Source organism: Undibacterium sp. JH2W, assembly GCF_049340425.1.
Classification (GTDB): domain Bacteria; phylum Pseudomonadota; class Gammaproteobacteria; order Burkholderiales; family Burkholderiaceae_D; genus Undibacterium.
Genome location: NZ_JBMPOT010000008.1, coordinates 112,451 through 330,910, shown reverse-complemented (window position 1 = coordinate 330,910; position 218,460 = coordinate 112,451). Strand labels below are relative to the sequence as shown.

The 218,460-nt window shown below is 49.8% G+C and carries 198 protein-coding genes, 4 tRNA genes and 3 pseudogenes (1 of these 205 running past the window's edge); 131 read left to right on the top strand and 74 right to left on the bottom strand.

Features of this window, described 5'->3' with window-relative positions; all coding sequences use genetic code 11:
* A partial coding sequence (locus tag ACO0LC_RS14485) for a hypothetical protein (protein ID WP_423004214.1) occupies positions 1-221 on the top strand: 221 nt, incomplete at its 5' end.
* A 70-nt stretch (positions 222-291) separates the two neighbouring features.
* Here ACO0LC_RS14485 and ACO0LC_RS14480 read toward each other — a convergent pair.
* From ACO0LC_RS14480 to ACO0LC_RS14460, 5 genes and pseudogenes are all read right to left on the bottom strand, one after another.
* Positions 292-666, bottom strand: a complete 375-nt coding sequence (locus ACO0LC_RS14480; RefSeq protein WP_423004212.1) for a zinc-finger-containing protein — start codon at positions 664-666, stop codon at positions 292-294.
* A 74-nt stretch (positions 667-740) separates the two neighbouring features.
* Positions 741-2,661, bottom strand: a pseudogene (locus ACO0LC_RS14475) (DNA cytosine methyltransferase).
* A complete protein-coding gene (locus tag ACO0LC_RS14470; protein WP_423004210.1) occupies positions 2,658-2,966 on the bottom strand; it encodes a hypothetical protein in 309 nt (102 codons plus the stop codon). The pseudogene ACO0LC_RS14475 and the gene ACO0LC_RS14470 overlap by 4 nt, the downstream one beginning before the upstream one ends.
* A complete protein-coding gene (locus tag ACO0LC_RS14465; protein WP_423004208.1) occupies positions 2,963-3,118 on the bottom strand; it encodes a hypothetical protein in 156 nt (51 codons plus the stop codon). The genes ACO0LC_RS14470 and ACO0LC_RS14465 overlap by 4 nt, the downstream gene beginning before the upstream one ends.
* Complete coding sequence (locus tag ACO0LC_RS14460) at positions 3,115-3,696, bottom strand: hypothetical protein (RefSeq protein ID WP_423004206.1); 582 nt, start codon at positions 3,694-3,696, stop codon at positions 3,115-3,117. Before ACO0LC_RS14460 ends, ACO0LC_RS14465 begins: the two co-directional genes overlap by 4 nt.
* Before the next feature lie 90 nt (positions 3,697-3,786).
* Here ACO0LC_RS14460 and ACO0LC_RS14455 point away from each other — a divergent pair, with 90 nt between their 5' ends.
* The gene (locus ACO0LC_RS14455; RefSeq protein WP_423004204.1) at positions 3,787-4,992 is read left to right on the top strand and encodes an IS256 family transposase; all 1,206 of its coding nucleotides are present in this window, start codon (positions 3,787-3,789) and stop codon (positions 4,990-4,992) included.
* Between the two features lie 218 nt (positions 4,993-5,210).
* Here the strand turns inward: ACO0LC_RS14455 and ACO0LC_RS14450 are convergent, their stop codons facing one another.
* The 3 genes and pseudogenes from ACO0LC_RS14450 to ACO0LC_RS14440 all read right to left on the bottom strand — a co-directional run bounded on the left by ACO0LC_RS14450 (position 5,211) and on the right by ACO0LC_RS14440 (position 10,426).
* Positions 5,211-8,219 (bottom strand): tetratricopeptide repeat protein, encoded by a 3,009-nt coding sequence (locus tag ACO0LC_RS14450; protein WP_423004202.1) that lies wholly within the window; start codon positions 8,217-8,219, stop codon positions 5,211-5,213.
* Positions 8,220-8,434: 215 nt separating this feature from the next.
* Positions 8,435-9,385: pseudogene (locus tag ACO0LC_RS14445) on the bottom strand (IS3 family transposase).
* 111 nt (positions 9,386-9,496) lie between these two features.
* Positions 9,497-10,426, bottom strand: a pseudogene (locus tag ACO0LC_RS14440) (IS5 family transposase).
* Between the two features lie 296 nt (positions 10,427-10,722).
* Here ACO0LC_RS14440 and ACO0LC_RS14435 point away from each other — a divergent pair.
* The 3 genes from ACO0LC_RS14435 (at position 10,723) to ACO0LC_RS14425 (ending at position 12,444) form a co-directional block, all read left to right on the top strand.
* Positions 10,723-11,190 carry a hypothetical protein gene (locus ACO0LC_RS14435; protein WP_423004200.1) on the top strand — a complete coding sequence of 156 codons (468 nt, stop codon included), beginning with the start codon at positions 10,723-10,725 and terminating at the stop codon, positions 11,188-11,190.
* Positions 11,191-11,636: 446 nt separating this feature from the next.
* Positions 11,637-11,870: a hypothetical protein gene (locus ACO0LC_RS14430; protein WP_423004198.1), complete on the top strand. Its 234-nt coding sequence runs from the start codon at positions 11,637-11,639 to the stop codon at positions 11,868-11,870.
* A gap of 208 nt (positions 11,871-12,078) precedes the next feature.
* The gene (locus ACO0LC_RS14425) at positions 12,079-12,444 is read left to right on the top strand and encodes an agenet domain-containing protein (protein ID WP_423004196.1); all 366 of its coding nucleotides are present in this window, start codon (positions 12,079-12,081) and stop codon (positions 12,442-12,444) included.
* A 25-nt stretch (positions 12,445-12,469) separates the two neighbouring features.
* On the opposite strand, the gene ACO0LC_RS14420 is transcribed toward ACO0LC_RS14425, so the two are convergent.
* Entirely contained in the window at positions 12,470-13,567 is a 1,098-nt protein-coding gene (locus tag ACO0LC_RS14420; RefSeq protein ID WP_423004194.1) for an acyltransferase family protein, read from the bottom strand.
* A 17-nt stretch (positions 13,568-13,584) separates the two neighbouring features.
* Here ACO0LC_RS14420 and ACO0LC_RS14415 point away from each other — a divergent pair, with 17 nt between their 5' ends.
* A complete protein-coding gene (locus ACO0LC_RS14415) occupies positions 13,585-13,824 on the top strand; it encodes a hypothetical protein (RefSeq protein WP_423004192.1) in 240 nt (79 codons plus the stop codon).
* A 98-nt stretch (positions 13,825-13,922) separates the two neighbouring features.
* Here ACO0LC_RS14415 and ACO0LC_RS14410 read toward each other — a convergent pair whose 3' ends face one another.
* The gene (locus tag ACO0LC_RS14410) at positions 13,923-14,453 is read right to left on the bottom strand and encodes a hypothetical protein (protein ID WP_423004190.1); all 531 of its coding nucleotides are present in this window, start codon (positions 14,451-14,453) and stop codon (positions 13,923-13,925) included.
* A 485-nt stretch (positions 14,454-14,938) separates the two neighbouring features.
* Here ACO0LC_RS14410 and ACO0LC_RS14405 point away from each other — a divergent pair, with 485 nt between their 5' ends.
* Genes ACO0LC_RS14405 through ACO0LC_RS14395 form a run of 3 tightly spaced genes read left to right on the top strand, consistent with a single transcriptional unit; the run spans position 14,939 to position 18,181 of the window.
* Positions 14,939-16,822, top strand: coding sequence for a CHASE2 domain-containing protein (locus ACO0LC_RS14405; protein ID WP_423004188.1), 1,884 nt, complete (start codon positions 14,939-14,941; stop codon positions 16,820-16,822).
* On the top strand, positions 16,819-17,319 hold the full coding sequence (locus ACO0LC_RS14400) for an SH3 domain-containing protein (protein ID WP_423004186.1): 501 nt from the start codon (positions 16,819-16,821) through the stop codon (positions 17,317-17,319). The genes ACO0LC_RS14405 and ACO0LC_RS14400 overlap by 4 nt, the downstream gene beginning before the upstream one ends.
* A 1-nt stretch (position 17,320) precedes the next feature.
* Complete coding sequence (locus ACO0LC_RS14395) at positions 17,321-18,181, top strand: M48 family metallopeptidase (RefSeq protein WP_423004184.1); 861 nt, start codon at positions 17,321-17,323, stop codon at positions 18,179-18,181.
* Positions 18,182-18,308: 127 nt separating this feature from the next.
* Here ACO0LC_RS14395 and ACO0LC_RS14390 read toward each other — a convergent pair whose 3' ends face one another.
* Positions 18,309-19,118: a substrate-binding periplasmic protein gene (locus tag ACO0LC_RS14390; protein WP_423004182.1), complete on the bottom strand. Its 810-nt coding sequence runs from the start codon at positions 19,116-19,118 to the stop codon at positions 18,309-18,311.
* A 19-nt stretch (positions 19,119-19,137) separates the two neighbouring features.
* Positions 19,138-19,356, bottom strand: a complete 219-nt coding sequence (locus ACO0LC_RS14385; RefSeq protein ID WP_423004180.1) for a hypothetical protein — start codon at positions 19,354-19,356, stop codon at positions 19,138-19,140.
* Positions 19,357-19,439: 83 nt separating this feature from the next.
* Here ACO0LC_RS14385 and ACO0LC_RS14380 point away from each other — a divergent pair, with 83 nt between their 5' ends.
* Positions 19,440-20,048, top strand: coding sequence for a TetR/AcrR family transcriptional regulator (locus ACO0LC_RS14380; protein WP_423004178.1), 609 nt, complete (start codon positions 19,440-19,442; stop codon positions 20,046-20,048).
* Between the two features lie 18 nt (positions 20,049-20,066).
* Here the strand turns inward: ACO0LC_RS14380 and ACO0LC_RS14375 are convergent, their stop codons facing one another.
* Positions 20,067-20,627, bottom strand: coding sequence for a TetR/AcrR family transcriptional regulator (locus ACO0LC_RS14375; RefSeq protein WP_423004176.1), 561 nt, complete (start codon positions 20,625-20,627; stop codon positions 20,067-20,069).
* A 298-nt stretch (positions 20,628-20,925) separates the two neighbouring features.
* Here ACO0LC_RS14375 and ACO0LC_RS14370 point away from each other — a divergent pair, with 298 nt between their 5' ends.
* The 11 genes from ACO0LC_RS14370 to motD all read left to right on the top strand — a co-directional run bounded on the left by ACO0LC_RS14370 (position 20,926) and on the right by motD (position 34,628).
* Positions 20,926-22,125: an FAD-dependent oxidoreductase gene (locus ACO0LC_RS14370; RefSeq protein WP_423004174.1), complete on the top strand. Its 1,200-nt coding sequence runs from the start codon at positions 20,926-20,928 to the stop codon at positions 22,123-22,125.
* A gap of 75 nt (positions 22,126-22,200) precedes the next feature.
* Positions 22,201-23,451: an MFS transporter gene (locus tag ACO0LC_RS14365; RefSeq protein WP_423004172.1), complete on the top strand. Its 1,251-nt coding sequence runs from the start codon at positions 22,201-22,203 to the stop codon at positions 23,449-23,451.
* A 90-nt stretch (positions 23,452-23,541) separates the two neighbouring features.
* Positions 23,542-24,765: a double zinc ribbon domain-containing protein gene (locus ACO0LC_RS14360; RefSeq protein ID WP_423004170.1), complete on the top strand. Its 1,224-nt coding sequence runs from the start codon at positions 23,542-23,544 to the stop codon at positions 24,763-24,765.
* A 75-nt stretch (positions 24,766-24,840) separates the two neighbouring features.
* Positions 24,841-26,652 carry a hypothetical protein gene (locus ACO0LC_RS14355; RefSeq protein ID WP_423004168.1) on the top strand — a complete coding sequence of 604 codons (1,812 nt, stop codon included), beginning with the start codon at positions 24,841-24,843 and terminating at the stop codon, positions 26,650-26,652.
* 272 nt (positions 26,653-26,924) lie between these two features.
* Positions 26,925-28,076, top strand: a complete 1,152-nt coding sequence (gene flhB, locus ACO0LC_RS14350) for a flagellar biosynthesis protein FlhB (RefSeq protein ID WP_423004166.1) — start codon at positions 26,925-26,927, stop codon at positions 28,074-28,076.
* Entirely contained in the window at positions 28,073-30,163 is a 2,091-nt protein-coding gene (flhA, locus tag ACO0LC_RS14345; RefSeq protein ID WP_423004164.1) for a flagellar biosynthesis protein FlhA, read from the top strand. Before flhB ends, flhA begins: the two co-directional genes overlap by 4 nt.
* On the top strand, positions 30,160-31,482 hold the full coding sequence (gene flhF, locus ACO0LC_RS14340) for a flagellar biosynthesis protein FlhF (protein ID WP_423004162.1): 1,323 nt from the start codon (positions 30,160-30,162) through the stop codon (positions 31,480-31,482). Before flhA ends, flhF begins: the two co-directional genes overlap by 4 nt.
* Positions 31,475-32,305 (top strand): MinD/ParA family ATP-binding protein, encoded by an 831-nt coding sequence (locus ACO0LC_RS14335; protein ID WP_423004160.1) that lies wholly within the window; start codon positions 31,475-31,477, stop codon positions 32,303-32,305. Before flhF ends, ACO0LC_RS14335 begins: the two co-directional genes overlap by 8 nt.
* A 6-nt stretch (positions 32,306-32,311) precedes the next feature.
* The gene (locus tag ACO0LC_RS14330; protein WP_423004158.1) at positions 32,312-33,043 is read left to right on the top strand and encodes an RNA polymerase sigma factor FliA; all 732 of its coding nucleotides are present in this window, start codon (positions 32,312-32,314) and stop codon (positions 33,041-33,043) included.
* Complete coding sequence (locus ACO0LC_RS14325) at positions 33,025-33,765, top strand: flagellar motor protein (RefSeq protein WP_423004156.1); 741 nt, start codon at positions 33,025-33,027, stop codon at positions 33,763-33,765. Before ACO0LC_RS14330 ends, ACO0LC_RS14325 begins: the two co-directional genes overlap by 19 nt.
* 17 nt (positions 33,766-33,782) lie before the next feature.
* Positions 33,783-34,628 (top strand): flagellar motor protein MotD, encoded by an 846-nt coding sequence (motD, locus tag ACO0LC_RS14320; protein WP_423004154.1) that lies wholly within the window; start codon positions 33,783-33,785, stop codon positions 34,626-34,628.
* A 60-nt stretch (positions 34,629-34,688) separates the two neighbouring features.
* On the opposite strand, the gene ACO0LC_RS14315 is transcribed toward motD, so the two are convergent.
* The 3 genes from ACO0LC_RS14315 to flgA form a co-directional block, all read right to left on the bottom strand.
* On the bottom strand, positions 34,689-35,177 hold the full coding sequence (locus tag ACO0LC_RS14315) for a flagella synthesis protein FlgN (RefSeq protein WP_423004152.1): 489 nt from the start codon (positions 35,175-35,177) through the stop codon (positions 34,689-34,691).
* A gap of 1 nt (position 35,178) precedes the next feature.
* Positions 35,179-35,484, bottom strand: coding sequence for a flagellar biosynthesis anti-sigma factor FlgM (flgM, locus tag ACO0LC_RS14310; RefSeq protein WP_423004150.1), 306 nt, complete (start codon positions 35,482-35,484; stop codon positions 35,179-35,181).
* Positions 35,485-35,612: 128 nt separating this feature from the next.
* Positions 35,613-36,326, bottom strand: a complete 714-nt coding sequence (flgA, locus tag ACO0LC_RS14305) for a flagellar basal body P-ring formation chaperone FlgA (RefSeq protein WP_423004148.1) — start codon at positions 36,324-36,326, stop codon at positions 35,613-35,615.
* A 186-nt stretch (positions 36,327-36,512) separates the two neighbouring features.
* Between flgA and flgB the strand changes: the two genes are divergently transcribed.
* From flgB to flgL, 11 genes are all read left to right on the top strand, one after another.
* A complete protein-coding gene (gene flgB, locus ACO0LC_RS14300) occupies positions 36,513-36,917 on the top strand; it encodes a flagellar basal body rod protein FlgB (protein WP_423004146.1) in 405 nt (134 codons plus the stop codon).
* Positions 36,918-36,934: 17 nt separating this feature from the next.
* The gene (gene flgC, locus ACO0LC_RS14295; protein ID WP_423004144.1) at positions 36,935-37,339 is read left to right on the top strand and encodes a flagellar basal body rod protein FlgC; all 405 of its coding nucleotides are present in this window, start codon (positions 36,935-36,937) and stop codon (positions 37,337-37,339) included.
* A 22-nt stretch (positions 37,340-37,361) separates the two neighbouring features.
* Positions 37,362-38,036 carry a flagellar hook assembly protein FlgD gene (locus tag ACO0LC_RS14290; RefSeq protein WP_423004142.1) on the top strand — a complete coding sequence of 225 codons (675 nt, stop codon included), beginning with the start codon at positions 37,362-37,364 and terminating at the stop codon, positions 38,034-38,036.
* Positions 38,037-38,110: 74 nt separating this feature from the next.
* Positions 38,111-39,451, top strand: coding sequence for a flagellar hook protein FlgE (flgE, locus tag ACO0LC_RS14285; RefSeq protein WP_423004140.1), 1,341 nt, complete (start codon positions 38,111-38,113; stop codon positions 39,449-39,451).
* Positions 39,452-39,509: 58 nt separating this feature from the next.
* Positions 39,510-40,250: a flagellar basal-body rod protein FlgF gene (gene flgF / locus ACO0LC_RS14280; RefSeq protein WP_423004138.1), complete on the top strand. Its 741-nt coding sequence runs from the start codon at positions 39,510-39,512 to the stop codon at positions 40,248-40,250.
* An 88-nt stretch (positions 40,251-40,338) separates the two neighbouring features.
* The gene (flgG, locus tag ACO0LC_RS14275) at positions 40,339-41,121 is read left to right on the top strand and encodes a flagellar basal-body rod protein FlgG (RefSeq protein WP_423004136.1); all 783 of its coding nucleotides are present in this window, start codon (positions 40,339-40,341) and stop codon (positions 41,119-41,121) included.
* Positions 41,122-41,158: 37 nt separating this feature from the next.
* On the top strand, positions 41,159-41,824 hold the full coding sequence (locus ACO0LC_RS14270; protein ID WP_423004134.1) for a flagellar basal body L-ring protein FlgH: 666 nt from the start codon (positions 41,159-41,161) through the stop codon (positions 41,822-41,824).
* A 77-nt stretch (positions 41,825-41,901) separates the two neighbouring features.
* Positions 41,902-42,972, top strand: a complete 1,071-nt coding sequence (locus ACO0LC_RS14265) for a flagellar basal body P-ring protein FlgI (protein ID WP_423004228.1) — start codon at positions 41,902-41,904, stop codon at positions 42,970-42,972.
* 9 nt (positions 42,973-42,981) lie between these two features.
* Positions 42,982-43,887 carry a flagellar assembly peptidoglycan hydrolase FlgJ gene (gene flgJ / locus ACO0LC_RS14260; RefSeq protein ID WP_423004132.1) on the top strand — a complete coding sequence of 302 codons (906 nt, stop codon included), beginning with the start codon at positions 42,982-42,984 and terminating at the stop codon, positions 43,885-43,887.
* Between the two features lie 115 nt (positions 43,888-44,002).
* The gene (gene flgK / locus ACO0LC_RS14255) at positions 44,003-46,255 is read left to right on the top strand and encodes a flagellar hook-associated protein FlgK (RefSeq protein WP_423004130.1); all 2,253 of its coding nucleotides are present in this window, start codon (positions 44,003-44,005) and stop codon (positions 46,253-46,255) included.
* Between the two features lie 8 nt (positions 46,256-46,263).
* Positions 46,264-47,490 carry a flagellar hook-associated protein FlgL gene (flgL, locus tag ACO0LC_RS14250; protein WP_423004128.1) on the top strand — a complete coding sequence of 409 codons (1,227 nt, stop codon included), beginning with the start codon at positions 46,264-46,266 and terminating at the stop codon, positions 47,488-47,490.
* An 86-nt stretch (positions 47,491-47,576) separates the two neighbouring features.
* Here the strand turns inward: flgL and ACO0LC_RS14245 are convergent, their stop codons facing one another.
* The 6 genes from ACO0LC_RS14245 to ACO0LC_RS14220 all read right to left on the bottom strand — a co-directional run bounded on the left by ACO0LC_RS14245 (position 47,577) and on the right by ACO0LC_RS14220 (position 55,054).
* Positions 47,577-47,846, bottom strand: a complete 270-nt coding sequence (locus ACO0LC_RS14245) for a hypothetical protein (RefSeq protein WP_423004126.1) — start codon at positions 47,844-47,846, stop codon at positions 47,577-47,579.
* A gap of 118 nt (positions 47,847-47,964) precedes the next feature.
* Entirely contained in the window at positions 47,965-48,504 is a 540-nt protein-coding gene (locus tag ACO0LC_RS14240; protein WP_423004124.1) for a hypothetical protein, read from the bottom strand.
* Positions 48,505-48,516: 12 nt separating this feature from the next.
* Positions 48,517-49,407 carry a DUF2182 domain-containing protein gene (locus tag ACO0LC_RS14235; protein WP_423004122.1) on the bottom strand — a complete coding sequence of 297 codons (891 nt, stop codon included), beginning with the start codon at positions 49,405-49,407 and terminating at the stop codon, positions 48,517-48,519.
* A 32-nt stretch (positions 49,408-49,439) separates the two neighbouring features.
* A complete protein-coding gene (locus ACO0LC_RS14230) occupies positions 49,440-50,906 on the bottom strand; it encodes a tyrosinase family protein (protein ID WP_423004120.1) in 1,467 nt (488 codons plus the stop codon).
* 434 nt (positions 50,907-51,340) lie between these two features.
* Entirely contained in the window at positions 51,341-53,593 is a 2,253-nt protein-coding gene (locus ACO0LC_RS14225; RefSeq protein ID WP_423004118.1) for an OPT family oligopeptide transporter, read from the bottom strand.
* Between the two features lie 171 nt (positions 53,594-53,764).
* Entirely contained in the window at positions 53,765-55,054 is a 1,290-nt protein-coding gene (locus ACO0LC_RS14220) for an MFS transporter (protein WP_423004116.1), read from the bottom strand.
* A gap of 433 nt (positions 55,055-55,487) precedes the next feature.
* Between ACO0LC_RS14220 and ACO0LC_RS14215 the strand changes: the two genes are divergently transcribed.
* Positions 55,488-56,345 (top strand): DUF1653 domain-containing protein, encoded by an 858-nt coding sequence (locus ACO0LC_RS14215; protein ID WP_423004114.1) that lies wholly within the window; start codon positions 55,488-55,490, stop codon positions 56,343-56,345.
* Between the two features lie 47 nt (positions 56,346-56,392).
* Here the strand turns inward: ACO0LC_RS14215 and ACO0LC_RS14210 are convergent, their stop codons facing one another.
* Positions 56,393-58,009 (bottom strand): peptide MFS transporter, encoded by a 1,617-nt coding sequence (locus ACO0LC_RS14210; RefSeq protein ID WP_423004112.1) that lies wholly within the window; start codon positions 58,007-58,009, stop codon positions 56,393-56,395.
* A gap of 118 nt (positions 58,010-58,127) precedes the next feature.
* On the opposite strand from ACO0LC_RS14210, the gene ACO0LC_RS14205 reads away from it, so the two are divergent.
* The 6 genes from ACO0LC_RS14205 to ACO0LC_RS14180 all read left to right on the top strand — a co-directional run bounded on the left by ACO0LC_RS14205 (position 58,128) and on the right by ACO0LC_RS14180 (position 63,733).
* Positions 58,128-59,117: an XdhC family protein gene (locus tag ACO0LC_RS14205; protein ID WP_423004110.1), complete on the top strand. Its 990-nt coding sequence runs from the start codon at positions 58,128-58,130 to the stop codon at positions 59,115-59,117.
* A gap of 18 nt (positions 59,118-59,135) precedes the next feature.
* Entirely contained in the window at positions 59,136-60,008 is an 873-nt protein-coding gene (locus tag ACO0LC_RS14200; RefSeq protein WP_423004108.1) for a PhzF family phenazine biosynthesis protein, read from the top strand.
* Positions 60,009-60,183: 175 nt separating this feature from the next.
* Positions 60,184-61,302 carry a bifunctional 3,4-dihydroxy-2-butanone-4-phosphate synthase/GTP cyclohydrolase II gene (gene ribBA, locus ACO0LC_RS14195; protein ID WP_423004106.1) on the top strand — a complete coding sequence of 373 codons (1,119 nt, stop codon included), beginning with the start codon at positions 60,184-60,186 and terminating at the stop codon, positions 61,300-61,302.
* A gap of 86 nt (positions 61,303-61,388) precedes the next feature.
* Positions 61,389-61,886 (top strand): 6,7-dimethyl-8-ribityllumazine synthase, encoded by a 498-nt coding sequence (ribH, locus tag ACO0LC_RS14190; RefSeq protein WP_423004104.1) that lies wholly within the window; start codon positions 61,389-61,391, stop codon positions 61,884-61,886.
* 124 nt (positions 61,887-62,010) lie between these two features.
* Entirely contained in the window at positions 62,011-62,475 is a 465-nt protein-coding gene (nusB, locus tag ACO0LC_RS14185; RefSeq protein WP_423004102.1) for a transcription antitermination factor NusB, read from the top strand.
* A 91-nt stretch (positions 62,476-62,566) separates the two neighbouring features.
* Positions 62,567-63,733 carry a pyridoxal phosphate-dependent aminotransferase gene (locus ACO0LC_RS14180; protein WP_423004100.1) on the top strand — a complete coding sequence of 389 codons (1,167 nt, stop codon included), beginning with the start codon at positions 62,567-62,569 and terminating at the stop codon, positions 63,731-63,733.
* Between the two features lie 67 nt (positions 63,734-63,800).
* On the opposite strand, the gene ACO0LC_RS14175 is transcribed toward ACO0LC_RS14180, so the two are convergent.
* A complete protein-coding gene (locus ACO0LC_RS14175) occupies positions 63,801-64,757 on the bottom strand; it encodes a transglycosylase SLT domain-containing protein (protein ID WP_423004098.1) in 957 nt (318 codons plus the stop codon).
* 486 nt (positions 64,758-65,243) lie between these two features.
* Between ACO0LC_RS14175 and ubiD the strand changes: the two genes are divergently transcribed.
* From ubiD to ACO0LC_RS14135, 8 genes are all read left to right on the top strand, one after another.
* The gene (gene ubiD / locus ACO0LC_RS14170) at positions 65,244-66,728 is read left to right on the top strand and encodes a 4-hydroxy-3-polyprenylbenzoate decarboxylase (protein ID WP_423004226.1); all 1,485 of its coding nucleotides are present in this window, start codon (positions 65,244-65,246) and stop codon (positions 66,726-66,728) included.
* A gap of 45 nt (positions 66,729-66,773) precedes the next feature.
* The gene (locus ACO0LC_RS14165; protein ID WP_423004096.1) at positions 66,774-67,235 is read left to right on the top strand and encodes an acyl-CoA thioesterase; all 462 of its coding nucleotides are present in this window, start codon (positions 66,774-66,776) and stop codon (positions 67,233-67,235) included.
* A 171-nt stretch (positions 67,236-67,406) separates the two neighbouring features.
* Positions 67,407-68,366: a bile acid:sodium symporter family protein gene (locus ACO0LC_RS14160; protein ID WP_423004094.1), complete on the top strand. Its 960-nt coding sequence runs from the start codon at positions 67,407-67,409 to the stop codon at positions 68,364-68,366.
* A 10-nt stretch (positions 68,367-68,376) separates the two neighbouring features.
* A complete protein-coding gene (gene otnI / locus ACO0LC_RS14155; RefSeq protein ID WP_423004092.1) occupies positions 68,377-69,168 on the top strand; it encodes a 2-oxo-tetronate isomerase in 792 nt (263 codons plus the stop codon).
* Between the two features lie 138 nt (positions 69,169-69,306).
* A complete protein-coding gene (locus ACO0LC_RS14150; protein WP_423004091.1) occupies positions 69,307-70,044 on the top strand; it encodes a substrate-binding periplasmic protein in 738 nt (245 codons plus the stop codon).
* The gene (locus tag ACO0LC_RS14145; RefSeq protein WP_423004090.1) at positions 70,045-71,958 is read left to right on the top strand and encodes a PAS domain-containing protein; all 1,914 of its coding nucleotides are present in this window, start codon (positions 70,045-70,047) and stop codon (positions 71,956-71,958) included.
* Positions 71,955-72,395: a response regulator gene (locus ACO0LC_RS14140; RefSeq protein WP_423004089.1), complete on the top strand. Its 441-nt coding sequence runs from the start codon at positions 71,955-71,957 to the stop codon at positions 72,393-72,395. Before ACO0LC_RS14145 ends, ACO0LC_RS14140 begins: the two co-directional genes overlap by 4 nt.
* A gap of 30 nt (positions 72,396-72,425) precedes the next feature.
* Positions 72,426-74,054, top strand: coding sequence for an ATP-binding protein (locus tag ACO0LC_RS14135; protein WP_423004088.1), 1,629 nt, complete (start codon positions 72,426-72,428; stop codon positions 74,052-74,054).
* A gap of 56 nt (positions 74,055-74,110) precedes the next feature.
* Here the strand turns inward: ACO0LC_RS14135 and ACO0LC_RS14130 are convergent, their stop codons facing one another.
* A complete protein-coding gene (locus ACO0LC_RS14130; RefSeq protein ID WP_423004086.1) occupies positions 74,111-75,136 on the bottom strand; it encodes an NADP-dependent oxidoreductase in 1,026 nt (341 codons plus the stop codon).
* A gap of 266 nt (positions 75,137-75,402) precedes the next feature.
* On the opposite strand from ACO0LC_RS14130, the gene purU reads away from it, so the two are divergent.
* From purU to ACO0LC_RS14115, 3 genes are read left to right on the top strand one after another with little or no spacing between them, the layout of a single operon-like run.
* A complete protein-coding gene (gene purU / locus ACO0LC_RS14125) occupies positions 75,403-76,275 on the top strand; it encodes a formyltetrahydrofolate deformylase (RefSeq protein ID WP_423004084.1) in 873 nt (290 codons plus the stop codon).
* Positions 76,275-76,817, top strand: a complete 543-nt coding sequence (locus ACO0LC_RS14120) for a YaeQ family protein (RefSeq protein WP_162040944.1) — start codon at positions 76,275-76,277, stop codon at positions 76,815-76,817. Before purU ends, ACO0LC_RS14120 begins: the two co-directional genes overlap by 1 nt.
* Positions 76,818-77,972, top strand: a complete 1,155-nt coding sequence (locus ACO0LC_RS14115; RefSeq protein WP_423004081.1) for an acyltransferase family protein — start codon at positions 76,818-76,820, stop codon at positions 77,970-77,972.
* Between the two features lie 7 nt (positions 77,973-77,979).
* Here the strand turns inward: ACO0LC_RS14115 and ACO0LC_RS14110 are convergent, their stop codons facing one another.
* Genes ACO0LC_RS14110 through yjgA form a run of 5 tightly spaced genes read right to left on the bottom strand, consistent with a single transcriptional unit; the run spans position 77,980 to position 81,159 of the window.
* Positions 77,980-78,681: a phytanoyl-CoA dioxygenase family protein gene (locus ACO0LC_RS14110; protein ID WP_423004079.1), complete on the bottom strand. Its 702-nt coding sequence runs from the start codon at positions 78,679-78,681 to the stop codon at positions 77,980-77,982.
* Entirely contained in the window at positions 78,681-79,355 is a 675-nt protein-coding gene (locus tag ACO0LC_RS14105; protein ID WP_423004077.1) for an alpha/beta hydrolase, read from the bottom strand. The genes ACO0LC_RS14110 and ACO0LC_RS14105 overlap by 1 nt, the downstream gene beginning before the upstream one ends.
* Positions 79,352-79,894, bottom strand: a complete 543-nt coding sequence (locus tag ACO0LC_RS14100) for a metal-dependent hydrolase (RefSeq protein WP_423004075.1) — start codon at positions 79,892-79,894, stop codon at positions 79,352-79,354. Before ACO0LC_RS14100 ends, ACO0LC_RS14105 begins: the two co-directional genes overlap by 4 nt.
* Positions 79,895-79,913: 19 nt before the next feature.
* Positions 79,914-80,564, bottom strand: coding sequence for a molybdopterin adenylyltransferase (mog, locus tag ACO0LC_RS14095; RefSeq protein WP_423004073.1), 651 nt, complete (start codon positions 80,562-80,564; stop codon positions 79,914-79,916).
* A complete protein-coding gene (gene yjgA, locus ACO0LC_RS14090) occupies positions 80,545-81,159 on the bottom strand; it encodes a ribosome biogenesis factor YjgA (protein ID WP_423004071.1) in 615 nt (204 codons plus the stop codon). Before yjgA ends, mog begins: the two co-directional genes overlap by 20 nt.
* Positions 81,160-81,336: 177 nt before the next feature.
* On the opposite strand from yjgA, the gene pmbA reads away from it, so the two are divergent.
* Positions 81,337-82,689, top strand: a complete 1,353-nt coding sequence (gene pmbA / locus ACO0LC_RS14085; protein ID WP_423004069.1) for a metalloprotease PmbA — start codon at positions 81,337-81,339, stop codon at positions 82,687-82,689.
* An 81-nt stretch (positions 82,690-82,770) separates the two neighbouring features.
* On the opposite strand, the gene ACO0LC_RS14080 is transcribed toward pmbA, so the two are convergent.
* The 6 genes from ACO0LC_RS14080 to argH all read right to left on the bottom strand — a co-directional run bounded on the left by ACO0LC_RS14080 (position 82,771) and on the right by argH (position 89,028).
* Complete coding sequence (locus ACO0LC_RS14080; RefSeq protein ID WP_423004067.1) at positions 82,771-83,484, bottom strand: ABC transporter ATP-binding protein; 714 nt, start codon at positions 83,482-83,484, stop codon at positions 82,771-82,773.
* Positions 83,481-84,242 (bottom strand): ABC transporter ATP-binding protein, encoded by a 762-nt coding sequence (locus ACO0LC_RS14075; RefSeq protein ID WP_423004065.1) that lies wholly within the window; start codon positions 84,240-84,242, stop codon positions 83,481-83,483. The genes ACO0LC_RS14080 and ACO0LC_RS14075 overlap by 4 nt, the downstream gene beginning before the upstream one ends.
* On the bottom strand, positions 84,243-85,121 hold the full coding sequence (locus tag ACO0LC_RS14070; protein ID WP_162058603.1) for a branched-chain amino acid ABC transporter permease: 879 nt from the start codon (positions 85,119-85,121) through the stop codon (positions 84,243-84,245).
* A 4-nt stretch (positions 85,122-85,125) separates the two neighbouring features.
* Positions 85,126-86,007, bottom strand: coding sequence for a branched-chain amino acid ABC transporter permease (locus ACO0LC_RS14065; protein WP_423004063.1), 882 nt, complete (start codon positions 86,005-86,007; stop codon positions 85,126-85,128).
* Between the two features lie 153 nt (positions 86,008-86,160).
* Positions 86,161-87,309 carry an ABC transporter substrate-binding protein gene (locus ACO0LC_RS14060; protein WP_423004061.1) on the bottom strand — a complete coding sequence of 383 codons (1,149 nt, stop codon included), beginning with the start codon at positions 87,307-87,309 and terminating at the stop codon, positions 86,161-86,163.
* 324 nt (positions 87,310-87,633) lie between these two features.
* Positions 87,634-89,028, bottom strand: a complete 1,395-nt coding sequence (argH, locus tag ACO0LC_RS14055) for an argininosuccinate lyase (RefSeq protein WP_423004059.1) — start codon at positions 89,026-89,028, stop codon at positions 87,634-87,636.
* 118 nt (positions 89,029-89,146) lie between these two features.
* On the opposite strand from argH, the gene ACO0LC_RS14050 reads away from it, so the two are divergent.
* A complete protein-coding gene (locus tag ACO0LC_RS14050) occupies positions 89,147-90,184 on the top strand; it encodes a sensor histidine kinase (RefSeq protein ID WP_423004057.1) in 1,038 nt (345 codons plus the stop codon).
* The gene (locus ACO0LC_RS14045; protein WP_423004055.1) at positions 90,181-90,981 is read left to right on the top strand and encodes a LytR/AlgR family response regulator transcription factor; all 801 of its coding nucleotides are present in this window, start codon (positions 90,181-90,183) and stop codon (positions 90,979-90,981) included. Before ACO0LC_RS14050 ends, ACO0LC_RS14045 begins: the two co-directional genes overlap by 4 nt.
* A gap of 15 nt (positions 90,982-90,996) precedes the next feature.
* On the opposite strand, the gene ACO0LC_RS14040 is transcribed toward ACO0LC_RS14045, so the two are convergent.
* The gene (locus tag ACO0LC_RS14040; protein ID WP_423004053.1) at positions 90,997-91,224 is read right to left on the bottom strand and encodes a hypothetical protein; all 228 of its coding nucleotides are present in this window, start codon (positions 91,222-91,224) and stop codon (positions 90,997-90,999) included.
* 127 nt (positions 91,225-91,351) lie between these two features.
* Positions 91,352-91,428 (bottom strand) — tRNA-Met (locus ACO0LC_RS14035).
* 243 nt (positions 91,429-91,671) lie between these two features.
* On the opposite strand from ACO0LC_RS14035, the gene ppnN reads away from it, so the two are divergent.
* Together ppnN and ACO0LC_RS14025 are read left to right on the top strand one after the other, a co-directional pair.
* Positions 91,672-93,042: a nucleotide 5'-monophosphate nucleosidase PpnN gene (gene ppnN / locus ACO0LC_RS14030; protein ID WP_423004051.1), complete on the top strand. Its 1,371-nt coding sequence runs from the start codon at positions 91,672-91,674 to the stop codon at positions 93,040-93,042.
* Positions 93,043-93,107: 65 nt separating this feature from the next.
* Positions 93,108-94,064 (top strand): chemotaxis protein, encoded by a 957-nt coding sequence (locus ACO0LC_RS14025; RefSeq protein WP_423004049.1) that lies wholly within the window; start codon positions 93,108-93,110, stop codon positions 94,062-94,064.
* A gap of 109 nt (positions 94,065-94,173) precedes the next feature.
* Here the strand turns inward: ACO0LC_RS14025 and ACO0LC_RS14020 are convergent, their stop codons facing one another.
* Entirely contained in the window at positions 94,174-94,626 is a 453-nt protein-coding gene (locus ACO0LC_RS14020) for a hypothetical protein (protein WP_423004047.1), read from the bottom strand.
* A 172-nt stretch (positions 94,627-94,798) separates the two neighbouring features.
* Here ACO0LC_RS14020 and ACO0LC_RS14015 point away from each other — a divergent pair, with 172 nt between their 5' ends.
* From ACO0LC_RS14015 to ACO0LC_RS13995, 5 genes are all read left to right on the top strand, one after another.
* Positions 94,799-96,751 carry a CocE/NonD family hydrolase gene (locus ACO0LC_RS14015; RefSeq protein WP_423004045.1) on the top strand — a complete coding sequence of 651 codons (1,953 nt, stop codon included), beginning with the start codon at positions 94,799-94,801 and terminating at the stop codon, positions 96,749-96,751.
* A 23-nt stretch (positions 96,752-96,774) separates the two neighbouring features.
* Entirely contained in the window at positions 96,775-98,826 is a 2,052-nt protein-coding gene (locus tag ACO0LC_RS14010; RefSeq protein ID WP_423004043.1) for a M13 family metallopeptidase, read from the top strand.
* A gap of 148 nt (positions 98,827-98,974) precedes the next feature.
* Positions 98,975-100,105 (top strand): quinolinate synthase NadA, encoded by a 1,131-nt coding sequence (gene nadA, locus ACO0LC_RS14005; RefSeq protein ID WP_423004041.1) that lies wholly within the window; start codon positions 98,975-98,977, stop codon positions 100,103-100,105.
* A 187-nt stretch (positions 100,106-100,292) separates the two neighbouring features.
* On the top strand, positions 100,293-101,159 hold the full coding sequence (gene nadC, locus ACO0LC_RS14000; protein WP_423004039.1) for a carboxylating nicotinate-nucleotide diphosphorylase: 867 nt from the start codon (positions 100,293-100,295) through the stop codon (positions 101,157-101,159).
* Between the two features lie 46 nt (positions 101,160-101,205).
* Positions 101,206-101,448 (top strand): hypothetical protein, encoded by a 243-nt coding sequence (locus ACO0LC_RS13995; RefSeq protein WP_423004037.1) that lies wholly within the window; start codon positions 101,206-101,208, stop codon positions 101,446-101,448.
* A 317-nt stretch (positions 101,449-101,765) separates the two neighbouring features.
* Here the strand turns inward: ACO0LC_RS13995 and ACO0LC_RS13990 are convergent, their stop codons facing one another.
* The 5 genes from ACO0LC_RS13990 to nadB all read right to left on the bottom strand — a co-directional run bounded on the left by ACO0LC_RS13990 (position 101,766) and on the right by nadB (position 108,749).
* Positions 101,766-103,001 carry an ABC transporter permease gene (locus ACO0LC_RS13990; RefSeq protein ID WP_423004035.1) on the bottom strand — a complete coding sequence of 412 codons (1,236 nt, stop codon included), beginning with the start codon at positions 102,999-103,001 and terminating at the stop codon, positions 101,766-101,768.
* The gene (locus ACO0LC_RS13985; protein ID WP_423004033.1) at positions 102,998-104,227 is read right to left on the bottom strand and encodes an efflux RND transporter periplasmic adaptor subunit; all 1,230 of its coding nucleotides are present in this window, start codon (positions 104,225-104,227) and stop codon (positions 102,998-103,000) included. Before ACO0LC_RS13985 ends, ACO0LC_RS13990 begins: the two co-directional genes overlap by 4 nt.
* A 2-nt stretch (positions 104,228-104,229) precedes the next feature.
* Positions 104,230-106,149, bottom strand: coding sequence for an HlyD family secretion protein (locus ACO0LC_RS13980; protein ID WP_423004031.1), 1,920 nt, complete (start codon positions 106,147-106,149; stop codon positions 104,230-104,232).
* 62 nt (positions 106,150-106,211) lie between these two features.
* The gene (locus tag ACO0LC_RS13975) at positions 106,212-106,892 is read right to left on the bottom strand and encodes an ABC transporter ATP-binding protein (RefSeq protein WP_423004029.1); all 681 of its coding nucleotides are present in this window, start codon (positions 106,890-106,892) and stop codon (positions 106,212-106,214) included.
* A 246-nt stretch (positions 106,893-107,138) separates the two neighbouring features.
* Entirely contained in the window at positions 107,139-108,749 is a 1,611-nt protein-coding gene (gene nadB, locus ACO0LC_RS13970) for an L-aspartate oxidase (protein ID WP_423004027.1), read from the bottom strand.
* Between the two features lie 513 nt (positions 108,750-109,262).
* Here nadB and ACO0LC_RS13965 point away from each other — a divergent pair.
* From ACO0LC_RS13965 to ACO0LC_RS13905, 13 genes are all read left to right on the top strand, one after another.
* Positions 109,263-109,535 (top strand): HU family DNA-binding protein, encoded by a 273-nt coding sequence (locus ACO0LC_RS13965; RefSeq protein ID WP_423004025.1) that lies wholly within the window; start codon positions 109,263-109,265, stop codon positions 109,533-109,535.
* Positions 109,536-109,585: 50 nt separating this feature from the next.
* Positions 109,586-109,661: transfer RNA gene (locus ACO0LC_RS13960), tRNA-Val, on the top strand.
* Between the two features lie 35 nt (positions 109,662-109,696).
* Positions 109,697-109,773, top strand: a tRNA-Asp gene (locus ACO0LC_RS13955).
* 86 nt (positions 109,774-109,859) lie between these two features.
* Complete coding sequence (locus ACO0LC_RS13950; protein ID WP_423004023.1) at positions 109,860-111,779, top strand: SurA N-terminal domain-containing protein; 1,920 nt, start codon at positions 109,860-109,862, stop codon at positions 111,777-111,779.
* 200 nt (positions 111,780-111,979) lie between these two features.
* Positions 111,980-113,419 carry a cytochrome-c oxidase, cbb3-type subunit I gene (gene ccoN / locus ACO0LC_RS13945; protein WP_423004021.1) on the top strand — a complete coding sequence of 480 codons (1,440 nt, stop codon included), beginning with the start codon at positions 111,980-111,982 and terminating at the stop codon, positions 113,417-113,419.
* Positions 113,420-113,445: 26 nt separating this feature from the next.
* Positions 113,446-114,063, top strand: a complete 618-nt coding sequence (gene ccoO, locus ACO0LC_RS13940) for a cytochrome-c oxidase, cbb3-type subunit II (RefSeq protein WP_423004019.1) — start codon at positions 113,446-113,448, stop codon at positions 114,061-114,063.
* Between the two features lie 50 nt (positions 114,064-114,113).
* A complete protein-coding gene (locus ACO0LC_RS13935; RefSeq protein WP_423004017.1) occupies positions 114,114-114,260 on the top strand; it encodes a cbb3-type cytochrome oxidase subunit 3 in 147 nt (48 codons plus the stop codon).
* 2 nt (positions 114,261-114,262) lie between these two features.
* Positions 114,263-115,258 (top strand): cytochrome-c oxidase, cbb3-type subunit III, encoded by a 996-nt coding sequence (gene ccoP / locus ACO0LC_RS13930; protein ID WP_423004015.1) that lies wholly within the window; start codon positions 114,263-114,265, stop codon positions 115,256-115,258.
* Between the two features lie 118 nt (positions 115,259-115,376).
* The gene (ccoG, locus tag ACO0LC_RS13925) at positions 115,377-116,789 is read left to right on the top strand and encodes a cytochrome c oxidase accessory protein CcoG (protein WP_423004013.1); all 1,413 of its coding nucleotides are present in this window, start codon (positions 115,377-115,379) and stop codon (positions 116,787-116,789) included.
* Positions 116,790-116,798: 9 nt separating this feature from the next.
* The gene (locus ACO0LC_RS13920) at positions 116,799-117,344 is read left to right on the top strand and encodes a FixH family protein (protein ID WP_423004011.1); all 546 of its coding nucleotides are present in this window, start codon (positions 116,799-116,801) and stop codon (positions 117,342-117,344) included.
* A gap of 58 nt (positions 117,345-117,402) precedes the next feature.
* Positions 117,403-117,660, top strand: coding sequence for a hypothetical protein (locus ACO0LC_RS13915; RefSeq protein ID WP_423004009.1), 258 nt, complete (start codon positions 117,403-117,405; stop codon positions 117,658-117,660).
* A 9-nt stretch (positions 117,661-117,669) separates the two neighbouring features.
* Positions 117,670-119,073 carry an oxygen-independent coproporphyrinogen III oxidase gene (hemN, locus tag ACO0LC_RS13910; protein ID WP_423004007.1) on the top strand — a complete coding sequence of 468 codons (1,404 nt, stop codon included), beginning with the start codon at positions 117,670-117,672 and terminating at the stop codon, positions 119,071-119,073.
* Between the two features lies 1 nt (position 119,074).
* Positions 119,075-119,860, top strand: a complete 786-nt coding sequence (locus tag ACO0LC_RS13905) for a sulfite exporter TauE/SafE family protein (protein ID WP_423004005.1) — start codon at positions 119,075-119,077, stop codon at positions 119,858-119,860.
* A gap of 14 nt (positions 119,861-119,874) precedes the next feature.
* Here the strand turns inward: ACO0LC_RS13905 and ACO0LC_RS13900 are convergent, their stop codons facing one another.
* The 9 genes from ACO0LC_RS13900 to trpS form a co-directional block, all read right to left on the bottom strand.
* Complete coding sequence (locus tag ACO0LC_RS13900) at positions 119,875-120,198, bottom strand: flagellar basal body rod C-terminal domain-containing protein (protein WP_423004003.1); 324 nt, start codon at positions 120,196-120,198, stop codon at positions 119,875-119,877.
* A 102-nt stretch (positions 120,199-120,300) separates the two neighbouring features.
* Positions 120,301-122,121 carry an MASE3 domain-containing protein gene (locus tag ACO0LC_RS13895; protein WP_423004001.1) on the bottom strand — a complete coding sequence of 607 codons (1,821 nt, stop codon included), beginning with the start codon at positions 122,119-122,121 and terminating at the stop codon, positions 120,301-120,303.
* Positions 122,122-122,364: 243 nt separating this feature from the next.
* Positions 122,365-123,204 (bottom strand): universal stress protein, encoded by an 840-nt coding sequence (locus tag ACO0LC_RS13890; protein WP_423003999.1) that lies wholly within the window; start codon positions 123,202-123,204, stop codon positions 122,365-122,367.
* Positions 123,205-123,305: 101 nt separating this feature from the next.
* Positions 123,306-124,184, bottom strand: a complete 879-nt coding sequence (locus ACO0LC_RS13885) for a helix-turn-helix domain-containing protein (RefSeq protein ID WP_423003997.1) — start codon at positions 124,182-124,184, stop codon at positions 123,306-123,308.
* 28 nt (positions 124,185-124,212) lie between these two features.
* Positions 124,213-124,596 (bottom strand): response regulator, encoded by a 384-nt coding sequence (locus ACO0LC_RS13880; protein WP_423003995.1) that lies wholly within the window; start codon positions 124,594-124,596, stop codon positions 124,213-124,215.
* A gap of 197 nt (positions 124,597-124,793) precedes the next feature.
* Positions 124,794-125,435, bottom strand: a complete 642-nt coding sequence (locus ACO0LC_RS13875; protein WP_423003993.1) for a response regulator — start codon at positions 125,433-125,435, stop codon at positions 124,794-124,796.
* 115 nt (positions 125,436-125,550) lie between these two features.
* Positions 125,551-126,006 carry a universal stress protein gene (locus ACO0LC_RS13870; RefSeq protein WP_423003991.1) on the bottom strand — a complete coding sequence of 152 codons (456 nt, stop codon included), beginning with the start codon at positions 126,004-126,006 and terminating at the stop codon, positions 125,551-125,553.
* Between the two features lie 155 nt (positions 126,007-126,161).
* Positions 126,162-127,388 carry a winged helix-turn-helix domain-containing protein gene (locus ACO0LC_RS13865; protein ID WP_423003989.1) on the bottom strand — a complete coding sequence of 409 codons (1,227 nt, stop codon included), beginning with the start codon at positions 127,386-127,388 and terminating at the stop codon, positions 126,162-126,164.
* A gap of 70 nt (positions 127,389-127,458) precedes the next feature.
* The gene (gene trpS, locus ACO0LC_RS13860; protein WP_423003987.1) at positions 127,459-128,478 is read right to left on the bottom strand and encodes a tryptophan--tRNA ligase; all 1,020 of its coding nucleotides are present in this window, start codon (positions 128,476-128,478) and stop codon (positions 127,459-127,461) included.
* A gap of 308 nt (positions 128,479-128,786) precedes the next feature.
* On the opposite strand from trpS, the gene hemC reads away from it, so the two are divergent.
* The 5 genes from hemC (at position 128,787) to ppa (ending at position 133,595) form a co-directional block, all read left to right on the top strand.
* Positions 128,787-129,734 carry a hydroxymethylbilane synthase gene (gene hemC / locus ACO0LC_RS13855; RefSeq protein WP_423003985.1) on the top strand — a complete coding sequence of 316 codons (948 nt, stop codon included), beginning with the start codon at positions 128,787-128,789 and terminating at the stop codon, positions 129,732-129,734.
* A 25-nt stretch (positions 129,735-129,759) separates the two neighbouring features.
* Positions 129,760-130,542 (top strand): uroporphyrinogen-III synthase, encoded by a 783-nt coding sequence (locus tag ACO0LC_RS13850; protein WP_423003983.1) that lies wholly within the window; start codon positions 129,760-129,762, stop codon positions 130,540-130,542.
* Complete coding sequence (locus ACO0LC_RS13845) at positions 130,539-131,699, top strand: uroporphyrinogen-III C-methyltransferase (RefSeq protein ID WP_423003981.1); 1,161 nt, start codon at positions 130,539-130,541, stop codon at positions 131,697-131,699. The genes ACO0LC_RS13850 and ACO0LC_RS13845 overlap by 4 nt, the downstream gene beginning before the upstream one ends.
* 4 nt (positions 131,700-131,703) lie before the next feature.
* Positions 131,704-132,900, top strand: coding sequence for a heme biosynthesis HemY N-terminal domain-containing protein (locus ACO0LC_RS13840; RefSeq protein ID WP_423003979.1), 1,197 nt, complete (start codon positions 131,704-131,706; stop codon positions 132,898-132,900).
* A 158-nt stretch (positions 132,901-133,058) separates the two neighbouring features.
* Positions 133,059-133,595, top strand: coding sequence for an inorganic diphosphatase (gene ppa, locus ACO0LC_RS13835; protein ID WP_423003977.1), 537 nt, complete (start codon positions 133,059-133,061; stop codon positions 133,593-133,595).
* A 112-nt stretch (positions 133,596-133,707) separates the two neighbouring features.
* Here the strand turns inward: ppa and ACO0LC_RS13830 are convergent, their stop codons facing one another.
* Both ACO0LC_RS13830 and ACO0LC_RS13825 read right to left on the bottom strand, forming a co-directional pair.
* The gene (locus ACO0LC_RS13830; RefSeq protein WP_423003975.1) at positions 133,708-134,748 is read right to left on the bottom strand and encodes a serine/threonine protein kinase; all 1,041 of its coding nucleotides are present in this window, start codon (positions 134,746-134,748) and stop codon (positions 133,708-133,710) included.
* 31 nt (positions 134,749-134,779) lie between these two features.
* Positions 134,780-135,961: a GNAT family N-acetyltransferase gene (locus ACO0LC_RS13825; protein WP_423003973.1), complete on the bottom strand. Its 1,182-nt coding sequence runs from the start codon at positions 135,959-135,961 to the stop codon at positions 134,780-134,782.
* Between the two features lie 26 nt (positions 135,962-135,987).
* Between ACO0LC_RS13825 and ACO0LC_RS13820 the strand changes: the two genes are divergently transcribed.
* From ACO0LC_RS13820 to ACO0LC_RS13810, 3 genes are all read left to right on the top strand, one after another.
* Positions 135,988-137,601, top strand: a complete 1,614-nt coding sequence (locus ACO0LC_RS13820) for an NAD+ synthase (RefSeq protein WP_423003971.1) — start codon at positions 135,988-135,990, stop codon at positions 137,599-137,601.
* A 121-nt stretch (positions 137,602-137,722) separates the two neighbouring features.
* Positions 137,723-138,061, top strand: a complete 339-nt coding sequence (locus ACO0LC_RS13815; protein ID WP_110253085.1) for a P-II family nitrogen regulator — start codon at positions 137,723-137,725, stop codon at positions 138,059-138,061.
* Between the two features lie 2 nt (positions 138,062-138,063).
* Complete coding sequence (locus ACO0LC_RS13810; protein WP_423003969.1) at positions 138,064-139,251, top strand: ABC transporter substrate-binding protein; 1,188 nt, start codon at positions 138,064-138,066, stop codon at positions 139,249-139,251.
* Positions 139,252-139,298: 47 nt separating this feature from the next.
* Here ACO0LC_RS13810 and ACO0LC_RS13805 read toward each other — a convergent pair whose 3' ends face one another.
* Positions 139,299-139,934 (bottom strand): Smr/MutS family protein, encoded by a 636-nt coding sequence (locus ACO0LC_RS13805; protein ID WP_423003967.1) that lies wholly within the window; start codon positions 139,932-139,934, stop codon positions 139,299-139,301.
* A 22-nt stretch (positions 139,935-139,956) separates the two neighbouring features.
* Positions 139,957-140,901 carry a thioredoxin-disulfide reductase gene (gene trxB, locus ACO0LC_RS13800; protein ID WP_423003965.1) on the bottom strand — a complete coding sequence of 315 codons (945 nt, stop codon included), beginning with the start codon at positions 140,899-140,901 and terminating at the stop codon, positions 139,957-139,959.
* 271 nt (positions 140,902-141,172) lie between these two features.
* On the opposite strand from trxB, the gene ACO0LC_RS13795 reads away from it, so the two are divergent.
* From ACO0LC_RS13795 to serS, 5 genes are all read left to right on the top strand, one after another.
* Entirely contained in the window at positions 141,173-143,509 is a 2,337-nt protein-coding gene (locus ACO0LC_RS13795) for a DNA translocase FtsK (RefSeq protein WP_423003963.1), read from the top strand.
* Positions 143,510-143,562: 53 nt separating this feature from the next.
* Positions 143,563-144,210 (top strand): outer membrane lipoprotein chaperone LolA, encoded by a 648-nt coding sequence (gene lolA, locus ACO0LC_RS13790; protein ID WP_423003961.1) that lies wholly within the window; start codon positions 143,563-143,565, stop codon positions 144,208-144,210.
* Positions 144,211-144,225: 15 nt separating this feature from the next.
* Positions 144,226-145,527, top strand: coding sequence for a replication-associated recombination protein A (locus ACO0LC_RS13785; protein ID WP_423003959.1), 1,302 nt, complete (start codon positions 144,226-144,228; stop codon positions 145,525-145,527).
* 94 nt (positions 145,528-145,621) lie between these two features.
* Positions 145,622-147,070: a DUF4139 domain-containing protein gene (locus tag ACO0LC_RS13780; protein ID WP_423003957.1), complete on the top strand. Its 1,449-nt coding sequence runs from the start codon at positions 145,622-145,624 to the stop codon at positions 147,068-147,070.
* Between the two features lie 107 nt (positions 147,071-147,177).
* A complete protein-coding gene (gene serS / locus ACO0LC_RS13775) occupies positions 147,178-148,473 on the top strand; it encodes a serine--tRNA ligase (RefSeq protein WP_423003955.1) in 1,296 nt (431 codons plus the stop codon).
* Positions 148,474-148,546: 73 nt separating this feature from the next.
* On the opposite strand, the gene ACO0LC_RS13770 is transcribed toward serS, so the two are convergent.
* Positions 148,547-150,316: a GGDEF domain-containing protein gene (locus ACO0LC_RS13770; protein ID WP_423004224.1), complete on the bottom strand. Its 1,770-nt coding sequence runs from the start codon at positions 150,314-150,316 to the stop codon at positions 148,547-148,549.
* Positions 150,317-150,638: 322 nt separating this feature from the next.
* Between ACO0LC_RS13770 and ACO0LC_RS13765 the strand changes: the two genes are divergently transcribed.
* Positions 150,639-150,728: transfer RNA gene (locus ACO0LC_RS13765), tRNA-Ser, on the top strand.
* Between the two features lie 6 nt (positions 150,729-150,734).
* On the opposite strand, the gene ACO0LC_RS13760 is transcribed toward ACO0LC_RS13765, so the two are convergent.
* Both ACO0LC_RS13760 and ACO0LC_RS13755 read right to left on the bottom strand, forming a co-directional pair.
* Complete coding sequence (locus ACO0LC_RS13760) at positions 150,735-150,968, bottom strand: tyrosine-type recombinase/integrase (RefSeq protein ID WP_423003953.1); 234 nt, start codon at positions 150,966-150,968, stop codon at positions 150,735-150,737.
* A gap of 131 nt (positions 150,969-151,099) precedes the next feature.
* Positions 151,100-152,023, bottom strand: a complete 924-nt coding sequence (locus ACO0LC_RS13755) for a LysR family transcriptional regulator (RefSeq protein ID WP_423003951.1) — start codon at positions 152,021-152,023, stop codon at positions 151,100-151,102.
* 102 nt (positions 152,024-152,125) lie between these two features.
* Between ACO0LC_RS13755 and ACO0LC_RS13750 the strand changes: the two genes are divergently transcribed.
* From ACO0LC_RS13750 to ACO0LC_RS13740, 3 genes are read left to right on the top strand one after another with little or no spacing between them, the layout of a single operon-like run.
* The gene (locus tag ACO0LC_RS13750) at positions 152,126-152,767 is read left to right on the top strand and encodes a chromate transporter (protein ID WP_423003949.1); all 642 of its coding nucleotides are present in this window, start codon (positions 152,126-152,128) and stop codon (positions 152,765-152,767) included.
* A complete protein-coding gene (locus ACO0LC_RS13745) occupies positions 152,760-153,293 on the top strand; it encodes a chromate transporter (RefSeq protein WP_423003947.1) in 534 nt (177 codons plus the stop codon). Before ACO0LC_RS13750 ends, ACO0LC_RS13745 begins: the two co-directional genes overlap by 8 nt.
* Positions 153,294-153,346: 53 nt before the next feature.
* Positions 153,347-153,613 (top strand): hypothetical protein, encoded by a 267-nt coding sequence (locus ACO0LC_RS13740; protein WP_423003945.1) that lies wholly within the window; start codon positions 153,347-153,349, stop codon positions 153,611-153,613.
* Between the two features lie 272 nt (positions 153,614-153,885).
* Here ACO0LC_RS13740 and ACO0LC_RS13735 read toward each other — a convergent pair whose 3' ends face one another.
* Entirely contained in the window at positions 153,886-155,358 is a 1,473-nt protein-coding gene (locus tag ACO0LC_RS13735; RefSeq protein WP_423003943.1) for an amidase, read from the bottom strand.
* 729 nt (positions 155,359-156,087) lie between these two features.
* Between ACO0LC_RS13735 and ACO0LC_RS13730 the strand changes: the two genes are divergently transcribed.
* The 5 genes from ACO0LC_RS13730 to ACO0LC_RS13710 all read left to right on the top strand — a co-directional run bounded on the left by ACO0LC_RS13730 (position 156,088) and on the right by ACO0LC_RS13710 (position 163,371).
* Positions 156,088-156,915 carry an ABC transporter permease gene (locus tag ACO0LC_RS13730; protein ID WP_423003941.1) on the top strand — a complete coding sequence of 276 codons (828 nt, stop codon included), beginning with the start codon at positions 156,088-156,090 and terminating at the stop codon, positions 156,913-156,915.
* Entirely contained in the window at positions 156,905-158,245 is a 1,341-nt protein-coding gene (locus ACO0LC_RS13725) for an ABC transporter ATP-binding protein (RefSeq protein WP_423003939.1), read from the top strand. The genes ACO0LC_RS13730 and ACO0LC_RS13725 overlap by 11 nt, the downstream gene beginning before the upstream one ends.
* Before the next feature lie 63 nt (positions 158,246-158,308).
* On the top strand, positions 158,309-160,951 hold the full coding sequence (locus ACO0LC_RS13720; protein ID WP_423003937.1) for a methyltransferase: 2,643 nt from the start codon (positions 158,309-158,311) through the stop codon (positions 160,949-160,951).
* 54 nt (positions 160,952-161,005) lie between these two features.
* Complete coding sequence (gene wecB / locus ACO0LC_RS13715) at positions 161,006-162,160, top strand: non-hydrolyzing UDP-N-acetylglucosamine 2-epimerase (protein ID WP_423003935.1); 1,155 nt, start codon at positions 161,006-161,008, stop codon at positions 162,158-162,160.
* Entirely contained in the window at positions 162,160-163,371 is a 1,212-nt protein-coding gene (locus ACO0LC_RS13710) for a glycosyl transferase (RefSeq protein ID WP_423003933.1), read from the top strand. Before wecB ends, ACO0LC_RS13710 begins: the two co-directional genes overlap by 1 nt.
* A gap of 2 nt (positions 163,372-163,373) precedes the next feature.
* On the opposite strand, the gene ACO0LC_RS13705 is transcribed toward ACO0LC_RS13710, so the two are convergent.
* The 3 genes from ACO0LC_RS13705 to ACO0LC_RS13695 form a co-directional block, all read right to left on the bottom strand.
* Positions 163,374-164,447, bottom strand: coding sequence for an acyltransferase family protein (locus tag ACO0LC_RS13705; protein WP_423003931.1), 1,074 nt, complete (start codon positions 164,445-164,447; stop codon positions 163,374-163,376).
* 144 nt (positions 164,448-164,591) lie between these two features.
* Positions 164,592-165,272, bottom strand: coding sequence for a Fe2+-dependent dioxygenase (locus ACO0LC_RS13700; protein ID WP_423003929.1), 681 nt, complete (start codon positions 165,270-165,272; stop codon positions 164,592-164,594).
* Positions 165,273-165,331: 59 nt separating this feature from the next.
* A complete protein-coding gene (locus ACO0LC_RS13695) occupies positions 165,332-167,626 on the bottom strand; it encodes a catecholate siderophore receptor Fiu (RefSeq protein ID WP_423003921.1) in 2,295 nt (764 codons plus the stop codon).
* Positions 167,627-167,986: 360 nt separating this feature from the next.
* Here ACO0LC_RS13695 and ACO0LC_RS13690 point away from each other — a divergent pair, with 360 nt between their 5' ends.
* The 5 genes from ACO0LC_RS13690 (at position 167,987) to crcB (ending at position 171,080) form a co-directional block, all read left to right on the top strand.
* Entirely contained in the window at positions 167,987-168,508 is a 522-nt protein-coding gene (locus ACO0LC_RS13690; protein ID WP_423003919.1) for a glycine zipper 2TM domain-containing protein, read from the top strand.
* A 218-nt stretch (positions 168,509-168,726) separates the two neighbouring features.
* The gene (gene glp, locus ACO0LC_RS13685; RefSeq protein ID WP_423003917.1) at positions 168,727-169,929 is read left to right on the top strand and encodes a gephyrin-like molybdotransferase Glp; all 1,203 of its coding nucleotides are present in this window, start codon (positions 168,727-168,729) and stop codon (positions 169,927-169,929) included.
* 42 nt (positions 169,930-169,971) lie between these two features.
* A complete protein-coding gene (moaD, locus tag ACO0LC_RS13680; RefSeq protein ID WP_423003915.1) occupies positions 169,972-170,229 on the top strand; it encodes a molybdopterin converting factor subunit 1 in 258 nt (85 codons plus the stop codon).
* Positions 170,230-170,232: 3 nt separating this feature from the next.
* Positions 170,233-170,703 carry a molybdopterin synthase catalytic subunit MoaE gene (moaE, locus tag ACO0LC_RS13675; RefSeq protein ID WP_423003913.1) on the top strand — a complete coding sequence of 157 codons (471 nt, stop codon included), beginning with the start codon at positions 170,233-170,235 and terminating at the stop codon, positions 170,701-170,703.
* Entirely contained in the window at positions 170,700-171,080 is a 381-nt protein-coding gene (gene crcB / locus ACO0LC_RS13670; RefSeq protein WP_423003911.1) for a fluoride efflux transporter CrcB, read from the top strand. Before moaE ends, crcB begins: the two co-directional genes overlap by 4 nt.
* 19 nt (positions 171,081-171,099) lie before the next feature.
* On the opposite strand, the gene ACO0LC_RS13665 is transcribed toward crcB, so the two are convergent.
* Complete coding sequence (locus tag ACO0LC_RS13665) at positions 171,100-172,122, bottom strand: phytanoyl-CoA dioxygenase family protein (protein WP_423003909.1); 1,023 nt, start codon at positions 172,120-172,122, stop codon at positions 171,100-171,102.
* Positions 172,123-172,280: 158 nt separating this feature from the next.
* Between ACO0LC_RS13665 and pip the strand changes: the two genes are divergently transcribed.
* Positions 172,281-173,246, top strand: coding sequence for a prolyl aminopeptidase (gene pip / locus ACO0LC_RS13660; protein WP_423003907.1), 966 nt, complete (start codon positions 172,281-172,283; stop codon positions 173,244-173,246).
* A 303-nt stretch (positions 173,247-173,549) separates the two neighbouring features.
* Here the strand turns inward: pip and ACO0LC_RS13655 are convergent, their stop codons facing one another.
* Together ACO0LC_RS13655 and ACO0LC_RS13650 are read right to left on the bottom strand one after the other, a co-directional pair.
* Positions 173,550-176,672: a HEAT repeat domain-containing protein gene (locus tag ACO0LC_RS13655; RefSeq protein WP_423003905.1), complete on the bottom strand. Its 3,123-nt coding sequence runs from the start codon at positions 176,670-176,672 to the stop codon at positions 173,550-173,552.
* A 270-nt stretch (positions 176,673-176,942) separates the two neighbouring features.
* Positions 176,943-177,485, bottom strand: coding sequence for a hypothetical protein (locus tag ACO0LC_RS13650; protein ID WP_423003903.1), 543 nt, complete (start codon positions 177,483-177,485; stop codon positions 176,943-176,945).
* 117 nt (positions 177,486-177,602) lie between these two features.
* On the opposite strand from ACO0LC_RS13650, the gene clpB reads away from it, so the two are divergent.
* Positions 177,603-180,206, top strand: a complete 2,604-nt coding sequence (clpB, locus tag ACO0LC_RS13645) for an ATP-dependent chaperone ClpB (protein ID WP_423003901.1) — start codon at positions 177,603-177,605, stop codon at positions 180,204-180,206.
* 133 nt (positions 180,207-180,339) lie between these two features.
* Here the strand turns inward: clpB and ACO0LC_RS13640 are convergent, their stop codons facing one another.
* Positions 180,340-181,125, bottom strand: a complete 786-nt coding sequence (locus ACO0LC_RS13640) for an AraC family transcriptional regulator (RefSeq protein ID WP_423003899.1) — start codon at positions 181,123-181,125, stop codon at positions 180,340-180,342.
* Between the two features lie 136 nt (positions 181,126-181,261).
* Between ACO0LC_RS13640 and ACO0LC_RS13635 the strand changes: the two genes are divergently transcribed.
* The 3 genes from ACO0LC_RS13635 (at position 181,262) to ACO0LC_RS13625 (ending at position 184,094) form a co-directional block, all read left to right on the top strand.
* Entirely contained in the window at positions 181,262-182,494 is a 1,233-nt protein-coding gene (locus ACO0LC_RS13635) for an MFS transporter (RefSeq protein WP_423003897.1), read from the top strand.
* A 44-nt stretch (positions 182,495-182,538) separates the two neighbouring features.
* Positions 182,539-183,033: a ribonuclease E activity regulator RraA gene (gene rraA, locus ACO0LC_RS13630; protein ID WP_423003895.1), complete on the top strand. Its 495-nt coding sequence runs from the start codon at positions 182,539-182,541 to the stop codon at positions 183,031-183,033.
* 122 nt (positions 183,034-183,155) lie between these two features.
* On the top strand, positions 183,156-184,094 hold the full coding sequence (locus ACO0LC_RS13625; RefSeq protein ID WP_423003893.1) for an N-acetylmuramoyl-L-alanine amidase-like domain-containing protein: 939 nt from the start codon (positions 183,156-183,158) through the stop codon (positions 184,092-184,094).
* Position 184,095: 1 nt separating this feature from the next.
* Here ACO0LC_RS13625 and ACO0LC_RS13620 read toward each other — a convergent pair whose 3' ends face one another.
* On the bottom strand, positions 184,096-184,839 hold the full coding sequence (locus ACO0LC_RS13620) for a helix-turn-helix domain-containing protein (RefSeq protein WP_423003891.1): 744 nt from the start codon (positions 184,837-184,839) through the stop codon (positions 184,096-184,098).
* A 128-nt stretch (positions 184,840-184,967) separates the two neighbouring features.
* On the opposite strand from ACO0LC_RS13620, the gene ACO0LC_RS13615 reads away from it, so the two are divergent.
* From ACO0LC_RS13615 to ACO0LC_RS13575, 9 genes are all read left to right on the top strand, one after another.
* A complete protein-coding gene (locus ACO0LC_RS13615) occupies positions 184,968-185,768 on the top strand; it encodes a hypothetical protein (protein ID WP_423003889.1) in 801 nt (266 codons plus the stop codon).
* 48 nt (positions 185,769-185,816) lie between these two features.
* Positions 185,817-186,623: a TatD family hydrolase gene (locus ACO0LC_RS13610; RefSeq protein ID WP_423003887.1), complete on the top strand. Its 807-nt coding sequence runs from the start codon at positions 185,817-185,819 to the stop codon at positions 186,621-186,623.
* 15 nt (positions 186,624-186,638) lie between these two features.
* Positions 186,639-189,068 carry a DNA internalization-related competence protein ComEC/Rec2 gene (locus tag ACO0LC_RS13605; protein WP_423003885.1) on the top strand — a complete coding sequence of 810 codons (2,430 nt, stop codon included), beginning with the start codon at positions 186,639-186,641 and terminating at the stop codon, positions 189,066-189,068.
* Positions 189,069-189,084: 16 nt separating this feature from the next.
* Positions 189,085-189,900 (top strand): alpha/beta fold hydrolase, encoded by an 816-nt coding sequence (locus ACO0LC_RS13600; protein ID WP_423003883.1) that lies wholly within the window; start codon positions 189,085-189,087, stop codon positions 189,898-189,900.
* A gap of 30 nt (positions 189,901-189,930) precedes the next feature.
* Positions 189,931-190,875: a lipid A deacylase LpxR family protein gene (locus ACO0LC_RS13595; protein WP_423003881.1), complete on the top strand. Its 945-nt coding sequence runs from the start codon at positions 189,931-189,933 to the stop codon at positions 190,873-190,875.
* Between the two features lie 111 nt (positions 190,876-190,986).
* Positions 190,987-192,630: a CTP synthase gene (locus tag ACO0LC_RS13590; protein ID WP_423003879.1), complete on the top strand. Its 1,644-nt coding sequence runs from the start codon at positions 190,987-190,989 to the stop codon at positions 192,628-192,630.
* A gap of 454 nt (positions 192,631-193,084) precedes the next feature.
* Positions 193,085-194,368, top strand: a complete 1,284-nt coding sequence (gene eno / locus ACO0LC_RS13585) for a phosphopyruvate hydratase (protein ID WP_186954594.1) — start codon at positions 193,085-193,087, stop codon at positions 194,366-194,368.
* A gap of 86 nt (positions 194,369-194,454) precedes the next feature.
* Positions 194,455-194,781, top strand: coding sequence for a cell division protein FtsB (ftsB, locus tag ACO0LC_RS13580; protein WP_423003876.1), 327 nt, complete (start codon positions 194,455-194,457; stop codon positions 194,779-194,781).
* A gap of 191 nt (positions 194,782-194,972) precedes the next feature.
* Positions 194,973-195,149, top strand: a complete 177-nt coding sequence (locus ACO0LC_RS13575) for a hypothetical protein (protein WP_423003874.1) — start codon at positions 194,973-194,975, stop codon at positions 195,147-195,149.
* A gap of 239 nt (positions 195,150-195,388) precedes the next feature.
* Here ACO0LC_RS13575 and ACO0LC_RS13570 read toward each other — a convergent pair whose 3' ends face one another.
* The 4 genes from ACO0LC_RS13570 to ACO0LC_RS13555 are packed head-to-tail and all read right to left on the bottom strand — an operon-like array spanning position 195,389 to position 198,762.
* On the bottom strand, positions 195,389-196,099 hold the full coding sequence (locus ACO0LC_RS13570) for an ABC transporter ATP-binding protein (protein WP_423003872.1): 711 nt from the start codon (positions 196,097-196,099) through the stop codon (positions 195,389-195,391).
* The gene (locus ACO0LC_RS13565; RefSeq protein WP_423003870.1) at positions 196,096-196,863 is read right to left on the bottom strand and encodes an ABC transporter ATP-binding protein; all 768 of its coding nucleotides are present in this window, start codon (positions 196,861-196,863) and stop codon (positions 196,096-196,098) included. Before ACO0LC_RS13565 ends, ACO0LC_RS13570 begins: the two co-directional genes overlap by 4 nt.
* Positions 196,860-197,831 carry a branched-chain amino acid ABC transporter permease gene (locus ACO0LC_RS13560; RefSeq protein ID WP_423003868.1) on the bottom strand — a complete coding sequence of 324 codons (972 nt, stop codon included), beginning with the start codon at positions 197,829-197,831 and terminating at the stop codon, positions 196,860-196,862. The genes ACO0LC_RS13565 and ACO0LC_RS13560 overlap by 4 nt, the downstream gene beginning before the upstream one ends.
* Before the next feature lie 10 nt (positions 197,832-197,841).
* The gene (locus tag ACO0LC_RS13555) at positions 197,842-198,762 is read right to left on the bottom strand and encodes a branched-chain amino acid ABC transporter permease (protein WP_423003866.1); all 921 of its coding nucleotides are present in this window, start codon (positions 198,760-198,762) and stop codon (positions 197,842-197,844) included.
* 210 nt (positions 198,763-198,972) lie between these two features.
* Between ACO0LC_RS13555 and ACO0LC_RS13550 the strand changes: the two genes are divergently transcribed.
* From ACO0LC_RS13550 to ACO0LC_RS13495, 12 genes are all read left to right on the top strand, one after another.
* Positions 198,973-200,607: an AMP-binding protein gene (locus ACO0LC_RS13550; RefSeq protein ID WP_423003864.1), complete on the top strand. Its 1,635-nt coding sequence runs from the start codon at positions 198,973-198,975 to the stop codon at positions 200,605-200,607.
* Between the two features lie 5 nt (positions 200,608-200,612).
* Positions 200,613-201,815, top strand: coding sequence for an ABC transporter substrate-binding protein (locus tag ACO0LC_RS13545; protein WP_423003862.1), 1,203 nt, complete (start codon positions 200,613-200,615; stop codon positions 201,813-201,815).
* 53 nt (positions 201,816-201,868) lie between these two features.
* Positions 201,869-204,262, top strand: a complete 2,394-nt coding sequence (locus ACO0LC_RS13540) for a bifunctional salicylyl-CoA 5-hydroxylase/oxidoreductase (protein WP_423003860.1) — start codon at positions 201,869-201,871, stop codon at positions 204,260-204,262.
* Positions 204,263-204,264: 2 nt separating this feature from the next.
* A complete protein-coding gene (locus tag ACO0LC_RS13535; protein ID WP_423003858.1) occupies positions 204,265-205,047 on the top strand; it encodes an SDR family NAD(P)-dependent oxidoreductase in 783 nt (260 codons plus the stop codon).
* A 29-nt stretch (positions 205,048-205,076) separates the two neighbouring features.
* Positions 205,077-205,610: a MarR family winged helix-turn-helix transcriptional regulator gene (locus ACO0LC_RS13530; RefSeq protein ID WP_423003856.1), complete on the top strand. Its 534-nt coding sequence runs from the start codon at positions 205,077-205,079 to the stop codon at positions 205,608-205,610.
* A 5-nt stretch (positions 205,611-205,615) separates the two neighbouring features.
* Positions 205,616-206,470, top strand: a complete 855-nt coding sequence (locus ACO0LC_RS13525) for an enoyl-CoA hydratase family protein (RefSeq protein ID WP_423003854.1) — start codon at positions 205,616-205,618, stop codon at positions 206,468-206,470.
* A gap of 14 nt (positions 206,471-206,484) precedes the next feature.
* Entirely contained in the window at positions 206,485-207,666 is a 1,182-nt protein-coding gene (locus ACO0LC_RS13520) for an acyl-CoA dehydrogenase family protein (RefSeq protein ID WP_423004222.1), read from the top strand.
* Positions 207,663-208,076, top strand: coding sequence for an acyl-CoA thioesterase (locus tag ACO0LC_RS13515; protein ID WP_423003852.1), 414 nt, complete (start codon positions 207,663-207,665; stop codon positions 208,074-208,076). The genes ACO0LC_RS13520 and ACO0LC_RS13515 overlap by 4 nt, the downstream gene beginning before the upstream one ends.
* 62 nt (positions 208,077-208,138) lie before the next feature.
* A complete protein-coding gene (locus ACO0LC_RS13510; protein WP_162041041.1) occupies positions 208,139-208,531 on the top strand; it encodes a RidA family protein in 393 nt (130 codons plus the stop codon).
* Positions 208,532-208,533: 2 nt separating this feature from the next.
* Positions 208,534-210,066, top strand: a complete 1,533-nt coding sequence (locus tag ACO0LC_RS13505) for a 3-hydroxyacyl-CoA dehydrogenase (RefSeq protein WP_423003850.1) — start codon at positions 208,534-208,536, stop codon at positions 210,064-210,066.
* Positions 210,067-210,158: 92 nt separating this feature from the next.
* Positions 210,159-211,334 (top strand): acyl-CoA dehydrogenase, encoded by a 1,176-nt coding sequence (locus ACO0LC_RS13500; protein WP_423003848.1) that lies wholly within the window; start codon positions 210,159-210,161, stop codon positions 211,332-211,334.
* Between the two features lie 271 nt (positions 211,335-211,605).
* Entirely contained in the window at positions 211,606-212,394 is a 789-nt protein-coding gene (locus ACO0LC_RS13495) for a potassium channel family protein (protein ID WP_423003846.1), read from the top strand.
* Between the two features lie 31 nt (positions 212,395-212,425).
* Here the strand turns inward: ACO0LC_RS13495 and ACO0LC_RS13490 are convergent, their stop codons facing one another.
* On the bottom strand, positions 212,426-214,069 hold the full coding sequence (locus ACO0LC_RS13490) for an isovaleryl-CoA dehydrogenase (RefSeq protein ID WP_423003844.1): 1,644 nt from the start codon (positions 214,067-214,069) through the stop codon (positions 212,426-212,428).
* Positions 214,070-214,196: 127 nt separating this feature from the next.
* On the opposite strand from ACO0LC_RS13490, the gene ACO0LC_RS13485 reads away from it, so the two are divergent.
* From ACO0LC_RS13485 to ACO0LC_RS13465, 5 genes are all read left to right on the top strand, one after another.
* Entirely contained in the window at positions 214,197-214,835 is a 639-nt protein-coding gene (locus ACO0LC_RS13485) for a TetR/AcrR family transcriptional regulator (protein WP_423003842.1), read from the top strand.
* A gap of 9 nt (positions 214,836-214,844) precedes the next feature.
* Entirely contained in the window at positions 214,845-217,163 is a 2,319-nt protein-coding gene (locus ACO0LC_RS13480; protein WP_423003840.1) for a DNA polymerase III subunit gamma/tau, read from the top strand.
* 81 nt (positions 217,164-217,244) lie between these two features.
* Positions 217,245-217,571, top strand: coding sequence for a YbaB/EbfC family nucleoid-associated protein (locus ACO0LC_RS13475; RefSeq protein WP_423003838.1), 327 nt, complete (start codon positions 217,245-217,247; stop codon positions 217,569-217,571).
* Positions 217,572-217,573: 2 nt separating this feature from the next.
* On the top strand, positions 217,574-218,170 hold the full coding sequence (recR, locus tag ACO0LC_RS13470; protein ID WP_423003836.1) for a recombination mediator RecR: 597 nt from the start codon (positions 217,574-217,576) through the stop codon (positions 218,168-218,170).
* A 23-nt stretch (positions 218,171-218,193) separates the two neighbouring features.
* A protein-coding gene (locus ACO0LC_RS13465) for a hypothetical protein (protein WP_423003834.1) crosses the window boundary here: on the top strand, positions 218,194-218,460 show its start. The gene runs 399 nt beyond the window's last position; only the first 267 of its 666 coding nucleotides appear in the window; its start codon is at positions 218,194-218,196; its stop codon lies beyond the right edge, outside the window.

The following is a 218,460-nucleotide window of genomic DNA, read 5'->3' as shown; positions in this document are numbered from 1 at the left end:
TTGCGCCAATACAAGTTTCACCGCTTCTTCCCGCAATTCCGGGGTATATCTTTTTTTCTGTTTCATTATTTCTCCTGATCGTTTATTTTAACAAACAGGAATGTCCGAAAAAGTCAGGATACCTCAGATCGCCAACCGCACCAAATGGGCACTTTGTTTTATTGAAATATGCTGCATCATTCGAATCTACAAATCTCGGTTTAGCGATTCGTCTCGTCTGAGTCTTACTCCCGTCCAGCAGAGCGCGCACCATTGCTCCGGAAAACAGCATTGGGCGTTCTTTTACTTGGCTCATACTGTTTTACCTCTCAACTGTTGAATAGCCCAGTCCCGGGCACGCTCACACGTAGCAATGCCAAACCAGCCGAAATGACACTCCGACACCGGAATGCCTAAGTGCTGCGCCAGCTCCGCGTAAGCCTGGTCGCGGGTCATCTTCTTGGACTGGTAAAGGACTTCAAAAGGTTGCTTGCATTCGCTCCGCGCTTTGCGCAACGATGTGTCAGCCAAGGTGCCAAGTGGGATGTTGGTAAAAGGATGCATGCCAACGTAAGCCCTGCATCCTGTGCATAGGTAATCCCATGGCCATTCCCCGAAAGCTTTGCCGTAAATCTCATCGTGGTGGGCAATCTTGATGACTTTGCTCTGGCAGTGCGGGCATTCCACAGGAGCGGGTAGGGGGTTCTTTACCCTGGCCGTTGCCCTTTTAGAAGGATTTCATGGTGTTTTGTCATGAGCCATCATGCTGCTTCTCCTTGTGAAACGGACAGCGCTACTGCCACTGGCTGCACCCAAATCGGCATTGCCGACAGTACAAACGTTTCACCAGACCAGGCCAGCAGTAACGTGGTGCCCATGACTTCGGCAATTGCCGCCGCCGCCGGGGGCACAGCATTCCCGATTCGCTCACGCCAAGCACTGTCAGACAGCCCATCCAGCTCCAGATATTCCTCTGGCGCGACCAGGCTTTGCAGTGCCGCTAGCTCCAGGGTTGTGAATGGCCGGTGCCAGGTGCCATCCAGCGACTGGATGATTGCAATCGTCTTTTCATCCATGGCGGGCAGGGTGGCTATACGTGGATCAGCTACCGACCAGCGGCCGTTGTCCAGTCCAGCCGATGCGCTAACAGCTCCGCAAGCAGCATCCCACGGCACTACTCCATAGTGTCCGCCTGTCAGGTATGCATCGCCAGCCTTGCGATTCATGCTTGTGCGCGGGGCGGCAACCGCCAAGGCACCGCTGCCAAAGCGTGAGCCTGTCACAGTAGATGCAGCTTGATCAAACTGTGTCACTTTCAACTTACTGCCATGGGCGGAATCTGGCCAGTTCGTTCTTGGATCAGCTACAGCAAATGCGCCTTGGCCAGTCGTACTGCCAGCGATGACAGTACCGGCAGGCTCGTCAAACTTGGTCACGGCATATTTCCCGAATGACGGACCAACGCGGCGCGGATCTGCCACACATCCGCCGCCACTGCTTGGGCCGTGGCCAGATGTCACGGTACCGGCATGCCCATCCCAGGCAACAACCCTGAAGCAGTTGTCGTGGTGGCATGCTTTCCAGCATGCACGGGTCTGCAACGGAGTACTTGCCACCACCTGGGGCAGATTGCGCACTGATAACACCTGTTGAGTCGTTCCAGGGCAATACGCCGTATTGACTGTATTCGGCGGTTGTAATCATGCACGGATCAGCTATTGAAAATGCGCCGTTTGTCGAATTTGATCTCCCGCAGACCGTGCCCGAAGTGTCAGACCAGTTTTGAACACCCAGGTATCCCGAGCGGTACTCTGGCACTATGAGGTAATCGCTCAAGTGTCCATTACTTACGGCCAGCTTGTTCAGGCTGCGCCAATCGGAACCAGCTTCGACAAATGCCAGACGCACCCAAGTTTTCCACTGCAAACGCGGTATCCGGTGCATAGGGCCGCCAGCCAAGTCGCCAGGCATAGGCATGCGTCCAAGCACATCGCCAACGGCAGCGAGGCGTTTTTTCTCAGGTTCGTATAGGAACGGCGGCACTTTTTCCATGTGCCGGGCCACCAACAAGAAGCGCTTGCGAGATTGAGCCAGGCCACCGAGTTCACCGCAATCGTGGGTGGTCTCATTCACAGCATAGCCGTATCGTTGCAGCAACTGGTTGATCTGGTCGAGCAAGTGACGGCCACGGGTTGCCAGCCGCGGAACATTTTCAAATACGATCAGCTCTACCAGGTCATCTTGCCAGGCCTCGGCCATCAGCCAGATGCAGTGCAAGGTAAGTTCGTTCAATGCCTGGTACTTGGCCGTTTGGCTGAGTTTTTCACTCAACAGGCCGGAAGCTCCCTTGCATGGGCTGCTGATGAAAACGATGTTCGGGCTTTCATTGCCTGCCGCACGTCGGATATCTGCTGGCGTGACTTCGTTCCAGGTTGAAGCAGGTTCTTTGCCATGAAAGGCGGTATACTGGCCACGTGTGAATAGGTCCATAACTGTGCCAGGTCTGCCATCGCCCATTTTGTCAAAATCGCGGATTGCAGCCGGGTCCACGTCCACGCCACCGATGCAACGTAACTTGCCGACCATGTTGCCCACACGAGGCCTGGCTTTGTTAAAGCCTTTCTTGCCGCCGCCAAGACCACAGCAGAAGTGGAAGTGTTTGATGTCTTTCACGATGATCATGCAGCCACCTGGCCAGCCAGAATTACCGTGATATCAGTAATAGATATGTCGGTTACTTCATTGATCGCGATGGCTAAAGTCGGGCCAACTGCCAAGCGACCATGGCGGATTTTGCTGATGACAGGTGGCGCCACTACCAGCAAGCGAGCCAGGCCAGCATCATTTTTCAGGCTTGCAGACTGGATTACGCAGTCGAGCAAAATATTCCGGGCTTCGCGTGTTGCCGCTGCAGAAGCCTTGGCGAACTTGTTGGTTTCTTTGGCTGCTTGCTTTGTTGCGCCTGCTGTATATGTAATTGCTCTCATGCTGGTTGCTCCTGATCTTGTATGGTTTGTTTTACGGTTGCCACTGGGATGCCGAGCTTTTCGGCTGTCCATTGCGCAGCCTGGTCTGGCGGTTCATGTTGGGCAATGTGCGCGTATTCGCGCTTGATGCGCTCTTTACTGATGATTGTCATGTTCCGTATTTGGGTGAGTGAGCATCAAAGTATTTTTGAGCATCGTTGTAGTTCTCGTCGGTTTCATCAGGAATCAGGTCTGGACCATCAAGCGTGTTCTCGATCCACTCCATGGCAGATTCGGCACCTTTACCGTTCTTCCATTCAATCCAGGCTGCCGGCATTGCAACTGAGTTGCCTTCTAAAATATCAACCAATACGCGATGATTTTCCTCAAATGCCTTGATTTGTTTCTCGGCTATTGCTAAGCGTTCAGTCAGTTCGGATTCATTTGAGTTGGTCACTTTCAAATCAGCGGTATCAATAACGATGCCGCGGCAATAATTTTCACCGTCTTCCAAAATGTCGAAGCAGGCGTGTGGAATATCTGTTGTATATGACCAGGTGTAACCAGAATCGTCAGCGAATACCGCTTCGATGGATTTGGCATTACCTTTACGGCTGAAGTAATCTTCTGCTGCTTCGTCATCGTCAAGATCGATCTCGTCCCGTTGCTGCAAGACGCCTTTTGCATCGATCAGGAAGGTAGTGCCATCGTAAGCGCCAATTTCTTCGCGTTGTACGCCGTAGATTTCCACTAGGTCAGAGGGTGTAATTAATTTTGTGTAAACGGTCATTTAGCAGGACACTGCTACCTTCAAGGAGAGCGGGTCAAGCCTGACCCGGAATTGCTCAAGCTGGCCGATGGATTGTTGGCCAACTACAAGAAGCCCGAAGACCCGATCGGCGAGAACGGCCTGCTCAAGCAGCTCACCAAGATGCTTGTCGAGCGAGCTCTGGAAGTCGAAATGACCGACCATCTGGGTCACGGCAAGAGTGGAGCCGTCAGCAATGACAGCGCCAACACCCGCAACGGCCATAGCGGTAAAACACTCAAGGGTGATTTCGGCACGCTGCCAATCGACATACCGCGCGACCGTCAAGGCACGCTCGAACCGCAAATCATCGCCAAGCACCAAACCCGCTGGAGCGGCTTCGACGACAAGATTATCTCCCTCTACGCCCGTGGCCTGAGTGTACGTGAGATCCAGAGCCACCTGGAAGAGATGTATGGCACGGAAGTGTCACCAGCGCTCATCTCCAGCGTGACCGATGGCGTCAGTGAGGATGTGAAGGCCTGGCAAGCCCGTCCACTCGACGTGCTCTATCCCATCCTGTACCTTGACTGCATTCACGTCAAAGTGCGCGATGCGGGTGCAGTACGTAACAAGGCCGTATTTCTCGCCATTGGCGTGAACATGGATGGTCACAAGGAAGTACTGGGTCTGTGGATTGCCCAGACCGAGGGAGCCAAGTTCTGGCTGCAGGTCGTCACTGAACTGAAAAATCGTGGCGTGCAGGACATCTTCATTGCTTGTGTAGACGGTCTCAAAGGCTTCCCTGATGCGATCGAAGCAGTCTACCCCCAGGCGGCAGTCCAGCTTTGCATTGTTCACATGGTACGCAACAGCCTGCACTTTGTGCCATGGAAAGATCAAAGGGAGGTAGCCGCCGATCTGCGCACCATTTACACTGCAGCCACTGCCGACGAGGCCGGACTTATGCTCACGCAATTCGAGGCTAAGTGGGACCAGCGGTACCTGCCCATAGGGCAATCATGGCGACGTAACTGGGAGAGGGTCATTCCCTTCTTCGACTACCCGGCAGAGATCCATAAGGTGATCTACACCACGAACGCCATTGAATCGATTAACATGAGTCTGCGCAAGGTCATCAAAACGCGTAGTTCGTTCCCTACTGATGAAGCAGTCAGCAAGCTGTTCTATCTGGCGCTCAACAACATCAGCAGGAAATGGACAATGCCAATACGGGACTGGAAAGGAGCACTCAATCGCTTTACCATCCAGTTCGATGACCGGATGTCGCTGAACTAAACGAAAAACCGTTTACACAAAATTCCGGACACCCCCCGCGGTAGGGACGATGGTTACCCGCCGCCCCTACCGCGACCATAGGAACATGCTTCTATTCACGTTTCTGAATCAGGTTGAGCTTATTTAATCAGAGATGTCTTAATAATATTGGTGAAAAGTTAATGACACTATTTTCAGTCGTTTTAATTTCGCAACAGCCTCTAAATTTCAAGGGAAGCTCATCTACGATTTTTTCTAAAAAGAGACCACATTCCATGCAACGCTTCCTGTAGCTGGAAGGTAAAATGGGGGGCATTAAATATAGGGCTTGCCAGTACTTTATCTGGCAGTATCAAGCGCAATTGTGCTAGTTGATCGGTATTATTGGCATACTCAACAGCAAGAACTACAAATTCATTTTTATCTTTGGCTATCCAGGTTTTCAAGCCCGCATAACTGAGTAAACTAGCGCCTTGTCTGGATGCCATAGTCTGGCCTGTCAAAGTTAGTGTGGGCACGCCCGCCCACAAAGCTTCGCAAGTGGTTGTCCCTCCGGCATACGGGAATGTATCCAATATTATATCGATTTCCTTGTGAGCTGCTAGATAGGTATCACGGGAGCTAGGGCCATGTAATGTTACTCGTTCTGAGGCTATGCCAAATTGACGTAATCTTTCCTTTAAGTGTAAGCGTGCCTCGGAGGCTTCCAGTTGCCTGGACTGGATACGCAATTTTGCATCTGGCAAACTTTGAAGCACTTCAGACCACAAATCGAGAGTGAAATCATTTAACTTGGCTATGCTTTGGAAGCTGCCAAAAGTAATATAGCCATTGCGGATGGCGGGTAGAGGGTTCTCTGCTAATGTCATCTCAGTCTGCATGGTTGGCGGAGTAAGGCACAATCGTGTCCCGGGCAAGTACCAGATTTTTTCAGAGAAGTATTCCTCATGTTGCGCAGGTACGGAGATATGATCTGCTAGCACATAGTCTATGCCAGGCACACCCGTAGTAGCGAAATATCCCAGCCAGCTTATTTGCAACGGGGCAGGCTTGAAGGCAAACACATGTAAGCGGTTACCTGTGGTATGGCCACTCAGATCAATTAAGATGTCTATGCATTGCTCATGAATCGTTTTCGCAGCGGCATGATCGCTGACATTCTCGATGTTGTGCCAGTCAGAAAAATATTGTCGCAGACATGTATTCAGACTGTCGTTATGAGCTTTGTTGGAAAAAGCGACCAATTCCATTTGCTTGTAATCAAAGTGTTCAATGACATTTTTTAGAAAATACCCTACTGGGTGTTTTCCAAAATCGGCAGATACGAAACCTATGCGTAATTTTCGCCCACTGTCCGTCAGCGTGTCATTTTCCCAGCTTGTGTATGGCTTAATACGCTCAGTTAGTTTCTTCGTATAAGTGTTAATCGTAGTGCGATATTCTTCCGAGGAGCCTTGATCGCCAAAGCAAAGCAGAAATAGTAGACTGCAATAGGCTTCAAGATAATTTGGGTCAGCTTTGATTGCAGAGCGCATATATGTCAAAGCTTCGCTTACACACCCTCTCTCATTAAGAATATTTGCCACACCTATATACGCATCCGCTAATCCGTTTGATTGCAGAGCAATGACTTGTCGATAGCTTGCTTCTGCCTTGACAAAATTTCTTTGACTGAGGAAGACCATCGTAAGATTATTATGAGCTGTAATCGAATGCGGATTAAGTTTGATTAATTGGTTATAACATTTCTCGGCTTCTACCAATCTATTCATTCTCTTGTAGGTGCTGCCCAGATTATTTATTGCATTTAGTAACTCTGGATTGATTTCCAGGGCTTTTTTGAAATGGTTGACGGCTTCTGGATATCTTTCTTGTGAATAATAGAGCAGGCCAAGATTGTCGTAGGCTGCCGCTTCAACAGGATTGACTAATAAGCAATGTTGCAAACAGGCTTCGGCTTCTGGGTAGCGCTCCTGATTCATGAGTAACACACCTAAAGTACCATGGGCGGCCACGTACGCTGGCATGATTTCTATGGCCCTTCGTAATGCGATTTCTGCCTCGCCAACTTCTCCTAGTTCCTGAAGCAGAATAGCTAATTCAAAATGTATCTGGGCTAAATCTGGATTCAATACCACAGCTTTCTGCAAGTTGATTTTGGCGGCAGCGTGGTGGCCAAGTAAATGCTGCACTTGAGAAAGTGCGCGATAGGCATCCAGGTACGCAGGATTATTTTTTAGCGCATGCTCAAAGCTAAGTTCAGCGTCTCTCAAACATTTTTTTTGAACCTGTAACAAACCAAGATTGTAGTTAGCCTCAACAAAATTGGGATTGATTGTCAACGCTTGTTTGAAATAAATTTCGGCCTCAACTTGCTTGCCTTGTTCTTTCAAAGTAAGCCCTAGGTTATATAGGGTAGCAGGATTATCTGGAGTATCCAGGTTTATTTCCCTGCAGACAATTTCTGCATCGGCAAATCGTCGCAAGCTCAACAAAGCCACAAGCAAGGCATCACGAGCTTTCTGCAAACGTGGCACCTCCTTCAACAGTTTGAGGTAAGCTGTTATTGCTTCGTCCAGACGATTTTGCTGATGCAGTATGCTTGCCAAAACCCAGTGTGCTTGTACGAACTGCGTATCATTTTCCAGTATTTTTCGGAGGGTGGTTTCCGCCTTGGCGGACTGTCCCTGCAAATGATACAAAGTTGCGATCTGGATAAGAGCATGGCTGAACTCAGGCTTGAGCTTCAGGGCTTGTTGGCAACTTGCTTGTGCTTCTCGCAAACGGTTCAGTGATTTGAGTGTTACGCTGAGATTGTAATGGGCTAGTGCTTCTGTAGGCTCGATGGAGATGAGTTTTCGATACCATGATTCGGCTTCAGATAATTGCCCTGACTCATCCAGCGTCAGAGCCAAATTGAGCATGGCATTGACAAAATTAGGTTTGATACTGAGAGCCTGGCGATAATATTTTTCAGCTTCTTTCCATAGACTAAGCTCATGATACACGTTGCCGAGTTGATTATGAATAGTTGGATCTTCTGGAGTTAAGACCATGGCCTGTTCGTAACACAGTCGTGCCTCCGATGATTTCCCTTGCTTTAAACAAATACTTCCTTGTTCTTTGAAATTGGCGGCTTGTTCAAATTGCAAAAATGCTAAAGCCTTGCTTGAATTGTTGGGAATATTTATTTCCTGAGATGCAGAGAATAAATGTTTTTTGAACCATTTTAACATAGGATTTAACATAAGGAGGATTCAGAAACGAAACAAGTGTTAGCTTGCATCAAGAATAAATGTCGGTCAGAAATTTTCCCAAGCCCGCATCATCTGACGACGTTCATCAATGTATTTAGCCTTTTGATATATCCTCATCATACCTGAAACCAAATGCGACAATTGGCGCCCAATTGCTTTTTCATTCCTGAGCGTCCCTCGGTAATTAGTTCGCCATGAGGTGAATGTCATGCAGCCAGATTCTCTTGATTTTGTTTCTTCATCCAGTCGTCCATATATTGAACCGGCGAGCAATAACCTAATGTGGAGTGCTGGCAGGTTCGATTATAAAACATCATATTGGCTGCCACGATCTGGATGATGCATTACACCGGCTGGTGGTCGGCGGCGGAACCATGCCATCGTTAAAGCATCCGTCCCAATGTCGCTGGTCATGCGCGGTTTGAGGGACCAGCCAATTACTTCCCGGTTAAATAGATCAAGCACAATAGCCAGATAGAGCCAGCCTTCGTCCGTCCATAAGTAGGTGATATCAGAAATCCACGCTTGATTCGGAGCCGTCGGCATAAAATTTCTATCGAGTAGATTGTCTGCGACAGGTAACGCATGTTTCGAGTCTGCCGTTACCTTGTAGCGGCGCTTATGCTGTGCGCGTATGTCATGCTCTCGCATTATTCTTTCGACACGTTCTTTGCTGGTTGTAAAGCCGCGCAATCTCAGTTTTCTGATCATACGTGGGCTGCCACACGCGCCCTTGAGTTCAGCATGAATGGCACGAATGATTGCCAGCATCTGTACGTCCGTTAAGCGCTTTCTGCCAGGAATTCCACCTCGTTGCCAGGCGCGATATCCACTCACACTGACTTCAAATACGACGCACATCTCTGCCAAAGAATAGATTTTGCTGTTGCCAGCTATCCATGCATACTTCACAGAACATCTTTCGCGAAGTATGCCGCCGCCTTTTTTATGATTTCATTCTCCCGCTTGAGCCTGACAACTTCTGCTCTTAATCGGGATAGCTCCATGGCTTCAGGTGTAACGACTTTCTAGCCAGCCCCTTTGAGGTTCCCTTTAGATGCGACCTTGATCCAGTTGCGCAGCGTTTGGCCGCTTAACCCTAGCTCCTTGACGACTACGGAGATGGCTTCACCATCTGATACACGTTTGACAGTCAATTCTTTGAACTCGGTCGTATAAGCTTTTTTTTGGTACCCTGTTCATCATTTGTCTTTCCAAAGTTACGTTTATTTTACGTCACCTTTGGGGAACTAAATTTCAGGGGAAGCTCAAACCATGAACAAGTTCGCCAGCGCACAGGTCACAAACAAGCGATGCGCATTCTTCTGCATTCCACGATATCTGACCTTGGTAAATCCAAATATGCGCTTGATGATGCAAAAGGCATGTTCAACCTTGGCACGCACGCTTGACTTGCGGCGGTTGGTCAGACGTTCTTCTTCAGTGGGAGTGTGACAGCGTGTACCACGGGAGTTGGTAAAGTCCTTTATCCCTGGTGCTTTGCTGCGTGCAGCCTGCTTTTGACCCGTGTAGGCAGAGTCGCCCCAGTAGCGTGTCTCGCGTCCGTGCAATAATTCTGGTAAAACCTGGCTGTCATGGACATTGGCTCCGGTTGCAACAACGGCATAGATCAATTTGGTTTTGCTATCCACGCCTATGTGCCCCTTCATGCCGAAATACCATTGATTGCCTTTTTTAGTCTGGCACATTTCCGGATCGCGCTTGCCTTCTTTGTTCTTAGTCGAAGACGGCGCTTAAATAATGGTGGCATCAACGATGGTGCCACCCGACACCTTCATTCCCCGCTCTTGTAGATGACGACCTACTTCTTCAAAGATACGCTTGCCAAGATCATGGCGCTCCAGCAGGTGCCGGAACTTACACACCGTCGTTTCATCCGGCACGGGTTCATTACCCAGGTCAATAGCGGCAAAACTTCGCATGGAGACGGATTCGTATAAGACTTCCTCGACAGCCGGGTCTGACAGATTGAACCATTGTTGCAGGAAGTAAATGCGCAACATGCGCTCCACACCAACAGGCGGGCGTCCGTTGCCTGCCTTAGGATAATGTGGCTCTATCAATTTGCATAGCATGGCCCATGGCACGACATGATTCATTTCGGAGAGAAACACCGCCCGCTTTGTTGTCTTGGCGTAGCGTTTAAATCCACCTTCGGTAAATGTTGTCTGTTTCATCGCATTCGTGATTTAATGAGCAATAGGCTTATATTAACGTTTCTGAAGCGATACTCGGATACTTAATCAGAGATTCCTTAAAGTCATAAGTTTGCATCCGTAGACTAAGAAATATTGAGTGGAATGGAGTAAATAAAGTGTCACAAATCGTACGAGTAGCAATTCAGGAAGATATTCCGCCACTGGTTTGGCCGCCTTGCTGCCCCAAATGCGGGGCTACGGGGAAGTTGTATAAAACAACGAGTCGCTTAGGTCGGGTGAAATCGGTACGGCCCAATCTTTTGGGTGGGATTACGATGAAAAGTGATGTCCTGTATCTGACCTTCCCTGGCTGCGAGAAGCACGCTTCAGAAACTGATTTGGCTAACATCATCCTCGACAAGAGTCCTTTGATGCGATTGCTGCATGTGATGATGTTCATGGCTGCCTTATTCACTTTGCCGCTGATCACCCGTCCCAAGGCTTTTATTGCGGACGTTGGCTGGTATGCTCTGCTGCCTCTTATCGGTTTGCTGGGCGTCGCTGGTATCGTATGGGCGAGGAGGGTCAGTAGCGTCTGGCCCATGCGATTTGACCCGGACATGGATGTGATTTCGATTCGATTTCTTGACGAGGATTACGCCGTCAAATTTCGTCTTGCAAATCGTAAAGCGACCAGCAATGATATGACGGACGCTTTGCCATGGTATCAGCGTGGCTTGATCTGGAAAGTGCTTGTCATTGCTGTATTTATCGCTTTCCTGGGGAAGTTGACCGGGGGATAGGGGCTTCACTTATCCAGATGTACTCATTCTGCGGTCGTCGCAAGTCATATTTCAACCTGCCTGAGCTTGCTGGCTTCCACCCGGAAATCAGCGCGCCTGTATTTGCATGAACGCTGTCTCCACCAGGCGATACAACAAGCACCCACCAAATACCCCCATAGCGGTGACCAGAATAATAGTCAGGGGGTATTAGTGTCTATTATGTCGTCTGCCTAATCCCACTCCTGCCAGCATGAATACTGGCTTATGCACCAGATAGACTGCATACGACCATAGCGGGCTTTTTAACCTGAGCGGCACGAGGCAGACTAGTGGCGGTATCAGGTAAAAACGGTTCTTCCATGTATAGTTGTCGTATCGGCGTTTGCGATTTCATTGTGTTTTTTTGAATTAACATTACACTGTGTCAAGAGTGCTTTTGAACTGAGACGATAAAGGATACTGAAATGGACACTATGTATGAAGTTTTGGCATTAAATTTTAAATCGTCGAGCGACGACAAAAAAAATGCAATAACAATTCACATGAAAAGCGGAATATCCCATTTCGGCTATGTCAGGGAGATAGGCGATGCTTCCAAAATAGTTAAAATTCGAATAGTTACTCCAAGTGGAAAATCATTCCAGGATGCCTATCTGGATATCAATAGTATTGAATCAATTGTCGCCACTTCAGTTTAAGAGTTATCCCGGTGCAGGTGCATGACTATCTGACTCCCAAGAGCGCAGAGGCGAAGTTTCTTGTTCCCGGTATCGCTGGACCCTGTTTGTGATTCTCAGTTTGCATATCTAGTTTGCATATCTTTATGCCAGATCCTAAAATGATTTGCCCGATATCGACTTAACAAGTCTAGCCTTGCGCTTGCCTACCCACTTTTAGGAGCTTGTGATGAACTTCAGGAAATCTGCATTACTGTCTTCGCTGGCAATACTGGCCTTATGTTTTTCATCTTCGGCATTTGCAGAGCTATGTACGGTGGGGCGAGCGACGCAGGTGCTGTGGAAAGGTGATTGGTACAAGGCAACGATTACCGAGGCTTCGCCTGATAAGTGCAAGATTACTTACATTGGTTATACCGCCGACGATGATGAGTGGGTGGGGCCAGAGAGGCTCAAAATCAAGATATTGTGGAAGGGCGACTGGTATCCAGGCCGTGTGATAAAGAAAGAAGGTGCCAACTATCTCATAGGTTATGACGGCTATTCCAGTGATGATAATGAGATTGTTCCCCTGTCACGCATACAAGTGCGCTAGTTTTGCCATTACAGTAAATCATGATTCAATGAGCCTGCTGGCTTCCACTGGGAAACCAGCGCGCCCGTATTTGCATGAATGGAGTCTCCACCAAGCGATACAACAACCATCCACCAAATACCCCTGCAGCGGTGACTAGAACAATAGTCAGTGGGGTATTTGCATCTATGTGCCTTTTATCCAATTGCATGCCTATCAGCATGAATACAGGCTTATGTACCAGATAGACAGCATACGACCATAGTGCCAGTTGTGCGGCACCAGGCAATCGCAGGCGGTGCAGGTAGCTGTTGGGGCTGAGGGCTGCCAGGGTGAGGATGGCGAAGCTGATGGCGACGAGTGAAAAGCCCATTGTGTTGACGATCAGCAGTTTGTTGTAGTCTTCGCTGCTGATGCAATACAGTACGCTGCCAGCGGCCAGCAGGCCGGTGATAAGCAGGGCCTGGCCGTGGCGCATAAGCCTGTCGTATAAACCTGTGTGAAAATTCTTGAGCATCGCGATGGCGACGCCAGGGAGCAGCTCGTCAAAGCGGCCAAAGCTGGAGTAGTAAACTTGTGCATCAAATGCAGGATGAGCATCCATAAACGCCATGCCACGAAAAAGCATGCCAGTACCTATCGCTGCAATGAGCAGGCCCCAGCTCAGCCACAGCGGGCTCTTGAGTCTGACCAGAATGAGGCTGACTATGGGTAGTATCAGGTAAAACTGTTCTTCTATGCACAGCGACCAGGAATGGGTGAAGGTCTGCCCGTATTCCAGCCCTATGTTTTGAGTGAATGTCAGGAACTGCCATAAGGATGATGTGCTGCGTCCAGCCAGTGCTACCGGAAAAATAAAATAAGCAGCCAGCACGACGTAATAGTTAGGAAGGGTGCGTAGCAGGCGTTTGGCGAAGAAATTCTTTAGTGATAGTGCTTGCCCTTTGGCTGCGGCAGACATGATCTGGTTACCGATCAGATAGCCGCTCAGCACAAAAAATAAATCCACGCCTGCCCAGCCTATGTCCCCCATAAAACCAAAAGTTTGCTTCCTGCTGACAAAGCCGCAGTAGTGTGTCATGAGTACAAATACTATGGCGATGGCGCGCAGGGTGTCTAGGCCATTGATTCTTTTGGCTTGCATGAAATCAGATTGTAGGTGTGGGTTTAAAACACGATTTTGGTGTTGGGGAATTTCTTCTTGATTTTTCGTTTCAATTTGCTGTCTATGCCTTCGACCAGTCGTATGAATTTAAGTTGCTAGAGTTCAAAAAAATCTTCTGGCAAATCGGTCAGGCCATTATTGTAAAAGGCAATGCCGCGCAATTGCTGGAAGCGGTCTATGCCTTGCAGATTGTGTGCATGAAACGCAGCATGGCATCAACCGAGGCAGGGGCATAGTGGATGAGCCTGTCCCTGTCCCAAGAGCCACTGGGCTTGGATGTAATCACTTAGCTTGAAGTTTGCCTCGGCTTCTTCATCTGTGAGTCCTGGAATATTTATTTGCCTGATTTGCACATGCGTAGATTGGTGCGCGTAGCCTTAATCATTGACAGATATTTTTGATTGAATTCATCAGTACATGTTTCACAATTATTGATGATTACATTGTCTGGCTGTACCGCTTCTTCTGCTAGCGGTTGCAGCGTTGCGAGGCAACGTTCTGGCATTTGCAATTTGTATTGCACCAATGCCAGGTCATTGCGCAGCCAACCCATCTCAAGTGGTTCAAGGATTTTGCCGCAATTGACAAAGACGGGGTCAAGCTTGGCCATGGCTGCAGAATAGTCTTTTTTGTCGTACAGGACCTTGAATTCTTTACGTGCCTGGCTGCGCTCCGGGGCGCTGCAGCCTGGTGGGCGGAAATACTGGCTGGCTATGCTGGCCAGATCACAATAATTTTGTTCGCAAACATCGATATTGCCATCCACCTCTATGTCATTCTTTTTCTGTGTGAAACGCAAAACACAGTTTTGTTTCATGCCACTTTTGCGCAGCGTCGCCTTACCGCCTATGATTTCGCCCTTCATAGAGCAAGACCCTTCACCTTTGGAGTTAAGGGTGAAATTAAGTTTGCCTGCGCTGTCCGCGGTGATATTAAGTTTACTGTAGGCACCTTCACTCAAGTACTCTCCCGGCACAATTTGTTGTGCCTGAGATATTGTGGACGTACTAGCCAACAGCAGTGACAGAAAAAATTGAGGGAGGCGGTGGAAAACTGGCATAGGGATTTTGGAAAGCGGCATGAAATGGGAAATAGCGCCTGTGCCATGCAGTAAACAAGCAGGGCGGCGGTATCATAGCAGAACTGTTTAGCCCTTTGCAGGGAAACAAGATGGTGGTTTTTTAACTGACATCAACTGCTGGCCAGGCTCGCTTGTCTACCTGATGCTACACCTATCCACGCCGATTGTTGCATTTTTGACTGTTTGCCCTTGTTGCTGGTAAATGTCCGGGTAAATCCCGTATAAACTCACTCACAATCAGACAGCCTGTATTACCTCACCCTTACGGCATGCTCAAAAAACTTTTTCCCTTCATCAGTAGTGCCAGTTTGCGCTGGTATGCCGCACTGACTTTGCTATTGGTCGTGATGATGGGCGTCGAATTGTTTGGCTTGCACCTGTTGGCAACGACAGAGTCGCGCCTGGGGGATGTTTATTTGCGGCGTCATGCGTCTGGCTATCAGGCTGATCCTGACATCGTCATCGTTGATATCGATGATGCCAGTTTGCTGGGTATGCAAAAGGTCGCTGGCTTGTGGGCCTGGAAACGCGAAGTGCATGGGTTTTTGACGGCTGCATTGCTAGGTATGTCACCCCGGGCCCTGGTATTTGATATCAATTTCAATGTGCCTGATCTGGCTGCTCCCAAAAGTGACGCCATGTTGTCAGACCAGATCAGGGATTTTCCGCATGCGTATATGCTGGCCCTGCGGCTGCAGGATGCTGCTGCTAATGAAGCCATACCCGTGGCTGACATTGCAGATAGTTTTGCCATACAGCACAAGGGCAAGCCCGATGCCAGGGTTGCCCTGCAATTGCCACTGGCAATAGAACGCAAGGCCTGGCGTCTGGGGCTGGTCAATAGTCTTGATGACGACGATGGTGTTCTGCGACGATACCGTCTGTACACGGACGTGGCAGGCTGGCATTTGCCTTCCCTGCCTGCCAGGGTTGCCCGTGGCCTCAATTGGCCCCAGGTTTCTGGCAAGGATATTCAAATGTTTTGGCCGCTGGAAGGTCATCAAAGGTTTAGCTATGCAGATTTGTTCAAGACCCTGACCGAGGACAGGCGAAACCTGACGCCTGCAGTTGAAGCGCAACTAAATCAGTTATTCCGTAACAAGATCATCGTCATTGGGTCTTCTGCAGGTGGCTTGTTTGATCATCATCTGACACCGCTGGGACCGAATTATCCAGGCGTAGATATTCTGGCGATCGCCTTGGACAATCTGAAGAATGGCCGTAGCCTGCATCAGGTCGCTGCGGGATGGCTGTTTATGTTTGGATTGGTATTAATTGCTTTGCTAGCGCTGGCTTTTAGGCGTAGGGTCAACCCGGTGTTAACTGGGGCCGGGCTTGCAGTCGTAACGAGCCTGGCGGTCATAGGTGCTGACCAGCTAGTTGTCAGATACTGGATATTGCCTGTAGTAACACCGCTTGTTTTTGCCTGGGCCTGGTTTTTATCTGCAGCAATTGCGGGGTTTTTGCGTGAGCGTCGCACACGCGACAGGACAGTATCTTTGTTTGGTCGTTTTTTGAATCCAGAAGTGGTACGGAAAATTGTCGATCATGGCGAGACAGTAGAAAGTCTGTCAGGGCAGACGCGTGAAATCAGTCTGTTGTTTTCTGATATACGCGGCTTCACTACACTCTCGGAAAGCCGGCCTCCTGACGAAGTGGTCAGGCTGCTCAACAGGTATTTTGAAAGACAAGTAGAAGTGGTCTGGAGGCATGGCGGCACGCTGGACAAGTTTATTGGCGACTGTATTATGGCTTTTTGGGGCGCACCACTGGATGACCCAGAACACGCAAAAAGGGCTGTTGCTGCGGCGCTGGAGATGGAAGATAATTTGCTTGCCTTTAAGCAAGAATTGCTGGCAGATGATGCTAACTTGCCAGAATTTGATGTTGGCATAGGTGTACACACCGGGTCTGCTGTGGTAGGCTTTATTGGTGCAAAACGCAAGCTTGACTATACAGCTATTGGTGACGCGGTTAACCTGGCAAGTCGCGTCGAGGGATTGACCAAAGATGTCTCACGTATCCTGGTGACCAAAGACACCATGCTGGCTTGTCAAAATTCAGGCATTGATTTTATTTTTCGTGGTGCATTCCCTGTAAAAGGGCGGGCTGCTGAAGTTGAGTTATATGAACCCAAAAGGACAAGTGCATGAGAATCCCCATTTTACTGTTAGTCATGCTGGCATCTGCCGGTGTTGCCTATGCAGATTCTGCGTCAACGACACGATCTACACCCTTGTTAGAAAAAGCCAGTGCTGATGCGGCTGTCCTGGCAACCCTGGCTAGCCAGACCAGGCTCGATACCATACAACACCAATATGGCTGGTACCAGGTTAAAACTTCCAACGGACAATTGGGATGGGTGGAAATGATGTCCTTGCGCTTTGATAGCAATGGTTCTGCCAATTCAGTGAACACCTTAAAAATTCTTGGACGCACTTCCAATACTGGCTCTGTTGGTACTGGTGTCAATGGCCTGGACAAGTCGGATCTGGCGCGGGCTACACCGAATTATCCTGAATACCAAAAAATGCAAAGAGCTGCAGCAGACAGGAGTACGGCACAATCTTTTGCGCAACGCTCGCAAGTATCTGGCAGCAAAATGGAGTATTTGGACCAAGCCAGAAATTCCAGGCAGGGAGATAACTAAGATGCGCACCTTGAAAAAACTACTGATCGCCAGCCTCGCGATTTCATGTTGTCTGCCAGTCTATGCCCAATTTGATTTTTTGAAAGGCGTGGGTGGTGGACTAGGAAAGGGCGTGGATGCTGCGAAAAACCTGTTTGAACAAACCAAGGATATAGACGAGCCAAAAGAAATCGCCTTAGGCCAGGAATTTGCTGCAACTTTGCTAGGCGCCAAGCCTTTGTGGAATGATGTAGCTGCGCAAAAATATGTGAATGCGCTCGGGCGCTGGTTGACTTTGCAAACTGAAAGGCCAGATTTGCCCTGGACTTTTGGTGTCCTGGATGATGATGGCTTCAATGCATTTGCCACGCCAGGTGGAAATATTTTTGTGACCAGGGGCTTACTGGCGCGCATGCATAATGAGAGTGAGCTGGCAGGGGTTTTATCACATGAGATTGCACATGTTCTGCGCAAGCATTATTTGACGGCGATGAAGAGCAAGGCGTTTATAGGGATAGGTGGCGATCTTTTGATCAGCAACTACGCAAAGGGTAATTTTTCCGAATTCAAGGAAATGGCATTGAAGGCAGCAAGGGAAATGTATTCCAAAGGCCTGGATAAGGGGGATGAATACGAGGCTGACCGCATCGCTGTGGTGATCGCAGCGCGCGCTGGCTATGATCCCTATGGCTTGCCTGCAGTGCTGCAGACCCTGCAATCCCAGAGTGCGCAGGACAGTAACTTCAGTTTGCTATTTTCTACCCATCCTTCACCAAATGACAGGATTGATAGCCTTGACAAGGCGATGAGATCGCGTTTTGGTTCTGGTAACTGGATAGCAGGGAAAACCATTGAAGAACGCCTGAAAGAATTCAGTCGTTGATTTGATCTTCCTTATAAAAAATGCCGCACCATGTGAAAGCTGGTGCGGCATTTTTTTTCAGAAATTTTGACAGACTTTTTCACTGACTTTTTCACTGACTTTTTCACGGGTTTTTTTAGCATAGAGCTTAATAAAACTTCGCCAGCACTTTCGACAATTTGCCATTCGCTGTTCCTCTGCGTATTGCTTCATTTAATTTTGTCATCTCCACTTCGTATTTTTCATTTGCTGCGGCGAAATGGGTGGTGTCATAAAACACGGGCTTGGCAGAGACATAGAAAGTCTTGCCAGTCAGCTCAGGGTCATTGAAGCTGGGGATCAATTGTTCGCGCAGATAGATTTCTACCTGATTAGAGCGTTGTAGTTGGCGTATAGGCCAGAGCATGATGTCGCTGCGGTGATTCATCAGTTTTTTAAAGCGGGCGGCTGATGAGGCGGAGTCCTCTTGTACCTGGGATATCACATTTTTCGCTTTCTCAAAATCCATGCCGTGACTGAAGCCACGGCCTACGCTGACGGTCTTGCCGCGCAAGTCTTCCGGTGAAAGAAAATTGGGGCGTGGGTCGCCATAGGTAATTGCCCAGATTTTTTCGCTGACGACGGGGATGGAAAAATGATAGAGCTTGAGGCGTTCGGGCGATTTTGAAATGCCAAAAATAATGCCTTCGCCATTTTGCGCCATGAGTTGTGCACGATTCCATGGCAATAACTGCTTGTCAAAGTGTATGCCAGATTCCCGTTCAAAATAAATGAGTATGGCTTCCAGGTCCCGGTCCAGGGGGAGTTGCCGGCCATGGATGTCCAGGCTCTCTTGCAGAAAAAGCTTCACGGTGACGGTTTGCTTTGAGGTAGTGGCGGCACTTGCGGTGTGGCTTGGCAAATAGCTCAGTACAGACAAAAAGATAAGGCAGATAAACCCGGGGAGGCGGTGCAGCATATTTGTTCTCGACGACAGCTCAACTGCCAAATGGTATTTCTAAAAATGCGGCGCAAGGCGCAGCCATTGCATTTTGATAGGCAGATTGTTTTTTTGCATAGACATCATGGCAGTGTCTTGCGCCATGAAGATGGATGTATAAATGCTGTCTCAAAATTCCTGTTTTGATGCGGCCAGATTGTAGTCTGCAATTGTCCGAATTTTGTTTGTTCTTAGGTTCGGAAAACTTTGTTTGCATTCTTGTGCTTGTATTATGTTTGCATCAAGTTGAAAACAAGTAGAATTTGGTTTGATAACCAAAATAATGAGCAAGCCTTTCTCATGTCAAGAAAATCCAATACCGAGCAACGCCGTAAAGAGATTGTTTTTGCCTTGCTGTCTGTCATGGCCGAGCATGGTTATGAAAAGGCGACCATACTGGCAATTGCCCGACAGGCTGGTTTGGCACCGGGTTTGATACATTATCATTTCAAGAGCAAAGGCGAGATCCTGATCTACCTGGTCAAATTGTTAGCCACCATGTCGCGTGCCCGCTATGACTTGCTGGCAGCAACAGCCAGTACACCGCAAGAGAAGCTGTTGGCATATATTAATGCCCGCCTGGCAAAAGGAGAGGGTGCGATGCCTGAGGCTGTCTCGGCCTGGGTGGTGATCGGTGCTGAAGCTGTCAGGCAGCCAGAGGTGCGTGCGGTGTTTCAGGAATCCATTGCTGCTGAACTGCTCTTGATACAGGACTTGCTGACGGCATGCCTGCAAGCGCAGAAGAAGACCCTGGATGGTGTGGCTGAACTGGCTGCCGGTTTGCTGGCATTTATGGAGGGGGCATTTCAACTTGCCAGCGCTGGTGGCGATATCATGCCGCAAGGCTATGCAGCGACCACTGCCCGGGCATTCATAGAAAATAGCCTGGCGGCGCAATTACCTGCCTGAAAAAAATACTCAAGAGCTTTATTCTTTCCAGCCATTCTTGATGATATTGAACAAGGCATACAAGGAGGCTTTGGGGTCATCCGCGCTTTTTGATCGATGGAAAGCATCCAGTATGAAATGGGCGATAGCCTCGGCTTCGACTTGTTCAAGCTGATGTTTTGTTTCTTGCTGTAATGTGACTGCCAATGATTTTTCATAGCGCGTCCAGATTTGTTTTGCGTAGACATATAAATCTGGCGTGTTGTAGATCAATTTCTTGAAGGCGGCCACATGCTTTTTCTTATCCACGTCGAAGACCGTATAGCTTGAAAAGTGTTCAAGCAGTGCATCCAGGATGGTCACGCCTTCTTTTCTGTCGGTGACGGCAGCGATCAATTTTTCTTCCCGCTCGTCTTCTTCGTCAAATACCAGGGTTTCTTTGCTAGGGAAATACTTGAATAGCGTAGGCACGGATACCTCTGCCAGTCGGGCAATTTCTGCTGTCGTGACCTGATCATAGCCTTTTTCCATGAATAGCCCAGTAGCCAGATCAGAAATCATCTTTCTGGTTTTCGCTTTCTTTAATTCCCTCAGTCCCATCAAAGACTCCACATAGTGTTCATGCCTTATTTTAACAGATTTGTTACTTGAATAAATAAATTAAGTGACTTTACTTTTTAACTTGGTTAAATTATGATGCGAATCAAGGAAATATTTGGTGATATCGAGTGATATTCATGTCAGTGATACACGTCAGTTTTTTTTAGCAGTAAAAAAATCCTGAGACTTCTGCAATATTTCCAATTTCAAAACGTCTATCCATTAAGCATGCATTTTTGGCAAAAAATAATGCGATAAAAGCAGGCAATGAGATGGATAACAAACCGGGACGACTGTAATGACACAAATCCACAAGCAAAGCGCAATACAAGACAAGCAGATTGCCATCATAGGCGCGGGGCCAGGCGGTTTGACTTTGGCTCGCCTGCTGCAAATGCATGGTGCGAAGGTGAAGGTATTTGAAAGGGACGCCAATCAATTTGCCAGAGTACAGGGCGCAACCCTGAATTTGAATGAAGGCTCGGGTTTGTCTGCCTTGCGAGCTGCAGGTTTGATGGAGGCATTTGAGCAGGCATATCGTCCTGGCGCCGACAAAATGCTGTTTGTGGATGCGCAGGCTGCGGTCATTATTGACGAGCTTGAGACCGAAAGCAGTGACCGGCCAGAGATAGATCGCGGCCCCTTGAGGGATATGCTGCTGGCTGCACTGGCAGAAGATACGGTGGTGTGGGATGCTCGTTTTTCATCCTTGCAAAGGACGGACGATTCAGTTGAAATCGTCTTTGAAAACGGCGACAAATTTACGGCTGATTTGCTCGTCGCTGCCGACGGTGCGAATTCAAAAGTGCGTCCCTACATCACATCACTCAAGCCTGAGTATTCTGGCGTGACTGTGCTTGAAGGTAGTGTCGCTGACATACAAAGCACTATTCCGGAATTATATGAATTGCTTGATGGTGGAAAAATCTGTGTACTCGACGATGAAAAGACTTTGTTCATTGTGTTAAAGGGCGATGGCAGTGTCGCTTTTTATACTGGTCACAAAGCAGATCAACATTGGTGTACACAATGTGGGATAGATTTTTCTGACCGCGAGCAGGTCTTGGCCTGGTTCAGGCAAGAGTTCAAGGGCTGGAGTGATATTTGGGCAGAATTATTCAGGCATGCCATGCTTCCTTTTATCCCGCGTCCGCAATTTTGTGTGCAGCTGGATCAAAGCTGGCCATCTTTGTCTAACCTGACCATGCTGGGCGACGCTGCCCATGTCATGCCGCCCTATGCGGGTGAGGGGGTGAACATGGCCATGCAAGATGCCCTGGTGCTGGCCAATCAATTACTGGATCCGGCGACAGACATGCGCACAGCAATTACTGCCTATGAAGCCGAGATGCGCGAACGGAATGCACAGACTGCAGCAGAGACACTGAAATTTACTGAGATCTTTCATTCCTATGAAGCGGTGCCGTTTTTCAGGGAATTCTTTTCCGGTAACCAGGATGTACTACTTCAAAAAGACAGCTATAGAGAAGCTGCCTAATCAACACGCGCTACATAATAATTTGAACTCAGGTAAACATAAAAAATCTGAGCTTCGATCCCAAAGAAAGAAAATATGAATCAAGCTACATCGACAGAAGCGCCAGTGCAATTCACTGGCTATCAAAAATTTGTCCTCGCCATACTGGCGTTTTTACAGTTCACCATCATCCTCGATTTCATGATCATGTCCCCGCTGGGTGCGATCCTGATGCCAGCTTTGAATATCACGCCTTCGCAGTTCGGTGTCGTGGTATCTGCCTATGCGTTTAGTGCGGGTATTGCGGGCTTTCTGGCAGCAGGTTTTGCTGACCGCTTTGACCGCAAAAAGCTGTTAATGTTTTTTTACTGCGGCTTCATCCTGGGTACTTTCCTGTGTGGTATTGCACCTAATTTCTACTTTCTGTTATTCGCCCGCATTGTCACTGGTTTGTTTGGTGGCGTGATTGGTTCTATCGTGATGGCGATTACAACAGACTTGTTCCCTTTCAGTATGCGTGGCAGGGTCATGGGCGTATTGCAAACGGCTTTTGCAGGCAGCCAGATTTTGGGGTTGCCTATCGGTCTCTTCCTTTCTGCTCACTGGGGATGGCATGCACCTTTCCTGATGATTGTCGCAATTGCAGCATTGGTTGGCGTTATCATCGTCATGAATTTGAAACCCATCGATGCGCATTTGCAACTGCATCCTGACCGCAGTCCTTTTCACCATTTGAAAACCACAATAGCTACACCAAGGTACTTGCTGGCTTTTGCTGCCACTGGTTTGTTGAGCATAGGCGGTTATATGCTGATGCCATTTGGTAGTGCTTTTGCTGTCAATAATCTGGGTGTCTCCATGCATGATTTGCCGACGATTTATCTGGTGACAGGCTTGGGTGCCATCGTGACTGGCCCTATGGTTGGCAAACTGAGTGACAAGTTTGGTAAGTACCGCGTGTTTTTATTCGGTGCTGCAATGACGATAGTGATGGCAGTTATCTATACCCGTCTTGGAGTCACGCCTTTGCCTATAGTAATCCTGGTCAATGTCTTGCTGTTTGTGGGTATTTTTTCCCGCATCATCCCTGCGCAGGCCATGATGTCAGCAGTGCCAACAGCGGATAGTCGCGGTTCTTTCATGGCGATTAACTCATCACTGCAACAGATTGCTGGCGGCGTAGGCTCAGTGGTTGCGGGCATGATAGTCAGCCAGCCTGCGGGCGGCGCTATCCTGCACTTTGACTTACTGGGCGATATTTTAGTTTGCACAGTCCTGATCACCGCAGTCATGATGTATTTCATACACCGTCTGGTTGCTGTGCCAGCGCTGGTCCGCACGGCTTAAAGCTCTGAGCTGACCGGGTTTTGTACACCTGGTTGAACATATGGCAATTTTCTGAGATCATGCCATGTCACTCAACCAGGATGTCCATGTATGCTGAATTGCAAAAACTGCGGTATTGAAAATAAGGATGAAGCAAAATTTTGTACATCCTGTGGTTCGACAATGGCACTGGGTGTGGATGCCAAACCTGTGCTCAGTGACCCGCTAGCATGTGCGAGCTGCCAGGCACCACTGGCAGCAGATGCCAAATTTTGCAAGAAATGCGGGATTGGCGTTGCTGCTCCCGTTTCTTCGTCTGCACCAGAAATAGCTGTGGCCGATAAATACGATGAAATCTTTAAAGACAGCACAAGGCCAGTGTCAATTGATCTGGTTTCACCAGACTCACATCAGATAACAGAAATATCCCTGGATGAGGTCAACACGTCATCACTTGCGTCGCTTGATCTTGGCGATGATCAAGTCTCGTCAGCACCGCCAGCCGCGTTGACGGCAGCAGTGGCATTGCCATCTTCCTCACCCCCTCCTTTAACTGTGCCGCCTGAGACGATTACTGCAAGTTTGCCAGATCAATCAGTGCCTGCTGTGAGCCCTGTTATAGAACAGAGCAAAGTACATAACCCCATACCTGCGGTTTCTGGTGACGTCATCAAATCCAGTATGCAGCCTTCTCATGTGATTGCTGCTGGAATAGCGGCGGTGCTGGTAATCGCTGCCTCGGCTGGTGGCTATTTTTGGTTTTCTTCAGGCAAGCCAAAAGATGAGCTGGCTTTGAATGAGAAAACCATTGCAGTGAATCAGCCTGTGGCAGCAGATATGCCTGTAACTGCATCTGCAAATACTGCAGTGATAAAAGACGTAGTGCCCGCATCTCTGCCAGAGACGTCAGTGATTCCAGCACCAGCAAGCGTGGCTGAGCCAGTTGCAGTAGCGCCTGCAGCGGCAATACCCCCGGTAGTGCCGGAGACCGTTGTGTCAAATGTACCGAACGTCAAAAAGAAAGCCAGAAAAAATGGCGATGATGATTTTGATGAAGAAGATGACTACGACAATGACATGTCTGCACAAGGGAAGCGGCAACGCGGCCTGCACGCACAAAACCAGGAGTTTGTGCGTGCAGCACCATTTGGTGGCGACATGGGAGCAATGGGCAGAGGGCAGGTAAGCGCCTTGCTGGCGCGCTCGGACAGTTTCATGGCCAGTGGCGATTATGACCGCGCCATTGCTACTGCGCAAAGTGCTTTGGCACTGGACCCGAATAATGCAGCGGCCAAGGCAAAGATAAAAAAAGCCAGGCGACTGCAAGGCGAGTAATTCATGATGCACCAGGTATTACATCTGGAGTTTACGAGCTGTTTCTATACAATTTTCAAATAAAGAGTTGCGCGCATGAGCTACGAATTTAATACTGAGAGCCAGGTATTTGAGTTTCCTAATCCTTATAAAGTAGAAAATCTGGCCAGCATCATTTCTGGTGGCTTGATGCTGCTTGCTGGCACCTGGGTGATGTTCGACGTACGCGGGCGTTTGGCGCATGGGCCAGACTTGTCGGTGTTTGGTGTCGTGGCCATTTCCATCATACTGCTGTTGTTGGGGATATTATTGCTGGCGCGCGCATTTACGCAGCTGCGCTATTTTTTTGGACGCAACCGCCCGGATAGCCTGGCACCTCTGCTTGCCAATGACAAGGATGGTGACTCGGTGGATGCGCGTCACTATAAGGAAACCCTGCGACAAAATGCAATTTTGCTCAAGGAGCCTACCGGGCCACTAAATGGTTTATTGTATTCATGGGTGCCGCGACTGATATTTGCCCCCTGGGTGATACAGAGTTCTGCACAGACCCAGTTTTATAATTTTCTTTCCCTGGCGGCGACACTGATCAGCTTTTTATTTTGCTGGCTGGTATTTGGGCAAAGCGCAGCAAATGCCTGGATAGGTCTGGTGTATGGGGCTTTTACTTTTTTCCAGATCATGCGCCCCATGGTGACGCAGACAAACACCACAACCGGACCCATCAAGGAAACCGCCAATATTGGCATCACTAGTCTCATCATCCTCATCGTACTGGCTGTTCTGGGGCCTGTAGTGCTGGGTTTGTTTGCATCGCATTTGCCGCAGATCGACAATTTATCCATTAATGGTGTGGTATTGATTACCTTGCTGTGCGCCTTGCTGGCTTGTGCCGTGTTTGGCCTGGCCTTGAAAAACCAGTTACAACCGATACCCCAAGTGATAGGTGCAGCCCGCGTGGTCGATACCGTCACCATGAACGCCCACCCGAATAAAATGTTGGAAGAGCTGGACAGGATCTTGATGGAGAAATGGTTTAGCCGTATCCCCAACCGCAAATATACGCGCCGCTCACCCATCATTGAAGGCCAGCAAGGGCAGTTCACAGCCGAGATTTTTGAAGAAAGCCAGCCTTGCCCGCAAGCTGGTCGGGTGGCTGAAGGACTTAAGCATGCCCTGGCAAGCAAGGAATTTTTCTGGCTGACCTGTTTGACGGCGCTGGCATTTGTTTTGGTTGTCAGTGGCACCCTGGTGGCCGTCATATTGACACGCGCCCTGTTGGCAGGAGAGGCGATCTGGACCAATATTGCCCTGACTTGCAGCTTGTTTGGCGTTGGTATGTATTGCTATCGCGCTGCTCATGTACTTTGGGGTCGCTTTGATTTTGTATCGAAACTGATGTGGGTTGATATACAGGGGAGTTTTGAAACCGCCAGTGTGCAAATGGGCAATCAGATTTCAGGCAATCTGCAAACCAATAAGAAAGTCATCAACATAGAATCCATGAGCTTGCGTGTCTGGGTATCTGAAATCGACACCGTCATTTTTGGACGCAATTCTCCACGTCAATTGACGGGCATGCGGGGTTTGCAAACAGATGCAGAGGAATTGGCGCAAAGCCTGAAAATTTTTGCAGAACAAAATTCCATGGTGGTGGCACCGACATCTGCAAAAGATATAGAGCGTGCAGAAAAAATCGGCATGATGAATAAAGTGCTTGCTGATCCTGTCGCAGCTTTGGCCAAGGACAACAAACAATTGTCGGACAATGCTACGAAAGAGCAAGCGCAACTCGCCACGGTCATGGAAAAGATCAAGTCGGCCCTGGCTTGCCGTGCCTGTGGTGTCGCTGTGGATGTGGATGCCAGTTTTTGTGGTGAATGTGGTACGCGCGTGGCGGCAGAGTAGATTTTTGCTGCGAGCTCGGGCCATGAGTTTGCAAAGCCTGGCTAGTCGTCTTTGTGTGCTAGCCATGACTGGCTTGTTTAGTTGATATTTTTTATGCCTGCAAAGCCAGGCATTCACTTCTCTTTAGTCCTTTTCCCATTCCTTACCAAGAGGAAGAGGGTATTTCCTCCCTTATTCCACGCATCTTGTGCTTCTGTCATAGCCAATAATTACACCTGTACATTTGCGTAATCAAAGCAGTGATTGCTTTGTGGAAATAACAGGAGTCGGCAATGGCCGAAGATAGCGATCTCGAAAGAACCGAACCGGCCTCGCCCAAGCGCCTTGAACAAGCGCGGGAAGAGGGCGATGTTCCACGTTCGCGCGAACTATCTACCTGCACCATCTTGCTGGCTGCAGGCGGCGCGTTATGGGGCATGGGTGACGGGCTGGTACGCCAGCTCAATCATGCCCTGGTTGCAGGCCTTTCGCTGGAACGGGCGATTATCTATGACAATGAGCTGTTGTTTTCAAAAATTAGCGCCAGTTTGTGGGAAGTCTTGGTGGCTTTTGCCCCTATCGCCGGGCTTTTGCTGGTGGTGGCGCTGGGCTCGCCTTTGCTGATCGGTGGCTGGCTGTTCAGCGCCAAAGCCCTGACGCCGAATTTTTCGCGCATGAACCCTATATCCGGCCTGGGTAACATGATTTCTACCCGTGCAGGTGTGGAATTGATCAAGGCCATTATTAAAACCATCCTGGTAGGTACGGTAGCCTGGATAGTCATCATGGGGCAAAAGAATGCGATTTTTGCCTTGCCGCTGGAGTCGCTGAAATCTGGCCCGGCTCACGTTGGTCACATGATGGGCGTATGTTTCCTGGCTATTGTCGGTTCGCTGGCTGTGATCGCGGCCATCGATGCACCTTATCAGATGTGGCAATACGCGGAAAAACTCAAGATGACGCATCAGGAAGTGGTGCAGGAATCCAAAGAGGCGAATGGTAATCCGCAAATCAAGGCAAAAATCCGTGCCCAGCAGCGCGAAATGGCACGTCGCCGCATGATGTCTGAAATCCCGACTGCCGATGTCGTCGTCACCAACCCGACCCACTTTGCTGTTGCCTTGAAATACACCGAAGGTGGCAATGGCGCACCTAAAGTGGTTGCCAAGGGTGCAGATGCTGTCGCTGCCAAGATACGTGAATTGGCGAAAGAACATAAAGTCCCCTTGCTCGAAGCCCCACCACTGGCGCGTGCGCTGTACAAGCATAGCGAGCTTGGTGATGAAATACCGGAAGCCCTGTACGCCGCCGTGGCAGAAGTACTTGCCTATGTCTATCAGCTGCGCAGCTATAGCAAGGCAGGCGGTAATAAACCTGTAGTGCCAAATGACTTACCTGTACCACCAGAACTTGATCCAAATAATCCTGCAGGAGTACAAGCATGAATAGCCTTACCTTACCTGCCTGGATGAATGGCCTCAACACTAGGGCACTGGCGGCTCCTTTCCTCATCATCCTGATGCTGGCGATGATGATATTGCCTTTGCCAGCATTTATTTTGGACGTTTTTTTTAGCTTCAATATCGCAATTGCAATTATCGTTTTGCTGACCAGCTTGTACACCATCAAGCCACTGGATTTCATGGTATTCCCAACCGTGCTGCTGGTCAGTACCATGTTGCGCCTGTCCTTGAACGTGGCCTCGACGCGCGTGGTCTTGACTGAAGGTCATACTGGCCCGGACGCTGCCGGTAAAGTGATTGAAGCCTTCGGTCACTTTTTGATAGGTGGTAATTACACCGTTGGTATCGTGGTCTTCGTGATCCTGACTATCATTAACTTTACTGTCGTCACCAAGGGTGCTGGCCGTATTGCCGAGGTGGGTGCACGTTTTGCCCTGGATGCGATGCCAGGCAAGCAAATGGCGATTGATGCCGATTTGAATGCAGGCCTGATTGCAGAGCAGGAAGCCCGCCGTCGCCGTACCGAAGTCGCGCAAGAAGCTGAATTCTATGGTGCCATGGATGGTGCCAGTAAATACGTGCGTGGTGATGCAGTGGCCGGCATCATGGTTACTGTCATCAATATTGTTGGCGGTTTGGTGGTGGGCATGGTCCAGCATGATCTGGATTTTGCTACAGCGCTGAAAAACTATACGCTGCTGGCGATTGGTGACGGCCTGGTTGCGCAAATTCCTTCCTTGATTATTTCTACCGCAGCCGGTGTCGTCGTTTCACGTGTCGCAAGTGATCAGGATATCAGCGGGCAGTTGATAGGACAGCTGTTTGCCAAGCCCCAGGTCATGCTGATCACCGGCGGTATCATCGGCGGCATGGGCTTGATACCTGGCATGCCACATATTGCTTTCATCTTGCTGGCAGCGGTGCTTTGTGGTGGTGGCTATATGCTGACCAGGCGCAATGAGGCTGCACCTGCTGCGGATGCCAAAGTGGAAACGGCCCCTACTGCAGCTCCTCAGGAAATGGAAGAGGCAACCTGGCAAGACATTTTGCCTGTCGATACCCTGGGCCTGGAAGTGGGTTATCGCCTGATCCCGCTGGTGGATAAAAACCAGGGTGGTGAACTCTTGCGACGCATTAAAGGGATACGTAAAAAGTTTGCCCAGGAAGTCGGTTTCCTCTCGCCTCCCGTGCATATCCGCGACAATCTGGAATTGAAACCCTCGGCTTATCGTATCACCCTGAAAGGGGTAGAGGTCGGTGCTGGAGAGGCCTTGAGTGGGCAGTATCTGGCGATCAACCCTGGCATGGTTACGGGCAATCTTCCTGGTGCTGTGACCAATGATCCTGCTTTTGGCTTGCCAGCGATATGGATAGAGGCGGCCATACGCGAGCAGGCACAAGCCATGGGCTATACCGTAGTGGATTCCGGTACTGTCATTGCTACCCATCTGAATCACCTTATCACCAGCCATGCAGCTGAATTGCTGGGCCGCCAGGAAGTGCAATTGCTGATGGATCACCTTGCCAAAGACATGCCAAAAATGGTGGAAGAGCTGGTGCCAAAATCCATGCCATTATCGACCTTACAAAAAGTCTTGCAGAATTTGCTGATTGAAGGTGTGCATATCCGCGATATGCGCACCATCATAGAAACCTTGTCTGAACAAGCCATGCATACTCAGGATGCCAATGAGTTGACAGCGCAAGTCAGGATAGCCCTGGGCCGTGCCATCGTCCAGCAAATCTACCCGACGGGCAATGAGATGACCGTCATGACATTGGACAGCCGCCTTGAGCGCTTATTGATGCAGGCGCTGCAAACCAGTGGCGCAGACGGTTCAGGCATAGAGCCTGGGCTGGCCGATACCTTGGCCAGCCAAACCCAGGCTGCCGCTGAACATCAGGAGCAGATGGGGCTGACACCAGTGTTGCTGGTGCCCGCACCACTACGCGCCTTGCTGTCGCGTTTCTTGCGCCGTAATCTGCCGCAGTTAAAAGTCTTGTCACACGCAGAAGTACCCGAAACAAAAACAATTAGAGTCACCAGTCTGGTCGGAGGTCAATCATGAACGTCAGAAAATTTACCGCGAATACTTCTCGCGAAGCTTTGCGCATGTTGCGCGATGCTTTGGGGGCAGATGCCGTGATCCTGTCGAATCGCAATGTGGGCGGCAAGGTGGAGATTCTGGCGATGGCTGATGAAGCCATCAGTGCCATCGCGCCAGATAGTGGTGAGCAAGCGCCAGTGCCTGAAGTACCGCGCTTTGCGCCACGTTTTCAAACCGAACAGACCAACCCTTTGCACAGGCCAGTGGAAAGAGCGCTGGAACGTGCTATCGACATGCCTGCCTTCAAATCACAAAAAAGCACCAGCGCTTTTGCCAGTGAGATCGAAGCACCAGTCAGCGCCAATGAACTCAATGATGTGATGTCTGAAATTCGCTCCATGCGTAGCATGCTGGAATCACAACTGGCAGAAATTTCCTGGACGCAGACACAGAAACGTCATCCGCAAAAAGCAGAAATCCTGCGCGAATTGCTGGCCACTGGCTTTAGCGCCAGCCTGTCTCGTTATCTGGTAGAAAAACTACCAGAAGCGGGTAAGCTTGAAGATGGCCTGGAGTGGATCAAGAATGTCCTGGTACGCAATCTGTCCACCATCAATAATGAAAATGAAATGCTGGAAAAGGGAGGGGTGTATGCCCTGGTTGGCCCTACCGGCGTTGGCAAGACCACCACCACGGCTAAACTGGCTGCGCGGTGCGTGATGCGTCATGGTCCATCCAAGCTGGCACTGATTACGACTGATGGTTATCGTATCGGTGGTTTTGAACAGTTGCGCATCTACGGCAAAATCCTTGGCGTGATGGTGCATGCAGTCAAGGATGAGGCAGACTTGCGTATTGCCTTGTCCGAGCTCAAAAACAAACATACGGTATTGATCGATACTGTCGGTGTCAGCCAGCGCGATAAAATGGTCACCGAGCAGGTGGCGATGTTGTCTGGAACAGACACTCCGGTAAAGCGTTTGTTATGCCTGAATGCGACATCGACGGGCGAAACTTTGAGTGAAGTGGTGCGTGCATATCAGGGTAATGGATTGGCTGGTTGTATTTTTACTAAGCTTGACGAAGCAGCGACCATAGGTGGTGCACTTGATATTGCGATACGCCAAAAGCTCATGGTGTATTACGTCGCCAGTGGTCAGCGTGTGCCTGAAGATCTGCATATCGCTAACAAATTGTATTTGATAGACCGTGCCTTCAAACTCAAGCGTGAGACGGCGGCTTTCCGTTATCTGGACGAAGAATTGCCTCTGTTGATGGCGGGTGCTGCATCGGTAGCCAAGGCTGCTGGACGTTTTGGTCAGGAGGTGTCCCTTGTCTAGTTTTGATCAGGCAGAAGGTTTGCGCCGCATGCTGGCGGGACCAAAACCAAGAGTGTTTACTTTTTTATCTGCTTTGAGAGAGGATGAAAAAAGTGGCATGCTGGTCAATCTCGGGGTGTCGCTGGCACGCCAGGGTAGCCAGGTCTTGATGGTTGATGCGCGTGCTTCGGAGAACAGTGTAGGGGCATGGTTGAATGCCAGGCATGATCAGACCTTATTGGATGTAGCGAGACAACAGCGTACAATGAAGGAAGCGGTCAAATTGGTAGCTTCCGGCTTGTCTGTGACGATGTTGGCCAGGCACGCCTGGTTACCGACAGAAAGTGCACGCCAGTTATCCAGAGTCTTTGACACCGTGGCCAATAGTGCAGACTTGGTTATTGTTGATAGTGATATCAATCGTGACGATACTTTTCCATTGGCCACACTGGATGACAGTGAACTGGTAATACAGGTGTCGGCTGATCCTGACATGATCAAGGCGGCATATGGATTGATCAAGCGGGTGAGCAACCGGGTAGGCAGGCGTGGTTATGGTATCTTGGTCTCTGGAGCATCGGAAAAAGAGGCGAGATTGATTTATACAAATATGGCGCAGGCAGCCAGCCGGTATCTGGCAGTGCCATTGCATTATGTTGGTAATGTGCCAGAAGACGAATATGTAAGAAAGGCGGCGCATTTGGGGCGTTCTGTAATTGATGCTTTCCCCAAGGCGCTTGCTTCATTGGCATTTTCACGGCTGGCCGAGCAATTGGCAAAGACTGCGCGTTCCACATTATGTGTAGAAGGAGTACCTGAGCTGGGTGTCGGTCTTGGAATTTAATTAAAAATGTACACCGCTAGCGGAAAATCAGATAAAAACTTCCTTTTGAGGGAGCATGCGCCCCTGGTCAAGCGTCTGGCTTACCAGTTGAAGGCGCGCCTGCCTCCCAGCGTGGAGGTCGATGATCTTGTGCAGGCCGGTATGATAGGCCTGCTGGACGCCGTTAACCGTTATGAAGATACCCACGGCGCGCAATTTGAAACCTATGCAGTACAACGCATACGGGGTGCCATGCTGGATGAATTGCGCAGTAGTGACTGGTTGCCACGTGGCGTGCGTCAAAATATGCGCAAGATAGAAAATGCCATGAATGTATTGCAGCAGAAGCTGGGGCGGCCACCTTTGGAAACCGAGGTCGCCAAGTCACTCAAGCTGAGCCTGGAAGAATACCAGGACTTGCTGACAGATAGTGGCGGGCATCAACTTGTGTATTACGAAGACTTTCATGACTCAGATACCAGGGAGCATTTTCTCGACCACTATTGTTCAGACTTGTCTGGTGATCCTTTGCAAGATCTGCTCAATGATGATTTTCGTGACGCAGTCATAGGTGCGATAGACAGCTTGCCAGAACGAGAGAAGTTGCTCATGGGTTTGTATTATGAACAAGAATTGAATCTCAAAGAAATCGGTGCCGTGATGGGCGTGTCGGAATCACGGATATCCCAATTACATAGTCAGGCAGTCGCCAGGCTCAGGGCTTACTTAAGGGAGAAAGCGTGGACTGGGCTAGCATAGTCGGATTGATACTGGTGGTAGTTGGCATTCTGTCCGGTCAATTGATTGAGGGAGGGCGCTTGTCATCACTGGTGCAGCCAGCAGCATTTGTGATTGTCTTTGTTGGCACTCTGGGAGCAGTATTGCTGCAAAGTCGCCTCAATACGTTCAGGCGTGGTGTGCGCATGCTGCGCTGGGTAGTCTCGGAACCACCAGACAGCAGCAAAAAGAATGTTGAGGATGCCCTGGTCTGGAGTGTAGTGGCACGGCGTGAGGGCTTCCTGAGCCTGGAGCGTTATATGAATGCTTCCCCCGATCCTTTCATAGGCAAGGGCTTGCGTCTGGTCATCGATGGTATAGACCCTATACGTTTGAAAGACATACTCGATGTCGATATTTCCCTTTATGAAATGGAACAGCGCCAGGCTGCCAAGATCTGGGAAGCAGCGGGGGGATATTCCCCTACCATAGGGATACTTGGTGCCGTCCTGGGCTTGATACATGTGATGGAAAATCTCAGCGACCCTTCCAAGCTAGGTGGTGGCATTGCGGTGGCCTTTGTTGCCACTATCTATGGTGTGGGCATGGCGAACTTATTGTTTTTACCAGTCAGCAATAAACTCAAGGAAATCATAGGCCGTGAAGTGACACGCCGTGAAATGCTGTCCGATATCTTTTATAGCATTGCTCTCGGTGATAGCCCGCGCGTGGTAGAAGAAAGACTGACCAATCACCGAAATTGAAGATTTAAAAACTATTTATGGCAAGAAAAAAATACCATGAAGAGCCAGAAAACCATGAGCGATGGCTGGTTTCTTATGCGGATTTTATTACCTTGTTGTTTGCCTTCTTTGTTGTCATGTATGCCATTTCCTCTCTGAACGAGGGCAAATACCGGGTTTTGTCGAATTCGCTGACCGGGGCTTTTGGCAAGGTCATGACTATCAATCCCAAACCAGTGGATGCGCCAAACGAGCAAGTGATCAAACTTGATCCCCTGCCTTTAGTAAAGAATCGCAGCAGCGAGGGTTTGCGCAAGGAGCGTGCGCAAATGACCACCATGGCCAAGGATATTTTGACTGTACTGGAACCGCTGGTCAGAGAAGGTAAGGTCAGGGTGACCCAAACCAGTCGCGGTATCACCATAGAAATCAATGCCAGCCTCTTGTTTGCTCCGGGGGACGCGCGCTTGAATATTGATTCCATACAGGCACTGAAAGCGATTGCCGGTGTACTCAAAATTGATACTCATGCCATACAGGTAGAAGGACATACTGATAATCTGCCTATCAATAACCCGATCTTTCCTTCAAACTGGGAATTATCTGCGGTCCGTGCCAGCACCGTGGCGCGCCTGCTGACCGAGAATGGCGTGGATGAAAACCGGGTAACTGCTGTGGGGCAGGGGGCGAAATTGCCTGTAAGTGAAAATGATACGCCTGAGGGACGAGCCAGAAACCGGCGCGTGTCGGTGACTATATTGGCGGTATTGCCTGAGCCCGTAGTGGAAGTGCCTATTGTGCCTTCTGCTGCGGCTACATCCTTAGCTGCGCCAGCTACCCGGCCTGTAGCGACGCCTGCGCCCGATATCTCACCAGATCCCTAGCGAGATAAGAGAAGAGAAATTGGGTGAGTTGGGGAATTAAATTGACAGTCTTAACGAGACTTAGGTGGCAATATAACCCTTGCCTGGTGTACTTTTGACTGTGGATTGGCCATTCGGGCCATACATGGAGCCCGCCTGGTTGGTATTTTGCTGCAACAAGTTCAAAGTTGCCTGGTTCAAGGACAATCTGCGATTGATCAATAAGCCGTTAGCCCGGTTATCTTCTTTGGCTTGCGCGGTCAGTTGCAACAGCGTATCCCAATGCTGGGCGCTATTTTGCATGGCTGTCGCTTGCAAATAGGCTTGCATGCCGTCGATATCGGTTTTGTATCCTAATTCTTGCAAATATGCATTACGCTTTTTTTCAAGTTCCGTCATCTGGACTACAAGTTGCCCCTTGCTCTGGGTAAAGTCATTGAGCTGAATCACATCGCTTTCTATCAATGCGGTTTGCTCTTTTTTGAGCAATTCGGCAAGAGAAGACATAATGCTGACTTCTTCTTGAAGGCATAGTTCTATGGCAGTGTGTCCGGAACTTCTTGTGTTCATGTTAGCGTTTTCTGGCGTTGAGCAAATCTTTAACTGTTTCCAGAAGCCCATCAGCGACTTTTTCCGAGTTCACTTGAAAGCGTCCTTCAGAAATGGCCAGCTTGATTGCTTCCACTTTCTTCGTCTCAAACACGGCACTGCCAGCCTGCGTATTCTGCAGTGCCTGCAATTGTGTGGACAGTGTCGAAATTTGTACTTTCGACGAATTCGCAGCGGGCACCGCATTTTCCGCGGGTTTTTCCGTGCGAGCCTGTTGCGGGCTGACTGGTAGCCCCGCGGTCTTATTCAATGCGTCATCAATTTTCACAGCGATACCCTCTAGTGTGGGACTTACAAACATCTACATCCAGTTTATCGGCCGTGTAATTTTAAACTTTAACCTTACTGTAAAAAAATATTGCATCTATTTAATTCTGTCAGATTAAAAACTTGCTATTAGTAAACTATTTCTATGATGCCACCATTTTTTGCGATACCACTGATGGTCTGTCCCGAATTGGTTTTTGCCTTGGCAATTTGACCATCTGCTGCATTATTGAGCGCTATCGCATCTGTTGCCACCTGAAACCCTGGGCCCGAGCTGATGACCCGCACGGACTGGCCTTGTTGTATCACGGCGGGGCTTTTCAAGGCATCCATGCGCATGACGCCGCCAGACGGGATGGAAACCTGCATGCTCTTGCCTATGGCCTGTTCTGGTGCCGTGATGACACCCGGAGGCAATTTTGAAATATCGCCCTTGATCTTGCTCAAGTCGGCCAGGCTGATAATTTGTCCTTGTACTAATGCATTTGCAGCAACGTAATAATTGGCCGTGACCTGTACATTTGCTTGCAAATAGATGAGCCAGGGTACAGGTGCTGTGCAGCGTATCGCCAGGGTGACCTTACCCCACGGTTTGCTTCCCGGCAACATATTGGGGCTGGGATTGTCGCAAGCCTGTAAATTGAGTCGCTTATCAACTTCACCCACAGTGACTTGGATCTCGCCGTTTTGACCTGATGCCTGTGTGGTTAAAAAATCCAGTGCTATCTGGCGTAACTGACCTGGATCCTGGGCTGTACCTGTGACGGCAGCCAGGCCGGGGACTGTCGCACCAATCAGGCACAGGGCAATCAGTAACTTGCTGAGTTTTCTAGCGGCTTTCATCATGTTTCCTGATGGGTTTGTACTTCACTCCATTCTAGGATTTGCCAGCTTTTTTGAATGCGCGAATAAGCGGGTTTTTCCCTTTCTGCTTGCATGATCAAACTTGCGTTCCGGCGAATATGATGCAAGGTATAGAAAACCCTTGCGTGCCATGTGGGCGAAAAGCCAGTGGCAGAGGAGATAAAGATGGTTGGCAAATTAGATGAATTTTTCCGGTTTCATGAGGCTGCATTGTCCGTTCGCGGGCAGCGCCAGCAATTGCTGGCATCGAATATCGCCAATGCAGATACGCCTAATTACAAGGCCAAGGATATCGATTTTTCCAGTGCCCTTAGCAATGCTCTCGGGCAAAACCTGAATCAGTCGCCTACAGCCTTGAATAAAACAGCCAGCCAACATATGGATACGCCGGGTACGGTGGCAGGTGTGGCCGCACAATACCGGCCGACAGTGCAGGGTAGTGTCGATGGCAATACCGTGGATATGGATGTGGAACGTAATCAGTTTACTGACAATGCCTTGCGTTATGAGGCCAGCCTGACCTTAATAAATATGCAAATCAAGGGCATGTTGGCAGCGATACAGGGATAAAGACCGGGATAATTATCATGTCACTTTTTAATGTCTTCAATGTTGCCGGTTCGGCCATGAGTGCGCAATCGCAGCGCCTGAATGTAGTGACCAGCAATCTGGCCAATGCCGATAGTGTCACTAGTTCAGACGGCACCCCCTATAAGGCCAAGCAAGTGGTTTTCAGTGCAGTGCCCGTCGCTGGAACTGCCGCCACTGCGGTCAAGGTAAATGAGGTTGTAGAAGATAGCACACCACCTAAACTGATGTATGACCCCAAGCACCCTATGGCGGACGACAAGGGTTATGTTGCCATGCCAAATGTAAATGTGGTGGAGGAAATGGTGAATATGATTTCAGCATCGCGCTCTTATCAAAACAATGTGGAAGTCATGAATGCAGCGAAAACCATGCTGCTGAAAACTTTGACTTTAGGGCAATAAAATTTTCTAGAAGGAAAAGATGATGGCAACCAGCACTGTACAAAGTAGTACCGTCGATCCAGCCTTGCTGGCGACCATGAATGGAAGTAAAACTGCGGCATCCTCGACAGCGGATGCACAAAATCGTTTTATGACCTTGCTGGTAACCCAGCTCAAGAATCAGGATCCCTTGAACCCTATGGATAACGCCCAGGTGACCAGCCAGATGGCGCAGTTGTCGACAGTGTCGGGTATAGACAAGCTCAATGCTACGGTGACTGCCTTGAATGCCAGCTTCCAGACCGGACAAAACTTGCAAGCTGCAAGCATGATAGGGCACGGCGTTATTGCACCTGGTAGTACCATGACCGTGACGGATGGCAAGGGCATTTATGGCGTGGAATTGCCGCAGGCTGCCAGCAAAGTGGATGTGGTCATCCGTGACAGTAATAATCTGGTCGTTAGAAAAATCAGTGCTGGCGCCTTGCCACAAGGTGTGAATACCCTGACCTGGGATGGCAAGACTGACGCTGGCGCGACGGCCGCCAATGGCGTCTACAAAGTGGAGATCGCGGCGGCTTCTGGCGATAAAAAACTGGATGCAACCAGTCTGGCATTTGGTGTGGTGTCAAGCATCACCTCAGGTTCTCAGGGCCTCAAGCTTAGCCTGGCGAATGTGGGAGATGTCAGCATGAGTGATGTCAGACAAATTTATTGATCCTTGGAGTAATCCTGTATCAAATCCTGTAGTAATCAGCACGAATGAACTATATAAAGTAAGGGAGAAATATCATGGGTTTTCAACAAGGATTGAGTGGACTGAACGCTGCTTCCAAGTCGCTGGATGTTATCGGTAACAATATCTCCAATGCCAGCACTGTGGGTTACAAACAAGGACAGACTCAGTTTGCTGACGTCTACGCTAATTCACTGAATGGTTCTTCCGCTGGTACAGTGGGTATCGGTACCAAGGTTGCCGCTGTGGTGCAGCAATTCACTCAGGGTAATATTTCGACGACGAACAATCCTCTTGATATCGCCATCAATGGCGGCGGCTTCTTTCGCATGTCGACCAATGGAGCTGTAACCTACACTCGCAACGGTCAGTTTCAGTTGGACAAGCAGGGCAATATAGTCAATGCGCAGGGGGCGCAACTGACAGGTTATGTAGCAAATTCGGCAGGGGTGTTGTCCACAGGCGCGGCTTCCACTATCAACATCAATACTTCTGATATCGCGCCGGCCCAGACTACATTAATCAATGCGGTGATGAATCTGGATTCGCGCAAACTGGTTCCAGGTACGCAAATACCGGTCGCCATTCCACCCGTCATTACGCCGACTGTTTTTAGTGCGACTGATCCTACGACCTACAATAGCTCTACATCGATTGCCGTGTTTGATAGCTTGGGTAATTCACACGTGATTCAGTCTTTCTTTGTGAAGGTGGATAATTTGAATCCCGCTACGCCACCTACTGCACCAGCCACCATAGAGTGGGATGTATTTGCCACGGTGGATGGTACCTTGATTGTCGGTGGTGGTGCTACTGCCAATTCCATAGGCCGTATTGGTTTTGATAATCTGGGTAAGCTGACAGTAGCAACGCCACCATTTTCAGCTACCGATCCTAAAGCAATGAAGTTGACGGTGCCTGTCAATACTGGTGCGGTGACACCAATTAATACTGCGGTCGACATCAAGTACGATTTCAATGGTACCACCCAATTTGGTTCTGACTTCAGTGTCAGTAAAAACACTCAAGATGGTTATGCTTCCGGCAAGCTGTCCAAATTTAATACAGCCAAAGATGGCACCATAGTAGGTAGCTATACCAATGGCAAGACAGCAGTATTGGCACAAGTGGTATTGGCCAATTTTACCAATCCGAATGGCTTGCAATCGACAGGTGATAATCAGTGGATAGAAACGGCTTCTTCCGGCAATGCACTGATAGGCCCGCCAAATTCTGGCAGCCTGGGTACGTTGACCGCATCTGCGACTGAAGATTCGAATACTGATTTGACAGGTGAACTGGTGAACATGATTACAGCCCAACGTGTCTACCAGGCCAATGCGCAAACCATTAAAACCCAGGATCAGGTATTACAGACACTGGTCAACCTGCGTTAATGATTGTGGTTTTCTGCATTGACATGTGTTGTAGACCTCAGGCAAACAGGAGTAGCTCATGGATAGATTAGTGTATACGGCGATGACAGGTGCCAAGCACATCCTTGAGCAGCAGGCTACTGTGTCGCACAATCTGGCGAATGTCTCTACTACGGGTTTCCGGGCGCAACTGGATTCTTTTCGGGCCGTGCCAGTCAAGGGCGATGGCCTGCCCACCCGGACTTTCGTGGTCGATGCCACGGTGGGTACGGATTTCTCGACAGGCAGCTTGCAGATTACTGGCCGTGAACTGGATGTGGCCGTGCAGGGTAAGGGCTGGCTGGTCGTGGAAAAAGCCGATGGTTCCGAGGCCCTTACCCGGCACGGTAGTTTGAAGGTCAGTGAAAACGGTATTCTGCAAACCCAAAATGGCTTGAACCTGGTGGGTGATGGCGGCCCCATCACTGTGCCGCCAGACGTTGCCATCGCCATTGCCAAGGATGGCACAGTCTCGGCTGTTCCCAGTGGTACCAAGCCCAATGCCGTACAAGTCATAGGCAGATTGAAACTTGTCAATCCGCCGGAAGAGAATCTGGTGCGTGGTGACGATGGTTTGTTTAAAACCAAGGATGGTGTGGCTGCAGATGCTGATCCTCTTGTCACTGTTGCAGGGGGCATGCTGGAAAACAGCAATGTGAATGTGGTTGATTCCATGGTGAATATGATCAATCTGGCGCGCAGCTTTGAAATGCAAATGAAGCTATTGCAGAACGCCGAGAATAACGCCACTAAAGCCAGTCAGATCCTGACTTTGAGTTGAGTGCATATGTAGCACAATAGCCTTGTATGAGGCTTTGCAGGCAAATTAAGCAAGGCAAAACACAACAAGGCAAAAAAAGGGGGAAGCGATGATACGTTCACTATGGATAGCCAAAACTGGCCTGGATGCGCAACAGACGCAGATGGACGTGGTGAGCAATAACCTGGCCAACGTCAGCACCAATGGTTTCAAGCGCTCACGTGCAGTGTTTGAAGATTTGTTGTATCAAAATATACGCCAGCCTGGCGCGCAAAGTTCACAACAAACCCAACTGCCTTCTGGCTTGCAACTGGGTACTGGTGTTCGCCCGGTAGCAACAGAAAAACTGTTCACGCAAGGTAATTTGCAACAGACCGGCAATAGCAAGGATGTTGCGATTTCAGGAGCGGGTTTTTTTCAAGTGCTGATGCCTGATGGAACAACAGGCTATACCAGGGATGGTTCATTCCAGACGGATAGTCAGGGGCAGTTAGTGACTTCCAGCGGCTTCGTCATCCAGCCAGCGATTACCATTCCTGCCAATGCACAATCGATTACCGTAGGAAGAGATGGCACAGTGTCTGTAACACAGCCAGGCTCGGTTGCTCCTGTACAGGTAGGTTCCCTGCAGCTTGCTACGTTTATTAACCCGGCCGGTTTGATGGCACTTGGTGAAAACTTGTATGTGGAAACAGCTGCCTCTGGCAATCCTGGCACCAATACGCCGGGTACGAATGGTGCGGGTTTGCTGGTGCAAAGTTTTGTCGAAACTTCCAATGTGAATGTGGCTGAAGAACTGGTCAACATGATACAGACCCAGCGCGCCTATGAAATCAATAGCAAAGCGATTACGACTTCTGACCAGATGTTGCAACGCCTGTCTCAATTGTAAGTATGGATTGCTGACTGAACCGGCTGAAGAGTTGATCATGAAATATACAAAATTATTCTTATTGCTTCCACTGCTGGTCTTGACTGCATGCGCGGTGACGCCACCACCTATCGTGCACCAGCCTACCTCTATTACTGCGCAATCGGCCAAGCCGCAAAGACAGGCAAACGGGGCAATTTTCCAGCAAGCGACTTACCGTCCATTATATGAGGATGCGAAGGCACGCATGGTCGGTGATGTCTTGACGATTACCATCGCTGAAAAAACTTCTGCTGGTAAAGCTGCCGCCGCTTCGGGCAGCAAGACTGGGGCCGCCTCTTTTGCTGCACCAACCGTATTTGGTATTCCAGCCACGACAACGGCACAGGCCGCTCTGTCTGCTTCTTCATCCACCAAGTTTGATGAAAAAGGGGCAGAAACTGCCAGCAATAGCTTTACCGGCACAATTGCCGTGACGGTGATTGATGTACTGCCTAACGGGAATCTGCTGGTCAGTGGGGAGAAACAACTGGCTTTTGATAAAGGGGCGGAGTTTGTGCGCTTTTCTGGCGTAATCAATCCGACCACGATTGCTTCTGGCAATGTCGTTGCTTCTACCCAGGTGGCCGATGCCCGCTTTGAATACCGCTCCACATCGCGTCTCGACAAGGCAGAAATGAATTCCATGTTGACCCGGTTTTTTCTTAGTTTCCTTCCTTTATAGCGAATGCTCAGGATAGTTTTATGAACGTACTTTCCATCTCCAGATTGATCAAGGCTGTTTTTTTTGCCTCAGCCTTTATGGCTGCCTTGATCGCGACGGAAAGCCGTGCCGAGCGTATCAAGGATCTGGCAGGCATACAGGGCGTGCGACAAAACCAGTTGCTGGGTTATGGTCTGGTGGTGGGCCTGGATGGTAGTGGTGACCAGACCACGCAAACACCATTTACGGTGCAAAGTATTATCAGTATGTTGCAGCAACTGGGTGTGGCTATTCCTGTTGGCACCAGCCTGCAATTAAAGAACGTGGCAGCCGTGATGGTCACTGCTTCTTTGCCACCCTTTGCACAGCCAGGGCAAACTTTGGATATCACGGTATCGTCCATGGGCAATGCCAAGAGTTTGCGTGGTGGCACTTTGCTGATGACACCTTTGAAAGGTGCAGACAACCAGATTTATGCGATGGCGCAGGGAAATGTGCTGGTTGGTGGAGTTGGTGCTTCAGCCAATGGTAGCAAGGCGCAAGTCAATCATTTAAGCGTAGGTAAAATTTCTTCTGGCGCTACAGTGGAAAGAGCCGTGCCAAACTCGGTTGCGCAGGGTAGCACCATACAACTGGAATTGAATACCTCCGATTTTTCAACCGCAAGCCGCGTTGTCGATGCAATCAACCGTCGTTTTGGTCCAGATACCGCCGCTGCCATGGACGGACGTGTCATCCAGGTGAAAGCGCCGCTCGTGACAGATCAGCGTGTGGCATTTTTGGGTAATTTGGAAAACATAGACGTGACGCCCGCACAAATGGCCGCCAAGGTGATCTTGAACGCCAGGACTGGCTCTATCGTCATGAACCAGGCTGTGACCCTGGAAACCTGTGCCGTGGCACACGGCAACCTGTCGGTGGTGATTAATACGGACAATACCGTCAGCCAGCCAAATGCCCTGGCGGCTGGGCAGACTGCCGCCAATGCCAATTCCACGGTCACTATTACCAAGGATGCGGGACAGTTAGTGATGCTGAAGGCCGGCGTATCCCTGGCTGAAGTAGTGAAAGCACTCAACGCCATAGGGGCGACGCCGCAAGACTTGCTGGCCATACTGCAGGCGATCAAGGCATCTGGCGCCTTGCGTGCAGACCTGGAAATTATCTAAGGAATCGTGATGATAGGGCGCACCGATTTCACTGATAAAACGGCCTTCGACAGCAAAGGCCTTGATGAGCTGAAACAGTCGGCCAGAAATAATTCGCCAGATGCAATCAAGGGTGCTGCCCAGCAGTTTGAAGCCTTGTTCATGAACATGATGCTGAAATCCATGCGCCAGGCCGGTGGCCAGGATGGGCCTTTCGATAGCGAGCAAAGCCGCATGTACACCTCCATGCTGGACCAGCAATTATCCCAGACCATGGCCAAGAAGGGCGTGGGTCTGGCAGACGTGCTGGTCAGGCAACTTTCCAATAATGCCATGAACCAGGCATTGGAAACGGATACTGGCTCTGGTAATAATGCCAATAGTTCGGCTAGCATGCGCGGTATCAATACTTATCTGGATAACCTGAAGTTTGAGCAAATGCCAGCCAATGCACCTAAAACGGCATACACTGGTCCCAATCATGTTCGTGAATTTCAGGAAAAACTGGCTGCTCACGCTGAGCAGGCAAGTCAGGAAACTGGTATCCCCGCTAAATTCATGCTCGGTCAGGCGGCGCTGGAAAGTGGCTGGGGTCGTCGTGAAATCAAGACTGCGGATGGTTCAAGCAGCCATAATATCTTTGGCATGAAGGCGACCAAGGGCTGGAAAGGCAAGACAGTCGATGCCGTCACTACGGAGTATGTGAATGGCGTGGCCCAGCGCAAAGTGGAAAAATTCAAGTCTTATGATACTTATGCAGATGCTTTCAAGGATTATGCAAAATTGATCACCAAAAATCCTCGCTATGAAAATGTGCTTGCCAATGCTAAAGATGCAACAAGTTTTGCGCAAGGTTTGCAAAAAGCAGGTTATGCAACTGATCCCGAGTATGCCAATAAGCTAACAAAGATCATCAAAAATTCACTTTCAACATAATTTCAACATAAGTTGCCCCAATGAAAGTGCAATCAGATTAAAGTTTTGTCGAAACGCACCGAAAACATGATTGATAGCACTGGGTAGCTAACTTAGCAAAAGAGCAGGTTCAATTATGGGTTCAAATATATTTGGTATTGGGCAATCGGCGCTGAATGCAGCGCAGTTGGGTATTGCTACCACGGGCCATAATATTGCTAATGCATCGACTCCCGGCTATAACAGACAGGTGATTTTGCAGGCTGCCAATGAGCCACAAAATCTTGGCGGCTCTTTCATAGGGCAAGGGGTGTCGGTTACCACGATACAAAGACAGTACAATGCTTTTTTAGGCGGGCAAGTCAATGCATCGCAATCTGCTAAAAATCAGGCAGATGTGTACTACAACCAAATCAGCCAGATCAATAATCTGGTGGCGGACCCGACATCGGGCGTGACGCCTGCCTTGCAGGATTTTTTCAAAGCTTTCCAAAATCTGGCTGCCAGCCCTAATGGTACTGCCGGTGCTGCCGCGCGCCAGGCAGCATTGTCGTCGGCTCAGTCGCTGGCGGGGCGCGTCAATGGATTGCAAACCCGTCTTGATCAAATTTCCGCTGACGTGAATGGTCAGATAGGCACAGTGGTCGGCTCAATCAATAGCTATGCCACTGAGTTGGCTAATTTAAATGACGTTATTGAGAAGGCACAAGGCTCATCAAGTAGTGGCCCTAATGATTTGCTGGATCAGCGTGATCAACTTGTGACTGAGTTAAGCAAGTTGACCAAGGTCAGCGTGGTGCCGCAAGGTGCCAAATACAATGTATTCATTGGTAATGGCCAGCCTTTGGTGCTGGGCAGCATTGTCAATCAATTGCAAGTCAGCCAATCGCGGACTGATCCTACCCGGACTGAGGTTTCTTATGTGACCAATGGTGGTTCGGTCTTGCTGCCTGAAAATAGTTTCGCCGGTGGTCAGTTGGGCGGTTTGTTTGATTTCAGGGCCAATACCCTGGATGTGGCGCAAAACGGTATAGGCAGGATAGCCATAGGCTTGGCAACGCAGTTCAATGACCAGCAAAAACTGGGGCTGGATTTGAATGGACAGGTTGGCGGCAATTTCTTTAATATTGCTGGCCCCGTCTCCACCCCAAGCTCGCTGAACACTTCCACTGCGGCGATTAATGCCAGCATTACTGATACTACGGCTCTCACCACGAGCGACTATCGCTTGCAATTCATAGGTGGTAATTACAAGATCACCCGTTTGTCTGATGGTGTGTCGCAGACAACGGCAAGCCTGCCATTAAAATTTGACGGGATTAATTTTCAATTGGCACCACCACCTGCTGCAGCTGCGCCTGCTGCTGGGGATGAATTTTTAATCAGGCCAACGGCCGCTGGCGGCTCCAGTTTATCTGTGGCGATTCAAGACCCGGCAAAACTTGCCGCTGCAGGGCCTTTGACTACCTCCTTCCCGACCACCAATACAGGTAGTGGCAAGATCAGTGTAGGTGTAGCGAATTCGCAAGTATCGACTGCCAGTAATTCTGCTACGGCAACCATAGGTGCTGCCACTGCGGATGATTCCTTCCTGGGAACGACTTTGGCGGCGCCGGTCAATCTGACATTTGCTTCGCCAGCCAATACCATTTCCGGTTTCCCTGCTGGCGCGACTGTTTCAGTCAAAGTAGGGGCGGTGACGACTAATTATCCTCCACCAGCGACAGTACCTTATACCAGCGGAGCCACCATCAGTTTTAGCGGCATCAGTTTTGCTATTGCCAATAGCCCGGCAGCGCCAGCTAATGGCGATACATTTACTTTGTCGGCTGCTTTGCCGGTGGCTGCGACCAAACTGACTTATAACTCTGCCGGCAACACTTTGACTGGTTTTCCGGCTACCGCCAATGTGACGGTGACCAACGGCAATACCTCGACCAGTTACCCGGCAGGTTCGGCAATACCTTATACCGCTGGCTCCACCATCAGCTATAACGGCATCAGCTTTTCCGTATCTGGTAGCCCTGCCAATGGCGATGTGTTTAATATAGGCCCGAATACCAATGGTTCTGGTGATAATCGCAATGCAGTCATTTTGAGCAGTCTGCAAACGCAAAACACCATAGGTGGCAAAACTACGACTTTCCAGGGCGGTTATGCCCAGTTCGTCAGCCTGGTTGGTAACAAGGCCCATGAAGTGCAAATTACCAGCGACTCAGAAACAAAATTATTAGCACAAAATGTCGCGGCTCAACAATCAGAGTCCGGCGTGAATCTGGATGAAGAAGCAGCGAATCTAATGCGCTACCAGCAGGCTTACCAGGCTGCAGGCAAATTGATGCAAATAGCAGGGACATTGTTGGACACCATATTGGCGATAGGTAGATAGAGGTTATTATGCGTATCAGTACTAGCACCATATATGAAACTGCTGGATCCAGGATTAGTGATCTGCAATCCAGTTTGAACAAGACCCAACAGCAAATTGCCGCAGGACGTCGTGTGCTGACCCCGGCTGATGATCCGATTGCCTCGGCGCGGGCCCTGGTGATTTCCCAATCCGACTCCCTCAATACCCAGCTGGCGACAAACCGGCAGGCGGCCAAGAATAATTTGAGTGCTTCAGAAAGTGTATTGGGGAATGTGACTGATACCTTGCACTCCATTAAAGCCCTGATTGTTGAAGCGGGCAACGGTACTTATTCTGATACCGAGCGTGGCTTTATTGCCCAGCAATTGCAAGGCAATCTGGATCAATTTTTTGGTCAGGCCAACTCTACCGATGGTACAGGCAATTATCTGTTTTCAGGTTTTAATACGACAACTGCGCCCTATACCAAAAAAGCCGGTGGTGCTACTTACAATGGAGATCTGGGGCAAAGATTTATCCAGGCGGATACTTCCAGACAAATACCACTGAGCGGGCCTGGTACTGAAATTTTTGAAAATATCCGTACCTCGCCTGGACAATTCAATGTCCAGCCTAATCCCTCCAATTCTGGGAAGGCAGTGGCCGCTGCCAGTATCAATGTGCCTACTTCTGCAAATTTGACGGGTAATAACTATGAAGTCGCCTTTGATAATCTGGGTACTTCGTTTACCGTCACCAATAAGACTACTGGTACTGTGGTAGTACCGCTGACACCCTATGTGAGTGGCGCAACGATTACCTTTGACGGCATAGACTTGAGTGTCACTGATGCTGCTGCACCCCCTTCGGCTGTGCCTGCTCCCGGCGATAAATTTTCAGTGCAACCTGGCAATCAAAACATCTTTGAAACAGTAACAGACATCATCAATGCCTTGAATACCCCTGCCGGTAACGGCGCTGCCAAGAAGGACCTGACGGCGGCACTTGCCCAGGGCAATAGTAATGTCGACAAGTCACTCAATAATGTCTTGACCGTACGTGCGCAACTTGGAACCAGTCTCAAGGAAATTGACGATCTTGATAGCGAAGGCGACGCCAAGGGTGTGGCCTTCAAGCAGGATTTGTCTTCATTGCTTGATCTGGATTATGCCCAGGCGATTACTCAACTCAATCAACAGCAAGTGACTTTGCAGGCTGCCCAGCAGTCCTTTGTGAAAACATCGAACTTGTCATTGTTTGACTATATTCGCTGACGGAACGATGGCAAGCTAGATTTTGATCGTTTGACCACATAAAAAAAGCAGCCTCGGCTGCTTTTTTGTTTGTGCAGGCAAAATGCTTACACTTTTTCCATATCTTCTGCATCCAGGGCAATCACATGGGTTTGCATGATGCCACGCTCATCATGCCATTCACGTACAACACAAGGCTGGCCTTCTTCATCCATGGCGATGACTTTGAAAAACTGACCTATCATCGATTCTATGAGTATGCGTTCATCCTCAGGGAAGCTTTTGATAAATCGCTTGTCGAGATTGACTATGCGAACAATGTCGCCGACGGTGACAGGCTGGTTTTTGCAATCGACAACGGCTTGAGGTGCTGACATGGCGGCTTTCGGGTAAATAATATGCAGATATTGTACTTGCTCTAGCGCATTTGCAGACACTTCATCGATATTTCACCAGATATTTGCTAGACATTCAGCGGGTATTCTCACACAGGTTTCATGCCGCCGCTACCTGCAGGCTGATTCGCCCTATGCTTACGGCTGCATTTGCAGTCAGTGGCTCGCGTGGTAATAAGCTGATATGCATAGCTTGCTCACTCCAGTCACTGCGGCTACGCAAGCCCTTGAGCAATCCCGCGACGTCAAGGATGATATTCATGCCTGAGCCATCGTGTTCCAGTCCAGGTGTTGAACTTGATTCCAGTCCATAAAACCCCAGAGTGCCAGCAAAATGCAGACTTTCAAGTTGTGCGTCCATGCTGGCATGATCTGACTGCTTCAGCATGGCTTGGGCGGCAGGTGGCAAGTTCAGATATACGTCGTAAGCTGGCGGCGCACCATGACCGGTGATGTGCTCAAAGCACAAATAGGCATGACGCAATATTGGGCTGGTTTGGCTGCCGACCAGGCTCGGCAGGGTAATCTTATTCAAGGCAAGTAAGCTTCTGGCTTGGGATAAATCCAAATTCACGTCAAGCAAGTCTGATCCTAGCACTTGTATTTCATTATTGGCGGCAATAATGCTGGGACTGCTCATGACAGGTTGACCTTAAGTTTTGAATATATTCAGTAACAAAAATGCCAGTGCCATGCTGGCCCAGGCATGAGCGAGTGCGCGGCTCCTGTAATTCAGGAAATAGCGTTCGTAAGTCAGCAATGATGCTACCAGCATCATGAGCAATATGCCATGTTGAGCCAGCATCAACGCCAGCATGGGCGCCCAGCAGGTACGCAAGCAAAAATTGGCACTCAATATGCCAAAGCGCATACTATCTACTCCAGCGCCCCAGGCTTGTATGCGCATGGGGATGGTACGACTACAACTCAGCTGCGCAGCACGTTTCATGGGCGAATATACCCAGGCAGCAGCCAAGGCAAATCCCAGGGTGGGCAGGGCGCTGCGCCATTTTGCTCGCCAGGCCACTTGATCAGCCAAATTACTGAGGGAAGTGAAGGCACTGCTAGACAGTACATAAACCAGCAATCCAGTAAGTAGCCATTGCAATATATAAGCCAGCAAGAACCAGTGGATGGCAGCGTTACGCATGCGACTGGGCATGCGTGAGGCAACATGCTGGACTTGCTCACTCAAGAGCGGGAGCATCATGGCGGCTATCATCAGGCCCCAACTGATGCCCATATTGAAAAATTGCTCGCCAAACAGTTGTGGTGTACTACTGCATATATCCGGCATGCGGTATTGCGCCAATATTCTGCGGACGAGAATAGTCCAAGCCAGGCCACTCCACAGCCATAACCAGGTTTGCGGATAGCGCGCCAGCCAATTTTGCCAAAATTCCGGCTTGAGTAAATGGCCCGTCATTTGCGGCAGGCTTAACTGCCCGTTGGAGCGCAAATGAGCTAACAACTGTGATGGGCGCGGCGGCGTCCATAGCGGCTTCCATGCCAGGCAAATATCGCTGAGCAATTTGTTAAGCATGTCGCCTATTCCATAAACGCTGCCCCTTCACTTTATTTCACGTACAGACTGATACGCCCAATTTCTATTGTGCAGCCAGGCTCCGGGGTTTCACGCGGTTGAAGATGTACTTTCAAGTGTTGCGGGTCCCATTGGCTATTTTCCTTGAGCGTGCTGACGATATCACTGACATCAAACACATAATGCTGGCCGCTGCCATTGTGTTGACTGTCTTTGCTGGATGCAGCTTCCACTCCAAAGAAAGGTAATGCTCCAGCAAAGTGTGCATCGTCAGGTCGATTTTCATCTGGCAAATTCAAATAGACGTCATATGCCGGTGGTACGCCTTTGCCGGTGATATTTTCAAAGTTTAAATAAACATGATTGGTGTTGGCTGCCGGAGCCGCTCCAGCCAGACCTGGTATCGTCGTATTGAAACGATGCAGGCTACCAGTTTTGCGACCAGAGTTGATTAATTGCAGGCTGGTCGTTGTGTTTGATTTATCCAGTGTCAGGCTGGTATCTGTCGCTGCAGCCACTTCTGGTGGCATGCCGTCGTCAAGATCGCCAGGAGCAGCTGCGAACAGTTTATTGGCAAACATGGCTTCGGCTGCAACTGGTGGTGAAGTTGGCACACCCTGGTAGCTATAACCATGACCAAGCACTTTGGTGGTGTCAAGCACCTCGGCAACCTTTAAGGCCTTGGGTGAGCCAGTAGCATCATGGAAATCGAAAGCAAAATTGAGCCAGGCTGTATCCAAGGGGTTGTGACGCGAGTGTCCCAGGTTGAGCCAGACCTGCCACAGGCGATCAATGTTTGCGTGATGTAACCAGAAAATCGGATCCAACCCCGCCGTTCTTGGGTCACCCATGGCGCCGCCTATGTCCACATGCACCATATCGTGTGGGAGGTGTTCGAGATCGCCATGCGTCTTGCCGCTATGGGAAAAACCGGTGACTGGTCCGCCAAAACCCGGTGGGACTCCTGTGGGGGCACCCTGGAATACCAGCGTTTTGAGCGCCGCTAAGGTCACGTCTTTGTGTTCGACAAAATTATGTTTGCGACCAGGATACTGCCCGGCAGGTGGCATTTGCAAGGGATTGCTGGCGGCAGTCCCTGCAGTAAAGGCTGGAGGTAATTTGGTGGCATTTGGGTTGTTGCTATCACTGTAATTCCAGAAAGGCAGACTCCAATCAGTTGGTCCACCCAGATCAACGATGGTTTTGGCAACTATTTGCTCAAAGTACGCCAGGTACATACGATGCCACGGCAAGAAATACCAACTTCCATGCTGGCATTGTTTCCAGTATTCAGTTTGCTGACCAGGTGAGGGAACCGGTCCTACATGGGCCCAATACGGATTATCCTTATTAAAACCATGTATGCCTGCCTGATAACTCCAACTGGTCGGGTCAGTCGCAGGGCGCGTGCGCATTTTTGCGACGGCTTTGCCATACCATTCCAGTGTGTTGTCTCCTGCTGGAAGCTTGTATACATCTTTTCTTTCGCGCGTAGGCATTTCACTCTCCTTGGGATATAAGCTTGTGCTGCATATGTGATCAATAGGGTGACGCGTTTGTATCAGGGGGGGGCAAAATTTGAAAATACGGTTACTGTGTTTTACCGGCACAGCTACTTTTAAGGTGAGCCTTGCGCTAAGACCAATCCGTATATGCAATTCACTAGGATGTTATTCCACAATCACTTATATAATATGAATATAAAAAAGATAACTCCTCGCAAGTATAGTAGCAATTTATTCACTAAATACAAGTTAAGTTTTATTCTTTTTGAAAGATAGTGGCTCTGCAGTCAAATGCAGGCTACATGAAATGAAAAAAGGCTTGATTGTCATTAACAATCAAGCCTTACATACTTAAGTAATACTGAGGAAGCTAACGATGTTAGAGCTGCCAGCTTATTCCCCCGTTTTAACCTCGTTTATGCCAAATTTCAATTTGTTTTCTTTTCCCTGCCTACCCAGTACAGCGCAATCGCGATCAGGAGATAAGGGATCATGGACAAGGCATTGGCATTGACGCCTTCAAAGAAGGGGTTATTGACCGTTGCCCAGTCACCGATCTTCTTGTCGAAATCGGTCAGGATGCCAGCCGTGAATGCAATCACGATACCGGCCAGTGCCCCACCCGCAATATAGCCAGACGATAGCAAGACGCCAGAGCTACGGTCACCCGCTGCCTGTTTCTCTTCTTCGCTGAGATGCTTATTGTGCTCCAGCTTGTTGTTGCGACGGTCTACCGCCCAGCGTATCATGCCGCCGACAAACAGCGGGGCAGAGGATGATAACGGCAGATACACACCGACGGCAAAAGCCAGCGATGGTATGCCAGCCATTTCCAGTACCAGCGCAATCATCACGCCAAACAAGACCAGGGTCCATGGCAGTTGCCTGTCCAGAATACCTTTGATGATATAGGACATCAGCACGGCTTTAGGTGCATCGTATTTCTTGACTTCAGTACCGTCAGGACGCTTGTTATAAGCACCGTTGATACCTGGGTCAACCAGATAAACTGCCTTGCCAGCATTGTCGACAAAGTATTTGCCAGCAGGACCGCCGACATTGTCATTCTTGTGCCAGACTTTGTAAGTACCTTTATCGGTATCAGCCTGTGGGCCTTGCAGTTGCGCAGTGTCTGTCAGTTTTGATGCATCCGTAGCCAGTGCAGGGGCAACTTGCGCAGCCGGAACATACACCGTGCCAGAGTCATTCAACTTCAGCAGGATAGGGCCAAGGATCAGTGCAGATGACAGGGCACCGGCCAGAATCGCATATTGTTGCAAACGCGGTGTGGAACCAACGATGTAGCCGGTTTTCAAATCCTGCGAGGTTGTACCGGCATTGCTGGAAGCGATACAGACGATGGCACCGACAGACAGGGCCGTGACATAGTACTGACCGCCAGTCCAGCCCATGATCAGGAAGATCAAACAAGTAAACAACAAGGTTGCTACCGTCATGCCAGAAATAGGATTGGAAGAAGAACCAATCTCACCTGTCAGACGGGAAGATACTGTGGCAAACAGGAAGCCGAATACCAAAATCAGCAGCGCACCCAGGAAGTTCATATGCAGCGGTGTCGCAAAAGTGATGATGGCAATAATCGCCAGGGCACCGATGATCACCCATTTCATGGGTATGTCTTGATCAGTACGCAGCGGCGCGACTGCTGAAGCCGCACCTTTGCCCAGGCCAGACAAACCAGCCGACAAACTACGCCAGATGGTAGGCATGGCGCGCAACAGGCTGACCAGGCCACCGGCAGCAACTGCGCCAGCACCGATGTACAGGACATAGGCGCCACGCACATCATGTGCACTCATTTCACTGATGAGCTTGGTTCCGGGAGCCAGTGGCACACTCAAAGTGTCACCAAAGAACTTGATCATCGGTATCAGCAAGAGGTAAGACATGACGCCACCAGCCGCCATGACGGAAGCAATGCGTGGACCGATGATATAACCTACGCCCAGCAATTCCGGGGATACTTCAGCACCCAGCGAGCCACCTTTCAGCGGGGCACCAAATACCACTTCCGGTGTATCTTTCCAGCCCTTCAAAGCGACGTTGGCAATTTTATACAGCAAGCCTATGCCAAAGCCGCCAAAGATAATCGCCGCACGTTTGCTGGCATCATCCGCTGCATTTGGATTATTTGTTTCACCGGCTGCTTCGCGGGACGAGTCAGTCGCTGCGGCTTTCAAGACCTCGGCGCAGGCTGTGCCTTCGGGGTATTTCAGCTCATCATGCTTTTCCACGATCATGGTTCTGCGCATGGGGATCATCAGCAAAATACCCAGCAAGCCACCGAGGCAGCCAACCAGCATGACGCGCGAAATTTCCAGGTCAAAACCCAGGATGAGGATGGCGGGCATGGTCACGCCCAGGCCAAAAGCCAGGGATTCACCAGCGGAACCGGCAGTCTGGGTAATACTGTTTTCCAGGATGGTGGCGTCTTTCGCCCCAAGCTTGTTGCCCATGCGGAACAAGGTAATCGCAATCACGGCCACTGGTATTGAGGCACTGACAGTCAAACCAACCTTGAGTACCAGATACAGGGATGAAGCACCGAAGACCATACCAAGCAATACACCCATGATCAGGGCTCTTGCGGTCATTTCGGGAAGGTGGGCTGAAGCAGGAATATAGGGCTTGAACCCCGGTTTGGCATCAGGCGTTGACATTTCTCTTGGCATTGGTCTACCTATTTGTTGTCAAAAAAAGCTGAATAAGAGGGGGTATCCATTTCAGCGCGGCGAATAAACAATCCCCCTCCGTCTCCTGAGGGGGATTGTTAAAAAACATAAATATCCGCGCATTATCACGCTTTTTTCAAGCTATTTGCAATGCCATCCTTAAACTTGCTGCATCTCTTCCTGTTTACTCAAGCGTGGCAAGACTGTAATGCCACGAATCACAGGGTTTTTTGCCGCAACTATCGCTAGCAGCAAGGCGGCAACGCCAGCGAAACCCAGCGCATAGCGCAAGCCCATGTGTTCACCCAGCCAGCCACCGATGAGTGCACCGGGGCCTGCAGGTATCAGGATCAGCCAGCGCATGGTACTGGTCATACGGCCCAGCATGGCTTCAGGCGTGACAGCCTGACGCAGCGCCAGGAAGTTAATGAAAATCAGCACGCCACCTATGGAAAAGCACATCAGCATGAAACCAAATGCAACTATGCCCCAGTGATTGGTCGGTGCCAAAGCCAGCAAACCCCAGCCCAGACCACAGACCGCCACACCCAGCACCATACACGGGCCAGGCCCGATATTGCGGCTGATACGGTTGCCATACACGCTGGCGATAATGGTACCTACACCCATGCCCATATAGCTGAGACCAACCGCCTGCTCAGACAAGCCCAGTTCACGCGTGGCAAACAGGATCTGCACAACCAGGGCTGCGTTATAGCAAAGCTGCCAGCCACCCACTGTCAAGGCCAGCGCAATCAGCAGCGGTTTATTGGCGACAAAGGACAGCCCTGCCTTCAAATCGCGCCAGAAGTGCGCATCAGCACGCGGCTCCCTGACTTCATTGACATGGATGCCACGCAGGATCACAGCCGAGGTCAGCAACAGGATGGCATCGGCCAGCAGGGCGATAGGGGCACCCAGCAATTTGATCAAGGCACCGGCAGTGGCGGGGCCTGCCACTTCAGCCCCTGAAGTGGCCAGGGCATTTTTTGCATGTGCTTCGACCAGGCGCTCGCGTGGGACAATTTGCGTCAGGACGATTTGTGATGCCGTGCCTGCCGTGGTATTGACCACGCCTATCATGAAGCCAACGACATATAACCAGCTCATGTTCAGATAACCCAGCCACCAGGCCAGAGGCACACTGGCAACCGAGATGGAAATCATGATTTCGCCGACTACATACACGGGCAGCTTGCGCACCCGGTCCAGCCATACGCCAGAGGGCAGGGATAGCAGGACGAAGGGCAGGATTTCCATGAAGGTCAGCATACCCATTTGAGTGGCACTGGCGTGCAGCAAGATAGCAGCAGTCAATGGCAGTGCCAGCATGGTGACCTGGGCCCCAAAAGAGCTGATCAGTATCGAGGTCCACAAGCGCCGGTAGACAAGATCGCGTAATAAATCCCGTTCCGGGAGCGAAAATATTCCTAAAATTTTATTTTTCATGATGAGCAACACATTAATTTGCCCGTGTCCTTATTCTTGATGAAATGAATAATGAGACACAGGTCTGGGCGTCTATGCGCAACCAGGATTGAGCAAAAAAAGCAAAGATGGATGATAGGTAATGCTGGTTAAGACTGAGCAAACTGGGACAGCGATTCTTACCGTATCATCGGGGGCATCTGGCAGATAGCGCAGATTAGTCGAACTAGCCGAACTTAATGGGGGCTGGGGCCAGGGACATGCGCAAAGCTACGTCGCCAGTGCTGAAAAGCCTGGCTGCACCACGGTGTTACTAGTGACGCTGCAGTTTGCATACCCGAGTCCTGAGGGTTGAAAGTGAATAATAATTAACAAGCGTTTCAGATTTTTATTGACGCCAGATACTAATAGATTGTATTGCTCTTCATAAGTTCCCGCTAGTGAAAAAAATATGATGTTTGAAAAACCTGTAGTCATGATTGACTTTGAAACCTCCGGCATGTCGCCAGAACAAGGAGGGCGCGTTACCGAAGTGGCAGCCTTGCGTATCGCCGGTGGTGAAATAGTTGACCGCTATGTCAGCCTCATCAATTGCAATGTACGTATTCCTTATTTCATTACTGAATTAACAGGTATTACCCAGGCCATGGTGAACAAGGCACCACCCGCATCCGAAGTGTTGCCTGAGTTGCTTGAATTTATAGGCACTGACGCACTGGCTGCCCATAATGCCAGTTTTGATGAAAAATTTTTATTGGCCGAGAGTGACAGACTGGGTTTGCGACCCACCCACGATGGCCTGATTTGCTCAGTCAAGCTGGCGCGCAGGGTATTTCCTGGGCTAAGCACCTACTCCCTGGGGCCGTTGGCAGCTTCCATGGGCATACGTTTCAAAGGTGCTGCCCACAGGGCAGAGGCCGATGCAGAAGTGGCTTCCGCCCTGATGTTGCATATCGCCACTGAGCTGGGGCAGCGTTATGGCTACCCTGCGATTGATCCGCGCCTGCTACAGGATATTAATAAGTTGGCGGCTGCCAAAGTTCCTGCATTCTTGAAAAAACATAGTGCCACACCATTGGCTGAAGTCGCGTCTGTCCCTGCCATTAAAACGACGGGAGTGCAGCGCTACCGCCATTATAAAGGCGGGATTTATGAGCTGGTGTGCGAGGCTACGCAAGAGTCCGACCATAGCCCGGTCATTGTGTATCGTGCTCACAATGGCACGATCTGGACAAGGCCAAAGTCGGTATTCTTTGAGAAACTGCTTATAAATGGCGTGGAAGTACAGCGTTTTACCGAGATCAAGGAATAAAAAAAACGGACACCATATAGTGTCCGTTTTTTTACTACCCTTTAAACTCAGGCAGGTTCGGCCTGGGCAATAGTGTTTGTTACAGTTGGCGTTTCCTTGGCAGGGCCATCCGTAATCAGTTTGCGCAAGACAGGTATCAGGATGATGAGGACGACACCCACGCCCACGCTACCCCAGCCCAGCAAAGAGAAGATGTAGTTATACGTTGGATTGGTAGAGGAGGCCAGTCCTTCAGTTGCCTCTGGTATCAGTCCTGAGAAGTTGCTGGCCAGGATGGAAGCGGTGCCTGTCACCAGCATCCAGGTGCCCATCATCACACCCTGGTATTGGCGTGGTGCCAGTTTACCTATCATCGCATAGCCTATAGGGGAAATGAGCAGTTCAGCAATACTTTGCAGGATGTAGCTGATAAAGATCCACTTGAACGCTACCAGGCCATTGCCGGCTGCAGTGGCGATACCTATGGGCAGGACCAGAAAACCCAGGCCGATGATAACCAGCGCAGCAGAGAACTGGCGCGGGATATCAATATTCCAGCCTTTGGCACGCAATTTGTCGAACAGCATGGCCATCAGCGGGCCACCAAACATGATGACAAAGCTATTGATATTTTGTATCCATTGCGGAGCAACCTCATAGCCCCAGACCATGCGGTCTACATTATTGACGGCAAACAATTGCAAACCCATGGGAGCCATTTGATACAGTGTCCAGAATACCAAAGAGCCCATGGTCAGCAAGACATAGGCAGCCATATTATTGCGTTCGCGGCGCTCTTTATGGATAAAGGTCAGGAAAATGAAGATGACGGCAATCGCAACACTGATGACCATGACCAGGTTGCCAGTTATTTCTGCGCGATGCAGCATGAATTGAACCAGAGGGACCAGACCAGCCATGATGGCCAGGCCAACCAGGAAGCGCCAGCGAAACTGGGTGGGTGTGGCATCCAGCAAAGTGGTATTCAAATCGCACAGTCTGCGCCAGTTGACCGCAGCCAGCACGATGGCCATGAAATTGCCTATGGTAGCGAAGATGAACAGGCTGGCATAATCTTCCTGCAATTGGTAATAACCAGCAGCGGTGAAGCCGATGAAAAAGCCCAGGTTCATGCCAGCATAATTCCACAGGAAAGCACTTTCACGCCTGTTGTCCTCTGGTTTGAAGCGCTGTGTCAGCATCAGATTCAGGCAAGTGACATTCAAACCACTGCCCGTCAGGAAGAAGGCTAGGCCCCAGTAAAGTGCTGCTGAAGAACCTGTGGAGATAGTCGCACAACCTATCACTTGCAAAATCATGCCACCGACAAACAGATTGCGGTTACTGATAAAGCGCCCCGCCAGGTAACCACCAAAAAGATGCAGGCCATAATTGAAAGCGCCAAATACGCCCATAATGGCGGTGGCATCTTTGACAGTGAAACCGAGCTTCTTGGTGGCATACAGCACCAGGGTAGAGTACAGGACGGCGAAACCGAGGGTAGCGAAAATCTGTATGAAAAACAGTGCACCTGCGCCTTCGGGTACGGCGGCTAATCTTTGTTTGATGGTGGACAAGGGGGTCTCCAGAATTGTGGTCTGGCTGGCATTGTAATGCAAAGAAACCGGGGATTTCGCGTAATTTTTATAGATAATTTCTATGGGCTGGCCAGATTGCCAAATCATGCGAAAATGACCTATGAGCAAAGTTCTCCAGACCTGAGGGGAACTTCTGGTTTAACTGAAAAATCTAAGGGTACGCTTAAGTAAGCTTGCCTGCGCAGTTTGACTTTAATGAGAAATAATGGACAGCATAGACCTCGAAGTACTGAAAACCTGTAATGCCTGGATCAAGGCAGGACAGTCATGTGAGCTGGTCACCGTCATCAAAACCTGGGGTTCCAGCCCCAGGCCAGAAGGGGCAACGCTGGCTATTGCTGGCAATGGGCAGGTAGTTGGTTCTGTCTCGGGTGGTTGCATCGAAGACGACTTGATAGAGAGAGTGCAGCGGGAAGGTATGCAGCGGCATTTGCCAGAGATCGTCACTTATGGCATTACCGCCGATGAAGCGCACCGTTTTGGTCTGCCCTGTGGCGGCACAATAGAACTGGCAATAGAACCTTTATCAGCTCGCAGCAAGCTCGATGCACTGCTGCAAGGCTTGCAAAGACATGAATTGCTGGCACGACGCCTGGATTTGCGATCAGGCGAAGTAAGTCTTGATCGTGCTGATCCAGGTCAGCAATTACAGATTACCGATCAAGCCTTGACGACTGTACATGGACCACGCTGGCGTTTGCTCATCATAGGGGCCGGACAGTTATCACGATTCCTGGCCAGCATTGCAGTCGGCATGGACTATCAGGTTACTGTTTGCGACCCGCGTGAAGAATACCGCAGCGGCTGGCAAGTCGAGGGCGTGCAATTGATTCATGCCATGCCCGATGATCTGGTACTGGAAATGCAACTGGACAGTCGTAGCGCTGTCGTCGCCCTGACGCACGATCCCAAACTTGATGACCTGGCGCTTATGGAGGCTCTGAAGTCAGAGGCGTTTTATGTTGGTGCCATAGGTTCGCGCATTAATAATGCCAAACGCAGGGAAAGATTGAAGGAATTTGACCTCAATGACGAGCAACTGGCAAAACTGCATGGACCCATAGGCTTGTACATAGGCAGCAAGACCCCGGCAGAGATAGCCATTTCCATTTTGGCTGAATTAACTGCGGTTAAAAACCGTATTTTGTTGCCTGCTGAAGTCAATGTTGCCCATGCTAAATCGACGCTGGCCTGATTTTTTGAAGAAAGAATAATGACTAATTACGCTTTTCGTCTGTTGAATGTTTTCGCCGAAGAAACTCTTGGCGGTAATCCATTATGTGTATTTGAAAATGCCACTGGCATGTCAGATCAGCAAATGCAGGCCCTGGCTCTGCAATTTAATTTGTCTGAGACCGTGTTTATCGTACGGTCTGATTTTGCCACTGCAAAAATGCGCATTTTTACTCCAGATACAGAAATGCCCTTTGCCGGACATCCCAGCCTTGGCACGGCTCAGGTAGTTGCTAGTGTGACTAATTCTACCGAGGTCCATCTTGAATGCAAGGCAGGTTTGGTAGATCTGCGTCTGCACAACGGTATATGGACATTGACCACACCGCATAAAGGCGAGCCTCTGGTCAGGGCAAGTGGCTTGTCTATCGCCCAGGCGGCGTCCTTGCTGGGACTCAATGAGAGTGACATTCATTCTCTACCTTTATGGATCAACACAGGTAGCGAACAAATGCTGCTACCCCTGAATTCGCGTGAGGCGGTATTGCGGGCGGCACCAGACGTCAACAAGTTGCCAATTTGGCCTGCCAATAGCCTGGGGCGCAAGTCTGTCTATGTATTTGCCTTTGATGATCCAGCGCCAGGTGGTGATGAACGCCTGGCCGTGACAGCGCGTTATTTCTTTGCCAAGCAGGGTGGTGGCTTTGCAGAAGACCCGGGCACGGGTTCTGCCTGCGCCAACCTGGGCGGCTGGTGGCAGCATCAGGGGCGTGAATTGCCCATCAGCATGAGCATAGCCCAGGGTGCGCAAGTCAAGCGACCCTGCCAGCTGTATCTCGATGTGGCGGCAGACAAACGCATACGGGTAGGCGGCAAGGTGATAGAAATTGCACAAGGCCAGCTGCAAATCTAGAAAAATCCTTCTGAATCAGGCTTAAATCAAGCCGGCGGCATATAAATAGACATAAAGCACGGGAAGAGCAGGCGTAAATCCTTTAAAATAGCGACTTCATTCATTTGCACTGAAAAACCAGTGGCCCGACGATTTTGTGTTCTTGCGTCTTTGGCCCGGTTCAGGATATTCCCCTATGAGCATGTCTACTACCCAGGAAATCGTTGCCGAATTGCGTGCTGGCCGCATGGTGATACTGGTTGATGAAGAAGATAGAGAAAACGAAGGCGACCTGATTATGGCTGCCGAGTTCGTCACACCAGAAGCCATCAATTTCATGGCCAAGTTTGGCCGTGGCCTGATTTGCCTGACTTTGACAGAAGAACGTTGCGATCAATTGAACCTGGCCATGATGACCAGCCGCAATGGTACCTCCTTTGGCACCAACTTCACTGTTTCTATAGAAGCGGCTGAAGGCGTGACTACTGGCATCTCAGCCGCTGACCGTGCCCGCACAGTACAAGTCGCTGTTGACAAGAAGTCCACTGCCGCTGACATTGTCCAGCCTGGTCATATTTTCCCGCTGAAGGCGCAAAGAGGCGGTGTCCTTATGCGTGCAGGCCATACTGAAGCCGGTTGCGATCTGGCAGAGCTGGCTGGCCTGACACCGGCATCGGTGATCTGTGAAATCATGAAGGACGATGGGACCATGGCCCGTCTGCCTGATTTGTTCGAGTTCGCCAAAGAACATGACATGAAGATAGGCACGATTGCCGACCTGATTCATTATCGCAGCCAGACAGAGAGTATTGTTGATCGTGTGGCTGAACGTGAAATGCACACCCTGCATGGCAGCTTCAAGGCCCTGGTATATCGTGACAAGCCCAGTGGTTCTGCTCACCTGGCACTGGTGCATGGCGATATCAGCCGTGAAAAAGAGGCATTGGTACGTGTGCATCAACCGGTTTCCATCATTGATTTGCTGGAAAGCCAGGCCACAACGCATTCCTGGAATGTCGCTGCGGCTATGGCCGCCATCAAGAAGGCTGATTCCGGCGTCATCGTTTTGCTCAACTGTGGCGAGACTGCAGATCAGTTGTTTGACCAGTTCAAGGCACTCGATACGCCAGAAACCAAGCCAGCAGGCCGTGCTGCACGTATGGACTTGCGTAATTACGGCATAGGCGCACAGATTTTGAAGGATGTAGGCGTGGGCAAGATGAAATTGCTGGCCAATCCACGTAAGATGCCTTCCATGACAGGATTTAATCTCGAAGTTGTTGGGTATCTCGATAAGCCGTGCGCAGACAAATAAGGACGCAGGGCACTGCCAGCGGTTTGTAGCTCAGTGCTTGCACCACCTCAATCACATCAGGCGCGAAAAGCGCAAGAAAGAATATTATGACAGTTGGACATTACGAAGCAAATCTGGATGGCGCAGGCGTACGAGTAGGTATTGTGCAGGCACGCTTTAATGACAATATCGGCAATGGCTTGCTGGAAGCCTGCCTGGCTGAATTGTCATTGCTGGGTGTACTCAACGAAGACATCCTGCACGTCACCGTGCCAGGCGCACTGGAAGTGCCGCTGGCCTTGCAAAAACTGGCAGAAACCAATCAATTCGATGCTCTGATCGCACTGGGTGCAGTCATCCGTGGTGAAACCTACCATTTTGAGTTGGTGTCGAATGAATCCGGTGCAGGTATCACACGCGTAGGCCTGGATGCAGGCATCCCTATCGCTAATGCCATTCTGACCACGGAAAATGATGAACAGGCTGAAGTGCGCATGCAGGAAAAAGGCCGTGATGCCGCCCGTGTCGCCGTAGAAATGGCCAACCTGACCCTGGCCCTGGAAGAATTGGCAGAAGCCACAGAAGATGTGCATTATGATGCATGATCGTCTTGCTCAGGCTTGAGTTTAAATTTACATTGAAGTTTAAGCCTGCAAGATGATTGTCCAGCTTTAAATTAAGTAAGTTAAGTAATATAAGTAAGTTAAGTAAGATACGGTAAGAGATGATATGAATAATAAAACACTACACGCCAATCCCAGCAAGAACCGTTCGCCACGTCATCGTGCACGCGAATTTGCCTTGCAGGGCATGTACCAATGGCTGCTGAATAATGAAGACTCCGGCGCGATTGAAGCCCATATCCGTGAAGCCCATGGTTTTGACAAGGCGGACAGAGAGCATTTTGATTCTTTGTTGCACGGTGCTATCAAACAATCCATAGAATTGCGTGAGCAAATTGCCCCTTTGATAGACCGCAGTATTGCTGAATTGTCGCCTATCGAGCACGCAGCCTTGCTGATCGGTGCCTATGAATTGAAAAACCACATAGAAATCCCTTACCGTGTCGTCATCAATGAAGCGGTAGAGTTAACCAAGTCCTTTGGTGGCCTCGATGGACACAAGTATGTCAATGGTGTACTCGACAAACTGGCAGCCAAACTGCGTGCGACTGAGGTTGCAGCAGGTAAGTAATTTGCTGAACATATTTGTACATGTATCTACCGCCTTATTTTGAAAGATAAATAAGGCGGTTTTTTTCAGCCCGTGTTTTTTAGGAAGTGCCATGCATCAGAATCTTGCAGCAAGACTTGATAATATCGCCCCTTTCCATGTAATGGAACTTATGAAAATGGCGGCAGAGCTGGAAAAGCAGGGCCGCCATCTGATACATATGGGGATAGGTGAGCCAGACTTTACTGCACCGCAAGCAGTGATTGATGCGGCAGCCAAAGCCATGGCGGCCGGGCGTTTGCAATATACTTCTGCCATGGGTTTGCCAGCCTTGCGCACGGCGATATCGCAGCATTACCTTGATGTGTTTGGCCTTGATGTGCCAGCATCCCGCATTGTCGTGACGGCTGGTGCTTCGGCTGCCTTATTACTGGCATGCGCCGCCCTGGTCGAAACGGGTAGGGAAGTGCTGATGCCTGACCCCTGTTATCCCTGCAACCGTCATTTTGTCGCTGCATTTGAGGGCAGGGCAAAACTCATCGCCAGCGGACCGGATCACCGTTTTCAACTGACAGCAGAAATAGTCCGCCAGCAATGGGATGAACGCAGTAGCGGCGTCTTGCTGGCTTCGCCATCGAACCCTACCGGTACTTCGATAGAACATGAAGAACTGAGCAAGATCCTTGCTACCGTCAAGGAATTGGGTGGTTTTAGTATCGTTGACGAGATTTATCAGGGCCTGACTTATGATGGGGAGCCATTTTCTGCCTTGTCGCTGGATGAGGATGTGGTCGTCATTAACAGTTTCAGCAAATATTTCAATATGACAGGCTGGCGTCTGGGCTGGCTGGTGGTGCCCGAGCGTATCGTGCCTGCACTGGAAAAACTGGCGCAAAACCTGTTCATCTGCCCATCCTCGATTGCCCAGCACGCTGCCCTGGCTTGCTTTGAACCAGCCACCCTTGCCATTTACGAAGAGCGCAAGGCAGAGTTCAAGCGCAGGCGCGATTATATAGTACCGGCTTTGCGTGAACTTGGTTTTGGTATTCCTGTAATGCCAGATGGCGCGTTCTATGTGTATGCCGATTGTTCCCGTTTTACCGACGATGCAGATGCTTTTGCCAAACAAGTATTGAATGAGGCGGGCGTAGTGATTGTGCCTGGCCTGGATTTTGGCCCAGCGACAGCGACATCCTATGTGCGCCTGTCGTATGCCAACACCCTGGAGAATTTACAGGAGGCCATAGCCAGGTTGAAAAAATTTCTTGCCAACAGATAATTGACTTTGACATTAAAAAAGCCGCCTGAACCAGTAGTTCAGGCGGCTTTTTTATGGGAGAGCAGATTTACAGAGCTGCAACCTGGTCTTTTTTCGCTTCTACCGTAGCCTTGGCTTCAGTTGCCTCTGGCTTGTGTGCCGGCGCTGCTTCTACAGGGCGGGCTTGTACGGGGGCAGCTGCTGGGGCATTAAATACCGTTGGTACATTTTTACCGGCGGAGACATCTTTCAGGCGCTTGTACTCATTCAAGACACGTGAACCATAGCCAGAGTCGTTTTCTGCATCAGCTGCGCCTACATACATCTTCAGACCAGCTTCAACCGAGCCACCACGGGTGACATAGTCTTTCAGGATCAGGGCCCCAACACGAATATTGGCGACCGGGTTCAAGGCAGCTTTGACGCCACCGAGGTCCTGGAATTTGTCATGATGTACTTTGGACATGACTTGCATCAGGCCTTGTGCTCCTACCGGGCTTTCCGCAAAGGGATTCAGGCCGGACTCTATCGCCATGACGGAGAGTATCAATAAAGGGTCTATCTTGACTTCCTTGGCAGTCAGGTAAGCAGCAGAGACCAGCATATTGGCTGCATCGCTGGCAACCCGATAACGTTTAGCCAACCAGGTTGTTACCCATTGTTGCTGGCGCTGGTTGCCCAGCATCTTGGCTTCATCCTCAGACATGGCGGCTTTTTGCATGGCCGGGTCAACATTTGCCTGGTTTGGCGCTTGCATCAGGTGGGCAAGATTAGGAGCTGGTACTGGCGCAGCAAGGGCAGGCTCGTCTTCTCCTTCTTCTGCTACTACATAGGGTGACAAGTCTTTGAATTTGTCTGTAAGTTCTGGTTTGACATACATCATGACCAACATGGCCATGGCAATGATGCCAGACAGCATAAGCAAGTGGCGCAGGGTGGTGAAAAAACCACTGGTGGTATCACGCGCTACCATGGAGAGCGCCTGGCGCTTTTCCGTTGAAGAGAAACTACTTTGTTGTAAAGCTAAAATAAAACGTTGAAACATGTTACCTCCTGAATTTTCGCGACGCGACATCCACCTTTATTCAAAGTCAAATGCAAACAGCTAATCCACGAATCAGAAACATCGTCTTCGTCACAAGTGTGATCGCAAGACGCCGGAGTCGTTTGTCAAATCAGGTCAGTCAGACCTGCTCATGGTGTGTCCAGTGACAAACAACTATTTTCGGGTTAAGGCAGACGCCTTTTGAAAACAATCCTTACAATGTTATGTTGGGGCCCGATCCCCGTGAATGATGTTACCGTGTGGCGAAACTTTCTTTGCATCGAAAGTGGCGGAAGTCATTAACCTCTTCATCAAGTTGGGCGAATTGTAGGGGCGGTTTTATATCAAGTCAACACTATCAAAATCGAATTTAATTACTTTTATGTCTAATGAATTGTGCTGCAATGCAGCAAAATTCAATAAAATCAAGCACTTGGCAGAATTTGCTAGTGCGACTAGTGCAGAGATACGAAAAAGCGAAAAATGATGAAATATTCTGATTTGAGAGATTTTATTTCTCAACTGCAAGAAAAAGGCGAACTTAAACGGGTGGACTTGCCCATTTCACCACATTTGGAAATGACAGAGATTTGCGACCGCACTTTGCGTACCGAAGGTCCTGCTCTTTTATTTACCAAACCGGTGGGTCATACCATACCAGTGCTGGGTAATTTATTTGGCACCACACGCCGCGTTGCCCTCGGCATGGGGGCGGAAAGTCTTAGTGAATTGCGCCAGATAGGCCATGTTTTATCGGCACTGAAAGAGCCTGAACCACCCAAGGGTTTTAAAGAAATGCTGGGCATGGGTTCGCTGGTCAAGGCTGTCTGGGATATGTCGCCCAAAGAGTTGCGCGGTGCCAAATGCCAGGAAATAGTCTGGGAAGGCAATGACGTAGATCTCGCCCGTTTGCCGATACAGCATTGCTGGCCCGGTGATGCTGCACCCTTGATCACCTGGGGTTTGGTGATTACCAAAGGCCCCAATAAAAAACGCCAGAATCTGGGTATATATAGACAGCAAGTTTTGGGGCGCAATAAGGTCATCATGCGCTGGCTGGCACATCGCGGTGGTGCCATGGATTTTCGTGAGCATGGCATCGTCAATAAGGGCAAGCCTTATCCCATCGCCGTGGCACTTGGTGCAGACCCGGCCACCATATTAGGTGCTGTGACGCCCGTACCAGACAGCTTGTCTGAATACCAGTTTGCCGGCCTCTTGCGTGGCAGCCGTACCGAATTGGTGAAAGCCATAGGTAGTGAATTGCGCGTGCCAGCTTCAGCAGAAATCGTACTGGAAGGGCATATCTACCCTGACGAAAATCATTCCACAGGTTATGAGCATGCGCTGGAAGGGCCGTATGGCGATCACACCGGTTATTACAATGAGAAAGACTGGTTCCCGGTGTTTACCATAGACCGCATCACCATGCGCCGTGATCCTATCTATCACTCTACGTATACAGGTAAACCGCCAGATGAACCGGCGGTACTAGGTGTGGCATTGAATGAAGTCTTTATCCCTTTGCTGCAAAAGCAATTCAGTGAAATCACGGACTTTTATTTGCCACCAGAAGGCTGTAGTTATCGCATGGCCGTGGTGCAAATGAAAAAAGCCTATGCCGGTCATGCCAAGCGTGTCATGTTCGGGGTCTGGAGTTTTTTACGTCAGTTCATGTATACCAAGTTCATCATCGTCGTTGATGAAGACGTCAATATCCGTGACTGGAAAGAAGTCATCTGGGCGATCACTACCCGGGTTGACCCCTTGCGCGATACCACGCTGGTCGATAATACGCCGATTGATTACCTGGACTTTGCTTCACCCGTCAGTGGCCTGGGCAGCAAGATGGGTATAGATGCCACGAATAAATGGCCAGGCGAGACCAGCCGCGAGTGGGGCACGACCATAGCAATGACACCAGAAGTTAAAGCCAAGGTAGACCAGATCTGGCAAGAGCTGGGTTTGTAAACAGGGTATTTTAGTGATTCAATTTTTGCGCGTATATATATATATATGAGTGTTTCTATAGCCTGGGATTACCCGCAAGCCTTCACGCGGGCAGTGAAGCCGCAAGAGAGTGATATCGATGGTTTGAATCACACCAATAATGCAGTCTATGTGCGCTGGTGTGAGGAAGTCGCATGGGGGCATTCTGAAGCACTGGGTTTGAATCTGGCCGACTACCACCGCCTTGATCGCGCCATGGCGATCAGGCGCGGGGAATATGATTATGTCTTGCCAACCTTGCTCGGTGAGTCACTGACGCTGGCAACCTGGTTGTTTGCCAGCGACGGCAAACTCACCATGGACAGGCGTTTTCAATTGATACGCGATAGCGATGGCGCGACCGTGCTCAGGGGGCGCTGGGATCTGGTTTGCATAGAACTCAGCAGCGGCCGCGCACGGCGCATGCCGCCTGAATTTTGTGATGTTTACCTGGCTGCCATAGCCCCCGCCCTGGCAGGGTCTGAATAATGGAGGGGGCAAGCCTGGCGTAATAGGTAATTGGCTGTAACTGCATTTTTTTACAAGCTTACTCGTGTTTGTTGGCATCAGGCTACGCTTTCACTTTAAGCTGATACTGCCCGCAAATTGCTGCGCATTAATCAAGTACAATCAATTACCTACATTTCTTGCTTTCCCCACATGAAGCGCCCGCGTTTTCTACCCGATAACATGACTCTCCTGCTGTTTGGTGTGGTCACTCTGGCAAGTTTGTTTCCTGCTCGCGACACAATAGCCCGGAGTTTTGAGCATGTGTCTACCGGGATGATCGCATTGCTGTTTTTCATGCATGGGGCCAGATTGTCACGTCAGGCAGTGGTGGCCGGTCTTACTCACTGGCGGCTGCATTTGCTGGTGATGGCGTTTACTTTTGCCATCTTCCCCTTGATGGGTGTAGCCCTGAAACCCTTGCTGTTATATCTGCTCACGCCTGAATTGTATGTGGGCATACTATTTTTGTGTGTGTTGCCATCGACAGTGCAATCGTCCATCGCCTTTACTTCTGTCGCCCGCGGCAATGTGCCTGCTGCGGTGTGCAGTGCATCAGCCAGCAATATGCTGGGGATCTTTTTGACGCCCTTACTGGTCAGTCTGGTCGTGGTCGCCCATGGTGAAAACCATACGTCGCTCGATGCCATGTTAAAGATTGTGTATCAGTTACTATTACCTTTTGTGGTGGGGCAAATCGTTCGCCCCTGGTTGCAAGTCTGGCTGGGAAAATATGAAGGCACACTGAGAATGGTCGATCAGAGTTCCATTTTAATGGTGGTTTATGTGGCCTTCAGTGAGGCCGTCGTGCAAGGTTTGTGGCAGCAACTACCACCGGTGATGCTCTTCAGTTTGCTGGGCATCAGTGCCTTGATGCTTGCGATGATCATGGCACTGACTACGATCATCAGCCGCCGCATGGGGTTTAACAAGGAAGATGAAATCACCATCGTGTTTTGTGGCTCCAAGAAAAGCCTGGCCAGCGGGGTGCCCATGGCCAAAGTTTTATTTGCCAGCCACGCTGTGGGTATGGTTTTATTGCCACTAATGCTGTTTCACCAGCTACAGTTAATGGTGTGCGCCGTCATGGCGCAACATTACGCCAAAAGATAAGGAGCCAGCCATGCCACGTTTTGCTGCCAATCTCAGCATGATGTATACCGAATTTACTTTTCCTGAACGCTTCGCTGCTGCAGCGAAAGATGGTTTCAAGGCTGTTGAATATCTGTTTCCCTATGAGTATCCCGCCACAGACCTGCGCGACTTATTAAATACGCATGGACTTGAGCAAGTCTTGTTCAATACTGCTCCCGGCAACTGGGCCCTGGGCGAGCGAGGAATAGCCTCTGTGCCTGGTCGGGAAGAAGAATTCAAGCAGGCTTTTGATACTGCACTTGATTACGCCCGTGTACTTGGTAACCGTAGCTTGCATGTCATGGCTGGCTTGATCCTGCCTGAACAGGATAGAGAAAGACACAGGGCCGTCTATTTGCGCAATCTGGCTTATGCGGCTTTGCTGGCTGCCAGAGAGGGCATCACTATCGTCATAGAGCCCATCAATACCCGTGACATACCCGGCTATTTTTTAAATCGCCAGGATGAGGCGCAAGAGATATGTCAGGAAATTGGCGTCGAAAACCTGCGTGTGCAATTTGATATCTACCATTGCCAGATCGTTGAAGGGGATGTCGCGAGCAAATTGCGCCGTGACATGTCACGCCTGCACGCCGGTATAGGGCATATACAGATCGCTGGCGTGCCAGACAGGCATGAGCCGGATCTGGGGGAGGTCAATTATCCTTATTTGTTTGACTTGATCGATGAGCTTGCTTATCAGGGATGGATAGGGTGCGAGTACCGACCAAAGGCCGGTACCAGTGCTGGCCTGGGCTGGCTGGCCCCGTGGTTGCGTTGATCACCGTCCTTTAGTGTCAATGCCTTATTGTGATTTGAGCATGGATTGACATAGATAAAAAAACGGCGGAAAGTGCTTGGGGGCAGATGATTTATTTATCCCCTTACTCCTTGAAGTGTAATGGAGGCAATCATGAGCATGGGTATCAAAATTTGGCTACCATTTTTGCTGGGGCTGATGCTGACGGGTTCAGTTCATGCTGAAACGACGCTGGTATTAAACACGCCTTTTTTTGCGCCGATTACTTCGCCTGGTCGTGATGGCGTACTTGATTTGTTTTACGCTGAATTATTCAAACGTGTAGGCCTGAAGGTAGAGATTCAGCCCATGTCAGCCGAGCGCAGCCTGCTCAATGTTAACAGCGGCATTGATGATGGTGATGTGTCGCGCGTGCTGGGTATAGACAAAGCTTATCCCAATCTTGTGCGTGTGCCTGAACCCGTCATGTTCTATCAAATGGTAGTGTTTACCCGCAAACCCCGTTTCACCGTTACCGGTGCCGACAGTCTCAAGCCTTTTGACGTAGGCATACTCACGGGCTGGAAAATTCTGGAGCGCAATATCGTTGATACCCGTTCCTTGCTGAAACTCGAGACGGGTACGCAATTGTTTTCCATGTTGGACAAAGGTAGGATAGATGTCGCTGTCATCGAAAAGCTGGAAGGTCTGCATTTCATTCAGAGCCTGGGCTTGAAGGATATCAAAATCATGGGGCCGGCTTTTGTTGAGGGTGACTGGTTTTTATATCTGCACAAGAAGCATGAGACGCTGGTGCCCAGACTGACTGAAGAAATTCGCAAGATGAAACAGGATGGTACGCAAAAACGGATTTTTGATTCGGTCTTGAGGCGTTATCAAGCTGTGGACGGTACTTGAATGCGCTCATTCTTCAGCAAATCCCTGGTCACTGGCGGCAATAGCCTGGGGCGCAGGATAGCGATTGCCATCCTTATGTTCAGCTCGGTGGTGACCTTGGTTGCTACCGTCTTCCAGCTGGCACTTGATTATCAGCGGGAAATTGGCGACATTGAGTCCCAGATGACACAGATACAGGCCAGTTATGAAGAAAGCCTGTCGTCGAGTTTATGGGTAACCAGCATACGCGATCTGGAGTTGCAATTGAGCGGTATACTAAGATTGCCGGATATGCAATATGCAGAGGTGCGCAATGATCAGGGAGTTTTGCTTGCCAGGGCTGGGCAAGCTATCAGCAGCCATGTTATACGTCATGAATTTCCCTTGCACTTTACCCACAGGCAGAGCCAGGTACATATAGGTAGCGTGCTGCTGATCGCCAATCTGGAAGGGGTTTATCAACGCTTGCGTGACAAGGTAGTAGTAATACTGATTACGCAAACCATCAAGACTTTTCTGGTGTCCTTGTTTATTCTGCTGCTGTTTCAATACATGGTGGGACGGCATTTGAAAAAAATAGCCTTATTTTCAGACCGCCTTTTTGCTGGTAGCAAGGCTGGCAAATTGCAGCTGGAACGTAAAGCAGATGCCAGGGTGGCTGGTGATGAGCTCGAGCAAGTGGTAGGTGCTCTCAATGCCATGCAGCTGCGCCTGGATCAGTTTGTCGAGGAATTGCAGGAGAGTGAATTCCGCTGGAAATTTGCCCTTGAGGGTGCGGGTGATGGTGTCTGGGATCTTAATCTCGACACCAATGAAGTCGTGTATTCAAGACGCTGGAAAGAAATGCTGGGCTATGAAGAGGATGAATTGCCAGGTAACCTGGATACTTATAGTCGGCTCGCCCATCCCGACGATGCAGCCAGGGCTTTCGCGCAACTGGAAGATAATTTATCCGGTAAAACTGACTTCTTCAGTATAGAGCAAAGGATGTTATGCAAGGATGGTAGTTGGAAATGGGTGATGTCACGCGGCATGGTCGTGGATAAAAATGCCCAGGGCAGGCCCATACGTATGATAGGTACACATACTGATATCAGCGAACAATTAAAAGCAGCAGAAGAAATGCGCATTTTACTGGCTGAGAATGAGCAATCCCGGGTGGAATTAAGTCTGGCCAATGACAGCATGGAAAAACAAGTGCAAGAACGTACTGCACAACTGGAGACGGCAAATAAGGAACTGGAGGCATTTTCTTATTCAGTCTCCCATGACTTGCGCAGCCCCTTGCGTGGTATTGATGGCTGGAGTCTGGCCCTGCAAGAAGATTATGGTCCGCAACTCGATGCCACTGGTCAGGAATACCTGGAAAGAGTCAGGGCTGAAAGTCAGCGCATGGGGCAGTTGATTGACGATATGCTGCAGTTTTCCAGGCTGGGGCGTGCGGCCCTGACGATGCGTGAAGTCGATCTCAGTGAGCTGGCGACGACCATCACGGCACGTATACAAGAAACACAAAGGTCGACAAGCAAGGAGTGTCAATATAGTTTTGTCATTGCACCAGGTTTGCATGCCTGGGGTGACAAACGCTTGCTCGAGGTCGTTTTAACTAATTTACTCGAAAATGCCGCCAAATTTTCTAAAATGAAACAGCTGCCTCAAATTACATTTGGCAGCATACAAATCATGGAGCCGCTATCGCAGACAGAGGTGCTGGCATTCTATGTCAGGGACAATGGTGCAGGTTTTGACATGCGCTATGCCCACAAGCTTTTTGGCGTGTTTCAAAGACTGCATAAAGCCAGTGAATTCAGCGGTACCGGCATAGGGCTGGCGACAGTGCAGCGCATTGTCTTTCGTCATGGCGGGCGCATCTGGGCAGACTCAAGCCCAGGTGAGGGGGCAACATTTTATTTTACCTTGAAGGAGCTTCAATGAGCACAGGAACCATCTTGCTGGTGGAGGACAATCCCAGTGACATAGGCTTGACTGAACGTGCCTTCAAGAAAAGTCATATCTCCAACAATCTGGTGATCGCCCAGGATGGGCAAGAGGGGCTGGATTACCTGTTCTGTCAGGGGAATTATGCCAGTCGCGAAGATGCCACCCCTCCCATGCTGGTCTTGCTGGATTTGAAATTACCCAAGGTAGATGGTCTGGAAGTATTAAGGCAGATACGTAAGGATCCGCGCACTCATAGGGTGCCGGTAGTGATCCTTACTTCCTCAAGGGAGGAACAGGATGTCGCTACCGGTTATGACCTGGGGGTCAATAGTTACATACGCAAACCCGTTGATTTTCAACAGTTTGCTGAAGTCATCAAGCAATTGGGTATGTATTGGCTGGTGATTAACGAAAATCCGCATCAATCATGATCTGGCTAGTGAGTTTAAAGTAGGATTAACATGGCAATACCACTGGCTTTGCTGATGGTTGAAGACTCTGATATGGATGCAGAGTTGGTCATGCTGTGCCTGCGGCGTGCTGACTTCGAGGTCAGTATGATGCGCGTCGAGACTTATGAAGAAATGCAACTGGCCATGGCCAATGGTGTTTGGGACGTCATACTCTCAGACTATAATTTACCTCACTTTAATACCAATGAAGCCTTGGCCTTGTTAAAAGAGTCTGGGCTGGACCTGCCTTTCATTGTCGTCTCGGCCGAACTGGGTGAGAACGCCGCAGTTGCATTAATGAAGGCTGGTGCGCATGACTATGTCATGAAAGATAACCTGGCCCGCCTGCCACCTGCCATCAAACGTGAAATGAGTGAGGCGGCGCAAAGGCGTGCGCACAGGTTGGCAGTAGATGCATTACGCGAAAGTGAAGAGCGTTGGAGTTTTGCTCTGGAGGGGGCAGGTTATGGCGTATCGGACTGGAATATCAAGACTGGTCAGGTACTGTACTCCTCATGTTGGGCCAGCATGCATGGTTATGACACTCATGAGATACCTGCCACTGTGGATGGCGGCATGGACTTGGTGCATCCGGATGAGTTGCCGCTGGTCAGGCAGGCATTAAGTGATTATTTTGCCGGTGCCATGCCACGCTACCACAGTGAACACAGAATTCTATGCAAGGATGGTAGCTGGAAATGGGTCATAGATCGCGGCATGATAGTCAGCCATGACGAACATGGTGTTGGTACCCGCATGATTTGCACCCATGTTGATATTTCAGAGCGCAAACAGGCTGAGGAAGAGTTACGCATCCTTAATGAACAACTGGAGCTGCGGGTAGAAGAGCGTACCCGCGAATTGCGTCGGGCCATGTCCCAGATCATAGAGTCAGAAAAACTTGCGTCATTAGGAGTGCTGGTGGCAGGTGTGTCGCATGAGCTTAATACACCAATAGGAAATATGCTGCTGGCTGCCTCATCGTTGGCCGAGAAACTTAAGGAAGTGGGCGCGTTGATCGATAGCGGTAAAATGACGCGCTCCGGTCTGCTGCATGCACTTGATGAGTGTGCCAGTGTCAGTCAGTTGATTGTTCGTAGTGGTGGTCGCGCCAGCGAATTGATTGATAGTTTCAAGCGTGTATCTGTGGACCAGACCAGTCAGCGCAGACGTCAGTTCGATGTACGTATTGCGGTGCAGGATAGTGTCAATGCTTTAGGCGGCATGATCAGCCGTGCCGGTGTTATGGTGGATAATCGCATTCCTGAAGAGTTGATGATGGATAGTTTTCCTGGCCACCTGGAGCAGATTATCAATAATCTCATCGTGAATTCTCTGACCCATGGTTTTGAGGGCAGGGAAGAGAAGCACATCAGCATCTGTGCCGAAAGCCGCGATGGCGTGATAGAACTTGCGTATTTGGATAATGGTATAGGTATTGCGTCAGCGTTGCATCACAAAGTGTTTGAGCCTTTTTACACAACTCGACTGGGCCAGGGTGGTTCTGGTCTGGGGTTGTATATTGTCCACAATCTGATGCAAGGTATTTTCAAGGGGACAATACGTCTGGAAAGTGAAGTCGATCAGGGTTTGCGCCTGTATTTCATTTTTCCGGCGATTACTCCAAGAACGACATGATGTTTGGCTATGACCTAGTTTTATTTAATACCAGGTCACGTCCAAACGATAGAGATTTATTCGTCCACCACTTGCAAGATCAGCTTGCCAAAGTTCTTGCCTTCAAACAGCATCATTAAGGTATCAGGGAAGGTTTCTATACCCTTGACGATATCTTCACGCGTCTGGAACTTGCCTTCAGTCATCCATTTACTCATTTCAGCTACTGCTTCGCCATAGCGTGCGGCGTAGTCAAATACGACTATGCCTTCCATGCGGGCACGGTTAACCAGCAGCGACAAATAGTTGGCCGGGCCTTTGACTGGCGTGGTGTTGTTGTACTGGGAGATTGCGCCGCAAATGATGATGCGTGCTTTCAGATTGATACGGGTCAGCACCATATCGAGAATATCACCACCGACATTATCAAAATAAATATCTACGCCATTCGGGCAGTGTTCTTTCAAGCCATCTTTGACTGAGCCGGATTTGTAATCGATGCAGGCATCAAAGCCCAGTTCATTGACCACAAAATCACATTTATCCTTACCGCCGGCAATACCAACAACACGACAGCCTTTTTGTTTGGCCACCTGACCCACAGTCTGGCCAACCGCACCTGCAGCACCGGATACCACGACAGTTTCACCTGCTTTGGGCTGACCAACATCTAGCAGGCCGAAGTAAGCTGTCATGCCCGGCATGCCAAGCGCATTCATGAATTTTGGCAAAGGGGCCAGTTTAGGGCTGACTTTGTAAAAGCCAGCCGTTTTATCATCAGCCGCACCTACCCAGTATTGCTGTACACCAGTGCCACCAGAGACATAATCACCAACCGCAAATTTGGACGATTTGGAGGCAATCACCTTGCCTATGCCACCTGCGCGCATGACTTCATTGATGGCAACCGGGCGGATATAGGATTTACCTTCATTCATCCAGCCACGCATGGCCGGGTCCAGCGAGATGTAAATGGTTTGTACGACGATTTCACCATCTGTGATATCGCGTACTTCTTCCGTCGTAAAGTTCCAGTCGCTATGCCTGGGGTTGCCGACTGGGCGGGCGGCGAGGCGGTATTGTTGATTGCTGAGTGTGCTCATATTGTCTCCTTGATGTTGGTGCGGACTGTGTCCGAATGTATCTGCACGCGTCTGTTTCAAAAAAGGGTCGTCAGAAGAATGACTATACACGAATTAGAACGATCGTGCTTTTTGTTGTGATTATTTAATTGGATACGAGTGTTATGAATTATGTGGCCGATCATGCGACAATAGACGGTTAATCTCTAAGCTTTATTATCAAATCAACGAATTTAATTTGTCTTTGGCCATGGAATGCAGTAAACCCTGGCCCATACACTGAAATCATGAGCATACGACCAGAATATATCCTGACTTTATCCTGTCCCGATCAGCGCGGCATTGTGCATAGCGTATCGGGCTTCTTGGCCAACCATGGCTGTAATATTATCGATTCTGCCCAGTTTGGCGATGCACAATCTGCAACTTTCTTCATGCGTGTGCATTTTGTGGTGGAAGATTCCAGTGTTAGCGATAGTGCCTTGCGTGAAGAATTCACCGCATTGGGTGCAAATCTGCAAATGAACTGGCAATTGCATGATGCTCACCACAAGCCACGCGTGATGTTGATGGTGTCCAAGATAGGTCATTGCCTTAATGATTTGCTGTTCCGTTACAAGAGTGGTTTATTGCCCGTGGAAATCAAGGCCATAGTCTCGAATCACACGGACTTTTATCAACTGGCAGCCAGCTATAACATCCCTTTTCACCATCTGCCTTTGGCTGCGGGTGCGCCAGCAGAAGCCAAGCGTGTGCAAGAACAAAAGGTATTGGATATTGTTGCTGGCAATGATATCGAGCTGGTGGTGCTGGCACGTTATATGCAAATCTTGTCACCGGAAATGTGTGATGCCCTGAAAGGGAAGGCGATTAATATTCATCATTCCTTCCTGCCCAGTTTCAAGGGCGCCAAGCCTTACTACCAGGCGCATGAACGTGGCGTCAAACTGATAGGTGCAACCGCGCACTTTGTAACAGGTGACCTGGATGAAGGCCCCATTATTGAACAGGATGTGGAGCGCGTTGATCACTCCATGGAACCGGAAACCCTGACTGCCATAGGCCGCGATGTGGAATGTGTGGTGCTGGCTCGTGCCGTCAAATGCTTTGTTGAACATCGCATTTTGTTGAATGGTCATAAAACGGTGGTGTTTAAATAATGGCACTCAAATCCATCATCTATAAAGCCGACCTGAATATTTCGGACATGGACCGTGGCTATTATGCCGACCATAGCCTGACTATCGCCCGGCACCCATCCGAAACTGATGAGCGCATGATGATACGCGTGCTGGCTTTCGCCATTCATGCGGCTGAACGTCTTGAATTTGGTAAAGGTATTTCAGATACTGAAGAACCTGATATCTGGCTTAAAGATTACACCGACGCCATACAACTATGGATAGAAGTTGGCCAGCCAGACGACAGGCGCTTGCTGAAGGCTTGTGGCCGTTCTGAGCAAGTCATCGTCTACAGCTTTGCCAGTGCCAGCGATATCTGGTGGAAGGCAATGAACAGCCGTCTTGATCGCGCCAAGAATTTGCGCGTCATGAATGTGCCTTCAGCACAAAGCCAGGCACTGGAAAAACTTGCGCAACGCAATATGCAATTGCAATGCACGATACAGGATGGTCAAATCTGGATGTCAGCCGGAGATGCCTCCGTACAAATCGATCTGGAAGTATTAAAAGAGTTTGCCTGAATGCGTTTGTCTGCCTGTATAGCTAGCCGCGACAATAATCTGAATTTGTTGCGCATAGTCGCGGCACTGGCCGTATTGATCGGCCATAGCTTTGCCTTGCTGGTTCAGCCCGAGCCTTGGGGTGCACTGACCGGTATGACGCCAGGTTCGGTCGCAGTCGATGTATTTTTTATCGTCAGCGGCATGCTGGTGACTGCCAGTCTGATGAGCAGGCAAAGCGTGATCGATTATGTTTGCGCGCGGGTATTACGCATTTTTCCGGCACTGATATGCATGTTGTTGCTGACGGTATTTGTGCTGGGACCTTGCTTCACTAGCTTGTCCCTGTATGACTATTTTTCAACTGCAAAGACATGGCAATATCTGCTCAAGTGCGGCAGTTTGTTATTTGGTATGGCCTATAAATTGCCCGGTGTCTTTGCGCATAATCCCTATCCAGATGCAGTCAATGGTTCACTCTGGACTATGCCAAATGAGATCAAGATGTATTTGCTCTTGTTGGTGTTTTGGTGTGGCTTGGCATTGTGGCAGAAAAAGCGCTTGCAGATTTTAAAGTATCTGTTACCCGCGCTGACTTTGCTGGCAGCAGGCTTTGTGTTTGTGCGACATTTTTATTTGCATGATGATAGCCAGTTCACCCGTTTGCTCTTCATGTTCTTTTCGGGTGCCAGCCTGTTTGTGTTGAAAGAAAAGTTGGTGCTGGCAAGAGGTTTTCTCTACCCCTTGCTGGCCTTGGTATTGCTGACAGCCTTCATCGATAAATCTGTCTTCTTCGCCATCTATACCCTGGCGATTGCTTATTTGGTGGTTTGCTTTGCCTATTTGCCCGCAGGATGGATAAGGCGTTACAACGCTTTGGGCGACTATTCTTACGGGGTCTATATCTATGCCTTTCCGGTGCAGCAGGCAATTGCTGCTTTGTTTCCTGGTATCGCGGTGTGGAGTATGGTGCTGCTCTCGGCTTTTGTGACGATATCGCTGGCAATATTCTCCTGGCACAAGATAGAAAAACCAGCCCTCGCTCTGAAATCTGTGGCAGTCATGCGCTTACAGGCTTATTTGCCGCGACTGCTGCCAAGGCGCGCGCCAGAATTCAATGCGGTGGTGACTTGCACACATTGCGGTGCTGCTACATCCTGTGTCTGCCGCTCATGAGTTACGCTCAACTTCGGCCCGCAACTTCTGCCCACTGCAAAGGTGGTGGAAGCATACCAGCACTGAATTCCAGGTGCAAAACCCGGCGTTGAGTGGCGAGTCTTGCCTTGTCGGACGCATGGAGTAATAAGGGCTTCATCAATAAGATATCACCCGCGCGCATGACACAGGTCTCATGCCTGGATGTCTGGCTGATACGCTGGATTTGAGCCTCACTAAGCTTGCCTGCATTGTGGCTACCGGCGATGACTTTCAGGGCTGCATTATCAACACCGGCATCATCAAGGGCGATGCGGCATGTCAGCATGGCTTCCAGTATTGCTGCCGGCGGCTCAACATGATGAACATTTTTCTTGTAAGTCCATTTGCTATAAGCCGCAAGCTCGGCTTTTTGGTCGACGCAAATCGTCATATCCTGATGCCAGGGCACCAGCCAATTATGATCAGCATTTTTATTGAAAAAGATACTGCGTACCGGCTGTGCTTGCGCCATATCTACGGCGCTCAATAGTGCCTGCAATTTGCCCCAGTTTAATGCATGGTGTATCGCCGGGTAACTGTGCAGGACCTGGCGCACGCCATATTGGTCAGCGATGGGCTGGCAAGCTTGTTGTAATTGCGTGAGTTCAGATTGCTCAAGAAAATTGGGTAAAATAACAAAACCCTGGCTTGCCAGGGTTACTGCGATATTTTGAGCTAGGTGATTCATTAAGCCTGCAAGATTTTTTTCAGCCACAGGCTGATGTCATCGACCTCTTCAGGGCAGACAGAATGCGGCATCATGTATTCATGCCATTCCACCTGATAGCCCAGTTCTTTCAGCAGATCGCGTGATTGCTCGGCACGCTGTATCTGGATGACGTTGTCGCCACGGCCATGGGCCTGGAAGATGGGGGTATCTTGGTTTGCCGCATGGCGTTCTTCTGTAATCACGTCACGCAAGGGTACATAGCCAGACAGGCACAGCAAGCCTGCCAGTTTTTCGTGATAGCGCAGGCCAGTTTGCAAAGTCATGGCGCAGCCTTGTGAGAAGCCTGCCAGGATGATACGCTCAGACGGGATGCCTCGCGCATTTTCGCGGGCGATCAATTGTTCTATGCGTTTTTGTGACAGGCGCAAGCCAGCCTCATCTTCACGCTTGGCGATGTCTGCACCAAGAATGTCATACCAGGAACGCATGACATAGCCGCCGTTGATCGTCACGGGCATGGTCGGTGCATTCGGGAAGACGAAGCGTATGCCAGGATTGCCACGCAAATCCAGTTCTCTGACGATGGGGACAAAATCATTCGCATCGGCACCCAGGCCATGCATCCAGATGATGGCAACAGTGGGATTCGGTGCGCTTTCCAGTTCTACGGTTTCTAAAATATCTTGTGTCATGATGATTTTCGGGGAGATGAAAAATAAGCCGCCAGTTTGGCCGACAGCAAAAGCAGGGCACAGGGCAACCAGACGGTCAGTAATTCAGATTGTATTACACGCCAGCCACGCTCTGTCAGAAAGCGGTTCACGCCTATCGGTGATACCTGAATAAATTGCCAGGGGAAGAAATAACGTTCTTCCGTCAGGGGCCAGAAAAATTCCACACCTTGACCACCTGTAGTCAGTGCATCCAGCAAACCATGCGAGATGATGGCAAAAGCAATAAACAGCCAGCAAACCAGTATAGAACTACGCAAGCGCGCATGAAAAATGCTGGCAAGACTGGCAACCAGAATGGCAAACACGATGGAGTGACTAAAGCCGCGGTGACCAAATGCAGATTCGTAAGCAATGCCAAGCTTGAAGGCAATCACGTCCAGGTCAGGCAAGATTGCCGCCAGCATGCCGGTGACGACGAGAGGCCAGGGCAGGCGTTTTTGCCCCAATATCAGGCCTAAAGTCAGCGGTATTACAGGATGTGTCAGTATGGTTGCCATCGTTGTCGATGTTTGCCGTTCAGGCAGATGGAGTCTTGGCGCGTATGGCGTTTTTAGGGCGAAAAGCCTTGCAGATGCTGTCATCCGTCTCTATGTACGGGCCACCTATCAAGTCTATGCAATAAGGTACTGCTGCAAAAATACCGGCTACGACTTGCTTGCCTTCGGCATCCTTCAAGCCTTCCAGGGTTTCCTTGATGGATTTGGGCTGGCCTGGCAGGTTCAAAATCAATGCAGCATGGTCTGGTGTTTCGCGTATCACTGCCACCTGACGTGACAGTATGGCTGTTGGCACAAATTGCAGGCTAATCTGGCGCATTTGCTCGCCAAAACCTGGCATTTCCTTGGTGGCGACTGCGAGTGTTGCTTCGGGCGTGACATCGCGCCTGGAAGGGCCGGTGCCACCAGTGGTAATGACGAGATGACATTGCTCTTCATCTACCAGGGCAATCAAAGCCTGTTCTATGGAGTAGCGTTCATCCGGGATCAGGCGTGTCACCATTTCCCATGGGCTGGAGAGAGCTTTGCCAAACCATTCCTGCAAGGCGGGCAAGCCCTGGTCCTGATAAATGCCAGCAGAGGCGCGGTCTGATATCGATACCAGACCTATCTTGAGTTTTTGGCCATCAGTGCTGGTCATTTGCTCAGACTCACTTGTCATCGAACTCATCGTCTTCTTCATCCAGATCTGCATCATCCGCGTCGTCAGCGTTGGCAGCAGCTTTGGATTTTTGCAAATCTTTCAAAATCTGGAAGATTTCACGATAAGCTTTAGGCGGCTTGTTTTCAGCCTGCTCTTTGCGGGCATTGCGTATCATGGTGCGCAATTGCTGTACGTCGAGCTGTGGATGTTCTGCCATCAATTCTGTCAGCGCATTATCGTCTGCCAGCAATTTGTCGCGGCGGCGTTCCAGTGCGTGCATGGCGGCAGTTTCAGACTTGGAAGCACCTTTCCAGCTGTCTATGGTTTTCTGGATTAGGGCAATTTCTTCCTCATCCAGGGTACGCATTTTTTTGCCTACATATTGCATCTGGCGACGGCGGCCCTCATGATCCTTGATTTGCTGGCAAATCAGGATGGCTTCGCGCACATCTTCTGGCATGGGTACACGTTTGACACGTTCACGCGCCTGTTCGACCAATTCCTGCCCCAATTTCTGCAAGGCGGTCATTTCACGCTTCAGTTGGGATTTTGATGGACGGTCGTATTCTGGTTCGAACTCACTGGACTGATAGCCGCATGAGCCGCGATTTGGATTTGGCATAATTCTGCGCCTTTACTATTAACTTAATGAAACGGCTGCTATGATACCCTTTTTAGCTTAGGATTACCTAAAATCAAGCCTGGATTACACGCATTTAGATGTGAATCAAGGTAAATAGTTAGGATATTTCCCTTTGGCCATTTTGCCTTTTTGTATCGACATACATAGACCCCACTCATGAGCAAACCAGTTTTTACCCATAGCCAGGACCAGTTAAAGCAAATCGCGCAGGATATGTTGCGTTTCGCCCGCGAAAAAGGGGCATCGGATGCGGCCGTTGAGATCAGTGAAGGTGGTGGCCTGTCCATCAGCGTACGCAAGGGCAAAGTCGAGACCATAGAGCAAAATCGCGACAAGGGCATAGGCATTACGGTGTATATAGGTCAACGCCGTGGCAATGCCAGTACCTCGGATTTTTCTGAGCAAGCCCTGCGTGACTCAGTTGATGCAGCCTACAATATTGCCCGTTTTACAGCGGAAGATGACTGCGCTGGTCTGCCAGAAGCTGATTTGCTGGAAATGGCACCGCGTGATCTCAAGCTGTGTTATCCATGGCTGGTCACTGCAGAAGAAGCCATAGAACTGGCAAAACGCACAGAGGCAGCCGCTTTTGCTGTTGACAAGCGCATCACCAATAGCGAAGGTGCCAGCGTACATGCCCAGCAGTCGCATTTTGTGGCTGCCAATTCCTGTGGTTTCATGGGTGGCTACCCGATTTCCCGCCATACCATCTCGGTAGCACCTATTGCTGGCAAGGGTGCAAAAATGCAAAGAGACGATTGGTATTCTTCTCAACGCAGTGCTAAAAAACTGGCAAATCCAGAAGCCATAGGTCGTTATGCTGCCGAGCGTGCCTTGGCCAAGCTGAATGCGCGCCAGCTGGATACCCGTAAGTGCCCGGTCTTGTTTGAAGCACCACTGGCTGCCGGTTTGCTGGGTGCACTGGTACAGGCAACCTCTGGTGGTGCCTTGTACCGCAAATCGACTTTCCTGCTTGATTCGCTGGGCACACAGATTTTCCCATCCCATATACAGGTGGTAGAAGACCCGCATGTTATCGGCGCTGTCGGTTCTTCACCATTCGATGATGAGGGTGTAAAAACCCAAAAGCGCAATGTCGTCACTGATGGTGTCTTGCAAGGCTATTTCCTGTCCACTTATTCCGCCCGCAAACTGGGCATGCAGACGACGGGCAATGCCGGTGGTTCGCACAATCTGTCATTGACGTCCAGCTTGACCAAACGCGCCGACAATTTTGTGGGCATGCTCAAAAAAATGGGCACGGGCTTGCTGGTGACTGAGCTGATGGGGCAGGGTGTCAATTATGTGACGGGTGATTACTCACGCGGTGCATCTGGCTACTGGGTAGAGAATGGCGTGATTCAATACGCTGTGGAAGAAATCACCATTGCTGGCAATATGCGTGAGATGTTCCAGCAAATTGTCGCTATTGGTAATGATAGCCTGGTGCGTGGCACCAAAGAAACCGGTTCCATCCTGATAGAAAGTATGACGATTGCCGGTAGCTAATCTGTACTGAAGATTGTTGCCTTAGCAATGAGCTTAGCAAGGAGTCGACAAAAAAAGACCATCTATATGATGGTCTTTTTCTTATGCCCCCAGGTAAGCTTCTATCACCTTGGGATTGCTGAGCAGGTTGGCACCTGTGTCGCTGAGAACGATATTGCCGTTTTCCAGCACATAGCCATGTTTGGCAATTTTCAACGCCTGCCTGACGTTTTGCTCCACCAGCAGGATGCTGAGGCCAGTCGCATTGATTTCTTTGAGGATGCGGAAAATCTCCTGTACCACCAGCGGTGCCAGCCCCATGGAAGGTTCATCCAGCAGCAGCACTTTTGGTTTCGCCATCAAAGCACGGCCTATGGCAAGCATTTGCTGTTCACCGCCGGACAAATTGCCAGCCAGGCCAGTCGCACGGTTTTTCAACACGGGGAAGAGGGTATATACCCATTCCATGTCCTGTCCTATCTGTGTCTGGTCCTTGCGGGTATAGGCACCGAGCTCCAGATTTTCCCTGACCGTGAGTGTAGTTAGTATGGCACGGCCCTCGGCTACCTGCACCACACCTTTTTGTACGATATGGTGGGGTGATGTCTGGCTGATTTCTTCCTCTTCCAAAAAGATCTTGCCAGCCGCTGATTTCAGCAAGCCAGAAATCGCCAGCAGGGTCGTGCTTTTCCCCGCACCATTGGCGCCGACAAGCGCGGTGATTTCACCCGCATTGATGGCCAGGCTGATACCTTTGACGGCGGCGATATGGCCATACCTGACGTGCAGGTCCTGGACGCGCAAAATCTGGCTCATTCTGCATCCTCCTTGCCGAGGTAAGCTTCAATCACATCCGGGTTATTGCGCACTTCTTCAGGTGTGCCTTCTGCAATGATTTTGCCAAAATTGAGTACGGCTATGCGGTCGCATAATTCCATCACAAAGCGCATGTCGTGTTCTATCATGAAAATCGAAAAACCGCGGTTACGTATATTGACGATTTCTGCCATCAGTTCAGTTTTTTCTGCCGGGTTCATGCCTGCCACTGGTTCATCCAGCAACAGCAGTTTGGGCTGTGTGGCAAGGGCGCGGGCAAATTCCAGTTTGCGTTGCTCACCATACGACAGATTGTCTGCCAGCATATGCGCTTTATGGTCCAGCCTGACCCATGACAGTAATTCATGCGCACGTTCTTTGGCTTTTCTTTCTGCGTCTTTATAAGCCCCCAGATTGAACAGCATGCTGGCCACGCCATAGTCGAGATGATCATGCATACCTACCACGACGTTTTCCAGCAGGCTCATTTCCTTGAAAATACGGATGTTCTGGAATGTGCGGGCAACGCCCAGTTGCGTGATCTTGTGGCTGGCGACCGTAGTCAGGTCATGCTTATTGAAGCGCAACTCGCCACTGCTGGGGCGCAACAGGCCGGTAATCAGGTTGACGATGGTGGTTTTCCCGGCACCATTAGGGCCAATCAAACCATAGATACTGCCCTCCGGCATGGTGAAGCTGACATCCTGCAATACCCGCAGGCCGCCAAAATTTTTACTGACAGAGCGTAATTCCAGCATTTAGCTAACCTTTCCGGAGCTTGACGATGTTAACTTTTTGCGAAAGTTTCTGATTCTTGCCGGGTCCCAGATACCTTTGGGTAAATACAGGATGACCAGTATCAAGATCAGGCCGTTGGCTGCCAGACGAAAGTCTTTAAGGGAGTGCATGAACTCCGGCAACAGAGTCAGACTGCTGCTGCCTATCAGCGGGCCTATCAGATTGCTGGTGCCACCAAACACGGCCATCGTCAATATATCCACTGCATTTTCAAATGCATAGTTACCTGGCCCTATCGTGAAGGTATAGTGCGCATTCAAACCACCGGCAATGCCTGCGATAGAGGCGCCCATGACAAAGGCCAGCAATTTGTAGCCACCGACATTCACACCCATGAGGCGGGCGGCAATCTCATCTTCCTTGATCGCTTCAAACGCACGGCCTGTCTTGGAACGTCGCATCCTGGCAAGGATGAACAGGATGGCTGCCAGCAAGAGCACGATATGCCACCACTCGGTTTTTTGTGGAATACCATTCAGGCCCATGGGGCCGCCGGTAATTTCCATATTCAAGACGATGACACGTACCACTTCACCAAAGCCCAGTGTTGCCATGGCCAGGTAAACGCCAGACAGACGCAGCGTAGGTATACCTATGATCAGCGCAACAATCGCTGGCATGATGGCACCCGCCAGCAGGGCCAGCGGAAAGGGCAATGCCGTCTGCATGCTGATCATGGAAGCGGTATACGCACCTATGCCCATGAATGCCGCATTGGCCAGTGACAGCAAGCCGCAAGACAAGGTCAGGTAAATCGAAAGAGCCAGCATGGCATTGATGCCTATGCCAAAAATGACTGTGCTATAAATAGCCCAAAAACCATCCCACCATTCAAGCATATTCTTAAGCCTTTCTTTCCAGTACTCTGCCGAACATGCCGGAAGGGCGTACCAGCAAGATAATAAACAGCAAGCCAAAAGCCACCGCATCGCGGAAATCGCTGGATATATAAGCAACGCTCATCACTTCAGCAAAACCCAGGAACAAGCCACCTATCATGGCACCGCGTATGTCGCCCATGCCACCCAGGATAATCACGGCTATGCCCTTATGCAGCATGGGTTGCCCCATGAAAGGGGAGATGGCATTGAATGACAGGCCCACCAGTACACCGGCCGCACCGCCTAACGCGGCCGCGGCGAACGAAGTCAGGAAAAACAGGCCCTCGACATTGATGCCGAGCAGATAAGCAGCCTTGGGAGATTCTGCAATCGCCCGCAAGGCACGACCAATTTGCGTGCGGCGCATGACTTGCAGCAACACCAGCATGAGGACAAAGGCAATCACAACAATCGCCAGTTGCACCGCCGTCAGGTGCAAATTGCCAAGGCTGAAGCTTTCTTCAGGTATGGTGCCAAACGGGAAGCGCTTGTTTTCTGCACCAAAAATCCCCTGGGATATATTGGTAATCATGATGGCCACGCCTATGGTGGCTATCATCGGTGCCAGATGCGGCGCATTGCGCTTGCGCAAGGGGCGCAAGACCAGGAAATCGACGACCACGCCCAGCAATCCGCAAGCCAGCATGGACAGCAACATCGCCATCCATAAAGACATCTGGAAAGAGCTGACCAGCAACAAGGCCATGTAACTGCCCAGCATGAAGATGGCGCCGTGCGATAAATTGATGACGCCAAGGACGCCGAACACCAGTGTGAACCCTAAGGCAAAAAGCGCATACACGCTGCCCAGAGTCAGGGCGTTAATAAGTTGTTGTGCCAGCATGAGTATCCAGATGATTAGGATTGCTTAGGATTACTTGGCTCACAGGTGCTGACGCAACAGGCCATCAGCACATGTGATTGAAATCAATTCATCCCGGAATGAAATTCATGATACGCCTGTCCCCGGTTTTTTTGCCAGAGGCAGGCTATGCACTTATTTCAGCAAGACAAATTTGCCACCTTTGGCAATATTGACGATGGCATCCTGCTGCGCATCATAGCCAGCTTCCTTGCCATCCTTGGCAGCGGCGCGGCGGAATGCGAATTTGCCGGTTGCGCCTTCAATTTTCACAGCAGGCAAGGCATCGCGCAATGCCAGGCGATCTTTGTCCAGGCTGCCAGTGATGCTGACCTTTTTGAGTGCTTCGGCGACGATGTGCATGGCATCAAATGCCTGTGCCGCAAACTGGTCAGGGTCGGCACCAAATTTTGCCTTGTAGTCAGCCATGAAGCTCTTGTTGGCAGCAGACTGGTTTTCAGCAGACCATGGGCTGCCCATCAGCGTGTTATCGGCAGCGTCTTTGGCGATTTCAAACAATTTTGGTGAGTTGAAGCCATTGCCGCCGACGAATGGCTGCTTCATGCCCAGGGAGCGGGTTTGCAGGATGATATTCGCTGCTTCTTCTGCCAGGCATGAGCAAACGATAGCGTCTGGATTGGAGGCCTTGATCTTGGTCAGTTGTGCCTTGAAATCTACGTCGCCCTTGGCGTAGGTTTCTGTATCCGTGACGGGAATTTTTTGTTCAGCCAGCGCACTTTTGAAAACATCGTAACCGCTTTTTGTGAAAGCATCATCGTTGCCATACAGGATGGCGACTTTCTTGATATTAAATTGCTTGACTGCTGCGCGCGTGGTGACTGGCAATACGTCAGCTTCCATGACGGAATTGCGGAAGGTGAATGGCCCCATATTGGTGATGCCATCAGCAGTGTTGCTGGTGCCAAATACCACCGTTTTGGTGGCATTGGCGATAGGGTCAGCGGCAAAGGCTGAGTTCGACAGGGTGGGGCCGAAGATCATCAATACTTTTTCCTGGAACAACAATTTCTTGAAGACATTGATGGCTTCTTCTTTTTTGCCCTGTTCATCTTCAGCGACCAATTGTATTTTGTTGCCGTTCACACCACCCTTGGCATTAATCTGCTCGGCCGCCAAGGTGAAACCGTTTTTGATGGCGACGCCATATTTGGCCGCAGGGCCAGTAAGCGCTTCAGCAACACCAATTTTGATATCGGCAGCCTGGTTCAATGTGGAATAAGCCAATAGGGTGGCAGCGGCTAACAATTTAAGACGGTAGGACATTGTGTTCTCCTGAAAAATACATTATGGCTTTTGTGGCCCGCAACATGGATCAGAGATGTGTCTGAGTTGTGTTCATTGCTGTAAAAAGCAGGCTGCAAAATTTATTAGATATTTATTGTCACGGAGGATTGTATGGGCTGGCAACCTCAGCAGCAATAAAACGCCATGCTGCGATGCAATATTGATTACTTAAGTAGTACTACTTAAGTCTGTGATTTTCAGGTTTGGGAATGTCGTGCTGACCAATGGAAAACATGCCAGCACCTGCTATTGCAAGTGGTCTGGCATGATGTGGTAAACAGGCGAAGACTGTTGTTTGCGGTGTTATTGCAGCTGTTTGCGCAAGCGGGCAATTGCTGCTTTAACCTGGTTTGGCGCTGTGCCACCTATATGGTCGCGGGCGGCAACTGAGCCTTCCAGTGTCAGGACATGGAACACGTCTTCATTGATGAGGCTGGAAAAAGCACGTAATTCTTCCAGTGACATATCACTGAGGTCGCAAGCCTTGTCGACGCAAGTGCGCACTGCCAGTGCCACAGCTTCATGGGCATCGCGGAAAGGCAGGCCTTTCTTGACCAGGTAATCTGCCAGGTCGGTGGCGGTGGCATAGCCTTGCAGGGCAGCTGCGCGCATGGCTTCTGGCTTGACGGTGATGCCGCCTGCCATGTCGGCAAAGATGCGTAGTGTGTCGATGACGGTATCTACTGTATCAAACAGCGGTTCCTTATCTTCCTGATTGTCCTTGTTATAAGCCAGTGGCTGGCCTTTCATCAGGGTCAGCAGGGCAATCAGGTGACCATTGACACGGCCAGTCTTGCCGCGTGCCAGTTCCGGCACATCAGGATTTTTCTTTTGCGGCATGATGGAAGAGCCTGTGCAAAAGCGGTCAGCGATGTCGATAAAGCCTATGCGCGGGCTCATCCAGATCACCAGTTCTTCTGACATACGCGAGATATGTGTCATTACCAGTGCCGCGGCAGCACAGAATTCGATGGCGAAATCGCGGTCAGACACCGCGTCCAGCGAGTTGTAGCAAACCTCGTCAAAGCCCAAAGTCCTGGCAACGCGTTCGCGGTCGATAGGGAAGGTGGTGCCAGCCAGTGCGGCAGCTCCCAGCGGCAGGCGGTTAACGCGTTTGCGGCAATCCTGCATGCGCTCTGCATCGCGGCCAAACATTTCTACATAGGCAAGAATGTGATGACCAAAAGTGATGGGCTGGGCCACTTGCATGTGGGTAAAGCCGGGCAGGATGGTGTCGGCATTTTTTTCTGCCAGATCCAGCAGGGCCAGGCGGAAGTCTTGCAGCAGGCCCAGAATATTGTCGATGGCGCTGCGCATGTACAGGCGTATGTCGGTGGCAACCTGGTCATTGCGTGAACGACCAGTATGTAGACGCTTGCCAGCATCGCCAACCAGTTCAGTCAGGCGTTTTTCTATATTTAGGTGCACATCTTCCAGGTCCAGCAGCCATTCAAACTTGCCGTTGTCGATTTCAGACTTGATTTGTGTCATGCCACGTTGTATGTCGGCATAATCCTGGGCTGTGATAATGTTTTGTGCCTGCAGCATCTCGGCATGAGCCAGGGAGCCTTGAATATCAAAGGCAGCCATGCGATTGTCGAAGAAAACCGAGGCAGTGTAGCGTTTGACCAGATCAGAAACAGGTTCAGAGAAACGGGCAGACCATGCCTCGCTTTTTTTATTGAATTGTGATGTCATAGTGAATTGTTGCCAAATTGGCTGCATTTGCGAGAGAATTTCCTTGATTATCCCAGATTTCGAAGCCGCCTAGCGTGAATTGAACATCAAAGCTTTTAACCATAAAGATAGTGCAGGCATGAATAACGATAAAAAAGACGGCATTAGCGAACCATTGATACCAGATTGCTGCAATCTGGGCGTGTTTTCACGCATCCTGATCAGTGTCAATGCGCTGGGTTTGCTGGCCTTGTGGTCGCGTGGCGACGAATGGCGACTGGTCTTGCAGAATTTTTTGGAAAGCGCGATGGTGCTGGAAACCATATGCCTGTTATCGCTCATGCTCTTATGCAGCATGCGTCGGTTGGCCATGCGTTTTCCCATGTCGGCCTGGTTTCAGCGTTCATTATGTTGCATGTTACCAACGGTCATAGCCAGTTTGATTATGCTGTATTTACGCATGCAAGACTGGTTTCAGGCGGGCTTTCCCAGGCTTAATCCCTTTTTTGTGGTGGCCTCGGCTGGCATTCTGGGTTTGGTATGTCAGCAATATTTTGAGTTGCGTACACGGGCTTTTTCCCCTGCTCTGGGGGAAGCCAGACTACAAGCTTTGCAGGCGAGGATACGTCCGCATTTTTTATTCAATAGCCTCAATACTGCCTTGTCCCTGATACGCACCGAGCCGCGTCGGGCCGAAATGGTGCTTGAGGACCTGGCTGATTTATTCCGTGTCCTGATGCGTGACACCCGCAATGTTACCAGCTTGCAAGATGAAATACGTTTATGTGAGCAGTATCTGGCGATAGAAAAAATACGCTTGGGAGAGCGCTTGCAAGTGATCTGGGACAAGGAAAAAATTTCAGCCAGGGAGTTGGCTGAGATAGAAATTCCTTCATTGTTGTTGCAGCCTTTGCTGGAAAATGCGGTGCATTACGGTGTTGAGCCTTCGGTGCATGCGGCTACCATTACAGTGGAGTTAAAACGCCAGTTGGATAAGGTCGAAATTCGCATTTGCAACCCGTATCATGTACAAGCCAATATGGCTTCTGGTAATCAGATGGCTTTGGAAAATATACGTCAGCGACTAAGTTTGCTTTATGATATTGAAGCGTACATACAATATGGCGTAGTAGGCACCTCCTTTGAGGTTAAATTGCAGTTCCCGGCTAAAAGATGATGATACCAAGAATACTGATTGTTGATGATGAAGCTCCTGCAAGACTAAGACTGAAGACGCTGTTGTCTGATATCCAGGCTGAATGTCCTGTGACACTGATTGGCGAGGCAGAGAACGCCATGCGGGCACTGGAGCAAATCGCTAGCCTGCATCCGGATATTATCTTGTTGGACGTGCAGATGCCCGGGATGAACGGCATAGAGTTAGCGCAGCATCTTGCGCATCACCAGGCACATTTGGCCACTCCTGCGATTATTTTTGTCACGGCCTATGATGAATTTGCTGTCAAGGCTTTTGAAGTTCATGCACTGGATTATTTGATGAAGCCGGTCAGGGCCAGTCGCCTGGTGGATGCGGTGAACCGTGCCTGCGAAAAAGTGCGGCTGGAACAGCGCCTGCCTGAAACCATCGCTACAGATGCTTCCTGTGTCAGGCGCAAGCATTTCTCCGTGCTGGAGAGAGGGCGGATTTTGCTGGTGCCAGTGGTAGATGTGCTGTTTCTGAAGGCTGAGCAAAAATATGTGACTTTGCATACAGCGCAACGTGAGTATTTGCTGGAAGAGTCGTTGACCTCGATAGAGCTGGAGCTGGGAGATTTACTGGTCAGGGTGCATAGAAATGCCCTGGTTGCACGCGTTGCAATTCATGGTGTAGAAAGAGCGGTGCAAGTTGTGGATGCTGAGAGTAGCCAGGAAAAAGTATCTGAGTCCTGGCAAGTCATCGTCACAGGTTGTGCGGAACGTTTGCCTATTTCGCGCAGACAGTGGCCGGTCATCAAGGCATTGGTCAGGGTTTGAGGTGTTGCGGCTGGTTTAGCGCCAGACTGGCAGGCCGGTTAAATCAGTGTTTTCATCCTGTATCCAGGCAGGCAGGCCGGTGCGGTCAGTTGGCCCCAGGGTGTCGAGCAACTCTAGCTGTTCCTGTTTTTTACCGCGTTGACGTTGTGCGGGCTTGACTGGTTTTCTGATGTCGGGCAATAAAGATGCAGGTGCGCCGAAGCCAGGCAATTCCAGGGTGGCGTGATCTTTGTTGTCTTTCATCAGCGTATAGGTAGTTGGTAGTGGCGATGTTTGTACAAATGGCGACAATAATAATCTCTGGCAAGCACTTGCCAGAGAAGATAATTGTGCTCGGTAAATTTGTGCGAAAGCACCAGAACAAAAACTTTGGTTGCGGGGGCAGGATTTGAACCTACGACCTTCGGGTTATGAGCCCGACGAGCTGCCAGACTGCTCCACCCCGCGTCTGAAGGAGGCGAATTGTACATGGCCGACGCCATAGTTACAATCATTTATAAAAATATTTTTTCTCAAGCTTAAAATCCAGGGTTTCCAGACGAGTGTAATTTGCCATTCTTCACAATGCAAATGCAGAAAATAATGCCCTAGCCGCAATCCACAGAATAAATTGCATGCATAATGGAAGTACAGTATGGCCATGCAGCGACAGCGGGCAAGAGATCATTTTTCAGGAGCGAAAAAGCAGTTATGGAATTCGAAGTCATTGATACACAAATTTCACCAGAAGGCCGTATGGAAGTTTTGTCCAAGGCCGAGGTTGCTCAGTTGTTGGATAATAGTCATGGCGGCCTGTACCAGGTGTTTCGTAGTTGCGCATTGGCCGTCTTGAATTGCGGTAGTGGCCTTGACGACGGCAAGGAATTGCTGGAACGTTACAAGAGCTTTGACATCAGTATTATCCAGCGCGAGCGCGGTATCAAGCTCGATGTCAAGGGCGCACCTGCCAGTGCCTTTGTTGATGGCGTCATGATCAAGGGCATACAAGAGCATTTGTTTGCGGTCTTGCGCGACATCTTGTTTATCAAAGCGGCTATTGAAGATGACCGCAAATTTGATTTGAGCACTACTGAAGGTGTCAGTGATGCTGTATTCCACGTCATGCGCAATGCCAATTTGCTTAAGCCACAAGTCAATCCCAATATGGTGGTGTGCTGGGGTGGCCATTCCATTTCCAGTGATGAATACGATTACACCAAGCATGTAGGCTATCAACTGGGTTTGCGTGGCATGGATATCTGCACGGGTTGCGGCCCTGGTGCCATGAAAGGCCCGATGAAGGGGGCTACCATAGGTCATGCCAAGCAAAGGATTACCACGGGCCGCTACCTGGGTATTACTGAGCCAGGCATTATCGCGGCTGAAGCACCTAACCCCATCGTCAATGACCTGGTTATCTTGCCGGACATAGAAAAGCGCCTCGAAGCCTTTGTACGCATGGGCCATGCCGTGATCGTCTTCCCTGGTGGCGCTGGTACGGCGGAAGAGATTCTTTATCTGTTAGGCATCTTGCTACACCCAGATAACGCTGATCTGCCTTTCCCTCTGATTTTCACTGGACCAGAAAGCGCGGCTGATTATTTCCGTCAGATAGATCAGTTTATCGGCTTTACCCTGGGGCCAAAAGCGCAACAGAGTTATCAGATCATCGTCAATGACCCGGTCAGGGTGGCGCAGGAAGTACATGCAGGCATTAAAAAAGTGCGTGAATTCCGCAAAGCCAAGGGGGATGCCTATTATTTCAACTGGTTATTGAAGATAGATGCAGAATTTCAAAAACCTTTTGAGCCTACCCATGAAAACATGCGTAACCTGGCCTTGCACAAGAACCAGGAAACCCATTTGCTGGCGGCCAACTTGCGCCGTGCTTTTTCAGGCGTAGTTGCGGGTAATGTCAAAAACCAGGGTATACGTGCCATAGAGAAGCACGGACATTTTGAAATTCGTGGCGATAGTGAAATAATGGCATCAATGGATACTTTGCTGGCATCTTTTGTTGCACAAAACCGAATGAAATTACCTGGTAAGGCTTATACCCCTTGCTACCGTGTTATAAAGTAATTGTGTTGCAGTAAAACAGTAGGATAATAGTGCAATCCTGTTCCATCACTATGAGGAAAACAGACATGAGTTCCGTACAGCAAGAAGTCGATGAACGAACCAACCTGACTGCGTCCAACAAGTTTGAGTTACTGCTGTTCCGTTTAGGGGTGGATGGAAACAGTGACAGGTCAGAATTGTTTGGCATTAATGTCTTCAAGGTACGAGAGATTGTTGCCATGCCTACCATTACCGGTATGGCTGGCGCAATGCCTCATATGTTGGGGGTGGTGAATTTGCGTGGGCAGATTATTCCTGTCATTGATCTGCCTTCCGTGGTTGGTCTCAAGCCCAAGACTGGTTTGAATATCATGCTGGTCACTGAATATGCACGTACTACCCAGGGTTTTGCGGTCGAATCCGTGGAAGAAATCGTACGCCTGGACTGGAATCAGGTCTTATCGGCCGAAAGCAGTGCGGCAGGTGGTATGGTCACCAGTATTGCCCGTCTGGATGGTGATACTGAGAATACCCGACTGGCTCAGGTGCTCGATGTGGAGCAGATACTTCGCCAGATCACCCCTTCAGACACCAAGGATGTCGATCCTGAAACCATAGGTGCAAAACTCAAAATGCAAGCCGGGGCATCCATCCTGGCTGCAGACGATTCAGCCGTGGCCCGTGGCTTGATAGAGCAAGCCCTGACTGCTATGGGGGCGCAGTACATCATGACCAAGACAGGCAAGGAAGCCTGGGAAAAACTGCAATCACTGGCAGCTGCAGCGCAGGCTGAAGGCAAGGGCGTGCGCGACAAGGTGGCAATGGTGCTGACAGACCTGGAAATGCCTGAAATGGACGGTTTTACCCTGACGCGTAAAATCAAGCAGGATGACAGGTTTAAATTCTTGCCGGTAGTGATACATTCGTCTTTATCTGGTGCGACCAATGAAGACCATATCAAAACTGTAGGTGCGGATGCCTATGTCGCCAAATTTGTTGCTGAAGAACTGGCTGCGACTATACGTAGTGTATTGGCAAAATAAATTCTTGCTATAAAGTAGTTAAAAAGTAGTAAAAAGGGTGCAATTAATGAAATAATTGCACCCTTTTTGTATCTGAAATTGACTGGAGTTAACTCATGATTAGCCGTGATTAACGGGCTTGCGCTGGAACGCGTTGCCAACCCCCGGGGCAAGCTTTTATTGCCGGATAAAACCCGTCAGGTTGATGGCAGTAAAGCCAGTCTTTGCCTATTGTGTTTTGCTGGACGGGGTAGTTCTGATCGTCAATAATATTGCCTTCTATATAACCTTGCTGGTAAGTATCAACATAGACAGTATTGCTTGTACTTACCTGTGGGACGGTATAAGTCACGCTTGGTGCAATCACCAGACTGGGGTAGTAGCGCCAGGAGTAATCATATGGATAATAGCTGGCAGCATAGCCATATCTATTGCCATAGGAGAAGTAAAGTGGTGGGATGGACACACCTATGCTGACTCTGGAGTGAGTACGATACCCATGAGGTCGTGCAAATGCAGAAGTGCAGGACGTACTTAATGTGAACAGGCACAACATGAGGGCAAATATCTTGAATGGTTTCATATTAATTCGGCAACGGGTGCACTACTTGACAGGTATTTACCAGTTTAGGCCGAAATCTGGAAACTTATCAGGATAATTTCACTCTTTATCAATGGCAAAGCAGACACTGTTTACCCATTTGCTGATCAAAACCTATAGACCTGGTCTGACGCGCTCATAAAAAAGGGAAATGATGAAATTCATGATTAAAAAATGTGCAGCCTTGTGTGCTCTTGCCTTGATGGCGAACCTGCCTGTCTGTGCTGCCGAAGCGGCCGCGGCGGATGCTTCTGAGGCAGCCAAACCGACAATACGCGAACAATACACCAAATACGAATACCAAATTCCCATGCGTGATGGTACACGCTTGTTCACCGTTGTGTATGTTCCTAAGGATGGCAGCAAATCTTACCCTTTTCTGATGAGTCGCTCCCCTTATGGTAGTGGCGTCCATGATAGTGGGCAGTCGCACTATGGCGTGGATTTTTACCCTCAATACTTGGGGCCATCAAAGGAATTTGATCAAAGCGGCTATATTTTCGTCAAGCAGGATGTACGTGGCCGCTATATGTCTGAAGGTGTCTGGCAAGAAATGACGCCGCATGCCAAGGCAAACCGTTTGGCGGGCGAGGGCGTGGAAAGCCAGGACATGCACGACACTGTTGAATGGCTATTGAAAAACGTCAAAGGCAATAATGGCAAAGTAGGCATCTGGGGAATTTCTTACCCCGGCTTCTATACTTCGGCCAGTATCATAGATTCACATCCAGCGATCAAGGCAGCGTCGCCACAGGCGCCAGTGACTGATTTATTCATGGGCGACGACTCCTATCATGGCGGCGCCTTCATGCTGGCCGCCAATTTTGAATTTTTTTCCAATTTCACCTTGGAAAAAAATCCCACTACCTTGCCCAAGCGCTGGGAAGAGTTTGATTTTGGTACCTCGGATGGCTACCAATACTTTCTCAAGTATATGACTCTGAAGAATATCACGGCACAACTATCAGACAAGCAGCGCGAAGTGCTGATGCCGACGATAGAGCATAGTACTTATGATGATTTCTGGAAGAGCAGGAATATCGCTAACCACTTGAAAAACATCAAGGCGGCTGTGCTGACTGTAGGTGGCTGGTATGATGCCGAAGACCCGCAAGGCCCATTCACGACGTATCGCAGCATCAAAAACAATAATAAGGGTTATTACAATGGCCTGGTCATGGGACCATGGTCGCACGGAGGCTGGGCTGGGGCCGAGGGTAAGTCCCTGGGCAATGTCAGTTTCGATAGCAAGACCGGCGATTACTATCGCAAGAATATCGTTTTCCCTTTCTTTGAGCAGCACTTGAAAGGCGCGTCTGGCAAGACCTTGCCGGAAGTAACCGTGTTTGAAACCGGCACCAATGTCTGGCGTGAATACGCTAGCTGGCCGCCACAACAGGCGCAAAAACGTACCCTGTATTTTGGCAATGATGGCAGCCTGAGCTGGAAGGAGCCGCAGACAGAGTTCAATACTTTTGATGAATACGTCAGTGACCCCAAAAAGCCTGTGCCTTTTATTGCTTATATATCTACAGGTGTGCCGCGCGAGTATGTGGTATCTGACCAGCGCTTTGCTTCTACACGGCCAGATGTATTGGTCTACCAGACCGAAGCACTGGAAGAAGATGTGACTATCGTCGGGCCAGTCAATCCCAAATTATTTGTTTCCACTTCGGGCACGGACGCAGACTGGGTCGTCAAACTGATTGATGTATACCCATCGACTTATCCGGATAAACCGGCAGCGCATGAGCGTGGCACTGACGTACCGCCGCCTTCAGTGACCATGCCTGGTTATCAGCAACTGGTCAGGGGTGAGCCTTTGCGTGGCAAGTTCCGCAATAGCTTCGAAAAACCCGAACCCTTCGTGCCTGGCAAGGTGGCAGCTATCAGCTATAACATGCCGGATATCCAGCACACTTTCCGCCGTGGCCATCGCATCATGGTGCAAGTGCAAAGTAGCTGGTTCCCGCTGGTGGATTTGAACCCGCAAAAATTCATGGATATTCCCAAGGCCAATCCCGAAGACTTCCAGAAAGCCACACAAAGAGTGTATCGCTCACCTGGACAATATTCAGGCATAGCGGTACAGGTATTGCCACAATAAATTAAAAAAATAGAGGAATAAAAATGCAAACAAAAAATATCTTCAAACGCAGTCTGCTGGCCAGTGTGGTTGGCCTGGCATGCATGGGTAATGTGGCGACAGCTCAGACAGCGACTTCGAATCAACTCGTGCTGGAATCCATGACCATGGATAAAAAAGCCGACCCTTGCACAGATTTCTTCCAGTATTCAAATGGCGAATGGTTGAAAGCCAACCCCATTCCATCTGATCGCGCACGTTACAGCGCCTACGATGAAGTGACAGAGCGGAACCTGACCGCACTGAAGTTGATCGCCGAGACCGCCGCAAAAGGTGATGGCAAGAGCAAGGCAGCACAACTGGTCGGTGCGTTTTATGCCAGTGGCATGAATGAAGCGCAAATAGAAAAAGAAGGCATCAAACCGCTGGAGCCACAGTTTGCGCAAATCAATGGCATCAAAGATAGTACTCAGTTGCTGGCTGTGATCGCTGGTTTGCACAAGCAAGGTGTCTCACCTTTGTTTGGTTTCACTGTAGATCAGGATGCAAAAAATACCACGCGTTACATCCCGCAAATCATGCAGGGTGGCCTGGGCTTGCCTGACCGCGATTATTACTTGAAGACTGATGCCAAGACCAAGGATATCCGTGACAAGTATGTCGCCTATGTCACCCAGATTTTTACTTTGCTCGGTGACGCTCCAGACCAGGCCAAGAAAAACGCTGCCGTGGTCATGACGCTGGAGACCCGTCTGGCCAAGGCATCCTTGACCAAGGTGGAATTGCGCGACCCGCAAGCCAGTTATCATTTATCTGACTTGAATGCTTTGCAAAAAATCGACAAGAAAACCGCCTGGGCGACTTATTTTAATGAGTTGGGCCTGGCTCAGCCTGGTCAATTCAATTTGGCCCACCCCAAGTTCATTGCAGAAGCAGGGCGCATGCTCAATACCGTCAGTCTCGATCAATGGAAGACTTATTTGCGCTGGCAACTGGCCAATGCGCGCGCCAGGGATTTGAGTTCAGCCTTTGTCAATGCGAACTTTGATTTCTATGGCAAGACCCTGGCAGGCACCAAGGAATTGCAACCACGCTGGAAGCGTGTCCTGGGATCTATCGATGCCATGGCAGGTGAAGCCATGGGCGAGTTGTATGTTGCCAAATCCTTTGGCCCTGAAGCCAAAGCCGGTGTACTGGAAATGGTGGATAACATCAAGCTGGCCATGCGTGAAAGTATCAGCAAGCTGGAATGGATGTCAGACACTACCAAACAGCAAGCCTATAAAAAGCTCGACACTATCCTGGTAAAAATAGGTTACCCCGATGTGTGGCGCGATTACAGCAGTCTGCAAATCGATACTGGCCCTTATGCAGCAAATATGGCGCGCGCTGCTGAATTTGAATTCAAGCGCAATCTGGCGAAACTTGGCAAGCCCATAGACAGGAATGAATGGGGCATGACGCCACAAACCGTGAATGCCTACTATAACCCTACCATGAATGAAATGGTGTTCCCTGCAGGCATATTGCAACCGCCTCTGTACCATGTGAATGCTGACCCTGCCGCCAACTATGGCAATACCGGTGCAACTATAGGTCATGAACTCACACATGCTTTTGATGATGAAGGCCGCCAATATGATGCTCAGGGTAACCTGAAAAGCTGGTGGACCAAGGACGATGAGAAAAAATTCCTGGTTCGTGTCAAAGCCATAGAAAAGCAATTTGACGAGTTCAATCCCATCGACAAATTGCACATCAATGGCAAGCTGACTGCCGGTGAGAATATTGCCGATCTGGGCGGGATGAAGATTGCCCTGCAAGCTTTGCACAAATCACTCGAGCGCAAGCCCCAGGCCAAGGAAATTGATGGCTTGACGGTTGATCAGCGCTTCTTTGTCGCCAATGCGCAAAGCTTCCGCAGTCTTATCCGTGATGAAATGCTACGTATGAAACTGGCAACTGACCCTCACTCACCAGACAAATACCGCGTCATTGCTCCATTGGCAAATATGCCGGAATTTTCCGATGCTTTCCAGTGCAAAGGTGAGCGTTCGCCTCTGCGTCCAATGGCGACCCGGGTAAATATCTGGTAACAGCGTATACTATGGCTTGAAATGCAGTAGTGGATGCAGGTAAAAGGGGCGTTGGATGCAAATCTGGCAATCTCAAACCTGCCAATATTTCTTGTCATCAGAGTGCATGCCAGCATGTACTCTGTGCACTCCAGATATGTAGGGCTATATGGAAACCAAAGTTGTCGAATTTGAACTCCCACAGATGGAAGTGGGCAGTAGTTGTACTGCCAATGCCTGGGCGCGCATCCCGGATGCGCCTTCAGCGATAGAAAAGCTGGAACTCAAAGCCAGAATACGCCAGCTCTTGAAAGAAAAACAGGCCGTGCTGGTGGCCCATTATTATGTCGATGCCGAATTGCAGGACCTGGCAGAAGAAACTGGTGGCTGTGTTTCTGACTCACTGGAAATGGCAAGATTTGGTCGTGACCATCCGGCCAAGACCCTGGTTGTCGCTGGTGTCAAGTTCATGGGTGAAACCGCCAAAATACTCAGCCCCGAAAAAACTATTTTAATGCCCGACCTGGATGCGACTTGCTCGCTGGATCTGGGTTGCCCGGCAGATGAGTTTGCAGCGTTTTGCGATGCCCATCCCGACCGCACCGTCGTCGTGTATGCCAATACCAGCGCAGCCGTCAAGGCACGTGCTGACTGGATGGTGACCTCCAGCATAGGCCTGGATATAGTCGCTCACCTGCATGCGCAAGGAAAAAAAATACTCTGGGCACCGGATAAACATCTGGGTGGCTATATCCAGAAACAGACCGGTGCAGACATGTTGCTGTGGCAGGGTTCCTGTCTGGTGCATGATGAATTCAAGGGTATAGAGCTGGATGTACTCAAGGCTGAGCATCCAAATGCCAAAGTACTGGTTCATCCTGAATCACCGGCTGCTGTCGTGGCACTGGCAGACGTGGTTGGCTCGACTTCGCAAATGATTCATGCGGCACAAACCCTGGATGCAGACGAATTCATCGTCGCCACCGACAATGGCATCTTGCATAAAATGCAGATGGCAGCGCCGACCAAGCGTTTCATCGTTGCCCCTACCGCTGGCAATAGCGCTACTTGCAAGAGTTGTGCACATTGCCCATGGATGGCAATGAATGGCTTGCGCAATCTGATGCAGGTACTGGAGAGCGGCAATAATGAAATCCAGGTCGATCCGGCAGTAGGACAAAAAGCCAAGGTCTGTATAGACCGCATGCTGGATTTCGCTGCGGCCAAAAAAGCCAATGTGCGCCCTTCAGGTGACTTGGCTAAAGAAGCTAAGCTGTTCTCCGGCATAGGCCCGGCCTGAGAACCTGTTACGATCTTACTGCGCGAGCGTGATCGGGGCTCATGCGCTGCTCAAAATGCTCATGTACTAGAAGTACATTCCGCTTTTTGCGCTGCTCTTCACCCCGCTGACGCGCGCTCGCTACAGATCGTAAGCAGCTTCTAAATGCTGCGCAAGCTAAATACAATTAAACTGAGGTTATCTGGACATGTCTGGTAATTTAAAGAATACGCATTTCCCCTTTGATGCAGATTTACAAAAAGCATTTGAACGCAATATCAGCGATGCACTGGCCGAAGATGTCGGTGCTGCCGATCTGACAGGCTTGCTGGTGCCTGCTGATGAAATCGTGAACGCACAAGTCATCGTGCGTGAAGATGCTGTTCTGTGTGGTGCGCCATGGTTCGACGCCGTCATGACAGCACTGGATACAAGCATAGAAGTAGACTGGCAATATACCGAGGGTGAACAGATGAAGGCAAACACTGTCGTCTGCAAAATCAAGGCACCTGCCAGGGCCTTGCTGACAGCCGAACGTGCTGCACTGAATTTCCTGCAATTATTATCTGCTGTGGCAACCTCCACCAGCAAATATGTCGCCATCATCGCTGGCACAAAAGCAGCCATACTCGATACCCGCAAAACCTTGCCCGGCCTGCGTCTGGCGCAAAAATATGCAGTGCGTGTAGGCGGTGGCAAGAACCAGCGCCTGGCCCTGTACGATGGCATCCTCATCAAGGAAAACCATATAGCAGCTGCAGGTGGCGTGGCTGAAGCCATGCAAAAAGCCCTGAGCCTGAATGCCGGTGTGACCATACAAATAGAAGTGGAAACCCTGGAACAATTGCGGACGGCATTGAATGCTGGCGCCCAATCCATTTTGTTGGACAATTTCAACACCACCATGATGCGCGAAGCGGTGACCATCACCGCTGGCCGTGCCTTGCTGGAGGCTTCCGGGGGCATTGATCATGCTTCTGTCCGGGCAATAGCCGAGACAGGGGTGGACAGGATATCGATAGGTAGCCTGACCAAGGATATCAAGGCGACTGATTATTCTTTGCGAATTGTTTGACGCTACGCTAGCTGTTTATCTGACGGATTTCTGATTCAATCAAAGCGTGAAAAAAAATTTTTCTGACATTAATGTGGAAATTAGCCAAATCCTCAATAGAGCCATGTATGCGTTTGATGAAATGCCAGGCTCAAGTAGAAGTGTTTTGGCAGATTCAGCCTCACGTGATCTTTCTGGTATTTCTGTAAATTTCAAATTTTTTCGTCTATTAGCTTTCGCACTGTTAGCTATGTTCCTTTGGAAAATGAAGGATTTTTCAATTGCACTTGACGCAGGCAGTGTTCGATGAGAATGTGTGTGATGCGCTAGCACTGAATGATGCTTGTGCTGTTGAAGTCAGGCGCTTGCAAGAATTGATGTTACTACAGAGAGCAAATTTAAAAATCAGGTAATGCAGCAATCTAAAATAAAAGGAGTACCAGATATTTTTCTGATACTCCTTTTGCTTAGCGTTTTATTTTTCAAGATTTTCTTGAGAAATCGTAATTATGAAATACCAGCAATACACTTTTGAGTCAGTGGCAATGATACTTTGTCAGCGACACAGTAATATTACCGATATCATTCAATTGTTCTTTTCATTCCTTGGTTTGTCGGTTTCAGGCATCAACCATCAGTACGTAAAGCAGCGATCGGATCCAGCGCAGCGGCTTGACGAGCCGGGAATACACCAAACCCCAGGCCAACTGCCACGCAGGCGCTGACTGCAATCAGCAGGCTGATGGGTGACCAGGCAACGGACCAGTCTGCCAGTGCGGCTATGCTATATGCTGCGATTGCTCCTAGTACCACGCCAAGCAGGGCGCCGCTAAAGGCGATGACCAGAGCTTCTGCCAGAAATTGTTCTATGACGTCGCGCCTGCGTGCCCCTAGTGCACGTTTCAAGCCAATTTCACGACGGCGTTCGAGTACGTTGGCCAGCATGATATTCATGATGCCTATGCCACCCACCAAGAGAGACACTGCAGCTATTGAACTCATGACGATGGTAAAGATTCGCTGGGTTTGCTGGTTCTGCCGATATAAGCCCATAGGCACAATGAGATTGGTGTCATCCGCGCCCGCATGCCTTTGTTCTATCAGGTTTTGCAGTACGCGTGCTGCAATGTCTGGTGCTGTTTTAGCATCGAGTCGCAAGCTCATGCTGTCGACTTCATTTTCCAGCATCGTAAAATGGAAACGGGCACGCCCGGTCTGCCAGGGGACAAACAGGCGCTCATCGTCAAGTCCGAGTTTGACGCCTTCAAATTCTGTCTTGCTGAGTGCGCGGTCAGCCAGGACACCGATAACCTCCAGCCAGGCATGATTGAGCTTGATACGTTCGCCTACGGGATTGTTGTCACCAAAGAGTTGATGTGCCAGGCGTGGGCCGATTACGCAGACGGGGGCGAGGCTGGCATTATCCTGTGGATTTAACCAGCGACCCTGACCCACGCGCAGTCCAGTGAGTTCTGCATACGAGTCAGATACGGCATACGCGCGTGCAGGCACGACCTTGTCACCACTGACAAGCTGGTCAAGCTTGATTTCTTTTTTTAGTGCAAAGGCTGTGGCACCGGGCACGACTGCCAGTGCGGCATCTGCATCGGCAGCAGATAAACCCAGTGAACGGTGACGTATTTCTTTCAGGCGTTTTTCGTCGATGTTCTTGCTTTCTATGATGACATTGTCCAGGCCTAGTTCCGCTACCAGACGCAGGGCTTCACGGCGGCTGCCTTCTCCTACAGCCAGCATGGCGACGATGGCAGCTACGCCAAATATCATACCCAATAAGGTCAGGCCAGTGCGTAATTTGCGCCTTTGTAATTCATTGATGGCTTCCAGGATCAGGGCGCGATTCATGACTGTACATCCTTGGTCTTTTCTTTTTCTTTATCTTTGACTTCAGGCAGCAAGACCACCTGACTGCCTGGGCTGATACCAGATTTGATTTCACTGCGCACAGGGCCACGCTGTCCCAATACTACCGTCTGGTGCTTGAGTTGCTCACCCTCTTTGACATAGGTCGCAAAGCTGGCACCATCTTGCACCAGAGCGATATTTGGTATTGTCATGGCCTTGGCTTGATTGATGATGCTGACCGTGCCTATCAAGGCCTGGCCTGGCTTGAGGGCCAGGGTTTGTGCCTGTTCTTTTTTGAACGCGGCTTCAAAGCTGATGAACTTGACTGGAGAATCTCGCGAAACCACGCTGGCGCTATTACCAACCTTGGTGATACTGAGTTCAATTTCCTGGCCGCTACCAGCCAGGCGCACTTTGACAGGCAAGCCAACTTTCAAGCCAAAGGTGCGACCCTCTTCTATATTGAAGTTGGCGACTAGTTGATCGAGGTCGGGCAGCGAGCCAAATTCTTGCCTTGGAAGAAAGTTGGATCCTACCTGTGGTTTTGCTCCATCCCAGTTTGCCTGTAACAAGAACACACCATCATGCGGCGCCAGTAATTCAAGTGCATCAAGATTATTTTTATGCTGGCTGGCATTCAGGCTGACACTTTCTTTTTGTGAATTCAATACAGCCTGTTCTGCTGCGCTACGGGCTTGCACCTGCCCGGTTCTCCAATTCAAATAGCCGCGCTTGTTCTTCAGAAAACCACTATCCTGTAATTCATCTAATATTTTATTGCGCGAAAAAATCGCCAGGTCGGCGTTAGCATAGCGTTCACTCAGACGCAAATCTGCCTGTACTTTGGCAGTATCTGCCGCCAGGGTTGAGCGGCTGCTGGCGTCACTGGCTTGTATGTTTTCCGCAGCCAACTCCTTGCGCAATAATTCCAGTTCCGCTTGCGACAATTCCATACGTGATTTAGGCGCGTCAAAACGGGCGATCACCTGGTCCTTTTTTACCAGGCTGCCTTCAGGCAGCATCGCTATCAAGGTACGACCATCCCAGCCCTGGCCGGGTACGCTCAAGGGGGTTTTGTTGGAGGCGATGATTTCGCCATCGACGACGATATTTTCTTGCCAGTTCCTGGGAGTGAAGGTTTCAGTCGCAACTTGTAACTGATCGGTTTTGCTGGTGCAGGCCAGGCTGCTCAAGCTCAGCGTGAGACAAGTGCAGAGTCGTGTCATGTTCATTTTTTTATTGCTCCAGCCATTGCAGATTCTGCTCCAGCGCCACTCAAAATGGCTTGTACTGCCGCACCAGGTTTAAGCCCTTTTGGCATTTGCTCAAATTCCAGTTCTATGTCCCGCACAATAATGGGCTGGGATGTTGATTTGCTATGGAACACATTGCCCAGCCCGGTGACACGTGCTGACACTGTCGTATTTGCACCTGGTATGGTGATGCGCGCGTTTTGTCCAATTTTGATTGTGCTTGATTGCGCTTCTGGTACTTTTGCCAGTACGAATAATTTATCCGGATCTGCCACACTGGCAATCGACAAGCCCATCCAGATTTGGCTACCAGCGGTAAATTTTTCACCTTCAAAATTACTTTTATAAATCATCATGCCAGGTTTGCTCGCAGTTACAGTCATGGCTTTTTGGCCCTTGAGCAAGCTATCTATTTTTCCTTGCAGCATGGTTATTTCTGTGTCCAGGCCAGTCTTTTCTGCTTTGCGTGCGCGTGTCTGGGCCGTGCGTAGTTTCTGGGATAGTGCGGCCAGTTCGTTGTTCAGCGATTTTTCTATGACCAGTTTGTCATAGTCGACGCGTCGGATTAATTCTTTTGGCATGGTGGCTTTGCGTGCTGCCTTCTCGGCATTGCTTTGTGCTTCAGCGACGGCCAGGTCGGCGGCTTTTTCTGCTTCAGTTTGTTCCAGCTTGAATTTTTCCAGGGCTCTCAGTTTTTCATTGAGTTGACTTTTTTGGCTGGCTAGTTTGTTTGCTACTTCAGCAGCCTGGAACGTCGCCAGCATGTCGCCAGCTTTGACTATGCTGCCCTCAGGTGCCATTTGGGCCAAAGTATATTGCCAGATATAGGGAATCGACGGTGGTCCTATAGGGGTAATGACGCGTGACTGTATTTCACCCTCTATAGTCAGGTCTTGGGCCTTGGTGGTGGCTCTGTCATTGCTTTTCCGGGGCGCTTGCATAGGCTCTATCATGACACTCATGCCAGGCACTAGTTTGAAATTGTGTTGTGCGGGCAATTTGATGTCAATGCGAAAGTATCTTCCATAACCCCAAATGCTGTGTTCTTCCGGTGCATTGGAAATGTTGGCAATGCTGGCCAGTATTTCTGAGCCGGGCAGGGCATCAAATTTCAGACTGAGGGTTTGTCCTTCCTTCAGATAAATCCTGTCGGCCTCCAATGCCCATGCCCTGACTTCCATCTGGCCTGAGCCTATGACCTGGCCGGCGTTATTGCCCGGGAAAGCGCTGGAACCTTCTTCCAGTCTTTCGTTGCGCCAGTTGCTGTAGCCATGCACTACATAACCATCCTGGCTGGCGCGCACTTCAGATCGTGTCAACTGTGTCTTGAGATAATTAATATTGATCTCTTGCTTTTTCAGTTCGAGGTCAGCGTCCGATTTTTTCCTGCTGATCGATGTATTGGCGTCATCAAATGCCAGTTGTTTGACTTGCTGATCTCGCTCAGATCTTTCTTTTTCGGCTTGATACTTATCGAAGTCCAGTGCAGAGATCTGGGCCTTGGGCAATGCGGCGTCGACCAGTGATTTAGCCAGGGCGGCCTTGGCGGTCAGCAGATTTTTTTCTGCTTCCAGGGCCGCCACTTCGAGCTTGGCAAGTTCAGAATCTGTCTTTGCCTTGGTCTGTTGCATGCCGATTTCCAATTGTTCTATGCTGGCATTGTTTGGTGTTTCTATGCGCAGGACCAAATCGCCCTTATTAACTTTGCTGCCCTCAGCGACGAAATTACTCAAGACTACGGGCGACGAATTGGAGGGCGGGACGAAGATGATTTGTGAATCTTTGGCGATGACTTCACCCGTCAGCAAGACCGGGCGACTCTTTCCTTGAACGGGAGGGCTCAGTGCATTTGCTGGTGCAACGGATGAGGCGGGTGTTGTTGCAGGCAGGATCATGCATGCCGAGAATATGCATACACTCAGCCTTGATAGAGATAAATGTTGGCGCGGGCGCTGTTTCATGCTGCCAGCTCCACGATATTTGCCACCTTGCCATCAGCCAGGTGTATGGTTCTTTGCGCCCGGGCTGCTACCGCAGGATCATGCGTCACCAGCACCACGGTTTGGCCGCCTGCATGTAATTCGCTTAACAAGCCCAGGACATCAGTAGCACTTTTTGAATCCAGGTTACCCGTTGGCTCATCTGCCAGTAGCAAGGCTGGCTGATTCAGCAGCGCGCGGGCGATGGCTGCGCGTTGTAGCTGACCACCAGATAATTCTCCTGGCTTGTGATTTATGCGCTTTGCCAGACCTATGCGATCCAGCAAATGACGGGCGCGCGTTTCTGCCTGGGTATCTGGAGATTTGCTGTAACGTTGTGGCAGCAAGACATTTTCCAGCACGGTCAGGCGCGGCAATAAATGAAAGGACTGAAAGACAAAACCTATATGACGATTGCGAACATCAGATGCCGCATCGTCACTCATGCCACTGACTTCTTCCTGGTTCAGCAGGTAGCTGCCATGATCAGGGCGATCCAGCGCGCCGAGCACGTTCAGCAAGGTGGATTTGCCCGAACCAGAAGGCCCCATGATGGCGACGAACTCACCGCTGGCGATGTGCAAATCTATCCCGTCAAGGGCTCTGATTTCATTGCCGCCTTGCTTGTAAGTCTTGCGTATCTGACTGAGCTTTATCATGCAAATTCTCTTTTGGAGTGACGTGAATCTCGCCAGAAAAGAGTGTGACGATAAGTGCGTGGCAGTAATAGACTGCAGCACACGGCGTACTGCCTGGCGAGCAAGCTGGGCAGTATCACTGTGATAATTTAATTTGTCAAATGGCTATGGGCTTTGTTGGCGTTAACTCTGAATGTAAATAGCCAAGTGAATGGTCAAGTCCAGGGTTATTTCAATGCCGGCAGCTTCCAGATTACTGTTGGCAAGTCACTTATTTTTCCGCTTTGGTGACAGCACTGTGGGTAGGGCCTTGGGCAGGGTATCTGGATAATCGCGGCTGAAATGCAGGCCGCGGCTTTCACGGCGCGACAGTGCGCTATTGACGATCAGTGAAGCCACTTCCACCAGATTACGCAGTTCCAGCAAATTATTCGAGATGCGGAAGTTGGCATAGTACTCGTCTATTTCTTCCTTCAATAGACGTATGCGGTGTTTGGCGCGTTCAAGGCGTTTGGTGGTGCGTACTATGCCTACATAATTCCACATGAAGCGGCGCAATTCATCCCAGTTATTGGCGATGACGACTTCTTCATCCGCATCCGAGACGCGGCTTTCATCCCAGTCGGGCAAGGCAATGACGCTGGCACGTTCCTGCGCTTCTATATGCTTGGCTGCAGCACGACCAACCACCAGGCATTCGAGCAGGGAATTGCTGGCCAGGCGATTGGCACCATGCAGGCCAGTGTAGGCAGTTTCACCCACGGCATACAGACCAGGCAAGTCAGTGCGGCCATCGGTATCGGTGACGATGCCGCCGCAAGTGAAGTGCACTGCTGGCACGACAGGTATGGCTTGCTTGGTGATATCGATCCCCAATTCCAGGCAGCGCGCATAGATGGTGGGGAAGTGTTCTTTCAAGAATTCTGGTGGTTGATGGCTGATATCAAGTTCGACAAAATCCAGGCCGCGTTTTTTCATTTCAAAGTCGATGGCGCGGGCCACTACATCGCGTGGCGCCAACTCCATTCGCTCATCATGATTGGTCATGAAACGCTTGCCCCCAGCAGCGCCGGCTTCGGCAGGTAATTTCAAGATGCCGCCTTCACCGCGTACGGCTTCAGTGATCAAGAAAGATTTGGCAAAGGGATGGTACAGGCAAGTAGGGTGGAACTGGATAAATTCCATATTGCTGACCCTGCAACCGGCACGCCAGGCCATGGCGATGCCATCACCGGTAGCGGTATCTGGATTGGTGGTGTACAGGTAGACCTTGCCGGCTCCACCCGTTGCCATCACAGTATGTTGCGCGGCAAAGGTATGGACCTTGCCACTTTTCACGTCCTGAACATACAGACCCAGGCAACGGGGAGTAGGAGAGTTGTCCCCCAGCTTGGTCGATGTAATCACATCAATCGCATAGTGATGTTCAAACAGGCTGATGTTGGGATGGTTGCGTACTTTTTGCTCCAGTGTGACTTGCACTGCATGGCCAGTCGCATCAGCGGCATGGATGATGCGGCGCTGGCTGTGGCCACCTTCGCGTGTCAAATGAAAGCCCAGCTCGGCTTCTTCATCACGGGTAAAAGGTACACCTTGTTCTATCAGCCAGTCTATGGCTTCGCGCCCATGTTCTATGATATAGCGGGTGGCTCCTTCATCACACAGGCCACCACCCGCGATCAGGGTGTCAGAAATATGCTGCTCATGGCTATCGTGGGAATCGAGTACGGCGGCTATGCCACCTTGTGCCCAATTACTGGCTCCATCCAGTAATTCACGTTTGGAAATAATCGCGACTTTGCGTGTTTGCGCCAGATGTAAGGCGACGGATAAGCCTGCCAGTCCACTACCTACAATTGCTACGTCAAAATTCTTCATTATGTGATGATGGTTAATTTACGCTCGGGGTGCTGAGTTTGCAGACCAGTTCGGCAGAACCCTGCTAGATGATGGCCTTGATTTATCTCATTCGAGTGGAAAATCCAGGCTGCTGTTAATCAATATTTGCCATAGTATGCCAGAGACAGAGGAAACTGGTGGGCGAGCTTGACCAGCATTTATTGCGATCTGATGAAACTATTTCAGAAATTGATGACAGAGCTGAGCCTGGGTTTTCTCTTGCGCAATGCTGCAATTCCAGATTTCTTGCAGATTAATTGCAGATTTTTTCTGACAAAATTCAGCAAGCTGTAAGAAAAGTGAATAAGCAAATCTGGATAATTGCTGAAATTTTTTAAGTTTCTACAGAAAGCATGCAAACCGCTTGACACAAGGCTTTGCGGCTTGCTCTAATACCGGATGCAGATTTCCTGCTTGCCGTGATAGATGCACGACCAATAAAATAATCGAATACATCATCGCGAAATTCAAATTTTTGTGAGGGGGCTATAAGTGAATAAGACTGAGTTGATCGATCATATTGCGAAGACAGCGGATATTTCTAAAGCGGCTTCGTCGCGTGCGCTGGATGCAGTGATCGGCGCGGTAAAGACCACATTGAAGAAAAAAGGCACCGTAACACTGGTTGGTTTTGGCACTTTCTCTGTAGCTAAACGTGCAGCAAGGCCCGGTCGCAACCCTAAAACTGGCGAGCCTATCAAGATCAAGGCTGCCTGGGCACCCAAATTTAAAGCTGGCAAAGCTTTGAAAGATGCGGTAAACTAGCGCTCTTTCGTGGCTCGGTGACTGAGTCGCGAAATTTGTTTGTATGCGTGGGGCGCTTAGCTCAGTTGGTAGAGCGGAGCCCTTACAAGGCTTAGGTCGGGAGTTCGAGCCTCTCAGCGCCCACCAAAAATCAGGCAAAATGAAGTTAAGCAGTAAAAAAAGGAGTGGTAGTTCAGTTGGTTAGAATACCGGCCTGTCACGCCGGGGGTCGCGGGTTCGAGCCCCGTCCGCTCCGCCAGAAAATCGAAAAGGCGAACGAAAGTTCGCCTTTTTTTGTATTCGTCAAATTGTTATTGTGATACTTAGCCACGTGATTGGTTGAACATGTTTGAATTTATTCGTACCCATCAGCGCTTAATGCAAATTTTGTTAGCTGTTCTTATCTTACCGTCCTTTGTTTTGTTCGGTAACACTGACGCTTTGAGGTCTATAGGCAAAGAGGAGGGCATTGCAAAAGTTGCAGGTGTTCCTATCTCGCAGGCTGAATTTGATCAGGCATTACGTGATCAGCTTGATCGTATGCGTCAGGCATATGGTCCGCAATTTGATGCAAAAATGCTCAATACTGCAGAAGCAAGACAAAGTATTCTGGATGAGTTAATTGCGCGCAAGGCAATGGCTGGCGAGATCGTCGTGAAGAAGCTGGCAATTGCAGATATTACTTTGCGAGACAATATCGCCCAGACACCCGGTCTGGTCAAGGCTGACGGTCATTTTGACAATGCAGAATACAATCGCTTGCTGTCCCTGCAGGGCTTGACACCTACCATGTATGAACAGCGTTTGCGCCAGGATTTGATCGTTCAGCAATTGTTGAGTCCTGTCCAGGCTAGTGCCTTTGTTTCAAAAACTGTGGCTGATCGTTTGTCTGCTATCAATGAGCAAGAGCGCGAAGTACAAATGCTGATGTACAAACCTGGAGATTTTACTGCGCGCGTTAAAGTTACAGACGAGATGCTCAAGGCCTACTACGAAAAAAATACGGCGCAGTTCGAAATCCCGGAACAAATCAATGCTGAATACGTGGTCTTGAATAGTGATGTGTTGGCAGAACAAACGACAGTGTCTGATGCCGATGTCCAAGCCTACTATAAAGCAAATGAAAAAATCTATACAACAGAAGAGCAGCGTCGTGCCAGCCATATTTTGATCACCGCTGGCAAGGATGCCAGTGCTGCTGACAAAGAAAAGGCAAAAGCCAAGGCCGCTGGTATTCTGGCGCAACTGAAGAAAAAACCAGAAGATTTCGCCAAGCTCGCGAAGGAAAATTCTGAAGATCCAGGCTCCAAGGAAAAAGGCGGTGATCTGGATTTCTTTGGACGTGGCGCCATGGTCCCGCAGTTTGAAGAAAGTGCGTACAAGCTCAAGCAAGGTGAAATCAGTGAGCTGGTGCAATCTGACTACGGTTTTCATATCATCATGGTGACTGAGATCAAGCCTGCTACAGTAAAGGCTTTGGACGAAGTAAAAACACAAATTGCTGCTGAAATCAAAAAACAAAAAGCAGGTAAAGCTTATACGGAAGCCGCCGAGACCTTTGGTAATCTGCTGTATGAACAAGCCGATAGCTTGAAACCTGTAGCTGAAAAACTCAAATTGAAAATACAAGTAGTCAATGGTTTGACACGCAACAGCAAACCTGGCATTGAGGGCGCGGTCGAAGCCAGCAACTCCAAATTTCTGAAAGCTATTTTCTCTGATGATGTGATCAAGAAAAAGCACAATACAGAAGCGGTTGAGATCGCCCCTAACACACGTATTGCTGGCCGCATTCTTGAATACAAGCCTGCAGCGAAGCGTCCATTTGAAGAAGTCAAGGCGGCAATACTTGCGCAAGTGACCGCTACAGAAGCCGCAGCACTGGCTGAAAAAGAGGGTATAGCCAAGCTGGCAGCCTTGAAGGCGGCTGATTCGACAGCAGGATTTACCGAAGCCAAGATGGTATCCCGCTTGAAGAACCAGGACATTCCTAGCGCGGCTTTGGTTGATTTGATGCGGGCGGACACGCAAAAACTGCCGGCTTTTGTGGGTACACACCTGGGCTCTGCCGGATATGTTATTTTCCGCATAGCTAAAGTTACTGCTGGCACGCCTGACGCAACACGACGCGCTTCTGAAGCGCAGCAACTGACCAGTATGCAATCTGCTCAAAACCTGTATGCTTATCTTGAATTGTTGAAGCAAAGAGCAAAGGTTACAGTCAATAAAGCCGCAGTAACAGCGCCGGTCACTGCCGCACCATAATTCAGCTCAATTCTGGCGTTGGGAAAAAGACACTCTTTGAGTGTCTTTTTTTTTGTTAAAAATTAAAATTTTGTCTATTCTTGCAGATGTTGTCTTTTGCGTGCAATCGACTTTGAATCCGGCAATATTTGATGTGAATCAATGTAGCCAGGCAATGCGATTGTTATTCTTGCAGTGTATTTTTACAACAGAGTGAGATCATGACAATAACTAAAGAAAACACATACAACTATAGGGTTGTACGGCAATTTTCTGTCATGGCAGTGGTGTGGGGAATAGTCGGCATGCTGGTAGGCGTGGTGATTGCAACCCAACTTGCCTGGCCGGAATTTCTGGGAGGGATACCGTGGCTGAGCTACGGCCGCTTGCGCCCCTTGCACACCAATGCCGTAATTTTTGCCTTCGGTGGTTGCGCCTTGTTTGCCACCTCCTATTATGTCGTTCAGCGTACCTCGAATGTGCGCCTGTTTTCTGATGGTCTTGCCGAGTTCACTTTCTGGGGCTGGCAATTGGTCATTGTTGCCGCTGCCATCAGTTTGCCTTTAGGGTATACCCAGGGTAAAGAGTATGCCGAACTGGAATGGCCTATTGACCTGTTGATTGCGATAGTCTGGGTATCTTATGCCATCGTGTTTTTTGGCACGCTGATGAAGCGCAAGGTGGAGCATATTTATGTAGCCAACTGGTTCTTTGGTGCTTTCATCATAGCCGTGGCAGTTTTGCATATCGTCAATAGCGCTGCCATCCCTGTATCTTTCATGAAGTCTTATTCTGCCTATTCTGGTGTGCAAGATGCGATGGTGCAATGGTGGTATGGTCATAATGCGGTGGGATTTTTCCTGACTGCGGGTTTCCTGGGTATGATGTATTACTTCATACCCAAACAAATCGAGCGTCCGGTCTATTCTTATCGCCTGTCTATCGTCCACTTCTGGGCGCTGATCTTCACTTACATGTGGGCGGGCCCACATCATCTGCATTACACGGCTTTACCTGACTGGGCACAATCGATAGGCATGCTGTTCTCGCTGATTTTGCTGGCTCCTTCCTGGGGTGGTATGGTCAACGGCATCATGACCTTGTCTGGTGCATGGAGCAAACTACGCTCTGACCCTATTTTGCGTTTCCTCATCGTGTCCCTGTCTTTCTATGGCATGTCGACCTTTGAAGGTCCGATGATGGCGATTAAAACTGTGAACGCCTTGTCGCATTACACCGACTGGACCGTGGGTCATGTGCACTCCGGTGCTCTGGGCTGGGTGGGCTTCATCACCATAGGCAGTTTGTATTACCTGATTCCGCGCCTGTTTGGTCAAACGCAAATGTATAGCAAGCGTCTCATTGAAGTGCATTTCTGGGTAGCGACCATAGGTGTTGTCTTGTATATCGCTTCCATGTGGATCGCCGGTGTCATGCAAGGTCTGATGTGGCGCGCAGTGAATGAGGACGGTACGCTGACTTATTCCTTTGTAGAAAGCGTGAAGGCGACTTACCCCTACTATGTGATCCGTATGACGGGTGGCTTACTGTACCTGAGTGGTATGTTGGTCATGGCCTATAACGTCGCAAAAACGCTCATGGCAGCCAAACCTGTGAACAACACCATTCCTGCATTGCCTGCTGCTGCGGCACATGCATAAATCAGAGAAATCAAAGGAGAAATTTGATGCGTAATTTTACTCATGATCTGATTGAGCGGAATGTGGGCTTATTGCTGGTGCTGGTGATACTGACTATCAGTGTTGGCGGGCTGGTGGAGATCGTACCCTTGTTCTTCCAAAAATCAACGACCGAACCGGTGCAGGGCATGCAGCCATACTCTGCCTTGCAATTGGCCGGCCGCGATATTTATCTGCGAGAAGGTTGCTATGGCTGCCACTCGCAGATGATCCGCCCCTTCAGGGCCGAGACCGAACGTTATGGCCATTATTCCGTAGCGGGTGAATCAGTCTATGACCATCCCTTCCAATGGGGTAGCAAGCGCACTGGTCCGGATCTGGCGCGGGTAGGTGGCCGTTATAGCGATTCCTGGCACAAGGATCATTTGACGGATCCACGTTCCGTCGTGGTCGAGTCCAATATGCCAGCTTACCCATGGTTGGGCAAAACCCAGCTTGTTCCTGAAGAGATAACACCTAAGTTGAAAGCCATGAAAACCCTGGGCGTACCTTATACGGAAGAGCAAATCAAGGCTGGCCCATCTGAGTTGGCTAACAAGACTGAGCTGGATGCGGTGATCGCCTACTTGCAGGTTTTGGGTACTGCGATCAAGAACAAGAATTGATATCGGGATAACTGGGTCCAGTATGACCCAGTTTTTCGGGGAGAAATAACATGAATTTCACAATAATCAGCAGCGTCGTGACGGTCATCAGCCTCATCGTATTCATCGGCATTATTTATTGGGCGTTCAGCGCTGGCAACAAGGAAAAATTCGAGAAAATGGCACGCTTGCCAATTGATAATGAGAATGGAAAATAGCCATGGCAGACTTTTTTAATGAATGGTGGAGTACCGGCATCGCCATCGCTACCGCCTTGTCCATGCTGGCCTGTGTCTTGTTGTTATGGTCGCAATCCAAGGTCAAGGTCAAAGTCGGCAGTGATGGCAAACCCTTGCCTGCAGAAACCACTGGCCACGTATGGGATGGCGACTTGATGGAACAAAACAACCCACTGCCTAAATGGTGGATGTGGTTGTTTTACCTGACCGTGGTGTATAGCGTAGGTTATTTGATCGTTTATCCTGGTTTTGGCAAATGGCAGGGTACATTTGGCTGGAGCCAAAAGGGAGCTTATGAAAAGGAAATGAAGGATGGCGAAGCGCAATATGGCCCCATCTTTAATAAATACCTGGCCATGGATATCAAGGCCGTTGCCAAAGATCCGCAAGCGCATGAAATTGGCCAGCGTCTGTTTCTCAACACTTGTTCGCAATGTCATGGCTCTGATGCGCAAGGTGGCAAGGGTTACCCTAACCTGACCGATAGTGACTGGTTGTATGGCGGTGATCCACAGACTATATTGACTACTATACGTGAAGGTCGTCATGGTCAGATGCCGCCTATGGGGGCAGCACTGGGTACTGACGATGATGTCAGGAACGTCGCCAACTATGTATTAAGCCTGTCAGATTCAGCGCATGATCCTATCAAGGCGGCGATCGGCAAATCCAAATTTGCTGCCTGTGCGGCTTGCCATGGCGGCGATGGCAAAGGTAATCAGGCACTGGGCGCGCCGAATCTGACGGACAAAGTCTGGTTGTATGGCGGCGGTATTGACACTGTGATGGAAACCATCAACAAGGGTCGCAATAACCAGATGCCAGCCCACAAGGCGATTTTGACTGAAGGAAAAATACATTTGCTGGCTGCTTATGTCTGGAGCCTGTCCAACAGTTCTGCCCAGGTCAGTGATGCAGATATCAGCGCCGTCAAGCAAATTTCTGCCAGTGCCGCCGAAGCAGCACCGAGTAAGTAGTCATTTGAAAACCATGAATGCGCCTGTCATATCTAGGGAGGGAAGATGATCATACAGCATGCCCCGCCAGTCTTGAAAGGCGCTGCCTTTTTGCTCAACCAAGAAAAATAGAATCACGATGAAGCACATACCCATAATCCCGGTGCCTATAGAAGAAGCAGAATTGGCGCTTTTTGAAGAACGCAGGAAAATCTATCCGCGTACACAAACAGGCTGGTTTTCTTCCTGGCGCTGGGTGCTGGTGTTTTTTACGCAGGCTTTATTTTATGGCACAGCCTGGCTGAACTGGAATGACAGGCAAGCTGTCTTGTTTGACTTGGTAGCGCGCAAGTTTTATATTTTTGGCCTGGTCTTGTGGCCTCAGGATTTTATCTATCTGGCCATCTTGCTCGTCATTTCTGCCTTGAGCCTGTTCTTGTTTACTGCTATCGCGGGCAGGGTGTTTTGTGGTTATGCCTGTCCACAAACAGTGTATACCGAAATTTTTCTTTGGATAGAAGCGAAGATAGAAGGCGAGCGTAATGCGAGGATCAAACTTGACGCTTCGCCTATGTCGACACGCAAGTTTTCGCTTAAATTTATCAAGCATTTCATCTGGATAAGCCTGGCCTTGTGGACGGGTTTCACCTTTGTTGGATATTTCACCCCAATACGTGAACTGGCCATAGAAGTAGGTAACTTTACACTAGGCCCATGGGAGACATTCTGGTTCCTGTTCTATGGCTTCGCCACTTACGGCAATGCAGGCTGGATGCGTGAACAAGTGTGTAAATACATGTGTCCTTATGCACGTTTTCAGAGTGCCATGTTTGACAAGGATACGCTGATCGTTACTTATGACTCGGCACGCGGCGATCCACGCGGGTCCCGCAATAAGAAAGTTGATTACAAATCACAAGGCATGGGTGATTGTGTCGATTGCGGAATATGTGTACAAGTGTGTCCGACCGGCATTGATATTCGTGAAGGCTTGCAGTATGAATGCATAGCTTGCGGTGCCTGTATCGATGGTTGTGACCAGGTCATGGACAAGATGGGTTATGAGCGTGGCTTGATACGCTATACCACTGAGCATGCGTTGACACGCAAGCTTGATGATAAAGCCATGTGGAAAAGAGTGTTCCGCATGCGCACCTTGATCTATGGTGGCTTGCTGGGTTTGATTATTTTAATGTCGGCGGTTTCTCTGGCCTTACATACACCTTTGAAAGTGGACGTACTTAAGGACAGGGGAATGCCCAAAGTCACTGAATCAGGCGCTATCGAGAATGTCTATCGCCTGCAAGTCATGAATACCCAGGAATCGCCACGACGTTTTAGCCTGGAAGTGCAGGGGGCTGCTGGCGCATTGATTGTAAATTCAACGGATATTGAAGTTGGATCAGCAAGCACCAAGGCTTTCCCGGTCAGGGTAAGGGTGCCAGCTAATGTGCTGAACAGTGGTTCCAACCGTATACGTTTCATCATCAGGGACTTGGCTTCGCCAGAAGTAAGCGTTACTGAAAAAGCCGTGTTCATCGTTCCACGATAGGAGAAGAAAATGGAAGCCAGTTTGATGTCCCCCAAAACCAGGCGTGATGCCTGGTACAAGGAACCTTGGTTGATTCTGGTGGTCGGTGGCCCAGCCATCGTCGTGTGCGCCAGTCTGTACACGGGTTATATTGCCATGCGCGGTGCTGACAAGGTAGTAGCTGAGGATTATTATAAGCAAGGCTTGATGATTAATAAGGACATACAGCGTGATGCCAAGGCCAGGGAATTGCAGCTGAATGCCTACATCCATGCCGATTTCGCCAACGCTAAGATCGATCTGCAATTGAGTGGCAAAGGCAAGCTGCCGGACAGTCTGCAACTCAGCATCGCCAATGCAGCCGTAGGCGGTAACTCGGTGAGTGAAGTCATACGCCGTTTGCCCATGAGACAGACGGCACCCGGTCGGTATGAAGGGGATCTCAAGCTGATGCCGAATACAGCTGAAGCGGCAGTAAAATTGTTCCATATTAAACTGGAGACCACAGACTGGCGCCTGACCGGTGACTGGTTTGATCCAGAACAAAAACCGGTGCAACTGAATGCAGCAAAATGAGGGTAACCCCTGAAGCTTGCTGACCTGAGGCTGGACAACCACTAGAAGGGGACAGGATTTGGAACATAGCACTATTACAGCACGCAAACCTAGGCTGCGCTCGATATTGATGATCGTTTTGTGGCCCGCTTTTTTGATGGCTTGTGCAGCAACAGGTTTGTTTTTCAGCCTGGTTGATCCTATGGAATTGATCGTACTGGATCACCGCCTGCAAATGCATGAAACGGGCGTTTATACAGTAGGTTTTTTTGCTTTCTGGTTGCTGGGAATTCTGTCTAGTGGTTTGACGGCCTTGCTTGTGCAAAAAGCACATTGAGACATCACCATGAAAATGAACGAACTGGCTGCATTTCCTGCAATAGAAATTCCAGAAGGCTTGATACGCCGTTTCGATAGTTTGGGGCCGAGATACACTTCTTATCCGACAGCAGACAGGTTTGTCGACGGCTTTACCGCTGAGTCATATAAACTCTACCTGGAAGAACGCAGCTGCTTATTGAGCAAGCCACCACTGTCTCTGTATATACACATCCCTTTCTGTGCTTCGCTCTGTTATTACTGTGCTTGCAATAAGGTCATTACCAAAGATCACGGCCGGTCGGCCAAGTATCTTGAATATCTGGCCAAGGAATTAAATCTGGTGACAGCGCATTTGCGTCAGCGTGAGACGCTGAGTCAGTTGCATTTGGGTGGCGGAACGCCAACTTTCCTCAGTCATGCTGAATTGCGTCAATTAATGCAAATGCTACATCGGAATTTTGATTTTTCTGATGATGCTGAAATTTCTATAGAGATAGATCCACGCACTGTCACTACGGAGACTTTGCAACTATTGGCTGAGCTTGGTTTTAATCGCACCAGTCTGGGTGTGCAGGATTTCAATGCCGATGTGCAAAAGGCAGTTCACCGGATACAGCCTTATGAAATGGTGGCGCAAACTGTAGCAGACAGCCGTGCCTGCGGCTTCCAGTCTATTAATTTTGATTTGATCTATGGCTTGCCTAAACAGAACCTGGACAGTTTTTCACAAACCCTGGATCAAGTCATTGCCCTGTCGCCAGCGCGTATTGCTCTTTACAATTATGCCCACTTGCCGACTCGTTTTAAACCGCAGCGTCGCATAGCTGAAGCAGACTTACCTTCCGCTGAGCAGAGGCTGCAGATTTTTTTGATGTCAATCAAACGCCTGCTGGCAGAGGGATATGTCTACATAGGCCTGGATCATTTTGCCAAGCCAGATGATAGCCTTGCTTTGGCAACGCTGGACGGCAGTCTGCATCGGAATTTCCAAGGCTATACAACACGGGCAGATTGCGACCTGATCGCCCTCGGGCTGTCGGCAATAGGCAAGGTAGGTGCATCGTATGGGCAGAACCTGCGGACTCTGGATGCGTATTACGCGAGTCTTGACGCGGGTATATTGCCTGTGGAAAAAGGTTACCACCTTGATGTTGACGATATCCTGCGCCGCCAAGTCATTATGAGCCTGATGTGCAGCAATACCTTGAATTTCAAATTCCTGGAAATGCAATACGGAATTTCTTTCCCCGAACATTTTTCTGAAGAACTGTTGAAGCTGCAAGATTATGCCAAAGAAGGCATAGTGCATATTGATGACGGCAGCATCAGCATTCCTCCCAAAGGCCGCTTGTTTGTACGCGCATTGGCAATGGTTTTTGATCGCTATTTGTCGCAGCAGTCAGGCGCCCGCTACTCAAAACTGATTTGACATGCTGACTCTTCCCTTGGTGTTTGCCGCGATGACAGCAGGTGCCATAGGCGGTGTGCACTGTGTAGGCATGTGCGGTGGAATTTCCATGTTATTGACACAGGCGGGACAGAGGCAGAATAAACGCGGGGCAGAAGTCAATAAAGTTATTCCCATTGCCTTAATGACACAGGCCAAGGCAGGTCAAGCCGTTAATAGCATTCAGGCCCGGCTGGTATATCAAGCACTATTGCAAAGCGGGCGCATTTTTACCTATGTGATTGCAGGCGCTGTACTGGGGGGGCTAGGTGCGGCTGGTATGTTGTTCAAGCCCTATCTGCCAGTTCAACAAATCCTGTTTGTCCTTGGTAATTTGATGTTGATACTGCTTGGTCTGCGCGTATTGGGCCTGTCACCACGACTGGCATTTTTACAAAACGCTTTGGCCAATTTACATACCCGTTTCAGTAAGAAAATGCCTGTGTTGCAGCAGGCTGCACGATATCCATTTTTATTGGGGATGAGCTGGGGTTGCCTGCCCTGTGGCCTATTATTTGGCGTCGCCCCATTTGCCTTGTTATCTGGTGAAGCCTGGTCGGGCGCCTTGCTAATGCTGATTTTTGGCGTGTTTGCATTGCCGCATTTATTGTTGACCCAGGCCCTGATGCAACAGGCGCAGAATAAAACCCTTATGCGTGGCCTGCGTTATCTGGGGGCGGCGATCTTGATGGGGATAGGGGCTTTAGGGCTTTGGTATTTTGACATGAAGGATATGCCATCCTTCTTATGCCTGGTCCCTGCGGCATAACGGACTGGCAAGCATCAAGCCTTGATATCGATTAGCGTACCCAGCACTTCATCTGCAGTTTTGACAACTTTAGCTGACAAATCAAAACCTGCTTTGAATTGTATGGATTGCACGATTTCATTTGCCAGATCGGTGCCACTCAATTCTTGAGAGGCAAGGCTGCTGCCTTCCTTGCTGATGCTGGCAATCACCCCGCCTGCAGGCTGCTCCTGAAAACTGACTTGCTGTGGGACGAAGCCTGAGGTGCTGGCATTCGCCACATTGTGGCCTGAACTGTCCAGCGCCGTACTATAGGCCCTGAGTCCTGAAAGACCACTATTAAGTGCTGAAACTGCCATTTGATGCTCCAGATACGATACGATTTTTCCTTAGCTTATACTGAATTCGTGAAGTCTGCACGTTCACCTCAATTGCTTAACTTATTTGCTTAACTTATTTACTTAGCATAGTGGCAAATTTACGTTTATCCTGGTACCTTCGCCTGGATGGCTGTCAACCAGAAATTCTCCCTGCATGGCTTTGACTCGTTCACGCATTCCCACCAGGCCGAAAGATCTGGACTTGCGCATATCGTCTGCTTCTATTCCTTTACCATTGTCGCTAATGCTAAAGCTCAGCCTGCTAGGCTTACGGTCAAAGACGATTTGCACTTCCGTAGCGTCTGCATGTCTGACCACATTCGTCAAGGATTCCTGGATGATGCGGAATATGGCTGTACTGTGCGCATCGTCCAGGGCCAGTTGCTCTTCGTTAGCCTCTAATTCACAATCGATACCATGCCGTTGAGAAAACTCTTTTTGCAGGGTTTGCAGGGCGAAGTACAAACCACCCTCATCCAGGGCGCGTGGCCTGAGATCGGTGGCAATACGCCGCAGAGTAGTAATAGCGGTTAATATCAATTGATCCATGCTATTCAATGTTTGTTGCGTCTTCCCCGTTAATACGCTGTCTCTTTGCAGTAACGATAAATCCATACGCAGGGCAGCCAGCAACTGACCCAGATCATCATGCAATTCACGCGCTATATGCTTGCGCTCTTCTTCGCGTATGCTTTGCAGTGTTGCCGACAACTGTGTCAGCTCTTCATGATAGAGCGCCATTTTTTCCTTGGCGACCTTGCGTTCCGTGATGTCGCGGAAGATAACCGTATAAAAACGTTTGCCGTTTTCTATTTGACTGGAAATCGAGGCTTCAATAGGAAATTCTTCGCCATTGGCTTTCACGCCAGTGACATAGAAATCGTCAAAATTGCCACCCATCTTTCTGCGGGTTTCACCAGTCTCACCAAATTGTTGCACATGTTTGCCATGTACTTTGCGATGGCGTTCGGGTAGCACGAGGTTGAGTGAGGCACCCATCAAGTCTGCTACTTCGTAGCCAAAAGTGGCGGCAGCAGCAGGGTTGACGAGGATGATGGATTGGGTTTCATCAATGGTGATGATGCCATCTATGGCAGTATCTATCATGCGGCTCAGACGCTCACGCTCTATATGAAGCTCTTCTGCTGAACGAGCCAGATTTTGACTGGTTTCCGCCAGGCTGGCATAGGGCGTATGTATATTGACTGCCACCATGCCGCGATAAATGGCAATCGCAGCCAGCAATTGAAATGCGTGTCCTATGGCGACGAAGACATCATTGCCATCGGTATAGATGGCGAAATATACTTCCGAGATAGCCAGTAGCATGGCCGCCAAAAACAAGGGGGCACGTTCTATCTGCAGGCGCTGGTCTTGTACATTGGGTTCGGAGATGGCGTCGCCGCGCTTGTTCAATAAAAAGGCGGTAAACAGATTGATGGCAATCAGCCCAACCTCACAAGCCAATTTGAATGAAGTCTGGCCTTCACCCTGGATATAGGTCAGTGGTAACAGACGGGGCAGCATGAACACTATCATCATCCAGCCAGCGGTTGCCAGCAAGCCGGCCATCAACACAAAATGGGCTTGTGCAGGACTAACCTCGGAGTCTTCTGGTGCCAGGACGAGACCCAGCAGCGTGGTGGCAATGAAGGAACGCGAGAGCAACCAGAACAGCAGGGATTTATGCATGTCCTCAGCATCGGGAAAGCCAGGCATGCCCTGAAAGCTGATCGCATGCATGAAACCTAATATAGCGGTGCAAAGAAACGCGACCGCCAGGATGACACTACTCTTTTTTCTGGCTCCACCAAAGGCATTCCAGCAAACGATGAACACAGACGTGAAAATGACGATGGTGATTGTTTCCAATACCGTGTGTACAGGCAAAGGGGCTGGCATCCGTAATGCGGAAAGCGCACTATGATTTAGCCATAAAATGAGGGACAAGACAGTAAATAAACCGGCTATCCAACGTGCCCTGACCAGTCTCGGGTAATCATGCGCCATGTGTATTATTTTTTTAAAGAAGTAAGCAGGTATTTTAATGCGGAAATGCCTGATGCCAGTTCTCTATGTGAGTTACAAATGAAAATGACACTCCTTGCGCAAGGAGTGTCATTGGCTGGAACAGAAGCAATTGGCTTAGTGTGACATCAGTACCGGAACAGTCATACTCTGCAAAATAGTCCTGGTGACACCACCCATGATCATCTCACGGAAGCGTGAATGTCCATAGCCACCCATGACCAGCATATCGCTATCGAGATCATGCGCCAGCGAAAGCAGGGCGTTACCGATATCGGTGGAAGTTTTATGGACGCCTACTTCTACCTTGATACCGTGTCTGGCCAGGTACAGGGCAATATCGGCACCAGGCTGTTCACCATGACTGTCCGGCACAGCCTTGGGATTGAAGATCGCTACTTGCACCAGGTCAGCACGACGCAACAATGGGATTGCATCAGTGATGGCGCGCGTCGATTCGCGGCTGGCATCCCAGGCGATCAGTGGGCGCTTGGCGACAGTCGTCACATCACCAACATAAGGAATAATCAAGATGGGGCGACCCGAATTCATGATCAGGTATTCAGGAAAGTCAGGTAGTACAGACGGTGAGGGTTCGTCGCGGTTGGTCTGGCCTATGACGACCAGATCGCTATAACGCGCCTGCAAACCTACACCACCGCCAGCCTCATCATTGGCAATCACGCTTTCATAGGAATTAACACCGAGTGCCTGAGCCTGCTGATTGAAGTTACCTACAGCTTTCTCTGCACGTTCGCGCAAATAATTCAAATGTATGGTCAGATTGGGGTCATTGGCGCTAATATTGCCATCTTGATAGATAAAGCGCGAGACACCAGTCACGGCAGTTCCTACCAGATGGGCTTCATCAATCCGGGCGATTTCGGCTGCGACCTGCACGCGAAACTTGGAACGTTCTGATTCATCAACATGAACCAGGATGGTCTTGTAGGGCATGTTTTGCTCCTTGATGTTAAATCGTGGAAAAAAAACAAGTTTAGCTAAATTTTTGCCAGGATGTTCCTGGCAAAAAATCTAAAAACTTGCTAAAGCTTACACTAATTTAAAGCAACAGCAACTTCTTTGCTCCATTGTGGTAATAAATTTTTACCAACTAAGGCGGATACTTTTTCGCTGACTTTGCTACGTGCCTTGGCAGGCGGCAAGCGGCGCAGGGTTTTCAGTGCGCTGATATCAAGCAGGGCGATTTGACGCTGATCCACACTGATCAAACCCATTTCATTGAAGGCAGACAGGGTGCGGCTGACTGTTTCCAGCGTCAAGCCCAGGTAGCTGCCTATCTCGTGGCGCGTCATGCGCAAATTAAAAGATTTGCCAGAATAACCAAGCAGGCTGAAACGCTCGCCCAAGGTCGTCAGAAAGCGTGCTACCTTGGCTTCGGCACTGAGAGCGCTCAGCATGCCTATCATGATCTGCTCACGCACCAGCTCGCGGCTCATGACGCTGAACATGGCTTGTTCCAGTTCTGCATAAGTGCGGCCCAGTGCAGAAAATGTCTTGTAAGGCAGCAGAATGATATCGCAATCAGACAGGGCTACTGCTTCAGATGCATGATGTTGATTGTGTATGCCATCTATACCCAGCAGATCTCCTTTCATGGGAAAGCTTAATACCTGTTCATTGCCATATTCATCAATCAATACGGTTTTCAGGAAGCCGGAATTGACGATGTAGAGGGTTTCAAAGTCTTGCCCTATCGTATGGATTCTTTGACCAGCTTTGTAGCGCACATGCTGGAACAGCACTTCTTCTGTCGCGGAAGCGGCGGGAGTGGGTATGCGCAGGAGTTCACACACTTCACGCAGATCTGACCAGAGATTGCCATGGCAGCGCCAGCCAGCTTCATTGGAAATGGCAGGGAAGGCATTTTTGCTGCTGGCTGAAAGACTGCTGGTGGTGAATGCTGCTGTAGTCATGATATTTCCCCAAAAAAGGTAGGCGACATTAATTAACTTGATGATTTGAATTTGGTTGCTGCCAGCGCAGCAGATACTCTTGCAACAGCGCAAAATCGGTGGACTTGTCCAGGAATCCATCTGCGCCTGCACGTAGGGCGTGTACGCGGTTATCTTCAGTTGCGTGATTTGTCAGAACTACTACTTTGATGCCTGGCTTGCTTTGTTTGATATTCTTTAATAGCTGCAAACCATTGCCATCGGCAAGCTGGATGTCCAGTATCAGCGCATCTGCATCATTGCCTATCAGCGCTTGATAGGCACTGCCCATGTCGCTTGCGACGCCAAGTACATGCATGCCAGGCACTTCTTCAACGAACCGTATCAGACGATTTTGAATCAGGATTGAGTCCTCAACGATATACAGGTTCATGACGTGGCTTGCTGTTGGTTTGTTTGCTTAGCCTCTATTATGATGAGCACAGGCTTTGATTTACATCAGGAGATGCTGATTTGAACTGTCAGATTTGGCGCGGTGCCTGTAGGAATATTCTTAGGCCCGGATGACAACCTGAAAAAGCAGGGTGCTTGATCAGGTGAGAGAGATGGGGGGAAGCGGATTGTGGAAGTTCAGGATTGAGGTTGCAAGAGATGATGGGCAACTGCGTACTGCACCAGATCAGACAAGTTACTCATATTCATTTTTTGCATGATGCGGGTCTTGTGCGTGCTTACCGTCTTTACGCTCAGATGCAAAAGTTCACCGATTTCTGTGATGGACTTGCCCTTGACCAGATGGGTGAATACTTCGAATTCACGGTCAGACAAGCTGGTATGCGGTTGACTATCATCTGCTGGCATGGCACTCATGGCCAGTTGTTCTGCTACCTCTATGCTAATGTAGGGGCGTCCGGATGCCACTTTGCGTAAGGCGGTGACGAGTTGTGTGCCAGCGCTTTCCTTGGTCAGGTAGCCGCGTGCCCCGGCGCGTATGGCGCGTACGGCATATTGCTCTTCTTCATGCATGGTCAGTATCAGAATGGGCAGTTTAGGAAATTCATCCTTGATCTGGCGTATCAAATCCACGCCGCTACGCCCTGGCATGGACAAGTCCATCAGCAAGACATCAAATTCAGTGTTGCGTACTTTTTCCAGTGTGTCAAAGCCATCAATTGCTTCGGCAACTACCTGTATGTCTTCTATGCCATCGAGTATGCGTTTTAGTCCTTCACGCATGATGGTGTGGTCGTCGGCGATCAAAATACGGGTCATAGAGGTGTTATGGCTACAATAGATGTTCAGTGGCGCATCTGGTGCATACTTGTGCCAGAGCAAGGATTTTCACTATTGTACTGTAGCCTGATGCTGTATGTGACCTAAGTCTGACTCAGTGATGTTTGATCCTGTGTACCAATACAGGTATCAGGCACAGTGATAACACCTTGGTCGTGACACTGCCAAGGATGAATTGCCCCAGGCCGCTTCTGCCATGCGAGCCCATGAAAATCAGGTCGCAGGCATATTCCTGTGCAGTGTGAACGATTTCCCTGGCAGTCGAATCATTGAACTGTATGACCTGTCTATAGGACAGGCCCGCCGCTGCGGCTGCTTCCCTGGCTGGTTGCAGGTAAGTTTCAGCCATGGTTTGCATGGCTGCCTGGTATTCTTCTTCGGTTGGCCCATTGGGGGGTAATATGTCTACATATAAGGGGTATTGATAATTGCCTGCGACATAGACAGCAATGACTTCTGCCTGTAACTGCTGTGCAAATTCCAGGCCTGCAGCAACACAGGCGTGCGATAGTTCGGAACCGTCCGTTGGTAACAATATGCGCTTATACATTTGAGAACCCTTTGAGCGAGAATGCGCTACATAGTGCACTTGAATTGTTACACCAGCTTTGATTTCAAACAAGCAGAATCAAAGAAAATGCACAATAAAGTGGCAATGTACTCACTGTTCGGTCTCAGGTTTTTTTGTGAAGCGCCGGGTCTGGCTCAAAATTCCGCAGAGAGAAGTTGCGCTAATTCTTTTGCGCTGCTTTGCTGCAACTGTATGTCTGCACACTCATGCCAACTGGCAAATTCGCGCAGGGTTTTACCCAGATCAGTGGCTAGTGCCTGTGAGATACGTACGCCGGCTTCCAGATGCAGGCTCTTGATTTCAAACACCCCATCCTTGCGATGCGCTTTGGCATCCATGCGGCCTATCAGTGCACCCCTGCGTAATATAGGCAAGGTGAAATAGCCATAACGCCGTTTCGGAGCGGGTGTATAGCATTCGAGTTTGTAATCAAAGTTAAATAACTCTATGGCACGTTTTCTATCCCAAACAACAGGATCAAAAGGAGAAAGTATGCGGGTGGCAGTTGCCTTGAGTTGATTATCCTGTGCTTGTTGCAATGTGGCGATGCGATCTGGATGGACGTAGAAAAGCTGTTCCTGATTTTCTATTTGCACAGGGATCAGCAAGCCTTCTTTGACCAATTGTGCGGGCTGGTTTTTTACATCGAATTTACCCATGCGAAAATAATCAGCCATCCAGCTGGCTTTGCAAATGCCCAATGCGCGCACTGCTTGCAAGACCTGTGTGCGTTCGCATTCTACAGGTGAGCGTAAATGTTTTTTATCATTCCATTTTGGATGCACACGTTCACGCAAATCATAGATGCGCTGGAAATTATGGCGCTTGGCCACCATCACTTCGCCAGTTGTGAACAAGACTTCCAGCGAGCGTTTTTCCGGCTTCCACTCCCACCAGCCACCACTCTTGCCATCGGTGCGTTCAAAGTCAGCCGAACGGCTGGCACCCTTGTTGCGTATGTGTTGTCTGATGGCTTCCACCTGGCCTGCATTTTCTTGCAGCCACTTATGATTGTATTTCCAGCCCAGACCTTGTGGTGACACCATTTGATGGCGATACAAGCCATAATCTTCTATAGGCAGGAAACAGGCTTCGTGCGACCAGTATTCAAATAAATGGCCTTCTTCCAGTAACTCATTGAGCCAGGCATGTTCATAATGACCAAGTCGACTCCATAGCACCAGGTAAGGGCTGCGGGCAACCACATTGATGGTGTCGATCTGCAGGGCTGACATATTGCGTATGCATGCCAATACGTCTTGTTTGCCAGTTTTGCGGGGCGGCGGCTGTAGCAGATCTTGAGCCGCCAGATGCAGGGCGCGAGCGGAACTGAGTGTCAGATGAAAATCAGTTGCGCTCATGAGTATGCCCAATAGTGATCGAAGTAGACCGAGGGATTTGTACCCCTTGGAACTTGTTGACGATCTTAGATTAAAAGTGTTTCAAACCTAATGCTGCCCTGACTTCGTCAGTGGTTTGCGCAGCGATCTCGCGTGCCTTGCGCGTACCGTCCTTGAGTATTTGCAAGACCTGACCGCGATCTTTGGCAAATTCTTCGCGGCGTTCACGTATCGGTTTTAACAAATCTTGCAAGATGCCTTCCAGACGAGCTTTGACGATGCTGTCACCCAGGCCGCCACGGACGTAATGGTCTTTCATTTCTTGCAGGCCGACTTTATCTTCATCGAATGCGTCGAGGTAGATAAAGGCCACATTGCCTTCCAGATGACCAGGGTCAGCCACGCGCAGATGCAGTGGATCGGTATACACATTGCGTACAGCGGCCTTGATTTCAGCAGGTGTAAAGCCCAGGTTGATGACATTGCCCAAAGATTTGCTCATCTTGGCTTTGCCATCCACACCAGGCAGACGGCCAATTTCTGGCACCAGGGCCTGACATTCCACCAGAATATCTTTATTTGCCAGACGGTTGAAACGACGCACGATTTCATTGGTCTGTTCTATCATAGGTATCTGGTCTTCACCAACCGGTACCAGGGTGGCTTTGAAGGCACTGATATCTGCTGCCTGGCTGACTGGGTAAGTGAAAAAACCAGCTGGAATATCACGCTCAAAATTGCGCAAGACGATTTCTTGTTTAATCGTCGGATTACGCTCCAGGCGGGCTACCGTAACCAGGTTGAGGTAGTAGAAAGTCAATTCCGTCAATTCAGGGATTTGCGACTGTATCAAGATGGTTGATTTGGCGGGGTCTATGCCTGCTGCCAGATAATCCAGTGCCACTTCCATAACATTGTCATGTACCTTAGCCGGATTTTCCATATTGTCAGTCAATGCTTGGGCGTCAGCCAGCATGATGTATTGCTCATACTGGTTCTGGAATTTGACGCGGTTGCGCAGGCTGCCAACAAAGTGGCCCAGGTGCAGGGGGCCAGTGGTGCGGTCGCCAGTCAGTATCAGGTGTTTTTTATCTTCGGTACCAGGGAGCATGCTAAATCCAGTTGGGTAATGCGGTGAAATTGCTAATGGCTTAGAGTATACGTAAAAAAAGCCGCTGAATCATGAGCGGCATGACGTATATCAAGGCGTGTTCTATGGCTATGATGCCGTTTTCAGGCTGGCTGTGTCAAGTTTGACCAGATTTGACGTGTTTCTATCCTCAATCTGCCTCTGCATTTCATTTAATTCACTGAAAACTATCATCTTGTCATCTGAATTGCTTAGAAAGTTATTTACTGCAATGATAAAATCGCGGTTCGGTTTTACATATAGCCCTTATAGTTGAAAGTAGCCTTATTTTGACATCTTCAAGTTCTAAAAAATTGATTATTGCTTCACGTGAAAGTCGTTTGGCAATGTGGCAGGCAGAACATGTGCGCGACCGCCTGGCCGCACTGTATCCTGATTGGCAGATAGAGATCCTGGGTATGACGACCCGTGGCGACCAGATACTCGATCGCGCACTCTCTAAGGTTGGTGGCAAAGGCCTGTTCGTCAAGGAACTTGAAGTCGCCATGGCAGAAAGACGGGCTGATCTGGCTGTGCATTCGCTCAAAGATGTGCCCATGGATTTGCCTGAAGGTTTCATGCTGGCTGCCATACTGGAACGAGAAGATCCCCGCGATGCCTTTGTTTCCAACGACTATGCCGGACTGGACGATTTGCCTGCAGGTGCTGTCGTCGGCACCAGCAGCCTGCGTCGCCAGGCCCTGATTTCTGCACGTTACCCGCATCTGGTGATACGGCCCCTACGCGGTAATCTGGATACCCGTTTGCGCAAACTCGATAATGGCGAATATGCTGCCATCATCCTGGCGGCAGCCGGCCTTAAGCGCTTGGGAGTGCCCGAGCGCATACGTGCCTGCCTGGACCCTGAGGAAAGTCTGCCAGCCGCAGGGCAGGGCGCAATGGCGATAGAAATACCAGATAACAGACCAGAGTTGCAAGCCATGCTGGCTGCCTTGAATCATACTGAGACGGCACAGGCCGTGACAGCCGAGCGTACCGTGTCCAAAGCTTTTGGCGGCAGTTGCCAAATCCCGCTGGCGGCATTTGCCACGGTCAGCCAGGGGCAAATGCAGATCAGGGCCATGGTGGCAACACCGGATGGTGCACGCATTGCCAGAGCAGAAGTGACAGGGGCTGCAGAGCAGCCACAAGAGCTGGGATTGAAGCTGGCGCAAGCCTTGTCTGCGCAGGATGCTGAAGCCATACTGGCTGTTTGCAAAGCCCAGATTACAGAGTGACGATATAGCTCAGAACAGCCCAGGCATGCAGAACCAACAGGTCAAACAAGTCGTATTGACACGTCCAATCGCACAAACACAGAATTTTGCCCTGCAAGTACAGGCAATGGGAGGTGTTGTAGCGCATTTTCCTTTGCTGGAAATCGAGGCGCTGGAAGACAATACTGCCCTGATTTCACAATTGGGACATTTACCAGACTATGCCTTGATCGCTTTTGTCAGCCCGAATGCGATTGATGCTTTTTTTCGCCACCTGAACAGCTTGCCATCAGCGCTGACGTTTGCCGTCATGGGCGAGGGCAGTCGGGCAAAACTGGCAGAATATGGTGTCAATGACCAGACTGCGACGGTTTTACGCCCCCGCAATTTGCGCAAGACGGATTCTGAGACTCTGCTTGCCGAACTTGACCTGGATGCCTTGCGTGGCCGGAAAGTGCTGATCGTACGTGGTGAATCTGGCAGGGAATTACTGGCCGACGTCCTGCGTGCACATGACATAGAAGTGGTGCAGGTAGCCGCTTACCGCAGAGTCAGGCCTGTTTTGAATGATGAAAATAAAGAGTATTTGGCACAACTTCTTGACAATGAGAATGACTGGATCATCACCAGTTCTGAAGCTTTGCGCAATTTGTGTGACTATGTGGCAGAATTGAATTTACTTGACGGCGTGGCAAAAATGCAACGACAACATTTGTTGGTGCCACATAGCCGTATCGAAGAAACCGCAAAGTCTCTGGGGTTTCTATCCATAACCTTAACAGCTTCTGGCGACGAACAACTGCTTGTCGCGTTACAATCTCGTCTATGAGTGAACAGCAATCAAATCCCGAAGCCGTCATAACGGCAAGCCCTGTCGATGCCACGGCGCGACAGCCAGCCCCCACTTTGCCTGCCGAGCTGGCAAAAGAGCCAGGCTGGAATCATCCCGCCTATCTGGTTTCTGGCGTGCTGGCAGTTTTATTGGCAGCGAGCTGGTGGTCATCCCAAAACCAGATCAGTGGTCTGCGAGAAGAAGTCGCCAAGAGGCTGCAAACGGCAGACACCAATAGCAGTGAAACCAAGGTGTTGGCGCGCAATGTGCAAGAGACTGCCAAGGAAATCCAGTCCAAGGTCATCCTGCTCGAAGGCAAGCAATCTGAAGCACAAAGCCAGCAACTGGCTCTGGAGCAGTTGTATCAGGACTTGTCCAAGAATCGTGATGACTGGGCATTGGCCGAAATTGAACAGGTATTGGCGACTGCCAGCCAGCAATTGCAACTGGCGGGTAATGTGCAGGGGGCTTTGATCGCCCTGCAAAATGCCGATGGTCGCCTGGCCAAGTCAGATAAGCCACAGTTTATTTCTATACGCCGTGCCATTGCCAAGGACATAGAAAGACTGAAGTCTCTACCTGCACTGGATTTGCCAGGCGTGGCCCTGCGCCTCGATAGCGTCATCACCCAGATCGATCACATACCTTTATGGGCTGATGAAAAATCAGTAGTGTCAGCGACGCCACCCAAAGCCCCTTTACGTGTATTGCCCAAGTCTGCTCTCAACGCCAAGGCTGAAAAGAAAGCGGCAGAAGAGATAGAAGAGAGCACCTGGAGTATGCGCCTGCAAGACGGCTGGCAGAGTTTTTCCAGTGAAATGTGGAATGAAGTCAAACAGTTGATACGCGTCAGGAATGTGGAAACACCCGATGTCTTGTTGTTGACGCCATCGCAATCCTATTTCGCCCGTGAAAACCTGAAACTGCGCCTTCTTAATGCCAGGCTGGCACTGTTATCCAGAAATGAAAGCATCTTCAGGAGCGATATGATCGCTGCCCAGGATGCCATCGCAAAATATTTTGATACGCGCGCCAAGCAGACGCAGACTGTGCAAGCCTTGTTGCGCCAGGTTCAGGGTAGTAATTTGTCGATAGAAATGCCGACGCTGGCGGAGAGCCTGAATGCCGTGCGTAACTATAAAGTGAAGCCATAAACGTATGCGTATCTTTATCCGGCTTCTGATTTTATTTGCGCTTGCCGTTGGCCTTGCCGTGGGCGCCCGTTATAACCCCGGGAACGTGGTCTTGTTCTTTCCACCTTACCGGATAGACTTGTCCCTGAATTTCTTCCTGTTCCTGTTGCTCGTCGTTTTTGTACTGATTTATCTGGTGATACGTGCCATTGTCACCACCAGGAAAATGCCGCGCAAGGTTGCCCTGTACCGTCAGAGCAAACGTGAAAAAGACAGTAACAAGGCTTTGCGTGAAGCATTGAAGGCCTTGTTTGAGGGACGTTTTGGTCACGCTGAGAAGGCGGCCATGCGTGCCACAGAATTGCCGGACAATGCCGGCATCGCTTCATTGATAGGTGCGCGTGCCGCCCATCATATGAGTCAGTTTGAACGCCGTGACTCCTGGTTTGCTGGCCTAGAGCAAGATAATACTTACAAGGTGGCCCGTCTGGTCAGTATGACAGAGTTGCTGGTAGATCAGCACCAGCATGGCAAGGCACTGGAAGCAGTACGTGAACTGAATGCCAATGGCACGCGCCATATCCAGGTCTTGCGCTGGGCCCTGAAAGCCAATCAGCAAGCCCATAAATGGCAAGAGGTGCTGAAGCTGGTGCGCACCCTGGACAAACATCGCGCATTGCATCCGGCGTTGTCGCAACGCTTGCGTGAGCTGGCTTATGAAGATTTGCTGAAAAACCAGGGGCATGATGCTGAATCCATACGCAGGGTCTGGTATGAAATTCCACAAGCTGATCGCAAATCCGCCTTCGTTGCTTTTACTGCAGCTTCTGCTTTCAATTCACATGGCTTGTTTGATGATGCCCGTGGTGTTGTTGAAAAAGCCTTGATGGAAGATTGGGATGAGCGCCTCATGCGTGCCTATCGTGATGCTGCGGCATCGGAAGGCTCTGCCGCCTTGTTGTCACAAATTGAACATTGTGAAAAATGGTCAGAGCAGCACCCCACTGACCCTGAGTTAGCCTTGACGCTTGGTACACTATGCTTGCGCCAAAAACTATGGGGTAAGGCACAAAGACATATGGAACAAGCCTTGTCAGATGCAGTGGAACCGCGCACCGTGCGCGAAGCCAATTTGAAGCTGGCGCAATTGCATGAAGCGCTGGGGCAAGCCGAAGAAGCTGCCAGCCATTATCGTCAGTGTGCAATTGCCACCATGTTATGAGAACCTGCTTACGATCGTAAACAGGTTCTGAGGAAATTGATTATCTAAGTGCAGCTTAAATTGTGTCGATGTCTGTTGCGTCGCACAATTTTGCTTTGAAAAACTATATAATCACGCCAAACCATTTCTTCTATTGATACTTATACAGAAAGTGCAAGATGAGCTTGAATAAAGTACCAGCAGGTCGTGATCTGCCAAATGATTTCAACGTCATTATCGAAATTCCTATGAATGGGGACCCGATCAAATACGAAGTTGATAAAGATACTGGCGCTATTTTTGTGGACCGTTTCATGGGTACTGCCATGCATTATCCTTGTAACTACGGTTACGTACCGCAAACGCTGGCTGGTGATGGTGACCCGGTTGACGTTTTGGTTATCACGCCATTCCCGTTGATCCCAGGCGTCGTTGTGCGCTGCCGTCCTATCGGCATCCTGAAGATGACGGATGAAGCGGGTAATGATGCCAAAGTATTGGCCGTACCTGTAGACAAGATTTTGCCTATCTACACACACTGGCAAAAACCGGAAGATTTGAATGAACTGCGCCTGCGCCAAATCCAGCATTTCTTTGAGCACTATAAAGATCTGGAGCAAGGCAAATGGGTCAAGATCGAAGGTTGGGGCGGCCCTGATGATGCCAGAGCAGAAATTCTGGCTGGCGTAGAAAGCTTCAAAAAAGCGGAAGCGTAATAAAGCCAGGCTTTTCGAGATAAAAGGTGCAATATCATATTGATATTGCACCTTTTCTGTTTTTGTCAGCGAAATACTTTACCGATGTAATAGTTGCCTGAAGTGGACGGCTTCAAATTCTGTGCATCAGGTAGGCTGCAACGCCCACGACAGCGACAGCCATTGCCAACCAACTTAACCATGAGCTTGGCTGCTTGTCTTCATCGTCCTTTGCGCCACTAAAATCATCCCCTTGCTTTTGACGTTTGCGTTTCAATTTCTTGTCGCGATCGAGGAATTTTTCCAGCGCCAAAGACAGTTCTGCGGCACTTTCATATCGAGCTGCGGGGTCTTTTTGCATCGCCTTCATGACGATTTTGGAGAGCGAATCCGGGATGCTTGGGCGAATTTCAGAGGGGTACTTTGCTACTTTATTTACAATCTGTTGCAATAATTTGTCTACATCCTGCGACTGAAACGGCTTTTGACCCGTCAGCATTTCATACATCACAGTACCCAGGGAATATACATCCGTCAGTGCATTGACCGGTTTGCCGTTTGCCTGTTCTGGCGACATATAGTTGGGCGTGCCCATAATATTATTATTGAACAGGGTATGGGCTTGCTCCCTGGTTTCATCCAGCACGCGATTGGGCGCACGGGCAATGCCAAAGTCCACGACTTTAGGTTGTTGATTGGGGAGTACAAAAATATTGCCAGGCTTGATATCGCGATGTATCACTCCATGGCTATGTGCGTAGGCCAGGGCTTCGGCCACTTTTTGTATGAGATTGGTTGTTTCTATGATGTCGAATTGCTTGCCATCTGCAAGCAAATGTCGCAAATCCTTGCCCTGCAGAAATTCCATCGCGATAAACGCCGTGCCACCTTCACTGGAAGCATCAAAAATGGTGACGATATTGGGGTGGGACAGTCTACCAGCAGCGCGTGCTTCGTTAATGAATTGTTGTTCGCGTTGTTTCTTGTCGGCAGCATTGTTGCCTGCACTAAATATTTTAATGGCGACATCGCGGTCTATGACAGGATCGTGTCCCCTATACACAGCCCCATTTGATCCCATACCTATACGTTCGCTCAGATAAAAGCGCCCTACGCGTTTGGTCGGCAATGCAGCAGTTGGCGCATTGGGTGTGGATATAAAATTATTTTGCATGGCAACAGGATGCCTTGATCCAGGTAAAAACTCAAGTGGCGCTGACTTCAAAGTGTTTCAGGATTTTGTATGGCGAGTGTTCATGCAACTCATTTAAATATAGTTCAATATCCTGGGATTCGCGCTCAAGAAAATCGGATACTGCATCAGAAAATTCAGGGTGACTTAGGTGATGGGCAGACCATGTTGTTGTTGGCAGGAAACCTCGCGCCATTTTATGTTCACCTTGTGCTCCACCTTCAAAAATAGCGATTCTTTCCTGTATGCAAAACTCTATGGATTGATAATAGGCTGTTTCAAAATGCAGGCAGGGATGGCTCTCCAGGCAGCCCCAATAGCGGCCATAAACACGCTGCTCATCATGGATGAGCAAGGATGCTGCAATTCTATTGCCTTCACGCAATGCAATGATGAGATGGATGTTTTTTGGCATGTCCCTGCCTATGCGCAAGAAGAACTGCAGATTCAAATAGGGTGTGGAGTGATGTTCTTCATAGGTCTGGTCGTAGCAGCTTTTGAAAAAGCGCCAATCATCTTCTAGCATGTCCGTGCCGCGCACGTGCTGGAACTGTATGCCTGCTTCTTCTACTTTTCTGCGCTCTGCACGGATGTTCTTGCGCTTCTTTTTATCCAGGGTCGCCAGGAATTCATCAAAGCATAGATAGTCCTGGTTTTTCCAGTGAAACTGCACACCTTTACGCAATAGATAGCCTTCTTCATTCAAAAGTCGTGCTTGCGCTTCAGGCAGGAAGAGTAAATGGCTAGAAGAATACTCCCCGGCTTCCTGCAGCTCTTGCAAGGCCGCGATCAAGGCTCTTTGCGCAGCCTCCCTGCGTGCCAGCAGGCGACTGCCAGCGATGGGGGTAAATGGAATAGCTGACAGTAATTTTGGGTAGTAATCAAAGCCGTGGCGCTTGAAAGCTTTGGCCCAGGCCCAGTCAAACACATACTCGCCATAAGAATGCGATTTCTCGTAAAGGGGTACGGCAGCTTCCAGTTTATCGCCATCCCAGATGGTGATAAAACAGCTTTGCCAGCCAGTTTCTGCCGTCGCCGAGCCTGATTCTTCCAGTGCGCTCAGGAATACATAAGACAAGAAAGGATTGGCGTCTGCTTGATCTGCTACCAGGCCATCCCAGAGTGATGGTGCTATCTCGCTCAGTGAAGTCACGATACGCATGCGATAATGCGGGGCTGGAGTTTCAAATTTCATTTTCGATTTTATACAGATTTACCACTATGACAGTCAAAGTTGCCATTGCCCAGATGAATAGCGTTGTCGGTGATCTTACCGGTAATGCCGCACAGATAATAGAGTATGCCCGACGCGCAGCGGAGCAGGGCGCGGATATCCTCGTCACTCCTGAACTATCTCTGGTTGGTTATCCGCCAGAAGACTTATTGCTGCGCCAGGCGTTTTATCTGGAGGCTGCACAGGCGCTTGATAGCTTAAAGAAACAGCTTACGCTATTTCCCGGACTTGCTGTTTTAATCGGTCATCCCAGTGAAGTGGACGGAAAGAGGTATAATGCTGTTTCTGTTGTGCAAGACGGTGTAGTACTGGCAACATATTTCAAGCGCGACTTGCCCAATGATATGGTGTTTGATGAAAAACGTTATTTTTCATCTGCCAATCAGGCTTGCGTGTTCACTATCAAGGGCGTGAACTTCGGTATCAATATCTGTGAAGATACCTGGTCGTCCGATGCTCCTTTGCTGGCCAAACAGGCTGGCGCAGAAGTGCTGCTGGTACCCAATGGTTCACCCTACCATATGGGCAAACAGCATCAACGCTATGATGTCATGCGTGCCAATGTCATTTCTCAAGGATTATCCTTGGTGTACGCCAACCTGGTTGGTGGTCAGGATGAATTGATTTTTGACGGTAATTCCTTCGTTATGGATACCCAGGGCAAGATCTGTGCACAATTGAAGCACTGTGAAGCAGATTTGCAATTGCTGGAATTCGACGGTGCACAGCCTTTGTCTGCCCGTATCGAGGCGGTGCTATCGCTGGAAGCCGAGGTATATCAGGCGCTGGTCATGGGAGTCCGTGACTATGTGGGCAAGAACGGTTTCCCCAGTGTCTTGCTAGGTTTGTCCGGTGGTGTTGATTCTGCCCTGGTATTGGCGATTGCCGTGGATGCGCTGGGCGCAGACAAGGTCAGGGCCATCATGATGCCTTCACCTTATACGGCGGATATATCCTGGCTGGATTCGCGTGACATGGTGGCACGGATAGGTGTGCGCTATGATGAAATTGCTATCAGTGATTGTTTCAGTGCATTCCGTTCTACCCTGAGTCATGAATTTGCTGGCTTGAAAGAAGATACGACAGAAGAAAATATCCAGGCCAGGATACGTGGCACGCTCTTGATGGCCTTGTCGAATAAATATGGCTCCATCGTTTTGACGACAGGTAACAAGAGTGAAATGGCTGTTGGTTACTGTACTTTGTATGGCGACATGGCCGGAGGCTTTGCTGTCATCAAGGACATTGCCAAAACCCTGGTATACCGCCTGTGTGCCTATCGCAATACCCTGTCAGCCGTGATACCCGAGCGGATACTGACGAGGGCGCCATCAGCTGAATTGCGACCTGATCAAAAAGACCAGGATTCTTTACCGCCCTATGACATCCTGGATGGCATCATGGCCATGTATATGGAAGAAAACAAGGCGCGTGCAGAGATTGTCGCAGCCGGTTATCAGTCAGAAGATGTGGAGCGTATTACGCGCCTCATCAAAATTAACGAATACAAGCGGCGTCAAGCGCCCATAGGTATCAGGATTACCCACCGTGCTTTTGGGCGCGACTGGCGTTATCCTATTACTTCGAAGTTCAGAGACTAAGGGATTGTCAATTGATGTGGGCGTGACAGGTATTTACCTGCCATACCCTGCCAGAGCGACAATCCTATCAAGGATTCATTCACACTAATTCGTAATATTCGTCATATTTAAGGAGAGGGAAATGAAACAAATTACCGCTATCATCAAGCCATTCAAACTCGACGAAGTGCGTGAAGCACTCGCTGATGTTGGCGTGACGGGCCTGACCGTCGTCGAGGTCAAGGGGTTTGGCCGTCAAAAAGGACATACTGAGCTATATCGTGGCGCAGAATACGTCGTCGATTTTTTACCCAAGATCAAGGTAGAAGTCGTGGTCGATGACAAGATTGCCGACAATGTTGTCGATGCAATTATCAAGGCAGCCCACACCGGCAAGATTGGTGATGGGAAAATTTTTGTACAAAATGTGGAGCAGGTGATACGTATTCGCACTGGCGAGACGGGACCTGATGCGGTTTAAATATGAAGAAGTTAAAGCAGTTGGCAGTACTTGAATTTGTTGGTGTTTCAAAAGCAAGAGCAAAAGCAAAAATAGGAGTGGCACTGGTGTTGATGGCGATGGCGAATGTCCATGCTGAAACCGGTGTCACAGATAGAAAAATTTTACTGGGGCAGTCAGCTGCATTCACAGGGCCTGCTGCGGAGCTGGGTTTGCAACTCAATTCCGGGGCCAAGATTTATTTTGACCAGGTGAATGCGGCAGGTGGTGTACATGGTCGCAAGATAGAAATCATAAAAAAAGATGACAAGTATGAAGCAGATCTGGCGGCAGCTAACACCAAGGCCCTGATAGAAAATGACGGTGTGTTTGCTTTATTTGGTTATGTAGGCACAGCCACCAGTAATGCAGCATTGCCTATTTTCACGCAAGCAAAAGTCCCTTTCTTTGCCCCCTATACGGGTGCGCAATCTCTGCGGGAACCTTTCAATAAGCAAATCTTTAATATCCGCGCCAGTTATAACGATGAGACTGAATATCTGGTCGATCGCCTGGCAAATCTGGGTACTAAAAATATCGCCGTTTTTTATCAAAACGATGCCTATGGCAAGGCAGGTTTGGCTGGCGTAGAGCTGGCGATGAAAAAAAGAAATTTGCGTATTTCGGAGACCGCAACCGTAGAAAGAAATAGCAAGGATGTATCGGCTGCCGTGGCAAAATTATTACCTAAACGCCCGGACGCCATCATACAGATCAGCGCTTATGCATCCAGTAGTGCCCTGGTCAGGGAAATGCACAAGGCCTCCTATACTGGTATGTTCTACAACGTGTCTTTTGTTGGTAGCCAGGCATTGGCAGATACGCTGGATAAGGACGGTGTTGGCGTGGTGATCTCTCAGGTGACGCCATTTCCATGGTCGTCTTCCATTCCTGTGGTGGCTGAGTATCAGAAAACCATGGAGAAGGTCGGAGTCAAGGACCTGAATTTCTCCAGTCTCGAAGGCTATGTCGCCGCCAAAGTATTTGTCGAGGGTTTGAAACGTGCCGGACCTGGTTTGACCAGGGAAAAACTGATTTCTGCATTGGAAAGCATCAATCGCAGTAGTTATGATGTCGGTGGTTTTGACATCAGCTTCTCGCCTTCGAATCATAACGGTTCTAAATATGTGGATATGACCGTTATTTCTAAGGACAAGAAGTTTCGTAACTAAGTAATTTGCGCCTGAGTCCAGTCTGGACTCAGGCCAAGATCACACAATCAGGATTTCAGTAATACGATCAAGGCGCCAGCGCCGCCATCTGCAGCCGTCGCCTGGCTGAATGCCAATACTTCATCTTTCTGTATCAGCCAGTTCCTGACTTTTTGTTTCAGTACCGGTTCCTTGTTGACAGATCCCAGACCTTTTCCATGGATGATGCGCACGCAACGTGTGCCATTGCGCATGCATTTGCGCAGGAATTCACCCAGGCTATCCCTGGCTTCATCGCGGCGTAAGCCATGCAAGTCAAGCTGGGCTTGTATGACCCAATGACCTTTACGAAGCTTCCTGACGACATCCTGGCCCACGCCTGATCTGGTATAGCTCAGGTTTTCATCGGTTTCCAGCAAAGAGTCTGCATCAAATTCATCTGATAAAGATTCCTGTAATGCAGCCTGTTCATCAGCGAGATGCTGAAAGGGCAGGGGTTCCAGCCTTGCGGGTGCCAGGTGATGCTTCACCGCAGTTTTCAAAACTTCGACCTTGCCTACACTGGAACGAAAAATATTCGCCTCTTCCCTGGCTTTCTTTTCCCGTTCCAGACGTTCTGCTTCAGCACGCTGTCGGCTTTCTTCTTGCTGCTTTAATTGCTGACTAAGTGACTTCAGGTCAGCAAGGTTTTTAAAAGACGACATGCTTCACATCCTTGAATTAAGCTTATTCTTCCAGGAAGCGTTGCGCATCCAGGGCTGCCATGCAACCTGTGCCAGCGCTGGTGATGGCCTGGCGATAGATGTGATCCTGCACGTCACCGGCAGCAAACACGCCAGCGACACTGGTGGCCGTAGCCATGCCCTCAGTGCCTGTGCGGGTCTTGATATAGCCATTATGCATGTCCAGCTGGCCATCAAAAATACTGGTATTTGGCTTATGGCCTATGGCAATAAAGACGCCATGTACGCTGACTGGTGTGATAGTGCCGTCAGCGTCTTTGACATTGATGCCTGTTACGCCGGATTCATCACCGACCACTTCATCCAGGGTATGGTTCCATTTGACTTCTATCTTGCCTTCGGCCACCTTGGCCATCAGGCGGTCAATCAAAATTGCCTCCGCGCGGAACTTGTCACGACGGTGGATGACGGTGACCTTGCTGGCGATGTTCGACAGGTACAGGGCTTCTTCCACTGCCGTATTGCCGCCACCGACGACCGCCACTTCCTTGCCGCGATAAAAGAAACCATCGCAGGTTGCACAGGCTGAGACACCTTTGCCCATGAAGGCTTGTTCAGACGGCAAGCCCAGGTATTGGGCGGATGCGCCGGTGGCAATGATCAGGGAATCACAAGTGTATTGCGCCTGGTCGCCGATCAGGCGTATCGGTTTTTCATCCAGTTTGGCAGTATGGATGTAATCGAAAATGATTTCAGTGTTGAAGCGTTCAGCGTGTTGCAGGAAACGCTGCATCAATTCCGGGCCTTGTACGCCCATAGGGTCGGCAGGCCAGTTTTCCACGTCTGTTGTCGTCATCAGTTGACCGCCTTGCTCTACACCGGTAATCAGCACAGGGTTCAGATTGGCGCGGGCAGCATACACAGCTGCGGAATAACCTGCGGGGCCAGAGCCAAGAATTAGTACGCGAGCATGTTTGGGAGTGGACATAGCAGACCTGATAAAAAGTTGATGAATAGCTGAGTTGCTGGCAATAGATGGCGTTTTTCATGCAAATTTCAAGCTTTTTGCTTATTTTGCATCGCTATCCTTAGACAAGGCTAAATTATAGACTATCCTCATAGCAGCCGTCTTGCAGCCATCCTCCAGGACTATGGCCTGTCTGTTGCAACTGTTACAGCGCACATGTTTGGCGCATGCGCGGCTTCATGCTATCTTGTCAGCTTTTGATGGCTGTTCAGATGAGATTGCTCTCTGTTTTATGACTACTAGTAACGAAGCTTATACTCGAAGCAAGAAAACTGCGCCGCCTGCTGCACCTCCAAATCGTTTCCTGGTTCTTTTGATGGAGGCGAAGTGGATTGCCCTGGCCGCATTTTGCATATGCCTGATACTGATCATGGCAAGTTATTCCACACAAGACCCAGGATGGTCTCGGTCGGTCGATATCCCACGGATCCACAATATTGCTGGCAAATTTGGCGCCTGGTTATCCGATGTGCTGTTTTATGTCTTTGGCGTGTCTGCCTGGTGGTGGTGTGTGTTTGTCTGTCGTCAGGTGTGGATTTCCTATAGCAGCTTGTCGCAAAGGGTGAAACTTAATCCCGAGCCTGAAGCGGATGTAGGTTTCTCTGAAATCCTGGTGCGTAATATTGGCTTTGGCTTGCTGTTTGCTGGCAGCATGGGCCTGGAATATCTGCGGCTGCACAGCCTCAAGGTGGCCTTGCCATTAGGACCGGGCGGGGTGCTGGGGGAGTTGATAGGCAAGGCGGGCTTTGCTGCGCTGGGCTTCACTGGGGCAACGCTGGCTTTATTGCTGATGATCGCCCTCGGTATCAGCCTGTACTTCCACGTATCCTGGCTGACCATTGTTGAGCGCATAGGTGCGGGCATAGAATGGGTATTTGTTTTCGTGCAAAACAAACATGCAGATGCAGAAGACCGGCGTGCTGGCCAGACTGCAGCTGTCAAGCGTGAAGAAGTCGTAGTGCAGGAAAGAGCCAAGATCGTTGAAGCCGCACCAATACGCATAGAGCCACAAGTAGTTGCTGTACAGCGCTCAGAGCGTGTGGAAAAAGAAAAGCAGGTATCCCTGTTCAATGAATTGCCAGATACTAATTTACCACCTTTATCCCTGCTGGATGAGCCACCGCCAGTGCAGGAAACTGTCAGTGTACAAACCCTGGAATTCACCAGTCGCCTGATAGAGAAAAAACTCTCGGACTTTGGTGTCGATGCCAAGGTGGTGGCAGCTTATCCTGGCCCTGTGGTTACCCGTTATGAAATCGAACCGGCGACTGGCGTCAAAGGTAGCCAGATCGTTAATCTGGCACGCGACTTGGCGCGTTCATTGTCACTGACATCAATACGTGTGGTTGAGACCATACCCGGCAAGAATTTTATGGGCCTGGAATTACCGAATCCCAAACGCCAGATTGTGCGCCTGACCGAGATTTTGGGATCCAAAGTCTATAACGATAGCTCGTCGAGTCTGACGGTGGCGCTGGGTAAGGATATTGGCGGTCTTCCTATCTGTGCCGACCTGGCCAAGATGCCGCATTTGCTGGTGGCGGGTACTACCGGTTCTGGTAAATCCGTGGGCATCAATGCGACCATTTTGTCGCTGCTGTACAAGTCAGATCCGAATGATGTGCGTATGATCTTGATTGATCCAAAGATGCTGGAAATGTCGGTCTATGAAGGTATACCGCATTTGCTGGCACCAGTGGTTACTGACATGCGCCAGGCTGGCCACGCCCTGAACTGGGCGGTGGCAGAGATGGAACGCCGTTACAAGCTCATGTCCAAACTCGGCGTGCGTAATCTGGCAGGCTATAACGCCAAGATTGCTGAGGCCGAGCGCAAGGAAGTGCATATCCCAAATCCATTCAGCCTGACGCCAGATGCGCCAGAGCCACTGGAAAAACTGCCTACTATCGTCATCATCATCGACGAATTGGCTGACTTGATGATGGTAGTCGGTAAAAAAGTGGAAGAGCTGATTGCACGTATCGCGCAAAAAGCCCGTGCTGCAGGCTTGCATCTGATATTGGCGACGCAAAGACCATCGGTAGACGTGATTACTGGTCTGATCAAGGCGAATATCCCTACCCGTATCGCCTTCCAGGTCAGTAGCAAGATAGATTCACGCACCATCCTTGATCAGATGGGGGCAGAAGCTCTGCTGGGTATGGGTGACATGCTCTACATGCCGCCAGGGACAGGCTTGCCTGTTCGCGTCCACGGTGCTTTTGTCTCGGATGAAGAAGTACATCGTGTGGTTGAATATTTGAAAGCACAGGGCGAGCCAAATTATATCGAAGGCATACTCGAAGGCGGCACGCTGGAAGAGGGCGGAGAAGCTGGTGGTGAGAGTGCAGGTGCAGGAGGCGGTGAAGCGGATGCTTTGTATGACCAGGCCGTTGCCATCGTACTCAAGAATCGCCGTGCCTCGATCTCGCTGGTACAAAGGCATTTACGCATAGGTTATAACCGCGCTGCCCGCCTGCTGGAACAAATGGAACAAAGCGGTGTCGTATCTACCATGCAGTCTAACGGTAACCGCGAAATCCTGGTCCCGGCCGGGAATACAGAATAGTGCCAAAACAGCAAAAGAACAGCAAAAGAACAGCAAAAGAACAGGATAAATCAGTGAAGAAACAAACTACCATGATGGCGAAAGTGGCAGCAGGCGTCATCGCTCTTGCCTTGATGCCGGCACTGGCATCGGCATCTGCCGTTGAGCAATTCAAATCCTTTGTCACGAATAATAAGAGTGCCAAGGGTGAGTTTAGCCAGCAGCAAGTCAAAAAAGCCGATGGCAAGATCAGCAAAACGGCAACTGGCAATTTTGTGTTTGCCCGGCCAGGCAAGTTCATCTGGGCTTATACCAAGCCTTACGAGCAAGTTTTGCAAGCAGATGGCGACAAGCTGTATATTTATGATAAAGACTTAAACCAGGTCACTATCAAAGCATTGGGCAGCGCCCTGGGTTCCAGTCCCGCTGCCATCTTGTTCGGTAGCGCCAGTTCGGCGGATCTGGATAAAAATTTCAGTTTTAAGGAAATCGGCAATAAACAAGGCCTGGAATGGCTGGAAGCCATACCCAAGGCCAAGGATACGCAGTTTGAAAGCATAGGCATAGGCATGAAGGACGGTGTACCTGTGGCGCTGGAGTTGCGGGATAATTTTGGACAGTTTTCTATCTTGACCTTGAAAAACCTGGAAAAAAATCCAAGCTTGAAGGCTGATGAATTCAAATTTGTCGTGCCTGCCGGTGCAGATGTATTTCGCCAGTAATAGCGTTTAATGAATATGCTGCACAACAATTCGCGCAAAAAACCTGCTCCCCTGGCAGAGCGCATGCGTCCGGCAACGCTGGATGATGTCATCGGTCAGCAGCATATCCTGGGGGAGGGCAAGCCCTTGCGCGTGGCTTTCCAGTCAGGTGAGCCACACTCCATGATCTTGTGGGGGCCACCTGGTGTAGGCAAGACCACGCTGGCGCGCCTGATGGCCGACGCCTTCCATTGTGAATTCATTGCCTTGTCGGCAGTCTTGTCGGGTATTAAGGACATACGCGAGGCGGTAGAGCGTGCGCAAATCTTGCAGGCTACCTCGCATCGTCGCACCATACTGTTTGTCGATGAAGTTCATCGCTTCAACAAAAGCCAGCAAGACGCCTTTTTGCCGCATGTAGAAAGTGGCTTGTTTACTTTCATCGGTGCGACAACAGAAAACCCTTCCTTCGAAGTCAATAGCGCCTTGCTGTCGCGCGCCTCGGTGTATGTATTGAAATCACTGACGGATGAAGACCTGGCTGCCATGGTAGTGCGCGCCTGCGAGCGTGAACTGGATGGTTTGATACTGACACCAGAGGCCATGGCCAGCCTGGTTTCCAGTGCCGATGGGGATGGCCGCAAATTACTGAATAATCTCGACATTGTTGCACATGCGGCGGTCGCCAAGCATCTTGATACAGTAGACCAGGGTTTGCTGGGAGAATGTCTGGGTGATGCCTTGCGCCGTTTTGACAAAGGGGGCGATGCCTTCTATGACCAGATTTCTGCCCTGCATAAATCGGTACGTGGCTCCAACCCAGATGCGGCCCTGTACTGGCTGGTACGCATGCTTGATGGCGGTGCTGACCCACGCTACATGGCCAGGCGCATAGTACGCATGGCATCGGAAGATATAGGCCTGGCAGATCCACGTGCCTTGCGCATTTGCCTCGATGCGGCAGAAACCTATGAAAGACTGGGTTCGCCCGAAGGTGAACTGGCTTTGGCTGAGGCGGTGATTTATCTCGCCTGTGCAGCCAAATCAAATGCAGTCTATAAAGCCTATAATGCCGTGCGCGCCATGATCGCCAAAGACAAGTCGCGCGTAGTACCAGAACATCTGCGCAATGCGCCGACCAAGCTCATGAAAGAGCTGGGTTATGGCAAATTGTACCGCTATGCCCATGATGAGCCAGATGCCTACGCCGCAGGGGAAACGTATCTGCCTGAAGGCCTGGAAAATGAATCCTGGTATCACCCTGTACCACGGGGACTGGAAATCAAGATCGCAGAAAAACTCGCGTATTTGCGCAGTCTGGATGAGCAGACTAAATAAGCAGACTAAATAAGCAGACTAATTAGCAGACTGCGTCATCGTCAGTGTTGCCCGTCATCTCATTACAGTTCCAAAAATCATGATAAGGAATTTTATGTATAAACCATTTGCCGCAAGCGCAATCATATTGTTATTGTCACTGGCCGGCTCAGTCTATGCCCAGACAGAAGAGCAGCGTAGTACCCTGGCTGACCAGAAAGAAGTCGCTGTCACGATCTACAATGAAAACCTGGCTCTGATCAAGGACCAGCGCAAACTGCCATTGAAGCGCGGCGCAAGCGCACTGGCTTTTCGCGACGTCAGTGCCAGGATGCGGCCTGAGACCGCCTTGCTGCGCAGCTTGTCAGCACCAGGCAGTTTGTCTGTCCTTGAGCAAAATTTTAATTTTGATTTGCTGACACCGCAAAAGCTGCTGGAAAAATACGTGGGTCGCAATGTCAACATCATTCGCACTAATACTGCAACAGGCGCAGAAACGGTAGAGTCTGCCCAAGTGTTGTCGGCCAATGATGGTGTGGTGCTCAAGATAGGTGATCGCATAGAAACCGGTTTGCCTGGCCGTATTATTTATCCAGATGTACCAGCGAATTTACGCGACCGCCCGACTCTGGTCATGGCCTTGGATAACAATGGTGCGCAACAGCAGGATGTGGAACTCAGTTACCTCACTGGTGGCTTATCCTGGAAGGCTGACTATGTGGTCGAACTGAATGCAACTGACGACAAACTTGACATCTCAGGCTGGGTCACACTGGGCAATACCAGTGGTACAACTTACCGCAACGCCAAGCTGCAACTGGTGGCGGGTGATGTCAATCAAGTCAAGCAAAGTAATGAAGTGGCTGGCAGTGCATTTAGAATGATGGGGAGCCCGCAACCTGTGATGACAAAGACAGCTATGGCTGAAGAGTCTTTATTTGAATATCACCTGTACACACTGAACAGGCCAACCACGATTGCAGAAAACCAGACCAAGCAAGTGGCATTGCTGACTGCTTCTGGCGTACCAGTGCGCAAGGAATTTTTGTTGAACGGTAGTGACTATTACTACCAAAGTAGTTACGGTGATCTTGGTCAAAAAATGAAGATAGGTGTCTTTGTTGAGTTCGACAATAAAGAAGCTTCTCAATTGGGCATGCCTTTACCTAAAGGGGTCGTACGCGTCTACAAAAAAGATGGTGCAGGCAATGCACAGTTCATTGGCGAAGATAGTGTAGATCACACACCAAAGAATGAAAAAGTCCGTTTGAAGTTGGGTGAGGTCTTTGATGTGACGGCAGATAAAAAGCAAACAGATTTCAAAAAACTTACAGTAACAGGCAAATACAATAATGCATTTGAAAGCGCCTATGAGCTGGTATTGAAGAATGCAAAAAAAGAAGCTGTCATCGTGACCGTGCAAGAACCCATGCCGGGTGACTGGCAAGTCTTGAGCAGCAGCCACCCTTACACCAAGAGCGCCAGCAATACTACAGTATGGAAAATCAGCGTACCTGCAGAGGGCAATACCAAGCTGACATATCGTAGTCTGGTAAAGTATTAATATTAAAAGCATGGTGTAAAAATGGCATTTCTTCCTGCTTGAAAATAGGGGAAATGCCCATCCCTTGATACAATAGACGATTAGCTTAGTTCACCGCACTTAAAATCATGATAGATATTCAACTTTTGCGCAAAGACATTGCCAATGTGGCAGCGCGCCTGGCTACCCGCAAGTTCCAGCTGGATGTGGAAACTTTTAATGCCCTCGAAGCCGAACGTAAGCAAATCCAGTCCCGTACTGAAGAATTGCAAGGCAAGCGCAATACCTTGTCCAAACAAATCGGTAATCTGAAAAGCAAAGGTGAAGATGCATCAGCCTTGATGGCGGAAGTTGCCAGTATCCCTGAAGAGTTGAAAGCATCAGAAGCGCATTTGAGCGATGTACAAGTGCGCATGAGTGCGTTCCTGCAAACGATCCCCAATCTGCCGCATGAATCCGTAGCCGTAGGTGAAGATGAAAACGGCAATGTGGAAGTGCGCAAGGTCGGTGCACCACGTGCATTTGATTTTGAAGTCAAGGATCATGTGGACATTGGTTCTGCCTTGGGCCTGGATTTTGAAACTGCAGTCAAGCTGACGGGTTCCCGTTTCTCTGTCATGAAGGGGGGCATGGCACGCCTGCATCGTGCGCTGGCCCAGTTCATGCTCGACATGCAAACGCTGGAACATGGCTATACTGAAATGTATACGCCTTACATGGTCAATGCTGATTCCATGCGTGGTACAGGTCAGTTGCCAAAATTTGAAGAAGACTTGTTCGCAGTAAAAAAAGGCGGGCAAGAAGGCACAGGCGAAACGTTTTACCTGATCCCGACTTCAGAAGTCACACTCACCAATACCGTACGCGACGAGATACTGGCTGCCGATGCGCTGCCTGTCAAAATGACTGCGCATACACCATGCTTCCGTTCTGAAGCGGGTAGTGCAGGCCGTGATACCCGCGGCATGATACGTCAGCATCAATTCGATAAAGTCGAAATGGTACAAATCGTGCACCCAGAAAAATCCATGGAAGCCCTGGATGAAATGGTAGGCCATGCCGAAGCCGTTTTGGCCAAGCTGGAACTGCCTTACCGTGTCATGAGCCTGTGCACTGGCGATATGGGCTTTGGTGCCAGCAAGACTTTCGATCTGGAAGTATGGCTGCCGGCACAAAACACTTATCGTGAGATTTCTTCGATCTCAAATATGTTCGACTTCCAGGCGCGCCGCATGCAAGCCCGCTTCCGCAATGCCCAGGGCAAGCCAGAACTGGTACATACCCTGAATGGTTCTGCGCTGGCCGTTGGCCGCACTCTGGTGGCTGTGCTGGAAAATTATCAGCAGGCGGATGGCTCTGTCCTTATCCCGACAGCGTTACGCCCATATATGGGTGGTCTGGAAAAACTGGTACCAGCAGCTTAAGTAATTTTAGTTTCAAGAAAAAAACGCGCTTCACTGTGTTCAGTGAAGCGCGTTTTTTGTTGACTGATTTCGTTTATCCGACCAACAAATCCATTTCAGAGCGGCGATCTACAAACAGGCTATTGCCATGTATTTTTTTTGCCTGCTTCTTGGCATCCGACGCGGCAATGGAAATCTGGTGATGTGAGTAATAGCGGTTTGCCCTTGACTTCACCACACCCAGGGACAGGCTAACGAGTGGGTAAAAGACTTTCTTGCCCTGTCTGTCTTCACTGAGATAGCCACCTCTTTCGCGGTCTTCGTTACTATAAAAATCATGGATGGCGGCAGTAAAGCTGGCCAGAATGGCCTGGCAGCGTATTTCCCAATCCACACTGCGGAACAGGATGATGAAATCATCGCCACCTATATGCCCAATAAAATCCAGTTGCGAATCGCAATGCTTTTTAAGAACTTCACTGGTCATTTGTATGATGTCATCACCTCGACGATAGCCATAGACATCATTAAACGGTTTGAAATGATCGAGGTCGCAATAGCAGGCACAGAAAGCCTGGTCTTTTTGCAGCAGTACATCGATGTGCTCATTGATAGGTACATTACCCGGCAATTGCGTCAGTGGATTTGCATAACGCGCAGCATTGATCTGCATTTGCGTAATCTCACGCATCAGGTCCGGGCCACTGCCCAGACCAAGATAACGACCTTGGTCAGTAATAATGATGCCATTGATTAAATGCTCGGGATTGGCTTCGACAATGATATGGCTGACATCCTGCATGCTGGTATTTTTATCGACGATGACAGGGTGTGCTTCCATGAATACCGTGCAAGGCTTTTTGCCATATAACTCACGCTGATAGGGGCGGGCAAAGCGATCTATCATATGATAGCGATTGATCAGGCCAACTGGAACACCATCATCCACCACAGGAATGATTTGCAATTTCGGGTTTTGCAAGAAAATGTCATCAACCTGGTTATTGAGCATGCGCGAAGAAATCGTCGGCGGGGTTTTTAAAATTTTTTCTACTGTTGCTGTTTGCTCAAAACTGCTAGATGAACGCCGTGCTGCCTGGTATGGATTTGGCGTCAGAATACGCGCCACTTCAGCCGATACGGCACGTGCTGGAGCAGCATGGGGGCGAGCGATATGATAGCCTTGGCCACATGCCACACCCAAATCACGAACAGCCAATAATTCGGCCTGGGTTTCTATACCCTCAGCAACTACTCTGGTGCCAGATTTCTCTGCGATGCTTTGTATGGATCGCACAAACTGCGCCTTGACAGTATCATGATCTATACCCTGGATAAAATGCATGTCTATCTTGACGTAGTCAGGCTTTAATTCCGACCATAAACGCAAACTGGAAAAACCTTCGCCCAGATCATCAATGGCAATCTCAAAACCCATTTCGCGATAATGGATGACAGCTTCACACAACAAGGCATAGTCATGGGTGGGCTGGTATTCAGTCAGTTCTATGATGACACGTTCAGGGTTGATACCCAGTTCATGGATGTAATCCAGCGTCTCACCATAGCGCATGTCTCTTTGCAGCAGGCATTCCGGGCTGACATTTAAAAACAACTTGCCCGGTAAATTTTGCGCTGCAAATTGTTCCAGCACGATGCGGCGACACAGGTGTTCGACCGTGACGGTCAGGTTATTGTCCCATGCCGCCTTGAATAAATTGACGGGCGAGTGAAGGGGGCTGTCCGATGGTCCACGAATCAAGCCTTCATAACCCAGGATATCGCCATTCTGCATTTGCACGATGGGCTGGAAGCGTGCTGTCAACAGGCGTTGCTCAATGATGCGCTGCAAATGCGCCAACATCAAGATGGCTGATTGCGCGCCAAACTGATTGACATCCTGCTCTGATACCAGGTTTTGCTGAGACAAATGATCCACGGTATCTCCCGCTAAACTACTTTCCATTGAAGCCAAGTCCTCAAATCAATTCATGTCACCACTACTGCAGGCGCAAGCCGCCTAACTTAGTACATTGCGGCAGAATATAATCTTGCTTTATGACATCTTCATGTCGTCTTGTGATGTGGCAATTCAACCCTAAATTAATGTGCTAAATTGCTAATTTTGATTTGAGCAGTTTTTTTGCTATAATTGCAGGCTTCGTTTATAGCGAGCAACCTAAGCCGGAGAAGTGGCAGAGTGGTTGAATGTACCTGACTCGAAATCAGGCGTAGTAGCAATACTATCGGGGGTTCGAATCCCTCCTTCTCCGCCAATATAATCAAGCACTTGGCTTGATATCAAAGACCAGATTAATCTGGTCTTTTTTATTTTGTGGCGGTAGAAATCTGCCATCCGCCGTCTGATTTTTATGACCAAGGATTGCACCAATCGTGAATAAATCAACATCCTTATTAATCAGCATTGGTGCCGCCGAGTGTCTCAGATCGTGAAATGTCATTTCTTTAAAGCTGGATCTGTCCTTTGCTTTCCTGGCTGAGTCCTGAAGACCCACTCTTATCCAGCTTAAATGGCCGGTATTTTAATAAAACATTGAGCCGTGAATGAATCGGCGCGTGTCGGACGGTGCTGTTTTTGGTGTCTGGCAGGGCAAACACGCCTTTGCCGATTTTGTTTATGTTTTTCTCACCTGGCGACGCGGCTGTTCTTGATCATGTCATACAATAACTGCGCCGCCGGTGACAGACGGGCGGCCTTGCGGGCGACCAGGACCAGGGTTCTGGAAACGATAGGGTCTTGCAATTTGATTACGCGCAGACGTGGATAGGTTCCTTTTTGCATGGCGAGATTGGGCACGATGGCGGCAGCAATGCCGGCATCCACCAGCCCCAGGGCAGTGGAGTTGCGCTGTACTTCGTAATGAATCTGCAGACTCAGTCTCGCTTGACCAGCTTGGCTGCCATGCAGGCTTTCGCTACCCAGATAACCATCGAGCAGAGGCCGGTTACCGCTTGTCTGACCGGCAAAGATTAGCGGGTGCGATTGCAACTGTGCCCAGGTGATGCTTTTTCGCCTGGCCAGCGCATGGTCGTCGCGGCAGACCAGTACAAATTGATCTTCCAGCAAAGGTGTAGCGGTCAGTTCAGGGTGACTGGGCCCCGCCAGATTAATGCCAAACTCGGCTTCGCGTCGCAAGACTGCTTCGGCAACACCGACTGATGCATGGTCGAGTATTTTTATGCGATTGTCAGGGAACATGGCAGAGTATTCACGGATAACCTTCGGCAGGTAACGTACACCTACTGTTGGTATGCAGGCAATCGACACATCTCCGCGCTGGGCTTTACCGGTCTCGCGTATCTCAGTCAATGCTGCCGACAGCTCTTGCAGCAGGCGTCTGGCTTGCGGCAGAAAATCCTGCCCCGTCCTGGTCAGTGCGATCGAACGCGTAGTTCTTTCCAGAAGCGTCACTCCCAGGAAAATCTCCAGATTGCGCAGGCGCTGGGTCACCGCCGTTTGCGTGACATGCAGCACATCAGCCGCCCTGTTGAAGCTGCCATGATCTGCAATGGCGACAAAAGCCTGTACACCAAGGATATCGATTTTCATAAGAAAAATGAATCAATCATCTAAATAAATTCATTGTACTTTTAATTGCTCAAGTACGAAGATGGCCTTGTATAAAAATTTCCTTGCTTCCAAGAGTGCCGTATGTTGAACCCATCATTGCCCGCAGTTACCCTTAGTGAACCTGCCAGTTTGTCGGCGGTGCGGCTGTTTTTTGTTTTTTCAAAAATTGCCCTGACCGGTTTTGGCGGTGTCATGCCTTTCGCCTACCGCGCACTAGTCGAGCAATACCGCTGGTTGAGTGCTGAAGACTTCGCTCGCTATCTTGCCCTGAGCCAGGCTTTGCCCGGCCCAACGATCTGCAATATTGCATTGATGGTAGGTAAACGTTATGCCGGTATAGCAGGTGCCCTGTCCGCCATGGCTGGTCTGATCATCGCACCTTTCCTGTTGGTGATAGCGCTTGGCGTTGCCTATCAGCGTTTTGGCAAGTTGGATATGGTGCGGGATGCTTTGAGCGGCATGACCGCAGTTGCTGCCGGGTTGATACTGGCCACTGCCTTCAAGATGGCGATGTCGCTGTTTAATCATTCTGGTAAGGCTGCTGAAATTGATAAGCCGGGTAAACGAAAATTGTGCAGTCTCCAGACAGGCTTGCAGTTGATGTTGATGGCTTTGGCTTTTGCAGGCTTGGCCTTGCTCAAATGGCGTCTGATTGTCATATTTGTCTTATTGGCGCTACCTGGCAGCATCGCGGCCTATTTTTTGAAAGTTAAAAATGGATGAACAATCTCCCGTGCTGGACCTGTGCCTCCATCTGTCTGTGTTGTCGTTGATGGCAGTCGGCGGCGGCCTGGTGATGATGGCGCCCGACATCAGCTATTTTGTCGTGACCGAAAAACACTGGGTAACCAGTGCGCAGTTTGCCTCAGCCTATGCTATTGCGCAGGCGGCGCCAGGCCCCAATTTATTGTTTATCTCGCTGGTGGGCTGGCTGATTGCTGGCTGGACAGGTGCCATCCTGACTACTCTGGCAGTGGTTGTGCCGTCTACTATACTGACCCTGTCCGTCATCAGCTTGAAGACATCACACTTTAATACCCGCCTGACAGGGGCAGTGCGCGACACCTTTGCGCCGATCTCCATCGGTTTCTTGTTGGCGACCGCCTGCTTGTTTGCCCAGTTGGACAGTGCCAGTTGGCGCGCTGATATGATAATGCTGCTGACTGCGGCGATTGTCTTATGCAGCAAGCTTAACCCAGTCATCCTGATCGCCGCAGGTGCTGGGGCAGGAATGCTACGTCTCATCTAAGTGCTAATAGTCTCAACTCGTCAAGGTTCAGACCGGATCAAGGGGGATACATCATGCCAGACGCACACACCAGCCTGACCTTGCAAATGCTGGAATGGATACAGCAGCAATCACCCAGTTACCGGAATGTTTTAGACACTTGGCAAAGCACCTGCCCACGTCTGTGTATTTGGGAAGATGCTTGTGCCGATGGCTTGATCAATTGTGATGGTGGTAGTGCCGGTCTTGTGACCGTAACGGCAAAAGGCAGGGAGATGCTGTTGGGGGCAGTAAAAGTGCCAGTGTTTTTTCCATCCTTGAAGTCGATAGATAAGGCATGAGGGATTAATTTGACGAGTTGATGATTCAATTATAGGACTTACGCAAAACCGCCCCAGCTGCGTTGCAGCGCCCGCATTTAGCAAGATTCGGTACTAAAGTACTGTCTTCGTCGCTACGGTGGAGTTGGGGTTTCAGACAACATGTTGTCTGCCAACGTAACGAACCTCCCCTGCAAGGGAGGTTTCCTATAGCGATAGCCTTGCTGGGACAATTTTGCGTAAGTCCTAAATTATTCAGATGCAGGTTGGCAGCTAAAAATACTAGTGCATTTTTATTTCACTGATGGATATTCAATGTTGTCCAGGTAACTATTTAGAATTTTCCCTATTTGTAATAATTTAAAATCCTCATACCTTTTCCCGACCACCTGTATGCCTATGGGCAACTGCTGCTTACTCAAACCTATGGGGAGCGCCAGGACAGGGCTTTCGGTTAAGGTAAAAGGGGTCGTATAGGCTTGTGTCGCCATGTAGTAATGAAGGTCAACACTGTTCACTTTTATAGGGCTGTTATAGATACTGAAGTTCCCATAGGATTTGCTTGGTGCATGGTGATTAAAGGCGGTAACGGCACTCACGGGGCAAATAAAAACATCATGAATATTCAGGAAATTTTCCATCTCGGTGATCATGGCATCCTGAACATTCATGGCTGCCATGTATTTTTTAACCGAAGTAGGTTTGACAATATTCTGGTGCATGGGCACATTTTTGAGTACACCTTTTGTGAAGGGTAAGCCTAGCCACTTGATAAAATTAGATTTGTTATAACCACCTTGCATGCCAACAAAACTGCCCCATGTTTTCCAGGCCAAATGGAAATCCACGCCCGGGTTTATTTTCACAACAGTCGCCCCAGCTTTTTCTAGTGCAGAAACATAGTCCCGAATTTTTAGCTTGATTTCATGATCGACAGATACTCCACCAAATTCATCAGTCCAGGCAATTTTCAGGCCCTTAATATCAATCGCCTCTGTATTTTCGACTAGGGGGGTGAGCCTTCTGTCTTCACCTGTCGACTTCGCAATGATACGCATCGCTAATTCTAGATCCTCAATATTTCTTGCCAGGGGGCCGGCAACTGCCAGGGACTTTAACCCGTTCACTTGTTCTTCAGGATCGGTCTGTATGCCTTGAAGAGAAACAACGCCAAACGATGGTTTAAAACCATAAACTCCACAGTAGGATGCTGGTAGTCTGATCGAGCCTGCCAAGTCATTAGCAAAGCTCAGGGAAGTCATTCCTGTAGCCAAAGCTGCAGCACAACCTCCGCTGCTTCCGCCGCTGGTTTTTGTGGCATCCCATGGATTATTTGTTTTTCCAAAAATAGGATTATCGGTTTGCATATCCATTGCCAGTACCGACAGGTTAGTCTTGCCGATAATGATGGCACCTTCGCCTTTCAATAGTTTGACAATTTCAGCATCCATGTCTGGGACATTATTCGTCAATGGACTATAGCCGGCGGTTGTGCGTAGCCCTTTTGTTTGGTAATTGTCTTTTATTGTAATCGGGACGCCGTGGAGTTTTCCCCAGATTTCACCTTTCGATATTGCGATATCAGCTTCCATCGCTCTTTGTAGTGCTTCCGTCTTATTGAGCGTGACCACAGCGTTGCAGGTCTGGCCGTACTTTGCTATTTGTTCAAAAAAAGCGGTCACTATTTCATAAGACTTTAATTTTCCTGTCCTTATGTTTTCGGCTAATGCGGTAGCCGATGAAAAAAGAATGCTGCTCTGTACCATTGTTTGTCCAAGTCTTAAAGTGATGCGATTTCTTGAAAAAGAAGGCAGTCAACTGATGAATGCTATTTTCAATCACTTGGAACATATCTACAAATCACATCCCTGCATGCATATTATGCATAATTGAATAGGTGTGATAGGGCTCGGCTGTGGCAGATCAAGAGTTGGGGTCACTCATTTGGCCCCGGTAATCATGTAGTCAAACAATAGGCAGGATAATGCTCAGGAATGCGATAGCGCGCCTTGATAAAGATGGAGTTGGTTTGGGTTTGCCGGATAGTCTGAATCTGTACAGGCATAGCATTCAGGGTTATAGACTCAAGCTGTCTCAATCGCGAAGCTGGCTACGTAGAACTACGTAAGCCATATTTTTGTTTGTACAAATAACATACAATTGCGCGACATTTGGTAGAAATTCTTTTTTACACCTCTTCGTATAATCGCCAAAAGACAAAGTGTGCATGTTGCTGTAGCTAGTTGATCTCCAGCACATGATCACTTAATACGAGCGAATCAAAGTGTTTTTTCTTTACAGCGGTCTTGATGTAATTGCCCTGTCAAGATCAAGGTACATCATTTTGTACTGAAAAAAATTAAAAAAATTGAACTTAGCAGGATGCCTTGCATCCAAATTCTCCCTTGGAGAATCCGAATGTCGCCTGAGGCTGCGCTTGTGCAGTTTTCTTGTTTCGCAAATATGGCGCAAATTTTTTGAATCGAAATTTTTTAATGAATCCTCACGCAGTACCGTCTATTACACCGTATAGCTTGCTTTTGTCGCTGAAGCAGCATCGCCGGCTCATACTGAGCCTGATCCAAAGAGAAGTGCTGGTCCGTTACCAGGGTTCTTTGCTGGGTTTGCTATGGTCGTTCTTTAATCCTGTGCTGATGCTGGCAGTGTATACCTTTGTTTTTAGCGTGGTGTTCAAGGCGCGTTGGGCAGGTGGTTCTGATTCCAAAACCGAGTTTGCTCTGGTTTTATTTGCCGGTCTGATGGTGTTTGGTTTATTTTCAGAATGTGTCAATCGTGCGCCATCTCTGGTTGTCAGCAACGTCAACTACGTCAAGAAAGTCATTTTCCCGCTGGAGATTTTGCCTGTCGTTGCAATGGGAGCCGCCTGCTTTCATTTGTTGATCAGTCTGGTGGTGTGGTTGATTTTTTATTCCATATTTTTCGGCGTGCCACCAGCGACCATTTTTTATTTGCCAGCCATCTTGTTGCCGTTGGTGTTCCTAAGCCTGGGCTTGAGCTGGTTACTGGCTTCGCTTGGCGTATTTATTCGAGATATTCACCAGGTGGTTGGTGTTGCCATCTCGGTGCTGACATTTTTGTCGCCGGTGTTTTATCCCATCGTCGCCTTGCCTGAAGATTTTCGTGCGGTAGTGCAGGTCAGCCCTTTGACTCAGGTGATAGAACAGAGTCGTGATGCCATGATCTGGGGTAAGCATCTGGACTGGCAAAACTGGCTGATTTATTTCCTGATGTCTGGTCTGGTTGCCTGGCTGGGATTCGCATGGTTCCAAAAAACACGCAAAGGGTTTGCTGATGTCCTCTAAATTTGCCATCAAGGTAGAGCAACTGAGCAAGTGCTACCACCTTTACGACAAGCCGCAGGACAGGCTCAAGCAAATGCTATTGTCCCGTACCAAAACTTATTATCGTGAATTCTGGGCTTTGCGCGACGTGTCTTTCGAGATTGCGCCGGGTGAAACGGTAGGCATCATAGGCCGCAATGGTAGTGGTAAATCCAGCCTCTTGCAAATGATCTGCGGCACCTTGTCGCCGACTTCGGGTCTGGTGACCACGCATGGCCGGGTTGCGGCTTTGCTGGAGCTGGGGGCCGGTTTCAACACTGAATTTACAGGGCGTGAAAATGTCTTGCTGAATGCGGCCATCCTGGGCTTCCCGCAAGAGCAGATGCTGGGTCGCATGGATGAAATACTGGCGTTTTCCGAGCTGGGTGATTTTCTGGATCAGCCAGTCAAGACCTATTCCAGCGGCATGTATGCACGGCTGGCTTTTTCGATTGCCATTCACGTAGACCCGGAAATCCTGATTGTCGATGAAGCCCTGGCGGTGGGTGATGCGCGCTTTGTTGCCAAGTGCATGCGCCGTATCAAGGATATACAAAAGACCGGTGCGAGCATTTTGTTTGTCAGCCATGACGTCAGTTCTGTGCGCACCTTGTGCGACCGCGCCATCTGGCTGGACAAGGGCCGCATGCTGGAGCAGGGTGATGTTTTCCCTGTGACCGGGCGGTATATGGAAATGATGTTCCAGGATGATGATGCCGCTGCGGAAGATGAAAGAGTGCAACCGGTAGCCAGTATCTCCATGTCTGGCGGAGATTTGCCGGGTATCAGCGAGAACTTGAATGACACGGCAGACGTCGCCCTGGACAGTCGCCCCACGACACACTGGGGTTCGCACAAGGGTTTGATACTTTCTGCATCTGTGCTTGATACGAAAGGTGTACGCAAGGACGTGCATGAATGGGGTAGTGAGCTGGATGTGAAAATCAGCTTGTGCATACCAACAAACATATCGCGCGAGCATTTAAGTATTGCCGTCTCCATCAAAGATTTAAAAGGCAGTGATCTCATCGTCTCGACGACACATGACTTTGAAGCTAAGCGCTTGCCTGATGCAGAGAATTTTGAAGTCAGCTTCAAGCTGACCAATCCTCTGGTGACAGGCAAATATTTGCTGGTGGCAGCGGTGGAAAACCGTTTGCATCGGGATATTCATTATTACGAATACATAGAAGGTGCACATTACTTCTCTTCACTGGCAGATCAGCGTTTCTTTGGCTTATTCCAGCCGCCGATTGCTCAGGAGCTCGTAGTGTCAACAGTGAGCGCAAGACAGCAGGTTTTGGCAGCTTAGCAGTTCGTAGCCTGGAAATAATCAAAATTAGTAGCAGTACACATGAGTGATAGATAGTAAAAAATGCAAACAGAAATAAATTCCCGTGCGTATTGGGATACGCGATTTGAAAATGACTGGCTCGCTTGCAGAGGGGACAAGCAATCGCGTTTTTTCGCCAAGGTCGCCATTCAACATCTGCCGCACTGGTTGCTGGATCAAGCGCGCCAGCAAGCCTTGAGCCTGGCTGATTGGGGCTGTGCACAAGGTGACGGTACTGATGTCTGGGCCAGTTATGTGCCGGCAGAGCAAATCACTGGTGTGGATTTTTCTGCTGCTGCGATTCAGCAAGCCAGTGCGCGTTACCCGGCTTTGCGTTTTGAGAATAGCAATTGGCTGGAATCGTCTGCTGGCGAGCAGAATTTATTTGACCTGGTGTTTTCTTCTAACACGCTGGAGCATTTTCATCAGCCGTATCAAGTGCTGCATACCCTGAGCCAACGCGCCAGGAAGGCCGTCATTCTGGCCTTGCCTTACCGCGAGATGGAACGTGAGAGTGAACATTTCTATTCTTTCCTCCCCGAAAATATCCCACTGCAACTGGAGAACGGCTTCAACCTGGTCTGGGCCAAGGTGCAAGATTGCCGCCTATTGGAAAATAGCTTGTGGCAGGGCGATCAAATCATATTGATGTATGCCGATACGGCCTGGCTGAAAAAATTGGGCTTGCGTCTGAGTCAGACGCATATATTACAAATCGATACGCATTCCGAATTGAATCAGTTGCAAGGACAGCTTGGCGAAAATCAACTGTTATTGCAGCAGGCACAGCAAGCACAAGAAGAGCAACTTCTGGTGAATACGCATCAACAGCAAATGCTCACGCAGCATGAGCAATTCCGCCAGCAACAGCAACAAGAAATTGCCAGCTTGATGCTGGCAAGCGAAAAACTCCAACAGGATGTGGATGCGCGAGACAAGAAAATTGTCATCCTCAATGAAGGCTTGCAAGACTATGAACACAAATTGCAAGAACAGCGTGACGAATTTCAAATCCAGATAGCGAAAGAATCTGCATCACACGCTGTAGCCCTGCAAGCAGTACAAGCAGAAATTGTGGCCAAGGATGTCAGTTTTGAGCAATTGACAAAAAATTCTCAGCAATTGACGCTGAATCTTCAGCAACTGAAGCAAGAGCACCAGCAATTGTCGGATAGCCTGCAACAAAAAGAACAAGACTATGCCAAATTGTTGCAACAACTTGATGTGCGCGACGCGCAAATGGCCAGGCTGAATCTGGATGTGCATGGCAAGGAAGAAGCCATCAAGTCCTTGAAACAGTCTTACTCCTGGATATTGACGCGGCCTTTGCGTTTTACCAAGCAGTTTGTGCAAAGCCCGGGACGTGCTTCTTATGACATGGCCAAATTTGTATTCTGGCGCTTGCCCGCAAAAATGCGCTGGGCTCTGCATGGCCCCAGGCATGATTTTGTTCGCTGGGTACGTACTGCACCAGTAACAGCAGGCACCAACCCTCAGACAATTAATGCCAGTGCTCCTACAGTTATATTACCGGCGGCTGGCAATACTGTTGCATCCAGGTCGACCAACAAGGATTTAAGCTGGCCCGAATTCCAGCAACAAGTATTGTCGCGTCGTGCTGACTACAAAGGTATTTTCGTACAAGAACTGGTCATAGACTGGAATGTGCCGCTGTATCAGCGCCCGCAACATATCGCTGCTGCCTTTGGTCGCCTGGGTTATCTGGTGATTTATCGCACGGACAACTGGGCTGGCGACGATGTACAGGGATGCCGCGAAGTGGTCAAGAACGTCTGGATCACCAATCGCCATGAAGTCAATCAATTGCAGGATGTGACACGCTCATTGTATTCGACTGCCTATGCGAATACGCCGGAATTACTGCTGGAAAATGGCAAGCGCGGAACGCTAGTCTATGAATACATCGATCATATTGATCCGCAAATCAGTGGCGATGAAGAAAACGTGCGTCGCTTACTGGCCCTGAAAGATTTCGCATTTAACGGTGGTGCTGATTATGTCGTGGCTTCAGCCAAGAAGCTGGAAGCAGAAGCGATTGCTGCCGTTGGCGCAGACAAGGTTATCCTGGCGCAAAACGGGGTGGACACCATGCACTACCGCCATCCCAAGCATTTGAGCACGCCTTTGCCGCAAAACTTGCAAAACTTCCGCAGCAAATACAGCAAAGTGGTGGGTTATTTTGGCGCATTGGCTCCCTGGCTCTGGTATGAAGCTGTGGCCGATCTGGTGACCAGTCGCCCTGATCTGGGCTTTGTATTCATCGGTCCAGATTATTACGGTGGCTCTGAGAAATTACTCAAGGCTGACAATCTTTTGTATATGGGTACGGTGGATTATCAAATCTTGCCAGCCTATGCACGTCAGTTTGATGTTTGTTTTATTCCATTTGCGCCAGGTGAGATTGCCCGTACAACTTCTCCACTCAAATTGTTTGAATATTTTGCTCTGGAAAAACCTGTGGTTGTTACCAGGGATATGGAAGAGTGCGTCGCTTTTGAAGAAGTATTTTCCGGTAATAGTGTGGAAGCACTCAGCGAGGCGCTGGATGCAGCTTTTGCAGTCAAAGACGACCCGGCATTTACCCAGCGCCTGGCGCAATTGGCCGATGCCAATGACTGGGACTGCCGTGCCAGGGCCATGGAGAAAGCCTTTGCAAAGCCTTGATAGACATTGAATATCATTTTCAGACATTTCTGAATCAGAAAGAAAAACATCATCATGAAAAAAATACTATGTGTAGTTGGTACGCGTCCAGAAGCCATCAAAATGGCACCTGTGATATTGGCCTTGCAACAGCAACCCTGGGCGCAAGTACGCGTTTTGGCGACAGCACAGCATCGTCAGATGCTGGATCAGGTATTGGCTTTCTTTGATATTGAAGCCGACATAGATTTGAACATGATGCGCCCTAACCAATCACTGACTACGCTGACAGGCCGCATGTTGCTCGACCTTGATGAAGTCTTGTTGGCAGAAAAACCGGATGTGGTCCTGGTGCAGGGTGATACAACGACAGTGATGACAGTTTCACTGGCCTGTTTTTACCACAGAATAGCCATAGGCCATGTGGAAGCCGGTTTGCGTACCTGGGACAGGGACAATCCATTTCCTGAAGAAATCAATCGCGTACTGACTGGCCGTCTGGCGCACTGGCATTTCGCACCTACCGAGAGTTCACGTCAAAACCTCTTGAAAGAGGGCGTGTCTGATGCCGACATTATCGTCACAGGCAATACCGTGATTGATGCCTTGTTGATGACGGCGGAACGTGAGCTGGATCTGGGCATATATCTTGATGCCAGCAAGCGCCTGGTATTGGTAACTTCGCACAGACGTGAAAATTTTGGCGAACCTTTTGCACATATTTGCCGCGCCATCCTGAAACTGGCCACGGATAATCCGGACGTGCAATTCCTCTATCCTGTACATCCAAACCCTAACGTCAAGGAAGTCGCCCACAATACGCTGGGCAAGTGCGCCAATATACACTTGTGTGAGCCGCTGGACTATGCTCCTTTTGTGGCTGCGATGAAGCGTGCTTACCTCATCATCAGTGATTCTGGTGGCGTGCAGGAAGAAGCACCTGCTTTGGCAAAGCCTGTACTGGTCTTGCGCGAAGAAACTGAGCGCCCTGAAGCAGTGGAGCAGGGGGTAGTGAAACTGGTCGGTGCCAATTTTGAAAAAATTGTCGCTGAAGCACAAATCCTGCTTGATGATGAAATGGCTTATCGTGCCATGGCCAGAGGGGTATCTCCTTATGGTGATGGCCAGGCAGCAGGGCGTATTGTGCAAGTGTTGCACCAGCATTTTGCTGGCCAGATAGCATCTGAGCTTCAGCCAGTTAAGGCTGGACTTGAAACCGAGCCTGCATGATGCGCCTCGTCTATTTCTCGCCTGTGCCCTGGCACAGCTTTGCGCAAAGACCACATCAGTTTGTACAGTGGTTTCACCAGCAATTCAAAGCCAGGGTGTTGTGGGTAGACCCTTATCCTACGCGCTTGCCGGGCATGTCTGACGTGCGACGTGTTTTTGCCACCAAAATGGCACAAGAGTCTGCACCTTGCACAACGGTAAAAGTGCAGGAAAATCCGCTGAAAGCAGACTGGTTGAAGCTGGCGCAAGTCACGGCGCTGCCTATAGAACCGCTGCCTGCCTCGGGTTACCTGCATCAATGGTTTTGGCGCAATACCATGGCAGAAATAGATGCATTTGCCGCTGAAGGCAGAACACAGTTTGTAGTAGGCAAGCCTTCCAAACTGGCTCTGCAAGCCATGGCTCGGCACCCAGCTTCGTCTTCTTTATATGATGCCATGGATGATTTCCCGGCTTTCTATGAAGGGATTTCTAGCAAGGCTATGGAAATGACGGAGCGCCACCTGGCTGCGCGGGTTAATAAAATCGTGGTTTCTTCCAGTGCAGTATCGCGTTTTTCTGCGCATGCTGACAAGCTCAGCCTGATTCTGAATGCCTGTGATAGTCATAACCTGCCGCCAGCATTGCCAAAATCAGCGCATGCTCCTGTGTATGGCTACGTGGGTACGATAGGGCACTGGTTTGATTGGGATGCTTTGGTGACTCTGGCTTCCTCGCTCGCTATCAATGATCCTGCGGCTAGAGTGCGTTTGATAGGACCGGTGTTTACACCGCCACCCTGTGACTTGCCAGACAATGTGGAAATTTTGCCTGCGTGCAGTCATGCTGAAGCGATGCAGGCCATGCAAAAATTTTCGGTAGGCTTGATCCCGTTCAAGCGCAAGTTGTTGACAGCCTCGGTTGATCCTATCAAATACTATGAGTACCGGTCTTTGGGTATACCGGTTTTGTCTTCCAATTTTGGGGAAATGTCGTTGCGGGCAGAAGAAGATGGTGTGTTCTTGTATGACGGACACAGTGATTTCTCCAGTTTGCTCAAGACCTGTCTGCTACATCGTAGCAGTGCAGAAAGTTTGAGCAGATTCAGGGCTGATAATTCCTGGCATGCGCGGTTTGCTGGTTTGATCCCCTTGTTTGATGCGGGTGTCGATCAACGTGGCCAACGCAGACCAGCGGCCAAGCTTGAGAATTTTGCCTGGCAGCGCGCTTGAAGTTAGCGCTCAAAGCGTGTTTTCCATGCCAGGAACCAGGATTCATAATAGCGGAAGCTGATACTGGCCAAGATGGCAGAGGTGAGCAAGGTTAGCAAGAAAACTGCAATGCCTGCCTCATCAAGATGGAATAGATGTAAAAATTTGTTGACCAGGTTCTTGCACAGCATATGCAGCATATACATGCCGTAACTGATCGTGCCCAGGTAGGCGAGGGGTTTGAATGCGAGCAAGGGTAGCAAGGAGTGTTGCCCACGGATCACGCAAGAGCCCACAAGGGTAGCAAACAAGATGGATGAAACAAAGCCTGGCAGCACATTGCTGAGTAAGCTCAGCATCAGCGCAAAGAAAATCAACGGTGCAGACCAGGTCTGAGCGAGTATTTTGTAGAGCAAGGTAAAAGTTCTTTCATTATTCAAGCCTATCGCCAGCAAGGCAGAGAGAACGATGGGCAGTTGTATCAGGTCGAGATAGTGCTGGCCTAGCAATTGGCTAAGTATGCAGGCAAGGATGACTAGTAGCAGTATTGCACCAGCCCTCCCGGCAGAACCCGCCCATAGCAGCAGTGGTGGCCACACCAGATAAAATTGCTCTTCTGCTGCCAGTGACCAGGCAAAATAAAAAATCACCCGGCCATCCAGGTCCACAAATATATTCGAAGTGTAAGTGGCAAAGTAAATCAGATTCTGGAAAAAGGCCTGGCCCACAGCCGTATGTCGTTCAAGCAAAAAAACCAGGATAATGTACAGCGCTAATGTGCCGTAATACAGAGGGAAGATACGCAAGGAGCGGCGCAGGTAAAATGCCTTGAGGTCTATCTTGCCATTGCGTTCACGCTCTCTGAGTAATAAAGTTGTGATCAGAAAACCACTGATGGCAAAGAATAATTGCACGCCTTGTGCCCCTATGCTCGCCAGCATGGCATTGGTGCCAGCGGGTGCCGTGTGATGCCAGATGACAGCAATGATGCTGATGGCACGCAAGCCATCGAGTGACTCAAATCTCTTATTGGAAAGATAGTCAGAAAACGGTTTAAACATCCATGCACCCTGCAGACTGGCTATTTTGCTTGTCAAGTTTCATGTTTGTCTGATCTGCGCTTTTCTGGCTGGGTTTCGATGAAAGCCAGTTTACCGTTAAGTAAGAAAGCCCGCATAGAAATTTATCTGTGCGGGCTTTGCGTATGACTGTCACGGATAATGTGCAAATAAGCTGCAATGTCAGGTCTCAGACCACATGCGCAAGAGATTGTGATACTGACCTGTCAGGCTCAGTACTTCAGGGCTATCGCCAAGTTGTGTGCGCAGGCGGGTAATATTCTGGTCCATATCAAACAGCATGCTGCGGCGGGCATCGTCGCGTATCATACTTTGCGTCCATAAAAATGAACACACCCGCTCACCACGTGTTACGGGTAAGACCTGGTGCAGGCTGGTGGATGGGTAGAGTATCAAGTCACCGGCTGGCAATTTCACCTCGTGGGTGCCGTAGGTATCGACCACTTCCAGTTCGCCACCTTCATACTCCTCCGGATCACACAGAAATAAAGTAGAGGACACATCGGTGCGCAGGCTGTAATTGCCATTGGCAACTTGGCGTACAGCACCGTCCACATGCAGGCCGTAGTGCTCACCACCGGCATAAGAGTTAAACAAGGGCGGTACGATGCGCAAGGGCAGGGCAGCGGCAAAAAAAAGGGGATTGTTCTTTAAGGCATGCAAGACAATCTGGCCTAGCTCTTGTGCCAGTGCAGAATGCTCAGGCAGTTGGCGGTTGCGTTTGACCAGGGCGCCCTGGTCGCCCACGGTTTGCTTGCCATCTACCCAGTTTGCTGCGTCCAGCCTTGATCGAATTGCACTGACTTGCTCACGGCTGAGCACGCCCGGTATATGTAACATCATGACGAAGGCTCCAGGAAAAGCACCGCAGGGAGAGGGGCCAAAATTACTTTTAAATAACTTTAGAATTTCACATTTGCTGTCAGGCTGAAAGTTCTTGGTGCACCTGGAGTGTAACGGTAGCCACTTTTATTGATGGAAGCAACATAAGCCTTGTCTGCCAGATTATTGATGTTCAGTTGCAGGTCGATATTTTTGCTGACTGCATAACTGGCCATGCCATCAAACACCCAATAGGATTCTGTTTTGGCTGGCGTACCTACTGCACCATCCGTGCCACGCAGCAGCGAGTCAACAAAACGCCCACCACCACCAATTTTGATGCCCAAAGGTAATTGGTAAGAAGTCCATGCTGTAAAGCTTTGTTTCGGTGTATAGCTCAGGTTATTGATACCCAGGGCAGTGACAGCTGGACCGCTTTCTACACTGGTATCCATTCTGGTGTAACCAGCACTGACCAGCCAGTTGCGATTGACTGCGCCGGTGACTCCCAGTTCCACGCCTTGTACGCGTTTTTTACCAGTCTGGTAGTACAGCAGGTCGACCAGGTTTTGTACTATGTCATTGGATACTTCAGTACGGTAAATTGCCGCTGTGAACGATAATTTTTGGTCCAGCAAATCCCATTTGGTACCGACTTCCATATTCTTGGTTTCTTGCGGATCAAACTTTGGATTGGCAGCACTGTTTGCCGATGTGCTCAGGGCAAAGTTGGAGCCGCCAGGTGGTTGCTTGGAGGTCGAATACGATGCATAGACACTGCTGTCCTTGGTTGGTTTATACAGTGCGCCCACTTTGAAATTGATCAGATTTCCCGAGGTGTTCAAATTGCTAGGTATAGGCGTTCCTACTGGCAAAGTAGGATTGGCCGCGGCAGTAGACAAGCTGGCGGCAGAATAATCTGTCGTGTAGCGGTCAATGCGCACGCCTGCATTGGCTTGCCATTCAGGACTGAACTTGATGGTGTCAAACGCATAGACGCTGGCGGTATTGGTGCTGCCTCGGGTGAATACAGCATTGCGTACCGGGTTCAGGCCAGTGATGGTGTCACGTGGATTAGGGTTATAGAAATTGGCAGGTTTCACATCGCCCAGGCCATCATTACCCCAGGTATTTTGTTTTTCACTGGTCACTTCTATACCACCAACCAGGCTGTGTTTCAGGCCAGCCAGTTCCAGGTCTGCAACCAGATTGGTCTGGTTGGTCAGGATTTCATTTTCCTGGTCTTTCAAGGTGCGTATGCTGCGCGCCAAAGTCCAGGTAGAAATATCTTTTTCTATTGGCGTCAACAGATTGGCTGCGGAACCCATGAAAGAGGTTAACAAATAATGCTGACTGGTCTTACCATAGCGTGCAGTATTGATCAGTCTTACCTTGTCGCTGAAGTCATGTTCTATGCGGCCAGTCAGCATGTCGGCAGTGACCTTGTCGAAGTCATAGATGGAGCCATAGAAATTTTTGGAGTCAACTCTTGGTGCATTGCCGATGAAAGGGCGTTTTGGATCAGGGCTGCTATAACCTGGCAAGCCTATCGTCGGTACACCACCATCCGGCATATTGTCTTGCTGTACATGCAGGTAATTCAGATAGAAGCGGGTAGGGGACTTCAGGCCAAAAGCCAACGAAGGTGCCACACCCCAACGCTTGTTCTTGACTTCATTGCGACCAGCTACTCCACTATCCTGGTCGAACACATTCAGGCGGAAGGCGCTGCCTTGTTCTGCGCTGATGGCTTTGTTCCAGTCCAGGGCGACGCGTTTTTGGCTGGCACTGCCTACTGTTACATTGCCAGATGTTGCATCATCAAGGGTCGCCTGTTTGCTGACCAGGTTCACCGAGCCGGTAGGCGCGCCACGGCCACCATCGGTGCCAGCAGGGCCTTTCAGTACATCGATTTGTTCGATATTGAACAAGTCACGGGAGATGGAACCCAGGTCGCGCACGCCATCGACATAAATGCTGCTGGAAGCATCAAAACCACGCATATAAATGCTGTCACCGGTGCTGGTGCTACCGTTTTCACCCAGGAAGAAGGCGCCAACACCAGGTGTGTTGCGCAGCGCTTCAGTCAGCGTCAATGCACCTTGCTGGTCTATCAGTTCGCGCTTGATGACGGTAATGGTTTGTGTGGTATCTACCAGCGGCTGTGTATATTTTGCCGAGGATGCCTTGTCAGCCTTGAAGTCATTTTCTGTTTTTGCAGTTACTTTGACTTCCGGCAAGGCTGGGTCGGCAGCATGGGCAGCGATAGGCAGCAGAAATGCTGCAGCGGCCACTGTCATCGTATGATTGATGCGTGAATTAGTCAGGGCGTTAAATAAAGTGTGTTTGTGCTTGCGACTCTTGATGTGGGCCATGATATTTCTTGGAGGAAAATAAGAGATGAAAATAAAATACCGCTGGCTTTTCTTGAAGAATGGCTGAGGTGGGAATGTAAAAAAATCAGTGCGCAATTGTAACTAAATGAAATATAAAAGTAAATGATAATCGTTCTTATTTGCATTTGTCGCATCGAAGCATTGGTTTTTTACTTATAAATTCGATTTTAAAATTTGACTTCACCTATTTTCAGGTGAGTTTGACGGCAGAGTTGTGCTATCAGCTTGCTTGAGGTGGATGTACAAGTGACTGTGACTTATTGAATTTTTTTATGGCCGCTGTCAACAATAATTTTGCTGCTGCGTTGATACCGTACATCACTTTTTTCGGAGTTTTTCATGCGTAAGCTTACTATCCTGACTACAATTGCACTGCTTTCTGCATTGGCAGGATGTGCTACCCAGCGTTATCCAGCCCAAACGCAAAATCAATATCCTGCGCAATATCCCAATCAGTATCAGCCTCAATACCAGACTCAGTACCCACAGTCTCAGCCCTATGTGAATCAATATCAAAACAGTTACGTGGATACTGCTGTCATCGTAGGCATGCGTGAAGTAAGCGTAGGTGGCGGCTCTTCAGGTGGTGGCGCTGTGGTAGGGGCCTTGCTTGGTGGTGTACTCGGCCATCAGGTTGGCAAAGGCACGGGGCGTGATCTGGCTACTGTAGGTGGTGCCATTGCAGGCGGCGTCATTGGTAATGAAATGGAACGTGGTAACCAAAGAAATAAACTGGAGCTGACGATACGATTGAATAATGGTGACCAGCGCGCGCTCATAGTTGAACCGAACAATTACTACCGCGTCGGCGACAGGGTCAGGATCTCAGTCCAAAATGGCCAGCTTGGCATCGTACCCTGATGATGGAATTGAGTTTGACTATGCGGCCTTGATAGATATCTAAGATCATAGACAGGTTCTAAGTTTGCAGAAAAATCCACATGCATATTGCCTGTGGATTTTTTTTGCTTTTTATTACTGCCAGCTATACGACATAACATTGCTTGCTTATATTTTCTCACCCCGGACTCAGGCTACAATATTGCTTACTAAAATAAGCAGAAGCGGAATCCTCAACCATGTCCAAACCTATGCTGAGCAGCAAAGAAGCACTGGAATTTCTATTGTCAGCCGTGCGCCCCGTGGAGGGCATTGAAACGCTGGCGACGATAGCCGCTTGTGGCCGCATCCTGGCGCAAGATCAATCATCTCTGCTGCATGTGCCACCCGTCGATAATACCCAGATGGATGGTTATGCGGTGCGTGCCAGTGATTGTGTCAGTGCAGAGACGCGCTTGCGTGTCTCGCAACGTATCCCGGCTGGCTGTGTTGCCCAGGCTCTGGAGCCAGGGACGGCGGCACGAATATTCACGGGTGCGATGATACCTGAGGGTGCAGATGTTGTTGTCATGCAGGAGCAGTGTCAGGCCGAGGGTGATTTTGTCATCATTAAACACCAACCAAAGGCTGGTGAATGGGTGCGGCGACAAGGAGAAGATATCCAGGCTGGTGCCATCATATTGACGGCTGGTACCCGCTTGCGTGCACAAGAGCTGGGATTGGCTGCCTCAGTTGGATTGGCGCAGCTACCCGTATTGCGCTTGCCCAGGGTTGCAGTTTTTTTTACTGGCGATGAACTGACCATGCCTGGCGAGCCTCTAAAACCAGGAGCGATTTATAACTCCAATCGTTTTACGCTGACAGGTTTGCTGCAGGAAATGGGATGCAAGATCACTGATTATGGCATCGTGCCAGACCAGCTGGATGCAACACGTGAGACTCTGCGCCGCGCCAGCCAGGAACATGATCTCATCATCACTTCTGGTGGAGTTTCTGTTGGTGAGGAAGACCATATACGTCCCGCAGTCGAAGCTGAGGGTAGTTTGAATATGTGGCAGATCGCCATGAAGCCGGGCAAGCCGCTGGCTTTTGGTGAAGTTGGCAAGGCATTCTTCATGGGTTTGCCGGGGAATCCAGTATCAAGCTTCGTGACTTTCTTGTTGTTCGTGCGCCCCTTTTTACTGCGCATGCAAGGGGTGGAAAAAGTCCAGCCTGCTGCCTATCATGTGCGGGCTGATTTTGATTGGCTCAAACCCGACCGGCGCAATGAGTTTCTGCGTGCGCGCATAAATGCTAATGGTGACCTGGATTTGTTCGCAAATCAAAGCTCCGGTGTGCTGACTTCTACAGTCTGGGGTGATGGCCTGATTGATCTTGCGCCAGGCCAAACTATACAAAGGGGAGATTTGGTACGATACATCCCTTTTAGCAGTTTTACCTGAGCATAGTTCGGCGATAACCTGAAAATTCAATTAGCTAGAATGATGAACATACAATTACGTTTTTTCGCCAGTGTCCGTGAGAAACTGGGCATGTCCGAGCAAAAAGTGAGTTTGCCGGAAGGTATAAGTACAGTCGGTGAAGTCAGAGCATTGCTGGTGGCACGTGGCGATGTTTGGGCGGAAGTATTAGCGCCAGGACGTGCATTGCGTATGGCTTATAACCAGCAAATGTGTGAACCTGATACCCAAATCAGTGAAGGTGCAGAAGTGGCTTTCTTTCCGCCTGTTACCGGAGGTTGATCAATGATTATCCGCGTGCAAACTGCTGATTTCGACCTGAATGCTGAACTGCTTCAGCTGCGTCAGGGCAATCCAGGGATAGGTGCTGTGGTCAGCTTTGTTGGTCTGGTGCGCGATATCAACGACGGCCAGGACATCAGTGCCATGGAGCTGGAACATTATCCTGGTATGACGGAAAAGGCACTGGAGCAGATCGTTGTGCAGGCACAAGCACGCTGGGATTTGATCGACACCCTCGTGATACATAGGGTAGGGCCCTTGTTGCCGCTGGATCAGATTGTATTGGTCGCAGTGGCGACACGGCATCGCGGCGATGCTTTTGCTGCCTGCGAATTCATTATGGACTATCTCAAAACTCAGGCTCCTTTCTGGAAGAAAGAACGAACGCCAGAAGGTGCGCGCTGGGTCGACGCGCGTGAAGCCGATGATCTTGCCTTGCAAAAGTGGAGTCCGCAAACAAAGGATATGGCATGAGCTGGTTAGGCGCGTTGGCGGTAGGGGTAGGGGCGGCATTTGGTGCCTGGCTGCGTTGGGCTTTGGGATTGTGGTTGAATGGCGTAATGCCATCGCTGCCAGTGGGGACTTTGATTGCCAATCTGGGTGGTGGCTATGTCATAGGATTTGCGGTCGCTTTTTTCTCTGCCAACCCGCATCTTTCTCCTGAGTGGAAGCTGCTGTTGATTACAGGCTTTCTGGGGGGCTTGACGACTTTTTCAACTTTTTCAGCAGAAGCCATGGGTTTGCTGCATCGTGGCGATTATGGCTGGGCCTTGCTGCATAGCGGCGCGCATTTACTGGGTTCCATTGTTTGTTGCTTTGCCGGTTTTGCCAGTTACAAAGCGATTGCCTGAAAAGGAAACGGCTTAGGATTCAGCGCCAGGTTTCTTGTATTTGTAATTGGCTGGGTAGCATATTAATGTATTGCACTATGCGTGGTTTCTTGCCTCGATTGGGTCGGCTGCCGTGGGGCAAGGCCTGATGCCAGATAACCAGGTCACCAGCCTTGCCGCCTATTGCTTGTGAACCCAGTGCATGCAAGTCTTGTTCCCTGGGGCAGGTATTTTCTGGTAATGCATCCAGCCAATTCTCCAGTTGCTGATGAAAACCTGGGACCAGTGTCAGAGCGCCTTGTTCTGGTGGTGTGTCGCTCAGGTAAAGCACGCCTTGAGTGGCAAAGGGCACTGGTTGTTGCAAGCTGACATCCCAGTGCAGATCCGGCCCTTGAAACACATGCCCGGGTTTTTCAGGAACGTTGAAGCTACAGCGATCCGTAGTCGCCCATAAATCTACCGTCCCCCATAGTTGCGCAAAGGCCTTGTGTATGCGTAGTGAACGGCGGTTTTTCTCAAATGCGGGCGACTGGAATAATTGCACCATGATGTTTGCATGCCCTTTGTGATACCAGGATGCCTCATCATCTTCGCTGGCACCCAAAGCATCCCAGATAGTCTGGGCCGCCAGTTCGCAATCCGCCGCAGGGATAGCATCATGCAAGATGATAAAGCCATGTTCGGCCCAATGCTGTAAGTCTTCTTTGCTGAAAACATTGGGCATGCTGGCGACCTGTTCAAACAAACTCAGGATATCAGGGGAAAGTGACGCACTATCGAACAAATTCTGCAAGCGGGCAATGACATTACTGGAAGGCATGCCTGCTGTATATATGATCCATGCCTCAAACCCGGCGAAATCTGGTCGATTTTGCGAAAGATACTGCGTTGTCTGTTCCAGACCCAGGCCCAATACATGCAGCAGCAGGCGATCCTGATGGAAATGCGGATCATGTCCTGTACTCAAGCCAGCAAGGCTGCCCATCTTACGCAGCCAATAACTATGGAGGCCTGGTACATCCAGCTGTTGATGTTTGCTTAAATTTGTACGGGTATCTGACATGGGCATGTTGAGGTTTTGTATGCAAAACAGCATCTTAGAAAATAAAAGTCTATACCGCAATATACAATCAGACATTGCAATATTGCCTATTGCTTCTCAAGGCACATGAGTATAATCGTTGTTACATACTTGAATTACACTATCTATTTCTTATCCACATGAGCGCAGATACTTCCCCTTTGTTTCCAGCCATAGAGCCACATCGTACTGGCATGCTGGCAGTCGATGATACCCATACCCTGTATTGGGAAGAGAGTGGCAATCCCGATGGCCAGCCGGTGATTTTCCTGCATGGCGGGCCTGGGGCGGGTACTGCGCCAAATCATCGCAGGTTCTTTGACCCTGCTCACTATCGCATTGTGCTGTTCGATCAACGTGGTGCGGGTAAATCCCTGCCCTTGGGTGAATACCGTAATAACACCACGGCCTTGCTGATCGAGGATATAGAAAAAATCCGTGTCATGCTGGGCATAGAGCAATGGCTGGTCTTCGGTGGTTCTTGGGGGTCGACCCTGGCGCTGGCCTATGGCGAAGCACATCCTGAGCGCTGCCTTGGTTTTGTCCTCAGGGGTATTTTCCTGTGCACCAAAGCCGAGGTTGAATGGTTTGTGAATGGCATGAAGTGGTTTTTCCCTGAAGTGCATCAGCGTTTTGCAGAAGGCGTGCCAGCAGAAGAACGCCATGATTTACTGCAGGCTTATGCCAAACGCTTGTTCAGCGACGACCCGGCAGTTTACACCGAGGCGGCACGTAACTGGAGCCGTTATGAAGGTTCCTGCATCTTCTTGCTGCCGCAGGCGGACACCATCGCTGACTTTGAGTCTGATGCGGTAGCCATAGGCTTGGGCAGGCTGGAAGCGCATTACATGATCAATGCAGCCTTCATGCGCGAAGATCAGTTGATTGAGGATATAGACCGCATCCGCCATTTGCCGGCCGTCATCGTGCAAGGCCGTTATGATGTGGTTTGCCCACCGACAACTGCCCACAGGCTGCATCAAGCCTGGCCAGAAGCAAGTTTGCACTTGATTGCGGATGCTGGCCATTCCGGTTCAGAACCAGGCATCGCTGCAGCATTGGTTGATGCGACTGAGCAGTTCAAAAAAAATGGAAAATTCAACTAAGCATTAATTTTCAATGCAAGAAATTTCGAATAGCACCTTCAAGTGATATAAGCGTCGCTCATACTGTTTGTCAGGCCCCATCAGGGCATTGATGGGGCTTTTTCCCACTTTACGATACCTAATTTCCTGAAGGCGCTTGAACACCGCAAATACTTGCTCAAAGCGCGCGTATCTTCAATTTGTTGCGCTTTTTCCAGCGTTCAAACTCGTCAATCTCCCCTGATTTGCAGATGCATTGACTGGTACAGTCTTTAATCTTTTCATTTCAAAAGCTGTTTGCTATCTATACTGCACTCGGTTTCATTACATCATTTCACATTGCTGCGCGATAGCGAGGTCATACTTGCTTAGCTCTACACAGCGCGACCAGCGTGTATAAATTCCCTCAGGTATTTTCCTTTTCTCTTCCAGATAAAACTCAGCCAATTTCGCCAGTTTATGATTCATGTCTTTGCTCGCCAGTTGAAAAGCTGCGCTGATCTCTTCATTGGGAATGTCAGATAGCGCACGCAATGCAATTTCCCGAATTAAGGGATCAGGATTGCGCATTAGTGGCAGAAGTTGCTTGCGAGCCTGGGGGAAATTTTCTACCAGCAAAGCTAAATCCTGTGCCGCCTTTTGCCTGGTTTCTGCATTCCAGGTTTCCAAAGTATCTGGCACTGACACATCGTGCATCAGCACTGCTAAAATTTTTTCATACTCCAGGCCAGCTATTCTTTTATTTTTTTCCAAGCCTGACTGTGTCAAAGTCTTGACGAGAACTATGCTTATATCTCTGCTATCACTGTGAGCTATTGCATCTATCGTCAATTTCTCAGCAATAAGACCAGACTTTTGCAAAGCTCTACCTATTCTGTTCATTTGGTTCAAACTCAAACCCGGTTTTAAATGATGAAGCAGGGATTTCGCGCCAATTAAACTTTGGGTATTACCTAGTGCAATGACAAGATATTCAAAATTTTGTGGAAATTTATTTCTCTTGATTGCATGAGCCAGTGTCTCAGCATACCTAGCCGGAATAGCTGGCAAGCTGCTCAGCGCAGTGGCAGCCAGATAAGCCTGAGACTCATCATTGCCATCAATAAGCCTCAGCAAATGTGGGATTAAACCTGGTGCGACTACGCCCCGCCTGGCGAGCCGTACCAGATTGTCTGCTGCTACTTGACGAAGCAAGGCAGAATCGTCCTTGAGAAGTCTGGACATCGCAGGCAGAGCCGAAGTGGAATAAGCGCCTAAACTGCCTAACAAATCACTGGCCATTTGGCGATTTTTGGGGTGTTTGTCGGTCAATAATGTAGTGAGTGTATCAATAGCAGTGGGCCGTTCGCCAGGAAAATAATGCCAAAAATCATCAATTTCTCTTACAAAACAAGAGGCATCAGGAAAAGGAGAAATTCGTCCGTCATCCGACTTCATTTGCAAGCATGAATGTGCACTAGCTTTGTTCGCATGCAGCTTATTCAACTTTTCTTCAGTGTCGCGCTTATACAAGAATTTTTTGTCTTTATTTTGAATGCCCCGGTTCAATGCAATAACGAGGTTTCCTGGCAAACCACTGCCATCATTCCACATGGCATCCCAGGTTTTCTTGTCTTTGAGCTTCTCTTGCAAGAGCTCAAGCATAGGCGAGGGCAGCAGCATCGCTGGAGGCCGTGATAGCAGTGCACCCAAAACACTAGCGACATACCAGCGCCCGCCGCTATCTTTACTTTTCATCATGTGCTTGAACAGTAATTCGATAACATAATTACTGCGTCCTCCCAAGTAAGCCAGTTTGGGGGAAGTATCACTACCGAGATTATGTCCAAGCCTTTCATCATCAAGATCAGCGATCAGTCGCGGCCAGGCGCTTGTTGCCTGTTCGCCCATATCGATAAGGGTATCTATCGCTCTGTCACGTGGAATGGCATCTGATCCTGCATACTTTGATATGGCTTTATTCTCTATCAAGTCCATTAAAACTGGGATGGATGATGCACCGCGTGTGGACAAGGCACTTAAAGCATCATACGAACCACGCAAACCCAGTTCGCGTAATTTTTCAAAAGATTCATTCCATGGAAAATTGGGGTCACGCAGTCGATAATCTTGCGGCTTTCCAAAGTCGCCTTTCGCTCTTCGTTTCTCATCATCGTTGACATTTTCGGCACCAATTTTTTCCAGCGCTGCGTATGCCCTCCAGCGCACTTCTACATCGCTATCGCTTAGCAGCATGGTCAGTGGTTTGAAAGCTATCGCAGCATCCTGCTTCAATTCAGTAAAGCGGCGGTGATCACCATACGGCCCCTTCAAACTTGCCAGTAATGCTGGTACCTGTTTTTCTATATAAGTCATTGCTGCCAGTTTTGCTTCGGGCGTGGCTATCTGTAGTAATGCCTTTGCAATTGCATCACTTTCTTGCACGGGTTTTGTCTTGCTTAACTCCTTGATTAAAAATGGTACCGCTACAGGGCCTATGTTCGCCATTACGCTATAAATTTTGAATGGCAGCAAGGCTGAAGCTGCCTTTTCTGAATGGGTGAAGCTAAGCAATTGCAACCAGGGAAATACTGGGTCTATTTCAAAACGTGAGTTCGATTTCAAATCAATCTGATTAAGCTCATTAATAAAACGTACGGCCAAAGCCGGGGGAAGAGGATCAAAACGCAACAGCGCACTGCGTTTATAACTATTGTGATAAGACCCGTTTCCGATATTGAATTTATCCAGCAATGTATGAAACTGTGCTGGTGTATCCACACCAATTTGGGCAATTGCCTCCCATGCCTGCTGGTCAAAATTATCAGCTTCACTGCTTTTTATTTCCGCGTCTTTGTCCGCCAATAAAGCAAGTAATTTAGGAATGGCGGGGCGTGCAACCTTGCCCAGATTGCCAAGGCAGTAGGCTGTATTGATCGCCAACTGGTCCTTCGCCTTAAGCATGGCAATCAATTCAGGGATGCTGTCACGGCCAACACCATCCTGGGCAAGATTTGGCAGAAAAAAACACAGATGCGATGCTGGTGTATTGTGTTTCACTCCTGCGAGCAGGATTTTTTTTAACTCGTACCCCGTCAATGAACGTATTACAGACGAGCTGAATTTCGTATCTTTTTCCCTTTGTGTATAGCGATCAATAACAATATTCTCTATACCATCCAAAGCGAATTTTTGAATCCGTTGGTCAGGATGATCGAGTAAGCTGATCCAGATGGGCATCGCTTCTACCCCCCTTTTTTGCAGGACAGGGCCTGAGCAGCGCCAAGCTTCATCCAATGCAACTTCCTCGATTACTGCGGCCTTTAGACTTGCCAGGGAAAATGAAGCACGTCCAGAAAATTTACAGGGCGGAAGCGGTGGTGGGAGGGTCGCAAAAGCGCAGAAGGGGAAGTAAAAAGCGCCAAGTACGACGCTGTGCAATGCCAGTTTTTTTAGATTCAGATGCATGTTCGCCAGATAGTATCCAACTTGAGTGTAGATGGGGCAGCAAATTCATAGAAAAGATGCTCACGGAGTGAATAGCAGTCACTGCATTTAGTCGCAGTCACTGCATTTTTGCATCATTTTAATATGCTTTTTACATCAGGCGATGAATCAAAACGAGGTATGTCATCGTGCATTCTTTGGATTTTAGATTGTCAATAAAGCAAATATCTGCATCATTATAAATCCATCGAATTTTATCTGCATTTAAAGAAACTTTGTCACTGGCCAGGCTTAGTTCAGCAGATGTACTGCTGGTGTCTCCGGCGCATTGCCCAGCATTTCCAGCGTAAAACCCCAGTCTGCCTTTTCTACGGCATCCTGGAATAACTTGCAAAAGCCATGCAGCAAGCGTTTGCCCATGGCAATTTCAAAATTCTTGCCGCCAGCGACCGTGAATTCCATCCTGAATGGCAGTTTCGCATGGACGTGGAATTGTATGTTTTCTGGCAACATAGCGATCTTGCCCAGTGGCCAGCCCTCGACATCATCCTCAAGTGGGGCATTAAAATGACCACTATCCTTCATTTCGGCCACTGAGGCTTCATGTTCCATTTGCACCAGCTCTGAGCTGGCGTGGGCGGCGCTGGGTTTGCTCATCTTGATTTGCTTGCCCATTGCTTCCAGCAAGCCTGGCCAAAACTTCATGGTTGTGCGGCGGGTAAACAAGAGGTCTATCTCTTGTCTCGCTGCCTTATCTTTCTCTGCAAATGATAATTTCAGCAGTAATCTATCCTGTTCAGGAAGATAAGTAATTTGTATCTGATGTAAATCCATGTGGTCTTTGATATAAAACAAACATCGTGAAATGCACTGCGAGTTTAGCTCTGCCTATTCTTGAAATTGGCTGGCCTGCCCCAAATTGTATGCTAACTAATTCTTCAGGAGAGAGTCATGCGGCTCGACAAATTAACTACCAAGCTACAAGAAGCGCTCGCCGATGCGCAAAGTCAGGCAGTCGGCAATGATAACCAATACATAGAACCTGTGCACGTCTTGTTGGCATTAATCAACCAGGACGATGGCAGCAGCCGTTCTCTCTTGCAAAGAGCTGGCGTCAATGTGACAGCCCTGAGCAATGCCTTGAAAGCAGCTTTGGAAAGATTGCCAAAGGTTAGTGGCACAGATGGTCAGGTCCAGGCTGGGCGCGAACTGGTTGGCTTGCTGAATCTGGCTGACAAGGAATCGCAAAAGCGCGGTGACCAGTTCCTTGCCAGTGAAATGATCTTGCTGGCTCTGACAGACGACAAGTCTGAAGCAGGCAAGCTGGCACGCGAAAATGGTTTGACCCGCAAAGCGCTGGAGGCAGCCATTGCCGCCGTGCGTGGCAGCAATAATGTCGATAGCCAGGATGCTGAAGGGCAACGTGAAGCCTTGAAGAAATATACGCTGGACCTGACAGAACGTGCCCGTCTGGGCAAGCTTGATCCTGTCATAGGTCGTGACGATGAAATTCGCCGTGCTATCCAGGTCTTGCAGCGCCGCAGCAAGAATAATCCCGTGCTCATTGGTGAGCCTGGCGTTGGTAAAACCGCCATCGTCGAAGGCTTGGCACAGCGTATTGTCAATGGCGAAGTCCCGGACAGCTTGAAATCCAAGCGCGTCTTGTCGCTGGATATGGCCGCCTTGCTGGCAGGTGCCAAATACCGCGGTGAGTTTGAAGAGCGCCTGAAAGCCGTACTCAAGGAAATCGCCATGGATGAAGGCCAGACCATCGTCTTTATCGATGAGCTACACACCATGGTAGGTGCAGGTAAGGCGGAAGGCGCAATGGATGCGGGCAATATGCTCAAACCTGCACTGGCACGCGGCGAGCTGCACTGCGTAGGCGCCACCACGCTGGATGAGTATCGCAAATACATAGAAAAAGATGCGGCGCTGGAACGCCGTTTCCAGAAAATCATCGTTGATGAACCTAGTGTAGAGGCAACCATAGCGATCCTGCGTGGCTTGCAAGAAAAATACGAAGTCCATCATGGTGTCGATATTACTGATCCTGCCATCGTTGCTGCGGCAGAGTTGTCACACCGCTACATCACCGACCGCTTCTTGCCAGACAAAGCCATCGACTTGATTGACGAGGCTGCAGCCAAGATCAAGATAGAGATAGATTCCAAGCCTGAGGTCATGGATAAACTGGATCGTCGCCTGATACAACTGAAGATAGAAAAAGAAGCGGTAAAACGCGAGAAAGACGACGGCTCCAGGAAGCGCATGGTCTTGATCGAGGAAGAGATAGGTAAGCTGTCTCTGGAATATGCCGATCTGGAAGAAGTCTGGAAAGCAGAAAAAGCCCTGGTACAAGGCAGCACCCATATCAAGGAAGAGATAGAAAAAATCCGCCTGCAAATGGATGAAGCCAAACGCCGTGGCGACTGGCAAACCATGTCTGAATTGCAGTATGGTCAATTGCCTGAGCTGGAAGCACAACTCAAGCATGCGGATATCCAGGCGGATAAAAACCAGCAAGATGGCAGCAAGATGAAGCTCTTGCGTACCCAGGTAGGTGCTGAAGAAATTGCAGAGATAGTCTCACGTGCAACCGGCATACCCGTGTCACGTATGATGCAGGGTGAGCGTGAGAAATTATTGCATATGGAAGATGCCTTGCATCAGCGTGTCGTCGGCCAGCATGAAGCGATCACTGCCGTGTCAGACGCTATTCGCCGTTCGCGCTCTGGCCTGGGTGACCCTGGTCGTCCATATGGTTCTTTCCTGTTCCTCGGACCTACCGGTGTCGGTAAAACCGAGCTGTGCAAGGCCCTGGCAAATTTCATGTTTGATACTGAGGAATCTTTAATCCGTATCGACATGAGTGAGTTCATGGAAAAACATTCCGTGGCACGCCTGATAGGTGCGCCACCGGGCTATGTGGGCTATGAAGAGGGCGGTTATTTGACCGAGGCAGTCAGACGTAAACCATATAGCGTGATTTTGCTGGACGAAGTCGAAAAAGCGCATCATGATGTCTTTAATGTGTTGCTGCAGGTGCTCGATGATGGCCGCATGACAGATGGACAAGGTCGCACGGTGGATTTCAAGAATACCGTGATCGTCATGACGTCCAATCTTGGCTCACATCAGATACAGGCGATGGAAGGTAGTGATCCAGAAGTCATCAAGATGGCAGTCATGGGTGAAGTCAAAACCCATTTCCGCCCTGAATTTATCAATCGCATAGATGAAATCGTGGTCTTCCATGCGCTGGACGCAAAAAACATAGGGGCTATTGCCAAGATACAGCTCAAGACTCTGGAGCAGCGTTTGCGCCAGATGGACATGGGTTTGCGGGTCAGCGAAGATGCTCTGCAAAAAATTGCAGAGGCCGGTTTTGATCCTGTGTATGGTGCAAGACCTTTGAAACGCGCTATCCAGCAAGAGATAGAAAATGTCTTGTCCAAACTGATATTGCAAGGCAAATTCGGACCTAAGGACATTATCGCGATTGATGCCAAAGACCATGAACTGGTGTTTGGCAAAGCCGGGGAACTGGCTTGAAAATAGATTGAACTTGAGGGTAGATTACCGGTCTATACTTTGGTAGGAACGCAAGTTGGGGCAGCATGCAAATGCTGCCCTTTTTTTATTCAGGTTTTATGCAAAATCGCCTTGGCTGCATAGCAAGTCCAGACTACCTTTGCTTAAAAAAACTTGAAGGCGATTCACCAAAAGTTTTCTTGAACATGGCTGAAAAGGCGGACTGACTGGCATATCCCAGTTCAGATGCGACTTGCGATAAAGGCATGCCGCTGGTAATCAAGGGAGATGCCTTTGATAAACGCATTTGCTGACGCCATGCAGTAAATGACATATCCAGTTCCTGTTCAAACAGGCGTGACAGGGTACGTGAGGATGCGCCTACCTGCAATGCATAGTCTTCCATCGTCAGGACTGAGGCGGGATCTGCCAGTAAAATTCCACACAGGTTTTTGAGCCGTTTATCCCTGGGCATGGGCAAGCGTATGGGCAGTGCTTTTGCTGCCTGCAATTCATCCATGATGACAGCCGCGATATGAAATTCACGTGAGCTTGCGACTTCTATCACTTCCATGCAGGCGATCAGTTCCCTGAGCAAGGGCGAAACTTCCAGTACCAGGCAATCCGTACCGCGAAAAGGTGCAAAATCGGCATGAATATTCAGCAGCCGCAATTGTGAAGGTTCTATGATGCGCACTTCATGGGCCACATTCGGCGGTATCCAGATTGCCCTTAATGGCGGCACGAACCAGGTGTTATTGTTTGCCAGTATCTGCATCATGCCCTGAGGTGTATAGGTGAACTGACCCCAGGTATGGCTGTGCATGCTAATGACTTCTTCTGTTGGCAAATTCCTGGCAGCCAGCCGTACTGGTCGATCGGGTGTGGGGCGCTTGTCTGGTGCCTGGGGACGGGTATCGGTGAGGATGTCGATTGCCATGGTAAATCCTAGTTTGGCGGAAATACGATAAAGTTTGTCCATCTATCTTAAATCAGACTGCGCGAATTTGCATACACTGCTTACTTGATAGCTTGCTCTAAGCTGCAAGTGTGTTTGGAAACAGGAGAAGACTTTAATGACGACAGTAGCGACAAACCAGGCAGTGCCGGAGAATATGAAAAAGGATGTGATGGTGATCAGTCTGGTAGGGCTGGCACATGGCATTTCCCATTTTTTCCATATGATACTGGCACCATTGTTCCCCTGGATTAAAGATGCCTTCAGCCTGTCCTTTGCCGAGCTGGGTTTGCTGATGACGGTATTCTTTGTGGTCTCTGGCATAGGCCAGGCTTTATCGGGTTTCATCGTCGATAAGGTCGGTGCTCGGGCAGTTTTGTTTTTTGGCATCACTTGTCTGGGCGTGGCTGCCTTGGTATTGTCGATGTCGCAAAATTACAGCATGCTCTTGATGGGTTCCATGCTGGCCGGAGTAGGGAATAGCGTATTTCATCCTTCGGATTACACCTTGCTTAACAAGAAAGTATCCAGCCAGCGTTTGGGGTATGCATTTTCTGTACATGGCATTACAGGTAATTTGGGGTGGGCAGCAGCTCCCGTGTTCCTGGTGACTATCGCTGGCTTGACGACTTGGCGTACCGCTTTGTTTTGCGCAGCTTTCCTGCCTTTCACCGTGTTGGCCATTCTGGTTTTTTACCGTGACTTATTGCATACCGAAGTAGTCCAGCATAAAAGCGCAGCACATGCCGCCAAAGCTGCCGAGGGTGCGATGGATTTCATGCGTATTCCTGCTGTGTGGATGTGTTTCGGTTTTTTCTTCATGATTGCCTTGGCACTGGGTGGCATACAAAGTTTTTCATCGGCCAGCTTACGTCAGATGTATGACATGTCATTGGGCTCAGCCACCACGGCCTATACCTTGTATATGCTGGCTTCTGCTGGTGGCATGTTGTGGGGCGGTTTTTTGGCAGCCAGGACGACGAATCATGACAGGACGATTACTCTGGCATTCAGCTTTGCCGGGATTTTCTCATTGATACTGGCTAGTGGAGTGGTAAATGCAGGCATCGCTATTCTGCTGATGGGTGCAATCGGTTTTGGTTCAGGTGTCGCCGGTCCTTCGCGTGATTTGATGATACGTGCTGCAGCACCCAAAAATGCCACGGGCCGCGTGTACGGCATCGTCTATTCTGGCCTGGATTCTGGTCTGGCGGTGGCTCCGCTGATTTTTGGGGCTATCATGGATGCTCATCATCCTTCCTGGGTATTTATCTGCGTGGGCTTCTTCCAGGTGCTGGCCATCTTGACGGCTGTCAATGTTGGCAGCAGGACCAGGGCATTGGCGGCTTAAGCATAGCTGGTTAAAATAGGGCTCCACATTAACGAGGACAAATCATGAGCTTTGCTACCTGTGATATCTGTGATGCCAATGAAGACAAGATTGCCACCCATGAGCTGGCAGTTATCCCGCCTATCTTCATGCGCTATGGCAATGTCAGCAAATTCAGCGGTCAGGCTGTAACGCTGAAAGTCTTTGAAGACAATGTCCTCGTCAGGGCAACACTGGAAACTCCAGGCAATGGTCAGGTGCTGGTCATAGACGGTGGCGGTAGCTTCCGTTGCGCGCTGGTGGGCGGCAATCTGGCGGCACTGGCTGAAAAAAATGGCTGGGCAGGTATTGTTGTCCACGGTTGTATTCGCGATGTGGATGAAATCAATGCCTGTAATATCGGCGTGCGAGCCATAGCACCCATGCCTTTGCGTTCGAACAAGCATGGTGGCGGTATGAAGGATGTGCGTATTAATATCGCCGGTGTGGCGATCAAGCCAGGCGACTGGATTTATGCTGACGCCGACGGCGTACTGGTTGCGAGGGAAGCGCTGGTCTAAGCTAGCTCAGCTAATATCTGGTGTACGCATGCAGCTCAGTGAGCTGAGTGCGTTTTGTTTTTCAAGGGGTAAATCCTGGCTTGTGATATAAGTCTGGCTTTAGCCTATTCATATATTTTTCCATGCTTCCTCGCGTCCTTGCCTTTGCCCTGGCTTCTGCTTTACTGATTGTTTTACCTGTTCAAGCGCAAGAGAAGCAGGCAAGCACTTCTGCCAGGCTCGCCAATGAGCCATTCCAAAACAAAAAAATCTTCCAGATGACGCCGCAAGAGGTGGACCAATATCTGGCATTTTTGCATGCCAATGTGCCTGATTTGCGCCAGCGTATCGCCATGATCGCCAGGAAAAACATAGGCCAGCCCTACAAGCTCAACCTGCTGGGAGAATTCCCTTTTGAGCTGCATGACAACCTGCCCATGTACAGCCTGACCCATAGCGATTGCCTGGTATTTGTTGAGCATACTTATGCTATGGCACTCAGCAGTTCGTGGGAAGAATTCTTCTGGACCTTGCAGCGCATACGTTACAAGGATGGCCAAATCGGTGTGGTGACGCGCAACCATTACACGGAAGTGGACTGGAATCCCAATAACGCCTGGCTGCTCAAAGACATCAGCGCGGGATTTGGTGCCGACAAGGTGGCGAGCTTTGACATTGTCGTTGACAGGGCCAAGTTCCTGCGTGAGCAGCACCATAAAGTAAGCAATATCCCTGTGCAAATCAGCCGCGAAGCCTATGTCAAGGCAGACAAGGTAGATGCCGTACTGGATCAGTTACGTGATGGTGATTTCGTGAATGTGGTGTCTGACAAGGATGGATATCAATCCATCACCCATGTAGGACTGGTTGTGGTTGATGCCAATGGCAAGCGCAATTTCTTGAACTCTGGCGAACCTCAGGTCAAGGAAGAAGGCTTTGATACCTTCATCAGCCGTACCAATGAAAGAACCAGGAGCAGCAAGCAAGCCAAGCCACGCCGTTTGCTTGGTTTTAAATTCTTGCGTTTGCGTGATGACGTTGCCATCCCGAGTGCAGTTGGCCTGCCGAGACCGGGAAAGTAAATTAGGTTTTGCGTAGCGCAGTGAAACTGGCTGGCTCCCATTCGCGCATGGCCAGTAAAACTGCGGTGCCACGCCTTTTCCTAAGCGGGCTACTCAAACTCTCAGTATGCAGCTCAGACAGTTTTTGCCTGAGTTGGCGCATCTCAGCCTGAAATTTCTCAGCGGCACCATCCGTCAGCATGCCGTGAATGAAATGTTGTGATTCATATTCATGACTAAACGGTGCATCCAGAAAATCTGCCATACCAGTGTCGTGGAAATACTGGCGTATGGGACCATGAGGCAGCCAGTCAAAATCCCTGGCAATATTCAAGCGTATGCGATTATTTGGCATCAGGCTGATCAAGCATAGCTTATCCAGGCGCAGGAGTTTGCTCAGGCATTCCGTTTCACTGAGTTGGTAGACTTGCAGTATTTCTTCAAATTTCCAGTGATTCAGTGCGCAAACTGCCACCAGCAACAGTTTTGTGTCTGAGACCAATTCTTTTTCCTGTGCGGGGCTCAAGCTATGGATGCGGGTATTGCTGGTATTTGCCTCCTGCGTGATTTCCATGAGGCTAAAACCCAGGAACTGGCTGATTTGCGCCAGCCTTTCTATACTCATATTGGAACCGTTATCTGCGCTGAGCAGGCGCTTGATGGTGGCCTCGGACAAATTCAGGGCCACAGCCACGTCCCTGTAGGTTTTGCCTTGCAGCTTCAATTGCTGCTTGATGCTGTTCAATAATTGCCGGATTTCAGTCATGGTTTTGCAGGGCGAGGTTGCGAGATTTGATACTTCGATGATTGTATGTCGCTACTTTAGCAGTATTGGTTACATTATTTGCTGCCTTTCGCCACAATTGCCCATCTGTTAAAACATAGGTGAGGAAAATGAAAACTGGATTGCGTACGCTGCCTTTGCTGATTTCGGCATTGGCAGCCCTGGCATTATTACTGCATGGACCAATAGCCCAGCTCGCGCATTATCATGATTTTGCTGACCAGTCAGACTGGGCAGGCATACCTCATGCCATTGATGTGCTGACCAATCTTGGTTTTGCCATCGTCGCCATGATTGGTGGCTGGTATTTGCTGGAAAAATATCGCCAAGGCGACACCGGTATTGCATTCCCCGCTTATTGCGTCTTTGCTCTGAGTATTGCCGCCACTACCGTGGGTTCCAGTTATTACCATCTGGCACCTGATGATGCGCGCCTGTTTTGGGATAGATTACCCATCGCCTTCGCCTGCTGCAGCTTGCTGGCAGCGGTGAGGGCAGACACTTTGCCGGATATGGATGCCAGAAAAACTTTCATGGAATTGGTGTTGCTATTGATGGCCGCCTTGATGTCGGTGATCTGGTGGCAGCGGACAGATGATTTGCGTCCCTATTTGCTGATACAGGGTTTAACCCTGGTATTGATCCCTTTATGGCAATGGATATGGAAAGCAGAGCGTGCAGACAGACTGGCATTTGGCACTGCCATGCTCTTGTACGTGGTCGCAAAGATCACTGAAATGCTGGATGGGCAGATTTTGCAGCAACTCCATGTCATGAGCGGTCACAGTCTCAAACATTTGCTGGCAGCCCTGGCGGCGGGTTTGATTGTCTATCGCTGGCGTGCCCATAAAGAAGCGCGTGCAATGGCAACTGTTCAAAAAATTGTAGTCTGCAGACAAACTGCTTCATAATCAGGCTATTAATAAATTAGCCTGGGTTTGAAGCTTTATGTGGATAGTATGTGGATAGATAGTCACTGTCATCTGGATGCAAGTGAGTTTGGCGGCACTTCGCTGGCTGTGGTCGAAGCTGCAGTGCAAGCAGGCGTGTCGGCCATTGTCGTACCTGCCGTACACAAAAGCAATTTTGATACGGTCATCAAATTGGGTGAACAAAGGGCGGATTGTTTTTATGCCCTGGGCATACATCCCATGTATGTGCCGACTTCAAAAGAAGAAGACTTGTTACTTTTGCGCGAAAAAGTAAGCGAGTTGATGGCAGGCGCAGATACATACAAAAAGCTGGTAGCCATAGGCGAAATTGGCCTTGATTATTTTGTACCTGCACTGACCACTAGTCCTTTGAAGGAAAAACAGGAATATTTTTATGTCGAACAACTGAAGCTGGCCAGGGATTTTGACTTGCCGGTGCTGCTTCATGTAAGGCGTTCACAAGACATCATACTCAAACATTTGCGGCGCATCAAAGTCAGGGGAGGTATTGCCCACGCGTTTAACGGCAGTGTGCAGCAGGCACAGACCTTCATTGAGATGGGTTTTAAGCTGGGCTTTGGCGGTGCCATGACGTTCACGCGGGCCCTGCAGATACGCAGGCTGGCAACGGACTTGCCACTGTCCAGCATCGTGTTGGAAACTGATGCTCCAGATATCCCGCCAAGCTGGTTGCCAGATGGAGCCAATACACCAGCCCAGTTGCCAAAGATAGGGGCCGTGCTGGCAGAATTGCGCAATCTCAGTCTGAATGAAGTGGCGCAAGCAACCAGCGCCAATGTCATGCATATCATGCCACGCATGCAAAGGGGCTAGTCTGTGCGGGCGGTGATGTTGGGTTTGGTATTTGGTGTTGCCATCTTGCAGCAACAGGCAAGCTTATTCAGCTATCACTTGCTTTTGCTGATGACATTTTTCTCGCTGCTCGTCCTTATTTTGCTATGTACATTCAAACTTGGGCCCGGGTTAGGTTTGCCTGCACGCTTCACGCTTGCTGCCGTCCTGGGTTTTGTCTGGGCCAGTGGTTATGCCCATTTCTACTTGCGGGAAGAATTGCCGAAGAAATGGGAAAATCAGGATATTGTCTTAATCGGCACCATCGATAGCTTGCCTTTTCGTTTTGAGCAAGGGCAAAGATTCAATTTTGCGGTAGAGCAGGTGCGCGCAGATGGTGTCGGTGATTTGAGCAGCATTGCAGCTTGGCCATCAAAAGTCGCACTATCTTGGTACGGTGCAGATCGCGGTAGCGATATGCGGCAAGTAACTGCCGTGCAGCCAGGCGAACGCTGGCAATTGCGCGTGCGACTAAAACGGCCACATGGCAATGCCAATCCACTTGGCTTTGACTATGAGGCATGGTTGCTGGAACAGGATTTGCGTGCCACGGGTACGGTGCGCCTGGATAAGTATGAGCCAGACGCTGTACTGTACAACCGTAAGCTGGCTGATTTTGTCTGGAGTGTGGGCAATGTCATCGAGTCCAGTCGCGCCAAATTGCGTGACCGCATTCATGCTGCCCTGCCAAATCATCCTTATGCAGGCGTGCTGGTGGCGCTGGTAGTGGGTGACCAACGCGAAATCCCTCAAACTGACTGGACGGTATTCAACCGAGTGGGCATTGGCCATCTGATCAGTATTTCAGGTTTGCATATCACCATGGTTGCGGGAATGCTTGCTGGTCTGGTGTTTTATTGTTGGCGGCACTCCTTTTTTCTGGGGCTGGAGCTGCCTTTGCGCTTGCCCGCACAAAAGGCAGCGGCACTGGCTGGTGCGCTGATGGCACTGGTGTACGTTGCTCTGGCTGGCTTTGGGTTGCCAGCACAAAGAACCCTGATCATGTTGAGTGTGGTTGCCGTCGCCATCTGGACAGGGCGCATCAGCAGTTTTTCTGCCGTGTTGAGCCTGACGCTGGGTCTGGTTGTGCTGGCAGATCCTTGGGCAGTATTGTCGCCGGGGTTTTGGTTGTCTTTTGCGGCGGTTGCCATCATCGTATTTGCGACAGGTGGGCAAGGGCATATCAAGCCACCAGAACAGCGCAGTGCGCGCATGATGCTGGGTTTGCGCTCGGCATCCTTGACGCAATATGCCGTGACGATAGGCATGCTCCCGCTGACCATGTTTTTGTTTGGACAAATTTCTATCATTAGTCCTCTGGCAAATGCGATTGCCATACCCCTCATCAGTTTTGTGGTGACGCCTCTGGCTCTGGTCGGTAGCATCATGCCTGCTCCTTTGTCGGTATGGTTGCTGAAAATCGCGCACGTCTTTGTGGATATTTTGGCGCAATCCCTGAATTACTTTAGCGCTTTACCCTTCGCCGTCTGGACTGCGGCAATGCCCTCATTCTGGCTACTGGTATTGGCCACACTGGGCATTTTGTGGCTGCTGGCTCCTAAAGCCTGGCCGCTACGCGGCCTGGGTTTGATTTGCTGCTTGCCTCTGCTGTTGCAAACCAGTCAAAGGCCGGCAGATGATGAGTTGCAAGTGACTGCATTGGATGTGGGGCAGGGCATGGCCTTATTGCTGGAAACTGCACATCACAGGCTGCTTTATGATACTGGCCCGGGTTTGGGTGCTGATTCAGATAGCGGCAGCCGGGTGATTTTGCCCTACTTGCATGCGCGAGGCATCAATGAGCTTGATGTCATGATGATTTCCCATAATGATAATGACCATTCTGGCGGGGCTTTAAGCATACTCAAGCATGTGCCTGTGACGCTATCCAGCACATCCCTGAGTCTCGACAGTCCTATCGTCCAGGCTGCAAGTCAGCATAGGCGTTGTGTGGCTGGGCAGGCATGGGATTGGGACGGCGTCCATTTTGAAGTTCTGCAACCTGGGGCAGCCAGTTATGAAAGCACAAAATGGAAGCCCAATGCCCGTAGCTGCGTTTTGAGAGTATCCACAAAATTACATTCCATGTTGTTGGCGGGTGACATAGAGGCGATACAGGAAGATGAACTTATCCATAGCATACCGCTAAAACTCAAGGCTGATATATTGCTTGCACCTCACCACGGTAGTGGTACCTCGTCGACAGAGCCTTTCTTGAAAGTAGTGCATCCCGAGTTGGCAATTTTCCAGGTTGGTTACTTGAATCGTTATCACCACCCCAAGCCTGAGGTCTTCCAGCGCTATGCTGATTTTGGAATAAAACGTCTAAGAACAGATGAATCGGGTGCAATCAGCATACAATTTGGCGCATCATTGAAAACTTCACAATTCAGACAGGAAAATGCGCGTTATTGGTTTGACCGGTAATGCTATACCCTTAGCTATGAACCAGACTACCGTAAAGCCCATCATCCATTTTGTCCATGGCAATAGTTTTCCATCCGGGACATATCGTATGTTCCTCGATCATTTGCGCTCAGATTATGAAGTCCATGCTACTGATATGGTCGGCCATGATCCTGTATATCCAGTGACAGATGGTTGGCGTAATCTGGTGCAAGAGTTGATAGATACCTTGCAGAAAAATTATCAGCAGCCAGTGATCTTGCTGGGACATTCGCTGGGTGGGATTCTATCTTTGATGGCAGCCAGGGCCAGGCCAGATCTGGTGCGAGGTGTGGTGGTACTGGATTCTCCGGTGGTATCGGGCTGGCGGGCGATGTTATTGCGTATATTTAAATCTCTTGGTCTGGATAAGAAATTTTCTCCTGCACGCTTTTCAGAAAAGCGCCGTCATCTGTGGAAGAGTGAAGAAGAGGCTTATCAGCACTTTGCTTCCAAAGAGATGTTTGCCATCTGGCCACCAGAAGTCTTGCGTGACTATATGAAGGCCGGTCTTAAACCTCATGCGCAAGGCGTCACCCTGCGCTTTACCCGCGAAGTGGAAACCGCAATTTACCGCACGCTGCCACATGGCTTGGGGCGCTTGAATAAACGCCCGCCGAATGTGCCTGTTGGTTTTGTCGGTGGCACTGAATCCATAGAATGCCGCCAGGCGGGTCCAAAAGCGACAAAAAAATTAATGGGCGATAATTATGTACTTATTCCTGGCGGACATTTAATCCCTATGGAAGTGCCAGGCCATACAGCCACTGCCGTGCTGAGTATGCTGGAAAGCATGAAACTAAGCTCAATTTAAGCTCCATATAAACACTATCGCGATAAATACATGAATCAAATCAAGCCTGTATTGAAATTTTCCGCCGCACTGGCAGCAGTGTTTTTCACTGCCAGCGCGTTTGGACAAGAGGTCTTACCGTCATGGGATGAATTTGCCCAGGTGCGCCAGGCAGGCAAGATCACCTGGCTAGTGGATATCGATAACGACAGCCTCTTGCTCAAGAAAGAGGACGGTTTCTATACCGCTGGTAACAGGATAGGGCAAAGTTTTACCAAAACTAATGCCAAGCAGGCGCTGACCTATGGCTGGCGTCTGGGGCAGGAATTGTATACCGCATCGGACATTAAACTGACTCCAAACCAGATATCCAGGAATGACCACCCTTATGCAGGCTGGTTATATGCGGGACTGTATCGGGAAAAGAGCGAGGCTGATGGTCAAAGCCAGCGACTGGGGCTGGATATAGGATGCCTGGGGCCTTGCGCCGGTGGTGAATGGACGCAGACGCATTTGCACAGATTGCTGAAGCAACCCTTGCCACAAGGCTGGAGCACGCAATTGCGTAATGAATGGGGTGCAGTATTATCAGGTGAATATTCACCCGGGCGCGCCGTGGTTATGCCCTATATAGATATTGCACCTCGTATTAAAGGGCGTCTTGGTAATATTTTTACTGATGCAAGTGCAGAGTTGATGATACGTGCCGGTCGCCTGAATGCGCTACCAGAGCAAGCAGCCAGTTATGGTTTCTTGCGCACCGAACTCAAGGCTGTTGCCTACAATGCAAGCATGCAGGGCGGCTATTTTAATAATCAGGCGACTACAGTCAAGCCTAAAAGCATGGTTGGCGAGTTCGAAATTGGCTATTTGTGGCGTGGTGAAAACTATGGGGCATCGGCATCTTTCATTCGTCGCAGCAATGAAATCAGGGAATTGAGCAATGGACAGGGCGCACAAAATTTTGCAAGATTGCAATTTATTTATGCAATGTAAACCAGCTGAATCCTGAAATTTCACAGGATTTGCAAGCGGGAATTCGCACACATCAAGGCTTAGTGATGTATAATTCGAATTTCCCGCTTGTGCCGTTCGGCACCTTCTGCAATGACTAAGTTTGTATTCGTTACGGGGGGCGTAGTCTCCTCTTTAGGCAAAGGCATTGCTGCTGCCTCTCTCGCTGCGATCCTTGAATCGCGCGGTCTCAAAGTCACTATGCTCAAACTTGATCCCTACATCAATGTGGATCCAGGTACCATGAGCCCATTCCAGCATGGCGAAGTTTTCGTGACCGATGACGGCGCAGAAACTGATCTGGACCTGGGACACTATGAGCGTTTCATCACGGCCAAAATGAAAAAGGTGAATAATTTCACTACTGGCCAGATCTATGAGTCCGTTATCCGTAAAGAACGCCGTGGCGAATACCTGGGCAAGACTGTGCAAGTTATTCCGCACATTACCAATGAAATCCAGGAATTCATCCATCGTGGCGCAGCCGGTGCTGACGTTGCCCTGGTTGAAATCGGTGGTACTGTGGGTGATATCGAATCCCTGCCTTTCCTTGAAGCTGCCCGTCAACTGAGCCTGCGTGCTGGTCGCAATGCTGCTGCCTTCGTGCATCTGACCTTGGTGCCTTATGTTGCCGCTGCTGGTGAACTGAAAACCAAGCCGACTCAGCACAGCGTACAAAAACTGCGTGAAATCGGTATTTTTCCCGACGCTTTGCTGTGCCGTGCTGATCGTCCTATCCCGGATGATGAACGTGCCAAGATTTCCCTGTTCGCCAACGTGGCTGAAGAAGCAGTGATTTCTGTTTGGGATGCAGATACTATCTATAAGATTCCACAGATGTTGCACGACCAGGGTCTGGATAAAATCGTATGCGATAAACTGGGCTTGTCACCAAAACCAGCGAATCTGGCTATGTGGGACAAACTGATCTACGCACTGGAAAATCCGAAAGAAGAAGTCACTATCGGCATGGTCGGTAAATATGTAGACCTGACAGAATCGTATAAATCTTTGACAGAAGCCTTGCGTCACGCCGGTATCCACACTGAAAGTCGTGTGAATATTGAATACGTTGATTCTGAAGAAATCGAAATCCACGGTACCAAGTCGCTGGAAAAATACGATGCCATCCTGGTGCCAGGTGGTTTCGGCAAGCGCGGCGTAGAAGGCAAGATACTGGCAGCCCGCTATGCACGTGAAAACAAAATACCTTACCTCGGCATTTGCCTGGGTATGCAAGTTGCACTGATTGAATACGCCCGTAACAAGGCCGGTCTGGCCATGGCAAACTCGACAGAGTTTGATACCGAGACAGAACAGCCAGTGGTTGCCCTCATCAATGAATGGCAAAACCATGACGGTAAAGTTGAAACAAGGGATGAAAATTCTGACCTTGGCGGCACCATGCGTCTGGGTGCACAAACTTGTGCAGTTCGCTCCGGTACTTTGGCGTCCGAGATTTATGGCAATGTCGTGACTGAGCGCCATCGTCATCGCTATGAAGCCAATAATCATTATCTGGGTCGCGTTGAGGCAGCCGGTTTGATCGTCTCTGCCCGTACGCCGACAGAAGATTTGTGCGAAATCATGGAATTGTCGCGTGATGTCCATCCTTGGTATCTGGGTGTGCAGTACCACCCTGAGTTCAAGTCGACGCCACGTGATGGTCACCCTTTGTTTATCTCTTTCGCCAAGGCAGCGATAGCGCATAAAAAGGCGCAAGGTAACAAGGCATGAGATGTGGTGGATTTGATGCGGGCTTGAACCAGCCAGTTTGTTTGAGTGCTGGTTTGCTCGTCATTAATAAATCCTGATTAAAAAGGCGAGCCACGATAGTGGTTCGCCTTTTTTGCAAAATGATGTTGAGTTGCCTTAAAGAATTTTTGTTGTGGTGTCTGGATACAAGCATCTTGTTAGTAGACCTGGATACTATAAATCCTCTTTACTTGATTTGCCCTGTAGCGAAATTTGCTTTTTTGCTTATCAGTACAAAAAGCGATAAGAATAAAGTATTGTTCAGTTCGTCGAACCAGAGTAATGGGGTATTATCTGCTCCATTATTTTGCAGTAGAAAATTCATTGCAGCTTTATTTACCTGTGGCCATATCAGGCCAACGGATGTGTTGCAAATCAGATTCGTATTATTTTGTTAGATATTTTGTTCGATATTTTGATTGTTTAGGAGAATTGAATGAGTGCCATCGTTGATATTATCGGTCGTGAAATTCTGGATTCACGCGGTAACCCAACTGTTGAATGTGATGTCTTGCTGGAGTCCGGTGTCATGGGACGTGCTGCTGTGCCTTCTGGCGCATCCACTGGTTCCCGCGAAGCGATAGAGCTGCGTGATGGCGACAAGTCCCGCTATCTGGGTAAGGGTGTCTTGAAAGCCTGCGAGCATATCAATACCGAAATCGCTGAAGCCATCATGGGCCTGGATGCGAATGAGCAAGCCTTTCTTGACCGTACTCTTATCGACCTGGACGGTACTGAAAACAAGAGCCGCCTGGGTGCAAATGCCATGCTGGCTGTTTCCATGGCTGTCGCCAAGGCAGCTGCTGAAGAAGCTGGTTTGCCACTGTACCGTTATTTCGGCGGTTCGGGTGCGATGCAATTACCTGTGCCTATGATGAACGTCATCAACGGTGGTGCGCATGCAGACAATAACCTGGATATTCAAGAATTCATGATTATCCCGGTAGGTGCTCCATCTTTCCGCGAAGCAGTTCGCTACGGTGCAGAAGTCTTCCATGCACTGAAAAAGATTTTGCACGACAAAGGTTTGACGACAGCGGTTGGTGATGAAGGTGGTTTTGCACCTTCTGTAGATAATCACGAATCTGCCATCAAGCTGATTATCCAGGCGATAGAAGCTGCTGGCTACGAGCCAGGCACGCAAATCGCCCTGGGCCTGGATTGCGCGGCCAGCGAATTCTACAAAGACGGCAAATATCACCTCGAAGGTGAAGGCCTGACTTTGTCATCTGCTGACTTCACCAATCTGCTGGCAACCTGGGTGGATAAATATCCTATCATCTCCATCGAAGATGGTATGGCTGAAGGTGACTGGGATGGTTGGGCTATCCTGACTGAAAAACTGGGCAAGAAAGTTCAGATCGTTGGCGATGACTTGTTCGTCACCAATACCAAGATCCTGAAAGAAGGCATACAAAAAGGTATTGCCAACTCCATCCTGATCAAGATCAACCAAATCGGTACTCTGACTGAAACTTTTGCTGCCATCGAAATGGCAAAACGTGCTGGCTACACAGCCGTGATTTCCCATCGCTCTGGTGAGACAGAAGACAGCACTATTGCTGATATCGCGGTTGGTACGAATGCTCTGCAAATCAAGACCGGCTCCTTGTCCCGTTCTGATCGCATGGCAAAATACAATCAATTGCTGCGTATTGAAGAAGATTTGGGCGAAATTGCCAGCTATCCTGGTCGTGATGCCTTCTATAATCTGAAGTAATCTGGTATCGTGGTGGTCAAAAGGGGAACGATGTTCCCCTTTTTCTTGTTAGTTTCTTCTTTTAATATTCTTTGTTTCAATAAGCCGTGCGTTTGATTGCCCTTTCCTTTGTTGCCTTGCTGATGTTGATCCAATACCCGCTGTGGTTGGGTAAGGGGGGCTGGTTGCGTGTCTGGGAATTGGACCGGCAAGTCGCTCAGGTGAAGAATAATAATGAAAAACTCAAAGAGCGTAATGGCAAGCTTGAATCTGAAGTGCAGGATTTGAAGACCGGGACAGACGCCGTAGAAGAGCGCGCCCGCTTTGAATTGGGCATGATCAAGAAAAATGAAATCTTCGTACAAATTCTGGATGCCAATTCCCCTGCTTCGACATCGGCGGAGCGTGTGCTGCCCGCGCAAGTCAAGCCCTGATTTTTCTATGTCATTCAAATTCAGCACTATTTTTAATAGTCGCTAAAATCCCGAGTCGAGCTGGTGTGTGGTTTGGCTCTGCCAATTTGTGATGGATGCATGCAGACAAATATTTGTTTGGCCTTTGTTCTAAGTAGCGTATTTCCAGTGTTAAAATCCATAGTCTTTTGCATTTGCACTTTGTAATAAAATTGCCTAGAAAAAATTCGCCAGAGCTGCAGCAAAGCCTGAGTTCTGCCGTCGTGCAATATGACAGTAAAGGCTATTTGAATTATCAGCCTTTGCTGCAAGGCGTCGACCGTCAACGGACTCGCCCGGTCTCCGTGCCACAAACACATACAGCACGCCTCGCTTACCAAAACCAGTAATGGGAATTTGCCGCGCAAGTCCGGCATTTTTACGGTGTCAATCTGCCGGTGTTGAGTGTCGCCAATCATTCTGCCTATGGTCGCTTTGGTGCCAGCTTTGATACGCGTTATAAGTCAGTTGGCATAGGCTGGAGCAATCAGTTTGTGGGTGTGTATATGCGACAGATAATCTGAACTTGAGTAACGCCAAGGTATTGGGGCTGGCAGTGCAGGTACGCTGTCTGTTCTAAATAACAATTTTAAACCCCCACATATTTCTGCCAGGTCTCAGGTGACTGCGTCAGACTCTCGCTATTGCCATGCCAGACTATCTTGCCCCGTTCCATGATGCTGTGCTGATCGGCCAGGGGGATGAGTTTTTCTACATATTTATCGATAACCAACGTGGTTTGCCCCTGGTCACGCAGCTTTCTGAGACAAGCCCAGATTTCTTCGCGCACCAGCGGCGACAAGCCTTCCGTTGCTTCATCCAGTATTAGTAGATGCGGGTTGGTCATCAAGGCGCGTGAGATGGCCAGCATCTGCTGTTCACCACCAGACAATTGATTGCCCATATTGCCGGCGCGTTCTTCCAGACGCGGGAATAGCTGGTAAATTTCTTTCAGGTTCCATGGCGTTTTGCTTTGATTGCGATTGGCGGCAAAGGCGACCAGGTTTTCCTTAACGGTCAGGTTGGGGAAAATCTGCCTGCCTTCCGGCACCAGGGCTATGCCCATCCTGGCAATTTTATCCGTCGTCATTTTTTCTATGCACTGGCCCATGAAGCTGATATGGCCTTTATGTGCTGGTGTCAGCCCCAGTATTGAACGCAAGGTCGTTGTTTTGCCAGCGCCATTACGCCCCAGCAGGCTGGCGACTTCACCCTGACGTATTTGCAGGTCTATGCCAAACAAGACCTGGCTGTGGCCATAGGCGGTAGCGATATGTTCGACTTCCAGTATGGTCTTCATGCGACTTCCTTGAGTGCCATGTCCGCTTCATCACCTAGATAGGCTTTCTTGACTTCCGGGTTCTGGCGTATCTGTTCTGCCGTACCAGTGGCGATGATGGACCCTGCCACCAAAACAGAAATGCGGTCAGCCAGTTTGAAGACGGCATCCATATCATGTTCTATCAAGATCACGGCAGCCTTGCCGCGCAGGGCTGCGATCAGTTCCAGCATCTTGCCTGATTCTTCATGCCCAGTGCCTGCCATAGGTTCATCCAGCAAGAGCAGTTTAGGTTGTGTCGCCAGTGTTAATCCCAGTTCCAGTTGACGTTGTTCGCCATGCGCGAGTTCACAGGCTTTGCTATTGCAGTGTTCAGCCAGACCTATGTCGCTGGCGAGTTGCCTTGCTTGCTCAAAAAGTGCCTGCTCATCTATGGCCTTGCGCCAGAAACGCATGCTGCTGCCAGAGCGCGTTTGTATCGCCAGGCTCAGATTATCGATGACGGTATATGACTGGAAGATATTTGTGATCTGGTAAGAACGTGCCAATCCAAGCTTGACACGTTCATGCATGCTGAGGGCCGTGACATCGACGTCATTGAAAATGATCTGCCCCTGGTTTGGCGCAATAGCACCAGATATCTGATGTATCAGCGTAGTCTTGCCCGCACCATTCGGGCCTATGATGGCGTGGATTTCGCCAGGCAATACATCCAGGCTCAGATTGTTGGTTGCGAGCAGGCCACCATAGCGTTTGACCAGGCCTTTTAGCTGCAACACGCTCATGTCTGATCCCCTTGAGGTTTTTTGATGGGCATGAACTTTTCCGGCAAGCTGGCCAGGCCATTTGGCAAGAGCATGACGACCAGCAGCAGGATAATGCCCAGATATAACTGCCAGTGTATGGTGTAGCCAGACAGGATTTCTTCCAGCATCAGCATGACTACTGCACCCAGAATGCCGCCTGACAGATAACCCACGCCACCGAGTATCACCATCACCATGAGGCTGCCGGATTGTGTCCAGTGCAAAAGATTGGGGCTAACCAGCATGTTCTGGTTTGCCAGCAAGGCACCTGCCAGGCTGGCGACACTGCCTGCAATCGCAAAGCACAGCAGCTTATAGCGAAACACCGGGTAACCTATGGCTTCCATACGGGTTTCATTTTCCTTGATGGCTTGTATCACACGCCCAAAACGGGAATTGATGAGCCGGTACAGAACGAAGAGAAATATGGCACAAATGACCAGCACCAAATAATAAAAATTGCTGTCATTGCTCATGTCCAGCCCTGTTACCGAACGTTGCACCAGGCTCAGGCCATCGTCACCACCATAATTTTTTAATGACACAAACAGGAAATACAACATCTGTGCGAATGCCAGCGTGATCATGATGAAGTATACGCCGCGGGTCCTGAGTGAGACACTGCCTATTGCCAGTGCCAGCACAAAACCAGTCAGCATGGCCACTGGCCAGCTGATCCAGGCAGATGTGACGCCATGTTGCATCAATATGCCCACCACATAAGCGCCACTACCAAAGAAAGCAGCGTGCCCCAGGCTGATCATGCCGCCAAAACCGAGTATCAGGTTCAGGCTGCTGGCTACCAGTGCGAAAATCATCAGGCGGCTTAACAGACCTATATAAAATTCCTGAGCGAAATAAGTTGCAAGCAGGGGGAAGGCAATCAGCAGGCACAGGATGCCTGTGCTGGAATTGCGCGATATGCTGTGATGTAGGCTGCTCTGCATAATTACTCCCTTAGCCTCGCGCAGGGAACAGGCCCTGGGGTTTGTAAAACAGCACGGCTGCCATCAATACGTAAATTAGTATCGATGCCAGGGCAGGGCCAAGATTGGCTGCCATTTCCAGCGGCATCAACAGCTTCAGCGCACCGGGCAGCAAGGTTTTGCTCAGGGTATCAACCAGCCCCACCAGCAATGCGCCTACCAATGCCCCGCGTATCGAGCCTATGCCACCTATGACAATGACCACAAACGCCAGTATCAGTATGCTTTCACCCATACCCACCTGTACTGCGAGTATGGAACCGAGTAGAGCTCCTGCGATGGCGCACAGGGCTGCACCAAAGGCAAACAGCAAGGTGAACACCAGCTTGATATTGATACCCATGGTGATGGCCATTTCACGGTTAGATGCTCCGGCCCGCACCAGCATGCCTATGCGGGTTTTGGTGACGACAAAATACAGCAGGCCAGCGACAACCAGCCCGGTGGCGATGATGAACAGGCGGAAAGATGAGTAAAAAAAGTCAGGCAGCAATTCCACTGGTTGTGATAGCTGTGGTGGAATATTCAGCATCAGCGGCTGCGCACCCCAGATCATGCGCGCACCTTCGTTGAATATCAGTATCAATGCAAAAGTCGCCAGCACATGGGATAAATGATCGCGCTGGTATAAATGTCTGAAGACCACTACTTCCAGTATCACACCCAGCAGCGCTGTTGCTATCACCGCTGCCAGCAAGCCGAGCCAGAAAGAACCTGTCATGCTGGTAAAGCTGGCGGCGAAATAAGCACCGGCCATATAGAGGGAGCCATGGGCTAGATTGATGAAATCCATGATGCCAAAGATCAGCGTCAGGCCTGCTGCCAGCAGAAAAAGCATGAGACCAAATTGCAAGCCGTTTAAACCGTGCTCCAACAAAAGCGTGATGTTCATTCTGATATCCCTGATGGTGCTGCTAAGGTATTCAATGAAATTACTTTAGACCTAAAATATACTATAAGCGACTCAATTGAAAATATTTTCTTTGAGAAAAACTTGGTTTTGATGCTAAAAAACACTTTACCTAAAAATAGTTTAGGTTTAAAGTAGTTTGGTGTTTTCGGGGTTGCTGTATCAATATCGTGTACCAAAGCCGGAGAAGAAATGAATTCAACTGTGCTACCAGGGTCTGCCCATCTGGATACCTTTGCTTTTGATCACTTGCCACCACGCGAGCAATGGCCCGAACTGGTTTTTTCTTTGCCTGAGTTGCAATACCCTGAACGCCTGAATTGTGTTGCCGACTTGCTCGACAAGATGTGTGCAACTGGCCATGCAGACAGCATTGCCATCCGCAGCCAGACCGAAAGCTGGACTTATTCCCATCTGCTGGCTACCGTCAGTCGTATATCCCACGTCTTGCTGGAAGATATGCATTTACAGCCCGGGAACAGGGTACTGTTGCGTGGAGCCAATAATCCCATGATGGCTGCCAGTGTTTTGGCTGTCATCAAAGCGGGTTGCATAGCTGTGCCCACCATGCCCCTGTTGCGCGCCAAGGAATTGGGCGTGATCGCCAACAAGGCTGAGATTGCCGCTGCACTCTGCTCAGAAAATCTGCGTGAAGAGATGGAGCTGGCGCTACAAGCCAATCCCATATTGAAGCAGGTGATGTACTTCAATCATCAGGGTGATGATGGCCTGGAAGCGCTCATGGCTGGCAAATCAGCTGAATTTACCGCTGTAGATACCTTGGCCGAAGATGTCTGCCTCATCAGCTTTACTTCTGGTACGACCGGAATGCCCAAGGGCACCATGCACTTCCACAGGGATGTGCTGGCGATTTGCGATTGCTTTCCACGTTCTACCTTGCAGTCTGCACAAAGCGATATTTTTATAGGCACGCCACCACTGGCGTTTACTTTTGGCCTTGGTGGCTTGCTGCTGTTTCCTTTGCGCGTAGGTGCGACAGCGGTATTGCTGGAAAAACTGACGCCAGAATCCCTGCTGAAAGCCATAGACGAATTCAAGGCCACGGTATGTTTTACTGCACCTACCTTTTATCGCCAGATGGCCACGCTGGCAAAGAATTTTGATTTGTCCAGTCTCAAGAAAACCGTTTCTGCCGGTGAAGCATTGCCTGCCGCAACCCGTGAAGCCTGGCGTCAGGCGACTGGCCTGGTCATGATAGATGGCATAGGTGCGACCGAGATGCTGCATATCTTTATTTCTGCCGCAGGCGATGAGACGCGGGCAGGGGCAACCGGTAAGCCCATACCCGGTTACCAGGCTTGTATATTTGATGAGCATGGCGACGTGGCTGGCCCTGGCGTGGTTGGTCGCCTGGCAGTCAAGGGGCCAACTGGTTGCCGTTACCTGGCAGATGACAGGCAAAAAAATTATGTGCACCAGGGCTGGAACCTGACAGGTGATGCCTATGAGATGGATGCAGACGGCTATTTCTGGTACCGCGCCCGCACTGACGACATGATTATTTCTGCGGGCTATAACATCGCCGGACCAGAGGTTGAAGAAGCTTTGCTGAAGCACCCGGCAGTGTCTGAGTGCGCAGTCATAGGCCTGGCGGATGAAGAGCGCGGTCAGATCGTCAAGGCTTTTGTGGTGTTGAAAGTCGGTGCGCAGGCATCAGTAGAACTGAGCAAGGAAATCCAGGATTTCGTCAAGAATAGTATTGCCCCTTACAAGTATCCGCGTGCCATAGAATTCATGACGAGTTTGCCGAGAACTGAAACCGGTAAGCTGCAGCGCTATAAATTGCGCACACCTGTCACAAGCTAATACCAATGCCTACTAACCCGAAGGAGACGTTCGTGAAAAAGACCTTGCTGTGTTTATTGCTGTCCAGTATTGCTGCGACCAACGCGAACTATGCTTTTGCCGCAGACAAAGTCAAAGTAGGCATGGTCACCACCTTGTCTGGTGCGGGTGCAGGCCTGGGTGTGGATATACGCGATGGCTTTTCTCTGGCGATGAAACATCTGGACAATAAATTCGGTAATTTGCCAGTTGAGGTCATCACGGGTGATGACCAGCAAAATCCTGACGCGACCAAGCAACTGGTGGACAAGCTCATCAAGAAGGACAAGGTCGATTTGATGACCGGCATCGTGTTTTCCAATCTGATGCTGGCAGTGGGGCCAACGATTTTTGCTGCCAAGGTGCATTACATCAGCGCCAATGCTGGCCCGTCTCAGTATGCGGGTGAGCAATGTAATCCTTACTTTTTTAATGTGGCCTGGCAGAACGACAGCCTGCATGAGGCAGTCGGCAAGCAGGTCAATGACAAGGGTTTTAAGAATGTCGCTCTGGTGGCACCTAATTATCCGGCAGGCAAAGACGCACTGACTGGCTTCAAGCGCTATTATAAGGGCAAGGTTGCCGAAGAAATCTTTACCAAACTGGGGCAGCTTGATTATGCGACAGAACTTGCACAGATACGTAACCTGAAACCCGATGCCGTGTATATCTTCCTGCCAGGTGGTATGGGTATCAATTTCATCAAGCAGTTTGTGGATGCCGGTTTGTCCAAGAATACTCAACTCTTTGGCCCGGGCTTTTCTGCTGATGAAGACATTATCAAGGCAGTAGGCGCACCCATGCTGGGTATGTTCAATGCATCGCAGTGGGGACATGATATGGATAATCCCCAAAACAAACGTTTCGTTGCTGACTTCCAGAAAGAATATGGCCGCCTGCCATCACTGTATGCATCGCAAGGCTATGACGCTGCCATGTTGATGGATAGTGCAGTGCGCGGTGTCAAGGGTAAGATAGAAGACAAGGATGCCCTGGGTAAAGCCATCAAGGCAGCCAACTTCAAATCTGTGCGCGGTGACTTCAAGTTCAACAGTAATCACTATCCTGTGCAAAATTACTATGCGCGCATCATCAGCAAAGATGGGCAGGGCAGGGTGACCAATAAAACTCTGAGTGCTGTATTTACCAATCATCCAGACGCTTATGTCGCCTCTTGCAAAATGCAATAAGGCAGTGGTGCAGTATTGGGTCAAAGTAATAAATTAATCTTCAAGGTATCTTAATGAATATCCTATGCATAGGCGGTGGTCCGGCTGGCCTGTATTTCAGCCTGCTGATGAAAAAGCAAAACCCGGCGCACCAGATCACCATCGTTGAACGCAATCGTGCTTACGATACTTTTGGCTGGGGCGTGGTGTTTTCTGACCAGACCCTGGGTAACCTGGTGAATGCCGATGAACATACCGCCCGTTCCATCTTGCAGTCTTTCAATCACTGGGATGATATCGACACCCATTTCAAGGGCCAGGTTGTTACCTCTGGTGGCCACGGTTTTTGTGGTATAGGTCGCAAGCGTTTGCTGAATATTCTGCAAGAGCGTTGCGAAGAGCTGGATGTCAAGCTGGTATTCGAAACAGATGTGGCAGACGACCAGGCACTGGCGCTGGAATATGATGCTGACCTCGTCATTGCCTGCGATGGCTTGAACAGTCGCGTTCGTACCCGCTATGAGCAAAGCTATCAACCCGATATCGATACGCGTAAATGCCGTTTTGTCTGGTTGGGCACTAAAAAACTGTTCTCGGCTTTTACCTTTGCCTTTGAAGAAACCGAGCATGGCTGGTTCCAGGCGCATGCCTATCAATATGACGGCGATACTGCGACCTTTATAGTCGAGACACCGGAAGAAACCTGGCTCAAGGCTGGCATAGATAAAATGAGCCAGGAGGAAGCCGTCGCTTTTTGTGAAAACCTGTTCGCCAAATACCTCGATGGCAATGCACTGATGTCAAACGCCACGCACTTGCGTGGCTCAGCCAACTGGATCAAGTTCCCGCGCATTATCTGCAAGAACTGGGTGCACTGGAACCCGCTAAATAATAAGCGTGTACCTGTGGTTTTGATGGGGGACGCTGCCCATACCGCACACTTTTCCATAGGCTCAGGCACCAAGCTGGCATTGGAAGATGCCATAGAACTGGCACGCAGTTTTGAGAAACATGGCGAGCAAGGCATGGATACCGTCCTGGAAGCCTATCAGGATTTGCGTTCCATAGAAGTCTTGAAGATACAGAGCGCAGCCCGCAATTCCATGGAATGGTTTGAAAACGTGCTGCGCTATACCGCCATGGAAGCACCGCAGTTTGCCTATTCCATGCTGACACGCAGCCAGCGTCTGTCGCATGAAAATCTGAGGGTAAGGGATGCTGGCTATGTGCGCAGTTTTGAACACTGGATAGCAGAGCAGGCGTATGCCAAAGCTGGCTTGCCTGTGCCTAAAACAAAAACAGCGATCCCACCCATGCTGACGCCCTACAAGCTAAGCGAAGTGGTATTGAAAAACCGCATCGTCGTCTCACCGATGGCGCAATACTCAGCGGTCGATGGCGTGGCTGGCGATTATCATCTCGTGCATCTGGGTAGCCGCGCCATGGGCGGTGCTGGCCTGGTATTTGCCGAGATGACTTGCATCTCTGCCGATGCGCGTATCACGCCAGCTTGCCCCGGCCTGTATGCACCTGAGCATACGCAAGCCTGGAAGCGTATCGTCGATTTTGTTCATGCCAATACTGATGCAAAGATTGCCGTACAGCTCGGTCATGCCGGAGCAAAAGGTTCAACCTGCGTAGCTTGGGAGGGTACTGATCAACCATTGAAAGAAGGCAACTGGTCATTGGTGTCAGCGTCAGATCAGCAATACTTGCCTGGCATTTCGCAAGTTGCGCGTGCTGCCACAGCAGCAGACATGCAGCGGATAAAAGATGATTTTGTCCAGGCGACCAGGGCAGCGGCAGAAGCAGGTTTTGACTGGATGGAACTGCATTGCGCTCACGGCTATTTGCTATCAAGCTTCATTTCGCCACTGACCAATCAGCGTGAAGATGAATACGGTGGTTCACTGGAAAAACGTTGTCGTTATCCGCTGGAAGTGTTTGCCGCCATGCGTGCGGTCTGGCCTGCAGATAAACCGATTTCCGTGCGCATCTCTGCGCATGACTGGGTAGAGGGTGGCATTACGCCAGATGGTGCAGTTGCCATTGCTCGCCTGTTCAAGGCAGCAGGTGCCGACATGATAGATTGCTCTTCTGGTCAGGTCAGCAAGCAGGAGAAACCTGTCTATGGCCGCATGTTCCAGACACCGTTTGCTGATCGTATACGCAATGAGGTACAGATACCTACTATCGCAGTTGGTGCCATTTTTGAGGCGGATCATGCAAACAGCATCATCGCCGCTGGTCGTGCTGATTTGTGCGCCATCGCCAGGCCACATTTGGCTGACCCTGCCTGGACCTTGCATGAAGCAGCCAAACTGGGCTTCAATGATATGCCCTGGCCCAAGCAATATGTCGCCGGAAAAATGCAGCTGGAACGCAATCTCGAACGTGAGAGACAGGTCGCCGCAGCCAGCACTGGTCTGACGCCGCAGCAAGTTGCCGCCAAGTTGCTGGAAGGATGAGGATGGTTGCGTATCAGGAAAAATTACAAGGCAAACATGCGTTGGTTACTGGTGGTGGCAAGGGTATAGGCTTGGCGATAGCGCAAGCCTTGCTCATTGAAGGGGCGACAGTGACATTGGCAGGGCGTAGCGAAGCGACTTTGCAACGCGCTGTGGCTTCCCTGTCTAATGCCAAAGTGCAGTATGTAGTCATGGATGTCAGCGATGCGGAGTCGGTACAAGCGGCTTTTGAATTATCGCAGGGCAGGGATGGTCGCATCGACATCCTCATCAATAATGCAGGGCAAGCCAGTTCGGCCTCTTTCCTGAAAACCGATGCCAAACTGTGGCAAGACATGCTGGACGTGAACCTGAACGGCAGCTTCATTTGCATGCAGCAGGCCTTGCCTGCGATGCTGGAAGCTGGCTGGGGGCGTATCGTCAATGTGGTCAGTACGGCAGGCTTGAAGGGTTATGCCTATGTCTCTGCCTATTGTGCTGCCAAGCATGGTGTCATAGGCCTGACGCGCGCAGTGGCGCTGGAAGTCGCGGCAAAAGGCGTGACGGTGAATGCGGTTTGCCCTGGTTATACCGAAACCGATATCGTTAAAGAAGCCGTTGCCAATATCGTTGCCAAAACCGGCCGGACAGAAGAACAGGCGAAAGCTGAACTGGCTGCGGGTAATCCGCAAAAACGCCTTGTACAGCCGCAAGAAGTCGCAGATGCGGTGTTGTGGCTATGCATGGACGGTGCGTCGGCGATGAATGGACAGTCAATAGCAGTAGCCGGTGGCGAAGTCATGTGATGAAATCTGAAGAACAAACAAGATCAAGTATGAAAGAAGAAAGCTCGCCAGTGTTCGACATGGAAACTCGCCTGACGCAAGATGACCATCAATCTTTGCGCCTGTGGTTACGCATGCTGTCTTGCACTGTCATGATAGAAGGTGAAATCCGCAGTCGCCTGCGTAGCGAATTTGGTATCACCTTGCCGCGCTTTGATCTGATGGCACAGCTGGAAAGGCATCCAGAAGGCTTGCGTATGGGAGAGTTATCCAAACGTATGATGGTCACTGGCGGCAATATCACCGGCATTACCGATCAGCTGGAGCAGGAAAAACTGGTGACTCGCGTCGCCGACCTTAAAGACAGACGTGCTTACAGCGTCAAGCTGACACCTGCTGGCCGTCGTGCTTTCAAACGTATGGCAGCGGTGCATGAAGCATGGATAGCCGATATGTTTTCTGGCTTGCAGGCTGAGCAGAAAAGCAAATTATTTGAATTGTTGTCGCAAGTGAAAACTCATTTGCATGAGCCTGGTGTTGATAGCATTGCCGACAATAATACGGACAACCTCAAGCAGGAATAATAATCATGAAATACCTACCCGGACAAGCCCAGGATTTGCCTGGCAACCGTCAACAACTGGCGGGCTATGAAGCCAGCCAGTTCAAATACGCCGTGATTGCCGGTGTAGCGACGCTCAGCCTGAATCGGCCTGAGCGCAAAAACCCGCTGACCTTTGATTCTTATGCCGAGTTGCGCGACCTGTTTCGCGCGCTTGCGTATGCTGACGATGTCAAGGCCATCGTCATTACCGGAGCTGGCGAGAATTTTTGTTCTGGCGGCGATGTACATGAAATCATAGGTCCCTTGACCAAACTCGACATGCCAGGTCTGCTGAGTTTTACCCGCATGACGGGCGATCTCGTCAAAGCCATGCGTGCCTGCCCACAGCCGATTATCGCGGCAATTGATGGCGTCTGCGCTGGCGCTGGCGCGATTTTGGCACTGGCGTCTGATATACGCCTGGGTACAGCGCGTAGCAAGACAGCCTTCCTGTTCACCCGGGTTGGTCTGGCAGGTTGTGATATGGGAGCCTGTTCCATTTTGCCGCGTATCATAGGGCAGGGGCGGGCTTCTGACCTTTTATATACGGGGCGTTCCATGTCGGGCGAAGAGGCAGAACGTTGGGGTTTCTTCAATCGTCTGGTAGAGCCTGAGCAAGTTTGGGAAGAGGCGCAGGCTTATGCGCGCAATCTGGCCGACGGTCCTACCTTCGCTCACGGCATGACCAAGAAAATGCTGCATCAGGAATGGAATATGGGCGTCGATGAGGCCATAGAAGCAGAAGCCCAGGCACAGGCCATCTGCATGATGACCAATGACTTTCATCGCGCCTACCATGCCTTCGTTGCCAAGCAAAAACCTGTCTTTGAAGGGGATTGAACATGACGCATAAGATGTCTGACACCAGTTACCTGGACTGGCCTTTCTTTGAAGACAAGCACCGCGAATTACAAAGCAAGTTGGATGCCTGGTCTGCAGAAAACCTGCCTGATCATCATGCAACAGATATCGATCAGGCTTGCCGCGATCTCGTCAAACAATTGGGCGCGGCTGGCTGGCTCAGGAATGCCATAGGCGGTAGTGCCTATGGCGGCAATGCTGACGTCATCGACACCCGTGCCATTTGTCTGATGCGCGAAACCCTAGCCCGTCATTCTGGCCTGGCAGATTTTGCTTTTGCCATGCAGGGTCTGGGTTCTGGTGCCATCAGCTTGCATGGTACTGAAGTGCAAAAACAAAATTATCTGAGTAAGGTCGCCAAAGGTGAGGCGATTGCTGCTTTTGCCTTGTCCGAACCTGAAGCTGGTTCGGATGTAGCAGCCATGCAATGTGCGGCAGAATTTGTCGCTGATGCAGATGGCGGTCACTATGTCCTGAACGGCGAGAAAACCTGGATTTCCAATGGTGGCATTGCCGACTTCTATGTATTGTTTGCCCGCACTGGCGAAGCACCAGGTGCACGTGGCATCACGGCCTTTATCGTTGATGCCGGTCTGCCCGGCTTTGAAATCGCCGAACGTATCGATGTGATAGCCCCGCATCCGCTGGCACGTCTGAAGTTTACTGATTGCCGCATCCCGGCCACGCAGCGCCTGGGTGAGGCAGGGCAGGGCTTCAAGGTGGCGATGGCAACGCTGGATATCTTCCGTACCTCCGTGGCTGGCGCTGCCCTTGGCTTTGCCCGTCGCGCCATGGACGAAGCCATGCATAGAGTAACGACACGCAAGATGTTTGGCCAGACCCTGGCTGATTTTCAACTGACCCAGACCAAGCTGGCGCAGATGGCTACAACCATAGATAGTTCAGCCCTGTTGATTTACCGTGCCGCCTGGCAAAGAGACCAGAGCAGGAAAGTCACTAAAGAAGCTGCCATGGCAAAACTGACTGCGACTGAAGGTGCGCAGCAAGTAATAGATGCAGCGGTGCAGATGTTTGGTGGCCTGGGTGTCGTCAGCGAAATGCCGGTAGAGCGTCTGTACCGTGAAATCCGTTCCCTTCGTATTTATGAAGGGGCGACGGAAGTGCAGCAACTGATCATAGGCCGTGAATTGCTGAAAGAGTTTGCCTCAGCATGATTTTTAAGGCTGAATTACCGATACGCTTTGCCCATTGCGACCCTGCAGGTATTGTGTTTTATCCGCGCTATTTTGAAATGATGAATGGCGTGGTCGAAGACTGGTGCGCGCAGGGTCTGGCTTGCAGTTTTCATGAAATGCATATTGCACGTGGCATGGGGCTGCCCACCGTGCACCTGGAAACGGATTTCATCAAACCGACAGAGCTGGGTGAAAGTTTGCTGGCAGAATTGATAGTGACGAAACTGGGTAAGACTTCGGTTGAGTTGCAAATTTGCTTTAGCGGACCGCAACAGGATATGCGTCTGAAAGCGAAGTTGGTACTGGTCATGATGGATTTGAAATTACGCGAGTCTATAGCCATACACGATGAACTGCGTACTGCCATGCTGAACTACTGCAATTTGTGAGATAAATATAATGGATTTTTCAGGCGCTAAGGTCTGAAAAGTCATCAATGAAAGGATAGATGATGGATATTTTGCAACCTCCGGGCTGGGCCAGGCCACGCGGCTATTCGAATGGCATTTCTGCCAGTGGCCGTACCGTGTGCGTTAGTGGCATGGTGGGCTGGGACGCGCAATGCGCCTTTCAGACCGATGATTTCGCTGGCCAGGTAAGGCAGGCCTTGCAGAATATCGTTGAAGTATTGACAGAGGCAAATGCCAAACCCGAGCATATCGTGCGCATGACCTGGTATGTCATCGATAAAAAAGAATATGTAGGTGCTTATAAAGAAGTTGGCGAAGCCTATCGCGACATTATAGGCCGCCATTACCCGACCATGACTGCGGTGCAGGTCGCAGGCTTGATAGAAGACAGAGCCAGGGTAGAAATAGAAGTCACTGCCATCGTACCGGAGTAAATATGAAAACCAGTATTGCAGTTGTTGGCGCTGTTGGTATCGTCGGTGCCGGTGCCATGGGGCGTGGCATTGCCCAGATTGCGGCACAGGCAGGTTTTACCGTGCTCTTGTTTGATGTACAGGCAGATGCCGCCAGCAAAGCCAGTCAGTTGATTGCCGAACAATGGCAAAAAATGCTGAGCAAGGAAAAACTCAGTGCAGAACAATATCAGCGTGCTGTGGAAAACTTGCAAGTCGTCAATAGCATGCAGGAGTTGGCAAAGTGTGATCTGGTGGTGGAGGCTATTGTTGAAAAGTTGGATGTCAAGCGTGCCTTGTTCCAGCAACTGGATGCCATCGTCAGCGACACTTGCATACTGGCGACCAATACTTCGTCTTTGTCAGTGACCGCCATTGCGGCGTGCACAAAAATACCTGAGCGTGTTGCGGGCCTGCATTTCTTTAATCCTGTCCCGCTGATGAAGGTGGTGGAAGTCATCGATGGCTTGCTGACCGATGCAGCGGTCGCAGAGCAGCTCATGGCATTTTCCACGCAAACCGGGCATTTGCCAGTGCGTGCCAAAGATACACCTGGCTTTATCGTCAACCATGCAGGCCGTGGTTATGGCACGGAAGCACTGCGGATATTGCAAGAGAACGTTGCCAGCTTTCGCCAGATAGACCAGATCATGCGTGAGGCAGCAGGTTTCAAGCTGGGCCCGTTTGAATTGCTGGACCTGACCGGGCTGGATGTATCTCACCCGGTCATGGAAGCGATTTATCACCAATATTATGAGGAACCACGCTATCGCCCCAGTGTTATCACTGCGCAGCGGGTACATGCAGGTGTGCTGGGCCGCAAGACCGGGCGCGGTTTTTATTCTTATAGTGGCAACCAGGACGCACCTGCGGTTCCCGAGCACCAGCCTGCCTGGACAGGGCCAGTATGGATCAGTCAGGAAAACGCGGACGCAGTGACAGCACTGCTTGCCTTGTTTGAGCGTTGCGGCGTTACTCTCGAAAATGGTGAACAGCCATCTGCAGAGGCACTGTGCATAGTCAGCCCATACGGCGAAGATGTCAGTACCTGTGTAGCAAGAGCCGGGCTGGATGCACGTCGCACCCTTGGCATCGATGCACTGACCGCTTGCCAGGGACATCTGAGCCTGATGATGAATCCCGCTACAGATGCAAACCTCGCAGCACAATGCCAGTCCTTGCTGCAAAAAAGCGGGCAGGGCGTCAGCCTGATACAGGATAGTGCAGGTTTCGTGGTTCAACGCATTTTGGCGACCATTATCAATATCGCTAGCGACATAGCCCAGCAAGGCATATGCAGTCCGCAAGACCTGGACAAGGCAGTGGTATTAGGCCTCGCTTATCCGGCAGGCCCGCTGGCTTGGGGCGACAAACTCGGGACTTCGCGTATACTATTGGTTTTGCGGAACTTGTATGCCAGCACTGGCGACCCGCGCTATCGCCCCAGCCCCTGGCTGGTACGCAGGGCGCAACTGGGTTTGTCTTTGCTGCATTTGCCGAGTCAGGCAAGTACTTAAGGCTGCATGAAGCATGTCATGTCACTTCTTACTTTATGAAAGTGGCATGCAAAAAAATAATGAAGTACATAATTCAATCAGGAGAAACAAAGATGGCCAAGGCTGCATTTAGTTGGGAAGATCCCTTGTTATTGTCCTCGCAACTCAGCGATGAAGAACGCATGGTGCAGGATGCTGCACGTGTTTATTGCGAAGAAAAGCTGGCGCCACGGGTACTGGAAGCTTTCCGTCATGAAAAAACAGATCCAGCCATTTTCCGTGAGATGGGCGAGCTTGGTTTGCTGGGTTCCATGATCCCTACGCAATACGGCGGGGCTGGTTTGAACTATGTTTGCTATGGCCTGGTGGCACGCGAAGTGGAGCGTGTTGATTCTGGTTACCGTTCCATGATGAGTGTACAAAGCTCGCTAGTCATGGTGCCTATCAATGAATTTGGTAGCGAAGCACAAAAACAAAAATACCTGCCCAAGCTGGCGACGGGTGAATGGATAGGCTGCTTTGGCCTGACTGAACCTAATCATGGCTCTGACCCAGGTAGCATGGTGACCCGTGCCAAGACTGTGCCGGGTGGTTATTCCCTCAGTGGCGCGAAGATGTGGATCACCAATAGCCCTATCGCTGATGTCTTCGTGGTCTGGGCAAAAACAGATGATGGCCGCATCCGCGGCTTTATCCTGGAAAAAGGCTGGAAAGGCCTGAGCGCACCGGCCATCCATGGCAAGGTAGGCTTGCGTGCTTCCATCACTGGCGAAATAGTCATGGATGAAGTATTCGTGCCAGAAGAAAACCTGATGCCGAATGTAGAAGGCCTCAAAGGCCCATTCACTTGCCTGAACTCTGCCCGTTACGGTATCGCCTGGGGTGCTTTGGGTGCGGCAGAATTCTGCTGGCATACAGCACGTCAATACACCATGGACCGCCTGCAATTCGGTCGCCCACTGGCAGCAAATCAGCTGGTACAGAAAAAACTAGCAGATATGCAGACAGAAATCACGCTGGCACTGCAAGGCTGTTTGCGCCTGGGGCGCATGAAGGACGAGGGTACGGCAGCAGTTGAAATTACATCCATCATGAAGCGGAATTCTTGCGGCAAGTCCCTGGATATTGCCCGTACAGCACGCGATATGCTGGGTGGTAATGGTATTTCTGATGAATTTGGCATTGCCCGTCATCTGGTGAATCTGGAAGTCGTCAACACGTATGAAGGCACGCATGATATTCATGCGCTGATATTGGGGCGTGCGCAGACTGGAATCGCTGCTTTCTAAAATCGCGGCATTCCAAGCTGCTTGCAAAACCATAAAAGCCGCTTTGCCTTTAAGGCAAGCGGCTTTTGTTTTATGGCATGGCTTGATTTGCCTGTCTGATTTTTTTACCGCAATTTCTCCCGCCTATTCTTCGATTTTCTATAAAACTTGCGCCATCGCAAGATGTGCTCAATTTTTTCCATTGATGATTGCCAAAAAGCGATAAAGCAGGATGCAGATACCACAGATGCTGTCGCGTGTTCGTCTTGATGAGATTTTTGGTGAAAATGCAATGAAATTTCCAGTCACTCAACGCTTCTGGACCTGGTTTACCCGTCCCTTGTTATTAGCGGGTTTGCTGCTGACCATTCCGGCATTTTATCTGGTGCTGGGCGGTACTACTGACATGACAGAGCTGGCCGGGCGCAGCCTGTATGCGGCGTCAGCTTTGTTGATGCTGGTCGATACTGGTCTGCAATGGCAAAAGAACAGGAGTCAAAAAAGGCGCAGTGGCAAGCTGGCACTGGATGGCGTTGTTATCGCTGGTTGCCTGCTGAGCGTCATTTTTACCGGAGAGGCGTGGGGTACGCTGGAATGGCTGCTGCGCCTGGCGCTGGTAGCCGTCATTTTGCTGCGTCTTGCCACTCTGGTTTTGCAGCACATGAAACCCAGTCATCTGGTGCAGATGATAGTGCTGGCCTTGTTGATGCTAAGTTCCGCAGGTGCCGGGTTTTACTGGCTGGAACCCAATGTGCATAGCTATGCAAATGGTGTCTGGCTGGCTTTTACGACGATAGCCACAGTGGGTTATGGAGATATCGTTCCATCCACACCCGCGTCCAAGATATTTGCCGTCTTCATCGTTTTGCTTGGTTATGCCATGTTTTCCATCGTAACGGCCAATATCGCCGCCTTGTTTGTGGAGGAGGAAGAGGCGAATCTGGAAAAGCAACTGCATGCTGATATACGCCACTTGAGCAGGGAAGTGGCTGCGCTCAGGGAGGAGTTGCGCAGTCGGGATCGTCTTTTCCTGGAGAGGGAAAAGGCAAGGGAATTGAAACAGGCTGTGCAAACTAAGTAATGTCCGGCAGCCTGCAGGCGAATTGATCTCTTTAGCAAATAAATGAGCGACTAATAATACGCTCCAGCAAAGCGTTCGTTGCTTGTCCATGCAAGCTTCCATATACACGGCCACATTCAGCATCTGCGCGGCTTTGTATAAAGGCGAGGGCGATATCTTCTTCGGCATATTCGGCCATCAAAAAAGCCTGTGCCGTCAGCACCAGTTTCTGGGTAATGCGGCGGGCATTCATTTCCCTGAATTCTGTTGATGCCAAGTCTGGCTGTAATTCCTGCACCATTTCCCTGACTTGCTCAGATGCTGAATCGTTCCATAATTGCAGCAGCAATTGCAGGCCTTCCGGGTCTCTTTCCATCGCACGCAAGACATCAAGGCACATGACATTGCCTGAACCTTCCCAGATGGAATTGACTGGTGCTTCACGATATAACCTTGCCATGGGACCTGTCTCTACATAACCATTGCCACCCCAGACTTCCATGCATTCGCCAGTAAATTCAAGTGCACGTTTACATATCCAGAATTTCGCAGCCGGCGTCACAATGCGTTTCCACGCACGTTGTAAGGCGTCATCTGGTGCATCCAGGGCAGCAGCCAGGTGCAGCATGAGTCGGGTTGCCGCTTCGCTTTCCAGCGCCAGGTCAGCCAACACGTTCTGCATCAAGGGTTGATCTGCCAGCCTCTTGCCGAAGGCCGTGCGGTGACGCGCATGATGGATGGCTTGCACCAGTGTCTGCCGCATCAGGCCAGCGCTACCGATGACACAATCAAGCCGGGTCAGGTTGGCCATTTCTATGATGGTTGGTATGCCCCGGCCTTCATTGCCTACCATGACGCCATAGGCACCCTGGAATTCAACTTCGCTGCTGGAGTTGGATTTGTTGCCCAGTTTGTCTTTGAGTCTTTGTATCAGGATAGAATTCTTGCTGCCATCAGGACGCCAGCGCGGTACAAAGAAACAAGATAAGCCAGTTTCAGTTTTGGCCAATACCAGATGAGCATCGCACATCGGGGCTGAGAAAAACCATTTGTGGCCAGTCAGTGCATAGGCTTGACCTCGTCCTTCGCTACCCAGCGCAGCAGCAGTGGTAGTATTGCTGCGCACATCCGAGCCACCTTGTTTTTCTGTCATGCCCATGCCTATCAGGATGGATTTTTTCTGGGCTATCGGCAAGTCACGCGGGTCATGTTCCAGTGAATACAGCTTGTCTTTGAGTTCAGCGAACAATACGGCTTCTTTTTGTAGTACGGGGATGGATGCAAAAGTCATGGTGCTGGGGCATAAGGAGCCAGACTCCACCTGCGATTGCATGAAATAGCCGGCAGCACGGGCAACATGTGCGCCCATTTTGGGCTGACTCCAGGGGGCGGCATGCAGGCCTTGCTTGCGCAATATTCCCAATAATTGATGCCAGCTTGGGTGAAAGTCTACTCTGTCTATGCGCTTGCCCTGTCTGTCATGGGTATGCAGTTCTGGCAAATGTGTATTGGCCAGCGCAGCAGCTTCCAGTACAGCGCTGCTACCTAACTCCTGACCGGATACTGTCAAAGTGTTTTGATACCAGTCAGCCTGATACTGTGCCAGGCTAGTCATTAGAACGGCATCACTAGTGAAAATATTGTAATCTTGCAGGTCTGCGACCTGATTGCTTATTTCATGGGTTTGCCACTGCATATGTGCCTCATTGATATCGGTAAGCTAAATAAGTAAGCCAGATGAATAGTGTAGTCTGATGAAGTAATCAAGATGTTCGCCTTTTGGCATTATCCCAAGTACCTGAACTTATAAAACAAGAAACACCATGAGCGAGACTGCCAGCCCTTTGAAATTACGCCGCAAGCCAGTGCAGCAACGCTCTAAAATGACACAAGTGGCAATCCTCGATGCCTTTGTTCGGCTTTTGGTCGAAAAAAGCTATGCTGATCTGACCATGCGAGATATTGCCCTGGTCGCTGGCGTGGGTCTGGGTACATTGTATGAATACTTCCCTGGCAAGAAATCGATAGCTGCCCATTGCATACATGAGCGTATGAAGAATATCGGTGCGCAGATGCGCATCTGGGTAGAGGTGCAACATGGTCAACCCTTGCAGGACATCGTCACGGATCTGCTGGAGCGCATCATACTTTTGCATGCAGACAAGACCGAGGAGTGGTCTGCCCTGATTTTCCTGGAGCGGCAGATTTCCAATATGGAAGCCTATAGTGCACTGTATGGACAGGTTGTTGATATCTGGGAATCTGCTTTTGCGGCAAGCTCAGACCGTGCAGCTTATCCAAATACCAGCCCTACGATAGTCCACGCAGCCGTCTACGGTGTCCTGTACCAGACCCTGATGTTGTCCCCGCAGAGCCTGCAAGAGCCTGAATTTCTTGCTCAGATGAAAAACTTGGTGTTGGGATATCTGCAAATCACTGATCAGAGCGCCCGAATAAGGTAAAATCGCGGGATGTCCTATCAAGTCCTCGCCCGAAAATATCGCCCCAAGAGTTTTGAAACTCTGGTGGGGCAAGAGCACGTGGTCCGTGCCTTATCGCATGCGCTAGAGCAGCAGCGGCTGCATCACGCCTATTTGTTTACCGGTACCCGTGGTGTCGGCAAGACGACGCTGTCACGCATACTGGCCAAATCCTTTAACTGCGAGACTGGCATTACCGCCCATCCTTGCGGTGTTTGCGAAGCCTGTACGGCGATTGATGCCGGGCGCTTTGTTGACTATATAGAAATGGATGCCGCCTCGAACCGTGGCGTCGATGAAATGGCTTCGCTGCTGGAACAGGCAATTTATGCGCCGTCCAATGCACGCTTTAAAGTCTATATGATAGACGAGGTGCACATGCTGACCAACCACGCTTTCAATGCCATGTTGAAAACGCTGGAAGAGCCGCCTGAACACGTCAAATTCATTCTGGCAACGACAGACCCGCAAAAAATCCCGGTCACGGTCTTGTCACGCTGCCTGCAATTCAATCTCAAGCAAATGCCGCCTGGCCATATTGTCGGTCATCTGGAAAATATCCTGGGGCAAGAGCAAATCGATTTCGAATTGCCTGCCTTGCGTTTGCTGGCACAAGGTGCCCATGGTTCCATGCGTGATGCCTTGTCGCTGACTGACCAGGCAATTGCCTATGCCGCTGGCAAAGTCAGCCTTGATGCCGTGCAAGGCATGCTGGGTGCGCTGGACCAGTCTTATCTGATACGCCTGCTAGATGCCTTGCTGGCCCAGGATGGTAAGGCCTTGCTCGATGTTGCCGACGAAATGGCAGCGCGTAGCCTGTCTTATAAAGCAGCCCTGCAAGATCTGGGCAGTTTGTTGCACCAGATCGCCGTGGCGCAAATGGTGCCTGCGGCAGTGGCAGAAGATATTCCTGAGCGCGAACAAGTTTTGCGCCTGGCGCAGAGTTTCGCCAAAGAAGAAGTGCAACTGTTTTATCAAATCGCCGTGCATGGCCGTAACGAACTCGCACTGGCACCTGATGAATATGCTGGCTTCAGCATGACGCTGTTGCGCATGTTGGCATTCAAACCTGTCAGTGGTGAGCAGTGGGCGCAGCCGCCCGCTAGCACACCGCCGGCTGGTGGCCGACCTGCATTGCCAGTTAATATTGTCAACAATGCAGCGCCTGCACAAAGCCCTGCGCGTCCTGGCTCCGCTTCTAGTTCTATTTCTAGTCCCGCAGCTTCCAGCAGTACTGCTAGTGCTGCGTCTGTAGTAAATACTGTGCAGGCAGCGATGCCTGCACGTGCTCCAGCAGAAGCGCCGAAACCGGTTGTGCAGGAGAATACCGAGACACCCGCCAGCGCACCTGCTGCTGGCGCACGTGTCAGCCCGGTATTGGCTGCCCTGGCAGCGGCACGTGCAAATACCAAGAATGGCACGCCAGCAGGAAAAACTCCTACTGCCGAAGTTGCACCAGTATCCAAAGCTGCAATTGCACCCGTGAGTCCTGTGTCCCCGGTCGCTCCAGTCTCACCTGTAGCTCCTGTCAGGCCCGTTACTCCTGTCGCAACACCGTCAGTCAAAGTAGCGCCGCCGTCGGCGCAACCGGTAGTCAAGCCTGCCCAGCCTGTGTCTGCACCGGCACCTCTGATCGCCGAGCAGGATATGCAATCCATGGGCATGGATGATATGCCGCCGCCCTGGGATGAAGAAATGTTCTTCGATGCAGAGCCAGCAAAACCGGCAATGCCACCACGAGTGATGACTCCAGTTCCAGTTATGCAGCAGGAACAAGCCGCGCCAGTTGAAGTGGCCGTGTTAGCTGAAGCTACTGCAATTGCTGACCCGGAACTGCAAGCGGTCGCTGCAGAAGTGATCAAGCCTAGGGAATCCATCACCCTGAATGCAGATCGCCTGATCGCGAATGCACCAGTCCCTGAGTTGAACTGGGATGGTCATTGGCCTGCGCTAGCGGCCAGTTTGCCAGTACGCGGCGTTGCCCAGCAAATGACGCAGCAAAGTGAGCTGGTCAGTTGCAAACAGGATGGTAATGCTCATGTATTTCGCCTGCGCCTGCCTTTGTCTACACTCTTGTCTTCGGGCAGTGTAGAAAAACTGAGTGCGGCTTTGTCTGAACGTTTTGAAAAGTCCATACGGGTAGAAACCGAGATAGGTGCTGTTGAGCATACCGCCAATGCGCAGGCTGTGGCTGAGCGTGAAGTGCGTCAGCAACAGGCAGAAAAATCCATACAGGGCGACAGTTTCGTGCAGACTTTAATGCGTGAATTTGGTGCCACTATCGTCACGGGTAGTGTAAGGCCGGTCTGATGCCGGTGATATGCAAAAATAAGTACAAGTGCGCGTGACCAAATTTAATCAATATTCCATTTTTATTTTCGGAGAAATTTTATGATGAAGAATCAATTAGCTGGCCTGATGAAACAAGCCCAGACAATGCAAGACAATATGAAAAAAGCCCAGGATCAATTGGGCCTGGTAGAAGTAGAAGGCCAAGCTGGTGCTGGCTTGGTCAAGGTTGTCATGACCTGCAAGAATGATGTCAAGCGCGTTACCATCGACCCATCTTTGCTGGGTGACGACAAGGACATGCTGGAAGACCTGGTTGCCGCCGCTTTCAATGATGCAGTACGCAAGGCAGAAGCCACTTCACAAGAAAAAATGTCAGCATTGACAGCTGGCATGCCATTGCCACCTGGCTTCAAGATGCCATTCTGAGGGTGAAGAAACTCGGTAGTCTGGAAGCCTTGTCTGAGGCGCTGCGTCGCTTGCCCGGCGTAGGGCCAAAGTCTGCTCAGCGCATGGCTTATCATCTCTTGCAACATGACAGGGAAGGCGCTGCCATCCTTGGCATGGCGCTGACTCACGCTGTCGAACGCATACAGCATTGCGCATCCTGCAATACCTTCAGCGAGAGCGAAGTCTGCGAAACCTGTATGGATGCGGTACGCGATACCAGTCTGCTGTGTGTGGTGGAAACACCTTCTGACCAGATGATGATAGAGCAGACCATGACGTACAAGGGCTTGTACTTTGTCCTTATGGGGCGACTCTCGCCTCTTGATGGCATAGGTCCGAAAGACATCCATCTGGAAAAACTTATTGCCAGAGCCACTGATGGCAAAGTGCAAGAAGTAGTGCTGGCAACCAATTTCACCAATGAAGGTGAGGCAACTGCGCATTACATCAGTGAGACGCTGAAGGCGCGGGGCTTGCGGGTCAGTCGCCTGGCTCGCGGTGTGCCAGTTGGAGGTGAGCTCGAATATGTGGATGCTGGCACGATTGCCCGCGCCATGCTGGATAGACGGACCACTTAATTATATTGTAATAATAAGCCATCATGTTTCTGATCCCCGCCGAACAAAAAAGCAAATTGCATTTGCAATGGTCAGACCTGATAAGGGGATTGGCTGGTAGTCCCAGGCATGCGATGGAAGTCTGGACTTTACTCGATAAGCATTACTCCGAGCCACAACGCAGTTTTCATAATCTCACCCATATCCAGTCCATGCTCAGGCATGCCGAAGAGCGGCGGGCAGACATACAGAATTTCCCCATGGTGTCCCTGGCTATCTGGTTTCATGACCTTGTCTATGATACCCATGCC

Bases quoted from the DNA above. Each gene is read 5' to 3' on its own strand.
- ACO0LC_RS14470 (WP_423004210.1), bottom strand. From the start codon at position 2,966: ATGAGAGCAATTACATATACAGCAGGCGCAACAAAGCAAGCAGCCAAA.
- ACO0LC_RS14465 (WP_423004208.1), bottom strand. From the start codon at position 3,118: ATGACAATCATCAGTAAAGAGCGCATCAAGCGCGAATACGCGCACATT.
- ACO0LC_RS14450 (WP_423004202.1), bottom strand. From the start codon at position 8,219: ATGTTAAATCCTATGTTAAAATGGTTCAAAAAACATTTATTCTCTGCA.
- ACO0LC_RS14435 (WP_423004200.1), top strand. From the start codon at position 10,723: ATGAAAAGTGATGTCCTGTATCTGACCTTCCCTGGCTGCGAGAAGCAC.
- ACO0LC_RS14430 (WP_423004198.1), top strand. From the start codon at position 11,637: ATGGACACTATGTATGAAGTTTTGGCATTAAATTTTAAATCGTCGAGC.
- ACO0LC_RS14425 (WP_423004196.1), top strand. From the start codon at position 12,079: ATGAACTTCAGGAAATCTGCATTACTGTCTTCGCTGGCAATACTGGCC.
- ACO0LC_RS14420 (WP_423004194.1), bottom strand. From the start codon at position 13,567: ATGCAAGCCAAAAGAATCAATGGCCTAGACACCCTGCGCGCCATCGCC.
- ACO0LC_RS14410 (WP_423004190.1), bottom strand. From the start codon at position 14,453: ATGAAGGGCGAAATCATAGGCGGTAAGGCGACGCTGCGCAAAAGTGGC.
- ACO0LC_RS14405 (WP_423004188.1), top strand. From the start codon at position 14,939: ATGCTCAAAAAACTTTTTCCCTTCATCAGTAGTGCCAGTTTGCGCTGG.
- ACO0LC_RS14400 (WP_423004186.1), top strand. From the start codon at position 16,819: ATGAGAATCCCCATTTTACTGTTAGTCATGCTGGCATCTGCCGGTGTT.
- ACO0LC_RS14395 (WP_423004184.1), top strand. From the start codon at position 17,321: ATGCGCACCTTGAAAAAACTACTGATCGCCAGCCTCGCGATTTCATGT.
- ACO0LC_RS14390 (WP_423004182.1), bottom strand. From the start codon at position 19,118: ATGCTGCACCGCCTCCCCGGGTTTATCTGCCTTATCTTTTTGTCTGTA.
- ACO0LC_RS14385 (WP_423004180.1), bottom strand. From the start codon at position 19,356: ATGCAAACAAAGTTTTCCGAACCTAAGAACAAACAAAATTCGGACAAT.
- ACO0LC_RS14380 (WP_423004178.1), top strand. From the start codon at position 19,440: ATGTCAAGAAAATCCAATACCGAGCAACGCCGTAAAGAGATTGTTTTT.
- ACO0LC_RS14375 (WP_423004176.1), bottom strand. From the start codon at position 20,627: ATGGGACTGAGGGAATTAAAGAAAGCGAAAACCAGAAAGATGATTTCT.
- ACO0LC_RS14370 (WP_423004174.1), top strand. From the start codon at position 20,926: ATGACACAAATCCACAAGCAAAGCGCAATACAAGACAAGCAGATTGCC.
- ACO0LC_RS14365 (WP_423004172.1), top strand. From the start codon at position 22,201: ATGAATCAAGCTACATCGACAGAAGCGCCAGTGCAATTCACTGGCTAT.
- ACO0LC_RS14360 (WP_423004170.1), top strand. From the start codon at position 23,542: ATGCTGAATTGCAAAAACTGCGGTATTGAAAATAAGGATGAAGCAAAA.
- ACO0LC_RS14355 (WP_423004168.1), top strand. From the start codon at position 24,841: ATGAGCTACGAATTTAATACTGAGAGCCAGGTATTTGAGTTTCCTAAT.
- flhB (WP_423004166.1), top strand. From the start codon at position 26,925: ATGGCCGAAGATAGCGATCTCGAAAGAACCGAACCGGCCTCGCCCAAG.
- flhA (WP_423004164.1), top strand. From the start codon at position 28,073: ATGAATAGCCTTACCTTACCTGCCTGGATGAATGGCCTCAACACTAGG.
- flhF (WP_423004162.1), top strand. From the start codon at position 30,160: ATGAACGTCAGAAAATTTACCGCGAATACTTCTCGCGAAGCTTTGCGC.
- ACO0LC_RS14330 (WP_423004158.1), top strand. From the start codon at position 32,312: ATGTACACCGCTAGCGGAAAATCAGATAAAAACTTCCTTTTGAGGGAG.
- motD (WP_423004154.1), top strand. From the start codon at position 33,783: ATGGCAAGAAAAAAATACCATGAAGAGCCAGAAAACCATGAGCGATGG.
- ACO0LC_RS14315 (WP_423004152.1), bottom strand. From the start codon at position 35,177: ATGAACACAAGAAGTTCCGGACACACTGCCATAGAACTATGCCTTCAA.
- flgA (WP_423004148.1), bottom strand. From the start codon at position 36,326: ATGAAAGCCGCTAGAAAACTCAGCAAGTTACTGATTGCCCTGTGCCTG.
- flgB (WP_423004146.1), top strand. From the start codon at position 36,513: ATGGTTGGCAAATTAGATGAATTTTTCCGGTTTCATGAGGCTGCATTG.
- flgC (WP_423004144.1), top strand. From the start codon at position 36,935: ATGTCACTTTTTAATGTCTTCAATGTTGCCGGTTCGGCCATGAGTGCG.
- ACO0LC_RS14290 (WP_423004142.1), top strand. From the start codon at position 37,362: ATGGCAACCAGCACTGTACAAAGTAGTACCGTCGATCCAGCCTTGCTG.
- flgE (WP_423004140.1), top strand. From the start codon at position 38,111: ATGGGTTTTCAACAAGGATTGAGTGGACTGAACGCTGCTTCCAAGTCG.
- flgF (WP_423004138.1), top strand. From the start codon at position 39,510: ATGGATAGATTAGTGTATACGGCGATGACAGGTGCCAAGCACATCCTT.
- flgG (WP_423004136.1), top strand. From the start codon at position 40,339: ATGATACGTTCACTATGGATAGCCAAAACTGGCCTGGATGCGCAACAG.
- ACO0LC_RS14270 (WP_423004134.1), top strand. From the start codon at position 41,159: ATGAAATATACAAAATTATTCTTATTGCTTCCACTGCTGGTCTTGACT.
- ACO0LC_RS14265 (WP_423004228.1), top strand. From the start codon at position 41,902: ATGGCTGCCTTGATCGCGACGGAAAGCCGTGCCGAGCGTATCAAGGAT.
- flgJ (WP_423004132.1), top strand. From the start codon at position 42,982: ATGATAGGGCGCACCGATTTCACTGATAAAACGGCCTTCGACAGCAAA.
- flgK (WP_423004130.1), top strand. From the start codon at position 44,003: ATGGGTTCAAATATATTTGGTATTGGGCAATCGGCGCTGAATGCAGCG.
- flgL (WP_423004128.1), top strand. From the start codon at position 46,264: ATGCGTATCAGTACTAGCACCATATATGAAACTGCTGGATCCAGGATT.
- ACO0LC_RS14245 (WP_423004126.1), bottom strand. From the start codon at position 47,846: ATGTCAGCACCTCAAGCCGTTGTCGATTGCAAAAACCAGCCTGTCACC.
- ACO0LC_RS14240 (WP_423004124.1), bottom strand. From the start codon at position 48,504: ATGAGCAGTCCCAGCATTATTGCCGCCAATAATGAAATACAAGTGCTA.
- ACO0LC_RS14235 (WP_423004122.1), bottom strand. From the start codon at position 49,407: ATGCTTAACAAATTGCTCAGCGATATTTGCCTGGCATGGAAGCCGCTA.
- ACO0LC_RS14230 (WP_423004120.1), bottom strand. From the start codon at position 50,906: ATGCCTACGCGCGAAAGAAAAGATGTATACAAGCTTCCAGCAGGAGAC.
- ACO0LC_RS14225 (WP_423004118.1), bottom strand. From the start codon at position 53,593: ATGTCAACGCCTGATGCCAAACCGGGGTTCAAGCCCTATATTCCTGCT.
- ACO0LC_RS14220 (WP_423004116.1), bottom strand. From the start codon at position 55,054: ATGAAAAATAAAATTTTAGGAATATTTTCGCTCCCGGAACGGGATTTA.
- ACO0LC_RS14215 (WP_423004114.1), top strand. From the start codon at position 55,488: ATGTTTGAAAAACCTGTAGTCATGATTGACTTTGAAACCTCCGGCATG.
- ACO0LC_RS14210 (WP_423004112.1), bottom strand. From the start codon at position 58,009: ATGATTTGGCAATCTGGCCAGCCCATAGAAATTATCTATAAAAATTAC.
- ACO0LC_RS14205 (WP_423004110.1), top strand. From the start codon at position 58,128: ATGGACAGCATAGACCTCGAAGTACTGAAAACCTGTAATGCCTGGATC.
- ACO0LC_RS14200 (WP_423004108.1), top strand. From the start codon at position 59,136: ATGACTAATTACGCTTTTCGTCTGTTGAATGTTTTCGCCGAAGAAACT.
- ribBA (WP_423004106.1), top strand. From the start codon at position 60,184: ATGAGCATGTCTACTACCCAGGAAATCGTTGCCGAATTGCGTGCTGGC.
- ribH (WP_423004104.1), top strand. From the start codon at position 61,389: ATGACAGTTGGACATTACGAAGCAAATCTGGATGGCGCAGGCGTACGA.
- nusB (WP_423004102.1), top strand. From the start codon at position 62,011: ATGAATAATAAAACACTACACGCCAATCCCAGCAAGAACCGTTCGCCA.
- ACO0LC_RS14180 (WP_423004100.1), top strand. From the start codon at position 62,567: ATGCATCAGAATCTTGCAGCAAGACTTGATAATATCGCCCCTTTCCAT.
- ACO0LC_RS14175 (WP_423004098.1), bottom strand. From the start codon at position 64,757: ATGTTTCAACGTTTTATTTTAGCTTTACAACAAAGTAGTTTCTCTTCA.
- ubiD (WP_423004226.1), top strand. From the start codon at position 65,244: ATGAAATATTCTGATTTGAGAGATTTTATTTCTCAACTGCAAGAAAAA.
- ACO0LC_RS14165 (WP_423004096.1), top strand. From the start codon at position 66,774: ATGAGTGTTTCTATAGCCTGGGATTACCCGCAAGCCTTCACGCGGGCA.
- ACO0LC_RS14160 (WP_423004094.1), top strand. From the start codon at position 67,407: ATGAAGCGCCCGCGTTTTCTACCCGATAACATGACTCTCCTGCTGTTT.
- otnI (WP_423004092.1), top strand. From the start codon at position 68,377: ATGCCACGTTTTGCTGCCAATCTCAGCATGATGTATACCGAATTTACT.
- ACO0LC_RS14150 (WP_423004091.1), top strand. From the start codon at position 69,307: ATGGGTATCAAAATTTGGCTACCATTTTTGCTGGGGCTGATGCTGACG.
- ACO0LC_RS14145 (WP_423004090.1), top strand. From the start codon at position 70,045: ATGCGCTCATTCTTCAGCAAATCCCTGGTCACTGGCGGCAATAGCCTG.
- ACO0LC_RS14140 (WP_423004089.1), top strand. From the start codon at position 71,955: ATGAGCACAGGAACCATCTTGCTGGTGGAGGACAATCCCAGTGACATA.
- ACO0LC_RS14135 (WP_423004088.1), top strand. From the start codon at position 72,426: ATGGCAATACCACTGGCTTTGCTGATGGTTGAAGACTCTGATATGGAT.
- ACO0LC_RS14130 (WP_423004086.1), bottom strand. From the start codon at position 75,136: ATGAGCACACTCAGCAATCAACAATACCGCCTCGCCGCCCGCCCAGTC.
- purU (WP_423004084.1), top strand. From the start codon at position 75,403: ATGAGCATACGACCAGAATATATCCTGACTTTATCCTGTCCCGATCAG.
- ACO0LC_RS14120 (WP_162040944.1), top strand. From the start codon at position 76,275: ATGGCACTCAAATCCATCATCTATAAAGCCGACCTGAATATTTCGGAC.
- ACO0LC_RS14115 (WP_423004081.1), top strand. From the start codon at position 76,818: ATGCGTTTGTCTGCCTGTATAGCTAGCCGCGACAATAATCTGAATTTG.
- ACO0LC_RS14110 (WP_423004079.1), bottom strand. From the start codon at position 78,681: ATGAATCACCTAGCTCAAAATATCGCAGTAACCCTGGCAAGCCAGGGT.
- ACO0LC_RS14105 (WP_423004077.1), bottom strand. From the start codon at position 79,355: ATGACACAAGATATTTTAGAAACCGTAGAACTGGAAAGCGCACCGAAT.
- ACO0LC_RS14100 (WP_423004075.1), bottom strand. From the start codon at position 79,894: ATGGCAACCATACTGACACATCCTGTAATACCGCTGACTTTAGGCCTG.
- mog (WP_423004073.1), bottom strand. From the start codon at position 80,564: ATGAGTTCGATGACAAGTGAGTCTGAGCAAATGACCAGCACTGATGGC.
- yjgA (WP_423004071.1), bottom strand. From the start codon at position 81,159: ATGCCAAATCCAAATCGCGGCTCATGCGGCTATCAGTCCAGTGAGTTC.
- pmbA (WP_423004069.1), top strand. From the start codon at position 81,337: ATGAGCAAACCAGTTTTTACCCATAGCCAGGACCAGTTAAAGCAAATC.
- ACO0LC_RS14080 (WP_423004067.1), bottom strand. From the start codon at position 83,484: ATGAGCCAGATTTTGCGCGTCCAGGACCTGCACGTCAGGTATGGCCAT.
- ACO0LC_RS14075 (WP_423004065.1), bottom strand. From the start codon at position 84,242: ATGCTGGAATTACGCTCTGTCAGTAAAAATTTTGGCGGCCTGCGGGTA.
- ACO0LC_RS14070 (WP_162058603.1), bottom strand. From the start codon at position 85,121: ATGCTTGAATGGTGGGATGGTTTTTGGGCTATTTATAGCACAGTCATT.
- ACO0LC_RS14065 (WP_423004063.1), bottom strand. From the start codon at position 86,007: ATGCTGGCACAACAACTTATTAACGCCCTGACTCTGGGCAGCGTGTAT.
- ACO0LC_RS14060 (WP_423004061.1), bottom strand. From the start codon at position 87,309: ATGTCCTACCGTCTTAAATTGTTAGCCGCTGCCACCCTATTGGCTTAT.
- argH (WP_423004059.1), bottom strand. From the start codon at position 89,028: ATGACATCACAATTCAATAAAAAAAGCGAGGCATGGTCTGCCCGTTTC.
- ACO0LC_RS14050 (WP_423004057.1), top strand. From the start codon at position 89,147: ATGAATAACGATAAAAAAGACGGCATTAGCGAACCATTGATACCAGAT.
- ACO0LC_RS14045 (WP_423004055.1), top strand. From the start codon at position 90,181: ATGATGATACCAAGAATACTGATTGTTGATGATGAAGCTCCTGCAAGA.
- ACO0LC_RS14040 (WP_423004053.1), bottom strand. From the start codon at position 91,224: ATGAAAGACAACAAAGATCACGCCACCCTGGAATTGCCTGGCTTCGGC.
- ppnN (WP_423004051.1), top strand. From the start codon at position 91,672: ATGGAATTCGAAGTCATTGATACACAAATTTCACCAGAAGGCCGTATG.
- ACO0LC_RS14025 (WP_423004049.1), top strand. From the start codon at position 93,108: ATGAGTTCCGTACAGCAAGAAGTCGATGAACGAACCAACCTGACTGCG.
- ACO0LC_RS14020 (WP_423004047.1), bottom strand. From the start codon at position 94,626: ATGAAACCATTCAAGATATTTGCCCTCATGTTGTGCCTGTTCACATTA.
- ACO0LC_RS14015 (WP_423004045.1), top strand. From the start codon at position 94,799: ATGAAATTCATGATTAAAAAATGTGCAGCCTTGTGTGCTCTTGCCTTG.
- ACO0LC_RS14010 (WP_423004043.1), top strand. From the start codon at position 96,775: ATGCAAACAAAAAATATCTTCAAACGCAGTCTGCTGGCCAGTGTGGTT.
- nadA (WP_423004041.1), top strand. From the start codon at position 98,975: ATGGAAACCAAAGTTGTCGAATTTGAACTCCCACAGATGGAAGTGGGC.
- nadC (WP_423004039.1), top strand. From the start codon at position 100,293: ATGTCTGGTAATTTAAAGAATACGCATTTCCCCTTTGATGCAGATTTA.
- ACO0LC_RS13990 (WP_423004035.1), bottom strand. From the start codon at position 103,001: ATGAATCGCGCCCTGATCCTGGAAGCCATCAATGAATTACAAAGGCGC.
- ACO0LC_RS13985 (WP_423004033.1), bottom strand. From the start codon at position 104,227: ATGACACGACTCTGCACTTGTCTCACGCTGAGCTTGAGCAGCCTGGCC.
- ACO0LC_RS13980 (WP_423004031.1), bottom strand. From the start codon at position 106,149: ATGATCCTGCCTGCAACAACACCCGCCTCATCCGTTGCACCAGCAAAT.
- ACO0LC_RS13975 (WP_423004029.1), bottom strand. From the start codon at position 106,892: ATGATAAAGCTCAGTCAGATACGCAAGACTTACAAGCAAGGCGGCAAT.
- nadB (WP_423004027.1), bottom strand. From the start codon at position 108,749: ATGAAGAATTTTGACGTAGCAATTGTAGGTAGTGGACTGGCAGGCTTA.
- ACO0LC_RS13950 (WP_423004023.1), top strand. From the start codon at position 109,860: ATGTTTGAATTTATTCGTACCCATCAGCGCTTAATGCAAATTTTGTTA.
- ccoN (WP_423004021.1), top strand. From the start codon at position 111,980: ATGACAATAACTAAAGAAAACACATACAACTATAGGGTTGTACGGCAA.
- ccoO (WP_423004019.1), top strand. From the start codon at position 113,446: ATGCGTAATTTTACTCATGATCTGATTGAGCGGAATGTGGGCTTATTG.
- ACO0LC_RS13935 (WP_423004017.1), top strand. From the start codon at position 114,114: ATGAATTTCACAATAATCAGCAGCGTCGTGACGGTCATCAGCCTCATC.
- ccoP (WP_423004015.1), top strand. From the start codon at position 114,263: ATGGCAGACTTTTTTAATGAATGGTGGAGTACCGGCATCGCCATCGCT.
- ccoG (WP_423004013.1), top strand. From the start codon at position 115,377: ATGAAGCACATACCCATAATCCCGGTGCCTATAGAAGAAGCAGAATTG.
- ACO0LC_RS13920 (WP_423004011.1), top strand. From the start codon at position 116,799: ATGGAAGCCAGTTTGATGTCCCCCAAAACCAGGCGTGATGCCTGGTAC.
- hemN (WP_423004007.1), top strand. From the start codon at position 117,670: ATGAAAATGAACGAACTGGCTGCATTTCCTGCAATAGAAATTCCAGAA.
- ACO0LC_RS13905 (WP_423004005.1), top strand. From the start codon at position 119,075: ATGCTGACTCTTCCCTTGGTGTTTGCCGCGATGACAGCAGGTGCCATA.
- ACO0LC_RS13900 (WP_423004003.1), bottom strand. From the start codon at position 120,198: ATGGCAGTTTCAGCACTTAATAGTGGTCTTTCAGGACTCAGGGCCTAT.
- ACO0LC_RS13895 (WP_423004001.1), bottom strand. From the start codon at position 122,121: ATGCCAGCCCCTTTGCCTGTACACACGGTATTGGAAACAATCACCATC.
- ACO0LC_RS13890 (WP_423003999.1), bottom strand. From the start codon at position 123,204: ATGCCCTACAAGACCATCCTGGTTCATGTTGATGAATCAGAACGTTCC.
- ACO0LC_RS13885 (WP_423003997.1), bottom strand. From the start codon at position 124,184: ATGACTACAGCAGCATTCACCACCAGCAGTCTTTCAGCCAGCAGCAAA.
- ACO0LC_RS13880 (WP_423003995.1), bottom strand. From the start codon at position 124,596: ATGAACCTGTATATCGTTGAGGACTCAATCCTGATTCAAAATCGTCTG.
- ACO0LC_RS13875 (WP_423003993.1), bottom strand. From the start codon at position 125,435: ATGACCCGTATTTTGATCGCCGACGACCACACCATCATGCGTGAAGGA.
- ACO0LC_RS13870 (WP_423003991.1), bottom strand. From the start codon at position 126,006: ATGTATAAGCGCATATTGTTACCAACGGACGGTTCCGAACTATCGCAC.
- ACO0LC_RS13865 (WP_423003989.1), bottom strand. From the start codon at position 127,388: ATGAGCGCAACTGATTTTCATCTGACACTCAGTTCCGCTCGCGCCCTG.
- trpS (WP_423003987.1), bottom strand. From the start codon at position 128,478: ATGCTCCCTGGTACCGAAGATAAAAAACACCTGATACTGACTGGCGAC.
- ACO0LC_RS13850 (WP_423003983.1), top strand. From the start codon at position 129,760: ATGCAGAACCAACAGGTCAAACAAGTCGTATTGACACGTCCAATCGCA.
- ACO0LC_RS13845 (WP_423003981.1), top strand. From the start codon at position 130,539: ATGAGTGAACAGCAATCAAATCCCGAAGCCGTCATAACGGCAAGCCCT.
- ACO0LC_RS13840 (WP_423003979.1), top strand. From the start codon at position 131,704: ATGCGTATCTTTATCCGGCTTCTGATTTTATTTGCGCTTGCCGTTGGC.
- ppa (WP_423003977.1), top strand. From the start codon at position 133,059: ATGAGCTTGAATAAAGTACCAGCAGGTCGTGATCTGCCAAATGATTTC.
- ACO0LC_RS13830 (WP_423003975.1), bottom strand. From the start codon at position 134,748: ATGCAAAATAATTTTATATCCACACCCAATGCGCCAACTGCTGCATTG.
- ACO0LC_RS13825 (WP_423003973.1), bottom strand. From the start codon at position 135,961: ATGAAATTTGAAACTCCAGCCCCGCATTATCGCATGCGTATCGTGACT.
- ACO0LC_RS13820 (WP_423003971.1), top strand. From the start codon at position 135,988: ATGACAGTCAAAGTTGCCATTGCCCAGATGAATAGCGTTGTCGGTGAT.
- ACO0LC_RS13815 (WP_110253085.1), top strand. From the start codon at position 137,723: ATGAAACAAATTACCGCTATCATCAAGCCATTCAAACTCGACGAAGTG.
- ACO0LC_RS13810 (WP_423003969.1), top strand. From the start codon at position 138,064: ATGAAGAAGTTAAAGCAGTTGGCAGTACTTGAATTTGTTGGTGTTTCA.
- ACO0LC_RS13805 (WP_423003967.1), bottom strand. From the start codon at position 139,934: ATGTCGTCTTTTAAAAACCTTGCTGACCTGAAGTCACTTAGTCAGCAA.
- trxB (WP_423003965.1), bottom strand. From the start codon at position 140,901: ATGTCCACTCCCAAACATGCTCGCGTACTAATTCTTGGCTCTGGCCCC.
- ACO0LC_RS13795 (WP_423003963.1), top strand. From the start codon at position 141,173: ATGACTACTAGTAACGAAGCTTATACTCGAAGCAAGAAAACTGCGCCG.
- ACO0LC_RS13785 (WP_423003959.1), top strand. From the start codon at position 144,226: ATGCTGCACAACAATTCGCGCAAAAAACCTGCTCCCCTGGCAGAGCGC.
- ACO0LC_RS13780 (WP_423003957.1), top strand. From the start codon at position 145,622: ATGTATAAACCATTTGCCGCAAGCGCAATCATATTGTTATTGTCACTG.
- serS (WP_423003955.1), top strand. From the start codon at position 147,178: ATGATAGATATTCAACTTTTGCGCAAAGACATTGCCAATGTGGCAGCG.
- ACO0LC_RS13770 (WP_423004224.1), bottom strand. From the start codon at position 150,316: ATGTTGGCGCATTTGCAGCGCATCATTGAGCAACGCCTGTTGACAGCA.
- ACO0LC_RS13755 (WP_423003951.1), bottom strand. From the start codon at position 152,023: ATGAAAATCGATATCCTTGGTGTACAGGCTTTTGTCGCCATTGCAGAT.
- ACO0LC_RS13750 (WP_423003949.1), top strand. From the start codon at position 152,126: ATGTTGAACCCATCATTGCCCGCAGTTACCCTTAGTGAACCTGCCAGT.
- ACO0LC_RS13745 (WP_423003947.1), top strand. From the start codon at position 152,760: ATGGATGAACAATCTCCCGTGCTGGACCTGTGCCTCCATCTGTCTGTG.
- ACO0LC_RS13740 (WP_423003945.1), top strand. From the start codon at position 153,347: ATGCCAGACGCACACACCAGCCTGACCTTGCAAATGCTGGAATGGATA.
- ACO0LC_RS13735 (WP_423003943.1), bottom strand. From the start codon at position 155,358: ATGGTACAGAGCAGCATTCTTTTTTCATCGGCTACCGCATTAGCCGAA.
- ACO0LC_RS13730 (WP_423003941.1), top strand. From the start codon at position 156,088: ATGAATCCTCACGCAGTACCGTCTATTACACCGTATAGCTTGCTTTTG.
- ACO0LC_RS13725 (WP_423003939.1), top strand. From the start codon at position 156,905: ATGTCCTCTAAATTTGCCATCAAGGTAGAGCAACTGAGCAAGTGCTAC.
- ACO0LC_RS13720 (WP_423003937.1), top strand. From the start codon at position 158,309: ATGCAAACAGAAATAAATTCCCGTGCGTATTGGGATACGCGATTTGAA.
- wecB (WP_423003935.1), top strand. From the start codon at position 161,006: ATGAAAAAAATACTATGTGTAGTTGGTACGCGTCCAGAAGCCATCAAA.
- ACO0LC_RS13710 (WP_423003933.1), top strand. From the start codon at position 162,160: ATGCGCCTCGTCTATTTCTCGCCTGTGCCCTGGCACAGCTTTGCGCAA.
- ACO0LC_RS13700 (WP_423003929.1), bottom strand. From the start codon at position 165,272: ATGATGTTACATATACCGGGCGTGCTCAGCCGTGAGCAAGTCAGTGCA.
- ACO0LC_RS13695 (WP_423003921.1), bottom strand. From the start codon at position 167,626: ATGGCCCACATCAAGAGTCGCAAGCACAAACACACTTTATTTAACGCC.
- ACO0LC_RS13690 (WP_423003919.1), top strand. From the start codon at position 167,987: ATGCGTAAGCTTACTATCCTGACTACAATTGCACTGCTTTCTGCATTG.
- glp (WP_423003917.1), top strand. From the start codon at position 168,727: ATGTCCAAACCTATGCTGAGCAGCAAAGAAGCACTGGAATTTCTATTG.
- moaD (WP_423003915.1), top strand. From the start codon at position 169,972: ATGAACATACAATTACGTTTTTTCGCCAGTGTCCGTGAGAAACTGGGC.
- moaE (WP_423003913.1), top strand. From the start codon at position 170,233: ATGATTATCCGCGTGCAAACTGCTGATTTCGACCTGAATGCTGAACTG.
- crcB (WP_423003911.1), top strand. From the start codon at position 170,700: ATGAGCTGGTTAGGCGCGTTGGCGGTAGGGGTAGGGGCGGCATTTGGT.
- ACO0LC_RS13665 (WP_423003909.1), bottom strand. From the start codon at position 172,122: ATGTCAGATACCCGTACAAATTTAAGCAAACATCAACAGCTGGATGTA.
- pip (WP_423003907.1), top strand. From the start codon at position 172,281: ATGAGCGCAGATACTTCCCCTTTGTTTCCAGCCATAGAGCCACATCGT.
- ACO0LC_RS13655 (WP_423003905.1), bottom strand. From the start codon at position 176,672: ATGCATCTGAATCTAAAAAAACTGGCATTGCACAGCGTCGTACTTGGC.
- ACO0LC_RS13650 (WP_423003903.1), bottom strand. From the start codon at position 177,485: ATGGATTTACATCAGATACAAATTACTTATCTTCCTGAACAGGATAGA.
- clpB (WP_423003901.1), top strand. From the start codon at position 177,603: ATGCGGCTCGACAAATTAACTACCAAGCTACAAGAAGCGCTCGCCGAT.
- ACO0LC_RS13640 (WP_423003899.1), bottom strand. From the start codon at position 181,125: ATGGCAATCGACATCCTCACCGATACCCGTCCCCAGGCACCAGACAAG.
- ACO0LC_RS13635 (WP_423003897.1), top strand. From the start codon at position 181,262: ATGACGACAGTAGCGACAAACCAGGCAGTGCCGGAGAATATGAAAAAG.
- rraA (WP_423003895.1), top strand. From the start codon at position 182,539: ATGAGCTTTGCTACCTGTGATATCTGTGATGCCAATGAAGACAAGATT.
- ACO0LC_RS13625 (WP_423003893.1), top strand. From the start codon at position 183,156: ATGCTTCCTCGCGTCCTTGCCTTTGCCCTGGCTTCTGCTTTACTGATT.
- ACO0LC_RS13620 (WP_423003891.1), bottom strand. From the start codon at position 184,839: ATGACTGAAATCCGGCAATTATTGAACAGCATCAAGCAGCAATTGAAG.
- ACO0LC_RS13615 (WP_423003889.1), top strand. From the start codon at position 184,968: ATGAAAACTGGATTGCGTACGCTGCCTTTGCTGATTTCGGCATTGGCA.
- ACO0LC_RS13610 (WP_423003887.1), top strand. From the start codon at position 185,817: ATGTGGATAGATAGTCACTGTCATCTGGATGCAAGTGAGTTTGGCGGC.
- ACO0LC_RS13605 (WP_423003885.1), top strand. From the start codon at position 186,639: ATGTTGGGTTTGGTATTTGGTGTTGCCATCTTGCAGCAACAGGCAAGC.
- ACO0LC_RS13600 (WP_423003883.1), top strand. From the start codon at position 189,085: ATGAACCAGACTACCGTAAAGCCCATCATCCATTTTGTCCATGGCAAT.
- ACO0LC_RS13595 (WP_423003881.1), top strand. From the start codon at position 189,931: ATGAATCAAATCAAGCCTGTATTGAAATTTTCCGCCGCACTGGCAGCA.
- ACO0LC_RS13590 (WP_423003879.1), top strand. From the start codon at position 190,987: ATGACTAAGTTTGTATTCGTTACGGGGGGCGTAGTCTCCTCTTTAGGC.
- eno (WP_186954594.1), top strand. From the start codon at position 193,085: ATGAGTGCCATCGTTGATATTATCGGTCGTGAAATTCTGGATTCACGC.
- ACO0LC_RS13570 (WP_423003872.1), bottom strand. From the start codon at position 196,099: ATGAAGACCATACTGGAAGTCGAACATATCGCTACCGCCTATGGCCAC.
- ACO0LC_RS13565 (WP_423003870.1), bottom strand. From the start codon at position 196,863: ATGAGCGTGTTGCAGCTAAAAGGCCTGGTCAAACGCTATGGTGGCCTG.
- ACO0LC_RS13560 (WP_423003868.1), bottom strand. From the start codon at position 197,831: ATGCAGAGCAGCCTACATCACAGCATATCGCGCAATTCCAGCACAGGC.
- ACO0LC_RS13555 (WP_423003866.1), bottom strand. From the start codon at position 198,762: ATGAACATCACGCTTTTGTTGGAGCACGGTTTAAACGGCTTGCAATTT.
- ACO0LC_RS13550 (WP_423003864.1), top strand. From the start codon at position 198,973: ATGAATTCAACTGTGCTACCAGGGTCTGCCCATCTGGATACCTTTGCT.
- ACO0LC_RS13545 (WP_423003862.1), top strand. From the start codon at position 200,613: ATGCCTACTAACCCGAAGGAGACGTTCGTGAAAAAGACCTTGCTGTGT.
- ACO0LC_RS13540 (WP_423003860.1), top strand. From the start codon at position 201,869: ATGAATATCCTATGCATAGGCGGTGGTCCGGCTGGCCTGTATTTCAGC.
- ACO0LC_RS13535 (WP_423003858.1), top strand. From the start codon at position 204,265: ATGGTTGCGTATCAGGAAAAATTACAAGGCAAACATGCGTTGGTTACT.
- ACO0LC_RS13530 (WP_423003856.1), top strand. From the start codon at position 205,077: ATGAAAGAAGAAAGCTCGCCAGTGTTCGACATGGAAACTCGCCTGACG.
- ACO0LC_RS13525 (WP_423003854.1), top strand. From the start codon at position 205,616: ATGAAATACCTACCCGGACAAGCCCAGGATTTGCCTGGCAACCGTCAA.
- ACO0LC_RS13520 (WP_423004222.1), top strand. From the start codon at position 206,485: ATGTCTGACACCAGTTACCTGGACTGGCCTTTCTTTGAAGACAAGCAC.
- ACO0LC_RS13515 (WP_423003852.1), top strand. From the start codon at position 207,663: ATGATTTTTAAGGCTGAATTACCGATACGCTTTGCCCATTGCGACCCT.
- ACO0LC_RS13510 (WP_162041041.1), top strand. From the start codon at position 208,139: ATGGATATTTTGCAACCTCCGGGCTGGGCCAGGCCACGCGGCTATTCG.
- ACO0LC_RS13505 (WP_423003850.1), top strand. From the start codon at position 208,534: ATGAAAACCAGTATTGCAGTTGTTGGCGCTGTTGGTATCGTCGGTGCC.
- ACO0LC_RS13500 (WP_423003848.1), top strand. From the start codon at position 210,159: ATGGCCAAGGCTGCATTTAGTTGGGAAGATCCCTTGTTATTGTCCTCG.
- ACO0LC_RS13495 (WP_423003846.1), top strand. From the start codon at position 211,606: ATGAAATTTCCAGTCACTCAACGCTTCTGGACCTGGTTTACCCGTCCC.
- ACO0LC_RS13490 (WP_423003844.1), bottom strand. From the start codon at position 214,069: ATGCAGTGGCAAACCCATGAAATAAGCAATCAGGTCGCAGACCTGCAA.
- ACO0LC_RS13485 (WP_423003842.1), top strand. From the start codon at position 214,197: ATGAGCGAGACTGCCAGCCCTTTGAAATTACGCCGCAAGCCAGTGCAG.
- ACO0LC_RS13480 (WP_423003840.1), top strand. From the start codon at position 214,845: ATGTCCTATCAAGTCCTCGCCCGAAAATATCGCCCCAAGAGTTTTGAA.
- ACO0LC_RS13475 (WP_423003838.1), top strand. From the start codon at position 217,245: ATGATGAAGAATCAATTAGCTGGCCTGATGAAACAAGCCCAGACAATG.